Origin of the sequence: Pedobacter sp. MR22-3 (genome assembly GCF_026240075.1) — a bacterium.
Lineage (GTDB): Bacteria > Bacteroidota > Bacteroidia > Sphingobacteriales > Sphingobacteriaceae > Pedobacter.
The window spans coordinates 1-230,686 of sequence record NZ_JAPIVF010000005.1 but is presented as its reverse complement, the minus strand read 5'-3'; the positions used below and the strand labels follow the sequence as shown (position 1 = coordinate 230,686).

At 40.2% G+C, this 230,686-nt stretch carries 148 protein-coding genes and 1 riboswitch (1 of these 149 cut by a window edge); of the genes, 59 read left to right on the top strand and 89 right to left on the bottom strand.

Annotation, left to right across the window (positions count from 1 at the left end):
- Positions 1 to 40, bottom strand: partial view of an RteC domain-containing protein gene (locus tag OQ267_RS13510; protein WP_265836333.1) — the beginning only. It extends 803 nt beyond the left edge of the window; only the first 40 of its 843 coding nucleotides appear in the window; its start codon is at positions 38 to 40; the stop codon falls past the left edge of the window.
- Between the two features lie 293 nt (positions 41 to 333).
- Between OQ267_RS13510 and OQ267_RS13505 the strand changes: the two genes are divergently transcribed.
- The 5 genes from OQ267_RS13505 to OQ267_RS13490 all read left to right on the top strand — a co-directional run bounded on the left by OQ267_RS13505 (position 334) and on the right by OQ267_RS13490 (position 3,769).
- The gene (locus OQ267_RS13505; protein ID WP_265836332.1) at positions 334 to 1,473 is read left to right on the top strand and encodes a hypothetical protein; all 1,140 of its coding nucleotides are present in this window, start codon (positions 334 to 336) and stop codon (positions 1,471 to 1,473) included.
- Between the two features lie 110 nt (positions 1,474 to 1,583).
- Entirely contained in the window at positions 1,584 to 2,039 is a 456-nt protein-coding gene (locus OQ267_RS13500) for a hypothetical protein (RefSeq protein WP_265836331.1), read from the top strand.
- Between the two features lie 45 nt (positions 2,040 to 2,084).
- On the top strand, positions 2,085 to 2,651 hold the full coding sequence (locus OQ267_RS13495) for a Crp/Fnr family transcriptional regulator (protein ID WP_265836330.1): 567 nt from the start codon (positions 2,085 to 2,087) through the stop codon (positions 2,649 to 2,651).
- Between the two features lie 158 nt (positions 2,652 to 2,809).
- The gene (locus tag OQ267_RS22560; RefSeq protein WP_416348656.1) at positions 2,810 to 3,286 is read left to right on the top strand and encodes a MauE/DoxX family redox-associated membrane protein; all 477 of its coding nucleotides are present in this window, start codon (positions 2,810 to 2,812) and stop codon (positions 3,284 to 3,286) included.
- Between the two features lie 102 nt (positions 3,287 to 3,388).
- Complete coding sequence (locus tag OQ267_RS13490; RefSeq protein ID WP_265836329.1) at positions 3,389 to 3,769, top strand: hypothetical protein; 381 nt, start codon at positions 3,389 to 3,391, stop codon at positions 3,767 to 3,769.
- Positions 3,770 to 3,830: 61 nt separating this feature from the next.
- Here the strand turns inward: OQ267_RS13490 and OQ267_RS13485 are convergent, their stop codons facing one another.
- From OQ267_RS13485 to OQ267_RS13475, 3 genes are read right to left on the bottom strand one after another with little or no spacing between them, the layout of a single operon-like run.
- Positions 3,831 to 5,207 carry a RagB/SusD family nutrient uptake outer membrane protein gene (locus OQ267_RS13485; RefSeq protein ID WP_265836328.1) on the bottom strand — a complete coding sequence of 459 codons (1,377 nt, stop codon included), beginning with the start codon at positions 5,205 to 5,207 and terminating at the stop codon, positions 3,831 to 3,833.
- 12 nt (positions 5,208 to 5,219) lie between these two features.
- Complete coding sequence (locus tag OQ267_RS13480; RefSeq protein WP_265836327.1) at positions 5,220 to 8,417, bottom strand: SusC/RagA family TonB-linked outer membrane protein; 3,198 nt, start codon at positions 8,415 to 8,417, stop codon at positions 5,220 to 5,222.
- Positions 8,418 to 8,448: 31 nt separating this feature from the next.
- Entirely contained in the window at positions 8,449 to 9,192 is a 744-nt protein-coding gene (locus OQ267_RS13475; protein WP_265836326.1) for a TlpA family protein disulfide reductase, read from the bottom strand.
- 643 nt (positions 9,193 to 9,835) lie between these two features.
- Between OQ267_RS13475 and OQ267_RS13470 the strand changes: the two genes are divergently transcribed.
- The 3 genes from OQ267_RS13470 to OQ267_RS13460 all read left to right on the top strand — a co-directional run bounded on the left by OQ267_RS13470 (position 9,836) and on the right by OQ267_RS13460 (position 12,347).
- A complete protein-coding gene (locus OQ267_RS13470) occupies positions 9,836 to 10,210 on the top strand; it encodes a helix-turn-helix domain-containing protein (RefSeq protein ID WP_265836325.1) in 375 nt (124 codons plus the stop codon).
- A 57-nt stretch (positions 10,211 to 10,267) separates the two neighbouring features.
- Positions 10,268 to 11,005: a LytR/AlgR family response regulator transcription factor gene (locus tag OQ267_RS13465; protein WP_265836324.1), complete on the top strand. Its 738-nt coding sequence runs from the start codon at positions 10,268 to 10,270 to the stop codon at positions 11,003 to 11,005.
- Between the two features lie 253 nt (positions 11,006 to 11,258).
- Positions 11,259 to 12,347, top strand: a complete 1,089-nt coding sequence (locus OQ267_RS13460; protein ID WP_265836323.1) for a sensor histidine kinase — start codon at positions 11,259 to 11,261, stop codon at positions 12,345 to 12,347.
- Positions 12,348 to 12,364: 17 nt separating this feature from the next.
- Here OQ267_RS13460 and xth read toward each other — a convergent pair whose 3' ends face one another.
- From xth to OQ267_RS13420, 8 genes are all read right to left on the bottom strand, one after another.
- Positions 12,365 to 13,141: an exodeoxyribonuclease III gene (gene xth / locus OQ267_RS13455; protein WP_265836322.1), complete on the bottom strand. Its 777-nt coding sequence runs from the start codon at positions 13,139 to 13,141 to the stop codon at positions 12,365 to 12,367.
- On the bottom strand, positions 13,138 to 13,911 hold the full coding sequence (locus tag OQ267_RS13450; protein WP_265836321.1) for a DNA-formamidopyrimidine glycosylase family protein: 774 nt from the start codon (positions 13,909 to 13,911) through the stop codon (positions 13,138 to 13,140). The genes xth and OQ267_RS13450 overlap by 4 nt, the downstream gene beginning before the upstream one ends.
- A gap of 3 nt (positions 13,912 to 13,914) precedes the next feature.
- Positions 13,915 to 14,208: a DUF3606 domain-containing protein gene (locus OQ267_RS13445; RefSeq protein WP_265836320.1), complete on the bottom strand. Its 294-nt coding sequence runs from the start codon at positions 14,206 to 14,208 to the stop codon at positions 13,915 to 13,917.
- Between the two features lie 13 nt (positions 14,209 to 14,221).
- Entirely contained in the window at positions 14,222 to 14,530 is a 309-nt protein-coding gene (locus tag OQ267_RS13440; RefSeq protein WP_265836319.1) for a hypothetical protein, read from the bottom strand.
- Positions 14,517 to 14,708, bottom strand: coding sequence for a DUF3606 domain-containing protein (locus tag OQ267_RS13435; RefSeq protein ID WP_265836318.1), 192 nt, complete (start codon positions 14,706 to 14,708; stop codon positions 14,517 to 14,519). Before OQ267_RS13435 ends, OQ267_RS13440 begins: the two co-directional genes overlap by 14 nt.
- A gap of 98 nt (positions 14,709 to 14,806) precedes the next feature.
- Positions 14,807 to 15,628 (bottom strand): SOS response-associated peptidase, encoded by an 822-nt coding sequence (locus OQ267_RS13430; RefSeq protein ID WP_056095137.1) that lies wholly within the window; start codon positions 15,626 to 15,628, stop codon positions 14,807 to 14,809.
- A 2-nt stretch (positions 15,629 to 15,630) separates the two neighbouring features.
- Positions 15,631 to 15,867 carry a hypothetical protein gene (locus tag OQ267_RS13425; protein ID WP_265836317.1) on the bottom strand — a complete coding sequence of 79 codons (237 nt, stop codon included), beginning with the start codon at positions 15,865 to 15,867 and terminating at the stop codon, positions 15,631 to 15,633.
- A 37-nt stretch (positions 15,868 to 15,904) separates the two neighbouring features.
- Positions 15,905 to 16,537, bottom strand: coding sequence for a hypothetical protein (locus tag OQ267_RS13420; protein ID WP_265836316.1), 633 nt, complete (start codon positions 16,535 to 16,537; stop codon positions 15,905 to 15,907).
- A 252-nt stretch (positions 16,538 to 16,789) separates the two neighbouring features.
- On the opposite strand from OQ267_RS13420, the gene OQ267_RS13415 reads away from it, so the two are divergent.
- From OQ267_RS13415 to OQ267_RS13365, 11 genes are all read left to right on the top strand, one after another.
- Positions 16,790 to 17,527 carry an ImuA family protein gene (locus OQ267_RS13415; protein ID WP_265836315.1) on the top strand — a complete coding sequence of 246 codons (738 nt, stop codon included), beginning with the start codon at positions 16,790 to 16,792 and terminating at the stop codon, positions 17,525 to 17,527.
- 5 nt (positions 17,528 to 17,532) lie between these two features.
- Positions 17,533 to 19,041: a Y-family DNA polymerase gene (locus OQ267_RS13410; RefSeq protein WP_265836314.1), complete on the top strand. Its 1,509-nt coding sequence runs from the start codon at positions 17,533 to 17,535 to the stop codon at positions 19,039 to 19,041.
- A gap of 12 nt (positions 19,042 to 19,053) precedes the next feature.
- Positions 19,054 to 22,284, top strand: coding sequence for an error-prone DNA polymerase (locus OQ267_RS13405; RefSeq protein ID WP_265836313.1), 3,231 nt, complete (start codon positions 19,054 to 19,056; stop codon positions 22,282 to 22,284).
- Between the two features lie 357 nt (positions 22,285 to 22,641).
- Positions 22,642 to 23,106 (top strand): nucleoside triphosphate pyrophosphohydrolase family protein, encoded by a 465-nt coding sequence (locus OQ267_RS13400; protein WP_265836312.1) that lies wholly within the window; start codon positions 22,642 to 22,644, stop codon positions 23,104 to 23,106.
- Positions 23,103 to 24,479, top strand: a complete 1,377-nt coding sequence (locus OQ267_RS13395) for a DNA methyltransferase (RefSeq protein ID WP_265836311.1) — start codon at positions 23,103 to 23,105, stop codon at positions 24,477 to 24,479. The genes OQ267_RS13400 and OQ267_RS13395 overlap by 4 nt, the downstream gene beginning before the upstream one ends.
- A gap of 8 nt (positions 24,480 to 24,487) precedes the next feature.
- Entirely contained in the window at positions 24,488 to 25,477 is a 990-nt protein-coding gene (locus OQ267_RS13390; protein WP_265836310.1) for a hypothetical protein, read from the top strand.
- Positions 25,474 to 27,444, top strand: coding sequence for a hypothetical protein (locus OQ267_RS13385; RefSeq protein ID WP_265836309.1), 1,971 nt, complete (start codon positions 25,474 to 25,476; stop codon positions 27,442 to 27,444). Before OQ267_RS13390 ends, OQ267_RS13385 begins: the two co-directional genes overlap by 4 nt.
- A 3-nt stretch (positions 27,445 to 27,447) precedes the next feature.
- Positions 27,448 to 28,473 carry a hypothetical protein gene (locus tag OQ267_RS13380; RefSeq protein ID WP_265836308.1) on the top strand — a complete coding sequence of 342 codons (1,026 nt, stop codon included), beginning with the start codon at positions 27,448 to 27,450 and terminating at the stop codon, positions 28,471 to 28,473.
- Complete coding sequence (locus OQ267_RS13375) at positions 28,460 to 29,032, top strand: hypothetical protein (protein ID WP_265836307.1); 573 nt, start codon at positions 28,460 to 28,462, stop codon at positions 29,030 to 29,032. The genes OQ267_RS13380 and OQ267_RS13375 overlap by 14 nt, the downstream gene beginning before the upstream one ends.
- Positions 29,033 to 29,641: 609 nt before the next feature.
- A complete protein-coding gene (locus OQ267_RS13370) occupies positions 29,642 to 30,484 on the top strand; it encodes a Hachiman antiphage defense system protein HamA (protein ID WP_265836306.1) in 843 nt (280 codons plus the stop codon).
- Positions 30,481 to 33,852: a DEAD/DEAH box helicase gene (locus OQ267_RS13365; RefSeq protein WP_265836305.1), complete on the top strand. Its 3,372-nt coding sequence runs from the start codon at positions 30,481 to 30,483 to the stop codon at positions 33,850 to 33,852. Before OQ267_RS13370 ends, OQ267_RS13365 begins: the two co-directional genes overlap by 4 nt.
- Positions 33,853 to 34,936: 1,084 nt before the next feature.
- Here the strand turns inward: OQ267_RS13365 and OQ267_RS13360 are convergent.
- Positions 34,937 to 35,347: a response regulator gene (locus OQ267_RS13360; protein WP_265836304.1), complete on the bottom strand. Its 411-nt coding sequence runs from the start codon at positions 35,345 to 35,347 to the stop codon at positions 34,937 to 34,939.
- Positions 35,348 to 36,428: 1,081 nt separating this feature from the next.
- On the opposite strand from OQ267_RS13360, the gene OQ267_RS13355 reads away from it, so the two are divergent.
- From OQ267_RS13355 to OQ267_RS13345, 3 genes are read left to right on the top strand one after another with little or no spacing between them, the layout of a single operon-like run.
- Positions 36,429 to 37,577 (top strand): di-heme oxidoredictase family protein, encoded by a 1,149-nt coding sequence (locus tag OQ267_RS13355; protein ID WP_265836303.1) that lies wholly within the window; start codon positions 36,429 to 36,431, stop codon positions 37,575 to 37,577.
- 2 nt (positions 37,578 to 37,579) lie between these two features.
- A complete protein-coding gene (locus OQ267_RS13350; RefSeq protein WP_090985871.1) occupies positions 37,580 to 38,026 on the top strand; it encodes a ubiquinol-cytochrome c reductase iron-sulfur subunit in 447 nt (148 codons plus the stop codon).
- Positions 38,023 to 39,249 carry a hypothetical protein gene (locus OQ267_RS13345; protein ID WP_265836302.1) on the top strand — a complete coding sequence of 409 codons (1,227 nt, stop codon included), beginning with the start codon at positions 38,023 to 38,025 and terminating at the stop codon, positions 39,247 to 39,249. The genes OQ267_RS13350 and OQ267_RS13345 overlap by 4 nt, the downstream gene beginning before the upstream one ends.
- A gap of 86 nt (positions 39,250 to 39,335) precedes the next feature.
- Here the strand turns inward: OQ267_RS13345 and OQ267_RS13340 are convergent, their stop codons facing one another.
- A complete protein-coding gene (locus tag OQ267_RS13340; RefSeq protein WP_265836301.1) occupies positions 39,336 to 40,100 on the bottom strand; it encodes a phosphatase PAP2 family protein in 765 nt (254 codons plus the stop codon).
- 10 nt (positions 40,101 to 40,110) lie between these two features.
- Here OQ267_RS13340 and OQ267_RS13335 point away from each other — a divergent pair, with 10 nt between their 5' ends.
- Positions 40,111 to 40,365: a hypothetical protein gene (locus OQ267_RS13335; protein WP_265836300.1), complete on the top strand. Its 255-nt coding sequence runs from the start codon at positions 40,111 to 40,113 to the stop codon at positions 40,363 to 40,365.
- 242 nt (positions 40,366 to 40,607) lie between these two features.
- Here OQ267_RS13335 and OQ267_RS13330 read toward each other — a convergent pair whose 3' ends face one another.
- The 19 genes from OQ267_RS13330 to OQ267_RS13245 all read right to left on the bottom strand — a co-directional run bounded on the left by OQ267_RS13330 (position 40,608) and on the right by OQ267_RS13245 (position 61,472).
- Positions 40,608 to 41,300: a metal-dependent phosphohydrolase gene (locus tag OQ267_RS13330; protein WP_265836299.1), complete on the bottom strand. Its 693-nt coding sequence runs from the start codon at positions 41,298 to 41,300 to the stop codon at positions 40,608 to 40,610.
- 7 nt (positions 41,301 to 41,307) lie between these two features.
- On the bottom strand, positions 41,308 to 43,257 hold the full coding sequence (locus tag OQ267_RS13325; protein ID WP_265836298.1) for an LTA synthase family protein: 1,950 nt from the start codon (positions 43,255 to 43,257) through the stop codon (positions 41,308 to 41,310).
- Positions 43,258 to 43,260: 3 nt separating this feature from the next.
- Positions 43,261 to 43,608 carry a hypothetical protein gene (locus tag OQ267_RS13320; RefSeq protein WP_265836297.1) on the bottom strand — a complete coding sequence of 116 codons (348 nt, stop codon included), beginning with the start codon at positions 43,606 to 43,608 and terminating at the stop codon, positions 43,261 to 43,263.
- Entirely contained in the window at positions 43,608 to 43,784 is a 177-nt protein-coding gene (locus tag OQ267_RS13315; RefSeq protein WP_167398035.1) for a hypothetical protein, read from the bottom strand. The genes OQ267_RS13320 and OQ267_RS13315 overlap by 1 nt, the downstream gene beginning before the upstream one ends.
- A gap of 22 nt (positions 43,785 to 43,806) precedes the next feature.
- Positions 43,807 to 44,493 carry a DUF1345 domain-containing protein gene (locus OQ267_RS13310; protein WP_265836296.1) on the bottom strand — a complete coding sequence of 229 codons (687 nt, stop codon included), beginning with the start codon at positions 44,491 to 44,493 and terminating at the stop codon, positions 43,807 to 43,809.
- 9 nt (positions 44,494 to 44,502) lie between these two features.
- Positions 44,503 to 45,246, bottom strand: a complete 744-nt coding sequence (locus tag OQ267_RS13305; RefSeq protein ID WP_265836295.1) for a ZIP family metal transporter — start codon at positions 45,244 to 45,246, stop codon at positions 44,503 to 44,505.
- Complete coding sequence (locus OQ267_RS13300; RefSeq protein ID WP_265836294.1) at positions 45,236 to 45,769, bottom strand: divalent metal cation transporter; 534 nt, start codon at positions 45,767 to 45,769, stop codon at positions 45,236 to 45,238. Before OQ267_RS13300 ends, OQ267_RS13305 begins: the two co-directional genes overlap by 11 nt.
- 3 nt (positions 45,770 to 45,772) lie before the next feature.
- Positions 45,773 to 47,965: a heavy metal translocating P-type ATPase gene (locus tag OQ267_RS13295; protein ID WP_265836293.1), complete on the bottom strand. Its 2,193-nt coding sequence runs from the start codon at positions 47,963 to 47,965 to the stop codon at positions 45,773 to 45,775.
- Between the two features lie 148 nt (positions 47,966 to 48,113).
- A complete protein-coding gene (locus tag OQ267_RS13290) occupies positions 48,114 to 49,346 on the bottom strand; it encodes an efflux RND transporter periplasmic adaptor subunit (RefSeq protein WP_265836292.1) in 1,233 nt (410 codons plus the stop codon).
- Positions 49,347 to 49,356: 10 nt separating this feature from the next.
- Positions 49,357 to 53,739 carry a CusA/CzcA family heavy metal efflux RND transporter gene (locus tag OQ267_RS13285; protein WP_265836291.1) on the bottom strand — a complete coding sequence of 1,461 codons (4,383 nt, stop codon included), beginning with the start codon at positions 53,737 to 53,739 and terminating at the stop codon, positions 49,357 to 49,359.
- A gap of 102 nt (positions 53,740 to 53,841) precedes the next feature.
- Positions 53,842 to 54,162: a DUF6660 family protein gene (locus OQ267_RS22555; RefSeq protein WP_410479178.1), complete on the bottom strand. Its 321-nt coding sequence runs from the start codon at positions 54,160 to 54,162 to the stop codon at positions 53,842 to 53,844.
- A 414-nt stretch (positions 54,163 to 54,576) separates the two neighbouring features.
- Positions 54,577 to 56,757, bottom strand: a complete 2,181-nt coding sequence (locus OQ267_RS13280; protein ID WP_265836290.1) for a TonB-dependent receptor — start codon at positions 56,755 to 56,757, stop codon at positions 54,577 to 54,579.
- Between the two features lie 503 nt (positions 56,758 to 57,260).
- Positions 57,261 to 57,998: a metallophosphoesterase family protein gene (locus tag OQ267_RS13275; RefSeq protein WP_265836289.1), complete on the bottom strand. Its 738-nt coding sequence runs from the start codon at positions 57,996 to 57,998 to the stop codon at positions 57,261 to 57,263.
- A 27-nt stretch (positions 57,999 to 58,025) separates the two neighbouring features.
- Positions 58,026 to 59,105 (bottom strand): ACR3 family arsenite efflux transporter, encoded by a 1,080-nt coding sequence (gene arsB, locus OQ267_RS13270; RefSeq protein WP_265836288.1) that lies wholly within the window; start codon positions 59,103 to 59,105, stop codon positions 58,026 to 58,028.
- A gap of 3 nt (positions 59,106 to 59,108) precedes the next feature.
- Positions 59,109 to 59,528, bottom strand: a complete 420-nt coding sequence (locus tag OQ267_RS13265) for an arsenate reductase ArsC (protein WP_265836287.1) — start codon at positions 59,526 to 59,528, stop codon at positions 59,109 to 59,111.
- A gap of 4 nt (positions 59,529 to 59,532) precedes the next feature.
- Positions 59,533 to 60,024 (bottom strand): GNAT family N-acetyltransferase, encoded by a 492-nt coding sequence (locus OQ267_RS13260; RefSeq protein ID WP_265836286.1) that lies wholly within the window; start codon positions 60,022 to 60,024, stop codon positions 59,533 to 59,535.
- A gap of 7 nt (positions 60,025 to 60,031) precedes the next feature.
- On the bottom strand, positions 60,032 to 60,601 hold the full coding sequence (locus tag OQ267_RS13255; protein WP_265836285.1) for a DUF6428 family protein: 570 nt from the start codon (positions 60,599 to 60,601) through the stop codon (positions 60,032 to 60,034).
- Positions 60,602 to 60,639: 38 nt separating this feature from the next.
- Positions 60,640 to 60,969 carry an ArsR/SmtB family transcription factor gene (locus tag OQ267_RS13250; RefSeq protein WP_265836284.1) on the bottom strand — a complete coding sequence of 110 codons (330 nt, stop codon included), beginning with the start codon at positions 60,967 to 60,969 and terminating at the stop codon, positions 60,640 to 60,642.
- Between the two features lie 86 nt (positions 60,970 to 61,055).
- A complete protein-coding gene (locus tag OQ267_RS13245) occupies positions 61,056 to 61,472 on the bottom strand; it encodes a MerR family transcriptional regulator (RefSeq protein ID WP_265836283.1) in 417 nt (138 codons plus the stop codon).
- A 74-nt stretch (positions 61,473 to 61,546) separates the two neighbouring features.
- Here OQ267_RS13245 and OQ267_RS13240 point away from each other — a divergent pair, with 74 nt between their 5' ends.
- The 4 genes from OQ267_RS13240 to OQ267_RS13225 are packed head-to-tail and all read left to right on the top strand — an operon-like array spanning position 61,547 to position 63,730.
- Positions 61,547 to 62,248, top strand: a complete 702-nt coding sequence (locus OQ267_RS13240; RefSeq protein ID WP_265836282.1) for a hypothetical protein — start codon at positions 61,547 to 61,549, stop codon at positions 62,246 to 62,248.
- Between the two features lie 28 nt (positions 62,249 to 62,276).
- Positions 62,277 to 62,762 (top strand): TlpA disulfide reductase family protein, encoded by a 486-nt coding sequence (locus OQ267_RS13235; RefSeq protein ID WP_265836281.1) that lies wholly within the window; start codon positions 62,277 to 62,279, stop codon positions 62,760 to 62,762.
- Between the two features lie 2 nt (positions 62,763 to 62,764).
- Positions 62,765 to 63,382 (top strand): thioredoxin family protein, encoded by a 618-nt coding sequence (locus OQ267_RS13230; protein ID WP_265836280.1) that lies wholly within the window; start codon positions 62,765 to 62,767, stop codon positions 63,380 to 63,382.
- A 15-nt stretch (positions 63,383 to 63,397) separates the two neighbouring features.
- Entirely contained in the window at positions 63,398 to 63,730 is a 333-nt protein-coding gene (locus tag OQ267_RS13225) for a YnfA family protein (RefSeq protein ID WP_265836279.1), read from the top strand.
- A 298-nt stretch (positions 63,731 to 64,028) separates the two neighbouring features.
- Here OQ267_RS13225 and OQ267_RS13220 read toward each other — a convergent pair whose 3' ends face one another.
- The 3 genes from OQ267_RS13220 to OQ267_RS13210 all read right to left on the bottom strand — a co-directional run bounded on the left by OQ267_RS13220 (position 64,029) and on the right by OQ267_RS13210 (position 68,842).
- Positions 64,029 to 66,572, bottom strand: a complete 2,544-nt coding sequence (locus OQ267_RS13220) for a heavy metal translocating P-type ATPase (protein WP_265836278.1) — start codon at positions 66,570 to 66,572, stop codon at positions 64,029 to 64,031.
- 408 nt (positions 66,573 to 66,980) lie between these two features.
- Positions 66,981 to 67,313 (bottom strand): hypothetical protein, encoded by a 333-nt coding sequence (locus OQ267_RS13215; protein ID WP_265836277.1) that lies wholly within the window; start codon positions 67,311 to 67,313, stop codon positions 66,981 to 66,983.
- Positions 67,314 to 68,605: 1,292 nt separating this feature from the next.
- Positions 68,606 to 68,842 carry a four-helix bundle copper-binding protein gene (locus OQ267_RS13210; RefSeq protein WP_231459955.1) on the bottom strand — a complete coding sequence of 79 codons (237 nt, stop codon included), beginning with the start codon at positions 68,840 to 68,842 and terminating at the stop codon, positions 68,606 to 68,608.
- A 329-nt stretch (positions 68,843 to 69,171) separates the two neighbouring features.
- Positions 69,172 to 69,240: riboswitch (Fluoride riboswitch) on the top strand.
- Positions 69,241 to 69,282: 42 nt separating this feature from the next.
- On the opposite strand from OQ267_RS13210, the gene OQ267_RS13205 reads away from it, so the two are divergent.
- Genes OQ267_RS13205 through OQ267_RS13190 form a run of 4 tightly spaced genes read left to right on the top strand, consistent with a single transcriptional unit; the run spans position 69,283 to position 72,905 of the window.
- Entirely contained in the window at positions 69,283 to 69,837 is a 555-nt protein-coding gene (locus OQ267_RS13205) for a hypothetical protein (protein WP_124910972.1), read from the top strand.
- Positions 69,838 to 69,841: 4 nt separating this feature from the next.
- A complete protein-coding gene (locus OQ267_RS13200; RefSeq protein WP_008245453.1) occupies positions 69,842 to 70,255 on the top strand; it encodes an EamA family transporter in 414 nt (137 codons plus the stop codon).
- Positions 70,256 to 70,313: 58 nt separating this feature from the next.
- Positions 70,314 to 71,594, top strand: a complete 1,281-nt coding sequence (gene eno, locus OQ267_RS13195; RefSeq protein ID WP_008245454.1) for a phosphopyruvate hydratase — start codon at positions 70,314 to 70,316, stop codon at positions 71,592 to 71,594.
- Positions 71,595 to 71,612: 18 nt separating this feature from the next.
- Entirely contained in the window at positions 71,613 to 72,905 is a 1,293-nt protein-coding gene (locus OQ267_RS13190) for a voltage-gated chloride channel family protein (RefSeq protein WP_008245455.1), read from the top strand.
- A 160-nt stretch (positions 72,906 to 73,065) separates the two neighbouring features.
- On the opposite strand, the gene OQ267_RS13185 is transcribed toward OQ267_RS13190, so the two are convergent.
- From OQ267_RS13185 to OQ267_RS13175, 3 genes are read right to left on the bottom strand one after another with little or no spacing between them, the layout of a single operon-like run.
- Positions 73,066 to 73,455, bottom strand: coding sequence for a YidH family protein (locus tag OQ267_RS13185; RefSeq protein ID WP_008245456.1), 390 nt, complete (start codon positions 73,453 to 73,455; stop codon positions 73,066 to 73,068).
- Between the two features lie 40 nt (positions 73,456 to 73,495).
- Entirely contained in the window at positions 73,496 to 74,002 is a 507-nt protein-coding gene (locus OQ267_RS13180) for a hypothetical protein (RefSeq protein WP_056095394.1), read from the bottom strand.
- The gene (locus OQ267_RS13175; RefSeq protein WP_056095397.1) at positions 73,995 to 74,894 is read right to left on the bottom strand and encodes a LysR family transcriptional regulator; all 900 of its coding nucleotides are present in this window, start codon (positions 74,892 to 74,894) and stop codon (positions 73,995 to 73,997) included. Before OQ267_RS13175 ends, OQ267_RS13180 begins: the two co-directional genes overlap by 8 nt.
- Before the next feature lie 144 nt (positions 74,895 to 75,038).
- On the opposite strand from OQ267_RS13175, the gene OQ267_RS13170 reads away from it, so the two are divergent.
- The 5 genes from OQ267_RS13170 (at position 75,039) to OQ267_RS13150 (ending at position 79,404) form a co-directional block, all read left to right on the top strand.
- Positions 75,039 to 76,124 carry a c-type cytochrome gene (locus OQ267_RS13170; protein ID WP_082491480.1) on the top strand — a complete coding sequence of 362 codons (1,086 nt, stop codon included), beginning with the start codon at positions 75,039 to 75,041 and terminating at the stop codon, positions 76,122 to 76,124.
- A gap of 19 nt (positions 76,125 to 76,143) precedes the next feature.
- Positions 76,144 to 76,599 carry a DsrE family protein gene (locus OQ267_RS13165; protein ID WP_008245470.1) on the top strand — a complete coding sequence of 152 codons (456 nt, stop codon included), beginning with the start codon at positions 76,144 to 76,146 and terminating at the stop codon, positions 76,597 to 76,599.
- A 19-nt stretch (positions 76,600 to 76,618) separates the two neighbouring features.
- Positions 76,619 to 77,539, top strand: a complete 921-nt coding sequence (locus OQ267_RS13160) for a molybdate ABC transporter substrate-binding protein (RefSeq protein WP_056870676.1) — start codon at positions 76,619 to 76,621, stop codon at positions 77,537 to 77,539.
- 11 nt (positions 77,540 to 77,550) lie between these two features.
- Positions 77,551 to 78,300 carry a substrate-binding domain-containing protein gene (locus OQ267_RS13155; RefSeq protein ID WP_008245473.1) on the top strand — a complete coding sequence of 250 codons (750 nt, stop codon included), beginning with the start codon at positions 77,551 to 77,553 and terminating at the stop codon, positions 78,298 to 78,300.
- A 117-nt stretch (positions 78,301 to 78,417) separates the two neighbouring features.
- Positions 78,418 to 79,404 carry a YeiH family protein gene (locus OQ267_RS13150; protein WP_008245480.1) on the top strand — a complete coding sequence of 329 codons (987 nt, stop codon included), beginning with the start codon at positions 78,418 to 78,420 and terminating at the stop codon, positions 79,402 to 79,404.
- A gap of 6 nt (positions 79,405 to 79,410) precedes the next feature.
- Here OQ267_RS13150 and OQ267_RS13145 read toward each other — a convergent pair whose 3' ends face one another.
- From OQ267_RS13145 to OQ267_RS13130, 4 genes are all read right to left on the bottom strand, one after another.
- The gene (locus OQ267_RS13145; protein ID WP_056095402.1) at positions 79,411 to 80,802 is read right to left on the bottom strand and encodes a beta-propeller fold lactonase family protein; all 1,392 of its coding nucleotides are present in this window, start codon (positions 80,800 to 80,802) and stop codon (positions 79,411 to 79,413) included.
- Between the two features lie 3 nt (positions 80,803 to 80,805).
- Positions 80,806 to 81,336, bottom strand: a complete 531-nt coding sequence (locus OQ267_RS13140) for a DUF305 domain-containing protein (protein WP_056095405.1) — start codon at positions 81,334 to 81,336, stop codon at positions 80,806 to 80,808.
- Between the two features lie 158 nt (positions 81,337 to 81,494).
- Positions 81,495 to 82,691: a sulfite oxidase gene (locus OQ267_RS13135; RefSeq protein ID WP_008245487.1), complete on the bottom strand. Its 1,197-nt coding sequence runs from the start codon at positions 82,689 to 82,691 to the stop codon at positions 81,495 to 81,497.
- A 494-nt stretch (positions 82,692 to 83,185) separates the two neighbouring features.
- Positions 83,186 to 83,839, bottom strand: a complete 654-nt coding sequence (locus OQ267_RS13130) for a recombinase family protein (RefSeq protein WP_265836276.1) — start codon at positions 83,837 to 83,839, stop codon at positions 83,186 to 83,188.
- An 863-nt stretch (positions 83,840 to 84,702) separates the two neighbouring features.
- On the opposite strand from OQ267_RS13130, the gene OQ267_RS13125 reads away from it, so the two are divergent.
- The 5 genes from OQ267_RS13125 (at position 84,703) to OQ267_RS13105 (ending at position 89,427) form a co-directional block, all read left to right on the top strand.
- A complete protein-coding gene (locus OQ267_RS13125) occupies positions 84,703 to 84,927 on the top strand; it encodes a helix-turn-helix transcriptional regulator (RefSeq protein ID WP_265836275.1) in 225 nt (74 codons plus the stop codon).
- A 180-nt stretch (positions 84,928 to 85,107) separates the two neighbouring features.
- The gene (locus OQ267_RS13120) at positions 85,108 to 85,317 is read left to right on the top strand and encodes a hypothetical protein (RefSeq protein WP_265836274.1); all 210 of its coding nucleotides are present in this window, start codon (positions 85,108 to 85,110) and stop codon (positions 85,315 to 85,317) included.
- Between the two features lie 135 nt (positions 85,318 to 85,452).
- Positions 85,453 to 87,816 (top strand): outer membrane beta-barrel protein, encoded by a 2,364-nt coding sequence (locus OQ267_RS13115; protein WP_265836273.1) that lies wholly within the window; start codon positions 85,453 to 85,455, stop codon positions 87,814 to 87,816.
- Positions 87,817 to 87,826: 10 nt separating this feature from the next.
- Positions 87,827 to 88,408 (top strand): hypothetical protein, encoded by a 582-nt coding sequence (locus OQ267_RS13110; RefSeq protein WP_265836272.1) that lies wholly within the window; start codon positions 87,827 to 87,829, stop codon positions 88,406 to 88,408.
- Positions 88,405 to 89,427 carry a BF3164 family lipoprotein gene (locus OQ267_RS13105; protein WP_265836271.1) on the top strand — a complete coding sequence of 341 codons (1,023 nt, stop codon included), beginning with the start codon at positions 88,405 to 88,407 and terminating at the stop codon, positions 89,425 to 89,427. The genes OQ267_RS13110 and OQ267_RS13105 overlap by 4 nt, the downstream gene beginning before the upstream one ends.
- 695 nt (positions 89,428 to 90,122) lie before the next feature.
- Here OQ267_RS13105 and OQ267_RS13100 read toward each other — a convergent pair.
- Positions 90,123 to 91,580: a phosphatase PAP2 family protein gene (locus tag OQ267_RS13100; protein WP_265836270.1), complete on the bottom strand. Its 1,458-nt coding sequence runs from the start codon at positions 91,578 to 91,580 to the stop codon at positions 90,123 to 90,125.
- 359 nt (positions 91,581 to 91,939) lie between these two features.
- Here OQ267_RS13100 and OQ267_RS13095 point away from each other — a divergent pair, with 359 nt between their 5' ends.
- From OQ267_RS13095 to OQ267_RS13060, 8 genes are all read left to right on the top strand, one after another.
- Positions 91,940 to 93,016: a TolC family protein gene (locus tag OQ267_RS13095; RefSeq protein WP_265836269.1), complete on the top strand. Its 1,077-nt coding sequence runs from the start codon at positions 91,940 to 91,942 to the stop codon at positions 93,014 to 93,016.
- A 5-nt stretch (positions 93,017 to 93,021) separates the two neighbouring features.
- On the top strand, positions 93,022 to 94,467 hold the full coding sequence (locus OQ267_RS13090) for a RagB/SusD family nutrient uptake outer membrane protein (RefSeq protein WP_265836268.1): 1,446 nt from the start codon (positions 93,022 to 93,024) through the stop codon (positions 94,465 to 94,467).
- Positions 94,468 to 94,504: 37 nt separating this feature from the next.
- The gene (locus tag OQ267_RS13085; protein WP_265836267.1) at positions 94,505 to 95,650 is read left to right on the top strand and encodes a TlpA disulfide reductase family protein; all 1,146 of its coding nucleotides are present in this window, start codon (positions 94,505 to 94,507) and stop codon (positions 95,648 to 95,650) included.
- Between the two features lie 9 nt (positions 95,651 to 95,659).
- Complete coding sequence (locus OQ267_RS13080) at positions 95,660 to 98,602, top strand: M16 family metallopeptidase (protein WP_265836266.1); 2,943 nt, start codon at positions 95,660 to 95,662, stop codon at positions 98,600 to 98,602.
- An 11-nt stretch (positions 98,603 to 98,613) separates the two neighbouring features.
- Positions 98,614 to 101,547 carry a M16 family metallopeptidase gene (locus OQ267_RS13075; RefSeq protein ID WP_265836265.1) on the top strand — a complete coding sequence of 978 codons (2,934 nt, stop codon included), beginning with the start codon at positions 98,614 to 98,616 and terminating at the stop codon, positions 101,545 to 101,547.
- Between the two features lie 802 nt (positions 101,548 to 102,349).
- Positions 102,350 to 103,393: a PLP-dependent cysteine synthase family protein gene (locus tag OQ267_RS13070; protein ID WP_265836264.1), complete on the top strand. Its 1,044-nt coding sequence runs from the start codon at positions 102,350 to 102,352 to the stop codon at positions 103,391 to 103,393.
- A 29-nt stretch (positions 103,394 to 103,422) separates the two neighbouring features.
- Positions 103,423 to 103,872, top strand: a complete 450-nt coding sequence (locus OQ267_RS13065; protein WP_265836263.1) for a protein-disulfide reductase DsbD domain-containing protein — start codon at positions 103,423 to 103,425, stop codon at positions 103,870 to 103,872.
- Between the two features lie 14 nt (positions 103,873 to 103,886).
- A complete protein-coding gene (locus tag OQ267_RS13060; RefSeq protein WP_265836262.1) occupies positions 103,887 to 105,533 on the top strand; it encodes a protein-disulfide reductase DsbD family protein in 1,647 nt (548 codons plus the stop codon).
- 642 nt (positions 105,534 to 106,175) lie between these two features.
- On the opposite strand, the gene OQ267_RS13055 is transcribed toward OQ267_RS13060, so the two are convergent.
- The 21 genes from OQ267_RS13055 to OQ267_RS12955 all read right to left on the bottom strand — a co-directional run bounded on the left by OQ267_RS13055 (position 106,176) and on the right by OQ267_RS12955 (position 181,111).
- Positions 106,176 to 107,276, bottom strand: a complete 1,101-nt coding sequence (locus tag OQ267_RS13055) for a glycosyltransferase family 2 protein (protein WP_265836261.1) — start codon at positions 107,274 to 107,276, stop codon at positions 106,176 to 106,178.
- A gap of 271 nt (positions 107,277 to 107,547) precedes the next feature.
- Positions 107,548 to 108,222: a glycosyltransferase family 32 protein gene (locus tag OQ267_RS13050; protein ID WP_265836260.1), complete on the bottom strand. Its 675-nt coding sequence runs from the start codon at positions 108,220 to 108,222 to the stop codon at positions 107,548 to 107,550.
- A gap of 1 nt (position 108,223) precedes the next feature.
- Positions 108,224 to 108,997, bottom strand: a complete 774-nt coding sequence (locus OQ267_RS13045; RefSeq protein WP_265836259.1) for a glycosyltransferase family 2 protein — start codon at positions 108,995 to 108,997, stop codon at positions 108,224 to 108,226.
- Between the two features lie 37 nt (positions 108,998 to 109,034).
- A complete protein-coding gene (locus tag OQ267_RS13040; protein WP_265836258.1) occupies positions 109,035 to 109,724 on the bottom strand; it encodes a glycosyltransferase family 32 protein in 690 nt (229 codons plus the stop codon).
- 22 nt (positions 109,725 to 109,746) lie between these two features.
- Entirely contained in the window at positions 109,747 to 111,117 is a 1,371-nt protein-coding gene (locus OQ267_RS13035) for a condensation domain-containing protein (RefSeq protein ID WP_265836257.1), read from the bottom strand.
- Between the two features lie 37 nt (positions 111,118 to 111,154).
- The gene (locus OQ267_RS13030) at positions 111,155 to 111,916 is read right to left on the bottom strand and encodes an aspartate/glutamate racemase family protein (RefSeq protein WP_265836256.1); all 762 of its coding nucleotides are present in this window, start codon (positions 111,914 to 111,916) and stop codon (positions 111,155 to 111,157) included.
- 54 nt (positions 111,917 to 111,970) lie between these two features.
- Positions 111,971 to 113,440 carry a serine hydrolase domain-containing protein gene (locus OQ267_RS13025; protein ID WP_265836255.1) on the bottom strand — a complete coding sequence of 490 codons (1,470 nt, stop codon included), beginning with the start codon at positions 113,438 to 113,440 and terminating at the stop codon, positions 111,971 to 111,973.
- 49 nt (positions 113,441 to 113,489) lie between these two features.
- Positions 113,490 to 118,481: a non-ribosomal peptide synthetase gene (locus tag OQ267_RS13020; protein ID WP_265836254.1), complete on the bottom strand. Its 4,992-nt coding sequence runs from the start codon at positions 118,479 to 118,481 to the stop codon at positions 113,490 to 113,492.
- A 353-nt stretch (positions 118,482 to 118,834) separates the two neighbouring features.
- Positions 118,835 to 121,774 carry a cyclic peptide export ABC transporter gene (locus OQ267_RS13015; protein WP_265836253.1) on the bottom strand — a complete coding sequence of 980 codons (2,940 nt, stop codon included), beginning with the start codon at positions 121,772 to 121,774 and terminating at the stop codon, positions 118,835 to 118,837.
- A gap of 90 nt (positions 121,775 to 121,864) precedes the next feature.
- On the bottom strand, positions 121,865 to 126,313 hold the full coding sequence (locus tag OQ267_RS13010; protein ID WP_265836252.1) for a type I polyketide synthase: 4,449 nt from the start codon (positions 126,311 to 126,313) through the stop codon (positions 121,865 to 121,867).
- A 76-nt stretch (positions 126,314 to 126,389) separates the two neighbouring features.
- Positions 126,390 to 129,758, bottom strand: a complete 3,369-nt coding sequence (locus tag OQ267_RS13005) for an amino acid adenylation domain-containing protein (protein WP_265836251.1) — start codon at positions 129,756 to 129,758, stop codon at positions 126,390 to 126,392.
- An 8-nt stretch (positions 129,759 to 129,766) separates the two neighbouring features.
- Entirely contained in the window at positions 129,767 to 138,760 is an 8,994-nt protein-coding gene (locus tag OQ267_RS13000) for a non-ribosomal peptide synthetase/type I polyketide synthase (RefSeq protein ID WP_265836250.1), read from the bottom strand.
- Between the two features lie 4 nt (positions 138,761 to 138,764).
- Positions 138,765 to 146,465 carry a non-ribosomal peptide synthetase/type I polyketide synthase gene (locus OQ267_RS12995; protein WP_265836249.1) on the bottom strand — a complete coding sequence of 2,567 codons (7,701 nt, stop codon included), beginning with the start codon at positions 146,463 to 146,465 and terminating at the stop codon, positions 138,765 to 138,767.
- 24 nt (positions 146,466 to 146,489) lie between these two features.
- A complete protein-coding gene (asnB, locus tag OQ267_RS12990; RefSeq protein ID WP_265836248.1) occupies positions 146,490 to 148,346 on the bottom strand; it encodes an asparagine synthase (glutamine-hydrolyzing) in 1,857 nt (618 codons plus the stop codon).
- A gap of 38 nt (positions 148,347 to 148,384) precedes the next feature.
- Positions 148,385 to 157,261 carry a non-ribosomal peptide synthetase/type I polyketide synthase gene (locus OQ267_RS12985; protein ID WP_265836247.1) on the bottom strand — a complete coding sequence of 2,959 codons (8,877 nt, stop codon included), beginning with the start codon at positions 157,259 to 157,261 and terminating at the stop codon, positions 148,385 to 148,387.
- A 64-nt stretch (positions 157,262 to 157,325) separates the two neighbouring features.
- Positions 157,326 to 159,080, bottom strand: coding sequence for a carbamoyltransferase N-terminal domain-containing protein (locus tag OQ267_RS12980; protein ID WP_265836246.1), 1,755 nt, complete (start codon positions 159,078 to 159,080; stop codon positions 157,326 to 157,328).
- 70 nt (positions 159,081 to 159,150) lie between these two features.
- Positions 159,151 to 169,923 (bottom strand): hybrid non-ribosomal peptide synthetase/type I polyketide synthase, encoded by a 10,773-nt coding sequence (locus tag OQ267_RS12975; RefSeq protein WP_265836245.1) that lies wholly within the window; start codon positions 169,921 to 169,923, stop codon positions 159,151 to 159,153.
- An 83-nt stretch (positions 169,924 to 170,006) separates the two neighbouring features.
- Positions 170,007 to 170,960, bottom strand: coding sequence for a TauD/TfdA family dioxygenase (locus tag OQ267_RS12970; RefSeq protein WP_265836244.1), 954 nt, complete (start codon positions 170,958 to 170,960; stop codon positions 170,007 to 170,009).
- A 36-nt stretch (positions 170,961 to 170,996) separates the two neighbouring features.
- Positions 170,997 to 177,476, bottom strand: a complete 6,480-nt coding sequence (locus tag OQ267_RS12965) for a non-ribosomal peptide synthetase (RefSeq protein ID WP_265836243.1) — start codon at positions 177,474 to 177,476, stop codon at positions 170,997 to 170,999.
- 61 nt (positions 177,477 to 177,537) lie between these two features.
- Entirely contained in the window at positions 177,538 to 178,248 is a 711-nt protein-coding gene (locus OQ267_RS12960) for a thioesterase II family protein (RefSeq protein ID WP_265836242.1), read from the bottom strand.
- Positions 178,249 to 178,621: 373 nt separating this feature from the next.
- Complete coding sequence (locus OQ267_RS12955; RefSeq protein ID WP_265836241.1) at positions 178,622 to 181,111, bottom strand: outer membrane beta-barrel protein; 2,490 nt, start codon at positions 181,109 to 181,111, stop codon at positions 178,622 to 178,624.
- 583 nt (positions 181,112 to 181,694) lie between these two features.
- On the opposite strand from OQ267_RS12955, the gene OQ267_RS12950 reads away from it, so the two are divergent.
- Positions 181,695 to 182,609: a glycosyltransferase family 10 domain-containing protein gene (locus OQ267_RS12950; protein ID WP_322974870.1), complete on the top strand. Its 915-nt coding sequence runs from the start codon at positions 181,695 to 181,697 to the stop codon at positions 182,607 to 182,609.
- Positions 182,610 to 182,660: 51 nt separating this feature from the next.
- Here the strand turns inward: OQ267_RS12950 and OQ267_RS12945 are convergent, their stop codons facing one another.
- Together OQ267_RS12945 and OQ267_RS12940 are read right to left on the bottom strand one after the other, a co-directional pair.
- The gene (locus OQ267_RS12945; RefSeq protein ID WP_265836240.1) at positions 182,661 to 183,302 is read right to left on the bottom strand and encodes a 4'-phosphopantetheinyl transferase family protein; all 642 of its coding nucleotides are present in this window, start codon (positions 183,300 to 183,302) and stop codon (positions 182,661 to 182,663) included.
- Between the two features lie 301 nt (positions 183,303 to 183,603).
- Positions 183,604 to 184,107: a UpxY family transcription antiterminator gene (locus OQ267_RS12940; protein WP_265836239.1), complete on the bottom strand. Its 504-nt coding sequence runs from the start codon at positions 184,105 to 184,107 to the stop codon at positions 183,604 to 183,606.
- A 303-nt stretch (positions 184,108 to 184,410) separates the two neighbouring features.
- On the opposite strand from OQ267_RS12940, the gene OQ267_RS12935 reads away from it, so the two are divergent.
- Complete coding sequence (locus OQ267_RS12935) at positions 184,411 to 185,115, top strand: LytR/AlgR family response regulator transcription factor (RefSeq protein WP_265836238.1); 705 nt, start codon at positions 184,411 to 184,413, stop codon at positions 185,113 to 185,115.
- A gap of 328 nt (positions 185,116 to 185,443) precedes the next feature.
- On the opposite strand, the gene OQ267_RS22550 is transcribed toward OQ267_RS12935, so the two are convergent.
- The 9 genes from OQ267_RS22550 to OQ267_RS12895 all read right to left on the bottom strand — a co-directional run bounded on the left by OQ267_RS22550 (position 185,444) and on the right by OQ267_RS12895 (position 197,283).
- Entirely contained in the window at positions 185,444 to 185,602 is a 159-nt protein-coding gene (locus tag OQ267_RS22550) for a hypothetical protein (protein WP_416348659.1), read from the bottom strand.
- A gap of 69 nt (positions 185,603 to 185,671) precedes the next feature.
- Complete coding sequence (locus tag OQ267_RS12930; RefSeq protein ID WP_265836642.1) at positions 185,672 to 186,031, bottom strand: IS3 family transposase; 360 nt, start codon at positions 186,029 to 186,031, stop codon at positions 185,672 to 185,674.
- Positions 186,032 to 186,566: 535 nt separating this feature from the next.
- Positions 186,567 to 188,333 carry a glycoside hydrolase family 9 protein gene (locus OQ267_RS12925; protein WP_265836237.1) on the bottom strand — a complete coding sequence of 589 codons (1,767 nt, stop codon included), beginning with the start codon at positions 188,331 to 188,333 and terminating at the stop codon, positions 186,567 to 186,569.
- Between the two features lie 4 nt (positions 188,334 to 188,337).
- Complete coding sequence (locus OQ267_RS12920; RefSeq protein WP_265836236.1) at positions 188,338 to 188,886, bottom strand: hypothetical protein; 549 nt, start codon at positions 188,884 to 188,886, stop codon at positions 188,338 to 188,340.
- Between the two features lie 168 nt (positions 188,887 to 189,054).
- Positions 189,055 to 190,167 carry an IPT/TIG domain-containing protein gene (locus OQ267_RS12915; protein ID WP_265836235.1) on the bottom strand — a complete coding sequence of 371 codons (1,113 nt, stop codon included), beginning with the start codon at positions 190,165 to 190,167 and terminating at the stop codon, positions 189,055 to 189,057.
- A 5-nt stretch (positions 190,168 to 190,172) separates the two neighbouring features.
- A complete protein-coding gene (locus OQ267_RS12910; RefSeq protein WP_088303194.1) occupies positions 190,173 to 191,750 on the bottom strand; it encodes a RagB/SusD family nutrient uptake outer membrane protein in 1,578 nt (525 codons plus the stop codon).
- Positions 191,751 to 191,773: 23 nt separating this feature from the next.
- Positions 191,774 to 195,244, bottom strand: a complete 3,471-nt coding sequence (locus OQ267_RS12905) for a TonB-dependent receptor (protein WP_265836234.1) — start codon at positions 195,242 to 195,244, stop codon at positions 191,774 to 191,776.
- A 196-nt stretch (positions 195,245 to 195,440) separates the two neighbouring features.
- Positions 195,441 to 196,607, bottom strand: a complete 1,167-nt coding sequence (locus OQ267_RS12900; protein WP_265836233.1) for a FecR family protein — start codon at positions 196,605 to 196,607, stop codon at positions 195,441 to 195,443.
- Between the two features lie 91 nt (positions 196,608 to 196,698).
- Positions 196,699 to 197,283 (bottom strand): RNA polymerase sigma-70 factor, encoded by a 585-nt coding sequence (locus OQ267_RS12895; protein WP_322974869.1) that lies wholly within the window; start codon positions 197,281 to 197,283, stop codon positions 196,699 to 196,701.
- A 576-nt stretch (positions 197,284 to 197,859) separates the two neighbouring features.
- On the opposite strand from OQ267_RS12895, the gene OQ267_RS12890 reads away from it, so the two are divergent.
- Positions 197,860 to 198,075: a hypothetical protein gene (locus OQ267_RS12890; RefSeq protein ID WP_265836232.1), complete on the top strand. Its 216-nt coding sequence runs from the start codon at positions 197,860 to 197,862 to the stop codon at positions 198,073 to 198,075.
- Between the two features lie 21 nt (positions 198,076 to 198,096).
- On the opposite strand, the gene OQ267_RS12885 is transcribed toward OQ267_RS12890, so the two are convergent.
- Together OQ267_RS12885 and OQ267_RS12880 are read right to left on the bottom strand one after the other, a co-directional pair.
- On the bottom strand, positions 198,097 to 199,869 hold the full coding sequence (locus OQ267_RS12885; protein WP_265836231.1) for an aminopeptidase P family protein: 1,773 nt from the start codon (positions 199,867 to 199,869) through the stop codon (positions 198,097 to 198,099).
- Positions 199,870 to 199,874: 5 nt separating this feature from the next.
- Positions 199,875 to 201,272: an aminopeptidase P family protein gene (locus OQ267_RS12880; RefSeq protein ID WP_265836230.1), complete on the bottom strand. Its 1,398-nt coding sequence runs from the start codon at positions 201,270 to 201,272 to the stop codon at positions 199,875 to 199,877.
- 155 nt (positions 201,273 to 201,427) lie between these two features.
- Here OQ267_RS12880 and OQ267_RS12875 point away from each other — a divergent pair, with 155 nt between their 5' ends.
- The 3 genes from OQ267_RS12875 (at position 201,428) to OQ267_RS12865 (ending at position 203,805) form a co-directional block, all read left to right on the top strand.
- Complete coding sequence (locus OQ267_RS12875; protein ID WP_265836229.1) at positions 201,428 to 202,864, top strand: POT family MFS transporter; 1,437 nt, start codon at positions 201,428 to 201,430, stop codon at positions 202,862 to 202,864.
- Positions 202,865 to 202,869: 5 nt separating this feature from the next.
- Positions 202,870 to 203,259, top strand: coding sequence for a hypothetical protein (locus OQ267_RS12870; RefSeq protein ID WP_265836228.1), 390 nt, complete (start codon positions 202,870 to 202,872; stop codon positions 203,257 to 203,259).
- Positions 203,260 to 203,376: 117 nt separating this feature from the next.
- Entirely contained in the window at positions 203,377 to 203,805 is a 429-nt protein-coding gene (locus tag OQ267_RS12865) for a hypothetical protein (protein WP_265836227.1), read from the top strand.
- A 131-nt stretch (positions 203,806 to 203,936) separates the two neighbouring features.
- Here the strand turns inward: OQ267_RS12865 and OQ267_RS12860 are convergent, their stop codons facing one another.
- The 9 genes from OQ267_RS12860 to OQ267_RS12820 form a co-directional block, all read right to left on the bottom strand.
- Entirely contained in the window at positions 203,937 to 207,461 is a 3,525-nt protein-coding gene (locus tag OQ267_RS12860) for a family 43 glycosylhydrolase (protein WP_265836226.1), read from the bottom strand.
- A 61-nt stretch (positions 207,462 to 207,522) separates the two neighbouring features.
- A complete protein-coding gene (locus OQ267_RS12855) occupies positions 207,523 to 209,808 on the bottom strand; it encodes a S9 family peptidase (RefSeq protein ID WP_265836225.1) in 2,286 nt (761 codons plus the stop codon).
- Positions 209,809 to 209,901: 93 nt separating this feature from the next.
- Entirely contained in the window at positions 209,902 to 211,311 is a 1,410-nt protein-coding gene (locus OQ267_RS12850; protein WP_265836224.1) for an APC family permease, read from the bottom strand.
- Between the two features lie 214 nt (positions 211,312 to 211,525).
- Positions 211,526 to 212,428 carry an AraC family transcriptional regulator gene (locus tag OQ267_RS12845; protein WP_088303179.1) on the bottom strand — a complete coding sequence of 301 codons (903 nt, stop codon included), beginning with the start codon at positions 212,426 to 212,428 and terminating at the stop codon, positions 211,526 to 211,528.
- Positions 212,429 to 212,592: 164 nt separating this feature from the next.
- The gene (locus tag OQ267_RS12840; RefSeq protein ID WP_265836223.1) at positions 212,593 to 213,837 is read right to left on the bottom strand and encodes an NAD(P)/FAD-dependent oxidoreductase; all 1,245 of its coding nucleotides are present in this window, start codon (positions 213,835 to 213,837) and stop codon (positions 212,593 to 212,595) included.
- A gap of 27 nt (positions 213,838 to 213,864) precedes the next feature.
- Entirely contained in the window at positions 213,865 to 214,866 is a 1,002-nt protein-coding gene (locus OQ267_RS12835) for a 4-hydroxyproline epimerase (RefSeq protein ID WP_265836222.1), read from the bottom strand.
- Positions 214,863 to 216,446 (bottom strand): aldehyde dehydrogenase (NADP(+)), encoded by a 1,584-nt coding sequence (locus tag OQ267_RS12830; protein ID WP_265836221.1) that lies wholly within the window; start codon positions 216,444 to 216,446, stop codon positions 214,863 to 214,865. The genes OQ267_RS12835 and OQ267_RS12830 overlap by 4 nt, the downstream gene beginning before the upstream one ends.
- A gap of 12 nt (positions 216,447 to 216,458) precedes the next feature.
- Positions 216,459 to 217,376 carry a dihydrodipicolinate synthase family protein gene (locus tag OQ267_RS12825; RefSeq protein WP_088303175.1) on the bottom strand — a complete coding sequence of 306 codons (918 nt, stop codon included), beginning with the start codon at positions 217,374 to 217,376 and terminating at the stop codon, positions 216,459 to 216,461.
- A gap of 195 nt (positions 217,377 to 217,571) precedes the next feature.
- Positions 217,572 to 219,245: a M1 family metallopeptidase gene (locus tag OQ267_RS12820; protein WP_265836220.1), complete on the bottom strand. Its 1,674-nt coding sequence runs from the start codon at positions 219,243 to 219,245 to the stop codon at positions 217,572 to 217,574.
- A 266-nt stretch (positions 219,246 to 219,511) separates the two neighbouring features.
- Here OQ267_RS12820 and OQ267_RS12815 point away from each other — a divergent pair, with 266 nt between their 5' ends.
- Entirely contained in the window at positions 219,512 to 221,875 is a 2,364-nt protein-coding gene (locus tag OQ267_RS12815; RefSeq protein WP_265836219.1) for a glycoside hydrolase family 127 protein, read from the top strand.
- Between the two features lie 237 nt (positions 221,876 to 222,112).
- Here OQ267_RS12815 and OQ267_RS12810 read toward each other — a convergent pair whose 3' ends face one another.
- Positions 222,113 to 224,878 (bottom strand): DUF5695 domain-containing protein, encoded by a 2,766-nt coding sequence (locus OQ267_RS12810; protein ID WP_265836218.1) that lies wholly within the window; start codon positions 224,876 to 224,878, stop codon positions 222,113 to 222,115.
- Between the two features lie 381 nt (positions 224,879 to 225,259).
- On the opposite strand from OQ267_RS12810, the gene OQ267_RS12805 reads away from it, so the two are divergent.
- The 3 genes from OQ267_RS12805 to OQ267_RS12795 are packed head-to-tail and all read left to right on the top strand — an operon-like array spanning position 225,260 to position 228,158.
- The gene (locus OQ267_RS12805; protein WP_265836217.1) at positions 225,260 to 226,444 is read left to right on the top strand and encodes a glycosyltransferase family 87 protein; all 1,185 of its coding nucleotides are present in this window, start codon (positions 225,260 to 225,262) and stop codon (positions 226,442 to 226,444) included.
- Positions 226,441 to 227,373, top strand: a complete 933-nt coding sequence (locus OQ267_RS12800; RefSeq protein WP_265836216.1) for a glycosyltransferase family 2 protein — start codon at positions 226,441 to 226,443, stop codon at positions 227,371 to 227,373. Before OQ267_RS12805 ends, OQ267_RS12800 begins: the two co-directional genes overlap by 4 nt.
- The gene (locus OQ267_RS12795; RefSeq protein ID WP_265836215.1) at positions 227,373 to 228,158 is read left to right on the top strand and encodes a polysaccharide deacetylase family protein; all 786 of its coding nucleotides are present in this window, start codon (positions 227,373 to 227,375) and stop codon (positions 228,156 to 228,158) included. Before OQ267_RS12800 ends, OQ267_RS12795 begins: the two co-directional genes overlap by 1 nt.
- 2 nt (positions 228,159 to 228,160) lie before the next feature.
- Here the strand turns inward: OQ267_RS12795 and OQ267_RS12790 are convergent, their stop codons facing one another.
- On the bottom strand, positions 228,161 to 229,864 hold the full coding sequence (locus OQ267_RS12790; RefSeq protein ID WP_265836214.1) for a S8 family peptidase: 1,704 nt from the start codon (positions 229,862 to 229,864) through the stop codon (positions 228,161 to 228,163).
- Between the last annotated feature and the right edge of the window lie 822 nt (positions 229,865 to 230,686).

The window sequence follows — 230,686 nt, the reverse complement described above, 5'->3', positions numbered from 1 at the left end:
TCATTTCTAAATAAAGCTGTTCAGAAGTTTGGATTAACATAGAGAAGGATTTAGGTAAAAAGTTGGTTGACTGAACCTGCGATTATCCTACAGGAACTTTCGCAAGTTGTGCCAATTCGCACTCTAAATCAAGTTAACTATCAGTTGCATAATTGATCAACCCCCTTTGAATACATTATTTGCAGATAAATTCTAAGGACAATATTCGTTAAATTTTACTTTTGAGAATATGTTTGTCAGCCTAATCAAACTAATGGTGTAACCACCAAAGGCCTCGGTGTAAAAATCTTTTTGACAGGTAAGTTCAGTCATAAATTGTGCTAAAAATCAGCTATGAATTACCAATTTATTTTTTTTGAGGAACATCTCACAAGCCTGCAAACGAAAAAAACTTTTGCAAAAAATTTTGCAATGGAATCAAAAAAAAATCTGGAACGAGAGCATTCCCGACTGACCAGAGCCTTCAGGGATATGGCCGTTGAACTAAATAATCATGAAAAGTCAAAAGCATATTTCAATTTTCACCAACAGAACTTAACTCTTTTAATGGATAAGACTAGCACAGAAAAAAAGCTTAGGGAAAAAGATCCGGACCACAAGATTATAATAAGTACTCTGGAAGCATTGCTGGATATAATGGAAGAATTACTAATCTGGATGAAACAAATCTTTCCGAAGATCTTCGACTATAAAGGCAGGATCCCTATAAAAATGATTGAGTCCGAAATTTCGGAAATTGAGAATGATTTAGATTTAATCGTTGGAGAATTTGAAATGAAGAAATTGGATCCTAAACTGATGCAGGTCACAAGATCGGTTTTGGATATAAGTCAGATAATCAGTTTTCAAGATCTGAAATTTTGGAAAGAATCCTGCTACAAAATTCATCAAGATCTTATGTTGCTTGATCCAGTTGATGAATTTCGCATTATAAAAATTTTCATGGGGCTTGGAATAAATCATCCTGACTTATTTTTTTATACTAAACGGCATATTTCAAAAGAGATTGAGCATAAGACAACTTTAGGGGAAAAAATTTCTGCAGTCTGTTCCTATCGGAAAGAGATAAGAGTGTTATACAGAGAAACCCAAATGCTCCAGTTTACAAAGAAACCCGATATTCAGCGCACTATAAAAAAATTCCTCCGAGAAGAACTCCTTTTACTCCGCGCTATGGAATTTGTGAATCATGAAGTTGAGGAAGCGGGAATTATGAACGCCAACTATAAAGTTTCCTTTTCCGTTAAACAGCTGGCCTTTTTTGTCCATCTTCAGATGGAGACCGGGATAATAATATGGCAAAGGGCAAAATTCGCGCACCAGTATATTGCAAGGCACTTTAGCACTGTGGAACGCGATTCAATATCTGAAAAAAGTGCAAGAAACGCCCACTATAATCATGCTAGTGAAGATATTAAGAAAGTCATCGCAAAGCTCAGTGAAATGCTCGCATTAGCTCAGGAAAGATATTGAAATTGTGAGAATACTGCGAATCTTGCAATTTGATGAGGGGTTGCAAGACCATAAAATTTCTGCAACTTGACAAAGTTTTCAAATAGCCGTTCTTTATCCCTAAAAAGATTATGGACGTAGAAAACTATTCACAGAAACTAAACGCATTTCACTCACTCTCGCCTGGACTCAAAGCATACATCTCAACCATAGCCAAAAAAACTGCATACAAAGGTGGCCAGACTGTGTTCCTGACTAGAGAAGATTATAATTTTTATCCCTTGATTGAAAGCGGGTCTTTACGGCTAATGGCAATCGATAAGGATAATGATGAAGAAATTGTTATCCGAACCTATAATGCTGAGGAATTCCTGTATCATTTTCCAAACGTTATGCCAAGATCAAGATTTGAACTTTATGTAGAGTTTTTGGAGGATTCCTATTTGATAGCGTTTAGCGAAAAGCATTATTCGAACCTTATGAAAATATTCCCTGATGCGTACCTCTTGAATCTATCATATACCGCCTGGCATTTGAACATACAGTTGGAACTTCTTCTCGGCAACAACAATATTCCTGATAGGTAATAACGTATATGACACACCTTAAAGTTTACCATAAATCATATTCAAATGAAACGACTCATCGAAAAACTCCAAAGTCTTCAAAATGCAAGCGAACCTGTTGTAAGCCAACTGGCGGAAATCTCTGTTCAGAAAACTTTCAATAAAGGCTTACTTATTAGCACACCAGATCATTCATACCCTGAACTTTATTTTATCGAAGAGGGTCTTGCAAGGGGATATTTTATTTTCGAGGGGCAGGAAAATACTTCTTGGATATTACAGAGTGGGTTTATTTTTCCGACTACTTCGTTTTTTTCTTTCAGTCACACAAATGAGTATGTTAATTTTTTAAAGGACAGTTACGGCTACTCAATAAGTCTATCCCAATGGAGTGATCTTGCCAAAGCAAATCCTCAATTTCTAATGATTCTTCTGGAAATCTATGAGGAACATTACCGTGAAATAACGCAAAGAGAACAAATGCTGAGGATCAGACATGCGGAAACAAGATTTCTCTATTTTCAAGACAGGTATCCAGAATTAATTAATCTTCCCATTCATAAGATTCTGGCTTCCCTTCTCGCAATCGAATCAAAATATCTCTTCAAAATAAAAAGGAAATACCGCAGATGACACGGCAGGGAATCGCATTATTACACAAATAGGTGTACGATTATCACTTTTTCCAAGGGGTGCAAAAAGAGTAAAAATTGCCGAATTCGGGTAGTAAATATTATTTCTGTTGTTTCGAACTTTAATCCACAATCAGATGGGTTTTTAATGAACAAAACATGGAAAATATTTATTCACATAAACGGACACATATAAGCTATAAAAGCTTGGTATCAAACCTAAATACCATTGGAATATTCCTGTTAACATTGCTATGGTCTTATGCAGTTTTTGCAAAGCTCGCTGATCTAAAACTTTACCAGCTCCAGATGAAGGAGCAACCCTTTCCTTATTCAATACAGCAGTTACTGACTTATCTTGTCCCGATTCTTGAGTTAACCGCAGCGATGCTACTGATTTTTAATAAACACAAATGGGGGCTTTGGCTTTCCTTAACTCTGATATTAGGATTTACGATATACATCACACTGATCCTAACCCATGTTTTTCCCAATGCCCCATGCAGCTGCGGTGGCTTCATCTCTAAGATGAGCTGGAAAACCCATCTCTACTTCAATATACTTTTGTTTTTTATAAATATGGGTTGTCTTATTAGAGTTATCAAAAAGGAAAGGAGGTTAAGCGGCAAAGAGTGAAAAATATAATTCCAAAATTTAATGCATTCAACAGGGCATGGTGCCCAAATCTTAAACTAACTTTTTCGCTTGTTTTTTCAAAGTAAAAAGCATCCTTAAATTATGTATACAGCAATAAAAAATGTAAGCAAAGGCCTAATGGCCGCCGCTTTAGGGTTAGTATTAGTTTTAACCGGATCGGCTTTCAAATCTGAAAAGACCAGTAAGCTTGAAAGATACCAGTTCCGCTATACAGGACCAAGTTTATCTCAAGCAGATGTTGAAGAGGAAACTTACTGGACTCATGATGAAAGTGCACCCGTGTGCGATAATGAACAAGAGGCGGCTTGTACGATTACAGTGTATAAAAGTTTCGTAAATGAAGGCACAACGCCAACACTGAAATCGTCCTTAAATATTTCTGCTTCGAATGCAGCCTCTACTGCATATGTTTCAGGTAGCAGTGATAATACGATGGATATCATCAATCGCTCTGCGGAGTAAACATCATTTTACCGGCAAATATTTAAAATCGGGCAGTTAAATTTAGACTGCCCGATTTTTATCAATTTTGAGGCATTCCTGTCAGTTCTATAATATCGGTTGGTAAAGGAAGTGCATAGTATTTAGATTCAGGCATTAAAGTGAAGGTCTTGCCATCAATTACTCGCCTTAAAATTATCCCAAATCCCTCCTTGTTATATCTCTTTATGTCTGCGAAACGCAAACCACGCAGGAGTAGCTCTTTCCGCCTTTCTTCTCTAATCTTAGTTACGGCATCTCTTTGATCAATGGCAGTAATTGGAATGAAAGGGATTGTACTTTTCCAACGGGTTTTCATCAAAGTATTTAGGTCATTCATTGCACCAGCGAGATCATTGAGCATTGCTTTACACTCCGCGCTATTTAAATAAACTTCGTCGGTAGCTAAACCAGAAAAGAAGATATTTGCACTGGCTGTATAGTTACCCTTGAATTGTTGATAGGGAGCAGCTAATTTGAAGAAAGCTGTTTTTCTGAGATCGTTGGCATTATAGCTGGCATACAAGTTTGAATCGATCCTAAACCTCGTAACGTTTGTAATTCCAAAACTGCTATTTAATTCTGCATACCATATTGTCTCCTTATTAAACTTTTTTATTGGTACAGCTGTGCTTAATGCCAACAAGTCCGGATCTCCATTGAAGTTCATTAGTTTAGCATTTAACTTTAATGACTCCTGAGCATACTGAAGAGAAAGGTCATATTTGCCCATATAAAGATAACAGCGCGAAAGAAGTGCTGCCGCTGCACCTTTCGATGGGCGCATAACGTGTTGCGGATAATCAGGCAATAAAGATAATGCCTTCATCCCATCATTTATAACTTGCTGATAACATTCATAAACGCTTGATCTGAATGAGGGCACATTGAAATCGGAGCTCAGCCGCAGAACAATTCCAAGGTCAGTAGTGGAACGGGAATCATCATACGCCAAGCCATGCTGGCTTGTGAGCATTAGAAAATAATATGCACGATAAAATAATGCACTCCCCTGTGCATTATCCCATGCTGCCGAATTAACGGCTGAGCGTTCAGTTTTACTTAACAGTTCCAAACTCAGATTAGAATTATATATTGCCAGATATCCAAGATTCCAGTCATTCCCAATTCTATATGGTGTCGGACGCCATGTGTAAGCTTCCTGGCCAGTCAGTCCCACTGCATTGTAGCCAGCTAAAGGCAAAAATATATCATCACTGGACGCTTCTCCAAAAGATGGGGATGTCCGAAGGTTCATGATGTTGGCATCATCCAGTAAGCCCTGAACATCCTGAAGAGTTTTTGGGATAACAAGTTTTGAGTCTGATTTAACATCAAGATACTTTTTACACCCAGAGGTCACAATAGCAAGGAAAAGTGAAGCAACTGCTATTAAGAAAATTATTCTTCTATTTTTCATATTATTTAACATTTAAAATGAGCCCTTTATACCAAACGTTATCTGCCTTGATGGCGGAACAAATCCAGCATAATCGGGATCGTATCCGAATTTATTCGCTTTCCATATAAGGCCAACATTTTGTAAGCCGGAATATGCCTCAAGCGTTCTGAAAGGAAATTTCCACTGGGAAGTATTTATGCTATAACCTAGCTTTATATAATCAAGTCTGATGTGATCCCCAGACATTATATTGACCTCCGACCCGTAATAAAATGCATCACGTAAACTTGAGGTTGGATACAGAAATGAAGGAACATTAGTATGCTGTTCGTCGCCAGGATTTTGCCATCTCCTAGCAAATTCTGAATTTCCAATGCTACCTGCGATCAATTGAGTATAGTTAATAGATGGTTTCCTCACATGGTATCCAAGTTTAAAGTTTATGTTTACCGATAGGTTGAAACCATTCCAATTGAAATTATTGATAAGGGATCCAAAGTAAGTAGGGGATGCCGAACCCTTATATATTAAATTTGAACCGTCTTTTGTAGCCTCCGCTAGCAAAGCAGTATAGTTTGTACTCAGTACCCCGTTCAAATAACCCTGAGGATTGCCATTTACATCAAGGCCGCCCCACTTATAGGCTGCTATTGAGTAAAGGGGATAGCCTTCCAATGGAGTGATTGCCTTACCGCCAGAGAGAAGTGCATATATGCTTGAACCGGTGTTAGAATAATACCTTTCGGTTGTACTGAGGTTATAGCTGACGTACAAGTCTGTGGTCCAGTTAAATTTACCTGCATTTAAGTTTTTAGTATGCAGGTCGAGATCCAGACCTTTTCCCTTCATATCTGCAACATTCCGGGTAATGAATTCCCTTGCTCCCCAAGTGGTATAGTCATAACTGGATTGCCCATATAAATCGGATCCCTTTTTAGTATACCAGGACAGTGATCCTGATATCTTTTTCTTGGCCGATTCAAAATCAACTCTTACGCTAAACTGCGAGAGTTGCTCCCAGCGTAGGTCTGGATTATTTATGGAATTGATTCTTGTAATCGGAAACCCGGTGACCACGTTGCTAGCATATCCTGCAACTGGTGATGCGGTTTTCGTCAAATCAACGTTTCCACTGTATCCAAAACTACCTGTCAATTTTAAAACTGGCAGCCAATCAAGATTATAAAAATTCTCATCTGATATCTGCCACCCTATTCCTGCAGACCAGAGTGGTTTCCATTTATCATTAGTGTTTGCTCCAAAAATATTTGATCCGTCTCTCCTTATGCTGCCCGAAAGGATATATTTTCCACGATATGTGTAACTTAAATTACTGTATATGCTTATAAACCGATAAGCAGTCTTACTGATTGTGTTGGAACCCCCAATCTGACTGCTGTTTCCGGATAGATACTCGGGATAATAACCCGTTTGATCCACTAGGTTGAAATAAAGGGGATCTTCTTGGTATCCCAATTTTGTGGAACCGGTACCGGATGAATTAGAAGCCCTTAACTCAGAACCAAAAATTGCTGTCAATTTGTGTACTCCAAAAATCTTATTGTAATTGAGCTGCGCCCTGCCGGTTTGTGACGATACCTGTGAGCTATTCGTTGATAGAATACCACCAAGAGGTACAGGAGAAGTCACGATTCCTGTTGAAGAATTGTATTGACTATAAGTGTTGATCAAATCTCTGGCGGCAAAACTTTCTCTATCTGAGGTGTGGTCATCGTCTCTGTTTTGCCTTTGATACTGATAAGATATCTGCAAATCCAGCCCGTCGAGAATCTGGAACTTCAGGCCTACATTCGCGTATAGTTCTTGGGACTTACCCGTAAAGTAGTCATGGATATAATCCTGATCAGGATAATATTTCCAATCCAAAAACTTACGGTTTGCTACTGTGTCTGTATAATTTGCCCTATATTTCATTGCCAAGCCTGAGATTTGATTAAAATCCAGATAGGTTGGGTACCTCCCACCGACAGATAATGAATTATAGCTGGGTCTGCCAGATTTGGAATGCAGATTTGTAAAATAAACGTTTGTGTTTAAGCTAATGAGCTTGTTAAATTTAAAGTCATTTGCCAAATGCAGGTTTATCTTATCCGAAATGCTAAATGTCTCTCCTCTTACATGATCATAAGCAGCAGAAAGGAGATAGCTATTTCTTTCACCCCCACCCTTGATGTTCAAGCTGTGCTGCTGTGTTAATGCCCTTGTATAAAAATTGTCGAGATAGGATTGCTGGGTATTATTATTTGATAGTCCCTCAATCTGCTGAACGGCTGCAGCTCTTGAGATTTTTCCATTTCTCTGAGCCAGTAAAATTTCTACAACAGGTGTAAGTGAAGCCCAGGGAGTCGAAGTTATTTTATCATTAAAGTAACCGGCGTCAAATAGTTTTCTTTCTAAAGCTATATAGTCAGCATTATCTATTTGAGATACGGCATTAAGTTTTGGAAGGCTCTGTAAAAGAAAGTTTGAGTTGAATGAGAGCTGCATAGCCTGATTAAACTTACCCTTTTTGCTTGTTATTACAATTACCCCATTACCCGCCCGGGCGCCCCAGATCGAAGATGCAGCTGCATCTTTCAAAATTGAAACGGTTTCGATATCGTTGGGATTTATATTTTCAATATCGCCTTCATAAATAAAACCGTCCAAAACAATTAGAGGATCCAATGGTCCATTGATCGTGCCTAATCCCCTTATGCTGATATTTGTTTTATTTTGCGGATTGCTGCTGCTTTTACCTACCTGTAGCATTAAGCCGCTGCTCTGCCCGATGAGCCGGTCAAGTATATTGGTTCCGGATCTGGAATTTATTGCTTTTTCGTCAATCAAGGATATTGTCCCATTGATTTCATTTGGTTTAGCGTTCTGGTAACCAGTTTGCACTAAAACCTCATCCAGTTGATGAACTTCTTCAGTCATCTTTACTGAAATGAAAGATAACGGGGCTTCGTAAATACGATTTACTGGTTTGAATCCTGTAGCAGTAAATCGGATGGTATCCCCAATACTCACATTTTTTAAAACAAAATTTCCGTTTTTATCCGTAAGGGTAACCCCATCCTTAAAACGAACAGAAACAATTATTACCTGATCATCAAGATCAGTCACTTTTCCACGCACCTCCTGTCCCTTTTGCGCAAAGGCTGTGAGGGCAGAAAGTGCAATAATTAACAATGCAGTTGCAAGAAGCAAAAAATTCCATTTCATTTTTCTTGAATTAAATTGATCTATTCTCATCTTAATCAATTTTGTTCTTTATGCTAAGGCTTAGCCCTGCAATAAGACGCTCGATATTTGAAGAGTTGATTTGTTCTGGACCAGTTATAGCTTTTACGCGTCCATCAGGTCCCACCCAGATGTAATGTGGCATACTTTTAATCGGAAAAAGATCACGGCTGTTTTCTTCGCTTTGGATAAGCGGTAAGCAAAAACCGGAAATACGTTTTTTTTCTTTTTCCAAAAAATCTATCAGTATTGGTTCAGTATCGTTCTTGTAAGCATTGACTAAGAAGATCTGTAAGTTCTTACCATACAGCTTTTGCAGGGAATCCATTTTAGGAAAGTATTTTAGACATGCGGTGCAATATGTTGCCCAAAAATCAAGGATAACAGCTTTTCCCCTGAGCTTTGAAAAATTAATTGATGTATCCGAATAATTGAGGATTTTTGAAAATCGGATATTGCCAATTTTATCCCCGACCATTAATTTCTTTTCAGAAATTCCTTCCTGTGCCTGACAGGTAACAGCGACAAAAAACAAAAGAACCAGCGGATAGTTTTTGCGCTTTAGCCACTCAAGGGCTATTTCCTTTTTCGAAAGTGATGACAGGATGCTAACTGTTGTACTTAGCTCACAAGGGAATTGAAAAGGAATCTTTTTACTTAAAAGGTTATGTGATAATTTTGAGAATGGACTAAAAATATAATGCCTAAAAAAAAGGCATGGCAGTGCCAAAGCGATAAATAATATCGTTTTTTTCATTGTTTGTTGTTTTAAGTTAGTTGATCGGAAAATTACATGAGAAATCTCAAATACTGAAGAGAACTAAGGCAGGCGCATTATTAAAGAACCTATTTTCTATCATTAACCGTAGGGTTGACCTGCCTTAGCCTGGCATCTTATTCAGGAGAACAGATAACCAAGCTAATTAGGATGATAAATGTCCATCCGAGAGTATAAAAAACAGAGATTTGAGGGCCTAAAAAGTAGGCCAGAAAATAGCATGTTCTGCTGAAATTTGAAGAAATGATGATTTCAAATGCTTTCATGGCTAATCTGTGTTAACCGAAAGTCAAACGGAAAAGGGCCGCCTTTACGCTTTATTTGAAGTGAAGGTGTAGGACCACCACCGCCTTGCAGCGGCCGAACTCAAATAAAGCAGGCGACCCAAATCCGTATGCTATACAAAGATAGCATAGGAATTGAGTTTTACCTACCTCTCGTGTTCGAACGTCCTACTTTTCACCACAAGTTCTTTCAGTAATTACTCAATCCAAATTAATGGAAGTTATATTCTATCGTTTTTCTATATCGTTAATTTTATTAAAGCCAAGATACAAAACATTAACCAAATCCACAAGTGGAGTTGACTTAAATCATCAAAATCAGTCACTTGCACATGTAAATGGTAGCACCTGAAGACGAGTTAATTTTTGTTGAAATCTCTCAATTAGATTTTATGTTGATTGAAAGAGTTAGGGCCTTGAGAATTGCAAGTAAAATGACTCAACTTCAGTTAACTCAGAAGATGAAATTAGCTGATGGGTTTATTTCAAAAGTAGAAACTTTTACAGAACGTGCCAAATACAGCATTAGACATATAAACTTGTTAGCAAGCGCTCTCAATTGCACTATACAAGATATCCTCCCCTTGGAGCAGCCAAAATATGACATGGTCGTATTAACTTTAAGGAGAACTAACAAAATTAACAAAGATGGTTCTTTGTCCCAAAAGAAAACCACTGAGGTGATTAAAATCGAACCAAAAGAAAAAAGTTAATTTGGATATGCAAAGTAATTGAGGGATCATTTTTGAGATTACCCTAAACTTTGACATATGGAACAACTTCGTTGCGTCGTAATCGACGATGAAAAACATTCAATCTCGATTCTCTCAGATTACATTGAGACGAATCCCAACCTAAAACTAGTCAAAACTTTTCTTGATCCCCTTATTGCACTATCAGGAATCAGCATCAGAGACAAAATAGACTTTATTTTTTTGGATATAGACATGCCAGAAATTACCGGCATTGAGCTCGCAAAAAAATTAGTCAATCGAGCTCGATTTATTGTATTTACTACTGCATTTACAAAATATGCAATAGAAGCTTTTGAAGTAAATGCTTCTCGGTATCTGGTTAAGCCAATCTCAAAACCGAAATTCATTAAAACCGTTTGGGACATTTTAGATGCAGAAAGAAAAAGAATTGAAGGGATAAGGATTGCCCAAAGAAAATATTTCTATGTAAGCATTGGCGAAAGGGGACAGAAACTGAAGATAAAGAAATCCAAAATATTATTTTTCGAAAGCTTGAAAAACTACATGAAAATTGTCACTGAGGATGAGGATTACACAGTCTATTTGACAATGAAGGAAGTTGAAAAGGAGTTTTGGGGCACATTGTTCTACAGAGTTCACCGCAGTTACTTCGTAAATGAAGAAAGGGTTGAAAAAATAGCTGGGAATACATTAAAGCTTGGAGCACACATCATTCCGATGGGCAACAACTACAAGCAAGGTTTTATTGAATTTTCTGAAAATAAAACATTAAGATCCGGCCGGAAGTCTTAAGGATTCAAATGTGAAACCAACGCTCAACGATTGCTAATCAGCGTTTCATTGGAAATAATGATGATGCTGGAAGTAGTGGGATCAGTTTCGGACTTTCGAATTGTTTGCTGCGATCTAAAAACAAATACTGTTTTTTTGACCAGTTTTTTAGGGTTCTGTTTCATGTTTTTATTTTGAAACTAGAGCCATTATTTAGCGTAAAAAAAATTTTTACACCGCGATAAAATGAGGTTACACCAAGAGCAATTATAGCATGACTAAGAAAATTTTCGAATGGGGAAAAGTGCAGCACTTGCACCTAATTGGATGGGCAATATTCATAACATTAGAGATCGGACTTATCGGACTTTCAATGGGCTTTTTTGGAAAAGCTTTGAATTATGCCCTCCATTATATTCTTAATATTATTCTATTTTATACGAATGCGCATTTCGTGCTCAAGAAGAGTTTTACAAAGCCTAAACCCTGGACAAGGATAATCATCCTCATGATAATTCAAATCTGTTTGTATATTTTTTTCAGATCTTATCTTAATTACGTACTGGAAGGAACTCATAAAGGGTTTAACATCCCATCAATTATTACTAACCATAAAAGTTTTTTTCAATCGCTTTGGAGAGGTTTGTTTTTTATCGTTCTTTCCTGCTTTTACTATTTGTTTTTGCGTTTCAAAGCGGAACGTTTAAAAAGAGAACATTCAGAAAGAATGGAATATTTGAAGGATTTGAAAAATAAAGAGATGCAAAATGAATTGCATGTTGCGAAGTATGAATATTTGCGAGCCCAAATCAATCCACACCTATTATTCAACACATTGAGTTTTTTATATGATAGCGTCCGGAAATTTAATGAGGACGCCGGAGAAGCAGTTCTTAATTTGGCCGAATTGATGCGGTTTAGCCTTGAAACCATGGAATCCCCCGAAGAATTTCCCAAGCTGGAGGAGGAACTGCATCAAATTGATAACCTTATATCGCTTAATAAAATAAGGAAAGACAAAGAACAGTATATTAATCTTTCTTTTCCTGAAGAGCTTAAAAATTTTCGCTTTATACCATTGGTCGTAATCACATTGTTAGAAAACATGCTTAAGCATGGAAATTTACAAAAGCCAAACCAACCTGGATTATTAGATATTAAATTGAGTAAAAACGAATTGTCAATAAATACTTCTAATTTGATCAACACCAGGATCCACCATTCAGGCTTTAATAAAGGAATGGAGAATATTGAAAAGCGATTAGGTTTGGCTTATGGCGATAAATTTTTGTTATCCTACGGAAAAAGGGATAGTAACTATTTTGATGTCAATTTAATTTTAAAAATTTATCCAGCTGTGTAAGTCATTGATATAATATATTATTTTGTTAGTTGAATTTCGATCCAAACCGGGCAATGGTCACTGGTTCCCTGCCAGCTTCGGACATGTTTATCGACTCCACCGTCAATCAGCTTCTCTGACAAGCCTGGAGACAGGAGAAAATGGCCCAATCTCAAACCAGCATTTCTTCCAAATGCATTCCGAAGATAATCATAAAACGTATAGATGATTTCATCAGGATACAGGGCTCTTATTGCATCAGTCCAGCCTAGAGATAATAATTTCTGATATGCTTTTTTTGATTCGGGAAAGAAAAGCGCATTATCCCTGAACCTGTTTGGATTATAAAGATCTAGGTCAGTCGGTATAACATTATAGTCACCGATCAATATTGTTGGGATGCCAAACGAAAGCAGTTTTTTTGAATGGGCGGTAAGCCTTTTGAGCCATTTAAGTTTATATTCAAATTTTGGACCTGGTGCCGGATTTCCGTTTGGAAGATAAATACAACCTATAACGAGTCCACTTATAAATGCTTCGATGTATCTGCTATGGTCGTCGGCAGGATCGCCAGGAAGTCCGCGTTTCGTTTCTTTTATTTCCCTCTTAAATAAGATTGCAACACCGTTCCAGCTTTTCTGCCCCTGCCACACGGAATGGTATCCTGCATCCATCAACTTTTTGGCCGGAAAGTCCTTTTCCTGACATTTTATTTCCTGCAGACAGACAACATCCGGTGACCGCTCTTTCAACCATTTAAGCAAAATTTCGATCCTGCCGTTGACACCATTAATGTTGTAAGTGCTCAGAATCATTCAAAAAGTTCTTGCGATTTGGTATAATAAGCTTTTCGCCCACCAATTTTTTCAGACAAAATCTCCTCGCCCTTTGGTGTCTTTTTTAATTCGGCAACATGTACCGACATAAAATCACGAAGCTCACCCTTGAGTTCATCACCATTTGCTTCTGCGATTTTTGATATTGCCCCGCTCAAGACAGATTTTATGCTTTTGTACAATCGCTTTGCCGCTTTATCCGGAATGGCCTTGGCGACTGAAAATGGAGAGATGCCGGCATGGTAAAGTATCTCATCCGAATAGGAATTGCCTATCCCGCGAACAAGATGCTGATCCATTAACAATGTTTTTATCGATGTTCTCTTTTTAGCCAGTAAATCAAAAAAATAATCCTCTTCCATCTCAAGCGCGTCTGGAACATCGGTATATTCAGGATTTAAGGTGGGTGTTGCCTGCTTTTGAAGATCGATCAATGCAAATGCATCACCCCCTTCAAAGTGAAACCCTAAAATCTGGAAGCGTGGGGGCTCATCCTGATCAATGGAGATAAGTTCTCCCCTGAGCATTAAGTGGAGACCGAGAACCTGGGAACCCGAAAAAATAAGTTGAAGCGTCTTTCCGGAACGCCGGACATCCAAAAGTTCCCTGCCTTCCAAAGCTTTTTTCAATTCCTTGGCCGGGACATTAATTTTTTTGGATACCATAATTTCCAGCGTTTCCAAAGTCTGCCCCTTAAACCTTCTATTGAGAATCTGCGAAAATACGGTCAAATCTGGTAGTTCTGCCATGACTTAAGCGGATAGATATTTTTTGATTTCGCGGATAGAATTTCCGCGCAATAGTGCAGCGGATTTTAGTTCGTCCGTACTGATCTGAAACTGTTCAGCCCAAGAGCTGAGTTCATTTGGATCATCGACGTTAATTATACCCTCATCTGTCCCGAACTCCTGTGGTTCCAAGGAATCAAGATCACTTTCAGTTTCATGTCTGTCGAAGAGATCATCGGAACTGATGAATTGTTCTGAATTGCTGTCGTTGTCCACTTCATTTCCCAACTTTGCCTGAGTGTTTTGCTGCTTATCCATAGCGATATTTAGATTACTGTTTTTTTCTAACTGGGTAAAACTGATCATAAAAAGACTGAACATGATCAGGCACGGTACTGCTCAGAATTTTTTGTACATAATCCACGACAGGATCCCCGGCGGTACTGTTGCGGAGATGAGCCTTGAGTTTTTCATCCCAGTTGTTTACAGCTTCAGCAACAGAATTCCCTCTTCCAAGTATCGATTCATGGATATCCTGAGGGAGCACACAGAGAAAACCCGGAGATTCACTAAAAATCTCTGCTCCAAGTTTTCCGGCAAGCCCATCAAGTGAGACATCTACCGACTTACGCCTTGGCATTTGACTTAATATATTCGGCAATCTTCGACCTGGAAGAACTTCCCGACGCTTTAGCCAGTTCCTTATATTGAGCAGAAGTTACTCCAGCCTGTTTTGCTGCATAAGCAACTTCGCTTGCATCGTTCAGATCAACTTTTGAATCTTCTCTGCCATCCTGTTTATGTTTGCTATCGCTCATGATATTAGTTTTTATTATATAACTGATCTCAACTGAAAATGGTTTTAAAACCTAAACGATCACCCCTAAAAAGCGCTTTATGGAAGCATCCAGCCATGTTAAATCGAGTACTCGATGGCGGGCAGGTCTTCATAAATAAAAGGCGTTGATGGCTCAAGTGTCGACAAGAATTCTTTTGCGATTGTACAGGCATCCATTTGTTTGGCAGGAAACTGACTGGATGCAATCTCGGTGATTCGCTCATCGCTTAAATCTCCGAACATCCATTCATAGGCCAGCTCATCATTTAAAATGGTAGGCATACGTTTTTTGGAATTATGAACCTGTTCCATAAGCGGATTGGCCGGCGCGGTAGTGACAGCAACTGTCTCAACAATTTCGCCGGTTTCCTGATCGGTCCACTCCTGATAAATTGCCGCCATGTAGAAGTATTCCTCGTCCTTAACAGAAATATAGTAAGGATACTTAACGGCAGTTTTCAAAGGCTCTCCTGTTTTTTTGTTCTTCGGAAATACATGGCGCCACTCATAAAATCCCGTTGAAAGTACGAGGCATCTGCGCTCGCGGGCTGCTTTTGCATAAATCGAAGGACCACCTTTTTCATTTGAAAAAAGATTTTCAGCTTTTGCATTGAGGGTTGTATATCCGATATGCCATTTACCGGCAGCATCTTTATACCCATTTCGAAAATTCTTTGCAGCCTCGCGGTTCTTAAGATAGGGAGGCAAAAAACCCCATTCCATCTGCACGATATCAAAGTTTGTCTGTTCAGCATCTCTTTTTAATACCGCCACGGGTGAATAGGCAAAGCCATTATGAACAGCCCTGTCGAGAAACTGATAATTTTTTACTGCCTTTTCAAGTTGTAGAAGTGATATAAACTCTGCCCTTGAAACGCGTTGACCATTGTAGTAACACATAATTATTTATTTTTCAAATGTTCAGCAATCTTTTTACCAAAAAATTCGGCCTCTACCTGTCTTCCCTGCGGAACAGATGTCCAGAATGCCCGGAAGCCATTCGCTTCGGTTACGTTTAGTGGTGGTCTTCCATCCGAGAACTCGATCCTATATATTTCACTGCCTCCGATCAGATGCGAAGTAACGATCATCTTAATATCGGGCAGGGTAATCTCAAAAGCCTCTTCTATTTTCATCATCTTAAAAATACAAAATCGTTAACCAAATAAAAAATAGTTAGTTGATGCCTATAATTACAAAATACGGATCATCGGCCTTCTTAACCATTAGGTCAAGGTGCTCCTCGAAATCAACTAGGTTTAAGACCTCATCTTTTAAGAACGGCGTGAAGACCTCCATATCTGTTTCCTTTGCGAGAATGACCTGAAGGGTCTCACTGCTCTTCCACTGGGTAGACTCAATTTCGGGATAAGCTCCCTTTAACAGTGAGGGATATCCCTGTCTGGAAAAAGCCTCTGAAAGCTTGGATGCGATATCCCAGACATGAGGCGCTAGTTCTTCATCGAGTGTGTCCCATTGAAGACCAAGGTTTTCATCACGCCACATGCTTCCGATGAATTTGCCATCCAAACTCACCCCATAGCATTCGCCTGAAGTTTCTACGACAGCCTTTTTTATCCCGCTGTCGGTGGGGATTTCAAAAATATATCTTTCCATATTCAGTCCGGGTTCTAATGGTTTTAAAGGCTTAGTCAACTTAAAATGTTTTTTTGAGAAAATCAGATACGCTGCAGTAAGGGAAAATCCGAAAATACCGCCAATGATCAGTTCACTGCGATGTGCTTTTGCCCAGCTAATGACACTTTTTTCTACCTCACTAATTAGGCTGGTTACTTCTTTTCTGTCCATTTTGTAACAACAATTATTTGAGCATATAGGTTTTGAAAATCAGGAAGATGGAATAAAATCGATTAAGAATTATTATCCATAAATAAGATTTTAAGATCTATTTTATCAAGGATGGTCATCACAGTAAGGAATGCAAACTTTCCACCAAAACGAGAATGTTTTCCACAATTCATTTTTTACTAACATTTTTAGCTTTATGTTTGTTGTATAATTTTATAATACTAAATATAATAGTATTTAATTCAGTAAGTCATGAATGCCAAAAAAGAATTACTTCAGAAATTGCAACAGGATATCCTGTTATGGCAGGGGTTTAAGCCCCATTGCACAGGCAATGCCGAACGCATCGGACTGGGAGAGATTGAAAATTCATTTCCCGGTGGTGTTTTTCCCAAAAAGGCAATTCATGAATTTATTACAATTCAGCCGGAGCATTCGGCGGCCAGTGACGGCTTTATCGCCGGGCTACTTTCCGTCCTTATGGAAAATGGTGCGGCCTGTGTGTGGGTAAGCACGACCCGGAATCTCTTCCCCGCTTCTTTGAGCTTATTTAACGTAGAGCCTGAGCGCATTATTTTTATGGATGTTCAGAGCGAAAAGGATGTGCTATGGATTACAGAGGAGGCCATCAAATGTGAGGGGCTTGCGGCGGTTGTGGCAGAACTGAACAATGTGAGTCTTATAGAATCCCGCAGGCTGCAGCTGGCGGTTGAGACCAGTGGTGTTACGGGATTTATCCTGCGCAAGGACGGAAATAAAAAGGCGAGCACCGTGGCAACAGCAAGATGGAAAGTCAGCCCGCTTCCTTCAGTTACGCAGGACGGCTTGCCCGGGATCGGATTCCCTCGCTGGCAGGTTGAGCTGCTAAAAGTTCGTAATGGAAATCCGGGAAGCTTTATACTGGAATGGGCAGGCGAAAAATTTGAAGAAATTAAGAAAACCGGTAATCAAACGATTTGGTCTGATCTGGAGGGCAGACAGATTGGATAGCTATTATGCAAAGGCGTTTTGTTTCGATATGGTTCCGCCAATTACTGGCTGACTGGCAGCTTATCCGCCGCCCTGAACTAGCCGAGGTGCCTTATGTTTTCGCTGCGCCCGACCATGGGCGGATGATGATAACCGCAGTAAATCCATTGGCATTTAGCTTCGGAGTTGAGGTCGGCATGCGTGCAGCGGATGCGAAAGCCATATGTCCCGGGCTCGAGGTTCTGGACGATAAACCAGGCCGCCCGAAAAACCTGCTAAGGGGACTAGGCGAATGGTGTGTGCGCTATTCGCCCTCTGTATCCATTGACGGATTCGGAATGGACGGACTGTTACTTGACGCTTCAGGCTGTCCGCATCTTTGGGGTGGAGAGCGAGAATACCTGAAAGAAATTGTAAACAGGCTTAAAAGTAAGGGATATACCGTACGCTTAGCGATTGCCGATACACCGGGCGCTGCATGGGCGGTGTCCCGGTTTGGTAAAGTTACGCCATTGATTCCTTCCGGCGAACATGTAGATGCTCTGCTCAGTCTGTCTCCTGAGGCGTTAAGACTGGAAGATACAATTCTTGCGAAACTTCGCAAATTGGGGTTCTATCAGATAAAAAGCTTTATAGGGATGCCCAGATCGGTACTCCGCAGGCGATTTGGTGAAGATTTTTTATTGCGGCTGGCTCAGGCTATTGGAACTGAAGCAGAAGCGCTTATTCCATTAAAGGTTCCCGTAGCATTTAGCGAAAGGCTAGCCTGCATGGAACCGATCAAAACCAAAACTTCAATTGAGATAGCGATTCAAAAGATGCTTGAAAATCTGTGTAACAGGATGCAATCTGAAGGTAAGGGATTGCGAACAGGAATATTGACAGGATACCGTATCGATGGAAAAATTGTGCAGGTTTCCATCGGAACCAGTGGCGCTTCGCATAGCGTAAGCCATCTATTCAAACTTTTTCAGTTAAAGATCGATCAGATCCGACCAGCCCTGGGAATTGAACTATTTGTTCTTGATGCGCCAAAGGTGGAGGATGTCGAGGTGCCCCAGGAAGAAATGTGGTCATCCAAGCCCGGCCTGAATGATAGCAGTGTCATCAGGTTTTTAGACCGTGTTGCCGGAAAGGTTGGTGCGCAAGCAATCCATCGTTTTTTGCCTGCAACCAGATACTGGCCGGAACGTGCAATATCAAAGGCAGCTTCGGTAACAGAAAAGGCCTCAACTCCATGGCGAACGGATAAGCCCCGGCCGACCGAAATGCTTAAGGTTCCCGCCCCTATTGAGGTAATGGCGCTTATTCCGGATCATCCGCCAAAGTTTTTTATTTATAAAGGCGTTCGCCACCTGGTTTCAAAGGCAGACGGTCCCGAGCGGATTGAGCGCGAATGGTGGATGGATAAGGGAGAGCATAGGGATTATTATCAGGTGGAAGATGAAGAAGGATGCCGCTACTGGCTTTTCCGTTCCGGACACTATGGTGGGGAACAACAATACAAGTGGTTTATTCATGGATTTTTTGCTTAAAGGAGATGGGTTATGGCTTACAGTGAATTACAGATTACCTCAAACTTCAGCTTTTTGCGTGGCGCTTCGCATGCGCACGAACTGGTTGAACAGGCCGAAATCTTCGGTTATAAAAAAATAGCCATAACCGACAGGAATACACTTGCCGGAATTGTACGTGCGCATGCTGCCTGCCGTGAGAAAAACATAAAACTAATTCCCGCCTGCAGGCTGGATCTGCTGGATGGACCGAGTCTGCTCGCCTATCCGACGGATAGGGAAGCTTATGGCAGGTTGTCCGCACTATTGACATTGGGCAATATGAGAGCAGAAAAGGGCAGCTGCCATATCTCACGTGCGGATGTTTACACCCACAGCAAAGGGACCATCTTTGCCCTTGTAATGCCGGGCGCTTTGAACCGTCGCTTTGAATATGAGGCTAGCTTTATCGCCTCAGTTGCAGAATATCGCGAAGCTTTAGGTGGTCAGCTTTACCTTGCGGCGACAAGATCTTATCTGGGAAACGATGATAAGCTGATATTTAGAACTTCACAGCTTTCCAAATTTTACGAAATACCGGTAGTTGCCACTGGCGACATCCATTATCACGATCCTTCACGAAGAGAACTTCAGGATGTACTGACCTGTGTAAGGGAGAAATGCACAATTCAGGAAGCAGGATTCCGATTGCATCAAAATGCAGAGCGGTATATGAAAGAGGTGGCAGAGATGGACAGACTTTTCAGAAAATATCCAAGCGCAATCCACAACACGATGGTTATTTCCGAAGCCTGTAATTTTTCTCTTGATGAGCTCAAATATGTCTACCCCGAGGAGATCAATCCAAGCGGTCGAAGCCCAATGGAGGAGCTCGAATTTTTGACCTGGAAAGGCGCTCATGAATTTTATGGCGAGGAGATTCCGGAAAAGGTTGTCAACATGATCCATCATGAGATGGCTTTTGTCAGGCAGATGGATTATGCCAATTACTTCCTTTTTGTTGAAGATATTGTCCGTGAGGCTAGATCCCGCGGCATTCTCTGCCAGGGTCGGGGCTCGGCGGCCAACTCTGCAATTTGCTTCGTGCTTGGTATTACCTCTGTTAATCCGATGAAGTTTGATCTGCTGTTTGAGCGTTTCATCTCACCGGCCAGAAACGAGCCTCCTGATATTGATGTCGACTTCGAGCATGAGCGCAGGGAAGAAATCATCCAGTATATCTATACCAAGTATGGACGCGACCGTGCGGCAATCGTTGCAACCGTCACACAGCAACACCAGAAAGGAGCCATCCGGGATGTGGGCAAGGCAATGGGGCTATCTATGGATACAATCAATCGCCTGTCAACTTCGATCTGGGAATTTACCGATGAATGGTTCGAGGGAAAACGGGTGACCGAGCAGGGACTAAACCCCGATGACCCGCATTTAAAGAAGACGCTCGAGCTTACCGCTCAGATGATGGGCTTTCCCCGCCAGCTTGGGCAGCACACCGGAGGATTCGTAGTTACGCAGGGAAAACTTACAGACCTGTGCCCTATCCTGAATGCAAGGATGGCGGACAGGACAAATATCGAATGGAACAAGGATGATATTGACGCGCTCGGTTTTTTAAAAGTCGATGTGCTTGCTCTCGGGATGCTGACCTGTATCCGAAAGGCTTTTGATCTATGCAGAGATCATTATGGGGTGCAGTATACCCTGGCAAACATACCCCAGGATGATCCGGAAGTCTACGACATGATCTGCCTGGCCGACACCCTAGGCGTATTCCAGATCGAAAGCCGGGCACAGATGTCCATGCTCCCTAGGCTTAAGCCAAGAGAATTTTATGATCTGGTGATAGAGGTCGCTATCGTTCGCCCGGGACCTATCCAGGGAGACATGGTCCATCCTTATTTACGCAGACGCAGCGGCGAAGAACCTGTAGTTTACCCTTCGCCGGAACTGGAAAAAATTCTTGGCCGCACGTTAGGTGTTCCGCTGTTTCAGGAACAGGCGATGAAAATTGCTATAGTAGCAGCGGGCTTTACTCCTGCTGAAGCCGACGGCCTTCGTCGCAGCATGGCAACATTTAAGTTTAAGGGAATGGTGAACCAGTATGAGCAAAAACTCATCGACGGGATGATGAACAAGGGTTATACAGAGGAATTTGCAAAAAGAATATTCAGACAATTGGAAGGATTCGGGAGTTATGGATTTCCCGAGAGCCATGCTGCCAGTTTTGCCCTCCTCGTTTATGTATCCTGTTGGCTTAAACATTATTATCCTGATGTATTCACAGCAGCTTTGCTTAACAGCATGCCAATGGGCTTTTATCAACCGGCACAAATCGTTATTGATGCTCAGAAGCATATGGTTCAGGTTCGCGAAGTTGACGTCAACCATTCCTTTTGGGACAACAAACTCGAAGATAAATCGGGGAAGTATTTTGCGCTTCGGTTAGGGTTCAGGCAGATCAATGGCATTAGAGGAGATGACATCGATACTTTGGTCAATGGCCGTGGAAGTGGTTATCAAAGTATTACTGCAATCAGGGATTTAGGAATATCGATTGCCACCTTGGAACGACTCGCCGATGCAGATGCATTTCGTTCAATGGGAATGGACAGGCGAAAAGCACTTTGGGAAGTCTCTGCCCTAAAAGATATGCCGGAAGAATTATTCAAAGGGCAACCGTCTGAAAGCGTATTGGAAACACAGGTTGAACTTCCATTAATGGGTAAGGGAGAGCATGTCGTTCAGGATTACGCAACTACTGGACTTTCGCTAAAGGCGCATCCGGTGAGTTTTGTGCGACCACAAATAGATATGCTCAACATCAGAACTTGCCATCACATTAACAATGACTCGACAGATGGTCAGCTTGTGAAAGTAGCCGGATTGGTATTGGTTCGTCAGCGTCCCGGAACAGCTGGTGGGGTTTGCTTTATTACTATTGAAGACGAAAGCGGGTATTGTAATTTAGTTGTTTTTGAAAAGCTGTTCGAAACATACCGCAAGGAAATTTTGCATGCAAGATTATTGATGGTAGAAGGACGGTTGCAACGAGAGGGACAAGTTGTACACGTAATTGTGAGTAAATGTCTTGATTTCACAAAGATGCTGGGCAAGCTGGTACAACGTGAAGCTGATGAGCTGCCCGTGTTGACCTTAGCTCGCTGTGATGAGAAAGTAGAGCCGTATCCATCACAGAATAAACGTATACAGGTTCGCCAAGATGCGACGAAAATAGCATTTCACGAAGGCAGGAATTTTAAATAATGAAACTATAGTATGAGATTTACAAACGCTGTGAACCAAATTTATTCAGAGAAGAAATGAAAATGATATATACCTTATGTTAACAAAAAAGCCCTCATCCATTATTACACGAGTGCTTTTTATTTTAATACCTGTGTAGAAAAACTGATAAATTTGATCCGTATCCGCCAATTTAATTGTGTATAGTAAAGCAATAATTTGCAACAAATATATATCTAGTGAGGCGGGGCATCCCACTTTGTATTATCCAAATACTCAAATGATTTTTTAAAAGAATATTTAATATGCTTCCTATTTAATTAATTTTGTGTAAAGCTTAAATTCATGTACATTTAATGCCAACTAAAAGAAGCTCATATGAACGAAACAAATGCGTTAAATCAAGTTGCTGAATTTCATAGAACGTTTCAGCACCCAATTTTAGAAGCGCCAACTATCCCCTCAGCTAATAGATGTTCACTGAGAGTTTCACTAATATCTGAAGAATTAGATGAACTAAAGCAAGCAATCGCAGATAAAAATATAAAAGAGATTGCTGACGCACTTTGTGATATCCAATATGTCCTAGCTGGAGCGATTCATGAATTTGGTTTGGGTGAAAAATTTAAGGTGTTATTTGATGAAGTTCATCGTTCCAACATGAGCAAAGCTTGCAAAACAGAGGCTGAGGCTATCGCAACCGTAAATCACTATGCAGAAAAAGAGAACACTCCCGCACATTTCGTGGAAAAAGATGGTATGTTTTTGGTGTTCCGAGACAATGATCATAAAACTCTGAAATCAATTAACTACTCTCCTGCGGATCTCGTAAGCAAACTATGATCGAAACTCTTGAAACCATTACAATCAAAAAAAGCTTTGATCAACAGATTTTAACTTTTCTTAGTCAATACAAGAAAAATGGAGAACCTATTGAAGTGTCATTTCGGGAGTTGGTACCAGAGCTGACAAAAATCGATAGAGCAACTCACCTCATTCATACCTATCCCGCAAAGCTTTTGATGCACATCCCTTACTTTTTTTTAAATAATAATATTTTTTCAAAAGAGGGTGACACGATTCTTGACCCATTTTCGGGCTCTGGAACTGTCATGTTAGAAGGAATTCTGGCAGGAAGAAACGTAATTGGCGCTGATGCAAATCCGCTTGCAAGACTAATTTCATCGGTAAAAGTAAGAAGGTATGACCCTGAAATTTTGAAAAATTTTCTTGACTTAATAAAGAAGGGCTATAAACTTTCAGGTGAAGGGGTAATACCAAAAGTCGGAAATATCAATTTTTGGTTCACTCCTAGGATTCAAGCTGATATGGCTAAAATTCTAGTCATAATAGAAAACATCGCTGATGAAAACATTAGGGACTTTTTCTTAGTATGCTTTTCGAATTGCGTAAAGAAACTGAGTTTAGCCGATCAAAGAGTTTCAGTACCTGTAAGGCTTAATCCGAATAGATATCTAACCAGTCACCCGTTCTACAGTGAAACTACAAAAAAACTTGCTGGTCTTGAACAAATTAGTGTTTTCGAAAAATTCGAAGAATCTGTATCCAACAACATAAATAGGGTTGCGAATTTGGCCCCAATGATCAGTGGAAAAACCACAGCAAGGATTGTTTCCACGGACGCGAGGAACCTCGTAAGTCCAACCAGCGAGCCCAATCATGTTTTTGAAGAAAGTGTTAGCTTGATCATCTCATCGCCTCCTTACGCCGGGGCCCAAAAGTATATTAGGTCATCCAGTCTAAATCTTGGATGGCTTAACTTGCTAAAGGATGAGAATAGTCTGAAGACTTTGGATTCCTATAATATTGGTAGAGAAAACTATCAAAAGAAAGATTATTGTGTTTTAAAATACACAAATATTCCTGAAGCCGATGCGCTTCTAAAAAAAATCTTTGAAACAAATCCTCTCCGTGCTCATATCGCGGGTAACTATCTGCGAGAAATGCAAGCGGCTTTTAAAGAAGCGGTAAAAGTTTTAAAAAAAGACGGCTACTTTATTTTAATAGTTGCAAACAATAAGGTTTGTGGGCAGGAATTCAGAACAAAAGAATATTTAACAGTTATCATGCAAAAACTCGGCATGAAACTGGAATTACAGCTTATTGATGATATAAAATCATATGGCCTCATGACTAAAAGAAATAAAACCGCTAGTGTAATCACCAGAGAATGGGTTTTAGTATTTAAAAAATAAGAATCTTTATGACTCAATTATTTGAAGAGGAACTTCATAAAAAGATTAAAATACTCAATGAAACAACTTGGGAGTCCAAGGTTAAGAAACCTAAAATTATCAAATGGCTTGATAATTTCAAAACCCAAGAAGAAAAGTCACACGCGCTGTTTCTTCTCTCAAATTTCATGTATTTTGGTAATATTCAAATTAGGCAATTGTTAATTAGTCTTTATCGAGATCTCTTTAAATATCCTGCGGTGGAGAAAATCCGATTAGGCAATGATAACACGACAGACATTAGTTTTATAAATGAACAATTCGTAATTGCCCAAAAAAAAACGCGTTTTATAGGTTTGGGAAATGCATCAGAAAGTGGAGCCCACCTTTTATACTGGTTTAGGCAAGAAAACGGACTTTCAGTCGATCTCTTCCCCGATTCCTCAGGCATTTTTAATTTTGAAAGTGGCGAAACTCTCACATTGAAAGAAATGGATGTTGATCATTATGTTTTATTCGATGACTTCTGCGGTTCGGGTCGACAGGCCTGCACCTATTCTGATGAAATAGTTACCAAAATTAAAGCTATTAACCCTAATATAAGGGTTTCATGTCTCATGTTATTTGCAACTAAGAAAGGAAAGGAGAGAGTTGTGAAAAAGAGCAAGTTTGATTTCGTAGACGCCGTGGTCGAATTAGACGATTCTTTTAAATGTTTCGATTCCAATAGTAGATATTTTCAGAATTGTCCTGATCATATTGATAAAGAATTCATGAAGAAGATATGCATGGAATATTGCGAGCCATTGGTTCGCTCTGTATGGGTGAAGGAAGGGTTCGAAGGCGAAAAACTTGAAAAAATGGTACAAGGCACGACATTAGGATTTGGCGACTGCCAGCTTCTGATCGGTTTTTATCACAATACCCCAAATAATACATTACCCATTATTTGGTACGATGAAAAAGAAGAGACATGGTTTCCAATTTTTAAAAGATTTAACAAAATTTACAATTCATGAGCAACATAAATCCGTTCAACATCACGAAAGCCGTTGATTATTCAGATGAAGAAATCAATAAATATTGGGTTGATATTCCAAATGGAAATGGGTTTATCGATATTTTGAAACCTTCTTCTCCTATGCCTATGGTCATTCTCGGCGGCAAAGGAAGTGGGAAAACTCATATTATGAGATATTTTTCTTTTAACCTTCAAAAAATCAGGTATGGAAAAGACCTTCTCGAGAATATTCAAAAAGACAAATACATTGGCATTTTTTTAAGATGCGGGGGCCTAAACTCCAGTAAATTCAGCGGCAATAATGAAAAACCCGAAGCCTGGAAAAACATTTTTGCCTATTTTTTAGAATTGTGGTTTGCTCAGTTACTAGCAAGTATTATAATCGAAATTATAGAAGCTTATCCAGAGCAGGTAAAGCCTTACGAAAAGAATGTTTGTCTAATGCTAAATGATCTTTTCGATACAGATACTGAGCAAAATTTCGAATCACTCGAGCAATTTAGCAGTTATTTGCAAAAACTTCACAAAGAGGTCGATTTTGAAGTCAACAACTCTGTTATAACAGGAAAAAAAATCTCGGACATAAGAATTATGACCTCTCCCGGGAAATTAATTTTTGGCTTTCCTAGGCTAATAGAAAAACAAATCCCTTTTCTCAAAGATGTACAATTCATATATCTAATTGATGAATTTGAGAATCTTACGAAACATCAACAACAATATGTAAATACTCTAATTAGAGAAAGAGAAACACCAGTTTCTTTTCGTGTGGGCTCTCGCTGGTTTGGGATAAAAACGGTAAAAACAAACAGTGGAGATGAGGAACTAAAAGTTGGGTCAGAATATGAAAAATATATCATTGATGACTTATTGAGAACTGGGGAGGGTTACGAAACTTTTGCAAAAGAAATTTGCGTTTCGCGATTAAAACAGGCTGGATTCAAAATAGCCGACAACGCAGATCTAAATTCCTTTTTTGAGGAATTCAACCTCGAAAGCTTTTTCAAAAAGCTGCAGAATAAAGAAAGGAGTATCGGAAAATCCTACCTAGTTAGTCTTGAAAAAAAGCTTTTTTCACGTAAAATCCCGCAGAAAGCTATTAATAAGATTCTAGAGAATTTAAAACTTGATGTAAACCCACTTTTGGAAAGGACCAATGTATTTTTATTCTATAGGCATTGGAAAGATGGGGATGATTTAGAGCAAGCATCAATAGATATCGCCAAATCGTGCCAGAATTATGTGGCTGGGGATAAGACATCGCCTCATTATAAAGTTTTAGATAAATTTAGGAATGACCTGATCGACCAGCTTCATCGCGAATCCAGAGAGCCGATATCATATAGTGGGATTGAAAAGTTAATTAAAATGTCATCTGGAATTCCGCGACACTTGTTAATTATGTTAAAGCATATTTACCGGTGGTCGATTTACAACGGTGAACAACCATTTGAAAATGCCAACATCAGCGAAAATGCTCAACAAAAAGGAATTGTTGATGCTAGTAGCTGGTTTCTTGAGGACGCTAGAGCATCAGGCGAAGACGGTAAACTTATGTCAAGCAGTATAAAGAGACTCGGTCAATATCTTCAAGAAATAAGATTTTCTGACACACCGTCTGAATGCTCACTTTCGTCGTTCAGTATTAAGCTAATTGACATTGACGAAACCATTAACAGAACATTGGAATATCTGGAACAATATTCATATTTGATTAGAATCAAAACGGCAAGAGAAAAGAACTCATCAGTCCAACGGGTTGGATACCAAATAAATGGAATTCTCGCACCATTATGGGAGTTACCTATATATCGCCGAGGAATATTGCATCTGACAACAGACGAGGTCGGTGTTATCTTTGGCAAAACTTCCGATCAGGAATACAATAAAATAAAGAACTCACGAATGGCAAATTATAATGCGCCATTTAAAATCTCCAACAATCCTACGCTTTTTGAATCATAGATCATGCTCTCAAATCTAATTGACTACTCGATTTTCTACAAGAAAAAATATAACAATCCCACTGAATTGGGAGATGATGTTGCTTATGACTTATTTATTTCAGCTTACAACGATAGTGCGCGTGTTAAAGAGGTTTTTGAAAAAATTAACGCCAAGCAGAAACATTGGCTAATATTTCCTGAATATTGTTATGCGGTAAGTGAAGAGCCAAAAAAAACGGCTGATCATGAGTCGATTTTCACTTTTGATAAAAACCTTCGTGAAAGTACTTTAATTAGAACGTACATCGAAAAAGCGGCAATCGATCTAAAGACTATTGGGAAAGTTTGCATAGATATAACAGGGTTCATTAGACCTCATTTGGTATTTTTTGTTCGTCTTTTACACCAAATGAAGGTGAATTCTATAGATTTTATTTACTCCGACCCAGTAAAGTATAAAAAAAAAGAGAATACAGATTTTTCACTTGATTATACTCATGTTCGTCAAATTGACGGATGTCAAGGTGCACATTCGACTGATGTGAATAATGACTTCATGATAATTGGTGCAGGCTATGATCATCTACGAATAACGGATGTTTCAAAAAATAAAGACAACACAAAAAAAATTCAATTATTTGGTTTCCCTTCTCTTCAACCAGATATGTATCAAGAAAATATTCTAAAAGCATATAAAGCAGCCGAAGAGACAATATCGAAGGGTGAAGAAGTATTCATTGACGAGGACAATACCATTTTCGCCCCGGCAAATGATCCATTTGTCACCGCGAATATTATCAGTCAGTTTGTCAAAAAGACCAATAGGGAAAAGGAAATCACAAATCTCTATCTATGCCCGTTGTCGACTAAAGCACAAACATTAGGCATAGCCTTATTCTTTGTCACAGAATGCTTGGATTTACCCTGCAGTATTCTTTTTCCTATCTGCGAGAGGTATTCAAAGGAAACTACTGAGGGCATTTCAAAGATATGGAAGTATGTGGTAGAATTTGATCAACTTAAATCACCTACAAATGGAGCAAACTGATACTTTGGAAAAACTTCGTGAATTGCAGGTTAAATATCTGATGGAAGCCGAGGAACTTTTTGGACCTAAAACTGAATGTAACTTCGCTGGAGTAATGCCTGGAAATGTTTCTTCTCCAAAATTTTGTTATGCTGCCGTTCCATACGACCGCTCGAAAAAAGCATTCATGATAATAATAAACCTTTCCAATGCAGAGAAAAACTTTAAAGATGGGATACTGCAAATATCTCATGAAGTGGTTCACATGTTGTCGCCAGAAAAGGATGATAACGACAAAGCTGTAAATTATTTAGAGGAAGGTATGGCGACATACTTTTCCAAAATCATTACTGACCGAGAGACTTCTGACCAAGAATTTGCCACATCTGCAATCAAAGGAAAAGAAAAGTATAACGAAGCATTTGAGTTATACCTTTCACTACATGAAATCGATAAAGATGCAGTAAAAAAACTCAGGTTAGTAAATCCCAGTCTTGCTTCATTAACAGCACTGGACTTTCGCCAAACAGACATTAAAATTGAAGAGGAAATGATAGAAAGATTGTTGAGAAAGTTCTAAAAGCAGCTTATCATTTGTATCAACTTGTAGGGAAAAGCCGGAATTTTTAGTTCAAATTATGTGCAAATTCCTTCAGATGATTTGAAACAATCTTCGATCAAGGATAACCTAAACGCTTATTTCTGATATATATTTATGTCACCCTCTGGTTGGAAAAACCAATTCAATTGACCCCTTTTTGTCAGAATACTAAAACAAAGACAAGCAATAATTTACAGTAAATATATTTCTGGTGGGATGGGGGGGCAATCTATTCGGTTTATTCAATTTGTTTATATAAACAGTTTTATCGTACAAAAATTGTATTAACCTTGAGAACATCTTAAAACTTAGACAAAGAAAATTTGAAGATCAGTAACTATTTTTTTTTAATGATATCAATTTCCTGAAACGAAAGTTAATTATCATTGCTTGGAAAGATACTAATTGTGAGCATCAGTGGCTCAATATTAGAAGTTTATTAGAATGGTGTCAGTCTAGACCAAAACAGCATTGCCTTAAATTCCGAAATCTGTTGATCAATCATAGCGAAATCTCCAAGATTACTATTTTAACGATAAAATTCGCTACTTTAACCACTAATAAAGTAACAATTCTAAATTAATTTATATGCTTTCTCAAAATGAAATCCTGGGTGAACACCCTATTGCTCCTGATATTTTTGAAAAATGGGTTGATAGCAACGACATTACTCGAGAAACAGATCGATGCCATAGGTCATTAATTAGTAAATTGACGTCTGATGATCCAGAACTAACAAACTGGCTTGCGAAAAAAATTGTAGAGCATCATTACAGTTCAGCAAAAATCGAACGCCTTAGGAGAAAATACAAAGAAGTTGGCTTTCCACAATATGCCAGCCAGCACAGGCAATTACCGCTTGCAGGCCGCACAAGAAAAGGAAATGCTACAGAAATCGTACTGATCGAATACATAGCCAGTTGCCAAGAGGGACGTGATCTCGTGAAATATTTCAAATTTAGGTACAATCCCAATGTTGACCAATCGATGAAAGGAGATGATGCACTTATCATCGACGTAATTAGCGATGAGGCCGGCAAAGAGGAAATCAAAGTTTTTCTTGGTGAGGCCAAGTTCCGAACCATTCCCGATAAAGAAGTTATCAAAGAATTGTGCGATTCCTTGGGCGGTGACAAATTACCACTTTCTTTCACATTCATGGTGGATCGTCTGTATGAAAATGAAAACACAGAAGCTACTGCTGAACTCCTTGAACAGTTTATCATGGAAGAAGTGAAAGCAAAAGGTAATCTGAAATACATTGGACTTCTTCTCAGCAATAAAAATGCCTCAGCAAACATTGAAAGACATTTTAATTCTGATAACCCTCAGGCAATAATTCTGTCGTTAGGAATTGGTCAACCTCAGCGCTTAATCAGCGAAGCATTTGACAAAGCCGAGGATTTGATAGCTAATCCCGATGATATATGAAAAACGAAATAATTGCCCAAAAACTGGAACGGCTGAACAAAGATGCCACTTTACAGAATTATTTTGCTCAGGCGAATGCCCGCTACATATTGTTAAATACTCAGGAGGAGAAAAACAACTTTCCATCTTACACAATCCAAGACAAACATCTCAACCTCCTTGCCCTCCAATATCTCAATTTAGGTTGCAGTTACGCGGAAAATCAAGCATTCTCGCTTGCCTCAACCCCGTTGGAAAAAGGGGCGTCATTACTGGAAGTTGTACACGCCGTCCCGGCTAACAGAACCAATACCAGTAATTATTACGGACTAATAGCAGCCTTGGCTTACTATGTAGGATTTGAATACTCTAAAGCCTTTATCCTAATTTCAAAATTTGATGCCTCAACGGTAGTAGCTTCTCTGATCCGTCAGTTTTTACTTCGAAACTTCTCGGAACTGACAGCACAGCTCTATCCAATCTTAGTTTCAGAAGACTACTCCGATGCCCTTATAAGTGAAATGGGTGAGCAAGAAGGAAGCCAAAAGATATATGAGTTTATTATTGCCAAGGCACTGGATGGCTTTGTCAAGTTTTATCTTTCCGGAGATCAGGATATACTTGCAAGGTCTAAATCATTGCTAAGTGATGGAAAGGAAATAGCTGGACTCGAGGAAGATGCGGGGATATGGTGGGTTTTTAGACTACTATTGCTCATTTCGCAAGGCTTCAGTGAAGCAGCAGTCTGGAACGTTCTGCCCAAATATTTTGATATGGAAGATGAGCAGGTTAAAGGTTACGTCCGCTCCTTGGTGTATATGAGACCAAAAGGTCATTATGAGCTTTTTATTTCACAACGTGCGTCGTTAGAAAAAGTCATAGGTGAGGATCTGGGCTGTGTAGTAAGCATTCCAACCAGTAGTGGGAAGACAAGGATAGCAGAGATTGCAATTTTAAATGCCATTAAAACTAATCCTAACGGAAAGATTTTATATATCGCACCTTTCCGTTCTCTAGCTTTTGAAGTAGAGAGCAGCTTAGAAAAGGTATTTGAACACTCGGAAATAATTATCTCACACTTGTACGGGGGCAGCCTATATAGTAAACTTGATGAAATGAGCGTTGAAGACGCTAATGTTATCATAGCTACACCAGAGAAAGCAAAAGCTATCCTAAGAGCAAATAGTGATGTTGTAAGTAAAATCTCACTCGCTATTCTGGACGAAGGCCATTTACTGGGTGCAGACAAGAGACTTATAATGAATGAAATGTTTTATGAGGAACTCCGTTATTATATCCAGCGTAACAATGGAAATTTTCTAGTACTGTCAGCTGTATTGCCTAATGCCGAAGACCTTGCAAAATGGTTAACGGGGAGTTCTGAAACTGTAGCTAGAAATACCTGGCGGCCATCAGAAGAGCGGTTAGGAATAATGGAATGGCGAAGTAATAACGTCAGCCTCAACTGGGAAAGCCAGGATCATGAAAGAAGTTCCTTCAATCCTCGTTTTGTTACGGCAGAAGTATTAAAAAAATACAAGTATCGAGGTGAAGAACGTGTCAAATATTTTCCAGGGGATAAAAATGAGGCCGTTGCTGCAACCGCGTACAGGTTGCGAAATTTTGGACCCGTACTGATCTTTGTTGGAATAAAAGGCTCCGTTTTTACAATGGCACGGGCATATTTAAAAGTGCTTGGAGCAAAATCGGAAGATCACATCTGGGCAAAACAAACAGAATGGAGGGCGTATGAAATGGCCTGTGAAGAAACGTACGGTGAGAACAATGAATGGACTGAATTTGCAAGAAAGGGAATATTGTGCCATCACGGAGGACTGCAAGGGGACGTAAGATTACCCTTGGAAAGATTGATGCGTGAAGACAAGCCTTTGGTCATTATATCCACATCGACATTGGGACAGGGGGTTAATCTTGGGGTTTCAACTGTGATTTTTTCTACACTTCACCAAGCAGGCAATGAGCTAAAGGCAAGGGATTTTTGGAATATTGCAGGAAGGGCTGGTCGAGCTTTCATTGACCATGAAGGTAAAATATTGGTTGCTATAGATACGAATGGGAAATCTACAAGAGATCGAGGAATCATTTTTAAATATGTACGGGACAACTATTTTGATAAGGAAAAGATCGACCATGCACAAAGTGGCATCCTTGCATTGATAGTAGCCTTAAAGAATTTTGCACAACAAAACGGCATCTCTTTTGAATTATTACTTGAGCTTATCACCGAGAACAAGGTTTCGGAAATTGGTGATCAGGCCATGAACATTGATGAAATTTTAGACTGGATTGATGATACACTTTTGTCATTGCTTCTGCTGAACAACCCAGATGGAAATATAGATCTTGGGTGGGTAGAAGATTTTTTCAGCAAGTCTTTAGCTTATATCCAAGCTTCAGAAAGTAAGAGTATAAGTCCGGGGCAACTCATCGATTTTGTAAAATCAAGGACTAAGGGAATTGCAGCAAAAGTTGGTTATGACCGTGACAAATGGGCTTCCATTGTCACATCAGGTATCCCACTCAATAGTGATCTTATACTAGAAGAAAAAATCGATGATATCATTTTTGTTGTAGATGCTTACTCAATAATTTTCGATGACATAGATCAGAAAATAGGCCTTTTAAGAGAAATTGAATATATCATACGGGGCATTCCAATACTTAATGAAGATTCACAATATCTTGACTATCCTAAGATTGATGAGATTCGAGAGAACTGGCTTAAGGGCATTAAAGCATCTGAGATGTTAGGGATAGCCCACGCAAGCAATGTAATTTCAGACATTTACTCCTACTCCCTGCCTTGGATCCTTAATGGAATTGCCAAAAAACTGAACAATAAAGAAGAAGATGCATTAGCAGAGATAGTAGAGGAACTGGCAATTCTTGTCGAAGCAGGTCTACCCAGCTTAACAAGGGTAAAAATCTATCAATGCGGTATAAGGTCAAGGTCAGCTGCCAATGAACTAGGAGATTTCATTCCGAACTCATTAGCCGACGCACCCATTTCCGCTTTCAAAAAGGAACTCGTTTTAAATGCAGAGAACTATATACCCTTTATTAGTAGTGAATCTGCTGAATGGCTTGAAATGCTTCAGCGATACTCTTCCCGCAACAGGACGAGAGTAAAAATTGTCCGTCCGTTTACGTTCGGAAACGTACACAAAAAAACGACATTGCTAATAGCGAGGACCATCCGGGATAGAAAGTACTTATTAAGCCCTGATTTGACTTTCATCTTTGAAGGATGGGGAAATATAGATTTTTCAGAAGTTGCAGAACACCAAGGTATTTCATTCGTTTACAATGAATTTGCTAAACAATGGGAAATTACAAACAACAATCCGTATTTAGAAATTGACAAGTAATTTAAATTAAAAAAGAAGGCGTGTAGTTTTAAGGTAATCTAGTCAGCAAAATCCTGATAAAGAAAGTCTTTTAAGAGGCGGTAATCATTTAGCACTATAGCATGCTGTGATTTAAAATTCTTAAGCTCAAGAAAAAGCATCTTTGAGCTGTCATGTCTCGCGAAACAATATATAGGTGGGAAGACCAGTATACATTTACCCCATCTTACTAAAAGACGACAGTCTTATAATCTACCGATTTACAGAAAATTAACACAACAAATAACACTAGCGAACGGGGGCAATACTCTCTGGTTTATGCAATTAAATTTTCAAAGCCACAGATATGTACACACTAAATACATCCCAATGGCAATAGAATAATATCTGAATAGGTAAAAGCAAATTTCCTTGAAATCAACCGCGCATAATATAAATTAATTCAGGATTATAAATGAACTATAAAGCCAAGTCAATATAAAAAAAAGGACTAAAACGATAAACCACATAATTGGATAGTTTTTTTGCCTTTAGATTTAATAAATCGTATCGCTTTCAAGCTCATGGTCATTTTTAAGAATCCTATTGATATCCTGCTCATCGATTAAATCTGTGTAGCGTCTCTTAACATCTGCATAATTGTTCTCAAATTTGATTCTTTGGGCATTTACTTCCCATTTAAGTAAGAAATAATAAACTACAGAAACAAGAAAAGAGGCGGTTGATAGAATTGAAGCCTCTATTGTAAATATTTCAATGATTTTATCCTTGTTGATTACTTTTAAAAGTATTGAAGACAAATAAAATGCGATCAGTGCAAGTTGGTAAGATGGCCTCCATTATTTTGCTTCTCCACGTCGTAGTTGCAACTATGGATACAGATTTTCTTCGCCATATTTCTCATAATAAGCCTCTACTCTGTGAATCGTGTCTTTGAAATCAGTATAGAAGTTAGATCGACTCTAGGAAAGGATGGAATTTTCAGTGAAAATTTTGTGCAATTCTTTTGATGATTTGAATTCAACCTACAATCCAAGGACAACATAATTGTTTATTCCTGTAATTAATGTGTTTACCCTCTGCCTAAAGGTAACCGGGAAAGGTATTACAAATTCAGTTTCCCGACGCTCGTCGCTCCTGTTTGGTGAACCTCCAACAGGGCGCATTTGATATTCTTATAGTCGATTATTTTATGTAAAAAGCATACAGCGCCAGCCTTCTTTGCCTCCTCTACGTAAAAGTTTTCAATCTCTGAAGTTAGGACAATTACTTTCGCCTGGGGCCATTTCTTCAAAATTTCTTTTGTCAACTCAAGACCATTCATTTTTGGCATTCGCAGGTCCGTTAAAAACAAATCAGGCAAAGTCGAGCAATTTTCTGAGAAAGTAAGAAGATCTCTGCCATCACTAAAAGCGCCAACGACATCAAAGCCACTTTCGACCAACATTTCTACCATTGGTTCCCGAAACCAGCGCTCATCTTCCGCATAGGCGAGAGTTATTTTATTTGCAGTCATAACATTATTTTCATACTATTATATTTCCTCGGAAAGCTTTTCTCCATATACTAAAATAAAATTATAGAGTTGAAAAGAAAGCCTTTGTTAGCTCAAAATAAAAACAGGAAAAAACTTATTTGAAAGTTTCAGTTTGAAAATTTTTCACAAATTCAGGTAAGAAAGCTAATTACCGAATATATTTTGGCTAGGACAAAGCTTCTGTCAGGATATTTTAGTCAAAATTATGGGTGTTCTATGCAGTTAGGAAATACGATTATCGCCTGCGGTCTTCGCGTCTAACCTTTTTACTAAACTCAAGATAAATTATTACCACTTCTGATAAAAATAGCTATTCCAATACCCCCCAACTGCCTAGAAAATATTGATGTTACATGCCAATCTTTAACCAATTAAAAAGTGAAATAATATTGGTGATAAGGATTTTGATTCCATATAATGGAATGCTATCTTAGCCTTGAGAGCGTTAATTTAGATATCGGGATATGGACACCGTTCAGTCCCCGTGTCTATTTCTAAACTCATTGCACATCTTCCTTTAGTGAACGCTAGTTTCATTTAGTTCAATTACTATTTTTCTGAAAAATGCTAATCCCCACTGTATGGCGGCTATCGTGAATTGTTCACAAGACAATGACTGGAACTTTTTTCCGTTTTGCACCAGTTACCTTTGTCCCAGATTAAATAAAAAGCCCTCGTTTTCGCCTTCAATTACAAATACTATTTTATCTTTTAGAAATGCCTTTCTCGTATAGCGCTTTCACCCAACACGGTCAGATGGAAATCGGTTTCTAATTTTCAAAACGAAACGATTCGCAGCATTCTGCACCAAGCGTAAAAGTACTGCGAAGATATATTGTTCTTTAATCCGGTTCGGTTGAATGATCATCGCCTAAACACTCAAGTGTGAGACAGTGACAGAACTAAACAAAAAAAACGGCAGCTCTAAAATATGTTTTAGATAAATCTAAATTTATTTTTAGTCTTTTCTACTTTTATTATTAGATTTACAAAAAAATCAGATAACATGCAGAAAAAATCACCCATTGTCCTGCTTTCACTTATGAGCCTGGTTGCTATAATGGTGTCCTGTGCGAAGATAATCCCTTCTTCACCAAAAGAGGATGAAATTCTTGATGGCCCAGTGGAAGGACTCAGCTATGAACAGCTCAGACGTTTCTCTTTGGGAGATGCAGCCTTTAACAATGAGATATTTAGTCCTGCGAATGGCCTTGGGCCAGGCTTTGTTGCAACCAGCTGCGGAAGCTGCCATGCTGGAGACGGCAAAGGCCATCCTTTCACTACGCTGGTACGTTTCGGGCAGACCGATGAGACAGGCAATAAATTTTTAGACCAGGGAGGCCCACAACTGCAGAACAGGGCTATTCCGGGGTACAAACCCGAGCAAATCCCAGCAGGGGCCACCTTTTCAAAATTTACACCGCCTGCCAATACAGGCCTTGGCTTTCTCGAACTGGTAGCTGATGCAGATATACTAGCTATGGCTGACCCCCAGGATCTGGATAACGACGGCATTTCTGGTGTCCCAAACTACGCAGCACTTCCCGCATATGTTCAGGCCTTTAACAATGCTATTGCACTGAAGGGAAAATATATCCATCGTTTTGGAAAAAAGGCGGCAGCATATAACCTGCTCCACCAGACCGTGAATGCCTACAACCAGGATATCGGGATCACTTCAAGCTTTGATCCTGTGGATGCCTATACGCGGATGGTGATTGATCCTGAAATCCCCACACTTACAGTGAATAATGTGGTGTTTTATCTACAGACGCTAAAAGCGCCCATACAGCGTGATGCGGGGAATGCGGAAGTGGAAACTGGCAGAAAACTGTTCGAAAAGATCAATTGTTCAGGCTGTCACAAGCCTACCCTAAAAACAGGTTTTTCCCCGGTGGCTGCTCTGTCCAACAAAGAATTTCATCCCTATACCGACCTGTTGCTTCACGATATGGGACCTGGGTTGGACGATGGTTATACGGAAGGATCGGCAAAAACCTTCGAATGGAGGACCCCGCCCCTATGGGGACTGGGACTTTCGATGAATTCACAGGGGGGATCTTATCATCTGCTGCATGACGGAAGGGCAAAAAGCATTGAAGAGGCGGTAACCCTGCATGGCGGCGAGGCATCTGCAAGCCGCAACAGGTTCAACCAGCTTTCAGGGGCAGAAAAAAATGCCATGCTGAGATTTTTAGAATCACTATAGAAATGAAAAGAAAAGATTTTATAAAAGGCTGTGGAATGGCCTGCCTTGGAGGCCTTGGGATCACCACATTGATCAGTGGATGCAGCAGCCTGGTGCCGGCGACGGGCGAGATTGCAGGGGATAACCTGGTCGTAGAAATGAAGGACTTTGAGCTCAGACAGGGAAAAAATGTCCAGTTCAAAAGATACATTGTAGTCAGCAATGACCTGCTCCGATATCCCATCTGTATCTACCGGCATGATGAACTGAATTATTCTGCGCTGTGGATGCAGTGCACCCACCAGGGAACCGAACTCCAGGCTTTCGGCGACAGGCTTCAATGTCCGGCGCACGGAAGCGAGTTTGACAATAAGGGCAGAATGACCAATGGTCCGGCAGAAGCAAACTTAAGAACCTTCCCCATCACCATAGAAAAAACCAGGATCAAAATTTCACTGAAGGCCGTATGAAAAAACTCTTTACGCTAATCATATCTATTGGTATCGGTCAGATGGCTTTTGCCCAGATCGACCCGAAACTTTTAAGGGCCAAACCCAGTGATACCGCAAAAAACTCACTCAACATGGATGCAGTTTATGAACGGCCTTTTATTGCCGTGGGAAAACTTCCGGTGTCGGTGGGCGGGTATATGGAAGCCAACTGGCAGTATCAGGGTACCGACGGCGTCTCTGAAGGACAGCAGTTTCAGTTCCGAAGGATGACGCTATTTGTAGCCTCAACCATTTCCAAGCGCATCAAGTTTCTTTCCGAGATTGAATTTGAACCTGCTGAAAAAGAAATAGCGGTTGAATTTGCTGCGCTGGATCTGGAACTGCACCCCTTGCTTAATTTAAGGGGTGGAATGATATTAAATCCCATTGGTGCATTCAACCAGAACCATGACGGTCCTAAATGGGAATTCACCGACCGTCCGATCGCCATGACACAGATGCTGCCTGCAACCTTGAGCAGTGCAGGATTCGGGATTTATGGCAAAAACTATAGTGGTGACTGGATGCTGGGCTACGAGTTATATGCCACAAGCAGCTTTGACGATTCCATTATTGCAAACCCTGAAAACAGGACCTCCCTGGCTGCCTCAAAAAGGAATCCGGAAAGGTTTGAAGAAATTGCAAGCGGGCAGCCGCTTCTAACGGGAAAGGTTGCAGTACGAAAGAACAATATAGGCGAACTCGGCCTATCCTATATGGGAGGTGTTTACAATAAATGGCAGTCTGACGGGATCGTGATTGATGACAAACGTAGGCTAAATGTTTTTGCTATAGACTTTAACACCACACTTCCCAAACTTAAGACCTTCATCACCGCGGAGTGGGCATGGATCAAAGTCGATGTTTCCGACACCTATTCCCAGCAGTTCGGGAGCCGTCAGATGGGGGGATATATGGATATTGTTCAACCTGTGATCAAAAGAACGATCCTGGGCTGGCAGCATTCTGTTGTAAGTTTAGCCTGCAGGGTAGAATATGTGGACTGGAATGTGGGAAAGTTCAGGGAGACTGGCGGGAATATTGGTGATGAGCTTTTCAGCGTAATGACCGGCATCAGTTTTAGGCCAAGGCAACAGACTGTGCTGAGGTTTTCCTACCGAAAACAGTGGCAGAAGGATATCCTTGGAAACCCGGCTGCCAGAACAGGAGCAGTCCAGTTCGGTATATCAACCTATTTTTAATTCTGTCACTTATTTTAGATGGAATCCAAAGAGGATTTCCCGATGTATATCTGAGAGGCCACAGCAAACAGCATTTATCACCAAACTTAAAAGTAACAGATCATTGCTGCCCCAACAGCATTATGACCATTGCTGGGCAGCAAAACAGAACGTCCATTTTCGTTTGCGCTCAAGAGTTTCTTTATTTTCGGATATAACCAATATGATGCACGCGTTGAAAGGAACCCTATACCTGCCCCTGCAACAACATCACTCAGCCAATGTTTGTTATTGTACATGCGGTAATAGGCTGTTGCAACTGCGGCAGCATAACCCGAGATGGGATAGGCCAAAGACCTGGCTCCGTATTCCTGGCTTAGAAACTCAGCGGAAGCAAACGCTTCCGCGGTATGTCCGGAGGGAAAGGCATTGCTCGAGCCATCTGGCCTTGGTACTTTGGTAATCCTTTTCAGGGATTGACAGGATACGGTAAGAATGATATTGCTCAACAGGTAAATCCCCGCCTGGTCAATTGTCCGGTTTCGTCCCTTCAGACCTGCAGCACTAAGACCCAGAACCAGCGCTCCGGGGGCAAATTGGAGATAGTCATCCACACGGAACTTGCTGTGAGGGTGCTCAAGGGCAAATTCGTGACGTGCAGCGATGTCCAGATCACTCAGCCCATGGTTGCCAAGTTTTACAAATCCGTAAGCAATACCCGCTGAGGATGCAATCGCGGCAAAAGGGGACATTCTGATCTTAAATTGACTTCGGTGTTCACTCTTGTATTCTGCAGACATACCGGTATCTGATTTTAGGCTATCGGCTGAAACCTGGGCAAGGGATAATATGGGAACCAGGAGAGTTATCATTAATAAAAAGTTGCTAAATATTTTCATTTTTTTGCTGTTTAGCCATCCATTAGATGGGGATCGTTATCATTTTTCATTTTGTTTTTCCATTTTACATACCATTTTTTTTGGTGGTGGCTTAGCAGAAAATAAATTCCACAGGCAGCGGCTACGGCGATTACAAACATTTGAACTTGGCGGCTACGCCGATTCCCGCAGTGCGCCAGATCGCGGCGGCATTGGTCAATCCCTGCGAGCTATTGGGCCAGCTCGTTTTTATAGATAATACCAGCGCAGAGAAAACCAGTCCCAACGAGAATGTTGGCTATTCCATTATGAGGAGGAGGTATTCCCCATATGTTCACCGATTGCGGTAAAGAGGGCGGCACCCACACCGCAGCATAAGTACTTATTTCAGCCTTTCTTCCACACCTTTCCAGATCAGCCCCCTATGATGCCTCCTAGGATAAATGCGATAAGGAGCCTAAGAAGTATATTGCATTCATTGTGCATATCCATTTCTTCTTTTTAGTCTGATTTATTTTTTATGCGTTCCCTCACCAAATCGATATTATTTTGCTTTCCCTGCGAGAGCATAGACTTGCAATAAGGCGTAAAAAAACGGTGTGCAGATAGAAATGCAAGTGTTTTTTTATCCCAATAGCTTAGGTCCACACCTGCCCTTTTGTGCATTTCGCGCGCAACCTTTGCATCGGTTATGAGAAATTCCTCATTGCCCAGGTTATAGGTATCCGCATCACAGATAATTTCTTCAAGGATATTCTTAGGGCTATGCGGAATGGAGGTGGAGAGTATGCAGCGGCCAATGGCGGAAATGATATCCGGTGCAATCCCTTTATCTGAAAGAAACTCTTCCATCAGTCGCACGCTTCGATGCTCATGGCCGGCAGGAGGCCCAGTCAGCTGCCCGGTATCATGAAACCATGCGGCAGAGAAAAGTATGAATTCGTGAAGGTCATCCAGGCGAAAATTGGAAGCGATTTCCTGGGTCCTTTTGACCACAAGTCTGGTATGATCCAGATCGTGGTATGCCAGGTCAGTCTGCCAGTGCTCCTCAAAAAGATAGCTTACATAAGCTTGAACATCTCCAATAAGCATGCTGAAGATGTTTCTGCGCCTGCGCTTAAAAAAGTATTTACCTGTTAGCAGGATCACAGACCCCGCTAGCACACAGATCAATAATAACTGATAATAATTCATAATATTCTTATTTTTTTAATCCGCCTGTCCTAAAGAGATAATAGGCACTCTGATAATAAGAAATGGCTTCCCTTCCAAGTGTTAAGGAAGATTTCGCGGAGGTCTGTGTATTGGTTTTGAAATCATAAAGATAGCTCTGCGGGGGTTTCCTTGGACTGAGTACCACAAGGGTGTCGCTACGGAGATAACCGAGCTTTTGATAGGTCCCTAGCAAGATCCTTGGACGGTACCCGGCTGATCTAACATCCATACCGAAGTTATTGCTCTCAAAGTCCCATTTCAACAGGCCGAACAAGGTTGGATAGAGATCTATCTGTGAGCAAAGGCTGGGAATTATCGAAGGGGGCTGTCCATTGAGGTTGTATATCATCGCCGGGATATGGTAACGGGAGATATCAATCTCGTTCTTTCCCGCGCTTTCCGAGCAGTGATCGGCAACGAATATAAACACGGTATTGCTGAACCATGGCTTTTTCCGGACCTGTCTTAAAAATTCCCCAATGGCATAATCGGTATATTTTACTGCGCCCTCTCTTCCCGTACCTGGTGGGATATCTATCTTTCCTTTGGGATAGGTAAAGGGCCGATGGTTGGAAGTGGTCATGACAAAATCGTAGAAAGGCTTCTTTAACGAGTGCCTTTTATCCGCATCACGGATTACCGCAGCGAAAAGATCCCCGTCCGAAACGCCCCAGGCATTTTCAAAGCTCACTTCGCTATCGCTCAGGATGGTCCGCTTTCCCAGATAGGCATCGCCCATTGTAAGCTTCCTCCCCCTATCTGTTATGTCATAGCCATTGCTTCCGAAGAACTGGTTCATATTGTCAAAGTAACCGTCCCCGCCATAAAAAAAGCCTGTGGAATACCCACGTTTGGAAAAAATACTGCCTATTGTGCTCAGGTTTGCATTATTGCTCCTCCTTACAATACTATTCCCCGGTGTTGGCGGAACGGCGAGGGAAAGCGCCTCCATCCCTCGCACGGTACGGGTGCCTGTTGCATACATGCGCTCAAATAGGATGCTCTCTTTGGCCAGCGAATCCAGAACAGGTGTCAGTTTTTGTGTATTGCCAAAAGTGCCCATATAATCAGCGCTGAAACTCTCCATAACCACCATGATGACATTGGGTTCCGTCTGGCCATTACCGGCCAGAACCGATCTACGTACCGAAGGACCTTTGAAAATAAACCTGCTAGAGGGAGAGGAGAGTTCTTTTCTTACCAAATTGAAGGCAAGCTGATTTGTGAGCATCGGATAAAACTGATCGTAGCTAAGTTCATTCGCCTTGAAGGCCGCTACGAAAGAATATATCCCTGCTTTGGAAATTTCTGCAGCATAACGGTTACCGCTTTTATCCCCCCAGGAGTTATCTATCTCTATCGTATAGAATATTGCTGTCAGAATGATCAGGGCTGTATTTACCGATCGACGGGCAAAAGGTGTAGCAGACTCGAAGCTCTTCCTGAAAGCCCCCTTCATAAGATAGTTCCATAAAAAGGAGATGATTACAACAGCTGAAATCAAAAGCGGGAGCGGATAGGACTCGTTGATGTTGTGTACAACCTCATAAGTATAGACCAGATAATCTACTGCTATAAAGTTAAAACGGCTCTCAAATTCCCGCCAAAAAGTAAATTCTGCGAAAAAAGAAAATACCGAAATCAATACCATCAGAAAAAGAAGGATATGGGTAAACACCTTATTAAATCCAGTCCGGTTCCATTTTTGGGGAAGGATGAGCAGATAAAAGGCATAAAATACACTGAAATATGTGGTAACCCCAAGATCGAAGACGAATCCTTTAGCAAAGGCGGTGAGGATTTCTCCAAATCCCATCCCCGCCTTTCCGAGCGAAACCGCAGTAAAACTGATCCTCAGCATGGTCGAGACACAGATGAAGAAAAAGATAAAGGAATATAGTACACTATATCGGCTTTTCATAAAAATCTGCTTCATGGTTTATTTTTTAGATCCGGGGGTGTTGATAACAGAATCGTTGTTTTTTTCGTTGGTATCCTTGTTCCAATGTGAATTATAGAAATGTTTGGCTTTAAAATAAATGGCGAGTGCCAGCAGCAGCGCCAGTATCCAATAAAATACCATCAGGAAAACCGATTTCTTTGGCCCCTTGGCCTTTTTCTTTTTTGGAGCTGTTCCCCCACCCCTGGCAGCAGCAGGCCTGGGCCTGTTGTTTCTTTTGGTCTGCATTTTATTCAATGTTTTAAGATCGGTCAGGAGCCTTGTGGATACCTTTCCGCGGTTTGGATTATATTTTGTGTGATCAGGGGATAATCTTTGCACTGCCATTATCCCTCCAGGCTGATAAACCATTGCTGGGCCCTGTTGATGGCAACCTCAACAATATTGAGCTCGCTTACCTCTTTGGTAATTCTAAGTTCGTTGGCGATCTCGATCGCTTTTTCCCTTACCCTTGGGTCAAGGTCCTTCATCTCAAGTGGAAAATTTTCTGGTGTCCAGTCCATCGGTTTTTAGTTTTATATTAAATTATTTTTGGATCATGCCCGAGAGCACATTGATTGTCAGGGCAACTATTACTGTATTAAAGGCAAATGAAAGCACACCGTGCATCCATGCAAGCCTTCGGATCCGTTTGGAGGAGATTTCTACGTCAGATACCTGAAAAGTCATTCCAACCACGAAAGCGAAATAGACAAAATCCATATAATCGGGATCTTCTTCTCCCGGAAAGATCAGTCCTCCGGGCTTTTCTATTTTTCCTTTCTTCTCATGCTCGATGTCACAGTAATAGAAATGTGCATATCGCATAGTAAAGACGGTATGAACCAACCACCATGAGCTAACCACGCAGAGCAACGGAATAACGATAGTCATAAAAAGGCCCTGATCGGTCTTTTCCGAATTCTCACGCAAAAGGATAATAATGGAAAAAAGACTGGCGAATGCAGCGGCTATGGCGAAAAGAAAAATGAGCGTCCTGCTTGAATCCTGCGCATGGGCATCGTGTTTTATCTGACTGGGATGCGAGGAGTTAATGGTTGTCCATGCAAGCGCTATGCTGGTTGTTGCATAGCTTATCCATGTGACCATCCATCTGACAGATGCTTCCAGTTCCATAACATAGCAAATACCAAGGACGGCAAGAGCAACACCCAGGGAGAGGTAAAGTTTATGGTGCGCATCTAACTGACTGATTTTAGCGATAATATTCATCGGTTTAGATTAAATAATGAGCCCTAGAACCATAAACAGAAGAAATCCTAAGAAAAAAGCCGCGGTAAAAAATGGAGAATCCTTTTCTTCATGGGCTTCGACAAGAAGTTCCTCGGTAACTAAAAACAGTAAGGCTGCGCTACCAAATGAGAGCACAAGTTCCAGTACTTTTTCTCCTGTAAAATGCAGCATAAAAAAACCTCCCCCTGTTCCCAATAGAAAAACCAGGCCAAATAGCGAGAGCACCCTGATCAGCCTCCTTTTGGAATTTCCAAGCTTGGTCAGCCTGGTACCTACTGCAAGTCCCAGCGAAAGGCATTCCATCGCAAGTGCCAGTGCAAGCAGGGTTCCTTCTTTTGATCCCGCTGCAAATCCTATCCCTAAAAGAAGACCGTCCAAGAGCAGGTCAATGCCTACCGCGATAAGCATTCCCCAAGGCAACAGCTTGCTGTCGTTTGTTCCGCCCATTTTGAGCTCAAGCCTGGCGGTATACCATTTGATCAGAAGCATGGCCGAAATACCCAAGGTAAAACCTACAATGATGGCGGTTGTATCATGGATCCTGATCATATCAGGCAAAAGCTCGACTGCCACGACTGAAAAAACTACCCCTGCAGCAAAGTGGAGGATCGTACTCTGCACAGCAGCCGTGGGCTTTTTCCAGGTTACGATCATGCCACCGACTATAAGTAAGACGACCGGAAACGCTGCAAACAGTAATATGTTTAATGAAATAAGTTGTTTAGCCTGCATAATTCTTTCTTAAATAAAATCTATTGGCATGAAAGGAAAGGTACCCCAGGTTGAGGTCGAGGCATGTGCCGATAAGAATCTCCATGGGGATCAGGAACAGATATTTCAGCACTGAGCCAAATGTCGAGTAAGGCAGATAGATGATGAAGAATAGAGGTACTCCGGTAAAGAGCACACTAAAAACAATTGCATGAACGGCAGGAAATATGAGATGCTCCACAGCGTCCATATCAGCGATATCGGCACCAATGTTCAGGACGATTGCAGGTACGCTGAATATGATCAACAGGTACAATACCCATTTTGGATAGTGTTTCCTAAGCGTTGTGGTCAGCCTGATACGGTCGCAATCCTGGACTGCAGCCATCAGGGGGATCGTGATGATCACTGTCCAGAGTGCTGCCAGACCATATTTTGTACCGCCCTGTGAATAGGTGGAAATACCTGATGGGTCATCGTCACTCGCACCGGTAACGATGCCCGGCCCCAGGGCCTTCAGGAATTTTTTAACCTTTTTGAACATGTCTTATTTTTTCCTCTTTTTCGGTGCTTTTTTATTATGTCCGTTGTCGTAAGCAAGTAAGCGCAGCGCATTGAACACTACGACCAGCGTCGATCCCTCGTGGGCAATCACAGCCGGGCCAATAGATGCGATTCCAAGAATGGTCAGCGGAATAAGCGCTCCGACAACGCCGAGAGAGATCCAGAGGTTTTGCTTGATGATGCCCCTGGCTTTACGGCTAAGCCCGATGGCAAAGGGAAGGCTTTCCAGCTTATCGCCCATCAGTGCAATATCTGCTGTTTCCAGAGCAACATCAGATCCCGCAGCGCCCATAGCGATACCTACGGTACTTTTGGCCATGGCCGGGGCATCATTCACGCCGTCTCCCACCATCGCAACCATTTTTTCTGATTTGGCGAGTTTCTGTACTGCCTTGACTTTGTCTTCTGGCATAAGGTTGCCCCATGCCTCGGTTACACCGATCTGTTTGGCTACCGCTTCTGCAACCTGTTGGTTGTCCCCGGTGAGCATAATCATTTTTTTGATCCCCAGCTCTTCAAGTTCTTTAAGCACATGTTTTGCCTCTTCACGGGGAACATCCATAAGGGAAAGAATGCCGATGAAAGCTTTATCGACCCTGACAAGCATTGAAGTATGTCCGCCCTTTTCCAGCTCTTCAACCTGTTTGAGAATATCTTCGGGTATTCCATCCTTTTCAAAAAGGGCCTTGTTTCCAATGAATACTTTTTTACCGTTGACCTCAGCCTGAACACCTCTTCCGGTAATGCCTTTCACGTTATGTGCCTCAGGAACGGATTTTTTCTTCATCTTTTCGAGTGCGCCTTTTACAATTGCTTCGGCCAGCGGGTGGTCGCTGAGTTTTTCAACGGCAACAGCAATACCCATTAGTTCCTCTTCAGATATGTCGTTCAGTGGAATCACGTTTGTGAGCTGGGGTTTGCCTTCGGTAAGTGTTCCGGTCTTGTCGAACGCGATGGCGTTGAGTTCGCCCAGATCTTCCAGTGGCCGCCCTCCCTTTATAAGGACTCCGCCACGTGCAGCCCTTGCAATACCGCTAAGTACTGCGCTTGGGGTAGAAATCGCCAAAGCGCATGGGCTGGCAGCAACCAGTACGGACATCGCGCGGTAGAAACTTTTGCTAAACGGCTCATCAATAACCAGGAATGCAAAACATAGTGCGGTCACCAGAACCAGTACAACTGGAACGAAATACTTTTCGAACCTGTCGGTAAATAGCTGCGTTGGGGATTTTTGTTTTTCCGCCTCATTTACCATTTTGATCAGGCGTGAGATGGTAGAATCCTTGGCTTCCCTGATTACCTTAACCTCCAGAACCGAGGCTCCGTTGATTGTTCCGGCAAATACACGGAACTGGGGCTTGATGGTTTTTTCGGCAGAATAGTCCTTTGATGCGTCCGGTACGGGTGATTTATCCACTGGCACACTCTCACCCGTAATAGGAGCCTGGTTGACACTGCCCTCACCCTTTACAACCACTCCGTCTGCCGGAATCTTGCTGTTGGGCTTGATGATAATGACATCTCCAAGCTGAAGATCTTCGATGCGCACCTCAGATTCCTTGCCATCCCGGACAACCAGGGCTGTCGGGGGAGCCAGACTGGTAAGGGCCGCTATAGATTTTCTTGCCTTGCCCATCGCATAGTGTTCCATCGCATGTCCCAGACTGAACAGGAAGAGCAATAATGCGCCTTCGGCCCAGGAGCCCAGGATCGCTGCGCCGATTGCGGCGACCAGCATCAGAAAATCGATCTCAAAGCCACCTTTCAGTATAGTTTCAACTGCTTCCTTGGCCGTAAAGAAACCGCCAAAGAAATAGGCTGTTATGTAGAGTGCAAGACTTGCCCATTCAGGAACACCGTCTATGAAAGAAATTCCAAATCCTATCCCCAGCGCCGCGCCACAGATAAAGGCGAAGATCATTTCCGTATTCTTCCCGAAAATCCCGCCATGTTCATGATCATGACCTTCCTCTTCAGCATGGTCAAGATGAGCCTCTTTCTCCTTTTCAGCTTCTTTTCCCTTCCTGGATGGTTTTTCAGAAATAGGCTGTGAAGAAGTTTTGGTTTCTTCCTTTACCGGCTTCGCTTTTGTTTCTTTGGAATCTGAGCCTTCCTTCCGGACTACAGGCTTTTTGGCAGATGATTTGGTGTCGGATTTTTTCTTCTTGTTTTCCATATCGGGGTAAATTGATTTTTGTTGAATATTCAGGGCAACCGCTTTATCTGTATTCTCTGCCCGTTTGGGTTCACTTTTTTTAAAAAGATGCCTCCCTAACGAGGCACCTTTTATTCAATGTGTGTACTAAAAATTCTTTGTGGGGACTTTACTCTTCTTCGCTGTTCTTCATTTTTGACAGCAGATCATATGTACCTTTAAGTACAACCTTGCCTGTAAAATCCCGTCCCGAAGGCATAGTTACCTCTATATAACCGCCATCGGATATACCCGTTGTAACCTCTACCATTTCAAAATGATGGCCGGCCTCAGTGGCGCCCTCTTTGTTTCCGGATTCGTTTTTTGCTGGTTCCTTTGCCTTTTTGTCCGCCGAGTTCTGGACGAAAATGTATTTTTTGCCCTCAAAGTCTACAACCGCTGCAGAAGGCAAAGCCATTACCTGCACGGCACCTGTTTCGATGAAAGCCTTAAGGTAGGTGCCAGGGATAAACCCGGCGCTTCCCTGGGCAATAGCATGAACGGTCACGGTCTTATCGGCATTGATCTCACCGCCTACCAGCTGTACGACTGCAGTCCGTTGGGTAGAATCATTGGTGAGTGAAAAAAGCACCTTTTGTCCTTTTTTTACCTTCTGTGCATCTTTTTCGAAAACGTTGAGCTCAACGTGGAGATTCGAACTGTTTACGATCTCGAACATTGCATCATTGGGGGCCACAAATTTGCCCGTATTTACGTTAACCTTGGTTACATAGCCATTGATCGGCGAGTAGATATTTATCTGGCTACGGATATTGCCGGCGTTTAGCGAGGATGGATTGATATTGATCAGTTGAAGACGTTGCTTTAATGCATTTTCCCTTGCAAGATTTCCCAGATAAGCTGCTTTGGCCTGTTGGAGTGTTTTTTGAGCATTAACGTTTTGCTGGGCAAGGGTCTGTTGTCTTTTGTATTCAGAATCCGAAAGTTCAAGCTGGCTTTTGCTCTCCAGGTAATCCTGTTGCATCTGCACATATTCCTGATTCTGGAGTATGGCAATAACCTGACCTTTGCTCACCTTTGTCCCCTGTAACAGCGGGGTGGATTTTACAATACCGCCCATCTGGGTGGTAATGCTCACCAGGTTCTGTGGTGGCACGTCGATAAAGCCGTTTACTTTCAGCATACCGCTGAGTGCACGGAGCTCGGGACTTCCCAGCTCTACCCCTACGGACTTGAACTGTGACTGGCTGAGCTCTACTGAGTTGCTTTCCTCGGTGGCCGTGCTGTCTGCAGGGGCTTCTGTTCCAGCGCCATCTTTTTCCTTGCTGCCGCAGGAAGAAAGCACTACTGCCAGTGCCCCTATGTAAGATAATCGGCTGAGGGCTTTTAATATTTTTTTCATTTTTATATTGTTATTGACCTTTTAGGTACTGTAATGTGTATACTGATTGATTGTATTGGTTGATGGCCTCCAGATAGCTGAAGCGGATATCAGAGTAGGTACGCAGGGCCTGCAGATACTCTACATAGCCGATCTCCCCTGCCTGAAATGCAATCTGGGACTGCTTTAGGATCAGGTTGGCATTCGGCTGGGCACTGTTCTTATAATAGGCGATACTTCTGGAATTTTTCTGAAGGTCCTGGAAGGCCTGCTCATACCTTCCACGAAGATCTGTCTGGGAAAGGATAAAATCGCTTTCGGCTACCTGCTTATCTATCTTGGCGGCTTTTATCCTCGAGGAGAAAGGCTTAAAGAAAAGCGGTATGGAGATCCCGGCGGAAACCCCCTGAAAACGTTTTCCTCCATTAAAATAAAGATCCTGACCACCAACATTCTGTGCTCCGATAATGGACTGGTTGAAATAGCCGATACTGAAATCGGGGCCGGAGCGTGAGCGCTCGAGCCTTACCGTCTTGTCGGCAATATCTATCTGCTGGGCCTGCAGCGCAAGAATTGGATTTTCTGATGTAACGGTATCAGCCTGGTTAACATTCCAGACCACCTGGCCAAATTCTGCGTTCATGATACTGATCTGTTCCCTGGTATTCAGCAAACGCTTAAGTTCGGCGGTATAGGCAAGGATATCAGCTTCATTCTTGCTCATCTGGTTGCGAACCTCATTATACTGAGTTTCAGCGGTAGTTTTTTCAAGCAGGTTGGTCTCTCCTGCCTGGTACCTCAATGAGGCGGCCTTCAGAAAATTACTGTAAACACTGTCCTGGCTTTTGTAAAGCTTTTGAAGGGCAATGAAATAGCCCAACTGGGCGTAAACGCTTTTCACCTGATAGGAAAGTTCTCTCTGTGTTACCTGAAGGCCGATTTCGGCTCCCCTGATCTGCGCATCATACAAGTTGCGCTGACTTTTGAACAGCCCCGGATAGGGTATGTTCTGAGAAGCCGAAAAGTTATTGTCGCGTTTGATGGTATTCATCTGTCCGTACTGCACCTCAAAGCTGGTCTTCCCCAGATCTGTTGAGGAGCCCCTTAGCGCCTGTTGCCTGCCAATCTGCAGGGTGGAGGATTTCACAGCCTGGTTATTACTCAATGCTGTGCTCAAAGCCTGCTCAAGGCTCATACCCTTGGCGGGAACGGTCTGCGCCTGGGTCTGTCCCGATAAAATGAAAAGTCCAAAAAACACCGCTAGGGCAACTACAGTTGTTGGAAGGGCAGTTTTTTTGCTTTTCCAACCTTCAAAATAAGTATATAGCACTGGAAGTACGATTAAGGTTAATATGGTGGAGGTAATCAGTCCCCCGATTACTACGGTCGCTAACGGTTTCTGCACCTCAGCGCCTGCTGCACTGGATATTGCCATTGGAAGGAACCCGAGAGAGGCTACAGTTGCGGTCATCAGGACAGGTCTCAGACGGATAGCAGTTCCCTTGAGGACAATGTCCCTTATACTATATTTATCCATTTTTTTCAATCTGTTGAATTCGGTAATCAGTACGATTCCGTTGAGCACGGCTACCCCGAATAATGCAATAAATCCAACACCGGCGGAAATGCTGAAAGGCATTCCCCTTAGGATTAAAGCAAATATTCCGCCGATTGCGGCCATCGGAATAGCAGAAAAAATCAGTATCGACTGTTTTACAGATCCAAATGAGAAATACAGCAATAATAATATCAGTAAAAGTGCCACCGGAACGGCAATAGAGAGCCTTTGTGTCGCCTCTTTTAAGTTTTCGAACTGCCCTCCATAGGTAATGTAATATCCTGCGGGCATTTTGATCTGTTCGTTTATTTTCTGCTCAATCTCTGTTACTACACTCTGGATATCTCGCCCACGGACATTCAGCCCCACTATGATGCGCCGTTTGGTATCCTCACGTTGAATCTGGTTAGGACCAATCTTAAACTCTATGTCGGCAAGTTGGTCAAGTGGAACCTGATTGCCGTTCGGGGCAGTCACATAGACATTTTTAACATCGTCAATACCCTGGCGGTTCTGTTGGGAAAGGCGCACAATGATATCGTAACGCTGCTCTCCCTCGTATACCAGCCCCGCAGACTGTCCTGCAAAAGCAGTGTTGAGTGCCTGGTTAACCGTCCCTATGCTCAATCCATATTGTGCAATCCGGTCACGGTTGATCTTTACCACAATCTGTGGCAGACCGGTTGCCTGTTCCAGATAGAGATCTTTTGCACCCTCTACACCCGAAACAATTTTCCCGATCTTTTGGGAGATACTGGTGAGGGATTCGAGGTCATCTCCGAAAACTTTGATCCCAATATCCTGTCTAACTCCCGAGATAAGTTCATTTGAGCGTAATTGGATTGGTTGTGAAAAACCAAAACTAACGCCGGGAACTTCTTCAAGTGCCTTACTCATCATCTCGGCCAGTTCTTCCCTATCATGGGTAGTGGTCCAGTCTTTTTTATCTTTGAGTATTATGGTCAGATCACATGCTTCCATTGGCATGGGATCGGTAGGAATCTCGGCAGCACCAACCTTACCAATTACTTCTTTCACCTCAGGAAACTTTTCTACAAGGATTTTTGAAGCCTGATTTACCTTATCAATGGTCTGGGAAAGGGAACTGCCGGTAAGTAGCCTGGTTTCTACCGCAAAATCACCTTCCTCCAAGGTGGGAATGAATTCTCCCCCCATCCGGGTAAAGATAAAAACACTGATGGCCAGAAGAACAACCGATGATGCCACAACAATTACTCTTCTATTGAGTGCAGACTTGATCATTGGAGTGTAACGGCGCTGGAAAAAATCCATCATCCGATCTGAAAAATTCTTTTTGTGCGCAACTTTTTTGCTTAAGAAAAGCGAGGAAACCATAGGAACATAGGTCAGCGACAAAATAAAGGCCCCCAATATGGCAAAGGAAACTGTTTGTGCCATAGGACCGAACATCTTGCCTTCAATACCTACAAGGGCAAGGATGGGAAGATAAACGATCAGGATAATGATCTGTCCAAATGCAGCGGCACTCATCATGCGTACGGCGGACTTCTCAACCTGCTCATCCATTTCGGCTTGCGAGTAGGCGCGGCCAAGCTTATTCCCAGAGAGGATGTGCATTGTGGCTTCCACAATAATTACCGCCCCGTCGACGATAAGTCCGAAATCTATCGCGCCAAGACTCATCAGGTTTCCCGATACGCCAAAAAGGTTCATCAGGGAAATCGCAAAAAGCATAGCTAGCGGAATCACTGAGGCAACAACCAGCCCGGCCCTAAAATTCCCAAGAAAAAGAACCAGGACAAAAATAACAATCAGGGCGCCCTCAATCAGATTTTTGGCTACTGTGCCCATGGCACGATCAACAAGCGCACTTCTATCTAAAAACGGCTCAATGGTTACCCCCTTCGGTAGAGTTTTACTGATTCTGTCTATCTTAGCCTTTACCTGTTTTACCACGTTATTGGCATTTGCGCCTTTCAGCATCATTACTATACCGCCAACAGCCTCACCTTCTCCATCCTTTGTTGCACGGGTAAGTGCGCCATAACGGATGGAACTACCGATCTGTACGGTGGCGATATCGTGGATAAGCACCGGGATTCCGTTCGCATTGTTTTTGACAACGATCTTATTGATGTCATCAAGGTTGCCGACCAGGCCTTCGCTCCTGATAAAATACGCATTGGGCTTTTTGTCTATATATGCGCCCCCCGTGTTCTGGTTATTTTGTTCCAGGGCAGCGAAAACATCGCTGATGCTCAGGTTCAGGCTCCGCAGTTTATCGGGATCAAGCGCAATCTCATACTGTTTTAAAAGGCCACCGAAACTGTTGACCTCTGCAATGCCCGGCGTACCAAGGAGCTGTCTCCTAACGATCCAGTCCTGGATGCTGCGCAGCTCGCGTGCATTGAATTTCTTTTCGAATCCGGGCTTTGCATGGATCACATACTGGTATATCTCCCCAAGACCTGTTGATATGGGGGATATTTCCGGATTACCAAGTCCTGATGGGATGTTATTCTTGGCCTCGGCAAGCTTTTCGTTTACCTGTTGCCGCGCCCAGTAGATGTCAACATCATCATGGAATACGATGGTTACAACCGATAGTCCGAACCTTGAAATGGAGCGTACCTGCTCTATTTCAGGTATGGTGGACATGGTCTGTTCTACAGGATAGGAAATAAGCCTTTCTACCTCCTGGGTAGCAAGGGATGGGCTAAGGGTTATGACCTGAACCTGATTATTGGTGATATCGGGAACGGCATCAATGGGAAGTTGTCTCAGGGAATATACGCCCCATGCGATCAGCCCCAAAGTGAACAGGGCTATTACAAGCTTGTTCGCTATTGAAAACTGAATAATTTTTTTCAGCATTATTTGTTTAATTAAGTAAAAAATAAAAAAGCCAGATCAATGCACAGCGTAGCCTCGTATGGATTACGGGCAAAAACATAGCATCGAAATGAAGATCGATTTTTAACTTAATTTAGGCGGCTGCCAAACAGATAATGGTAAAGAGATAACCTCACCCATGTAAGCTTCATTATATTCTGAGCTTATTGGTTTTGAGATTACCACAAGAGGTGTTGAAGAAATAACTTCAGAAGTGGTGTTACAGCACGAGCAAACGCAGAACGGTGAACAGAAATCACTGCGTTCTTTTTCTGTAGAATGTGTTGTTATGCTTTTTTCAGTTAATGGTCCCCCCTGTGACTTACCCATGGCCAATACGTCAGCGCATGGAATGCAGCTGAGTATTACGATAATGAAGCAGAGAAACAAACTGGATATTTTCACTTTCAAAATTTTACCAAATATATAAATTTATTTAAGAACAATTTTTTTTAGTCCTGGTTTGAAAAAATTTAATACTTTTTAATAAAAATAAACATAGCCTACCGGTTTCAACCCATCATTCAAAAGTTTCACTACTTGAACAAGCAACCGGAAACCTCCTTTGCCCAAACCAAAAAACTTCATATAATCTGGGTAAAAGGGGAAGGAAGCTTTCATTTATTGATGAGACAAGTCCAGGGGTAACCTTCAACCTTACACAACTGACCTATCGGCCAGCATAGACTCTTCTGATGGAACATGGCTTTTAACCGCGATGACAGTTTCAAATCAGCCGGCCAGGGATTTTTTAAATATCAAATCCCTGGCCCGGCTAAAATGTGAATTAACTACACAGAAAGGTCAATTACCCCAGGTTTAAAGTTTGAATTTTATCCCTCCGTTTATCACAAACCCATCGACAGGAGCATAGATGTCCCTGAAAACAGGACTTGTAATGCTTCCTGTATATATCGAATCAAAGCTGGTCTGCCTGGTGTCCGTTAAATTCTCAAAATTCACAAAAATTGAAAACCGTTCCCAAAGCTTTTCTGCCATCAGACCGGCGGTCCAATAGCTTTTACCAGTGGCACCATCATTTAGCAACTGTTTGCTGAAATAGTATGCCTCTGCACCGATCTTCCACTTATCTTCAATCTCATACATCAGTACATTATTTAACCTGTGTTTTGAAACCAGCGGATAACTTGTACTGGTGCTTCCCGTGTGCTGGTTCACATCAGCTAGCGTATAACCTATAAAAAGTTTAAAATCACCATAGGTTACTTTGGCATTAGTTTCCATTCCTCTTGTATCTAAATTGCCTTTCGGTTGTACATAGGTGAGATTGCTACCACTAGAGGCCGTCAACAATATCGGGTTATTGATTCGGGTATAAAAAAACATCTGGTTGATGCTGAATCCTAGCTTTCCGCCAAACAGAGAGGTACGGTAGTTCACATCATAGTTGGCACCATAAGAGCGTTCCGCTTTTGTATTTGCCACATCCAAAGGCGCTACATCTCTGAACTGGATCCGCTCGGCATCTTCGGTAAATACTGTTGGCGCCTTATAACCTAAACCACCGCCTAAGCGGGTAGAAAAATGTTCATTGATCTTCCACAATCCGGAAATTCTTGGTAAGAAGAAAAATCCATATTCATTGTGGTAATCTCCCCTTACTCCTGATTCAAGACTAATTTTTTCAGATAGGTTCCAGGTGTTTTGTGCAAATGCTCCTATGGTATTATAATTGTAACTTCTGAGTGCATTGCTACTGTTCCGGTCTTCCTTAAAATTGTCGGTCAAAAAGTTTATCCCAAACACCCAGTCAGCTTTTCCGCCGTTACGGCTATAATTGGCCTCGCTATAAGTAGATACCTGAACGCCTGAAAACAGGTAATTTGGCAATCCGATACTCCGGTCGTAATAGCTCACTGAATTGCGGATAACCAGCTTTTCCTTTTCACTCAGTTTATGATCCAATTCAACCTGAGAACTGTAACGCCCGGTTTTATTCTCCTCAAAATAAGAATGGGCAGCACTGCCATTTCCCTTCACATATTCCAGGTCGCCACCGATCCGTTTTTCAGTTGTAGCGTTGATTCCTGCCGAAAGCGTAGTCGCATCATTGAAATAAAAAAATAACTTGGGGTTCAGGGTGAAACGGTCAAACTTGGGGATAGCCGTTAAGCCAACATCTGAAGGATCATAGGCCGTCCCTTTGTTATATGCACCGTAGACCGTGATACCTATTTTATCAAATTTCTGCCCATAAAAACCACTGGCATCCAACCCTAAAGCAGAAGTACCGTTCAAAAGAAAATTAAGCTGGCGCGCTTCCGTCGGTTTTTTAGAAACCAGATTTACCAGTCCAGCAATTGCTCCACCACCGTAAAGGGTGGACGATGAACCTTTGATCACCTCTACCTGCTGCAAATCCAATGGGGCAATCTGAAGCAGGCCCAATCCACCCGAGAAACCAGAGTATAACGGAAAACCGTCCCTAATGATCTGGGTATATTTTCCGTCCAGTCCCTGTATGCGGATACTGGAGTTTCCGCTGGTCGCAGAAGTCTGCTGGGTCTGGATTCCGGTACTTTCTGCCAGCATCATGCGGATGTCGCCAGGTTTCATATTTCCCTTTTCATCCAGTTCTTCCCCGGCGATGACCTCGACCCGTGTAGGAATATTATCAATGGTACGGCTGCTCCTTGTAGCTGATATCACTACATCCTCCAGGTCCTCGTCTTCTTCAGCGGCAGTAAGTAAAACAATCAAAACATTGGTTTCAATAAGGGGAAAGGTCAGCGTATCTGTTTTAGTCTGGTAGCCTACATAACTAAACTGAATGATCTGTTTACCTGAAGGTATTCCACTAATACTAGCAGTACCTGCACTATCTGATTTAGTGCCAATGGTCGTTCCAAGCACTTTTAATGTAGCTCCTGGAAGTACCTGATTTGTCTTTGCGTCTTTGATGACGGCTTTATATGTATTTTGGGCAAAGGCGGTAACTGTAGACAACAGTATAGCCAAGGCCACAATCGTTCTTTTCATAATGATCTTTAAATAATGATTTCGATAAATATGTCCGTTTAGGACAATAGGAAAATAAACTACGAAAGTTTGGGCGGCTGCCAGATGGAAATAGAAATAGCCTGGAGTTCAAGTGGAATATAAGCCGTATTGTGCTGAACAGGTAAGAGCTGGACCGCAAAAACAATCGTTGTACGTGTAGTGATGGTAAAGCCGATACAGTTACCGCAGACATAAAACGGTGAACAGCCTTTGCAGCAATTATCATTATGTTCACTGCAGGCATGTTTTTCCGCTTTATCGGTTTTGAGTGCATGGCTATCTTCTCGCGCTAAAGCACAGCATGGTACCGCGGTTAGCGTAAATATGATGAGAGATAAAACCAGGGCAATGAATTTCACGGTGTAAAAGTATAAAATTTACTGACACCCGCGCGGTTAATATCTGATATTACCGGTTGCAAAGCATGTAAATAAAGAATAAGAGCATGGTACCCTCAAATTTGATTGTCCAATTGATTGGGATTATTTTGCAAGCCTCAAAGCATCAGCAAATTCTTTGGGCAGGGGGCTGTTTATAATGGCTGTGGCGGATGCTTCCACATCGTATTCAACACGTCTGAATTCAATTTCGATACTATTTTTATCGGTTGAGGAACTGCCTTCATTTAAGTGGACTATAACGTAACAACCCCTTGGGTCACCGTCTTTAGGCTTTCCGGCGGATCCCAGGTTGATCACATGTTTGAACCGTCCATCGGGCGTTTCCAGGATTCTATGATAGGGTTTGTGCGAGTGCCCGACAAAAAGCAGATCTGCCTCAGCTTCTTTAAGCATTTCCAAAACATAGTCTGCATCTGTGTCTATCAGGATATATTCATCTATGCTCCTGGTACTGCCGTGTGCGAAAACAAGGTTTAGTTTTTCACCGTTCAGTTTATATTCTAACCTGATATGTGCCGGAAGTGTTGTCAGATATTCCCTGTTATCCTCACGAATCAGGTGATAAGCATATTTTTTGCCCGGTTCATTTAAACTTTCAGGAGTGGTAATGATATTTTCAACTTTTTCGTCATGGTTGCCTTTTAAGGTTGCAATCCCTCGTCTGCGGATTTCATCAATGACTTCATTGGGATAGATATGGTAGCCTACAAGATCCCCCAGGCAATATACGGCATCGGGCTTTTGGCTGTCCATATCTTGCAGCATGGCTTCAAAAGCGGGGAAATTGGCATGGACGTCAGAAAATAATGCAATTTTCATATCTGAAAAGGTGTTTAGAATTGTTTGTTAGTTAGTAGCCTCTGTTGTGGTATAATATCTTTTCCTGAACCAGAAGGCCAGGTTCACCAGGGCAATCAATGCAGGAACTTCCACCAAAGGCCCAATTACCCCGGCAAAGGCCTGTCCCGAATTGATTCCAAACACACCAATGGCAACGGCGATCGCCAGTTCAAAATTGTTCCCAGTGGCAGTAAAGGCAATAGAGGTACTTCTAGAATAATCTGCCCCGAAATACCTGCCTGCAAAAAAGCTGACGATGAACATGATAGAGAAATAGATCACCAGCGGTATGGCAATACGAACCACGTCCATTGGTATCTGTACGATCAGGTTACCTTTCAGGCTGAACATAATGACAATGGTAAACAGCAAAGCGATCAGGGTTATAGGAGATATAAATGGTATAAACCTTTTCTGGAACCAGTTTTCACCTTTGAGTTTGATCAGTGCATATCTGCTGATAACACCCATTGCAAATGGCAATCCTAAATAAATGCCCACGCTTTTTGCGATCTCGCCGATGGTTATATTTACCTCAAGGCTTTTCAGGCCAAAGAAAGGCGGCAATACGGTAATGAATATATAGGCAAACACGCTGTATAACAATACCTGGAAAATGCTGTTCAATGCGATCAGGCCAGCGGCATATTCGCGGTTACCTTCTGCCAGTTCGTTCCATACCACCACCATGGCGATACAACGGGCAAGACCGATCAGGATCAGGCCAACCATATATTCAGGATAGTCTCTTAAAAAAGTAATGGCCAGAAAGAACATCAACAAAGGGCCGATTACCCAGTTCAGTACCAGGGAAACGCTCAACACTTTGGTATCCTTAAATACTTCGCCCATCTTTTCATATTTTACTTTGGCAAGTGGCGGGTACATCATCAGAATCAGGCCGAGGGCCAATGGGATGTTGGTTGTACCGCTGGAAAAGGAATTGATAAAGCCGGAAGATGATGGGATAAAATAGCCGACACCAACCCCGATTGCCATTGCCATAAAGATCCATAGGGTCAGGTAACGGTCAAGAAATCCCAGTTTTTTTCGTTCTGCAACGGGGGCACAATTGTTTGCACTCATGGTTTATCTCTTTATATACTGGTTTACAAAATCTGCTGCATAGGCTTTGATCAGCTCGCGGACCCTTCTGAATTCGTCCATCACTTCTTCGGGGGTTCCTGTTGCCTTTGCAGGGTCAGGGAAATTCTGGTGGAAGCGGTCTACCTTGCCCGGAAAGAAAGGGCAGGCTTCATTCGCATTATCGCAAACGGTGATCACTGCATCAAAATCAATTCCGGCATATTCATCCACATTGTTCGAGGTATGCCCCGAAATATCGATATGATCTTCAGCCATGACTGCGATAGCTTTTGGATTTACGCCATGTGTTTCAATCCCTGCGCTGTAGATCTCTGCATTGTTTCCGGCAAAATGCCTTAAATAACCTTCTGCCAGCTGGCTTCTGCAGCTGTTTCCTGTACAGAGTACTAATATTTTTTTCATGTTTTTATTCTTGTCCTGTTATTTTACTTCTTCGTTCCATCAGCACTGTATCCCGCCATACCCCGTCCATCTTGCCGATCTTTTCGCGATAACCGATTTTTCTAAAACCGAGCTTTTCGTGGAGGGCGATACTGGCCGTATTTTCAGGAAAGATGCCTGATTGCAGCGTCCAGATGTTACTGGCCTCACTTTCTGTGACCAGATTTTGCAATAGCGCCTTACCTACCCCCTTGCCCCGAAAAGCTTCATGTATATAGACGCTCACTTCTGTTACCCCTGCATAGACACATCTGCCTGAAACAGAGGTTAAAGCTGCCCAGCCTGCCACGTTGCCATCAATGATAGCGACATAGCGGAGACCAGCCAGGTGGCCATTGTCCCATTCTTCCCATGCCGGGGCATCGGTCTGAAAGGTAGCCTGCTTAGTGGCGATACCTTGTAGATAAATAATTCTAACCTCTTCCCAGTGCAAGGGGAGTAATTCTATAATTTCCATACGCTGATTAGCAGCAGCCCGAACCGGGTTCACAGGACTGTCCCGCCCCAGCAAGGTTTACCATCTGTAATTTTGGTTTTTCTTCTTTCACCGCTGGTGCGCAGCATTCTTCGCCAGTTGCTGTTGTTCCACAACTTCCACCACGTTCGATTGCTTTACACTGCGTAAAATCAGGGATCAGGTTAACGATCAGGTTATCGCCCTCGATCAAAAATTCGCCGGGATACATCTGTCTGGTATCAAACTGTGAATTTCCAAACTCTATCTTAACAGTTCCCAGTGGGTTAAGTGGTAAAGATTTTTCTACCAGACTTACAATTGACAAGGCTTTGCCAACCTGCATGGCTCTTTCGCTGTCTTGTACAGATGGCTCCCAAAGCTGTACGATAATTTCTGTCCAGGTATTCATTTTTCCTCCGCAATCCACAGATACGATCGGTGCCTGTTTGATTTCGGTAATATGGTATGAAGCGTCTACCCATTTACCTTCCGCATATTGGAACTGTAAGGTTAAATCTGGATGTTGTTCTAATGTGGCTTTAAATGTTTGCCAGTTGGTCAGTTCCGTATTGTTCATAATATTGCAATTTAACGATTGATATAGATAAAAAAAGGTTAACAGCAGCTGGTTTCACCTTTGTACGAGCCAAAGAATGTGCCCAACTGTTTTTCCAATAATTTCCAGGTTTTAGGGTTGATACAATAGCAGACACTCACGCCTTCGATCGTTCCCTGAATGATCCCGGCTGTTTTGAGTTCCTTAAGGTGTTGCGAAATGGTTGCCTGGGCTAAGCCCAGTTCCTCTACCAGATCCCCGCAGATACAGGTATTGGATATAAGGATTCTTTGCAGGATGGCGATGCGGGCAGGATGCGCAATTGCTTTCAGCAATGTGGAAAGCTGGTTCTGCTCGTCGGTGAATATTTCTGATCTTGTAAGTCCCATAATTTTATATCGCAATATTACGATAAGTATTTCAAAAAAACAATACCATTCAGAAATTTCTGAATGATTGAACTTCAGATAGGATGTTATTGGTCAAGAAAGCTGTCGGAGACCAGGATCGGGCAGTTGTCTTCAGGTGTTTCAGGGGTACAGCAGTCTACACATTTTTTCACGCCAGCGATCAGCTGGTTTCTTAAGGAGATCATGTCCATAATCTTAGCGTCCAGCAGTGCAACTTTTTTATCGATCATATCGCTCACGTTGCTACAGGTAGCTTCTTTGACTTCGATCATGCCCAGCACTTCAGCAGATTCATTCAGTGTAAAACCAAAATTCTTCAGCCGCTTGATGGTTAGCAGTTTTTCCAATACTTCTTCGGAGTACTCTTTATAATTATTGTCCCGGCGTTGTTTTCTGTCCACCGCGATCAGGCCCTGCTTTTCATAAAAACGGATTGTATCCCTGGAAAGACCTGTTTTTGTTACCAATTCACCTATCAGCATAATTATTATAAAATTTCTCTTGACAGTGGACTATACTCCACGGTTTATATTTGTAAATGTATTTAATAAACGTGATGAAAAAAATTCAATTGCTCATGATATCAATGTTCAAGAAAATGGGATTTGTTCGTATCGGTTTATGTTCGGTCTGCTGTCTGCTTCCTATGATTGCAGCTTCCATCGGGATGGCATCGGTTTCGGCTTTGAGCTTCTATCTGGAAAAAACAGGGTTTATACTGGTTCTGCTCGGTGGGGCGGCTTTTCTGTATGACTTGAACAGCTCAAAACGCAAGCCTGTAAACTGTGGCGACAACTGTGGTTGCAAGGCTGACAATTCAACCGAAAATGAAAGTATGAAAATTAGCATAATACTGACCGCTATGGCGTTGCTTATTGCCCCTTATGCGCAGGCGCAGCAAAAAGCGGAACCCACGCCATCATCCAAAACACAAAAAACTTTAATGATGGAAAACCAAAAAGACACGGTGATGAGCTGTAAGCTGACAACTCCGGAATTGCAGGAACGTAAAGCCACCGTTATCAAGAACCTAAAAGATAACTTTACTAAAAAAATAGAACTGGAAAACGGTTATAGTTATGTTTTCAACGGAAAAGATGAGACCCTGGATATGTTGACCGAGTTCATTAAAAGTGAGCGAATGTGCTGCGATTTTTTCAACTTCAATATTGCCGTTGTCAATAAAGGCACGATAACCTTCAGCATTACAGGAAATAAGGGGGCGAAAGAATTTATCGCCACCGAGCTTGGGCTATAAACCTCATAAATTCTAAATAGATTTGTACATGGGAAAATTGTTGTTTCTTTGGCTGTTATTGATCGTCTGTTTTTGCTCTCCGGCAAAAAGCCAGACCGTCAGTTTTCTGAAATTGGATGGGCTGGAGCAGCGCTTTGAAAAGGGAAAAGACACTGTTTATATCGTAAACTTCTGGGCAAGCTGGTGCATGCCCTGCCTGAAAGAGCTTCCGCATTTTGAGAAGCTGGGCCAGTCCCTAAAAGAAAGCAAGGTCAAAGTACTGCTGGTGAGCCTGGACTTCAAATCTAAACTGAAAAGCGCAGTTGTTCCCTTGGTAAAACGCTTGAAACTAAAAAACGAAGTTTACCTGCTGGATGAGGCCGACCAGCAGCGATACATCGAAAGAATAGATAAGCAATGGTCTGGGGCCCTACCTGCCACTTTACTGGTCAATAAAACAAAAAACAAACGGGTATTCAAAGAACAGGAATTTACCTATCCGGAATTAATAGATTTCTATAAACAAAATAAATAATCATGAAAAATTACATTATTCTCCTGCTTGCAGTTGTCTCACTTTCTGCAACTGCACAGATCAATACCTTACCGGTAGGCAGTAAAGCCCCTGATATCAAACTTAAAAACATAGACGGTAAGCTGGCCAGCTTTGGTGACTTTCCAAAAGCCAAGGGTTTTGTAATCGTTTTTACCTGTAATACCTGCCCGTATGCGCAGGCCTATGAGCAAAGGATCATTGCCCTCAACTCAATATCAACGCCACTGGGATATCCCGTGATTGCCGTTAACCCTAACGACCCTGAAATCTCAAAGGGAGATAGTTTTGATAAAATGCAGGAAAGAGCTACCGCAAAGAAATATACTTTCCCCTACCTGTTTGATCCAGGCCAAAAGATCACCAATCTCTATGGTGCTGCCAAAACCCCGCACCTTTTTCTGGCGAGAAAAACCGATAAGGGCTTGATCATTGAATATACCGGCGCTCTTGATGACGATCCGCAGGAAGCAAATGCAAGCCGCACCCACTATGTTGAAGATGCCATTAAATCATTGAATGCAGGGAAAGCGCTAGCAGTGAGTTCAACAAAAGCAATCGGCTGCACCGTGGCCAGGGCAAAAAACAAAACGAGTAAATAGGCAACAAAAGAATACATGGATATAATCAGATCATTGGCCATTTTTGTGCTGGCCGGACTTTGTGAAATTGGTGGCGGTTACCTTATCTGGCTATGGCTGAAGGAGGGAAAACCTATGTGGTACGGACTGATCGGTGGCTTGATCCTGATCGCCTACGGTGTAGTTGCTACGTGGCAGACGGCTAATTTCGGGAGGGTTTATGCCACTTATGGTGGAGTGTTTATTGTACTTGCCTTATTGTGGGCATGGAAAGTCGATGGGTTCAGGCCGGATAAATGGGACATTATCGGAGCAACAATAGCGCTCATTGGTGCCTGCATTATAATTTATGCCCCTAGATCTGCCTGAAGATCAAAACGATAACTGGCCTAAAATATCAAACCTGCCAACTTTAGCGGGTTTGATATTCCAATCTTTATAAAGGCTAGTTTACATTTTATTTTATTTCCAAGAATTTAAATGTTCTAAAAGAATTTCCAAAGCAGGCTAAGTTATCCTACCAGATTGTTATATTTAAAAAGAGTATCATTGCTATCAGCGAAATGTAGAAAGCTGGTTTTGCTCCGTCGGCGATGATTTCATCTATTCTACGATCTTCTATCACGCCATTAATAACAACTAAATTTTTCTTTGCGGGCAAAAAAGATCAGTCAATTTTTGCTTTTCTCAATCTCAGGGAATTCAAGATAACAGAAACTGAGCTAAAGCTCATAGCTAGTGCAGCTATCATAGGAGAAAGTAAAATCCCAAAAAACGGATATAAAATACCTGCCGCTATAGGAATGCCCAATACATTGTATCCCAGGGCAAAAAACAGGTTTCCTTTTATATTAGCCATGACTTTATGGCTTAACAACCTTGCTTTTGCGATTCCATTTAAATCGCCCTTCACCAATGTGATGGCTGCACTCTGGATGGCTACATCCGTTCCCGTGCCCATCGCAATGCCGATATCAGCCTGAGAAAGTGCAGGCGCATCATTGATACCATCGCCTGCCATAGCTACGTTTTTGCCTTGGGCCTGTAGGTTTTTTATTTCATTGAGCTTATCCTCTGGCAGCATCTGAGCTTTGAAACCGTCCAATCTCAGGGTTTCGCTTACTGCCCTTGCAGTATCCTCATTATCGCCTGTAAACATGATTACCTCGATTCCCTCATTTTGCAGTTTTCGGATTGCATCTGCACTGGAAGGCTTGATCTTATCAGAAATCACAACAAATCCGACAGCTTTATTTCCTACAGCTAAATAAGAAACGGTTTTACCCTGCTTTTGAGTGGCCCTAACCTGTTCCTCTAATTCAGGATCAATTGTCGCTTTAACATGTTCCATTAATTTCTGGTTCCCTAAAGCCAGTTTTTCAGCCTTCAAACTACCCATTACTCCCTTTCCCGTGATCGCCTCAAAGTTTGATATAGGTTTAACATCTATCTTGTTTTCTTCCCCATAACGCAAAGTTGCCTGAGCCAATGGATGTTCGCTGCTGCTGTTCAAAGCCACAATTTTTTCAAGAACATCCCGCTCTGTAAAATCCGGATCTGCACTGACCACCTTTTCTACCGAAGGTTTACCTTCGGTTACCGTACCGGTCTTATCGATGACCACTACATCAATCGCATTCATTTTCTCAAGGGACTCGGCATTCTTGATCAGTATCCCAGACTGAGCACCCTTACCTACTCCGACCATTACCGACATTGGGGTTGCAAGGCCCAGAGCACATGGACATGCAATAATCAATACCGCGATTGCATTTACAAAAGCATAAACGTAGGCTGGATCAGGGCCGTATACTGACCACACTATGAACGTTGCGATGGAAATCAATACCACAACAGGCACGAAATAACCTGAAATTTTATCCGCCATTTTTTGAATGGGCGCTTTTGAGCGGCTGGCCGAATTCACCATTTCTATGATCTGCGACAAAAGCGTTTCTGAACCCACCTTCTCTGCAAGCATCACAAAGGTTTTATTTCCATTGATCGTGCCCGAACTTACCTTGTCCCCGATATTCTTCTCCACGGGAACGGGTTCACCGGAAATCATGGATTCATCGATTAAAGCTTCCCCAGTTTTGATACTCCCGTCTACCGGGATTTTTTCACCTGGCTTAACCCTCAGCAGATCTCCTTTCTGGATATCATCAATAGATACTGATATTTCCTTATCCCCGACCACTTTTGTTGCTGTATTCGGGGCTAGCTTCAGCAGCTCCTTAATGGCGCTGTTGGTTTTGCCATGTGCCCTGGCTTCCAAAAGCTGGCCAAGCAATACCAAGGTCAGTATCACGGTCGCCGCCTCAAAATAAACAAAAACAGTACCATGATGTGTTTTAAACTGATCAGGGAAAAAATCAGGAAAAAGAAGTGCGACAAGGCTAAAAACCCAGGCAACTCCTGCACCAATTCCTATCAGGGTAAACATATTCAGTTTCCAGGTTATTATAGATTGCCATGCCCGCTGAAAGAACATCCAGGTAGCATAAAAAACTACGGGAATAGAAAGCGCGAACTGAACCCAGTTCCAGTACTTAAGTTCCAATAGATCAAACAAAGGATTATTTGGAATCATTTCAGTCATGGCTATAACAAAAATGGGTATGGTAAAAATTGTGGCTACCCGGAATTTTTTGAGCAGGGTTTCATAAGTTTTATCTTCCTCTTCAATATCTACCCCCAATGGGATTAGGTCCATGCCGCAGATTGTGCATGCGCCCGGTTTATCCCTGATAATCTCGGGATGCATAGGACACGTAAACTGTGAAGAGACTTTCTTTACAGGTTGTTTTACCAGGTCCATCCCGCATACGGGGCAATGCCCCGGCTTATCATAGGTCTTATCGCCTTCGCAGTGCATCGGACAATAAAATAACCCTTCAGCTCCATTTTTACCAAGCTTTTGAGCGCTGGAATTTTGTCCATGGGATAATCCACGATGGTAATGATCTATATGTTCAACCGCTTTTATAACATGTTTTTCTTGACCACCCATTTCAATGCCGTAATGTCCGGCGGCAGACAGCGCCTCCTGCAATTTCTCTGTTGGGATATGCTTTTCCATTGTAATGATGGCTTCAGCCGGCTCCAGGGACACCTTTGCGGAAATGCCATCAATGCCATTCAGCGCATTTTCAACTTTGGTCCGGCAGCCCTGACAGCTCATTCCGGTTATTTTATAGGTGTGTTCCATGTTGTTGTTTTTTATCGGCTGGTAGCTCAAATTTAGTTATTTACCAAGTATTTATCTTTCTCTAGAACAAAGCTGCTAATACCAGAGCAAAATGGTTTGATCACATCATTTGGCTACAACCCTTCATAAACAGCAAAGCCGGGAAAAGTTCCCGGCTTTGTAATTATTTACATTTTTTGCATCCACCAGTGTCTTTGCACTGTTTACTGCAATAATCTTCACATATACCTTTTGTACAGGATTTTGAGCATTTGTTGCAATTGTTCATTTTACGATTGCAACATGGTGTATTGCCTGCAAACGTATATGTGGATAGACTGATCAACATCATTGATGTGATGATAAGAAACTTTTTCATTTGAATATTTTATTGTTGTGATAAAAAAACCGGCGTTAATTTTAGTTTATTTATATCAACACTACTTTCGGAGGGTGCCAGAAAGGGAATGAAAAGTCAATTGTGCTTTTACGCGCCAGATTAATTGAACAATTTTTAACTTCTATAGGAACCGTTGGCACTATTTGAATCACTTTGTTTATGGTAAATCCTGGCACATTGCAGCATAGTTTAGTCAAACACATGCCCATTGCTTTATCGCTTTTGTGCGACTTGCATGGCTTAGCCATACCTGATTGCATACAACATTTTGGCTCTTTATCGTATTGCATAGCCTGTACTGTTCCAGTAACAACTGAAATCAGGCTCATGCAGATTACCATAAAAATTGCAATGACTTTCATGTTCGCAAGAAACCTTTTTCTGTTGCAAGAACTTTATATAATTTTATGAATTTGTTATATAATTTCTCGCTTTCTATTAATTGCTAGACGAAAATAACGGATCCCAGGTTACAGTAAAGTATGACTGGAATTTAAAAATTAAAATTGCAGACATATGGAAGTCGGCTATCCAGTCAAAAAATTTCCAAACAGCTTTCTGAACAAAGCAACCTTCATTAACTAATTTTGCCACAACCTCATCAACAAAAATATTATTGAGACAACAACAAGTAGAATTCTTGAGCTCTAGCATTTGGTCAAATCCCTTGGAAGCCGGCATATATATTTCAGTGAACACCTGGTTGATTTTTACACAATATTCTAATTTTCATATTATCCAATCAATCTTCCTTTTTATTATAAGACTTCTTTTTTCGATAGTGACCTTCAACTTTATTTTTGAGCACATTTTCAAAATGGACTACAGCCTCACAATGCTCATAAAAGTTCGAACTTCCGCGGATTGCCCCTACTAAGTGGCAATATGAGGCATCTAAAAAGTATGCCTCTTATTTTTTAAACATTAAGAACTTGAAAATAAGTCACTTACAATAGATTAAATTGAATTTTTCGGTTCGAACTTTTTAGAATTTTCCCTAAAATTAAGATATACCGCAACTATTTATAAAACACCAATTGTCTAGACATCAGTGTTGAACTCCATAAACTGCTATCTAATTAGCCAAATAAGCATGTGGATTAGTTTCAATTGCGAACATCGATCAGCTTGAATATTATTCAATTATAGGATAAACGGGGGGAAATCCGTTTGGTCTAAATTTTTTTACAATTATGCGCAAATGCCATGTAGCTTGCATTTAATTTAGAAGGTACATACCCTCGGTTTAACAACGTGATTGATTTAACACCGCCATTGAAATGAAATTTGTATTTTTTGTTTTTTGAAATAATTTGATGAAGCGGGAATTGAAAGTTCATGCATTATTTAATGCATTCCTCAACTCGCATCTAGCCTTCATTTTCATAGAATTCGAATTATCAAGTACTCATCATCAAAAACTGAAATTCTTATTTGAATAATGGAATGAGTTTATGAGAATCATATCCTAAAAAACCCATTTTTTTAAGGCTAGAGAAAGGACATACCAAGAACAACCTCAAACCTTGGTAAATATCAAATAATGAGGGAATAATGAAAATAAAATGAATGGAATAAATTTGCCTATTTATAAAAATGAAAGGGCAACTAGAATGCTGCCCTTAATCAATTAATGCTCACGGTGATTGGCATCTTAAGCAGCTACTCCTGTCATTCTTCTGCATTCTTCCGCACAAGCCTTACAAGCATCTGCACATTCCTGACAATGCTGGGTATGATGATTACTACACTCATCTCCGCATTGCTGGCAAATATCTGCGCAAATACGGCAAATGTCTTGAGCAAAAGAGCTACCCATACTCATCAATTGAGCGGCAGAGTAGCAGATGGCTGCACATTGCATATCAAGCTCAATACACCGCGCCATCATTTTCACGTCTTCTTCCTGAGTGCATGAACTTGCACAATGATTGCAAATTGAAGCACACTTTAAGCATGCATCAATACAGTTTTTCCATTCATGGTATCCCATAACTTTAATTTTTTAGGGTTATAAAAAAAATTCCTATATAGATAACATGGTTATTTCCAGGCGGTTTCATTTTGTTTAAGAAAAGCTTTAATCCCGTGATATGATGCTTGTTTAAACGGTAGAAGAATAAGAAACTGGTTCTCGTATTCAAATAAGGAGGAATAGTGATAAATTAAATTCTCAACACCTACTTTAAGATTTTGCACATCATTTTATTAGTATTATATTTGCAATACGGAAATGGTGTCCTTCCGATTCAACCGCTTTTTTCAAAAGCTGATGGCGCCTACAATAGAAATTCCAGCAGGTAATAAAATCTGCCGGTCAAAGTATTGTAGGTGAAAAAATTAAAAATAAATTCTCAACTCTTATTGCTGGCAGCTATCTTAATTGCGCTTGTCTTACTTTGTCTGTCTGCCAAAGTGAGATCAGTGTTAGCAATGGTCCTGCCGGTTGAAACTGAATGGTTCTTGTGGATAAATCAGCACCATAATGCATTCTGGGATACGATCATGTACTGGGCCAGTGATAAGCGTTTTTGGCTTCCTTTTTATGCCTTCATTATTTATTGCCTCTTCCAGAATTTCTGCAAAAAAATTTGGCAGGTTCTTATTACCATTGCGCTACTAGTTGCTAGTGCAGATCAGATTGCTTCAGGACTGATTAAAAACACCGTTAAGCGTCTACGCCCTTCCCATGAACCGAATCTAACTACGATCATTCATTTAAGTAAAGCAGGTGCGGGTGGGATGTATGGATGGCCATCCGCTCTTTCATCACCTATCTTCAAAAGCATTCTTTCCGCTGGTTCGGCATTTACCGGATCATTGCCGGAGCAACGGTTCTTGTACTCATTTACTTTGGAATTATTCAATAACGGAAAATTAACATAAAACTATGTGGTGGATCTACGCGCTATTATCAGCTTTCTTTGCTTCCCTTACGGCCATCTTTGCAAAAGTCGGCGTAACCAATGTCAATTCTGATTTGGCTACTGCCATACGAACGGTGGTAATACTGATTGTAGCCTGGGGGATCGTAATGGCCAGAGGCGAACTTAAAGGAATTACGGAACTGTCAAAGCATAACCTGCTATTTCTTTTTTTATCTGGCCTTGCCACCGGCTTGTCCTGGATATTCTACTACAAGGCTTTGCAGATCGGGAAAGTGTCCCAGGTCGCCCCTGTTGATAAGTTGAGTGTTGCCCTAACTATTATACTTGCAATGGTGTTCCTGAAAGAAGCTCTTACCCTGAAAGTATTCTTTGGTGCCCTGCTGATCATTGGGGGAACACTGGTTTTGATCTTTTGAGAAACTCAATTATTTGTAAGCAACCGAAATACTAAAAATCAATATAAAACAAAAAACTATGAAATTAACTAAAATTCATGCCCGTGAAATTTTGGATTCCAGGGGCAATCCGACAGTAGAAGTAGAAGTCACTCTTAACGGAACAACAGCAAGGGGTATTTCTCCATCCGGGGCAAGTACGGGTGAAAAAGAAGCCGTAGAGCTTAGAGATGGTGATCCAGAGCGCTATAATGGTAAAGGCGTGGAAAAAGCAGTAAAAGGGATTAACGTCGAAGTCGGCAAATCAGTCACCGGCTTATCCTTTGAGGGTCAGCAGGCCTTCGATGATCATATAATTGGTCTGGATGGAACCGAGAATAAATCAAGGCTCGGCGCAAATGCGATGCTTGCGGCCTCAATCGCCTTCGCCCGGGCTTCGGCCGTTGCAAAAGGGATTCCCTTGTATAGGCAGCTAGTGGAAAGGGAAGGTTACGTAATGCCCGTACCGTGCATGAATGTCATTAATGGGGGAAGGCATTCTGATAACAACATCGATTTTCAGGAATTTATGATTGCCCCTCATAACGCCCCCTCGTTTAAGGAAAGTATCCGTATGGGCGAAGCTGTTTTTCATTCCCTGAGAAGTCTGCTAAAAGCGAAAGGCTATTATACCGGAGTTGGTGACGAAGGTGGGTTTGCGCCAAATCTGAGTTCTAATGAGGAAGCCGTCCAAATCATCATGGAAGCGATACATATTGCCGGTTTTGCTCCAGGCAAGGATATTTCCCTTTGTCTTGACCCAGCGACCAGCGAAATGTGGAATAATGGAAAATATGAATTTTATAAAAGTTCTAAAGAACGGATCACAACAGATGAAATGATTGGCTTTTGGGAAGGATGGTTAAAAGAGTACCCAATTATCCTGTTGGAAGACGGGTTGGGCGAAAACGATTGGGAGGGATGGAAAAAGCTGACCAGCCTTTTGGGAGACAAAGTGGAATTGGTTGGAGATGATATATTCTGCACCAACCCGAGTATTATCCAGCAGGGAATCGACCAGGGCATTGCAAACAGCGTACTGATTAAATTGAACCAGATCGGTACAGTTTCCGAAACGCTAAAGGCCGTAGAACTAGCCCAAAAAAACGGTTACAATTGCTTTATTTCTCACCGCAGTGGTGAAACTGAAGACACGACAATTGCGGATCTGGTTGTCGCTACCGGTGCGGGGCACATCAAAACAGGAAGTGGCTGCCGCTCTGAAAGGGTATCTAAATTTAACCAGTTGCTTCGGATAGAAGAAGAACTTGGTGATAGGGCATCATTTGCAGGAATCAATACTTTTTATAAAAAATTATAAATCAGCCGCTAACCTACAATGAAACATAATAAATTTTTATTTGAACACCTTTCGGTTTTTAAATATGCGGTTCGATGGACGCTGCTTATACTTCCTGTTGCCATTGCAATAGGAAGTATGGTTGCCTTGTTCCTTTGGCTGCTAGGCTGGGCCATTCACTTTCGCTTTCAGCATACCTGTCTCATTTTTCTGCTACCTTTAGCAGGTATTGTGATCCACCTGATTTATCAGTCAGTTGGTAGGTCCTCAGAAAAAGGAAATAACCTGATCATGGATGAAATCCATAGGCCGGGTGGTGGAGTGCCCAGGCAGATGGCGCCAGTAATCTTAATAACTACAGTGATTACCCATTTGTTTGGCGGATCGGCTGGAAGAGAGGGAACCGCGGTACAAATCGGAGGAAGCATCGCAGGAATGTTTAGCCGCTGGTTTAAGCTAAATGAGGTAGACACCAAGATGCTCCTTACCGCGGGAATTGCAGCCGGGTTTGGGGCGGTGTTCGGAACACCGCTCACCGGTGCCATATTTGCAATGGAAGTTCTGGCCATTGGAAGAATAGAGTACAAGGCTTTACTTCCCGCATTAATTGCCAGCGTGCTTGGTGATCTTACTGTCTCTGCCTGGGGCATCCATCATACCGCTTATCACATCGATCTCATAGAGAAAAGTGCCTACTTTCTATCTGAATACCTGCCGGTAAACCTACTCCTGCTTAGTAAGGTTATTCTAGCATCCACATTGTTTGGTCTGGCCAGCTACCTGTTTGCTGTAATGGTGCATGAGATCAAGGCCTTTTTTTCTAAAGTATGTAAGATCCAGTGGCTTATTCCTGTTATCGGTGGTCTGATTATTATAGGCTTGACTTACGCCATCGGGAAACCGGATTACTTAAGTTTGGGCGTGGATAGCGAATACCAAGGAGCCGTTACAATTCCCTCTGCTTTTCAGCCTGGTGGAGCAGATACTTGGAGCTGGTTATGGAAGACCATTTACACAACTTTAACATTAGGAACTGGATTTAAAGGTGGTGAGGTAACGCCTTTGTTTTATATTGGCGCAACATTAGGCAATGCACTTTCGACCTTATTAAATGCTCCAGTTAGTTTGTTTGCTGCCCTTGGATTTATTGCTGTTTTTGCTGGTGCAACGAATACACCCCTTGCCTGTACGATTATGGGTATAGAACTTTTTGGTAGTGAATACACCATGTTTTTTGCGGTAGCCTGTTTTACAGCCTATTTTTTCAGTGGCCATTCAGGTATATATTCTTCACAGCGTATTGCGGTACCCAAAATATTTACGGGAACATAAAATATTGACTTATCCTGTTCCTGTGGATTATCATAAAGAGGTGAAATTTTTATAAGATCCTTGACCAATGCAATCAGCAATTTATATCAAAAAACAACGCTATATCGACCGCTTTCCTTCCTCTCTTTTCTAAAGCATCAAGTACAGATGATTTAACTGCCTATGTTGTTTTAATAAGGTAGAGCAGTAAAAGTATACTAGCTATGAAAACTAAAGCGGTTAAAACTTTAACAAAAAGTGTTGAATGGTAATACACCCCCTGATTCAATTGTTCTTTCGTTGAATTATATCTTAAGTAAGAACAAATGATAGTAATTGCTCCCAGGGCAACTAGAAAAATCCCGATAATGCGGGAATCTCCGGTTTGGTGCAGGGGCACTTTACTCCCCAGTGCGGCACTGATCTGCTTGATAAATAGCGAGAATTTCATCACCACGAAGCCAAATCCCATGATACCAATACTGGTTCTGATCCAGGCCAAAAATGTTCTTTCATTAGCCAAATGGTCTCCTGCATGCTGTTTGGTGTTTTCCTGATCTTGAATTTTCATCTTGTTCTGTATCGGTATATTACAGCAATATATTTGCATGTTATGTCAATATCGATGCCAGTTTGGAGATGATAACCCTGGTATCCCGGATGCAAGTAAGCCTGTTTGATTCAGTGCCGGCAGGATAGCAGGTAACTGCAATTTCTTCGATAAACGATAAGCCTGATAGGTCAATAGATTCTTTAACCTCTTGTTCAATGCTTTTCATTAGGATCATGATTAATCGGGGTTGATATGTTCTGATTTTATGAGCTAATTGCTCTATTCCCCCCTGCCTCTGGTTTTTTCTGATTTTAACTGACGATTTATCAATAGGTGTACAAGTTAGATGTTCCAAAAAGCATCCCGTGCCTTTAAAGAACTGCAAAAAATCTTCTACAGATTTAAAATCGCCAAATACCTCACTAAATGCAAGATAAATTGTTCGAAACAGATTAGTATTTCCCAGGTAAAAATGTTTATCGTCACCTCCAGGAGCTTCAGAAACAAAGAGCAGCAGCACTTTAGCTGGCTGATATTGCCTCGAAATTTCGGTAACACTATACATTATAGTTGTAGCTTTTAGCGAAGCGCATAAATAGTTCCGCCAGAGCGTCCTGCTGACCATGAAGCTGAATGAAATGAAACGGCCTTTCGATAACCATATCCTTGATATCTATGATGCGGCATTCATTATTCTTGAGCTCTTTCAATATGGAGTGGATAGATAAAAAAGCCAGGCATTTGCTGTGAATCAAATAGGATTTAATGCTTTCGGTACTACCTAACTGCATTTCTATATTTAAGTCCCCCACCTTTATCTGGTGTGCTTTTAAAGCATATGCAATAACATCTAGTGTACCAGAACCAGGTTCACGAAGTAATAAATCATAATCCTTCAACTCATTCGGTTTGATCATTTCCTTTTTCATGGCATAATTGTGACCAGAACACACCAGCACCAGCTCGTCTTTTAGATATTGTTCGTATTTAATCTGTGGGTTCCGGGAGATGCCTTCAATGATTCCAAAATCTATTTCCTTAGCAATCAAACGCTGCTCTACATCTTCTGTGTTTCCGGTAACCAGTTGAATTTGTATATCCTTAAACTTATTGTGAAACTGTGCCAATACAGGTGGAATGATATATTGTGCCACAGTACTGCTGGCACCAATCCTCAATATTCCTTTATGCTGTTTAGTAAGTAGATTCATATCATATTCCAGTTCCCGGTAAGTTCCAAAAATCTGTTCTGCGTAATGCAACAATAATTCGCCGGCTGGGGTGAGGCTGATTTTTTTGTTTCCACTGCGTTCAAATAATGACATTTTGAACTCCTGCTCTAATTCTTTAATGTGTTTGGTTACAGCAGGCTGACTGATAAATAACTCTGCCGAGGCCTTTGTAAAATTCAGCCTTTTAGCGACAGCATAAAATACTTGCAAACGGAAATCTATCATACACGGTTTTAGTAGATAACCTAAGATACAAACAATTTGTTTCAACGGGTACTGACATCATAACCTTACGTTATCATCAATAACTTTTTATGCTTTTTCTGATGAGTAGAATAAATGCACATTTGTAACAGAAAAATATTGGTTATGAATAAGGAATCAACAGAAAAAGAAATCAGACAAGCACTTATATATACAGCCAGGACAACGGCTATCATTGCGTTTCTATTTGTTGCTTGTGGAACCATTTTCATCTGCACTTTATTTTTTAATGGGCAGCCAGATGTAGTGACAGCAAAAACCAAACAGGATGTGGAAACCGGTATAGCTGCTGTTAACGTCAAAAGCCAGGTTGTACCTGCTGATGCCTGGAAAGCGCCTGATGAAAATACGATTCCGGCGGACACCAAGTACGGCCAGATGATCAGGTATGGCAAAGAATTAATAGCACATACGAGCAAATATTTTGGGCCAAATGGATCCATAGCCCGTATTACAAATGGTATGAATTGTCAGAATTGTCACCTCGAGGGTGGAACCAAACTGTTCGGAAATAATTATGCTGGTTTTATTTCCAGTTTTCCTAAAATGAGTGGCAGATCAGGAAAGGTTGAACCTGCATCGGCACGTATTGCAGAGTGCTTCAATCGAAGTCTTGCAGGCAAAGTACCAGACGAATCTAGTAAAGAGATACAGGCAATGCTGGCTTATATGAAATGGCTTGGAACAGGTGTAAAAAAAGGGGAGAAAGTGTTTGGAACGGGAACCGAAAAATTAAAATTCCTGGATAGGGCAGCGAATGTCAAACATGGAGCGATTTTATATACCAGTAAATGTCAAAGTTGTCATGGTGCAAATGGTGAGGGAATACTCGATGAAGACAAACTAACTTATGTTTATCCGCCATTATGGGGCAAACACAGCTACAATGATGGCGCAGGGATGTATAGACTCAGTAACTTTGCGGGGTTCGTAAAGAACAATATGCCATATGGTGCCAGATATGGAGATGCGCAGTTAAGTGATGAGGAGGCCTGGGATCTCGCTGCTTTTGTGAACTCACAGCCAAGACCACATAAAGATCAGGGAAAAGATTACCCTGATTTGTTAAAAAAACCTTTTGATGCGCCATACGGACCATATGCCGACAAATTTTCTGAAAATCAACATAAGTATGGTCCATTTGCACCAATTGTAACCTCCGAAAAACAAGTAAAACTAACAACTAAATAAATCATCAAAATCTAAAATCATGAAAAAAATAACCTTAATCTGTACATTATTTTTGCTGATCGCAGCAACCTCGGCCACTTTTGCCCAAGCTACACCTGCTAATTTTACAGGGGCAAAAGCCACCCTGAAAAATTATAAGGCACTGTATGTAATCAATAACGGTGATGAGAAAAAGATTGCAGGAACACTTCGAAACCTAAAAAATGCACTCGACGATCCCAGGTTAAAAGGGAAAATCAATGCAGAACTTATTGCCTTTGGAGATGGCGTAGCTGTTTACCAGAAGAACGGATCTTTTGAAAAAACATTGTTAGAACTGCAATCCAGAGGAGTAATTCTTGCACAATGTGAAAATACCGTCAGAGAAAGGAAAATCGAAAAAAATACCTTATTTGATTTTATCAGTTATGTACCCAGCGGCAATGGTGAAATCATCATCCGTCAATATCAGGGATGGGCAGTTGTACATCCTTAAACCAAATAATTAGAAAATCATGAAATATATAAATCACACCTTTTTAGCCACAGTTGCATTTTTATTGCTTTGTGGAAATGTTAAGGCCCAGGATCATCGCTTTGATCCGCCCTGGAATACTCCACCTGAAAGTAAAGTTCAGTTCACAGTACCTGGAGTAGACAATGTGCCTGATCTTTTTGGAGACATTAATGATCCCCAACTGGTGGTTTTCTTTGCCGGTAACCAGTTTATGTGCATTGACGAATTAATTGCAGCCTTTAAAAAGTCATATCCACATTATCAGCGGGTATTTGCCGAAACGCTTCCCCCAGGCATTTTAGCCCAACAAATAAAAACCGGTAGCATTGTGGTGGGCAACATGAGAATTACCTTAAAGCCGGATGTTTATACAGCTGGTAAGAACCGGATAGACATGACCCCTGAATGGTTTAGCAAAACGACTTTATATGCTAGAAACAGGTTGGCAATCATGGTCCAAAAGGGAAATCCGAAGGCATTGAAGTCACTCAAAGATTTAGCAAATAAAGAGCTGAGGATCAGTATGCCCAATCCAGAGAATGAAGGGATCGGTAAACGTATTGAAGAAGCCTATGTGAAAGCTGGAGGGGAAACATTAAAATCTACCATCATGGAAGATAAAGTTAAAGATAAGACTACTTATCTTACCATGATCCATCATCGCCAATCACCAATGAGGATCCTATACAACGAAAGTGACGCCGCTCCAGTATGGTATACTGAGGCCTACTATCAGAAAATGATTGGCCATCCTGTTGAGCTCATTGAAATTCCTGAAAAAGAGAATATCCATGCGCAATATATAGCGGGACAGTTAAAAGATGCGCCACATCCGGCCGCTGCAAAAGATTTTATGGATTTTTTGATCAGTCCGCAGGCTGCTGCCATCTACAAAAAGTTTGGTTTTGATTTACCTTAAACATAAACACAATGAAAAATATATTTTTAACCATATTGTCAGTCGTTGCTGTAGTGACCATTGGGAATGCACAAATCCCAAACGATACTTTATATGTCTATGGTCCCGGTGGGCCGCTCGGACCGATCAATGAATGTGCGAAGGTTTTTGGAAAGCAGCATGATATCGTAATTAAAGTCACTGCCGGGCCAGATAATGAATGGATGCCGGATGCAATGAAACATGCAGATCTGTTCTTTGGAGGAGCAGAATACATGCTTTCAAAATTCATGTCTGACCACCCAAACATGATAGTGGCGAACTCTCGGACAGAGTTATATAAACGTGCGGCAGCGATCCTGGTACGGCCCGGCAATCCTAAAAACATCAAAAATCTGGGCGATCTCTGTAAACCAGGTGTGAAAATTCTTGATGTGAATGGGGCTGGGCAAATGGGGCTTTGGGAAGATTTGGCAGGTCGACAAGATCTGATTGCAAACATACAGCAGCGTATAGCAGGTACATTTGCAAATTCGGCATTGGGTATTGCTGCATGGAAAAATGATCCTCAATATGATGCCTGGATAACATTTGGCTCCTGGCATAACCGTTTACCAGACCTCACCTCAATGGTTAGGATTCCTGTTACACAAACAGTCTATAGAGGTACACCTGTAGTGAGGGGTAGCACTGGTACGCATAAGTCGGAAACTGAGGATTTTATCAAGTTTATGCAATCCGATAAAGGACATCTCATTTTCAAAAAATGGGGTTGGGAATAAATAATGTCTAAAAACTTATCTTCTATAACATGAAGTTATGGAAGATAAGTTTTAATGATTTGATCGGGGTTTATTAGTTATGGATCTTTGAATTAGAAAATAAAGACAATCAAAATTATGACACAAATCAAAGACAATTCAAATTCTTCTAAAATAAAGGCGGGTAACCTGCTAAACTTAAATTTAAACACCCGTAAAATTATCTTCATCCTGGCAGTTTTGCTGTGCCTCTTTCCATTTATGTCGCCTCCTTTAGCCTTATTGCTAGGATTAGTATTGGCGCAACTAATGGAACATCCCTATCTGCATTTAAATCACAAGGCCACAAACCTGCTGCTAAAAATTTCTGTTGTCGGGCTAGGATTTGGAATGAATGTATTCAGTGCAATGAAAGCAGGAAAAGAAGGCGTACTGTTTACCGTAGTTTCTATTTTCGGAGTGCTTATCATTGGTTTTATCCTGGGAAAAGTATTTAAAATAGAACGTAAAACATCTTTTTTGATATCAGCTGGAACGGCGATCTGTGGTGGAAGTGCTATTGCTGCATTGTCGCCTGTAATGAACGCAGAAGAAAAACAGATCTCCGTTGCAATGGGTACTGTTTTTATACTCAACTCGGTGGCCTTATTTCTTTTCCCCGCTATCGGACATGCGCTTAACTTGTCACAGTCACAATTTGGTATGTGGTGTGCCATTGCTATTCACGATACCAGTTCTGTTGTTGGGGCAGCCAGTAAATATGGTGAACAAGCACTACAGATAGCCACAACTGTTAAGTTAGCCAGAGCACTATGGATTGTTCCCGTAGCGTTTGGTACATCTTTCCTGTTCAAAAGCAACAATAGCAAAGTTAGTATACCCTATTTTATAGGGCTATTTATCCTGGCAATGATCGCCAACACCTACTTACCTTTTATTAAGCCTTTTGCGCCCTACTTTGTAGCATTAGCAAAAGCAGGCTTAACTTTAACCTTGTTCCTGATAGGAAGCGGACTCTCATTTACTATCTTGAAAGCAGTGGGGATAATGCCACTGTTACAAGGCGTAATTTTATGGATAGTAATTTCAAGTGCTGCATTATGGGCAGTTATATCTTTGGTTTAAAATACATTAGTTACTGATCATCACCAGCTTTTTTGAAAGATCATCAATAAGAACCACATGTTTATAATCGGCGCCACCTGTTCCTACACTCTTAATTATCCCCGAGGATTGACCGCTAAAAGCTCCTTTTTCATCGGTCTTAAAAGAATTGATGACATAATCTGCGTTAAACGTATCATTTGAGGAGTTGGTTAACGCTAAAGTATACGAAGTATTTGGCTCGAGTTTTTTAAAGTCCTGTTGGACAAGATCAGTCAAGCCTACGCTTCTTACGTTTAGCATGCCTGATGACATTGAATTATCCTTATTCATCAATTTAATCACCTGACTTTTGTCTGCAAGATTAAGCGGGGTTAAATTTTCTTTTGAGGCATTTGCAGGGCTGGCATTAGCGGCGTACAACAATGCTTGCGGACATTGTCCAATAGCAATGGTTTTTACAACGGCCATTTTTACCAGATCAACCACTTGTACCTGGTCATCATTTTCTAATCCGACATATGCAAATTTACCATCTGCCGAAGTCCAGACGCCATGTGGCAATGATCCTGTCGCAACGCTATCAGTAAGCTTGAAATCTTGTGAAACACTAAATACTTTTAAGCTGTTTTCTCCGCCAATGGTTGCCAGCATCACAGGTGAATCATTAACTAAAGTAAAAGTGACATGGTTGGTAATTGGACCTGTATTTAGTACTGTATGTATCGTATTTGTCTCCGTGCTGATGACAGTGATCTTCCCTACATCCTTATGTGTCAATGCAATCCATTTCCCATCAGGACTACAGAATATATTTGGAGAAAATGGACTAACTACTGGAATACGCTTTACAATAGCATAAGAAGTTGCATTCACTACATCCACTTCTGCAGTAAAGCTGGAACAAATATAAGCCCATTTTCCATCTGGAGTAAAAGCAACCATTCCCGGGCCGTCGGCTACTGGAATTTGCTTGATTTCAATCAGTTTATTTGCATCAATTACGCTGATATACGATTCTCCTCTTACCGATATCCATGCCTGTGATCCTGAAGGGTTAAAGGTTGCCTCATGCGGTGAACGTCCGATATAAACAGTTTTTAAAACTTTATTTTTTGCTGTTGAAATAAAGGTTACTGAATTTGATCCAATGGAAACCGCTGCTAGTAATTGCCTTTTAGGGGAATAACCCAGGCCATGAACCAGGGCCTGTCCCTTATATAGAGGACTTAAGATATCAGGTTGGGGTTTACCAAGAACAATATTTCCTAATAGCGTTTGTGTTGAGGGATCTAAGACAGAAACCGTATTAGATATCTGATTGCCTGTATAAACCCTGTCTTGGGCATAGATTGATTGTGCTTTTGATTGTAGGGCAAAACTGAATATTAATAGCGTAAACAAGGATATCTTTTTCATATGTTAATGGGAGTTTGTAAATGTCTTCATTTGTTGGATTTCTATCTGTTCATCTGAGATAATATTCTCGGCCAGTCTTTTTACATTTTTATTTTTTCCATACCGCAACTCAACTTTAGCCATGTCGATGGCAGCCTGATGGTGAGGAAGCATTATCCTTGCAAAGGACAGATCAGTATCAGACAATTGTTTTTCTTCAGGCATTTGTTCCATCATCACTTTCATCATCTTCTGGTTGGCGTTTTGATGTTGGTTGCCTGTAGCGATAAATCCTTCAGGATGGCTGAGCAGGAGTCGCATTTGCTGAATCTGGGTTTGTTGCTCAGCTTTGATACTTTTAGCTAGCTGAATCATTTCTTTATTTTTTCCGGTCTTAATCTCTTCTTCTGCCATATCAATAGCACCCTGGTGATGTGGGATCATCATTTGTATGAAATCTCTGTCTGCAGATGTGGTAGCTGATATTTCATCCATCTTCATCATCATATGAGCCATTTGCCCAAGGAAGACATTTTTTTTAGTTGCCATTTGCATGTGTTCATGTTGTGCTCGTGCAGAGAAACTAGCAAATAGTAGAAGTATAGACGTGAATCTGATCATGGTTTGATGTAGAATATTAATTGTGATAAACTGTTTATGCCAAACAAGCCTTATGCGATAACCGCAAGATCCTGAAATTTGTTCTTATTGAGCTATATTACATCTACATCAATTGGCGAGATAAAATTAACCATGTAAGTTCTTCTGTCTAAATCATGCTCCATGGGTTGCGTTTTGCCATTTTGATCTGTCGCTCTAGCCATTAAACTATATCTTCCAGTCTTAGCAGGAACCACCCATTCAAATTCAAATAGCTGCCAGGCGAAAGGGATAGCAGGACCAATTAATTTTGCTGGTTGCCATGAATTTCCTTTATCCGTGCTTATTTCTACTTTCGATAGGTTACTATCACCTGACCATCCTGCACCCCTTACTTGATAAGGTTTTCCAGCCGGCACCGCTTCAAACAATACCGGCCTTGATATTTCAGACTTAACCAATGTAGTGGTTACGGGCGTCAAGGTAGGTAGTCCTTCAACACGCTTCCAGTAAGCATATTCAATCGTCTGCCAATAGCCATCAAACGGCTTTTCAGATGCAGTAATTTTCATCAGCCATTTCACAGATGCCATACCATACCATCCTGGAATAATTGCCCTTGCCGGGAAACCATGTTCAGCACTCAATGGTTTTCCATTCATTTCATAGGCGATGATGATGTGATCCTGCATTGCTATATTTAACGGAATGCTTCGGGCGAATTTGATTTTTCCTGGTGATTTCGGCTCTTCTGTAATCATCCCCTCATCATTCCCTTCCAAAATAATGTCTACCGTACCCACCTTTATGCCAGCCTTCTTTAACAATACGGATAAAGGTACTCCTGTCCATTCAGCATTGCTGATCCCACCTTGTTCCCATCCTAAACCCTTCACTTTTGGGGCGAGGTTAGCACGTCCGTTTCCGGCACATTCTATAGTAGCCATTACCTTTTTTGCAGGAAGCTTTTTAAGTTCGCTCAGATTGATCTTTATGACATGATTGGTGTTGCCGCCAATCTCTAATTCCCAATTTGTAGCATCAATATTGGGAATATTAAAATGACTCCTGATGAAGAACTGGTTATTTGGAGTAATCCTGTTTTTTAACGTAGGAAATGGAAACTCCATATTTAATGGCTTTTTCTCTCGCGTAATAAGTCCTGGAAAGTCATTGTCTTCTCTGGTTTGTTGAATCTCCTTCGCCGAAGCCCAGGATGGTATTGTTGCGCCAGCTATCACCGGGATAATTCCAGTAACAAAATTACGTCTGTTTAACGTGTAGTTTTGTGATGTTTTGTCGTTTTTCATTTCAATAAATGTAGGTGATTACAATATAGCCAAAAATCTCTCATAGGATAACTTGTATTCTTCCTTTTTCTTGATGGTTGAAAGGAAACAACTGTAGACTTTACTTCATCGCTGGCCTGCTAGAAAAGACACAATAGTTCTATAACTGTTTATCAAATACTCATCTCAATTTCTATCAAAAAACGGTCGTTTCCTGAGAACATAAACATAGTTGAAACAATTCATTGAAGAAGCCTTGTGATCAGATATCACAATCATAAATTGCTTTGTAAAACTTATAATATTTTCTTTTTCCGATACTGCCCTTCAACCTTATTGTTTAACAAATTCTCAAAATTAATTATCGCTTCGCAATGCTCAAAGAGGTTCGAACTTCCGCGGATTGACTCTACATTGATTACCAAGCCTTTAGACTTAAAAATCTAAAGGCTTTTTTATTGAAAGTACAACAGCACAGGGCGGTTTAAATATATATCAGCCACTATCCCAAAAAATCAAATCCTACAAATAACAGATAATTTAAGGGAAATTTTATTCGCCTTAAATATTATCATCGAACATTGTAGTTTTGAAACTTGTGAACTAGACTGATTTAAAAGAAATTTAACTATATCTCTTTCTCCATTCAAAATAAATGACTCGTCCAATATTTTAGGCTCTTCATTTTCCACCCGCACAGAATGTTGGTATGCATTTCTGTTTGGTTCCTTGGAAACGGCTCGTACAGTAATAATACCTTTGTTCTTTAGGCGTATAATCAATGGGGCAAGCTTATTTGCAAAATCATCTGCCACTTGCTTGTTAACAATAGATTGCACTTTTCCATTTTCACCTAATTCAATCCCTCTTTTCTTTGCTTCACACAAAACCTCATTTGTTGTTTCACTTATTCTACGTCTCTGTTCTTCCGCTACTGCAGCCAGTATATGAATTATGAACCGATTAGCATTCGGATTATCTACGACAATGATCTCGACCTTATATTTTACAATCCCTGCGATTTGCTTTACATCTCTCCCCAAACGATCAAGTCGTGCCACAATGAGTACTGCTTTCTTTGTTTGCAAAGTTAAGTGCATGAAATAATCCTGATCGTTGTTTTCTTGGCGATTTGACCTCACTAACTTCATCCAAAATTTCGTATTCATTTTGCTTGCGATAGTAATCAAATGAACTTTGTTGAGCTTCTAATCCCAAACTACTTCTTCCTTGGCGTATTGTAGAAATCTTGTAATAGGCGATTGCCTGTTTCATTTTCATCCCCCTCTTTTATTCAGACCTATATGATCGTTTATATTGAACAGGTTTTCGTTAAAATCTGATTAGCCCTAAAAAAAGGCTTTGAAATAGAGGAAGTTGATAAAAGGATATTGGAGATAAATTCCAAGTTTTGTTTATAGGCTAACGATGGTTTGCATATAAACAAAAAATGCAGAGTTATTTTTTTAGATGAAAATTATCCAAACCATATGAAATTATTTATTGAGTACTATTTAAGAAATTGATGTAAAAATCTTAATAGTTGTTTTGCTTGTAATTTTCATCTAGAGAAGGGAGTATTAAATAACTGTGCTACGTTAAAATCAATTAACTGTAATTAATTTCTTATTACACTCCTCTGATTACTAACATTGTCTATTAATATGATATATTAAGATTAAAAATAATTCTTTTCCTACGCACAATTTACAGCTACAAACAAAATTAAAACTAACACAAAAGCTACAGATAAAATGTTAAAAGTTATCTTAAATGCTATTAAATAATTTTATCAAATCTATTATCGTACTAAGTTTATATTTAGAACATGCATAGCAGTATCATTATCCATTTCCAATTTTAGTAGTTGAATATTTTTCATTCGATAGCCTTAATAATTGTGTTTTAATATCCCGTTTTTTAAAGATCTGTTTTTAATTTTTACAAAGGACTTTACCAGTGATTAATTATTTAAATATCTGGTTTTTAAAACATCTAATTTTTATATTAGCTGTATCTAATCTCTTGAATCATGAAAAAAGAAGTCGGGTATGTTATTAAAAAACTTAGGAAAGAACAGCAACTCAAACAGCAATATGTTGCTTTTAAATTAGGTATAACTACAGAAGCATATGCCAATATTGAAAATGGCCGTACGGATATTAATACCAATAAGTTAAGTATGATCAGTTTAATACTAGGGACAAAAGCGTCAGTAATATTATTTTTGGCAGAAACATATATTACGAATATTTGAAACAAAAATAGTATTATTAATGATTACAAAAACCCTAATTTATCCTTAGGCCAAAATAGAATCACTCTTATATATTTTATAGTAAATTTGTTTCATGTTTGGCCAACATAAGGGGATGCTGAAAACCTTAATGAGAGTAAGCAAAATAACCAGCCATTAATTGGCAAAATCTCAAATACTATGTTACGCACTAAAAAAACTTTATTATTTATCGCTCTTGGAGCTATGTTCGCTCAAACAGCAATTTTATTAACGCCAAAAACTGCTTCTGCTACGGAATTAAAATCTGAAATTGTAGCCCCTGAAAACGGAAGTTGCTACCCTGCAAAAAGCCATATCTGTGGTCTTAATGGCCATAACTATAACGATAAATCTTACCAAGGAGGTTAGTTATAACGAGTCCGGGAAATTCCCGGACTCGTTATAATAATTTTTATTTGAAGCATTTCACGGCAACACAGAATATTTGTGTTAGCTAAACAATAAACTGACTCTTTCTATTGTCTATAGAGCCAAAATGACTAAATGAAATTCTTATATATCTTTTTGCTTCTCATCCCTTTTGCATCATTTAGCCAAACGAAGTCGATAAAAATACACCTGACAGATTCTATTACTAAGCAGCCAATTGGCGATGCTACGTTGGAATTGAAAAAAAAATTAGACAATCAACAGGCTACCACAAAAACAAACTCTTCTGGAAATTCTTCGTTTACTTTGATAGCCGGTGGAAAATATGAGATTTCTGCAATAGCGATTGGCTACAAAAAAACAACGAAATCATTTGAAATTATTCAATTATCTAATGATACCTTAGTCGTAAACCTTACTTTAATTCAGTCATCAACAAACTTATCAGACATCAATATTTCGGTACAAAAGAAAATCGTAAAAAGGGAAATTGACCGTTTAATCTATAAAGTATCGGAAGATCCCGATAGTAAATCTTTATCGCTGTTTGAAGTTTTAAGAAAAGTCCCATTAATATCTATCGATGGTGAAAAAAACATACGCATTAAAGGCTCTGCTAACTTCAAAGTATTTATTGATAATAAACCATCAGCATTATTCTCTAGAAATATAGCCGATGCTTTAAGAAATATCCCTGCCAGTTCTATACTCAGGATTGAGGTTATTACCTCCCCTCCAGTAAAATATGATGCGGAGGGTTTAGGAGGAATAATCAACATAATAATGATTAAAAAAGAAAGCGACCTATACGCAGCAAAATTTGGTGTAAGATATTTAACACCAGATGGTCCCTCAGGAAATGCTTCTTTCTCGTATGCAAAAAAGAAATTTGGATTTTCTTTAAACGGAGGTATTTCTCGAATTAAATCGCCAGAAACGGAAACGATTCTTAGCCGTCTATCAAAAACAGATAATACAAACTTCCTTCAAAACAGCCTAAATAACTCAAAAAACAATTTTCAATATGGACAGTTTAGTTCGAGTTACCAGTTTGACTCCTTGAAATTATTAACTGTATCGGCCAGTATTAATGGCAACATCGGAAAAAATTATACGAGACAATCATCTAGATTATTCGGGAACAATAATGCAAACATTGAAAGTTACAATCTTAATTATAATGATATCAATTCTTCCCTCTCGTTTGATATTAATACCAATTATGAGTTACGGTTTAAAAAAAACAATGAAAGAATTTTAACATTTTCTTACGGCTATTCACAGGGAAATGACAAACTCGATAATAATTCAGATCAATTCTCCGATAATCAACTATTAAATAGTACCCAATTCAATGGAGCTGGAAGAAAAGAAAACACCTTTCAGGTTGATCTTTCTTACCCAGTTAAAAAAGTTCAGATCGAAGCAGGCTTAAAAGCAATCTTGCGAAAGAATTTTAGTGATTACTGGTCACAAAATCCAACTAATTACATTGAAAACAATTTTGATTATAATCAGAATGTTTTCAGCTTTTATAACTCGTACTTATTCACAACCAAATCAACGGATATAAAGGCAGGCTTCAGGTTAGAGAGAACGTATTCTAGCATAGACGGTTTCAAGGACAACTCGTCGTTAAATCCTTATTTCAACTTTATCCCTGCTCTATCAATACAGGAAAAACTTTCTGATTCCCACTCTATTACCGCCAGCTACACCAAAAGATTGGAACGCCCTGGTATCTGGGAGCTTAATCCATTCGTAAATAATATCGATCCGCGGAACATTTCGTTTGGAAACCCTTACCTAGGTTCTTCAATGACCAATAATTTTGAGTTGTATTACAACTATTCTGGCAAAGTATCACTAGATATCGGCACAGATTATTCTTTTTCAAAAGGCAATATTGAAATTGTGAACTTATATGATCCTGTAAGTAATGTATTTCAGTCTACTTATCAGAATGGCAGCAAAAAAAGAAATTTAGGAGCAAACATTAGCTTAAGTTTTAAACCTACCAAGTCGATCAGTAGTAATCTCAATTCATCTGTTAGCTATAATAAAATAGAAGGTCAGCTTAACAATGACCATTATTCAAATTCTGGCACCACTTATAATATTTATACTTCCATCTCTAAACGCTTTCAAAAAAATTATCGTGTTAATATTAATGGCTCATACAATAACGGCATTGTACTATTGCAGGGTAAAACATCTTCGATATTAACTTACTCTGCATCGGTAACTAAATCTCTATTGAAAAACAACCTTAATATTACCGCATCCACTACAAACCCTTTTCGAAAATATAGATACTTGGAAAATGACAGGTTTACCGTCGATTCATACCAGACAATGAGAATACAGAATTACGCAAGACAATTCTCCCTAGGTATTAATTACAAATTCGGAAAGCAAAAAGAAACTGTTAAGGAAAGCAGCAAAACTATTTCTAACGACGATTTGAAATCTCACTAAAAATTTAAAAATGAAAAAGCCCTGGTATAAAAAAGATTTTCTCTTTTATCCATTGATAATGGTTATAAGTGCCGGAATTTATTTTTTGGTAGCAAATCTGATTGCACTAAAAGATACTGCAGCCAATCCCAAACCTCTAACTAGAGTTTCAAAAAAGCTTAGGCTAAATGACAGCGTACTCCGCCTCAAAAACATAACAGATACAAATAGTATTCTGAATAGCTTCCTTTCAAAAAGAAACGGAAAAAATATTGCTTTAGTACTGATTGACGGTGGATGTTCGGTTTGCCTTCAAACATTATTTAACTGGAAATCATTTATCGATGAAAATCATATAGATAAAGATCGCATCGTATTTATAGGGTATGATGCATCACTAAAGCAGCTTAACTATTCAATGAAAAAGGTAGTTAAGCTTGATTGCAAAATGTACATTGATAATTCTTACTTGTTGGGTACACTAAATAAAATAGGGCAAGATAGCGATCTTAAAACCCTAATTATAGACAAAGCAGAGAATATTCTTATTCAAAAAGACCCATTTGTTGACACCAAAATTAAACCACAATTTGTTAAATTACTAAGAGAATGAGAAACATCTTACTATTCTGCCTATTACTGTGCGCTTGTAAAAGATCACCAAATTATGTTACAAAAGATTTTAAACAAGTTACACCAAAGCAATATTGGTTAAACTTAGACTCTGTTAAAGCTCCGATCAAATGTTTTGAAATAATAAACAATGAAATTATTGCCATAGATGATGCAAATAATCTACTTACATACGACATTAGCACAAAACAGACTCATAAAATAGTTTCAGAAAAATCTAGCCCTGTAGACTTTATTTCCCCTAAAGAAATTTTTGCTCTTAGTCCAGAAAAGTTTGTTGTATATGACTTAACGAGCGATTCATTTTTTGAATATCTGCACAATGCGGGTAAGTGGGCAATTGGTAAGAGTTTTCAGCTTGATTTCCCACTACATGGTCTACCAAGTATCTCGCCAGTATCTAGTAATCAATTTGTCGCAACGTCCCTTAATAATGTCGAGGGAAAATTAATCATTGGAAAACTATCTCCAAAACCAGAAATAGAAAAATACATTGGAAAAATCGAAAAAAAGGAATCTGAAAATAAGTATATCACAGGAATGATAAACCGTTCTTCTTGTGTTTTTGATAAATGGACAAACAATATTTTTGTTGGAAATTTTTATTCAGACAAACTTGAATGCTATAATTTAAATCAAGAATTAGTGTTTGAAACTAATGGCCCTGATGGCTTTGATCCGATCTATAAAGTAAAAAAAGTACAATCAGATCAAGTATTCGTGAATACCCCAGAAACAAGGGATGCGTTTATTTCTATCACAGCTGATAAAAAATATATTTATGCGTTATATTCAGGCAAGACAACAGCTCAACTTGCAAAGAACGCCGATAAAACCATCTACATCTTTAGTAAGACAGGCATACCAGTTAAAAAAATTCTCGTGAAATCTGATATCGGTTTGATCAAAGCTGATGATGCAACCCAATCTTTATATTGTTATTTTATCGACAATAATCCAAAAACTCAAATTTTGGTTTTTGATACCAAAGGGATCTAAACTAAGACAATAGTGGTTCAATTACTTACAAATTTATTAAATATAGATATTAGACTATTGTTAATTTATATGAATACAGTTTTAGAATTTAAAACTCAATAACAGAGTCTAAAGCTTCATCTGCATCCTTGTGAATGAAATTAGCCTGATTGTGTATTTCAGTGAAAGTGCCCCCTTTGTTCCGGGCCAAACTGGCCACCAATTTGGTTACCGGATGATGCGAATCTAGTTCCTTTCCCTCTGAACAAATATATACTTAGGATCCAAATCCATTTTCCTCAACACTTTTCGGTTTAATCCGTCTCCTGCCCGATTTATCCTCAATTTATACCTTTTTAAAGACCCCAAACCATTCCGAAGGCACTGTAACGCTTAAAAAATGCTGTAATCTCTCAAAATAGCGAAGTGACCGTAGTCCCCCTGAATTGCTGATATGTTCCAGGAGCGATTATTTTATGCAGAAGCCAAGAGATTATCCCCAAAAGCAAGTCGTAAAAAAGCTGATCGAAAGATCAGAACGGCCAGTTTGCCCGGGAATAGGTGGTCACTTTAAAGCGGAATGGGGTGACAGTTTAAATCCGGAATGGGCGGCCATTTTTTGCCGAAATGCCCACGTATGTGCTCAATCGAACATAATTGCGTTTTTTAATCTACCATTTACCTTTTTTGATAAAATTAAGATATAGCTGAAAACTTTAGAACAAAGCTGAAAGACCAAGGCCAAAGGATAGAGATGGAAACTTTATGGGTTTTTGTTTATCAGCCCCTAGGTGATTGTCAGGATGAGAACTGATCAGAATTTTTGTCTCACTATCATAAGCAAGGTAAGTTTTGATACCCAAATGTTGATCGAACTTTTTTTGTAGCGCAATTCCAACGCCCCAACTGAATGATTTTTTGATTTCATAGCGCGCATGAGTATCTGACAAATCTACAGCAGAAGGAACTGATAAAACACCTAACATTAATCTGCTTTCCACTGTCCAGTCAGATCTGATATATTGCCTAAAGATTGGACCGCCTCTCAGAAATTTTCCAGTAAACACCCCTGTTTCCGCCGAACCAAAGTAACTGGAAAAAGGTTGGCTGGCTTCAACATTACGAACTACAGGATGAGCAAAAAAAATCAATTCTGCTCCAATCCCGGCAAATTGATTTACATACCAACCGCCATCTATCGCAATTGTTCTACCGGGTTTAATAAGAAATAGTTCTGAAGATTGCTTCATTAATGGCACCCGATAATCCATCCGCAGGGACATGAAGCCTGAAGGAAATCTATCTGCATCGGCATACCATAACCGTGGGATTTGTAATTGATCAGGTTTCATTAACCTTCCAGCGAGATAGTTTCCAACTTCAGCAGATAATATGCCTATTGCAGCCCCTGCAAATATATCAGAGACCCAATGCCGGTTGTTAAGCTGACGACCCGTAGCGGTCAATGCTGCACTGGTATATCCACCAATACTATACATCATGGAACGATTTCCGTATTCTTGATGGAGGAATGTTGCATTCATAAAAGCATTGGCAGTATGGCCGGAAGGAAAAGAATTTCTTGCTGTACCGTCCGGCCGGTTAATTCTACTGCTGTATTTTAATGTGTTGGTCAATGCAGCCATAATTACTGCTGAAAACGCATAAGAGGTAATTGTCCTCTTGAAAGTATATTTACCCTTAACACCAGCCAGCTTTAATGACAAAACTGTTATTGCCGGCCCATATTGAAGATAATCATCAAATCTATTATGGAATGAAGGGGTATATTGGTTACGAAGCTGCTGAAAGTCCTTCCGCGAATTCCAGCTTGCCACACTTCCCATAAAAAGGGCTGTTGGAACAATACTTTTCTTTAAGAGCACTGTCATTCCCGTCTTCTGGCAGCAATCAGGATCTGAAGCTTGTTTCCAGGTCCAATGAGGTGCGCTAATTATTTGCTCATCAGAAAACTGATGTTTATCTAAAACCGGAGTTTTGCTGTAAACCGAATCAGGAGTTAAGGATGTTTGACCATAAGAACTGACGAACCCAAAACAGCCAAGAAAAATAGCCAGTTTAGAGATCACCAGCCGGCATTTGACTGAATATAATATTTTATTCGCCACAGCTATTTCTCTCATTAAAACAGCAGGATTAATAAAGTGGATCATTAATATGGGGTATTAAAATCATATAGCATCACTATTCACATGACGGAATTCACGATGATGACCACTAACCTTTTTGAAAGTCCTATTGGATTGCTATAAACTGGTAAATCTGCGATGCAGGGATAGAAATTGATCAGGAATTTCAAACCTGGCGGTTAAATTACAACTGAAGGTTTGCATAAAACCGTTCCATCCTGCATACCCCTGATAGCGTAACCATAACCGAAAGGCGGTAAGCAACAGAGATGTTAGGGATTAACATTGGTTTTTAATCAAGTTTAAGTTCGACTTTGATTAGGACTTAAGTGTATAGCAGGTGTCTGATACTTAAACCCAACAAATCAATTGAACACGCAACAATGTCAGTACGTCACCTATTCAAGCTTAAAACATTTATAATATTTTGTGGAATCTCATTTTCATGCTTTCAGGCAAATGCTCAGGGCAGGGACACTCTAGTTTTATCCCTTTCCCAACTGGAGACCCGATTTATAAACAATAACCTCAGGTTGATTGCCCAGCAATACAATATTGACAAAGTAAACGCAGAAACCATCACAGCAAAATTATTCCCAAATCCTGTTTTATCTTTTAGCAACGGATTATATTCTAAAAGCCCGGATACGAATGCGTTCAGCCAACAAACCTATAGCTTTTCACAGCTACTCCTTACTGCAGGAAAAAGAAATAAGGCTATACAGCTTTCAAAAATAAATTTAGAAAATGCTAAAAATGACTTTTTTGATTTATTAAGGACCTTAAAATATAGCTTAAGGATAGATTTTTTCAGCTTGTATTCCCTGGAAGAATCCATTGCGCTGTATAAAAAAGAAATCAAAGCCCTTGAAAAAACGCATACGGCTTTTAAAATACTTTACCAAAAAGGAAATGTCTCCCAAAAGGAACTTTTAAGAATCCAGTCTTTGATGTACGCCCTTCAGGCAGAACACGTAAATCTCATGAGTCAGGCGAATGCACTACAGGGAGAGCTCAGACAGCTGATCAGGGCAGATAAACAGGAAATAATCAAACCCAATATTTCTTTTGGCTTGATAGACAGTGTTAATATCACTAAAATTTCTTATCAAAGATTGCTAGACTCTGCACTTTTAAACAGACAGGATTTAAAGTTGGCAAGATCATCTGATGCTCAAAGTCGGAGAGACGTTACTTATTACAGCCGTGCAGACATTAACGTGGTGAGTGCATCTTATATTAAAATGCGTGACATTACGCTTTCTTACAGCCTGCCTTCCTTATGGATTAAAAAGCTGAAAGCCGATCAGGTTACTTTGCGTGCCCAGGTTTCCAACATAATGTTATGGAAAGCAAATAATGACGGTATTGATCCGGAATTCCAGGAAGCCAGTTTAGCCTTCAGGAATCTGCGGATTAACCAGGGCTCCGTATCATTTGGTTTGAACGTAAAATTCTAATAAACATGAAACAGATATTTAAAAATATAAAAACTGCGGTTGTGCTTGCCTTGCTTTCAACCGTTTTTTTCTCCTGTAAAAAGTCTTTTCTGGAAGTGACTCCGAAAGGCAAGCTAATTGCGCAAACCGTATCAGACTATAATTTGCTGCTCAATAACCTGGACCTGATTAATCAAATCTCCTCAAATGCGCAGATCACTTTGGGCGATGAAATGGCTGCAATTGAACCTTATTACAGCGGAAAGACTTTAAGGACACAGCGCTTGTTCCGCTGGGACGATGTAGTTTATGAACCTAATGAAGATGCCGGCGAACTTTCTGCCCCATTGAAAAATATTTATACCTACAACAAAATTATTACCGAATTGCCCAATGCCACAGATGGAACCGAACTACAAAAATCGTCCATCAAGGCTGAAGCAATGGCAGGCAGGGCATGGACCTATTTTCTATTGATTAATTATTTCGGTAAGCCCTATAATGCCACGACATCTGCCAGTGATCCGGGTTTCCCGATTGTAACCGCACCCGATGTCACGCAAACAAAATTTACAAGGGCAAGCGTAAAAGATGTGTATGATTTTATTATAAACGACCTGGTTAGTGCTATTCCTAACCTGCCTCAGAAAGTAAGCTCCCGCATCCGGATGTCGAGACCTGCGGCTGAAGGAATTTTAGGTAAGGTATATGTGTATATGGGCAAGTTTTCAGATGCGCTACCCCATTTAAATGCATCGATACAAGGCTTGGCCAATGCATCCATCCCGGTAGGGCTTTATGATTATAATGTAAGCTTTGCGCCAGGCGGACAATTTACGCCAATTGACGATTTTGGCGTTCCATATCCAAACCTGGATGGAATTCAGGAAAATATATATGGAAAACAGTGTTATAACGACGGACCTTTTGGAAATGCACTTGTACTCGATAAAAAGACGGTTGATTTGTATCAACCGTCAGATTTAAGGCTGAATTTTTATTCGTCAAATGCCGTCTTCGGTCCTGAATACCCTCAGGGTTTTCTCAGAAGGACCAGTCCTGGCACCATTCAATTTGGGGTGGTTATTCCGGATTTGTATCTCCTGAGTGCAGAATGTAAGGCACGTACCAACGATTTATCTGGCGCGAAAACGGATTTGGAATACCTGCGTATCAGAAGGTTGCCGTCAGATAGCTACGAGGTACCGACTTCCGTTGCCAATCAGCAGCTGCCCTTGTTGAAATATATCCTTGATGAGCGCATCAGAGAATTTTCAGCCATGGGTTACCGATGGTTCGACATGAGAAGGCTTTCAGTAGATCCACTCTTTAGTTCCAATGCCTATACCCACACATTATATTCGGCAACAGGTACGGTCAGTAAGACATTTACCTTAAAGCCAAATCGTTTTACACTCCGTTTTCCTCAAAAGGTAATTAATGAGAATCCGGGTATGGAAAACAACCCATAAATGTAAACCATAATTTTTTCTAAATAATTCAAAAAACATGTTAAAAATACTAGTTACTGCAGTAATTGGCCTGGCCGCTTTTTCTGTAAACGCGCAAACCGGCTTTTCCATTAAAGGAAAAATTCCAGCTAAGTATGATGGTCAGAAAGTGATGCTGGAATATCGGACTGAAAAACAGGAAGTGAAAGATTCTGCTGTAGTCAAAAACGGTTCTTTCTCATTTAAAGGCAAAGTGAATGCTGTTGTAAAAGCATACCTCAATTTAAAACCGACCGAAGAAAACAAAGAAACGGCAAATAACGATGATTTCTATTCCAGAAATTATCAGACATTCTTTTTAGAAAACACCAATATCAGCATTGTAGGCAATCAAATCAGTAACGCCACCATTAAAGGCGGACCCGCACAATCGGATTACCTGCTTTTAAAATCTCAGTTAAAATCGCTGGAGGCAAAGCAGATGGTCTTGAATGAACAGGTGATGCGCAGTTTCAGAAACAGCAAGGAGGATAGCACGGGTAAAGATGCGCCGAATGAATTTGCGCCGCAACTACAGCGCTTGTATAGCGAAATTGGTAAGGTACAAAATGCGTTTATCCAGCAGCATCCAGACTCTTATGTAAGTCTTGATTTGATTAATGAAAGGAATGACGGCGCGGTTGAACTGGAAAAGCTAAAGCGTGATTTGAAACGTTTGAGCCCCAGAATGAAAAACACGGCCATTGGCAAGAATTTACAGGTTAAATTGGCCATGGCCGAAAAAACCGGCATTGGGCAGCAGGCGTTGGATTTTACCCAGAACAATACTGAAGGAAAGCCCGTAACCCTATCTTCTTTAAGAGGGAAGTATGTTCTGGTCGATTTTTGGGCCAGCTGGTGTGCACCTTGCCGGGAAGAAAATCCAACAGTGTTAAAGGCTTACCAGAAATTTAAAGACAAGAATTTTGAAATTATTTCCATTTCCCTGGATGATAAAAAAGAGCCCTGGTTAAAAGCAATTGAAGCAGATGGCTTACCCTGGATCCAGTTGAGTGATTTAAAAGGCTGGAAAAATTCGGTAGCCAGGTTGTATGGGGTAACCTCAGTTCCCCAAAACCTGCTTTTAGATCCGAATGGAAAGATTGTGGCTAAAAACCTTAGAGGTGAAGAACTACAAATGGAACTGGATAAAATCTTTAATTAAAGAAAACTGATGCTTAAGAAATGTCAATTAGTGGTCTTCGTTACGCTGCTGTTTACGCAAACAGCTTTAGTGGCACAACCAAACCATCAATGGAAAACTGCTGCTTCCGGTAGTTATACCTACAAATATGTAACTGATGACCCCACGAAATCCCGCTTTTACACCCTAAAGAATGGACTCACTGTGGTCTTGTCACAAAATACACAGAATCCGGTTATTGAATTCAGGTTGGCCGTGAGGGCGGGGAGCAATACCGACCCCAAAAATACGACTGGTTTAGCACATTATCTTGAACATTTACTTTTTAAGGGTACCGATAAATTCGGTACCCTTAATTATGCCAAAGAAAAACCGCTTCTGGATGAAATAGAGAAGTTATTTGAACAGTACAGGCGAACCGTTGACCCGGTAAAACGGAAGGCGATGTATGCGAAAATTGACAAGATCTCAAATGAGGCCTCCAACTACGCAATTGCCAATGAATACGACCGGATGATGAAATCAATCGGTGGCAAAACCACTAATGCCCATACGCTCTATGAAGGAACAGATTATAACGAAGACTTTCCGTCTAATGCCGTTGATCAATTCCTGGCTTTACAGGCAGAACGGTTCCGAAGCCCGGTATTCCGTCTTTTTCATACCGAGCTCGAGGCCGTATATGAAGAAAAGAACAGCCATTTAGACGATGACAATTCTAAGATGGATGAAAAAGTTTTAGCCGCATTGTTTCCTACCCATAATTATGGACAGCAAACCGTAATCGGCACCATAGCGCATTTGAAAAACCCATCACTCGTCGACATCAGGGCATATTATAATCAATATTATGTCCCGAATAACATGGTCCTTGCCTTTGCCGGCGATTTCAATCCGGACGAAATGATCAGAAAAGTTGATCGTGCTTTTTCCTATATGAAGGCAAAATCACTGCAGTTATACCATCCTGCGCCTGAAAAGCCATTGACTAAAGTTCAACAGATCGTTGTTTATGGTCCGAATAAGGAAAATGTTAAGATATCTTACAGGGGCTATGCTCAAAATACAAGGGAAAGCATGTTGCTTAAACTCATTTCCAGTATTATGTCAAACGACAAAGCTGGTCTTACGGACGTAAATTTGAACCAGCAGCAAAAGGTGCAAAGTTCGGGTGCAAATTATTATCAGATGAAAGATTATGGCGTGTTCAGTTTGTATGCAAGCCCTAAACAAGGTCAAAGCTTGGAAGAGGCCCAAAAGCTATTGCTGGAGCAGATTGCACAACTTAAACAAGGTAATTTCGATGAAAGTCTGATCCAGGCAATTGTTGCCAATAACAAGCTGAATTCACTTTATGAATTTGACGATAACGGCATGCGTGTAAATGCAATTGTTAAAGAGTTCGTGTTAAACCGTTGCGAAAACTGGGATGAAACCTTAAGCATGCCGGAGGCGATGGGCAGGATTACCAAAAAGGAAATCGTAGAATTTGCCAACAAATTCTTCAAAGACAATTATGTAGTCGCCTATAAATGCCAGGGTGAAGATAAAGAAACCATCAAAGTCGAGAAGCCTGAAATTACGCCAATCAATACGAATCCGTCGGCAATATCAGCATTTGCCAGGAAAATTTATGCAATGCCGCTAAAACCAATCGCGCCCAGATTTTTAGATTATAAAAAAGATTTGAATTTGTCTAAGGTAGGAATAGCTGATGTGGTGACCGTTCAAAATACAGAGAATGGCCTGTTTAGCTTGTCTTATAAATTTGATGTAGGCAGCTGGAACCTGAAGCTATTGCCATATGCTGCGCAATACCTGGATTTTTTAAGTACGGACAAATATACTTCAGAAGAGATTAAGCGACAGCTTTATCAAATTGCATGCGATTATAATTTCTCTGTTGAAAACGAAACGGCTTCCATTTCCATTAGCGGTTTACAGGAGAACTTTGACAAAGCCGTAAATCTGGTAGAATATATTTTTGCAAATTGTAAAGCCAATGAGCAGGCCTTGGCCGAACTTAAAAATGGGATCATCAAAGAACGGGAAAACAGCAAATTAAGCAAAGATGATATCTTAAGGGGTATCAGCATCTATGCACAATATGGGCCAAACAATCCATTTAACGATAAATTGAGCAATGAGGAGATACAAAATATTTCATCAGCAGAACTGCTCTCGATGTTGCATCACTTTAGTAAATACAGGCATGCCATCACCTATTACGGGCCAAAGCCGCTGGCCGATTTTACAGATGATATTGGAAAGCTTCATCATTTGCCCGATCAGTTCGTAGCAGATCCACCGGTTAAAAAATTTACGTATACCATAGCAGCTAAAAATCAGGTTTATTTTGCGCCATACGACATGGTACAGGCAGAGGTATGTTGGGTGCGCAATAATGGCGGGCCTTATGATCCCGCTCAAGCCGCAAAGATTAATTTATTTAACAGTTATTTCGGTCAGGGTATGAGTTCAGTAGTGTTTCAAACCATCAGGGGCTCAAAAGCTTTGGCTTATTCTACCGGCGCCTTATATTCATCGCCTAAGAAAAAGGCTAAAGAATATTCTATGTTTGCCTACCTCACCTGTCAGGCCGATAAAATGGGTTATGCCATCAATAGCATGAACGATTTGCTGAACAATTTACCGAAAGAAGATCACGCTTTTGAACTTGCTAAGGCCAATGCGTTAAATGAAATAGCAACTGAACGGATTAATAAAGAGGAGATCATCAGGACATACTTTAAGGATAAGCAATTGGGTATCGACTATGATTCGAGGATCGACCAATACGAGGGGCTAAAAGCTTTAAACTTCTCAGCTATCAAGGCATTCCATGAGCAAAAGGTGGCAAACAAACCTTATTACTACTGTATAATTGCCTCGGAAAAAGATGTAAAAATGGAAGAGATGCAAAAAACCGGCCCGGTAACGAAACTAAGCCTCAAACAGATTTTTGGCTATTAATAATCATGCCCATGAAATTCAAATTACTATTGCTGGCGGGCCTGCAAACTACATGTTTAAGCTTAATGGCCCAAAACACTTATCAGTGGAAAACGGCAACCTCCGGTGGCTATTCGTATAAGTATGTCACCAATGATCCAACCAAATCACGCTTTTATACCTTAAAGAATGGCCTCACCGTGGTGCTTTCACAAAATACCAAAGCACCAGTCATTGAATTCAGGCTGGCTGTGAGGGCCGGAAGTAATACAGATCCAAAAAACGCCACCGGCCTTGCGCATTACCTGGAACACATGCTCTTTAAAGGTACAGACAAATATGGTACCCTGAATTATGCCAGAGAAAAACCTTTGCTGAATAAGATAGAAGCTTTATATGAGGAATATCATGAAACAACAGATCCGGTAAAACGAAAGGAAATCTATGCAGAAATTGACAGGGTCTCTGGTGAGGCCTCAAACTACGCTATTGCCGGCGAGTACGATAAGGTGATGAAATCCATAGGTGGAAAGTCTTCCAACGCATATACCTGGTATGAAGAAACCGTGTATAAAGAGGACTTTCCTTCCAATGCCATCGATCAGTTCCTGGCTTTGCAGGCGGAGCGTTTCCGCAATCCGGTATTCCGCCTTTTTCATACGGAGCTGGAAGCCGTATATGAAGAGAAAAACCGGGGTTTAGACGATGATGACCGGAAAGTAGATGAGCAATCCTTCGCGAAACTGTTTCCCACGCATAATTATGGACAGCAAACGACTATAGGCACCATAGCACATTTGAAAAACCCATCCTTGGTAGAGATCAGGAAATACTATAACAGGTATTATGTTCCAAACAATATGCTATTGGTTTTTGCAGGTGATTTCGACCCGGATGAACTGATTAAAAAGATCGACCGATCATTCGCCTATATGAAGCCTGAACCGTTAGATTTTTACAATCCCGCACCCGAGAAAACAAGAACGAAAATTGAAAAGATTGATGTATATGGTCCAAGTTCGCCCAGAGTAAGGATCTCCTATCGCGGTGGCGCACAGTCTACAATGGAAAGTAGAATGCTGTCTTTGATTTCAAGTATTCTTTTTAACGAAAAGGCTGGACTGGGTGACATCAATCTTAATCAGCAGCAAAAAGTTCAATACGCTGGTGGTGCTTATCAGCAAATGAAAGACTATGGGGTTTTCCAATTATTTGCGCAGCCTAAACAAGGACAAACGTTAGACCAGGCCCGTCAGTTATTGTTAGAGCAAATTAATCTGCTTAAAAAAGGCCATTTTGATGAAAGCTTAATCAAAGCCACGGTAGCCAATCAAAAATTGAACCTGTTAAAAGAATCTGGCGAAAACCGATCCCGGGTGAATGCAATTGTACGTGAGTTCATCTTAAATCGTGGCATAAACTGGGATAAAACATTAAACGCTCCGGATGCCATGAGCAGAATTACAAAAAAGCAGGTTACAGATTTTGCAAATCAATTTTTTAAGGATAATTACGTAGTTACCTATAAGCATCAGGGCGCAGATAAAGCCATTACAAAAGTAGAAAAGCCAATCATCACCCCGATAAATACCAATGCACTGGCGACTTCTGAATTTGCGAAGGCACTTTTTGCCATGCCTGTTAAGCCCATCCTGCCTGAATTTCTGGATTATAAAAAGGATCTTAATTTTGGCAAAGAAGGGATTGCTGATGTGGTAACTGTGCAAAATAAAAACAATGGTATCTTTAGTGTAACCTACAGGTTTGACGTAGGTAGCTGGAACTTACCATTATTAACTTATGCCGCGCAATACCTGCCATTCCTAAACACAGAAGAGTACAGTGCAGAAGAGATCAAAAAGCAATTTTACAATATTGCCTGTAACTACAACTTCAGTGTAGGTGCTGAAACCACTTCCATTACCATCAGTGGCCTGCAGGAGAACTTTGCCCAGGCGGTAAGTTTGGTCGAGCAAATTTTTGCCGGCTGTAAGGCCAACGAGGGGGCATTGGCAGACTTGAAAAATGCAATACTACAAGATAGAGAAAACAGCAAAACTGACAAAGATTATATTAAGGTCGGGCTGGAAAGCTATGCCCTTTATGGGGCTAAAAATCCGTTCAATAATAACATAAGCAACAATGATGTGAAAGAAATTACTTCAGCGCAATTGCTTTCACTGCTCCACAATTTAACTAAGTATAAGCACATTATTGCCTATTATGGTCCGGAAACAATGGCTGAGTTTACGTCAGGTATCAGCAAACTTCATCATTTGCCAAAAGCATTTATTCCCAAACCTGCAGCCAAAGAATATATCCCTGTTCCGACTGATTCGAATGAAGTTTACTTTTTTGACTACGATATGGTGCAAGCTGAAGTCTCCTGGGTGCGTAACACTGAAACCTACGAGCCGAAATTGGCACCGAAGATTGCCTTATTTAATAGTTACTTTGGTGATGGAATGGGATCCGTCGTCTTCCAGTCCATCCGGGAATCTAAAGGTCTGGCCTATTCTACCGAGGCATTTTACCTTTCCGCCAACCAAAAAGACAGGTTAAATGTAATGACTGCCTATGTGGGAAGCCAGGCAGATAAGATGAACGAGGCTGTAAAAAGTATGAACGAGTTGCTCGCCAATCTGCCTGAGGTAAACAAATCTTTCGAAGTTTCTAAAAGCAATGCATTGAACGGACTGGAAACCAACAGGATTACCGGTGAACGCATTATATCTGCCTATTTTGCTGATCAAAAGCGGGGTTTGGATCACGATTCCAGGATCGACTTATATGAAGGCGTTAAGCAGCTGAATTTTGCAGATATCAAAGCTTTTCATAAAGACCATGTAGCTGAAAAGCCTTATAAGTACTGTATTATTGCTTCAGCGAAAAATGTAAAAACGGAAGATATGCAGCAATTTGGTAAGGTGACTACATTAACGCTGGAACAAATTTTTGGGTATTAGACTTAATTCTGTTTCTCGACAATCATCCATTATAATTATTTGTATTTGCATATGAAAGTGAACGGACCACGGTTGTCAGAACATGTATTGTATTATTCGGTTAATACCTAACACATCATATCAATCGCAAAATAATTTGACTCCTGGAAAATGAATGAAGAGTGTGTTTCCCGCATTATTCAGAAAGTTTTTACAGGCTATCTTACAATGCGTAACTTAAAAAAAATATTGACAGCTATTGATTTTTAGCTAAAAAAAACAGGATTTATCATTTGGAAGTGATACATCCTGTTTTGTGTCATCTGCAACATTCCATGACTTCTTTAAAATTTAGACACTTCCGTTTCAAACTCCATCAAGGTTTGCTGTGTGTTCCGTTAATAATACATCGAAAGAGCGGTTAGATTTCTGTTGATCTTCTTTCTATTCAGTATGCCACAATTCTTTTAAGATAGCCTTTTTCTTACAATCTTCGAATACGCTCACCTATTGTTGCTATAAATTTATGGCGCTTAAAAGAAATTTCGCTATTGATTAATGAAGCATCATGCTGTAAGCATTTTAAAATTTCTATATCAATCTGGTGTAATCCCGTCGCATCATATTATTATTGACTAAATCGTAAAAAAATACAGTATGCTTTTAAAAAACACTGTCTTACTGAATTAATCATTATAAATATTTAAAAAAAGCTAAAATTTTACGGTAAAAACTAACTTGATTGATTTGAAAAATTATAATATAGAATTTTACCGAAATTAAGTCATAGTAATTCACATTAAATCTGAATTTAAAACAGGGCATGAAAACATTAACAGGAAAAACGCTGCTGGCTGATATAGAGGGGAAATTTGAGCATTTATCGCTTCTGGTTGGCAATACGCCAATGCTCGAACTAACTTATTCCTACAAAGGCAATAAGAGCAAAATTTACGTCAAATGTGAACACTATAACTTAACCGGAAGCATTAAAGACAGAATGGCCTTATATACCTTAAAGAAAGCGTACGCCCAGGCCAGGATAAACGTTGGTGACAGAATTGTGGAAGCTACCAGCGGGAATACCGGAATTGCATTTGCTGCTATTGGTAAGGCACTGGGTCATCCTGTTACGATCATAATGCCAGATTGGTTGAGCAGGGAGCGGATGGATATCATCAAAAGTTTAGGCGCGCAAATTATTCTTGTCAGCAAGGAAGAAGGTGGCTTTATAGGCAGTATCAAGCTTGCAGAATTAATGGCGACAAATCATCCAAACATTTTTTTACCCCAACAGTTTGAGAATACCGCTAACCCGGAAGCACATGAGCTTACCACAGGAAAAGAAATCTGGGAACAGCTGCGTTTAAAAAATATTACCCCTCAGGCTTTTGTAGCTGGAGTAGGTACTGGTGGGACTATAATGGGAGTAGGTAATTTCCTGAAACAACAAAATCCAGACATCAAGGTACATCCCCTGGAGCCGGCAGAATCACCAACATTAACGACAGGCTACAAAGTGGGCAGCCACAGGATCCAAGGGATCTCAGATGAATTCATCCCTGACATTGTTAAACTTGGCGAACTGGATGAAGTTGTACAGGTAAATGACGGCGATGCGATTCTAATGGCACAGAAATTAGCCGAAAAATTAGGTCTGGCAGTAGGCATATCATCTGGGGCTAATGTTATCGGCGCCATAAAACAACAACAGAAAATGGGGATAGAAAACTGTGTGGTAACTATTTTCTCTGACAGCAACAAAAAATATTTAAGCACTGACTTAATGAAAGTGGAACCGGTTAAAGAAGGATACCTGACACCAGAAATAGATTTTATCGATTACAAGGCCTTTAGCAGGCTATAATAAACATCACTAACACAAACCAACCAAACATGAAAAAAATCATTTTTTTACTCTCCGTTCTATGCCTGATTAAGGTCAGTGCATATAGCCAGATCCTGAAACCGGTAACATGGAGTTATGCAGCAAAAAAAACAGGGCCAAATACGGCTACTGTATTCATCAAAGCCAACATAGATCAGGGCTGGCACCTCTATTCGCAGTTTGTTAAGGAAGGCGGGCCGGTTAAAACAACCTTTACTTTTCCCTCATCGGTGGCTTATGTGCTGATTGGAAGCACAGCCGAACCAAAAGCGGTTTCTAAATACGAATCTACCTTTAAAATGAACGTAAGTTATTTTGAAAAGTCGGCCATATTTCAGCAAAAGTTAAAACTGAAAGGTAAAAGTGCAACCGTGAAGGGCAGTATAGAATTTATGGTGTGCAATGATAAACAATGCTTGCCACCGGAGCAGATAGACTTCAGTATTTTAGTGAACTAGTCATTATAACGCATATGATATACATCAAAAAAATATGCTTTGGTTTTCTGTTGTTTTGTGCAATGTCCTTAAGTGGCAATGCACAGGAACACACTGATACTGATGATCTCAATTTTACGGAGATCAGGCAAGAAACTGACAGCAGCTCATTCAAAACTGCCCCGAACACTATAAAAGCAGCCGAAAATACAGATATTAACAAACCTGTTTCTGTGCCAAAGCAGGAAAATAAAACATTATTGGGGATTTTTATCGCCGGCTTTCTGGGTGGTATGGCAGCTTTGCTAATGCCATGCATCTTTCCTATGCTTCCTCTAACAGTTAGTTTTTTTACAAAAGGCTCCGAAAAAGGCAGGGCTTTCAGACGGGCAGCACTTTATGGAATTTTCATTATACTTATTTATGTGGTGCTTGGATTGCTGGTCACTGTGATTTTTGGTGCCGATGCATTGAACAGCTTATCAACGAATGGCATATTTAACTTCTTTTTTTTCCTTTTGCTGGTTATTTTTGCAGCTTCCTTTTTTGGGGCTTTCGAAATTACCCTGCCTTCTAACTGGGTAAATAAAATGGATGCCAATTCTGATAAAGGTGGGATGGCAGGTCTGTTTTTCATGGCTGGAACTCTGGCACTGGTATCTTTTTCCTGTACCGGCCCCATCATTGGCACTTTATTGGTCCAGGCAGCTACTACGGGTGCTCTCTTAGGCCCCGCAATTGGGATGTTTGGTTTTTCGTTAGCACTTGCTATTCCCTTTGCCTTATTTGCATTATTCCCTTCTGCCATGAACAAATTACCTAAATCTGGCGGGTGGTTAAATAGTGTGAAGGTGGTTCTGGGCTTTCTGGAGCTGGCCTTTGCACTTAAATTCCTGAGCAATGTAGATTTAGCGTACCATTGGGAATGGTTTGACAGGGAAATATTTTTGGGTTTATGGATTGTAATTTTTGGGATGATGGGGATTTATCTGCTCGGTAAACTAAGATTTTCGCATGACAGCCCGCTGGCATTTATCTCCGTACCCAGGCTTTTCCTGTCAATTGTAGTATTGGCTTTCACGGTTTACCTCATCCCGGGAATGTGGGGTGCACCACTACGAAGCGTTTCAGCATTCCTGCCGCCTCAGGAAACCCAGGACTTCGACCTTTACACCATAGGATTATTGGCAGGAAAACAGCCGGCAACAAATGATGGCCCTCATAAATATGCTGATAAATTCCACGCCCCGTTAAAGCTGAATGCATATTTCGATTACAAGGAAGGACTAGCTGCTGCAAAAAAACTGAACAAGCCCTTGCTGATAGATTTTACCGGACATGCCTGCGTAAACTGCCGAAAAATGGAGGCTAACGTTTGGCCGGACAAAGATATTTATAATATGCTTAGCAATGATTATGTACTGATCCAGCTGTATGTAGATGATAAATCAGAAGTAGATCCAGCAGATATAGTCGTTACCCCGGAAGGCAGGAAACTGAATACGATTGGCAAAAAATGGAGCGACCTTCAGGCAAGAAAGTTCAAGTCCAATTCACAGCCATTTTATGTGCTGCTTAACCCAAGATCAGAAGAGATTTTAATTCAGCCTCAAGGTGCAGATTACGAAATAGCCCACTATAAAAAATTTCTGGAAAATGGCTTAAAGGCGTATAACAGATAAAAACACTGGTGTTGTAGCAATCATCAATATCTTGTTCTTCAATAATTTTTCAAAATTTACTATCGCTTCAAAATCTTCATACAAGTTCGATTTCTAGCGGTTTAACTCTACTAATTGGAAGCTCATCGAAAGATGAGCTTTTTTTGTTTGTCTCGTCCTGAAATAGGTTTACACAATTGTAAACCTATTTTAGGACGAAACCCTCTTACAATAATAACTATTACATCTCTTAAAAAACAGGGAATAATAATTTACGCCACTAGCAAGTAATTAAGACCTCGATTATTATAGGACGAACATAAAAGTTTATATATGTTTGTCTTATTAAAATTGTCTTGTAAAATATTGACTTTGTTAAAGAATCAAACATCGATTCTGTAAACAGGTTTAAGCAAAATGTTGAAGTCTTTAAATAAATATTAACAATTTTATAAGAAAAAATGAATCAGAATATAAAGATAGCCGTCTTCGGTGGCAGTGGTAGAACTGGAAAATACCTCATTATTCAGTTAATCAAAAAAGGATATGGTCTTAAAATTTTCTCCGACATTCAGAAACCTTTGAAACACAGAAGCCTTTAATCCAAATAGCGCAGGTTGATATTTTAAAATGAATTTGCATTAAGGTAGTATTTAATGGATTCTATTTCTCTTGCATTTCAGCTAACGCCCTGATTGTAGCCGCTTTGGAATTTCCATAGCGGGTTATTTTATCCCATTTAAAGAGTTTTCCGGTAATGGCTTTAATTATTATTGCAACATAGGTAAATAAAGACAACTGTCTTAAAATAAATCTTTGAAAAACTATAAAAAGGATCTGAAATGGATTTTCTTTCATCAAAAGAATAATAACAGAGCAGATAACAGAATCGATTAGTATAAATGACAGGTAAAGATTTACCGTCGAAAAATCGCGTTTAAAAAATACCTGATAAAAAAACATAATATCAATAAGAGGCGTAACTATTGGAAGAATCATTCCAAATATCCAGGCATAAGGGATAATAATATATGATAATACCTTATTTTGGTGTGAAAACGGATAATTCTTTAGTACCTGAAAAGTACCGACTTTCCACCGTATACGCTGTTTCAAAAACATTTTTAGACTTGCTGGTGTTTCGGTATAGCCAACCAGATCTGTTGCGTTACGAATTTTATAATTATTGCATAATATCCGTAAAGTCAATTCCGTATCTTCAGCTAAAGTATCACTTCTGTATCCACCTAACGACAATACAATTTCTCTCTTAAAGGCGCCAAGTGCACCTGGGATAATTAAGATACCATCGACAGATTCAAAAAGTTTTCTATCGTAATTATATAAGGTTGTGTACTCTACTGCCTGCACATTGGTAATCAGATTATTTCTGTTGCATACTTTGATGTTTCCAGCTACCGCAGCAACTTGTGAATCCTCAAAATAAGGAAGCAATTTTTCTATTAAATCCGATTCTATGAGCGTGTCCGCATCAATACAAACAATAATATCATTATAAGAATTTTCGATAGCTCGGTTTAGCGCGGCCGCTTTTCCTTTGTTCGGCTGACTCAGAATTTTGATATTAGGATAATTTCCGTAGTGCTGACGGATTAAAGCTAACGTTCCATCCGTAGAACCATCATCAATTAGGATAATAGTATAGTTCGAATATTTTATTTTGTTCAATGCCTCAATGGTATCTAAAATAACTTTTTCTTCATTAAACATGGGCACAATAATATCAACCCCGATCGGATTCATATCATCTATTATAACCCGGTCAGCGTCGGCAACTACCTTTTGCTTTTTAGGTAAACAGAAATAGAGCAAAACTTTTATTACATAAATGCAATTAAGAATAATCAATAAGATCATACTGTTTCGAATTAGAATTTAATGGTTAGAAATGTTTTTGATTTGCATTAATCATAAAACAATACCCAAGTATGCAGGTATGTATTTATAAATAAACATAGAATGGATATTTTACTTAAATAAATACTACTTAAGGCAAGAAACTCTGGGACACAAATTACTTATTTTCCCAACGCCAGTTTCCATGATGAAAATGAGCGGCGTAGTCACCGAAATGGCATGAAAACGTATCACACCATTTCATGCATTTTTGGCCTTTATTGAACAACAATGTGATATCATCATATTTTTTCTTTTGCTGATGATATACCCTTGTTAGCAAGCCAGGTCCAGTACTCTCCAATATATCATCCTCTTTCGTTATTTTTATGTGGTTTGCCTCAGCTATAGTATTAATTACACTAATAAGGAAAGTGTGACGCGGGATTGCACCAAACATATAGTTGGCAATTCGAAGTTCATGTTTTAACCCAAATGCGCGACATTCGTCGCTTGTCATTGTTTTTTCTTCTCCTAATACCAACCGATTATGACATAAATCATCCATATTGCGAAGACATAGCATATCGAGATCCATGTAAAACCCCCCATATAGATAAACTACTATTAATCGAAAAAGATCAGCTCTTTGAATATCCCATTCATAACTATCATATGTTTTGAGAATTTCCGGCATTTCAAGTGCTACAATACCTCTGGCCTCTATATCATCATATATCTTGATATTCCAATGCGGATGAAGCCTTCTAATGCTGGCTAAATATTCTTGATACTTTTCGTGGACCTCATTTGTTTTATTAATAAGGTGAATACTTTTGGGAATTATTTCCATATTAATCCAATAAAGTATAAGTGACATTATCACTTTTCACTATCAGGTAGTTGGACAAGAGAAGGGAAGCCTCAGAAATAGGAATTATTCCCTTAAGGATTTCACTTATGCATTCGGAATGCAAAAACAGTTCCTCACTCTGGTCAAAAATCTCATTAAAATGATTATATGCCCACGTATTACTGCCATGATAAACATAGATATAAAGACCTGCCATATCATTCATAAAAGTCAGACAATTTTTTTCTACCAGATAATCAATCAAACTCGTATCTTCTCCCCTGGCAACATTGTCATATCCTTTTTCAAGAATCAGGTCTTTTTTACACATGATACTACCCTCCCAATTCCTCACATTTGACTTAAAGGCCCGCCCACTTTTACCATCAAAAACAAGCCATTGAGTTAAGATAGCACCCGAAACTTTGGCCGCAATTATAGCTTCATATTGAGTGAGCAACCGCCCATTATGATACCAATCGTCGTCGTCCCACTGGCAAACATACAAACCGTCAGCCTCGTCGATGGCTGTATTACGCAATGTGCCTAGCGTTTCTTTTGGTGAGCCAGGTACTTTTACCACTTTTATACTTGCGGGAAGATTTTCTGTTTTTATAAATTCATAGGTAGCCGAATCATGATCCTCATAAAGAATGATGAGCTGTTTATTCGGATATGTCTGTGCCAGAAAGCAATTAATGGCCCTTTTTAATAACAATGGTTTTTGATAAGTCACGCATATACATGATACCAATGGCAAAAGATTACTATCCATAATAAGTTGATTTTAATAATGGTGTGGGATTATGATATTATTTCCACCAGCTACCCCAATAGCAGTGAATAGCATAAGCCGCTGATAATTTCTGATTAATACGTTGATCGGTGGTTTTAAGTCCCTCCATTCCATCCAGTTCTGTTTTAGTTAAAGGGTAAAGGTCTGAGGAATGTACGATTTTCACCTGCTTGCGAGAATAGCTCTGTGCCATGTATATTCTGGTTAACATAAATGGCCCGGTTGTTTCTAATACCATATCGTTCTTATCTTCATATCTGAGCGGTTGCCGATAAAGTTCCTTACATACCTCCCCTATAAATTCTGACTGAGGTGCGCTAGCCATTAGTGCATTGCTGATAATAAAATCTTTTTGGTGTGGAACCACATGCTCTTCATGTTCAAGTCCAAAAACCGAATCGCTGTCTTCTAGTAAAGGCATTATGTTCTTGAAGCAAAAAAAATCAAGATCGACATACAGCCCTCCTTTTTTGTTCAGTATGAAATAACGTATAGCATCTACCTTCTGTATATTAGATGGATACTGCCTATATATATCCAAAAAATCGGGATAATTTTCCCTAATAAATGCCTCATTCATTTCATCAGTCCAAAGATGGTATTCCCAATCAGGATGATGATTCTTCCATGAGTCTACGAATGGTTGAAAATGGGCGGGGATTTCATTATCTTTCCAGGTTTGATGAATTATTTTAGGAATTAACATCTTAGATATGCGGATAGGTTAATTAAAGATTATTTATGGTTATATTTGGATTAAGAATAATCTTATCTAACTGCAACAGATGTTTTTTAATAAGTTTATCAACAAAAGCAGCCGAATATAATGCTACATTATATTTCCATTGCATGAATAAGCCATCCTTGTATTCAGTTATGATACATGAAATACCATAAAATTCCGGATCATTAAGTATGGCATGGCTCTCCTTTGCAGTAATTTTTATCTTTTCCTTACTCGTCACCGATTTATTCATGAAATTAACATAAAGATCTGTCAACAGCCTTAATATGTTACCGTCGAGTTTCATCTCTACATGATCAAAAATCAAAGTACCAGCAGACTTCAAGAATTCTATATAAACAGCCTTGATAAAATCATTTGCCTGCATCTCGGGTTGAATTGGCTGCATCAGATATATCCCACCTCCTAGTCCACCGATAATTGACTGTGTAGCCTCCAGAAATCTATTTACCACTGGCATTGTCAACAAAATTTCACTTTTTCCAATCATGGAGTAAAAAAGAATTTGAAAGCTGGCATTCAATGCCGCCCCAATACTTACCCCTTCACTACGACAATACTGGTTTAGGGCCATATACTTTTGCCCATGTATATAACTATTACAGCATGCAGATTTCTGAGTATCCAACACATTTTTGATATTTTCAACACTACTATATATCTTTTCATTGTGATGCGTACCAATAGAAAGGTTAAGTAAAGGCTTATAATGCTGTATAAGTTTGTCTGGATTTGGCCTTAGACGAGATGAAAGCTTTTCTGACCAATAATTACTGGCAGATTCGCCATTTTCTTCAAACCAGCTGCGTTGCCAACTGGCATAATCTTTCAACTGCATTTCCAATGGGGGCAAATCGACCTTTTCTCCCTTTCTGAAAAGTTCATAAAACATTCCCAGTTCTTTATGAAGGATCATTTTAGACCACTCATCAGAGATAATGTGATGTATCATAAAGCATATTTGATACTTGATATCGGTTATTTTGAATATGGTGCAATACATCAGTGGAGGCTTACTCAAATTAGATAACTTCACTTTAGTCTCTTCCTTCACTTCATCTATATAATCTTCTGCAGAATGAAGTGCCGATATATCAAAATATACCGGCATAAATACATTACGGTCAAATGGTACAATGCACTGTTTGAGCGTATCTTCGATTTCCACAAAATAGGTCCTTAAACTCTCATGTCTGATGACCAGATACTCAATTGCATTGTTCAGCGCAGGTAAATCCAGGCCCACCAATGTCGTTTCCAAAATGATAACCTGATGATTAATATGAGTTGGATACATGGTGTAATAGATCCAGCTTTGTATTTGCTCACTGGTAGCGCCATAAAGTTTATCCATTCCTCTTTCCAGTATAATTAAGATTCGATAATCGTTGTCAATTTTCAGAAGTAACTTCTTTAATCAGTGCCTTGGCTAGGATCAACATCGAATCTATGATTATGATGTCATCAGCAAAATCATCTGCGGCCAATACGGATAGTTCTGTGCATCCCAATATGATTACGTCTGCTTTCCTATCTTTGAAGTATGCGATGGCTTTCCAATATAAAACCTTTGCATCCTCTGTAATAAAATTTGGATTTGCTTTTAAACCAATATTTGAATCATAGATTAACTTGTGAATAACCTCATTTTGAAAATCAACATCTGGGGTGATCACATTGAAAGCATGTTGCGATAACAAATTATTGTATAAATTAGACTTATAGCTCCCATTGGTATTCATCACACCAATAGTTCTAGCAGATTTGCAATTATCTATAATATACTTGCAGGTTTCAATTGGCATATGTAGCAGTTTGATTTTACTGCCCTTTTTTCCAAGTTCGGTTAGGATGACATCATAGATACCTGGCACATAAGAAGTGTTACATGCCATGCCAACAACTTTTGCCCCGGCCGATTCCAGTTTATGAATGATGTGAACAATATTTATTGCAGGGTTAACTATTGTCAAACCATCTAAAAATGATGTTCTATCTTCAATATGTTTAGGAAAAGACATCAGAACAACAGAAAAATGCTCCTGATCATATTTGGCTTTTGTCAGATTCAGAATATGATTAAACAAAGTTAATCCCGATTGAGGACCCATCCCCCCCACAATGCCTATAACTTTATCTTGTTCCAAATCCATTTTCAGACTTCCAATATTCATTCTTAACAAACATCATCTATACCTCTTCCTATTTTATTTTCCAGCCGGAATCTGGCTTTTTTTTCTGGCTTCATTGATATCGAAATCAATATCCCCATATTGAAAATTCAATTCTTTAGCCTTTTGAAAGTGGGCGTAAGCGGAAGAATATCTCTTATTTTTCATGTCAATAATCCCTAATAAATAATGACTAGTTGAAGATTTTGGGAATAATCTGATGTTTTTTGTCAATAAGTCAGTGGCTACACTATCGCTAACCTTCATAAATTCCTCGCCCAAATCATTAAGGGTGTTTTCATTAAGCTTTCCCTCATGTTCCAACTCATTTAATCTTGCCAGCATTACATTTAAACCACTTTCATTATAAAATTTCAAGAGGCTAATTGCATTACTTGGATATTGTTCAGAAAAATTGCCTAAAAACTTAGCTGCGACATCTAACTGAACTGTAGCATCATTAATGCTCATTGCTATGGATTTACCTCTGTCACTATTGGCCAACAGCACAAATCCTGTTTTATTTTTGGGCGAATAGAACATTAATCCGCGAAATCCGTCATTAGTTCCTCCGTGTGAAATTATCGTATCGTTTTTACTACTGATTATTTCAAAACCCGCAGCATAATAAACTGAAGGGTTATTTTCCTGTAAGCGGACAATAGGTCTTGTTACCTCATAAATCGTATGATTAGAAATATTTTTTTGGTTAAAAATCCCTATGATTAATTTCGCATAATCTGCTGAAGTCGTGTGATTCCCGGAAGCTGGCCTTGTTGACATATTTTTCCATTTTTCATAGGGCTTCCCAAATGCATTATGACCAATAGCATAGTTTTGAGGATTGCTTTTATAAGATGTGAATGTACGTTTTAAGCCTAGTGGTTTTATCACCATATCACTGATATAATCCTCATATGATTTATGTAAAATTAACTCTATCACCTGCGCTAAATATTGATAACCCTCACCTGAATAAACAAATCTTTCTCCTGGATTACTCATTAGCTCCAAGGTATCAGGATTGTGCATAAATTTCCAGTTTTCAATTCCTGAAGAATGGCTTAATACCATCCTCGCAGTAATACTTTTATAACGCAAATCATGTTCAAGCAGCTGATACTTAAGATAATTATATAATGGTTTATCTAAATCCAACCTGCCTTTATCAGCCAATTGATAGGCAACAAATGCAAGAAAGCTTTTAGATAGAGAACAAGCTTCAAAAATTGTTTCATTATTTATCTTACCTTCTGTACCGAGTTGCTTTACTCCATAGGAATTACTAAAAACTATTTTATCATTACTTATTATACTTAGAGAAACTCCCGGTATGCCTGTCTCTTTGATTAAAAAATCAACCTTTTTGTTTAAAGCATCGATATCAATAATTCTATTATTAACACCAAAAGACTTTTGAGCATATGTGTTGAAAGCAGAGATACCTATTGCTAAAGTTATAGCAAATTTCAAGCAGCTCAGAATAGGCTTAAATTGCTGTTTCATACGATAACTGTGATTATAAAACGGATAGATAAAGAACTCTAAAAAAGTATTATTCGAAAGAATTAATTATAGCAGACATCGCCGTAATTTCATCACTAGCCTCTTTAACTGCTCCTTCCGTGTCAGTTCCACCCTCATTTATAAATTTCACTAAAGAAGAAATTGATGAATATTGAAATATCTGTGGAACTGATATTTTCCAGTTAAATTCTTGATTTATTATCGTACTCAATCTTATTATTTTCAAAGAATTACCTCCTAATTCAAAGAAACTGCTATTCACACTAATCTGCGATTCATCTATACCCAGAATTTCTGACCAGATTCGCACTAATTTCTCTTCCAGAACACCCGAAGGGGTTTTAAAATAATCAATAGCCCTACTTTCGGGATCAGGTAAGGCCGAAATATCCACTTTACCATTTAAATTCAATGGAATTTTTTCGAGGTGAAAATAAATAGCAGGTATCATATAATGTGGGAGACATCCGTTTAAAAAATGGTTTAAGTTATCATCTTCAATTTCAGCATCTGATAAGTAATAAGCGACTAGATAAGCCTCTGCCCCCTTATGATAAGCCAAAACAATAGCTTCTGTTATTTCCTTATGATTTTGAAGATGAAACTCGATTTCTCCCAGTTCAATTCTAAATCCTCTTATTTTTAATTGTTTATCGGCTCTTTCTAAAAACATAAGATTTCCATCCGGAAGCCTTTTGGCAATATCTCCTGTTTTATACATTTTCTTTCCTGGCAGATATGGATTTGGAATAAATTTTTCATTTGTTAAATCCAAGCCTGATAAATAGCCCCTTGCAAGTCCATCACCAGACAGATACATTTCACCCTTACAACCCACAGGAACAGGCTTCAAATATTTATCAAGTAGATAAATTTGCGTATTTGCAATAGGTCTACCAATAGGAACTGTAAGGCCAGATTCAGCTGGATTAAAATCATGTATCATACATCCTATTGTTGCTTCAGTAGGGCCATATTCGTTAAAGATTTCAATCTTGCCATTATAAAGATCATAGATATATTTTGCTAATTGAAAATCAAAACCCTCTCCTCCAACAATCATTTTTTTCAATCGGTTTGCGCTTTCGGAAGGTCTGAAATTACTCTCTTTTATTACTTTTAAATGAGATGGGGTTAATTTGATGATATCAACTTTATTTTCGTTCATTACTTTGAGTACTGCCATCTCCTGATCATCCTCACCATAAATAACCAATCTATTTCCAGATAATAAAGGCATAAAAACAGAAGTCAATGTTAAATCAAAAGATAGGGATGTATAAAGTGGAAAAGCGAAGTCCTTATCTGTCGATTTTAGATAATGCTGAATAGCCCAGCTCAAATAATTTACCAAAGATTTATTTTCTATCATCACCCCTTTTGGTTTTCCGGTAGTACCAGAAGTAAAGATGACATAAGCAAGAGACTCGGGATGGTACGTGTTAAACTTTTCTGTTATTTGCTGTTGAGATAAGTTTTCTAATATCTGATCCAGATCAGCTACGATTGATTTCACAGGTCCAAATCCTTGAACAAACTGTTTCCGAGTGATTAAAACATGGATCCCTGAATCTTCAACAATGTTATTTATTCTGTCCTGCGGAGTGTTAATGTCTATTGGAACAAAACTGGCTCCCGATTTCAAAATTGCAAACATACAAATCACAACGTAAGCTTCGCGATCAAGCAGCAGTCCAACGAGGTCGCCTGCTTTGACCCCCTTTTCTTCCATTAGATAAACCGTCATTTTAGCTATATCCGAATGAAGTTCACGATAAGTATATACTTTCTGCTCATGCTGCAATGCAACACTATCTGGATTTTTTCTTACTTGTTCTTCAAACAACTCCGTGATTGTCTGCTCATGATAATAAAGAGATTCAGTAAGATTATATTGTTTCAAAAAATCATTTTCCTCTGCAGCTGAAAGTATATTAATTTCAGAGATAAGAACTGACGGATCAGCAATCACCTCTGAAACAATTCTTTTCAGGTATTCAGCGATCTTCGCAATGCTATCTTCATTAAAAAGCGCAGTTGAATATTCTATATTCAGGTATAGTTTCCCCTGCTGTTCCCTTACGATTAAAGAAAGATCAAACTTTGAAACATTGTGTTTTCTTTTATACGATTGTAAACGAAGTCCAGGAATCTTAAGATCAACATCCGTTGCATTTTCATATGCAAACATCACCTCGAATAACGGATTTCTACTTGTATCACGCACCAACGAAAGTTCGTCTAACAGCAGCTCTATCGGATACGATTGATTGTCAAAGCTGACAAGTGAATTTGATTTTACTTCTTCCAAAAACTCAAAGAATTTTTTTGTACCTGACGGATAATTGCGCAAAGGGAGTGTATTAACAAACATTCCAATAATACCTTCTAAATCAGGATGCTGACGACCAGACACGGGAACACCAATTATAATATCTTCCTGATTGCTTAACTTATTTAATAGAATATTATAAATAGAAAGAAGCACAACAAAAAGTGTAGTTCCTGCTTGATCCGCCATGGACTTTAATTGCACAGCTTGGTCCATTTTTAAATCTAACTCGAAGGATCCGCCTGAGCTGGTTTTTATTTTAGGCCTCGCATAATCAGTTGGCAATTCTAAGACAGAAGGTTCCGTGGCAAATTCTTTTAACCAGAATTCCTTCTGACTTAAAATTTCTTTCTGTTGATGTCCTTCTTCAAGCCAGGCCAAATAATCGCTATATTTCAGTCGGTCAGTTTCCAGAACCTCATTATTATATAAGGCCATAAAATCACTTATGAGTATTCCGTAAGAAAGACCATCTGTAACAATATGATGCATATCAACAATCAGAATATGATCTGTTTCAGATATAGTGACTATACCAACCCGAAGTAATGGACATTGACTCAAATCAAATGGGACACTAAACTTCCGAATAATTTCATCTACATCTTCTCCATTTGAAGTAAAATATTGAATATTAAATGACACATCCGACATTATCTCCTGAAAGTGATCAGCATCTTTTGTATAAAATCGTGTTCTTAAACTTTCATGCCGATGTATAAGTTCTACAAATACTTTTTGCAATTGACTCTTATTAAGTTCTCCTTCAAGTTTTAAGGCATGTAATAAATTATAAGCAAGTGAAGTTTTGTCAAATTGATGAAGAAGGTAAAGGCGCAACTGTGGTGAAGACAATTTATAGCGAGCCTTTTGTTCAGTTTTTTTTATGGGCAAAAATCCAGGCGACTTTAAACCCAAACTAGGAACAACCTTCATCAATTTAAGAATTAATTCAGCTTGTTTCCTAATAGTCATGTTTTTGAAAAAGTCGCCTAATGAAATCCTGACATTAAATGCTTTGAAGAGTTTTGTTATAAGCTTCATAACATTTAATGAATTCCCTCCAAGAACATTGAAATTATCATCAATGGATATTTGTTTATCTCCAATGATTTCCTTCCAAAGTGATAATATCTTATCCTCAAATTCATTTGTTGGCAAAATATAATCGCGGGACTCAAACTGAGCTGACAATCCTTGAAAATTAATTTTGCCATTGCTTAACAATGGGAATTCAGAAACAATTAGGATTCGTGAAGGGACCATATATGAGGGTAGCTGTTCTTCAAGAAAGGTTTGAATAATTTTAACATCCAGTCCCGGTTCGTTACAGATAACAAAAGCGATCAACAATTCATTATTTTGTTCTTGTAGATGTTTAATCACTACAGCATTTCTGACATATTCCGATTTGAAAAGCGTATTTTCGATTTCATCAAGCTCGATACGGATCCCTCTTAGCTTTACCTGACGGTCTTCCCGTCCAATAAGATCAATACCGCCTGAGATCAGTTTTCTGGCTTTATCACCTGTTTTAAATGCGCTGATCTCCTTTTCCGTTCCCGGATATAATGTTAAAAATTTTTCTTGATTCGATTCAGGTGCATTTAGATATCCTTTTGTCAGAAACTCCGTGGCAATATAAAGATCGCCCGGAACCAGTACAGGACATACTTCAAAGTCTTTATTTAAAATCAACAAATTAGTATCCCAAATAGGGTCGCCAATAGAAATTTTATCTTGATTTACATCCTCTGGTTTTATCCTATAATAAGATCTGATCATTGTTGTTTCAGTAGTTCCGTAAAGGTTAACCAACTGTACATCTGCACCAAATATCTTATACCAGTTTTTAAGCTCCAATGGATTAATTTTTTCTCCTGAGAGCAACACATAGTTTAAATTTCTGAAGAGATCACGGGTTACAAATTCCTGGTTAATTAACCGGAAAAAACTCGGAACACAATGAATCAGATTAATCGCTGAAGTGTCTATCCAATTGATAATTTTTTCTGAATTGATATAATTGTCCTCATCAGGAGCAATGCAAATCGTACCTCCAACTAATAACGGAACAAATACATCCCGCAAAAAGGCATCAAAATAAGGGCTTATAAGCTGACTAATCCTATAATTACTGGTGATGTTAAACGTTTCTATTTCCCACAAAAGAAAATGCAATAAACTTTTATTCTTACCCAGTATTGCCTTTGGTTTTCCAGTAGATCCAGAAGTAAAATATACATAAAGGCCATCATTGGCATCGAAAGTAGGATAAATAGGCCTTGAATTATCTTGATCTTCCAACAAATCATCCAAGATCAGCATATCAGCAGATAAGTCGTTCAAACTGCCATCAGTATAATATGAACGTTCGGAAAGGATATAGTTAAAATTTAGATCCTTTAGCATACTAAACAGCCTAACATCCGGTAATGAACTGTCAATCGGAACAAATACACACCTTGCATTTGCAATACCAATCATAGCGCAAATAATATCAATCCTACGATGCAATTTTATACCAACTAGAGTTTCAGGTAATATTCCCCGGCGCAACAAAGAACGTGTTATCTTATCTGCCCTCAACAACAGATTTGAATATGATATTGCTGATTCAGTAGATTCTATAGCAATTTTATTGCCATGGGTTTCCAGGCTTTGAATTAATTTACTTTGGAAAATCATATACAAAATTGTAACGTGAAAAAATAATTATAGGTAGTGCATATAATAAAAAACAAGATGTGGAAGACACATCAGATCGTATTGAAGAATATTTAAACTATGGGAAAATTAAAATCAGTTTTCAGAAATTCTCTGGGTGAAGAAAAATTATGGATAATTTATAAAGCTTAGCATAGCTTCGCTGAATGTAGTCACAAAAACCACATATCATATTATTTATCTTAGCAAGCTTTGGAAGTTGCTTTTCCTTTGTGCAAGATAGATTTACAAGATTGAATAATCTCAGAAAAGAGGTAACATTTAAGTTACAACATGATAAATTGGAAATGCAAATTTAAGAACTATGATTCTTTCTAAGAATAATGAACCAATTTACCTTGATTCATCTCGAAAACCCGATCAGCAATATCAAAGTAATTGTCATCGTGGGTAATCGCTATAATTATTTTTCCTGCCGCTTTCATTTCAGGCAATATCGTTTTATAAAAAAAATTTCTATAGGTAGGGTCTTGATCTGCGGCCCATTCGTCAAATAGATAAATTGGGCTATCTTCTAAATAACATTGTAACAATGCTAAACGCTTAATCTGTCCCTGGGATAAATTTATGGTACTATATCTGTTTCCCATTAAAGAAACCTTATCCTCTAATTTTAAAACTTTCAGGTATTTTTCAATATCCTTTTCTTTATTTTTTATTTCGAGATCGTAAAGCTTGTCAAAAATATGAAGCGGGCTAAAAACGGTTGAGAAAAATTCCCCGATCTGATGCGACTTTACAGGCAAGCCATTGATTAGAATATTCCCATCTTCATAATTATAAAGTCCTGTGATTAACTTAGCAAAAGTTGATTTTCCACTTCCATTTGCTCCGACGATAAAAATAATTTCCCCTCTTTCTATATTCAGATCAATTGGACCGATATTAAATTTATCTTCGTAATTATCGTATTGGAAACTTAAATTCCTTATAGATAAACGCTCTACATCCTTACAATTAAAAGATTCGTCCTTCTCATTATTTAAGTTACCTGGTATCTCCGCTAAAAGATCCTGGATTCTCTTCCATGAAATTTTAATTTGAATGATTGCTGGTATTGAACCCAGAATTGAATTAATCGGTCCGATCAAGTATAAAAGAATAATAACAAAGGAAACAAGGGTATAGATTTCAACATCCGGAAACATTTTAGGGATTGCAAAAACAATCATTCCCAACAAAATAATCAATAACGATTCACCAATTAAAAAAGCATGTACAAATGCAATGTTTGCCTTTGAAATCTTATTTTTATACTGAAGTGCTATCTGCTCAATATCTACCTGGTATAAAAATTTTTTCTGAATTTTCAGACTTAATTCCTTGAAACCTTCAATCATACCATTAAGTATCCGGACAAAATCATTTTTTGAGTCCCTAGCTTCTTGAAAATACACATTAGTCCCTTTACCAACAAAATAATAAAGCAGTGCAATTATAATGATGATGCTAAATGTGATTATGGTAATCCAGAATGAAATAAAGCCCAGATATATAAATGCAACTATTGTAGTAACAATACTTGTAATCAATAAGACAAAACTGTTAGATGCATCTCCAATGGTTTCAACATCATCATTAATTGAGGTATATAATCTGGATTTATCTATCTTTTCAAACTTTTGATATGAGGTAGATAATACTTTTTCGATCAGACTTATCCTAAGGTCATATACCATCGTTCTGCTTAACTGAATAAGATTAACCTGAACAAACTTCCTACTGAATATGTAAATACATAAAGTTAAACAGTAATAAAAAACCAGGTACTTTAATTCAACTGTACTCCCTAAAGAAGAAGTGATGAGCATAATTACAATCATATTGGCAAATCCCGACAAGATACTCAATGAAACCAACTGGGGCAATACTTGCTTAAGTTTATGTTTTATAGGAAATAATATTGTAATCAGGTAAACAATATAAGTTAGACTAACTGCAACTATAATGGATAAAATTAGTATCTCAAAACTTTGAGGTGTCCAGACCAGTACAGATTCCCAATTGAAATTAGCCATTGCAGCTGGCAAAATATAAACACCATATGCAAACGGAAGGATATAAATCAATCCTTTCGTTATCTTTTTAAATTTAATGGCATTTAAGGCATCGAAACTACGTTTCTTTCCAATAAGCTCATAAATTACCATGAATAAATAACCAACCAGAATTAAAATATACACTCCAACAATTATTGAGGCCATGGAATACAGGTTATCTCCCCTGTCTCCCACTTGATCTTTACGTTCTATTTTCTCGCCAGATAATATTTTCATCACATTCCTGGCTATGACGGGAGTTGCTGTACTATTTGAGTTTGCCAGAACAGCTACGCCAATAGACCTTTCGGGTCTCATCAACAGATAAGAAGTAAAATTAGGGTTTACTCCTCCATGATAAATTTCTCCTTTTCCATCTAATGAAACCTCCCAGCCCATCGCATAGGAAGCCATCCCATGTAAAGGTACCGTTTTGTCCCTTTCATGCGAAAGCTGTATGAGCTCGGCAAACTCAGTTGGAGACAAATTCAATTGAAATTTCAACCATTTTGTGAGGTCCAAAGCATTAGTAATCACATAACCGGCAGCATTATTTCCTTTAAAAATTGGCGCAGTATAATCCCTTGCTTCAAAAAAACCTATCTTATATCCTTTAGACATCTTTTGTACATCCCTATGTTTACCTAAGGACGTATCATATAGCTGAAGTGGCGTAAAAACTTCTTTTTCCATAAAGGTCTCAAATGGAGTGTCCGCCACTTTTTGAATCACCAATGCCAGAATATCATAATTTACAGTCGCATATTCATATAATTCCCCGGGAGGCTGCTTTAGCGCTGTATGATTAAGTTTCATGACTGTATGAACCAATGCGTCTTTTGAATCGTCCTGTGGAATAGAGGAAATGGTATACCATGGTATACCACTTGTGTGGTGAAGTAATTGATTAAGGCTTACCTCTACAGCTTTCCCTTTATATTTCAGCTGAAACCAGGGCAGATATTTTGTAACTTTATCCTCTAAACTAATAAGCCCTTTCTTTTTCAATTTTAAAAGCCCAAGTGCAGTAAAAGCCTTACTGGTAGAACCGAGTTCAAATAATGTTGCCGGTGCTACCTTTATCCGCTTTTCCAGATCCGAATATCCATAGGATTTAATGGAAACTCTATCTTTAACAATGTAAACGAGACTTAATCCAGGTATATTATTTTTCTTCATCAGGCCAATAACCTCAGCATCAATTGACCTGGACATAACCTTCTTTTGCGCCGCCTTAGAATAGCCACTAAAGTGACACATTAGTAATAATAAGATGAAGCAACATTTTGTTGATACTGTTCTCATTTAAATATTATTTTTATTTTCCATAATCCATTGAGACATAAGATCAATAGTATTTAGTTCAAAAAATTTCTCAAAGGAGAGTTCCATATTAAATTCGCTCTTTATAGATGCAGATAACCTCATTGCGGATAAAGAATGTCCTCCCAGGTCGTAAAAATTATCATGAAGTCCGATGATGTCATTACCTAATATTTTAATCCAGATTTTCCTGAGTGCAAGCTGCGTTTCATTGAGGGACGAATTTTCTTCTTCCGGCATTGCAGATGTTGGCTTAACAGACAGTGGCTTTGTTGTTAACTCATCGTTCATTCCATATACCCATTTGTCCAGCCGCTCATTTAAAGCTGTAGTAGACACAACTACCTGTGGCAATCCGGTCTGCAGTGCTGCCGCCAGTGTCCCCAGAAGTTCCGACCGGTTAATCGATAAGCTATGTTCATTCTCCAGATCTATGCCATCCAGGTTTACGCTAACCCAGTTCTTCAACCTCCCCTGTGATCGTTGCTCATTAATATAATGGTCCATAAAAGCATTGGCTGAACCATAAGCTCCGAAACCAACTCCGCCCAAAACTGCAGACAGTGAAGAAGTCAGGATACAAAAATCCAGTGCCTTCTCCCCAAATACTTTTGCCAACACTGCCAAGCCACTTACCTTGGGTGCAAACTGCTGTTCATAATCCGAACGCTTCAGATCACTGACCGCATTCACAGAGCTTCCCCCAACAATACCTGCCGCATGGATCACACCATTGATCTGTCCAAACTCCCCTTCGGCCTCGTTCACTATCTTTTCAAAGGCAGACAGGTTCTCTATCTCACAGGACAGATAAACCACATCCCCTCTTTGTTCCAGTTCCTGTAAACGAATCAGCTTTTCCTTTATACGACGCTCTGTTCCAACTGCAGAAAGCACAGATCCCCATTGCTCCCGTTCCGGTAAAATCGTACGGCCTACAAGAATTACCCTGCAATTCAATTGCTCCAGCAGCTCAAGCCCTAGCTGGTAACCTGCTGCTCCCAATCCGCCGGTAATCAGGTAAACCGATCCTGATTTAAAAACACCTACTGAGTTTCCCAGCACTGAAATACGATCATAATGCTGCTCCCAGCGTCGCCCATGACGTAACGAAATCACTTTCCCCTGTTCGGCAAACCGCGTCTCTGTATATAATAAGCTACCCCCCATATCTTTTAAGCTGATATCAATATGGCTGGTCAGCAAAGATGGATACTCCTGAGAAAGAACTTTTAACAATGCGGGCGACAAGGATTTCTCCGAAAAACCATCCAAAGGATCCAGTACTTCATGAAGCCCGCTGGTCAGCAGCAACACGGCCTTTCCAGACAAACCCTGATGTTCCTGTAAAGATTTGCAAAGCTCGGCCAGACTGTAAAAATAATCATTGCTGACCTCCTCCTCACAGCTGTCCGAACTGATCCCCCAGCCATGAATCACACGACCAGGAAACAGTCCCAGAACAGTCAGACGCTGCATCAGTTGTGCATAGTCATCCCCTGATCCTGACCGCAGTTCAAAATGCAAAGCATCATGCTGTTTATAATTTTCTCCTGAATACACCAGGATCACTTCATCTCCATCATTTCTATAATCTCCAGCCAGGGCTTCACAAACACCCAGCTGATCTGCAAAAATCAATACCGTCTGCTGATTCCCGCCGGCAACCTCCTCCTTAGCTAAGGAAAGTTTCCAGCCCGGATGGTATAACCAATCGCTTATCTGAGCCTGTTTCACCACCTTCTTTTCCCCGATCAGATCAGAAATCATCTTAAAGGAATTCACATGCACCGGATAACGCCGCTGATCAAAGCTATAACCAGGAAGCGGAACACGGCGCCGTTTCTCCCCGGAATAATAACCTGACCAGTTAACACTCAGACCAAACTCCCATAACTTACCCATACCTGTCCGTAAATCATCAGGAAAGCCTTGTTTTGATCCCCCATAACCGGATAAACTGATCACTTTATGTCGATCTCCGTTACGCATGTAATTTGTCATAACCAGCGTACTCAGGGCTTTCCCGGGCCCTACCTCCAACAGGATACAGTCTTTGCTCAACAGAACACTTTCTATTCCCATAGAAAAGTTTACCGTTTCACGAAGGTGCTTTACCCAGTAATCCCCATGACCAACCTCCTGATCACTCACCACCTTACCCGTCAGGTTGGAAATAAAAGGGAGACTAAGACGCCCGTAACTAACCGAACCTGCAACGTCTGCAAATTCATCCAGAATCACATCCATCATATGGGAATGAAAAGCATGAGAAGTACGAAGCACTTTGCTTCGGTAACCCAAACTTTCCAGTTCCTGTTGGAACTCCAGAACAATTGCTCCTTCACCCGAAACTACACATAACTCCGTGCTGTTAATTGCCGCAAGGCTTAAACCCGGGCGGCTTTTCAGTAATAACACCAGCTCCCCTGAAGAGATCGAAATGCTCAACATCAGTCCGGCAGAAACTTTCTGCATCAGTTCCCCTCTTTTGATCACCAGCGATAATGCGTCTTCCAGACTAAACAAACCGCTCAGACAGGCCGCCACATATTCCCCGATGCTATGCCCGATCATCAGGTCCGGTTGAATGCCCCATTGCTTTAGCAATTGAACCAGGCTATATTCTATTACAAATAAAGCCGGTTGCGTGTATTCGGTCTGCTCCAGAAGCCCAACGCAGGAAGTATCCTCTCCATCAGGAAAAATTACTGCACCCAGGTCCTTGCCACTCAACCGCTGAACGATAGAAAAGCAATGCTCAACAGACTCCCGGAATACCAGTTCCTGGTCATACAATTCTCGGAACATATTAACATATTGGGATCCTTGTCCCGAAAACATAAACACCAGCGTGGGACACCACTTCTCCTCTAAACGGGAATAACCTGAAACAGTGGCTTCAGTTAACCCGGCGATTGCCTCAGAAAGATTGCGACAAACCACCGACTTACGATAGCCAAAAGAACAACGCCCGGTTTGAAGCGTATAAGCAACATCAGCAAGTGACAAATCCGGATGGCTTTCCAGATGTGTCTTTAACCTGGTAAGATTACCCAGGAGTGCTGTAGGGCTTTTCGCCGAAACCGGCAATAAAAAGCTTCCACGTCCTGAAGAACCTGGCTCTTCAGCAGGGGCCTCTTCCAGAATCAGGTGTGCATTGGTCCCTCCTATTCCAAAAGAACTCACGCCGGCACGCAAAGGGTAACCCTCATGTTTCCATTCCTTTAATTCAGTGTTTACATAAAACGGGCTCTGATCAAAATTGATCTTTGGATTGGCCGCTTTATAATGAAGACTGGGAGGCAGCTGGCGGTGTTTCAGAGACAGGACTGTCTTGATCAGCCCTGCCACACCAGCCGCGGCATCGAGATGGCCAATATTGCTCTTTACTGAACCCAGGCCACAATAAGCCACATCACTCTTCCCAAAAGCGAGGTTCAGTGCCTCTATTTCAATCGGGTCTCCAAGAATGGTCCCGGTACCATGAGCTTCCACATAACTGATGCTTTCCGGTTCTATTTTTGACCATTTGTGGGCCGTCAGAATTGAAACAAGCTGACCATCAACTGATGGTGCTGTAAAGCCGACTTTACTATTTCCATCATTATTGACTCCCGAGCCTTTAATAATCGCATAGATATGATCGTTATCCTTAATTGCATTTTTTAATGTTTTCAAAACGACAACACCAGCTCCTTCACCACTTACCGTACCGGCGGCATCTTTATCAAAAACACGGCAATGACCGTCTGGTGAACTGATCATTCCTTTCTCGTACAGATATCCCGTTTTTGAATAATTATTCACTGTAATTCCTCCGGCTACCGCCATCGAGCATTCCCCCAGCAAAAGACTTTTACATGCCTGATGAACAGCAACCAGTGAAGTAGAACATGCTGAGTCAATATAAATCGAAGGTCCTCTGAGATTTAATGTATAAGAGACTTTGGTGGCAAGAAATCTTGCATTCCTTAGCTGACTGGCAGTAAAATGATCAACTAAACCTTTTTCATTTAAAAAATGGGTATATACCTCCCAATTTAAATTTGAAGAGGAACCGGCAAACAATCCTATTTTCAGGTCTGCGTCTGCCACATTATATCCTGCATCTTCAATGGCATCCCATACACATTCATGAAAAATACGGGTCTGAGGATCCATGAGAATTGACTCATTCGGTGAGTATGAAAAAAAACCGGAATCAAAACAATCTTTATTGTGAATATATGCTGAGGCATTTACATAAGCAGGATCATTGATCCTATCCAGACTTTCATTTTCAGCTAACATTTCTTCAGTAGAAAGAGGAACTATTGATTCCACGCCATTTTTTAAATTGAGCCAAAAAGCATCTTTATCATCGGCACCAGGAAATTTACCTGACATACCAATAATTGCTATTTCCAATCCGGAGTATGATGGTTTCATTAAAATTTTAGTTAAAATATTTTCTATGAAAAGAAAAAATGTAGTATTGATATAAATAGCTTAAAGTACAAAAAACCTATTCAAAATCTTCAAGTATTCTGAGCGTTTCATTTGCTTCATCTACAGCCTGATCGATTTCTACTCTGGGATCATTTGCTGTAGTATCCTTATTTGCTATAAATTCGGCAATACTTGCAATAGACGGCAATTGAAACATCTGGACAATAGAAATAGAGCTACCGAATATGTTATTGAGTCTTTTAATGATACTCACCATATTTAGAGAATTTCCTCCAATTTCAAAGAAATTGGAATTAACACTGACATCATCTTTATTTATTTTTAACACCTCTGCCCAGATCTCCAGTATTTTTTCCTGCACATCATTAGATGGGCTTACAAAACCAGATGCAGAAAACAAGTCTGGCTCCGGTAATGCATTTTTATCTAGTTTTCCATTGGCAGTTATCGGTAATTGTTCCAAATGAATAAAATAAGGTGGAATCATGTAAGCCGGAAGCTGTTCCAACAGAAAATCCCTCAATACACTTTGTTCAATTTCCGTTTTACTCACATAATAAGCCAGTAAGGAATTTATCTGATTAATTTCTCTCGCAATAACTGCCACTTCCATGACCTGATGGTATTTTTGCAAACAGCTCCTGATCTCTTCTAATTCAATTCTATACCCACGGATTTTCACCTGAGAATCAATCCTTCCAAAGAATTCAATATTACCTTCTTTGTTCCACCTGGCCAGATCACCAGTTTTATAAATTCGCTCCGGATCAAATTCCTCCCAAATAACAAATTTATTATTAGTTTCCAGCTCATTTTTCACATACCCTTTGGCCAGTCCCACCCCGCCTATACATAATTCACCAACTGTACCAAGAGGCTGCAGTTTATGATGTTTATTTAAAATGTAAATGTTTTTATTGGCAATTGGTTTCCCAATATTATAATAATCGTCATTCTGACTGACCTTCATTTCCCGATAGGTTGTCCAAATGGAGTCCTCTGTTGGTCCATATAAATTATATACCTGAAAAGGCAATTCTTTTGTCATTGAAAAATTAAGCTGATCACCAGCAACATTAAGCACCTTTAAAGCACAATTCTCTTTGCTCCAGTCCATTTGTAGCAGTAATTCAGCCATTACCGTTGGCTGAAAACTTATTTCAATATTGTTTCTAACAATCCACTCTTTTATAGACTCAGCATCATACCGCAGGTAGTTCGGAGCGATATACAGAGTTCCTCCAAGCACCAGACTTGGCCATATCTCCCACTCGGCAGCATCAAAACAAAGATTTGCAGACTGACCAAATTTCAACCCCTCATTTACTTTAAATAGTTCTGTATAGAAAGAAAGCATATTCACAAGCCCTCTGTTTCTAATCTCTACTCCTTTAGGTGTTCCTGTTGTTCCGGATGTATATATGGTATATAAAAGACTGTCGCCATCGATATTTCTTTTGCCCCCCCCTAATAGAACAGGTTCAAGATATGCTCCGGAACATTTTAAGATCTGAACTTTTTGGTCTAAAAACTTCAATTCGTTGTTATTTTCCAATATATCCTGATGAACAATCAAAAGTTTCGAATCGCAATCGTTCAATATATAACTGATTCTGTTTATTGGTAGATCCAATGTGAGCGGAATATAGGAATTTCCACTTTTCAAAACGCCCAGAATTGCAACAATGATTTCTATTGACGGATTGAACAACAGACCAATATGCTGCCCCTTTTTGCCCTCCAATGCCTGGTTAATTTCTGCTGCAATGGCATCTGCTCTCTGGTTTAGCATGGCATAAGTGCAACTTTCGTCCTCAAAAACAATGGCCAGGTTATCGGGTATCTTTTCTGCTCTTTCTTCAAATAAATCTATAACTGTTTTATCTGTCGGATAAGCCATTGAAGTATCATTAAACGTCGTTAACAAGGCATATTTCTCCTCCTCAGAAAGGATGTCAATTTCTAAAAGCTGCTTTCGCCTGTCGGCGATAATTTCAGAAGCAATTTTCATGAAATAACCCGCATACTTTTCAATTGTCCCTGCCGTAAACAATGCGGTAGAGTAATCAATATTCAAATAGAACTTATTATCCAGCTCAGTAATCCTTACAGTAAGATCAAATTTTGCTTCCGACTGATTCAAAGGATAATTTTTTAATTTAAGCCCTGGAATTTCCAGATTTATTTCCTCAAAATTTTCATAAGAAAACACCACATCAAACAAAGGGTTCCGGCTTACATTACGAACAACTTTTAATTCATCCAAAAGAGATTCATAAGGGTAGGCCTGATTTTCAAAACCAGATAAAGTCCTCTTTTCCAACTCATGAAGATATTCAGAATAGATTTTCTGTCCTTCCGGATAGTTACGCAAAGGAAGTGTATTGACAAACATACCAATAATCCCATCCATATCAGCATGATATCGTCCAGACACAGGAACTCCGACTACAATATCTTCCTGATTACCTAACCGGCTTAACAAAATTGTATAAATGGAGAACATGATCATAAACATTGTTGTCTTTTCCGATTCAGCAATTCCCCTCAGTCCTCTTGTCATCTCTTCCCCGATTTCAAAACTCAGCGATGATCCCTCATTGGATTTCAACTTAGGCCTTATAAAATCATAAGGCATTTCTAGCACAGTGGGTAATTCTGAAAATTCCTCCAGCCAAAATCCTTTTTGGGCAAGCACAACTTTCTGTTGTTCCTCATTTTTTTGCCATTCCGCATAATCCTTATACTGTACCTGCAGAGCAGGTAAATCCTCATCATTGTAAAAAGACATAAAATCGCGGATCAAAATGCCTCTGGAAACACCATCAGTAATGATATGGTGCATATCAACTACAAGAATATGTTCTGTTGGACCAACGGATATCAGGCCAACACGAATTAAAGGATCTGTCTCCAGATCAAATGGGCGAACAAATTTATCCATGATTAATGAAATGCCAGACTCAGAACTAAAATACTCCAGCTGGAAATCCAAAGAATCTGCAATGATCTGAACGGGTCTGTCCTCTTCTATGACAAAATTTGTTCGAAGACTCTCATGTCGCTGTATAAGCTTAAAAAAGGTGTTTTCAATTTTGTCTTTGTCCAATTCTCCATATAGTATAACGGATTGAAATACATTATAAGTAGTAGAGTTTTTAGAAAGTTCATATAGAAAATACAATCTTTCCTGAGGAGCAGAAAGCACATAATATTTTCTTTTTTCCACTTTTGGAATATTGTTATTTATATGAACATAAGCCGATTTTAGTTTGATATATGAAATGATTTCATTTTTTCTCACCTTCAGTTCTTCCAGGATATCCCCACTATTAAAGTTTTTTGGAAAACTTAATTTAAGGTTATCACCCTCTAACTTAATATCGATGTTAAGGTCTTTTAGCTTCAACAGTAATTTTTCCATCTTTATTTTTATATAACAATATCCACTTTAGTTCCCTGATCAAGGTTCTCATCTCCATTCAACCAATCATTAAGATTAATATAATCAGACTGTTGCCTTATCAGATGATGTTCAAAAATATCTTTTAACGAGATGACAACATTGAATTTTTTTCTTATCGAATTAACCAGAGAAGTCGCTTTCAGAGAATGTCCACCAAGTTCAAAGAAGCTACTGTCTGAACCAATCACAGATTTATCAATCTTCAATATTTCAGCCCAGATCTCTGCCAATGCTTCTTCAGTTTCATTCATCAATCCCTGATGATGCTCAGTCTGATTGTATTCCGGCAAAGGAAGTGCTTCCCGGTCCAGCTTTCCATTAGAGGTTAGTGGAATGACAGACAAACGTATATAATGAGCCGGAACCATATAATCCGGTAATTTTTCCAGCAAATAACGCTTTAGTGCTCCCTTATCCAGCAACTCTTCTGACACATAATAGGCAATCAGCGAAAGGTCTTCCTGAGCACTGCCGGCAGCAATTACCGCCGTGCCACTGATCCCTTCATGTCCATATAAATGACTCTCTATCTCACCCAGCTCAATCCGGAATCCACGCAGTTGCACCTGTTGATCACTCCGTCCCATATATTCTATTCGCCCATCTGCAGTCACCCGCCCTAAATCTCCAGTACGGTAAAGACGACCCGAAGGACGGTACGGATCGGCCAGAAACTTCTCCCTGTTTAAGGAAGGACGATCAAGATAACCCCGAGATACCCCTTCTCCTCCTACGTATAACTCTCCGATCACTCCTTCGCCAACCGCATGCATACCGGTATCTAAAACATAAAGCAACACCGTAGGAATAGGAAAACCAATATCATTGATGTTCGCTGAAATCTCATGAGACGTAATTTCTTTACTCGTCACATGAACCGTCGTTTCCGTAATTCCATACATATTGATTAGTTTTACCTCTGGATACTGCTGATGCCAGTCCTTCAGTTTCCCAACACTCAGCGCCTCGCCTCCAAAAATTACATACCGGAGGCTTAGCGCTTTACTGTTGCTCCGCAACTCCTGATCCATCAAACTATAAAATGCGCTCGGGGTCTGGTTCAAAACCGTAACCTTTTCTGATTTCAGTACCTCCAGATAACTTTGGGTATCCATCGCCGTCATTTTAGGAATAATCACAAGCGTCCCACCAAACAGTAATGCACCATAGATCTCCCATACACTGAAATCAAAGCAGGGACTATGGAACATCGTCCAGACGTCACCTGGCCCGAAATCAAACAACCCTCCTTCATTAAAGAACAACCGGACGATGTTTTTATGCTCAACCATTACTCCTTTGGGATTACCCGTAGTACCTGAAGTATAAATGATATAACACAGGTCGGAAGGCTTGTTCAATACCTCTAAAACCACATCTGGTTCTGAAAAACTGTCCTCTATAAATAAAAGGTCTGCGCCCTCAACCGAATCCACTCCAAGTGAACGGCTTGTCAGCACCAGAGAGGTTCCGCTATCCTGAATGTAATAGGCCCGGCGTTCTGCAGGATACTCAATATCTATAGGCAGGTAGCAACCACCTGCCTTCAGAATCCCAAGCATTCCGGCAACTGTATGCAGAGAGCGGTCTGTCAGCAAACCGATCACCTGGTCGGAGACAACTCCACGTTTTCTCAACATATGGCCAATACCTGTAGACAAACGGTCCAACTCTGCATAGGTTAAAGATGTATCGTTAAAACGCAACGCGACCTGATCCGGTCTGGAAGCAGCCTGCTTACTGAAAAGTCCGATAATTGTCTCCTCTAAAGGATAGCCTATGCCTGTATGGTCAAATCTTCCCAAATGGGCCTCACGTTCCGAAGCCTCCAGCATCTCTATTGATGACAATGCTGCATCAGGGAAATGCAACAGATTTTTCAATAATTCAATATAGTGAGCTCCAAGCTTGTCTGCAGATGTTCTGTTAAAGTAATCCAAGTTAAAATGTAGCCTCCCTTTAAACTGATTATCCGCTCTGAACATAAGCAGGTTTAAATCATATTTACCATAACCATAATTATTTCTGCGAACCTTTATTTTCAGGTTTTTATCCAGATAAGTAAACGGGATATGTTCTTCATATTGATAAAGTACGTCAAACAATGCAGTCCTGCTCATATCTTTTGCAGGAGCAAGCTCTTTTACTAATTTATCAAATGGCATTGCCCCATACTTTATTCCATCTCCATAAGTTTTGGTCAAGGCAAGTGCATACTCCCTGAAACTCATATCATCATTGATAAAACTCCGCAAAACAATCAGGTTAGATATGGGGCCGATTACATCTTTTAAAGCTTCGTGTTCCCGGTTGTCTGTGCTTGTACCTATGATAATTTCCTCTTGTCCTGAATATTTTTGTAATAAAATTTTAAAAGCTGCCATTAGCAACAGATCTACCGAAAGCCCACATTCAAGGCTATAATCCAATAACTTCTGAGTGATACTTTCAGATAGTTTAATCTCCGTTTCTCCTGCTCTATAAATATGAACAGGTTTTCTTGGGCGATCTGTCGGAAGTTCTAAAGCTTTCAGTTTACCTTTCAATTGTACTTTCCAATAAGAAAGCAAGTAAGGCTCGAGCTCTGAGAATGAATCCTTTTGCCATACAGAAAAATCCCCGTATGTTACTGCCGGTATATTCTTCTTTACCGAATCCCCGGTTGTTGCTAAGCAATATCTGGATAGGATCTCTTCAGATAAAACATTTACTGAATAACGATCTGTAACCGAATGATGAAAAACCAATAACAATACATATTTTTCCTCACCATAATTCAACAAAGTACCCCGAAGTAACAATTGATCCAACTCAAATGAAGTATTCATCTCCTCATCTATTATCGTTGTCAGCTCAACAGAGTTTACCTTCAGATGATTCAAACTGAAATCTAAACTTTCTCTTATTTCCTGATATGGAATTTCATATGCACTGACGATACTTGTTCGAAGAACAGCATGTTGTTGGATACTATCCAAAATACTCTTCTCCAGTTCTGATACGTTCAAAATCCCATCCAATTCAATTATTAAAGGTATGTTATGATAAACAGGCCCTGCAGGATACAAATAACCTGACTCGAATTTATCAATAAACCATAATCGCTCCTGATGATAAGAAGTAGGAAATCTAAAACCAGTCTCTTCATTGAACTTTCTCTTTAGCTGATCATATACCTGATCCTGCTCTTGTTTTCCCACAATTTCTATTGATGACAATGCTGCATCCGAAGTACTCAGAACCGAGCTCAGAATATGTTTAAAATAACGGATAAAACGCTCAATAGTTCCGGCAGTAAACAATTCGGTAGAGTATTCAAAACTCAGCTCCATCCCATCCGTCATCTCTGTTGCCCATAAGGTCAGGTCAAATCTGGAAGGACCTTGTTGATGTGGGTATGCCTCTACTTTAAGTTCTCCTTCCGCACGCTCTGGTTTTTCATAATTTCGATGTACAAACACGGCATCAAACAAAGGGTTACGGTTAGGAGACCGTACTACCTTAAGCTCCTCCACCAATTCCTCCAACTGATAATCCTGGTTATCAAAACATGTAACCGCACGGCTTTTCACCTCCTGTAAAAACTCCCGGAAGCTCAGCTCAGGATTCAAGCTGTTCCGCAAGGGAAGCACATTTATAAACATCCCGACAATATTTTCCAGACTGCCATGCACACGCCCTGCAACCGGAACTCCAACCACAATCTCATCCTGTCCACTCAATCTAGACAATAGAATATTGTATACCGACAACAGGAACATAAATACTGAAGCCCCCTCATCCTCTGCCAATTGTTTTAAAGCAAGTGTCTGTGCCCTGTCAATGGTAAAAACTGATGTCGATCCGGCATAACTGCGTTCCAAAGGACGGCTGTAATCAGCCGGTAGTTCCAGCACAGGAACCCCACCTGAAAACTCTTTCAGCCAGAATAACCGCTGACCAGAGATCAGCGACTGTTGATGATCACCCTGTTGCCATTCTGCATAATCACGGTAACGAAGCACAGGAGTACTAAGGCGATCTCCATGATACAGGGACATGAAATCCCTGATCAGAATGCCATGAGAGGCCCCATCAGCAACAATATGGTGAAGGTCGATCATCATCAGGTGTTTATCTTCAGCACATTCTACAATCCCAACCCGGTATAAAGGCGCTGCTGACAAATCAAACGGACGGACAAATGCAGAGATACATAACTGTACCTGCGAATCAGCACACTGATAATGCTCCAGATGGAAATCAAACTCTTCCAGAATCAACTGACGCAGCTCACCTTCCACAATAACAAAACCGGTACGAAGGCTCTCATGCTGAACTATCAGACCCCTGAAAGTATCCTCAAGCTTCTCTTTATCCACCTGACCATGTAACCAGAACAATTGCGTCTCATTATATAAAGTGCTGTCTCCCTCCAGCTGCTGCAGAAAATACATCCTTTGCTGGGCAGAAGACAATACATAACTCTCCTGATCTTCAACCCGCGGGATATGAACCGCAACTCCATGGCTGCTTACCAGCTCCTGAGCCAGCTGCCTGATATCAGGACAACGGTAAAGGTCACCAATAGTCAGCTGACAACCCATCTCCTGATTGATCCGTCCAATCAATGTCATTCCCTTTAAGGAATCTCCCCCAAGCTCAAAAAAATTATCGTTGCTGCCTATACCCGATTTACCGAAAAAATGTCCGAAGATCTGACCCAGTCTTTCCTCGATGCTATCCCCGCTAAAAGCCGTACCTGCATCCACCTCTCCAAGACTTGCCTTTCTACGCTCATAAGCGTCGCGATGAGCTATGACCGCTTCCTCCAGGTTATCTTTATAAACCGTAAACACAGAAGGCTTATGCGAAAGGCAGCTATAGAATACCTCAAGCCCCTCATCCGGATAAACTCCCGTATGGATATAACTGTTTAACTTTAGAACATCCGCTCCGGGATATTGACGCTGCAACGTTTTTACCGTCATACCCACATCATACCAGTCACACCAGTTTATCGTAAAAACATGCCCCTTAAAACGGCTACGCGCATAAACAGCATAACTCTCCATAAATTCATTCGCCGCATTATAACCAACCTGACCAAACTTAGACTGGTAAAAGACATTCCCGATCGATGAGAAAAGACTGATAAAGTCCATCGATCCGAAATCCAGATATTGCTCAAATAACAACACCCCATCTACCTTGGAGGAAATATAACGGCGGAAATCTTCTTCCTTCCGGTTAAGGACAATCCCTCCGTAATCTATCTCACCTGCGGCCCAGATCAGGCCGTTAACAGAGCCATAAACAGACATAACCGAATCCGAAAAAGCAGCTACCTCAGACTCAGCACTCACGTCAACCTGATAAAGATCGATACGACCGCCACCGGACTCCAGCTCACGAAGCCTCACGATACGCGCGCTGGTCTGGTCATCGCCGTCATGAGTGGAAAGCCACTTGTCCCAGTCTTCACGTCCAGGGAAAAATGAACGGTGAACCAGGATCACAACAGCCTGGTGATCTTCAACAAGACTACGGCATAAACGAAAGCCCATTCCTCCAAATCCACCCGTTACAATATAAGTCCCTTTTTCTTTAACTGAGGCAGAGGAATGAAGCCGCTGATCAGGATTTAAACCCTGATAAACAGGAATCCACCGCTCTTTATAACGGTAAGCCACATAAGGCCGTTCTGTTTCATAAAATAATTCATTTACAATCAGGGAATGATAACACGCCGCTTCAGCAGAAGAACTAAAAGGATAGGGAATATCAATCAGCTTACAACTCATCTGATGCACCTCCGATGGAAGCACCTTAACCGCACCTAACAACGTTGATTTTAATGGGTTAACCTCATCCCCTTCCAGCACCCGGGCAAGATGGTTCCCAAGAACCGTAACCCCAACATGCGCTGTCTGGCGCAGACCTGAAAGTGATTTCCCCAAACGGCATAAACCCAGGTAACCTGGCTCCAGGCTTGCAGACAAAGAGCCGGGATCAATATCGCCCACACCCACACTCAGTGCAGGACAATAGATCACCTGATCGACAACGGTCCCATTGGAACCCAGCAATCCCCACAGCTCATCCACGGTATCCAGCCTTCCTTCAATCACCTGCTGTCCATGAGCAATCAGGTACTCCTTCAGACCGCTGCCAAACCCTGCCTCATCAGAAAACAGCACATAAGTCTGTTGCTCCTGCAATTCAAAAGCCTCGTTTGGACTCTCCGAACGATGCCAGCCCGAAACATGAAGCAGAGAACCCTTCTTCTCTTCCACACGCGAAGAAAACACTCCCAAAGAATCCTGAAGCAATTTCCGTGAATCCACATTTGCCGTATAACGGGTCTGATCAAAACAATAACCCGGAACGGAAATCCGGCCACGGGACTCATCTAAATAATAATTGTCCCACTGAAAACGGGCACCTTTAAGCCATAACAAGCCCAGCTTACCAGTCAGGTAAGCATCATCAGCAACCTGTTGGCCAGCCTGACGCACAAGATTCACCAAATGATGGCTACTGTCCAGCAAATCATTATCCTGCAGATAATTGCACAGGCTACGCCCTGCACCTACTTCTATTAATAAAGCTCCTCCTTCTTTCAACAAGCGGGATGCCCCACCCAAAAAATTCACCGGCTCCCGCAAATGGGAACTCCAGTAACCAGGCTGACGTAACTCCTCATAACTCACCAGCTCGCCACTTACATTGGAAACATAAGGGATAACAGGAGCATGAATAGTAACCCCGGAAAACTCCTGTTCAAAACGCAACAGGATATCTGACATCATCGAACTATGAAATGCATGAGAAGTATGCAGGGGCTTACAGGAATGACCGTGTGCTGATAGCCAATCACCAAAAGCATCCACAACATCATGCTCTCCTCCAACCACAACCGAGCCCGGACTATTGATCACCGAAAGCTCTACTCCCGGATGTGCCGACAGTAAAGGTCTTAATGAGGCTACGCTCATCGAAACGCTCAGCATACGGCCCCCTCTCACACTTCCCATCAGTTCACCACGCCGGATCACCAAACGAAGGGCATCCGATAAACTGAAAACACCACTGAGGCAAGCAGCAACATATTCCCCGATGCTGTGACCAATCATATAATCAGGACGAAGGCCCCAGGAAATCAAAAGCTGGGACAACGAATATTCTACCATAAATAACAAGGGCTGAGCATATTCGGTACGGTTGATGTCTATTCCTTCTGCTGTGCCAAAAAGTGCCTCACCAAAATCAAGAGCGGAGTAAGCGGACGAAATCGACAGGCATTCATCCAGCTTTTCCCGGAAGATACGCTCCTTTTGATAGAGTCCCCGGCACATATGCCGGTATTGGGAACCCTGTCCGGGAAACATGAAAACAATATGCTGAAGGGACTCCTCTGTCTCCGAACCCTGATAAACAGCTCCCGCTGTGTCCAGCAGGTCAATCGCATGGGCATTGTCACGGCAAACCAACACCTTACGGTAGGGAAAACGTGCCCGACCCTGCTGAAGGGTATAGCAAACATCAGCCAGAGAAACCTCTTTATTATCCTTTAAATAATCCGACAGCCGGTGGCAATAACGATCCAGACTGGAAGCACTTTTTGCTGATAAAACCAGCAGATGATGATCACGTCCGGCAGCTGCAGATTTCAAATCAGGGGCCTCTTCCAATACCAGATGGGCATTGGTTCCCCCAATCCCAAAGGAACTCACTCCTGCACGCAAACGACCTCCGGAATGCTTCCATTCCTGAAGCGAGCGGTTCACATAAAAAGGTCCAGAAGCAAAATCTATACGTGGATTGGCATTCCTGTAATGCAGACTTGCAGGAAGAATTCTATGTTTCAGGGATAAAACCGTTTTGATAAAACCAACAACTCCGGCTGCCGCATCCAGATGCCCGATATTGGACTTCGCAGATCCGATTGCACAGCTTTCCGCAAGCCTTCCGGACTTCCCAAAAACCTCATTCAGGGCAGCAATCTCTATCGGATCGCCCAATTCGGTTCCTGTTCCATGAGCCTCAACATAACTGATGCTGTCTGCGCTGACTCCGGCCATCCGGTGGGCTTTACGGATGGCTTCGGCCTGGCCTTTCACGCTTGGAGCTGTATATCCGGCTTTGGCATTCCCATCGTTGTTGATCCCTGTTCCCTTAACCACCGCATAGATATGATCCCTGTCACGAAGGGCATCCTGAAGCTTTTTCAGCACCACCACACCAGCACCCTCACCCCCAACAGTACCACTGGAATCGGCATCAAACGGACGACATTTCCCATCACGGGAAAGAATCATTCCCGTCTGATAAACATATCCCCGGCGGGAATAATTACTGATAGAAACACCTCCGGCTAGCGCCATGCTACATTCACCTAATAATAAACTATTGCAAGCCTGATGGATGGCAACAAGTGAGGAGGAACAGGCAGTTTGTAGAAAAATGGAGGGGCCTTTCAGGTTAAATTTATAAGAGATCATTGTACTTAAAAAACTGATCTCCCTTAGATGGGAAGCTGTAAATTCATTTACTAAACCGTCCTTGTTCTTTGAAAAAGAATGGATGGCCCAATTGGTACTGGGTGACGCAGATGCAAACAATCCTATTTTATCTTTATAGTCAGCCGGATTATATCCACTGTCCTCAAGCGCCTGCCAGCAACATTCATGGTAAAGGCGGATCTGCGGGTCCATCAGCTCCGCCTCATCAGGACGGTAGCCAAAAAAATCATTGTCAAAATGTTCTTTATTCTCCAGGTATGCCCGGGCAGGCACGTAGGATGGGTTTTTTAACAAAGCTTCCGATTCCCCCTCTTTCAGCGCTTCAGAAAGATCAAAAGTACTGATACAGTCCTTCCCTTCTTTTAAGTGTGCCCAAAATTCGCTGATATTATCTGCCTTAGGAAACTTGCCTGACATCCCTATTACTGCAATCTCGAAACCGGTGTATTTGTCCATATTATTATTCGTTGATATTATTATATAAGCCTAACATATTATTCATATTCTCTGGTTCATCAGCGACAATGTCCTCATCCTTGAAAACATTGCCGGAATTTATAAGGTTCGTTATAGCAGAAATCATCGGAAAGTTGAACATCTCAACTACTGATATGCTGGCATTAAATTTTTCATTAATCTTATTCACCATAGTAATGATGCCCAGGGAATTTCCACCGAGATCAAAGAAATTCATATTTATTCCAATACGGTCTTTATCCATATGAAGGATTTCTGACCATATTTGAAGGATTTCCTTTTGAATCGTGTTTACAGGTCTGACAATATCCATTTCCAGGTTTAGTCCTGGTTCCGGTAAAGCTTTCCTATCCAGTTTCCCATTAGAAGTAACCGGGATTTGCTGCAGATGAACATAGTATACCGGAATCATATATTCGGGTAAACTGGCAGACAGGTGACTTCTTAATTCTGAAGTACCAATTTCAAAATCCGATAAATAATACGCTACTAAAAACTGTTCTCCGGCGCGTTCCTTAACCAATACAACCGATTCCTTGATCTTATCCATGGCCGACAGTTGATATTCGATCTCGCCTGTTTCAATTCTGAAACCCCGGATCTTAACCTGATTATCAGTTCTTCCATGATATTCAATATTGCCATCAGGAAGTCTCTTTGCCAAATCGCCCGTCTTATATAGCCTGCCTAAATTATAAGAGGAAATAAGAATGAACTTTTCACTGGTCAATTGCTCATTATGCAAATACCCCATTGCCAATCCAGTTCCTCCAATACATAATTCTCCAATAACACCGTTTGGCACAAAGCGATTCTGTTTATCCAAAATATGCAATGAAATATTATCTATCGGTTTTCCAATAGGGATTATACTCAGTTCCGGATTCTCGAATAAACATTCATAATAAGAGACATCAATAGTCGCTTCTGTGGGTCCGTAAAGATTAATCAGTCTGACAGAAAGATGATGATTCAAGGTCTCCTTGAAAAGGTTTACCTGTTTTACTTTTAACGCCTCTCCACTTGAAAAAACATATCTTAAAGCAGACAAAGAACGATATTCAAAGTCTGGTTTTATATTAGATAGAAATGCATCCAGCATAGATGGCACAAAATGCATGACGGTAACCCCATGTGTATCTATTGCCTTCACCATTTCCTGCGGATCTTTTTCGGCTTTAGGTTTTAAAAGGCAAACCGATGCCCCAACTACAGACCACCAGAGCAGTTCCCAGACAGAGACATCAAATGAATATGGAGTTTTTTGCAGAATGACATCTTTTTCGGTTAAAGGATATTCCTTTTGCATCCAGTGGATCCTATTCACTAGTGCAGTATGACTGATCATTACCCCTTTAGGCTTTCCGGTAGAACCGGATGTATAAATGACATAGGCAAGGGAATTGACATCAGCTTTATAAATAAACTTTTCCTCAGGCACTTTCCTCGTCTCATATATTAACACATCTGCATCCAGCAAGCCTGGAAACAGATTCAGTGGTTCTTTTACAAAAGCAGGGCGCGAAATCAAAGTCTTCATCTGCGAATCAGAAATTATGGTCTGAATTCTATCCGATGGATAAGCGGTATCTATTGGAATATAGGCCGCGCCGACTTTGAGAATTCCCATGATAAATGGAATCAGGTACAGTTCACGTTCTAACATCAAGCCTACAAAATCTCCTGCCTTGACTCCTTGCTGATGATACAGGTAATGAGCAATACGATCAGTTTCTTCCTGCAATTGACGATAAGTTAGTTGCTGATCTTCAAAGACAATTGCAACATAATCCGGATTTTTTAAAACCTGTTCCTCGAACAAATCGATCATCGTCTTATCCTGCGGATAATCTGCTAATGTATCATTGAATGTAATTAATAATTCATCCTGTTCTTCCTGAGATAACATTTCAATTTCTGAAAGGCATTTCTCAGGATTTGCTATGATCCCAGAAACAATATTTTTAAAATAATCAATAAAGCGCGTAATCGTCTTCTCTGCGAATAATTCGGTAGAATATTCCAGGGTTAAATACAATTTATCATTCTTCTCATTAACCATGAGCGTTAGATCAAATTTAGATATAGGATGGTTGAGAGAATGGCTTTTTAATTGTAAGCCTGGAATCTGTAGATCTATACTCTCAAAATTCTCATAAGAAAACATTACGTCAAACAATGGGTTATGGCTTAAATCACGAACCACCTTAAGTTCGTCCAACAGTGATTCATAAGGATAAGACTGATGATCGAAGCTAGACAAAGTTCTTGATTTTAATTCCTGAAGGTATTCACGGTAAACCTTTTCTCCCGAAGGATAGTTACGCAAAGGAAGGGTATTGATAAACATTCCCATCATCATCTCCAGCTCAGCATGAGGACGACCAGATACGGGAACGCCAACTACAATATCTTCCTGATTACCAAGCTTACTGAGTAATATGGTATAGGCTGATAACATCACCATAAATAAGGTTACTTTTTCAGATTCAGCAAAACTTTTCAAGCTTGCAGTCAGAGGTTCATTAATTTCAAAACGGATAGAATTTCCTGTATTGTTTTTCACCATTGGGCGGCTAAAATCATAAGGCAACTCCAGGGCTGAAAATGGTTCTGAAAACTCTGCCAGCCAAAAATCTTTTTGAACCAAGATTTCATTTTTTTGCGTTTCACCTTGTTGCCACTCTGAATAATCCTTATACTGAAGCCGTAAATCAGGCAGATGCTCTTGATTGTACAATGCCATAAAATCCCGAATCAGAATACCACTGGAAACACCGTCTGTAATAATATGATGGATGTCCATCATCAGAATATGATCTTCCTCAGCAATTGAAATCAATCCCGCCCTCAATAAAGGTCCGCAGGATACATCAAACGGACGGATAAATCCTTTCATAATCGCAGGCACAGCATCTTGCTGAGCTATAAAATACTCCAGATTGAAATCAGGCGACTCGGATATCACCTGAACAGGTTCCCCCTCCTGCATAATGAAACTGGTGCGAAGATTTTCATGCCTTTCAATAAGTTTTAAGAAAACTTCTTCTATTCTGGATTTGTCAATGGTACCTTTTAACGCTACTGACTGGGGTAGGTTGTAGGCAATTGATTTTCTATCAAATTCATAAAGAAAATATAAACGTCTTTGCGCTGCAGTAAGCTTATAATAAGGTTTAAAAATTGCAGGGGAAATATTATGGTATGGTTCAACATCGGTTTTTTTATTCTCGTCCTCTGTTGAAACCAGGTATTTCCCAAGTTCCGATATCGTTGGATAGTTAAAAAATGTCTTAACAGATAAGTTTATATTAAACTCCTGATGAATCCGTCCAATTACGGTTAATGCTTTTAAAGAGTCACCTCCAATCTCAAAAAAGTTATCTTTTATTGTAACTCCTGTTTTCCCAAAGAATGTTTCCCATATATTGATTAGCTTTATTTCAATTTGATTAATTGGACTAAGTTTTGAATATATTGATAATTTTTGTCCCTTAGGAATAGTGGTTATACTCTTTTCAGTTGTCTCTTTTAAATGGCAATCATATACCCATTTTTCCATTCTCTCATTTAAAGGAGTTGTGGAAACCACAACCTGGTGTAGCCCCGTTCTCCATGCAGCCTCAAGTGTATCCAGCAGTTCTGATCTGCTGATTGACAAACCTTGATCGTTTTCTAAGTCTATTCCATCTAGGTTTACACTCAGCCAGTTTTTCAGTTCTCCTTTTGATTGACCGACATTTACATAATAATCCATAAAGGCATTCGCCGGACCATAAGCGCCAAAACCAATCCCACCTAAAACTGCAGATAATGAAGATGTGAGCAGACAAAAGTCCAGAGACTTATCCCCAAATACTTTAGCCAGTACCTGCACTCCCTTTATCTTGGGCCCGAACTGTTGCTCATAATCCGACCCTACCAGATCACTGGCAGCATTGATCGAACTTCCACCGATAATACCTGCAGCATGAATCACACCACTGATCGGCCCAAACCCATCCTCCACCTGGCGCACAACCGCTTCAAAAGCATTAAGGTCGCATATGTCACAAGGCAAGTACAGCACATCACCCTTTTGCTCCAATTCTTCAAGCCTGGTCAGCTTTTCAGCTATACCGGAAGCACCGCTCTCGGAAAGGATGGATGGCCAGCTCTCCCGATCAGGCAACACCGTACGCCCGACCAGAACAATTCTGCAGTTCCGCTTCTGAAGCAACTCAAGCCCCAGACCGGCACCCAAACCTCCCAAACCTCCCGTGATCAGGTAAACAGCTCCCGCCTTAAAGACTTCCTCCGGACCCCTGGCCAGGGGCACCCGGTCGTAAAATTGCTCCCAACGGCGGCCATGACGCAACGAAACAACCTTACCGCTTTCAATACCTTGTGTCTCTGCATATAATGAAGTCAATAAAGATTCACCTCTATCCTTCATATTAAAGTCGATATGGCTACTTTTCAATCCGGGAGATTCCTGAGAAAGAACTTTCAACAGGGTCGGAGATAACGATTTCAATGCAGCCCCATCCAAAGGATCAAGGACCTCATGAAGCCCATCGGTAATCAGAACCAACTCTTTAACCGACACTTTATGGTAACCCTGTAGGACCTTCCACATCTCTACTAGGCTATAAAAATAATCACTGCTCATTTCCGTATTATCACTACCGACAGTACCTATTCCCCAGCCGTGGATCAAACGGGCAGGGAACAGCCCCCCTTCGTTCAGACTTTGAACCAGTTTCACATAATCCCCCGAGGATGCGGACCGGAGTTCAAAACGGAAACCGTCATACTCTTTATAATCTGCTCCGGAATACACCAGAATAACCTCATGCCCATCTCGTTTATAAATAGCGGCAAGTTCTTCGCACACACCCTGATCATCAGCTAAGATCAATACGGTATGCTTTTCCCAAGCTGCACGATCTTCTTTGGGAAGGGAAAGTTTCCAGCCAGGACGGTAAAGCCATTCCGTAATCTGCTTATGTTTCTCTACTTTCTTTTCATGCATCATTTCAGAAATCATCTTAAAGGAGTTTACATGCACCGGATAGCGGTGTTTATCAAATGCATAACCCGGAAGAGACACCCGTTTGCGTTTTTCCCCGGAATAATACCCTTGCCAGTCCACGCACAATCCCCACTCCCACAACCGCCCCATGCCCTCCAGTAAATGACCCAGTGAGCTCCGCCCTGAACCCATGTTGTCTGACAGGCTAACGACCTTATGGCGGTCTGCATTATGCATATTATTTGACCGCACCAGCATGCCCAGCGATTTTCCAGGCCCGACTTCAACCAAAACGCAATCCTTATCCGCCAGGATGCCCTCTATACCCATAGAGAAATTTACGGTCTCACGCAAGTGCCTTACCCAGTACCCTGGATGGCCAACCTCCTGGTCATTCACTACCCTGCCCGTTAGGTTGGAAATAAACGGCTCCGTAAGTGTGTGATATTTCACAGCCCCAGCTGCCACTCCAAATTCATCCAGAACCGTATCCATCATATGGGAATGGAAAGCATGCGAGGTCCGGAGCAACCTGCTCCTGTAACCCAAAGTTTCCAATTCCTGCCGAAAACTATCAATTACATCCATACCACCCGAAACCACACAGAGCTCACTGCTGTTCACAGCTGCCAGGCTTAGCCCAGGCCGGCTTTTTAGCAATAACATCAGTGACCCGGAAGAAATAGAAATACTTAACATTGCACCAGCTGCTACTTTTTGCATTAGCTCTCCCCGTTTGATAACCAATGACAAGGTATCTTCCAAACTAAACAGACCACTCAGACAGGCTGCTACATATTCCCCGATGCTGTGCCCGATCATCAGGTCGGGCTGAATGCCCCATTGCTTCAGCAACTGTACCAGTGCATATTCTATCACAAATAAAGCTGGCTGGGTATATTCGGTCTGATCAAGAAGTTTTGCTAAGGAACTCTCTTCCTGATCCGGAAAAATAACAGAACGCAGATCCTTCCCGCTCTGGGCATGAACGATCGCAAAGCAATTGTCGGCAGCTTCCCGGAATACAGATTCCTGCTCGTAAAGCTCCCGGCACATATTAACATATTGGGAACCCTGCCCCGAAAACATAAAAACAATGCTCGGCTTCCATTTTTCCCCTAATTGGGAAAAACCGGAAGCCACGCCGGAAGACAGGCCGGCAAGGGCCTCCTCCAGGTTCCTGCAAACTACTGATTTGCGGAAACCAAATGATGAACGCCCTACCTGAAGCGTATATGCAACATCAGCAAGCAGTAAATCCGGGTGCTTCTCCAAATAAGTCTTCAACCGAGAAAGATTACCTGCAAGAGCACTGGAGGTCTTTGCAGAAACCGGTAAAAGAAAACTTTCCCGCCCCGGAGAACCCGGCTCCTCAGCGGGTGCTTCTTCCAGGATCATGTGCGCATTGGTACCTCCGATCCCGAATGAACTCACGCCGGCGCGTAAAGGATAACCCGCATGATTCCAGTCCCGTAATTCCGTATTCACATAAAATGGGCTTTGATCAAAATCTATTTTAGGATTTGCAACACTGTAATGTAGGCTTGGAGGAAGCTGACGGTGCTTTAGCGAAAGCACAGTTTTGATCAGTCCAGCTACACCGGCCGCCGCATCAAGGTGACCGATATTTGTCTTTACAGATCCCAAGGCACAATACGCAACATCGCTCTTCCCAAAGGCAAGGTTCAACGCCTCAACCTCAATGGGATCCCCAAGGATAGTCCCTGTACCATGAGCCTCAACATAACTGATGCTGGAAGAATCTACTTTTGCCATATTAATCGCCTTTAATATGGTTTTATACTGTCCGTCTACACCAGGTGCAGTGTAAGACATTTTTTCATTCCCATCATTGTTAACCGCAGACCCTTTAATAACTGCATGTATACAATCTCCATCTTTAATCGCATCGGCAAGTCTTTTTAAAACAACAGTACCTACGCCTTCACCAATCACAGTCCCACCTGCGTTTTTATCAAAAGCTCTGCAATACCCATCCGGCGAGCTAATCATTCCTTCCTGATACAGGTAACCTTTCTTCGAGTAGTTATTAATGCTTACTCCACCCGCCACTGCCATGCTACATTCTCTCATCAAAAGACTTAGACATGCCCTTTGGATTGCCACCAATGAAGTTGAACAAGCAGTATTTATATAAATTGAAGGTCCTTGTAAATTCAATAGATAAGATATCCTGGAACACATGAAAGTGCTATCGCTTAGCTGAGAGGCTGTAAAAGAGTTAACAAGACCAGCAACATTTTTTAAATGAGAATATACTCCCCAATTGATATTCGAACCAGCTCCTGCAAAAAGGCCTACCTTTAGGTCAAGTATAGAAACGTCATATCCTGCATCTTCAATTGCGTTCCATACACATTCGTGAAAAACCCGCATTTGAGGATTCATCAAACCAGCTTCATCTGGTGTGTAGCCAAAAAAATCGGCATCAAAACAATCCTTATTTGAGATGTAGGCATTTGCCTTTACATAATTAGGGTGACTAACTATAGAGGATGATTCATCCTCTATCTCCTCTTCAGAAAATTTCGATATTGAATCTTTACCTTCAGCGAGATTGTTCCATAAAGTCTGGATATTTTCGGCACCAGGAAATACACCCGACATTCCTATAATTGCGATCTCTAAACCACTATACTGATTCTTCATCTTATTTTTAAATTAATTGATCAATTAAAAGAATTCATTTAAGAAGATTCCAAAGGTGATTACAGTAATTAACAGGTCGCTTTCGAAAGGCACATTGATCGAAAAGCCTTCTTCACTATATTGTTTTTTTAATAGCTCAACCTGGTCGGGATTGAAGAATCCCTGTTTTTTAATGACATCATAAGACAGGATTTCATTGATGTAATCAATATCTCTTCCTAATAGATAAGCACTCCCAGGAGCTACAAATCCAAATTTCTCTCTTTCCACAACAGAAGAAGGAACAAATCTTTCGGCCATTTTTTTTATAATATATTTCTCGGTAAGCTCATTGAGCTTTAGATCAACAGGAATTTCTCTTGAAAATTCAACGAGGTTTTTATCTAAAAACGGATATCGGACTTCTATCGAATTGGCAAGTGCCATTCGGTCGCCATGGTCAGAAACCAAATGATCTACAAGCCTGAGTTTATAATCGATATAAGATCTTTTATGAAGGATATCTCTGTTCTGAAGTTTGCTTTTATCAATCACAAAATGATTTATACAATTGATCTCCTCATAAATTGAGTTTAACTCAGAAGAGTAAAGCGACCTTTTAACTTCATCAAATTCTGAAAAGTTTCTTTCATAAAAGAAATCTTCATCTCCCCACAAGCTTATCCTCAACTCTTTTTCAATAGAGTTAGTGGGATTTTGTACAAGATTCATGGATCGCAATCTATCAAACCGATAACCCACATATCCTGCAAATAATTCATCTGCTCCTTCACCTGATAAGATTACTTTTATTCCCTTGGATTTAACTAGCTCGGATAAAGAAAGGGAAGCTGTATTATAAGTTTCCTTAAGAGGGCATTCCGAATGATAAATAGACAGCCTTAACCTATCGCTGATATCACTAGAATAGAATGTTTTTTTATTTAATGTGGAATTACTTTTCTGAGCTATTATATTTTGGTAAACCGTTTCAGAAAGTTCGGATTCAACAAAGTCTATCGAAAAGGCATCATTTTGTACTTCAGGATACAATTGATTTATTTTCATGGCAATTGCAGAAGAATCTAGTCCCCCGCTTAAATAGAAGCCATATGGAACATCGGTTCTCAACCGAAGGTTAATCGAATTCTCAAATAGCCTTTCCAGTTGATCCGTATAATAGACCTCCGGGTTAGGCTCTACAATTTCCTCTTTCTCTGGATAAATTAAATCCCAATATTCTTGCTTGGTTATATTCCCCTTACGATCAATCAATAACAAATGGCCATTTTCAAGGCTATTGATATTTTTAAACATTGTTCGCGGACTAATTAATCCGGCAAAGGTGAAAATTTGATCAAGTCCTACCAGATCTACTTCTTTTACTACAGCAGGATGCTCTAGAATAGATTTAATTTCCGAACCAAAAATAAAGCAATCATCAACTACCGTATAAAAAAAAGGAATAATGCCCATTTGATCACGGGCACAAAAAAGCAGTTCTTCTTTTTTATCATATAATGCAAATGCAAACTGTCCGTTCAGCTCATTTAGGAATTCTGTTCCATATTCCTCGTACATATGCAGAATTACCTCAACATCTGAGCTTGTCTTAAAGTGATGTCCTTTTGACATTAATGACTCCTTTAACTCAATGTAATTAAATATTTCACCGTTACAGATCAGCATTAACCTATCATCCTCATTCATAATTGGTTGCATTCCATTTTCCAGCCCAATGATACTTAACCTGCTAAAACCAAAAGCCAGGCGGCCTATCAAAACTGTATCTTGAGCATCTGGCCCCCTATGAATCAATTTTTTATTCATTTTTTGAATGATCAGTCCGTCCTCTTCGTTAATAATCTCATTGTATTTTACAAATCCACAGATTCCACACATATGCTTATTTTATATTTTTAATTGGATAAATGTCTATGTTAGGCTTTTAATTGAATTGAACTAATTTTAATAAAATTATCATTCAGAACTGTTTTAAGTATATCTGAATAATGTTGGATAAGAAACTCAATGATTAAATCATCATATAATTCGAGACTGTAAATAAAGGTAAGCTGAAAGGAATCTTTATTTTTAATGACCTCAACCTTTAGCTCATACGAAATCGGTTCCCCTTTTGGGATGTTAACAATATTAAATCCAAGTTGCTCGATTTCAATCTCACTATGTATTGTATTTGAAAAGGAAAAGTGTAAATCGAATATTGGGCTGGATTTAGATTCGTTAACTAAAGCAACAATCTGATCAAATTGATATTCTTGGTTTTCATAAGCCTCGAGTATTTCTACTTTGATTTTTTTTAGAAAGTCATCGTATGTCATTTTTTCTGAAATTTCAACTCTTATTGGCAAAATATTAACAAAGGTTCCCACGACCTCATTCAGTACAGGTTGAATCCTTCCTGCAACATCAATGCCTATAATGATATCAGACTGAGCCGTTATCTTATGAAGCATGAGAAAATAGACAGAGAATAAAACCATGAAATCAGAAACCTCCTTATTTTTTGTCAATTCGAAAACAGACCTGGATATTTCTTCGTCTAGGAATAACTTTTGAGAGGAGACTTGTTGGATTTTAACAGTCTCCCGGCTTTGCAAAAGTGGCATATTTAACCTTGGTATCTCACTACCCAATTTATTTAGCCAGAATTTTTTTAATTTGTCGTTTTTTCGATTATTCAGCCAATCAGCATAATCTATATATCTGACTAGGTTTGGCTTCAGTATTTCATGTCCTTCATAAACATGTTTAAAATCTTTTATCAATATATTTAAGGAAACACCATCACATATGATGTGGTGCAAATCAATAAATAATAAGGATTTATTGCCCTGAATTTTTAACAATCCACAGCGCAATAATGATTTTTCAGACAAATCAAATGGCCTAATGAAATCACGAAATGCTTTTTCAATATCCAGGGCATCACTTCCTTCTAATCTTTCAAGCTTAAAAACTACATTTTTATTAATTTCTTGAATCACCCCGTCTCCTGTGAGTTTAAAGCTTGTTCTAAGTCCCTCATGCTTGTCTATTAACTTTTGAAAGCTATGTTCTAAGTTTTCCGCACCTTTTAAGTTGATCTCTAGAGCTGTATTAATGTTATATAATATACTATCCTTATTTTTCCATTGGTGATAGTAGATTCTGGTCTGCGAATGAGATGTGTTATAATATTCTTTTTCATCCAGTCGAGGAATCTGTGAAAATTCATCCTCTTTGAGAGTCTCAATTTTATTGGCAAGTGCTGAGATGGATACATTTTCAAATATTAATCTTAGTGTAACTTTCACCATAAATTTCTGATGAATCCTGTCGATTATTCTTATCGCTTTCAGAGAATGTCCTCCAAGTTCAAAGAAGTTGCTGTCTGAACCAATCACAGATTTATCAATCTTCAGTATTTCAGCCCAGATCTCTGCCAATGCTTCTTCAGTTTCATTCATCAATCCCTGATTATGCAATGGCTGATCGTACTCAGGCAAAGGAAGCGCTTCCCGGTCCAGCTTTCCATTAGAGGTAAGGGGAATGACTGACAAGCGGATATAATGAGCCGGCACCATATATTCCGGTAACCTTTCCAGTAAATAACGCTTTAGATCTCCCCTATCCAGCAACTCATCCGACACATAATAAGCAATCAGCGAAAGGTCTTCCTGAATACTGCCAGAAGCGATTACCACCGTTCCACTGATACCGTCATATCTATGTAAATGACTCTCTATCTCCCCCAATTCAATCCGGAATCCACGCAGTTGGATCTGTTGATCCCCCCTTCCCATATATTCTATCCGCCCCTCAGCAGTTACCCGACCTAAATCACCAGTACGGTAAAGGCGCCCAGAAGGGCGGTAAGGATCGGTCAGAAACTTTTCCCTATTTAAGGAAGGACGGTCAAGATAACCACGGGATACCCCTTCTCCTCCTACATATAACTCTCCGATTACTCCTTCGGCAACTGCATGCATACCCGAATCTAAAATATACAGTAATACCGTAGGTATGGGAAAACCGATATCATTGATGTTCGATGAAATCTCATGGGCCGTAATTTCTTTACTCGTAACATGAACTGTCGTTTCAGTAATCCCATACATATTGATCAATCTTACCCCAGGATATTTCTGATGCCACTCATTCAGTTTCCCTACACTTAGTGCCTCCCCCCCAAAAATCACATACCGGAGGCTCAGCTCCTTACTTGTCTGCATCAGCTCCTGACCCATCAAACTATAAAATGCGCTCGGGGTCTGGTTCAAAACCGTAACCTTTTCTGACCTCAGAACCTCCAGATAATTCTGGGTATCCATCGCCGTCATTTTAGGAACGATCACTAGTGTACCGCCAAACAGTAATGCACCATAGATTTCCCATACACTGAAATCAAAGCAGGGGCTATGGAACATCGTCCACACATCATCCGGACCGAAATCAAACAACCCTCCTTCATTAAAGAACAACCGGACGATGTTTTTATGCTCAACCATTACTCCTTTGGGATTACCCGTAGTACCTGAAGTATAAATGATATAACACAGGTCGGAAGGCTTATTCAATACCTCTAAAACCACATCTGGTTCTGAAAAACTGTCCTCTATAAATAAAAGCTCTGCCCCATCAACCGAACCCACTCCAAATGAACGGCTTGTCAGCACTAGAGAGGTTCCGCTATCCCGAATGTAATAGGCCCGGCGTTCTGCAGGATAATCGATATCTATAGGCAGGTAGCATCCACCTGCCTTCAGAATCCCAAGCATTCCAACTACCGTATGGAGAGAGCGGTCTGTCAGCAAACCCACCACCTGGTCGGCTACAACTCCACGCTTTCTCAACATATGGCCAACACATGTAGACAATCGGTCCAACTCCCGATAAGTTAAAAAAGTGCCGTTAAACCGTAAAGCTACACGATCGCCCCCCGAAGCAACCTGCTTACTGAAAAGACCAACGATGGTCTCATCGAAAGGATAGCCCACACCTGTATGGTCAAATCTCCCCAAATGAGCATCACGTTCAGAAGAATCCAGCATCTCTATGCCTGATAATGCCAAATCAGCAGAATTCAGTACTGAAGTGAGAATATGTTTAAAATAGCGGATAAAACGTTCAATGGTTCCTGCTGTAAATAACTCGGTAGAGTATTCAAAACTCAACGCTATACCATCCTCCATTTCTGTTGACTGCAAAGTCAGGTCAAATCTGGCAGGGCCTTGTTTCTCCGGATAAACTTCCATAACCAAATCTCCCATTACTGCTTCGGGATTTTCATAATTGCGGTGTACAAACACGGCATCAAATAAAGGGTTGCGGTTGGCAGTGCGTACCACCTTAAGCTCTTCTACCAATTCCTCCAACTGATAGTCCTGGTTGTCAAAACAGGTAACCGCACGGCTTTTCACCTCCTGTAAAAACTCCCGGAAGCTCAGCTCGGGGTCCAGGCTGTTTCGCAGGGGAAGCACATTGATAAACATCCCAACAATACCTTCCAGGCTCGCATGCACCCGCCCCGCAACAGGAACTCCAACTACAATCTCATCCTGCCCGCTCAGCCTGGACAACAGAATATTGTATACCGACAACAGGAACATAAATACAGATGCACCACCATCGTCTGCCAACTGCTTTAAAGCCAGGGTCTGCTCCATGCCAATGCTAAAAACTGATGTCGATCCCGAATGGCTGCGCACCGAAGGCCGGCTGTAATCAGTGGGAAGTTCCAGCACAGGGACCCCTTTTGAAAATTCATTCAGCCAGAACAGACGCTGGCCCGAGATCAGGGCCTGCTGGCTTTCCCCCTGCTGCCATTCTGCATAATCACAGTAACGAAGCGCCGGAGCAGCTAGCACGGCACCATTGTACAGGGCCATGAAATCCCTGATCAGGATACCATGGGAAACCCCGTCAGCAATAATATGGTGAAGGTCAATCATCATCAGGTGCTTATCATCCGCACATTCTACAAGACCAACACGGTATAAAGGAGCAGCAGACAGATCAAACGGACGGACAAATGCAGAAATGCACAACTGCACTTCCGAATCAGCACACTGATAATGCTCAAGACGGAAATCAAACTCATCCAGTATTAACTGGCGCAGCTCGCCCCCCAAAAGAACAAACCCTGTACGCAGACTCTCATGCTGGCCAATCAGCCCCCTGAATGTTTCTTCCAGTTTCTCTTTATCCAGCTCCCCGTGTAGCCAAAACAGCTGTGTCTCATTGTACAAAGTGCTCCCGGCACCCTCCAGCTGCTGCAGGAAATACATCCGCTGCTGCGCCGAAGACAGGACATAACTCTGTTGAATTTCCAAACGCGGAATATGTACCCTTACCTTTCCCTGACGACTTTCCAGTTCCCCTGCCAGCTCTCCGATATCAGGACAGCGGTAAAGGTCACCTATCGTCAGTTGACAGCCAATCTCCTGATTGATCCGGCCGATCAGGGTCATTCCCTTTAAAGAATCCCCCCCAAGCTCAAAAAAATTATCCTTGCTACTTATCCCCGTTTTACCAAAAAAGTGTACAAATATCTGCCGCAATCGATCCTCAATGCTATCACCGCTAAAGGAAGTACCTGCATCAACCACACCAAGCCCCGCTTTTCTATGTTCATAAGCCTCCCGATGGGCAACCACCGCTTCATCCAGGTTACCTTTATAAATAGTAAACACAGATGGCTTGCGGGAAAGACAGTTGTAAAACGCTGCAAGCCCTTCAGCAGGATATATGCCACTCTCGATATGTCCGTTCAACCCGGTAATATCTGTTCCGGGATACTTACGTTCCAGTGTTTTTACTGTCATACCCACATCATACCAGTCACACCAGTTTACCGTAAAAACATGCCCCTTGAAACGCTCCCGGGCATAAACAGCATAACCTTCCATAAACTCGTTCGCCGCATTATAACCAACCTGGCCAAACTTCGACTGGTAAAAGACATTCCCAATCGAAGAGAAAAGACTGATAAAATCCATTGACCCAAAATCCAGGTACTGCTCAAAAAGCAACACCCCGTCTACCTTCGAGGAAAGATAGCGCCGGAAATCCTCTTCTTTCCGGTTGAGCACAATGCCCCCGTAATCCACCTCGCCTGCGGCCCAGATCAAACCATGTATCTGACCGTAGTGCTCCCGGATCTGATCTGAAAAAACTGAAACTTCAGTCTCAGAACCCACATCAAGCTGGTAAAGATCAATACGACCGCCACCGGACTCCAATTCAAGAAGCTCCCTGATAGGCGCGCTGGCCGGGTCATCCGGCCCATGAACCGAAAGCCAGCTATCCCAGTCTGAACGCGCAGGAAAAAACGAACGGTACACCAGGATAACAACAGCCCCGTGGTCTTCAACAAGGCTACGGCATAACGTAAAGCCCATACCCCCAAAGCCACCCGTCACAATATATACACCGCCAGGTCTGATCCCTACACCCGAATGAAGCCGCGAATCTATTTTTAATGCCTGGTAAACAGGGACCCAGCGTTCTTTACCCCGGTACGCTACATAGGCCCGGTCAGTTTCATAAAACAGTTCGTTCACGATCTGCTCCTGACAGGCCGCCTCCTCAGACAAAGAGCCAAAAGGGTAGGAGATATCTATTACCTTACAGCTTATCTGATGCATCTCAGAGGGAAGTACTTTAACCGCACCGATCACTGTAGATTTTAACGGGTTAACCTTATCCCCTTCCAGCACCCGTGCCAGATGGTTCCCAAGGACCGTAACCCCTATCTTATCTACCTGACCGATACCTGAAAGAGATTTGCCCAAACGGCACAGCCCAAGATAACCGGGCTCCAGGAAATCCGAAACTGAACCATAGCCCACCTCTCCTACACCCTCGCTCAGCGCCAGACAGTAGATGATCTGATGGACGACTGTTCCATGGGCGGAAAGTTTTGCCCATAGCTCATCCATACTCTCCAAATCCCCATCAATCACATGCTGCCCATGGGACTCCAGATAGCCCTTTAGCCCGGCACCAAATCCATGTGTGTCGGAAAAAACCACACAGGTCTGCCGCTGATTCAGTTCGAATGCAGCGTTGGGGGACTCTGAACGATGCCAACCAGAAACATGCCCCACAACTTCCTCCTTTTCAGCAGCCACAGCCCCAACAAAAGACCCCGGGCCCCGGAGCAGTTTCCGTGAATCCACATCGGACGTATAACGGGTTTGCTCAAAACAATAACCCGGAACAGAAATGCGGCCGCGGCATTCGTCCGAATAATAATTGTCCCAATGAAAACGGCAGCCCTTAAGCCATAACTCGCCCAGCTTTCCAGCCAGGTAAAACTCATCAGAAACCTGCTGGCCAAACTGGCGGACCAGATTCACCGGATGATGCCCACTCTCAAGCAAACCACTCTCCTGAATATAATTGCACAGGCTACGCCCGGCACCTACTTCTATCAGCACGGCACCTCCTTCACGCAAAAGGCGCGAGGCACCTCCAAAAAAATTCACCGGCTCACGCAAATGCGAGCTCCAGTAAGCAGGCTTAGTCAGTTCTTCATAACTCACCAGTTCACCACTCATACTGGAAACATAGGCGATCCGCGGCGCATGGATCTCTACAGTAGAAAACTCCTGTTCAAAACGATCCAGAATAGCGGACATCATCGAACTGTGAAAAGCATGGGAGGTATGCAGGGCCTTACATGAATGTCCCTGTGCCGATAGCCACTCACCAAAAGCATCCACCGCAGACAGCTCTCCCCCCACAACCACAGAGAATGGGCTGTTGATCACCGAAAGATCTACTCCCGGATGGCCCGAAAGCAGGGGCCGTAACTCCTCCGCACCCATCGAAACGCTCAGCATCCGGCCTTCCCTTACACTGCCCATCAGTTCCCCCCGGCGGACCACCAAACGCAGCGCATCGGATAAACTGAAAACACCACTGATACAGGCCGCAACATATTCCCCGATACTGTGCCCGATCATGTAGTCAGGCCGAAGCCCCCAGAAAATCAGCAGCTGCGACAGCGAATACTCAACCATAAACAACAGCGGCTGCGCATATTCGGTCCGGTTGATGTCCACCCCGCTATCTGTCACAAAAAGTGCAGCGCGGAAGTCAAGATCAGAATATCGGGCCGAAAGAGAAAGGCACTCGTCCAGCGTTTCACGGAAAACCCGTTCACGTTGATATAAACCCGCGCACATCTCCCGGTACTGGGAACCCTGCCCCGGAAACATGAAAACAATATGCTGAAGAGATTCCGCCGTCTCTGAACCCTCATAAATACCCCCGGATGTACCCAGCTGTTCAATTGCATCCGCACGGTCACGGCACACCACCACCTTACGGTACGGAAAGCGTACACGTCCCTGCTGAAGCGTATAGGACAGATCGGCCATGGAAATGTCTTCCTGGTCTTTTAAATATTCGCACAGCCGGGCGCAATAACGATCAAGGCTTGAAGCGCTTTTGGCTGACAGCACAAGCAGGTAATCCCTGCGTCCTGCAGCGGCAGCTTTCACCAAAGGGGCCTCTTCCAGCACCACATGCGCATTGGTGCCCCCGATACCAAACGAACTCACCCCGGCACGCAAAGGTTTGCCCTTCCCAACCCACTCCCGGAGGGAGCTATTCACGTAAAAAGGTCCAGAGGCAAAATCTATACGCGGGTTCGCAAGCTCGTAATGCAGACTTGCAGGAAGCACTTTGTGTTTCAGCGACAAAACCGTTTTGATAAAACCGGCGACTCCGGCCGCGGCGTCAAGATGACCGATGTTCGACTTCGCAGATCCAATTGCACAGCTTTCCGCAGGCCTGCCGGATTTCCCGAAAACCTCATTCAGTGCCGCAATCTCTATCGGATCGCCCAGCTCTGTCCCCGTTCCGTGCGCCTCAACATAACTGATGCTCTCCGCGCTCACCCCAGCCATACGATGGGCCTTACGGATGGCTTCAGCCTGACCCTTAACGCTCGGAGCGGTATATCCTGCCTTGGAGTTCCCGTCATTGTTGATCCCGGTACCCTTAACAACAGCATAGATATGGTCACGGTCACGAAGGGCGTCCTGAAGCTTTTTCAGCACCACCACTCCAGCACCCTCTCCACCAACGGTTCCACTGGAATCGGCATCAAACGGACGACATTTCCCATCACGGGAAAGAATCATTCCCGTCTGATAAACATATCCCCGGCGGGAATAATTACTGATAGAAACACCTCCGGCTAGCGCCATGCTACATTCACCTAATAATAAACTATTGCAAGCCTGATGGATGGCAACAAGTGAGGAGGAACAGGCAGTTTGTAGAAAAATGGAGGGGCCTTTCAGGTTAAATTTATAAGAGATCATTGTACTTAAAAAACTGATCTCCCTTAGATGGGAAGCTGTAAATTCATTTACTAAACCGTCCTTGTTCTTTGAAAAAGAATGGATGGCCCAATTGGTACTGGGTGACGCAGATGCAAACAATCCTATTTTATCTTTATAGTCAGCCGGATTATATCCACTGTCCTCAAGCGCCTGCCAGCAACATTCATGGTAAAGGCGGATCTGCGGGTCCATCAGCTCCGCCTCATCAGGACGGTAGCCAAAAAAATCATTGTCAAAATGTTCTTTATTCTCCAGGTATGCCCGGGCAGGCACGTAGGATGGGTTTTTTAACAAAGCTTCCGATTCCCCCTCTTTCAGCGCTTCAGAAAGATCAAAAGTACTGATACAGTCCTTCCCTTCTTTTAAGTGTGCCCAAAATTCGCTGATATTATCTGCCTTAGGAAACTTGCCTGACATCCCTATTACTGCAATCTCAAAACCGGTGTATTGGTCCATATTATTATTCGTTGATGTTGTTTATTCCTATTAAAGCATGTTATAACTGTCAAGGGCAACATGATTAAAGATGACCCAAGGCGTTTGGATCAAGTGCTAAGGCCTCAGAACGCGATTTATAATGTTCATGTTTCTTATGCGTATAGAGTTTACCCTCATTCCAGATAAAGACAGCTTTTCCCCAATCCATTACACTTTTAACATCAGCAAAAAAGCCGCTTCCATTAAGATTAGCACTCGTATTGCATAACAGAGGGACACCACTTAATTTTTCATAATAAGAAAGAAGCTGATATATCTCCGGATTTTGGGCAGCATTTACCGTTTGTAATCTGGCAGTACCATCAAGATGAATAATGGCAGGAATTTTATCTACCCAGCTATCTTTTACTTTATGTTCAAATAGCATATACGGATCTGCTGAGCCCGGATAAAAAATAGAAGGAGCGGCGGCTTCTATACAAATAGGTGCTACCGGTCTGTAATTTTCCCTCCCTTTCATCACATTAATCTTGCTTTTCATAGCTCCACTAACAGGCGCCGCAAGAATGCTGCGATTCCCCAGAGAACGTGGACCTGATTCAGCAAAACCATTTAAATAGACAACTGGTTCATTATATTTGTGAAGGATATACGCCAGTTCTTCAAGGTTACAATCAGAAACAGCATAGTCCTGATTTTCAAAAGGTTTATCGACTAGGGCTGGTCCACAGTAAACAGTCCAATCCAGAGAGATAATGTCGTCTTTTTCAATCATCTCGCAACAAGCCGTACCAATTGCACTTCCCGAATCATTTGGGAATGGAGGTACCCAGATGTCATTGAATAATCCTGAATTTCTAATGTTACTATTCCATTTAATATTTAAAGCACTTCCTCCAGCGAAACAAAGGTTAGGTGTCAGGTCAGAAAAGTCTTTCAGTTTGTCTTTAAGTGTTTCTAATAAAAGCTCCTGTACAAAAAAATGAAAGGTGGTGAGCATATCATCTTGACTTATATTTTCCACCCGACTCAGTTGCTTAGCTTCTTTAATAAAAGTTTCCGTCAGGATAGCCATAAGGTCTATATCCATATCGATTTCTTTAACCTCATCAAGTAACCCGGTATAGATATTCCTTAATTTGTCAAGCAGCCCTCGCTCAAATTTTCCTATGGCGATATACGCCATCATTTTACCTGCGATAGACAGATCTTTTCTGAGTGTATTGAAAGGAGCAAATGCCTGGGCAAAATTGATATATAAATAACCTACTAATGGAAATAAATAGCCTAGATTTCTTACCCTTTTTTCAGGATAAACAAAATAGAATAATTGAGGTGGCATGCCTCCATCCCATACTAAAATGAAAGAGTCTTCCTTGTTTTTGGCAAATGGACTTGTACAGTAAGCCCCGAAAATATGACTGGAAACATGTTGATAGCTAACATAAGCCAGTTCCGCTCCCACTGTCTTAAATTTTTGTCTTTCCAGAATATTTTCTTCAGGAGTAACCATACGCCCGTAACCTGCAAGTTCATAAAATTTAAACTTCTCAGTACCATAAGAGCGAATAGATAAATATTTTGCTTTATCAACATGGCCTGATAAGATCAATGCCGGATCCCAGGTGTCCCACCCATCTACCACAACACTGTCCATTTCATCAAACTGATAACCATAAGTCTTTAAAATTTCTTCTATTTTTGGCATATCAATACAAAAGCTGGAGTACCTTGGATAATTGTCAATTTTTTCCATCTCAATTGAAAAGACCAGTTTACCATTTTCAATTAGAGCCAGGGCACCATCATGAGTTAGCTTAATTCCTAAAATTTTCATTGCACAATCAAGTTTAATAAGTTTATATTTTAATAAGGGGGCTCAGAACGACCTCTTCGCATACAAGCAATTAATCCTCCTGCCTGTTAATCAAATTTAAAGTCGAACTAAATTGCTGAAAATCAGAGTCATCAACATCGCCATCGGTAATTACTTTAGGATTTAAAACACTCGCAATATAATCGGATAACAAATGAATCATCGGGAGTTCAAATAGCTTGGTAACAGGGATTTCTATATTGAAATGCTTGTTAATTTCGCTAACCATACGAATCATTTTCAAAGAGTTCCCTCCCATGTCAAAAAAGTTAGTATTAGTACCTATTTCATTGACTTTAAGGTTGAGAATATCAGCCCAAATTTTAATGAGTTCAACCTGCTGTTTACTGGATGGCGCTATAAAATCGACTATGTCATTGTGTACCGGTTCCGGCAGTGCTTTTCTTTCAACCTTTCCATTAGAATTTAGCGGAATTTCTTGGAGATGTTGGAATACAGATGGAACCATATACTCAGGTAACCTGCCCATCAAAAATTGCTTTAGCTTTGAAGATTCAATCTCCTCATCTGAGACATAATAGGCAACCAAATATTTTTCTCCATTTCTCTCTTTATCAATCACTACGGCTTTCCTGATTTCCTTTTTCGCCAGAAGATGGCTTACAATATCTCCCAATTCAATTCTAAAGCCTCTCAACTTAATCTGATTGTCAATCCTGCCCAGGAATTCCATTTTTCCATCTTTACGCCAACGGACAAGGTCTCCTGTTTTATACATAAGTTGTCCAAGCCGAAATGGATTACTGATAAATTTATCATTTGTCAGCAATGCATCATGAAGGTATCCCCTGCTCAAGCCACTTCCTGAGATATATAGTTCACCTATACATCCTTTTGGTAATAATTCAGCATGTTTGCCCAATATATAAACCTGTGTATTATTAAGCGGTTTTCCAATTGGCAGTTTATCCGTTCCCAGATCTTCAGGTTTTACCTGATATTGCATACTAGCAACTGTAGCTTCTGTAGGTCCGTAAGCATTATAAAAATTATAATCATTACATAACCGTTGCGCCAGTTGAATTTTACATTCTTCGCCACCTGAGATAATGTGTTTCAGGCTATTTCCTGAGGGCAATTCTATACTCTCTAAAAAGGATGGGGTAGCTGCAAGATAACTTACCCGATGTTTAATCAGATATTCAGAAAATAATCGGTTATTTAATATAATGTCTTTTGGAATCAGTACTAATGGGATTCCATTCATTAAGGATAACCAGACCTGTTCAACAGAGGCATCAAAAGAAATAGTCGAAAATTGCAGAACGCGATCCTCCTCATTTATTTGGTACCTTTTGGTTTGTCCACATATTAGATTAATTACAGAACGATGTTCCACAATGACCCCTTTAGGTATACCTGTAGAGCCTGAAGTATATAAAACATATGCTGGATCAGTGGGAGCAATGGCCATATTTAAGTTATGACCATCATACCCGCTCGTCTCTGCACCAGAAGGATTAAATACAAGGATATTATATAAGTTGTCTTTCTCACTGTTAGGCATGGTTAACAATGCGAAAGCTTGGCTTTCTTTAATGATATTTTCTATACGTACAACTCCCATCGATTGATCTAGAGGCAAATAACTTCCCCCAGCTTTCATCACTGCGATAATTGAAATGATCATCTCGAAAGACCTGTCCAACATCAATCCAACTATGCTGCCCCTTACTACTCCATGGTGTACCAAATGCCTCGCCAATTGGTTAGACCTGACATTTAATTCCTGGTAAGTCATAAATTGATCGTTTAAAATCAAAGCTTTATGATCCGGAGTCTTTTGCACCTGCTCTTCAAACAAATCGATGAGCGTTTTAGTCTTTGGAAAATCAGATGCCGTATCATTGTATACGTTTAATAATTGATGTTGCTCTTTATCTGATAACATCTGAATCTCTGAAAGGCATTTATTTTTATTTTCTATTATTTCCAAAACAATTTTCTGCACGTAATCTGCAAAACGCATGATCGTTTCATTCGTAAATAATGCCGTCGAATACTCCAGGTTTAAATACAGTTTATCATCCTCTTCCTTCACAATTAAGGAAAGATCAAGTTTAGATACCTCATGTTTAATCGGATAACTGCTCAGTTGAAGTCCCGGAATTTCCAGGCTTACTTCTTCAAAATTCTCATAAGAGAACATCACATCAAACAGAGGGTTACGACTTACATCACGGACAACTTTTAGTTCATCCAGCAATACTTCATAAGGATAAGATTGGTGATCAAAACTTAACAATGTCCTGGCCTTAAGTTGGAGGAGATATTCAAGATAAGTCACATTCCCAGGAAGAGAACTACGCATAGGAAGTGTATTCACAAACATACCCATCACTGATTCCAGATCAGGATGATTTCTTCCTGAAATGGGAACACCAACAACAATATCCTCCTGGCCTCCAAGTTTACTAAGCAATATGGTGTACACGGAAAACATTACCATAAACATGGTCGTTTTCTCTGATTCAGCCATTGTTTTGAGCTTTCTGGTTTCTGAGGTACCAATTTCAAACCGCATCGTTCCACCTTTGCTCTGTTTCATTGCAGGCCTGCCAAAATCATATGGCAATTCCAGAACAGGAGGGAGTTCAGAGAATTCATTTTGCCAAAACTCTTTTTGGGAAAGAATTTCCTCTTGTTGATCTCCGAACTGCCATTCAGAATAGTCTTTATATTGTAAACGCAGGGCAGGTAAGCTTTCGCCATTGTAAAAAGACATAAAATCCCGGATCAGGATACCACGGGAGACTGCATCCGTAATAATATGGTGCATATCCATCAGCAGAATATGCTCACCCGGCCCTATTGATATCAACCTGCCGCGGATTAAAGGTCCGACACCAAGGTCAAACGGACGTATAAAATCTGTGATAAGCTCAGGATGTTCCACCGGATCAGCGACCACATACTCCAGCTTAAAGTCGAACTGATCTGATATCACCTGAACAGGTTCATCACCCCGCATGATAAAAGTTGTCCGGAGATTTTCATGTCTGTGGATCAACTCAACAATGGCATTTTCCAGCCTGATTAGATCCAGTACTCCAGTTAATTTAACACAGAAAGGCATGTTATATGCAATTGATTCTTTCTCTAGCCGAAAGAGAAAATACAAGCGCTTTTGAACCGAGGTAGATTTATAAAATGGCTTTATCGCCGCGTTTGTTATCGGCAAAAACTCTTGTTTCAGCTGATCCTGCTGACGAGACGCTGTTTCTAAAAGCTTACTGATTTCTAATATAGTTGGATTGTTAAATAAGTCACGAATAGATAACTTTACGCCAAAAGCCTTATACAGATTGGAAATCATAGTTAAAGCTTTAAGTGAGTCACCACCCAAATCAAAAAAATCATCGTATACACCAACCTCCTCGGTACCAAAGAAGACTTTCCAGATGTTAATAATTTCAGTTTCGGTTTCACCCAGAGACACAAGCCTTTTGACAGGTCTTTTTTCTTCTCCGGTTTCTTCTGAAACAGAAATGTCTTCAACAGGTCTGTTTACCCAGGTATTAATCCTTTTATTCAGGTCTGCAACAGAAACCGAGACCTGGTTCAACATTAAAAGGGAAGTGAGGTATTCAAACGTTAATCCAATCTCGTTTCCATGAATTCCATCCCCATGATCTGAGTTTAAACTCAGTCCATCAAAATTTACCGAAAGCCAGTTCTGCAATTCCGACCTGTCTTTATGGTAATTTACAAAATAATCCATATAGATATTTGCAGAAGAATAAGCGGCGAAACCTATTCCCCCCAAAATGGTAGATATGGAAGATGATATTAAACAGAAGTCCAATTCCCTTGAACCGAAGACTTCTTTCAACACTTTTATACCTTTTATCTTGGATTCAAACTGGACTACAAAATCGTCCTTCTCCAATTCGGTAAGCAAATTTTTAGAATTACCGCTGATGATTCCCGCAGCATGTATGATCCCATTAATCGGCCCATACTTTGAAGTAATATCCGCCGAAATTGCAATAGTTTGTTCAAGATCTGCAATATCGCAGGCATAGTATACCACATTTCCTTCCTTTTGTAAACTTTCTAATTTGGAAAGCTTAAGGGCAACACTTTCTTCGGATGTCGAACTAAGATCTGTTCTACCCGTTAATATAATTCTGGCATCATATTCCTTCATCAGGTATTTAGCCAGGTGAAATCCCAGATCGCCCAAACCACCAGTTATTAAGAATACTTTACCTGAAAACTGACTGGAATGATCAATCAGTTTTAACCGGTCAACTTTCTCATAATGTCTTACCCATCTGATCGAATTTCTAAATGCAATTTCATGCTCCGTACCAATATGTGCAATCTCTTTAAACAATGCCTCAATTTTCAGATGATCTGAAAGACTAATATCAATATGCAGGCTGCGCATTGTTGGATATTCCTGTGACAGGCTTCTCAATAAGCCCAGGACCGGAACCCTATCCAACACAGTTTCCTCAGCACCAGAGATGGACTGCAAATCATTGGTAAATAACACAAATTGCTTAAATGGTACCCCGTTTTGAAAAACATAAGCCTTAAAAATATTTAACACCCCCAAAAGAGTTACATCATACAAATTGACGAATTCATCATTTGAGCTGTTCTGTTGGTCGTATTGATCTACCGTCCAACAGTAGATTAACCGATCCGGATAGATTCCACTCGCAACTAAACTATTTACCAATAAAACAAAATCTGATTCAGCATCCGCTCTAATGATATATTCTATTGCTGATACTTTGGAAAAAAAAGCTCCCCTTCTCACGTAAATGGTGTTTTTATCCACTAAATCCAGCTTCTCTTTTAAGGGAGCGCACAACTTTTCACTATCGGCAAATACCAGATTGGTCATCTGATGATATTCACTCCCTGTTTCATTAATCAGACTGCTTTTTTTCCAACCATTGGTATAAAACCAATCCGATACTTCATGGCTACGGACCAATTCAGCAGAATGATTTGCATCGCTTTTCAGTGCTTTAATCTCACGATTTTTAACCTTTGACCTGTCAAATGAATAACCAGGCAGTGGCACTCTTTTCCTGAATTCGTTCTGATAAACATTTGACCATTTAATTTCAGTTTTATGCGACCACAAAGTACCCAAAACAGAGAACAAGTGTTCCATATCATCAATACTTTCATATTGATGATGGATGACATTCAGAACGACTTGTGGATTTGTTTTTGGAATATAAGTTCGAAGATAGGAGCTCAAAGTCTTCCCAGGCCCAACTTCAAGAAATTTTGAATTCGAATAATTCTCCAGTAAAAAGTTAATACCCAGCGAAAACTCGACCGTATTTCTCAGATGTTTCACCCAATAATCAGGAGTTGATATTTCTGAATCAATTACGGGCTGACCATTCAGGTTGGATATAAAGGGCAAAGTATGACTATTTATTTTTACAGCTGAGAAAATATTCCTAAAGTCATCCAGCATCGCATCCATCATATAGGAATGAAATGCATGTGAACACTTTATGATTTTACAGGCATAACCTTCTTTCTCTAAAAAGTCCTTAAAGCCAAGAATATCCTCAGTTCTTCCAGAAACGACAGTGGAATTTTCGGTATTTACAGCCGCTATTGATATGCTGACCTGGTTTTGTAGCAATACATTCAGTTCTTTTCTGGAAATGTTTATGCTTAACATGGTACCTGAAGGGAGATTTTGCATGAGTTCCCCACGCTTAACCACCAAAGTCAACGCATCTTCCAGGCTGAAAACCTTACTGATACATGCAGCAACATATTCTCCAACACTATGGCCGATCATGATATCCGGATTTATTCCCCAGCCTATCATCGTTTTGGCCAGTGCAAATTCTACAATGAACAATAAAGGCTGGGTAAATTCAGTTTCATGTAATCTTCCCGCCTCTGCGCTATTGTCTTCAGCAAAAATGACAGCTTTCAAATCTTTATTGAACCGCTCTTTAACAAAAGAAAAACACTCATCTGCAATTTGTCTGAACACCGGCAACTTTTGATAAAGATCATTGCACATATTTAAATACTGTGCCCCCTGTCCCGGAAACATAAACACCATATTTTGATGGCCAAGAGCAGCTGAGGCTATACTTTGAGGATGATCCAACAACATGGAGAGTTTATTTATAGCTTCTGTAACAGAATTACAGGTAAGGGCCGCGCGGTAATTAAAATGGGCTCTTCCTATGCTCAGGGTATACGCAATATCAGAAAGGCTGAAACTTGAATTTCCTTCCAGGAAACCTTTCAAATTGGCGATGTTATGCTGTAAAGACCTATTGGTTTTTCCACTTAAAAGTAAGACATTTTGAGGATAGGGTACCTTGCCGTGAAGAAAGTCCGGCGCTTCTTCCAAAATTACATGTGCATTTGTTCCTCCGATTCCAAAAGAACTGACACCAGCCCTTCGTTTTCCTGTAGATTTCCAATCCATCAACGCTGTATTTATGAAAAAAGGACTATTTTCCAGATCCATATTTGCGTTAGGTTCACTAAAATTCAGACTTGCCGGGATCTGTTTATGTTGAAGCGCTAAAACAACTTTGATCAGTCCGGCGATTCCAGAAGCAGCATTCAAATGACCGATATTCGTTTTAACAGAGCCCAGGGCACAGTGATTTTTATGATCAGATGCATAGGCCATTTTCAAACCTTTAAATTCTATAGGGTCTCCAAGTATCGTCCCGGTTCCATGTGCTTCAATATAGCTGATGGTTTCCGGTGAAACTTTTGCCGATTTTAGTGCAGATTTAATCACATTGGTCTGTCCTTCGATACTCGGAGCCATAAACCCAATTTTATCAGCTCCATCATTATTCCTGGCAGAACCTTTAATGATGGCATGGATATAATCGCCATCGGATAACGCTTTTTTAAGTTTCTTTAAGACAACAACTCCCATTCCGTTGCCACCTACGGTTCCGGCTGCATCTTTATCAAAAGCGCGACAAAATCCATCTGGCGACAAGATCATTCCTTTCTTATAGCTATAGCCATCGTCGTCATGGAAAGTAAGCGATACTCCCCCTGCCAGGGCTATATCACATTTTTCTGTAATCAGATCAATACAGGCAATATCTACGGCAACCAGAGAGGTTGAACAAGCGGTAGAAATATTAATACTAGGTCCTTTAAGATTCAGTTTATAAGATATCCTTGGGCATAAAAAATCCTTTGTGGAATATATATAATCCTGCCATTGATCCATCCAGTTATTTTGGGTATCTGAATTGACAGCAACATTATACAGAGGGTTATGAGAGGCACCACCATACAGGCCAATCAGTCCCTCATAAATAAAGGGATTATATCCCGAATTTTCTAACGCCAGCCAGCAGCATTCATGAAACATCCGCATTTGCGGGTCCATTGTTGCGGCTTCTTCAGGAGTATAATTGAAAAAGGAAGCCTCAAATAAATCGGTGTCGTTGATCTTCCCTTTTGCCCGGATAATTGCTTCTCCGGAAACTTCATCAAATGAACGCGTGATGGAATCTTTACCTGTTCTCAGGTTATTCCAATAAGTCCCGATGTGATCCGCGCCTGGTAAATTTACAGCCATCCCAATGATGGCGATATCGGTATCATTGATCTCCTGTTCAGAAACATTAGTAACTGAGGCAGGCTCTTCCTTAATTTCAGCTTCGGCAGAACCGGACGTATTATTCTTCAGGGAATGAATCAGTTTACCAAACTTCTGAATTGTCGGATATTCAAAAAAGTCAGTGATCTGAACTTTACAGTTTAATCGCTGGATGATCCTTGTATTTACTTTTATAAGTTTTAATGAATCACCGCCAATTTCAAAAAAATTACGGTCAGTACTGATGTTGTCTTGTCCAAGCACCTCTTCCCATATTCCCAGTAATATTTTTTCCATTTCATCTGCCGGCGGGATCACCTCATGTTCAGAAACAACCTCTGGCTCGGGGAGTTTACTCAAATCTATTTTGCCATTCAGGGTTAAGGGAATCTCCGCGATCTGGATAAAATAAAGGGGAATCATATACTCCGGCAATTTTTCAATCAGATACTCCTTTAGCTTTTTGAAGTCAATTTTGTTCTCAGAAACGACATAAGAAACTAAATAAGGATCTTCTTTTAATTTATTGCTGATGACCAATGAATCCTGAATTCCGGTAAATTGGTCAATACAGTTTTTGATTTCCAGTGTTTCTACTCTGTATCCTCTGATTTTGACCTGATGGTCTACCCTACCGATAAACTGGATCTCCCCATTAGACAGGAATTTACACAAATCACCTGTTTTATACATCAGCTCCCAGTGCAGAAAACGACTGGGAAGGAATTTTTCAGCAGTCAGCTCTTCTTTATTAAAATATCCTTTACTTAGTCCTGCTCCCGCAATATATAGTTCACCTATTGCACCTAATGGAACCAGTTCCAGGGATTCATTGAGGATAAAGCATTTGGTATTGCTGACAGGCACACCTAATGAGGGTGACATTTTAAAATTATAAAAGTTATTGATATCGATTAATCTTGCAATGGAGCCAATAGTGGTTTCAGTAGGGCCGTAATGATTGACCACCTTAATGTTCTCAAAAGTTTCAAAAGTTTTTTCAAGATCAGGTATCCGGATAAGTTCACCTCCTAAAACGATGACACGAAGGGAGTTTGCTTTATAAAACATTTGATTTTCACATAATGTAGCATATAAAGAGGGTGTGAGTTTTAAAAATGAGATTTTATGCTGATCTATATAATTCAGAAAATTATTCGTATTCTGGAGCTTATGTTTTGGCAACAAGTGTAATTCTGCACCAAATATTAACGAAGGAAAAAGAACAGTATACCCAAGGTCAAAAGCATAAGAAGTTGCCAGAACTGTTTTTTCATCGGCACCAAAATCCACAAAATCCTTCAGCCAGCAACAATAATTGACCAGATTCTTATGGGAAATTGTTACGCCTTTTGGTGAACCAGTGGTTCCGGAAGTAAAAATTACATAAGCACTATCATCTGGATTAATCGTTAAGTTGAGATTCTCTAAAGCATAATTGTCATAAACAAACAAATCCAGATCAATATTATCCAGAGGCAGATCAGCGGCAGTTTTACCAGACCTCGATACCATTAATCTAGCACCAGATTGTTTACAAATATTAGAAATCCGATCGCGTGGAAAATCTGGATCAAGCGGTAGATAGGCCGCACCGGACTTTAATACCCCTAATATTCCAATAACCATTTCAACCGATGGCTCCAGCATCAGGACAACCAGATCTCCCTGACAAACCCCCTCACTGATCAGGCCATATGCCAGTTGATTGGCTTTGCGGTTTAGCTCTTCAATACTAAGCTGAACCTCATTAAAAACCAATCCTTTTTTTCCGGCTCTGTCATAAACATTCTCTTCAAATAAATCAATAATAGTCTTTTTTTCAGGGAACGGCTTACTTGTCTGATTAAATCTATTTATTAAAAATTCTATATCTGAGTTCAGCTCCAGGATTAAATCAGCAACCTTCTGATTGGGAGTTTGAATGACCTTATCTATAATTTCGATCAACAGTTTAGAGAAAGATTGTATCACTTCCTTACTGATGATATCTGACTTATAATTGAAGGTGAGTTCCAGGTTATGCTTAAAAAAAGCCAGTACCACCAATGGCACATGCGTATTCTCATAAATGTCATCGAATTCAATATTCAATCCTTCAACAGAATTAATCAAATGATCCTCCAGGGGATAATTTTCAATTCCTACTACAGAATCAAAAAGCTGGATATTTGCAGGAATGTCAATAAGTTTATTGATTTCATATAATGAAGAATTATGAAATTTATTCCGGTCAAGAACATCCTGGTTCACTGCCTGAACAAATTCAATATTTGTCATCTGCTCATCAATACCTACCCTAAGTGGGATAGTGGTGATGAAATTTCCCATTATATTTTCGATACCGCTGACAGATGGATTTCTATTGGAAACTGTGGTTCCGAAAACCACATCATTATTGCCATTATAAATTTTTAGAATAACAGCATACGCCGCATAGATGATCGCCGCCTTAGTGATTTTGTTTTCCTTCACAAAACCTTCCAGACTGCCAAGCTCAGGAACAATGTGAAGCCTGGAGACGCTATTTGAGAAATGTTGGTGCTGATTAAACTGGTTAAAAGCGATAATAGGTTTAACTTCTTTAAGGTATTCTTTCCAAAAAAACTCCTTATCAGGAGAGCTGGTGTCCTTTATGATCTGCGTCTGAACCTTAGCATAAGCCGGTTTTAACGAGGGCCCGGGATTTTGTCCGGATGTTAAGGCTTTATAAGTTTGAAATAATTCCTTAAGCAGGATCGCATTACTCCAGCCATCATATAAAATATGGTGAAAAGTAATCACCAGCAAATGTGTATCTTCTTTGAATTTGATCAGCCTGATTTTCAGAGGCAAAACAGTCAGGTCAAACCTTTCAAACTTATCAGCGAATACCTCTTCTAAATCAGCCTGATCCAGGTTAGCTCTTTCAGATAGATCCAGGAATAATAAATCCAGGTTATACTCCTTTAATATGATTTGGATAGGTTTATTGGTTTCTTCCCAGCGGAATACCGACCTCAATACCTCATTCTGAGACTGAACATGCTTAAAAGCTGCCCACAGCAGATCTTTATCCAGGTCTCCCGTAATTTTAAGGGATAACTGAATATTGTATAAATTATCTTTATCATCTTTTAAATAGTGATATAACATTCCCGTTTGAACCATATTAAGCTCAACGATGGTCTGAACATTCGATCTTTCTAATTTAATTTTCATAAACTTCACATGATTACGGTTTATTGAGGGAGATAATTCGTAACGGAATTCATCAGACCTTAAGGATATTATTGGGGGATGCTTTAATTTGTGTAAGGTCTTGCCATACCAACCAGTACCTGTCTGGTCCCATCAAACTCCTCACGGCCATGGGTATACAGCATGTTATCCAACAGGAGCAAATCATTGCTTTGCCATTGAAAACTAAATTTGGTAGATTCATAAACTGCTCTGATTTGCGACAAATAAGCAGGGTCGATGGGTGTTCCATCTCCAAAGTATGCATTACGGGGTATGTTTTCGTCCCCCAAAAGAGCGATCAGCCCTTCTGCTATTTCCTCATCCAGATTGCTAATGTGAAAGAGGTGTGCCTGATTGAACCAGACCATTTCCCCGCTACCGGGATGTAACATGGAAGCTTGATTGATTTGTCTGGTTCTCAATACCCCATTGGGTAGCCATTCATAAAATAAATTATTATTTTCACAATAATGTTCCACATCATTCTTGTCCTCGGTTTGAAAAACTTCCTGCCATGGCAAATCAATCTTTGAGTAGTTTCGTACATACATCACTTTTTTCTTTTCAAATTCGTCTTTGATTTCTTTTGGTATCATTTGATAAGCCAATCTGCTATCTGAAATCGGTGTATTACCTTTATAATCAGCAGGTTTTAAACATAAAAAACCAATTCTCATCGGCCAGGAATTTGAATAGGAAACTTCGTTATGCTGAGGGATGACCTCAGATTTATGGTATTCAGTCGCTGTGTATACATTTTTACCAAGTTCGGTTCTTGGTGTGGAGCGATAAGTATATTTATTCAGTTCTTCACCGAAGAGCCTGGCCAGGATGCCGCCAAATTCATCTCCATTCCAGATAGCCAATCCACGAATCAGTAAGGCTCCATTTTTAGACAGGTACTGATCAATAGATGATTTATTTTCGTCTATCCAATCTAATGCTGCTTCTTTTTTGTCTTCAACATGAAGCAATATTTTACTTCCCGAAATTAATTCTAATCTTTCTTCAAACATGATATTATTGTTTTATTGACGAGATAACGAGGAGATTTATTCAAAGAGACTATCAATCTCCTGTTGATTCAGATCTGCTAATTCAAAATCTGATGGGGTAAAATGTACCTGGGCCTGTTTTTCAATATGAGCTAATATGTCTCTTAAAAAGAAAATGAAATAGCTCATTATTTTTTCCATGGTCTCTTTCTGGTGGCATGCTTCGTTATAGGTAATTTCTATCTGCATTTTTCCATTAACAACCATCAGATTAAAGTCCAGTTTAGCAGTCAGATGATTTTCAGGATCGCTATCGAATCCAGTATATCCGAGATCATAACTGAAGATATCATTATCAAATTCATGATCAAATTGTCCCAGATAATTCAGTCTGACTTCAGTCCTAACCACCTTAATATCGTTTATATCTTTATCATAGAGCTTAAAAACCCCATAATTGGCGCCCTTCTCAGGAACGCTTCTAATCCGTTCTTTGGTCAGTTTAATGTGTTGATCAAGATCCTGGCCCTCAATTCGCAGATGCAGTGGGTACATATTTGTAAACCATCCAATAGTACGGGAAACATCAACAGACTTCGCATCCCGCCCATGGTTTTCCTGTTCAATAATGATATCCTTTTTCCCCGTCCACTTATTTATAGCGAATGCCAAAGCAAGGTTTAGCAATATTGGCAAATCTGTCTTATAAGCCTTATGAGATTCCTTTATCAAAAACTCCGTCTCTTTCTGATCCAGAAAACCCCTGATCTTTTTAGCTTGGGCAACTTTCCAGTTGTCCGTCTTCATATCTGATGGAAGGGTAAACTCAATGCTTTCCACATTTTGCCAATACTTCCGTTCTTCCTCAAAATGAGTAAGAGGAACGGCCTTTCCCAGTAAATCAGCGCAATTGATTAAGGATGCAGTTTTCAACGGAAGTCTGATGGGCTTCCCGGCAACCAATGATTGATATAGCTCATATAAATCATCCAGTAGAATCCTCCAGGAAACCCCATCAATAATCAAATGATGGGCGGTTATCAACAAATAACGCTCAGATACAGAATGGTTAAGGATTGCCGCATTGATGAGCAGAGAATTTGTAATGTTAAAATCCCTCTTCAGATCTTCACAAGTACGGATAAAATTGATTTCCGGATTGGCTTCCGTTTTAACCTGTATTTCTTTCAAGTGAAAGTCCCGTTCTCCTCTAAAAGCATTATAGAATAACTCTTGCTTATTCTTATCATAATTTATCCTTAATCCATCGTGATGATCTATTAATTTTTGAAAAGCTTTTTCTAACAGTTTCGGATTTGTTTGCTCCTCCAGCCTTAACAAAACCGACTGATTATAATAGTTGGAATTAGTGAATTTTTGTGAAAAGAACCAGAATTCAATTGGGCTTAACTTTTTATTCCCATGAACAATGCCTTGGGGATATTCGTTTATAATAGTTGTAAGTGTTGCTCTTGAAGCGATTTCTCTAACCGTTTGATAACTTAAGATATCTTTAACACTAAGTGAGATACCCAGCGTATTTAAACGTGAAACAATCTGAACGGCTTTAATAGAATCTCCCCCTAACTCGAAATAATTATCAAGGGTAGTAATCCCATTGTTTTTAAACAGATCTTTCCATACCCCAAGCATTTTAGTTTCAATTTCGTTCAGCTCCGGATGAGCATTTTCTTTATTTATGCTCTTAATTTCATACAAGGAATCATAGTCGACCTTTCCATTGATGGTTAAAGGAATATTGTCCACTGGCACAAAGATATTAGGTACCATATAATGTGGCAGAAATTCCAATAGGTATAACCTCAGATCATCAGTACCTATCTTTTCGGCAGTTTCGGTGCAGTAATATGCTTGCAATACTGCAATGCTCGTCTCATTTTTCACCAGTGCAACAACAGACTGTTTAACGGATGGATGCAATGACAACAATTTCTCAATTTCACTAAGCTCTATCCTATATCCATTTATTTTAACCTGCTTATCACGTCTTCCCAGAAATACGATCCTTCCATTGTCAAAACGTTTGGCCAGATCACCGGTTTTATACATTCTCTCTCCAGGCGCAAACGGATTTTCAATAAAAGACTTTTCGGTAAGTGCTTCATTATTTAAATAGCCCAGGGCTAATCCTTCACCAGCAATACAAATTTCACCTTGTACGCCTATAGAAACCGGTCTAAGTTCATGATCCAGAAGATAGATCTGTGTATTTGCAATCGGTATACCTAGAGAGATAAAATCAGCATCCGCCTCTTGGTCATATTTATGAATCATACATCCCACGGTTGCTTCTGTTGGTCCATATTCATTAAACATCTCTATATTTCCAGAAAATAATTTGTTGATCTGATCAGCGAGCAGTGATTCAAAGTTCTCTCCTCCAACAATCAGTTTTTTTACAATCAGCCGCTCAACTAAATCGGCTATAGACACATCCAAAAACATTTTCAAATGGGAAGGGGTGAGCTTCATTATATTCACCCTATTATCCTCTAAAACCTGAAGCAATGACAGTTTTTCATTGTCTTCTTTATAAATTACAATCTTATTTCCGGTACATAACGGTAGGAAAATCGAGGTAATCGTTAAATCAAAAGAGATGGAAGTATAAAACGGAAAGCTGGCCTGGCCGACGTCCTTTAAATAATATTTTTCTCCCCATAGGGTATAATTCAATAAGGAAATATTATTGATCATCACGCCTTTGGGTAGGCCTGTCGTACCGGAAGTATAAATGATGTAAGCCAGATCAGACGATGATCTTGAAACAATCGGGTTCACACCAGTATTACCGGACAGTTCTAAATCATCGATATCTATTACAACCGGATGATGCGGAGTTGCTTCAGCCCATTTTTTTGAGCTGTTGATAGAATTATCTGATAATTTAATGAAGAAGGCACATTGTGAATTTTCAATAATATAACAGGCTCTTTCATCCGGATAATCTGTATCTATCGGGATAAAACAGGCTCCTGATTTCAATATGGCTAAAATACTAATCAGGTATTCAGAAGATCTCGGTAACATCACAGCACACTTATCGTTCCTGCAGATACCGGATACCTGTAATTGAGCAGCTACAAAATTAGCCCTTCTATTTAGCCATGCATAGGTCATACACTGGCCCTGATCATCAATCGCTATACGATCAGGGTACATAAGAGCCTGTTCTTCGAAATAGTCAATTATACTTTTATCTCTATCATAAGGAGAAGTCGTGTCATTAAAATCATAAATTAAAACTTGTTGTTGGTACGTATTCAGAGCCAGCAAATCGCTTAATTGGATTTCAGGTTTTTCAATAATTTGAAGCAGCAGATCTTCGAAAGTATTAACTACACTTTTTATTGTACTTTCAGAAAACAACTTTGTAGAATACTCTATAGTATACGACATTGCATCATTAAAATCCAGTATCTCCAACGACAGGTCAAATTTTGAGGTCCCGCTGTCAAACGGATAATAACTAACGGAAAAATCAGCATGGTTTACCTTTGGAAATCCAAAATTCTGATAGTTAAACATGGTATCGAAGAGCGGATTTCTGGAAATATCTCTCTTCAGGTTCAACTGATCCGCCAAATCTGAAAACAGGAATTCCTGGTTATTAAGTGCCTCATTTAAGTTCTGCTTTTGAATCGACAGAAAATCCCGGAAACTCTGTTTAATATCAATATTTGACTTTATTGCAAGATTATTCACGAACATACCTTGCATATCCAGAAAATCATTGTGATTTCTACCGGAAACCGGTATTCCTATTATATTTTCCCGTTGTCCGGTATAACGATACAGCAGTAAGGTATAAACGGTAAAAAATAAATTATGTAAAGAACAGTTTGCGGATTGAGCAACCTGTTTTAGCTGCAGTAAAACATCCGCTGAAATCAGATAATTTTCTCTTTTTCCCGAATAATCAAATACAGCGGGTCTGTTGTAGTCTGTCGGAAAATCTAAAAGAGGTAGGTTTCCGCTCAATTTTTCAAGCCAGTAGTGTTTCTGGCTGTTAAGCTCAGAACTTAAATGATGTGCGGCTTCCCAAGCGATATAATCCTTAAATTGTGCGGCTGACCTTTCCCTTTTTTTTCCATGATAGCAGTTAAACAACTCTTCAATAAAAAGATATAAGGATTTACCATCAGCTATAATATGATGAAAGTCCAGGAATAGAAAAAATGTTTCGGGTCCGGTTGAGATGAGTGTAAGATTAAATAAAGGTCCCTTTTTTAAATCGAATGGTTGTACTAAAGCCTTTAATAAGTCATCTACCTGATGAGCATGACCATCAATCCGATCAATAACATGATGTGTTGAAGGCCGGACTAAGCTTTTTGGTTCCTCATCGCAAATGAATGAAACGTTTAAGATCTCATGTTCCCTGACCAGTTCATTTAAAGCAGATTCGAGTTTTTCAGGATCAAGTCTCCCTTCCAATTTAAGTGCAACCGGAATATTGTATGTAATTTTTTCCTTATTTATTTCCCACAGGTAATACAAACGTCTTTGTGCAGAACTCAGGTGTATGTCTGCCGGGCGACTATTGAGCTGAATTTTTTCGCTTTCAGATTTCGGTAAAGTCTTTATCAGTTTGGCAAAAGAGTGTAAATCCGGACATTCATAAAGTTGATCAAAGGAAACCTCCACTTGAAGCTCATTACTGAGGATCATTAATACTTCTGCTCCCAAAAGAGAATTTCCTCCGATTTCGAAAAAATTCTCGGTACCATCCAGATGCTCAAGTCTCAAAACTCTTTTACAGATATCAATCAACTTATTTAAGGATGCCGAGCCTGACTGATCAGACCTGTCTGAATGCATTAAACTATTTGTGGCGATTAGCTTATCAAATAGCCCTTCGGAAAATTGCTCTATTAACTTAAACCGTTGCAATTTTCCGCTTGTAGTTCTTGGAAGTTCCCTTACTGGTAATATAAAATCAAAATCAAAGCCTAAAGTTTTGTTGATCAATTTTTTTAGGTTCAGAGCTAATGGCGTAAATTTCTCAATGGCATCCCTGAAGAACACAAAAGCGAAGATTTCATCCCTACCTATTTCCTGGTTAAATTTCCCGGCAACTATAATCTTATTTAGCTCAATTCCTTCGATCTCTTCGGCTAATCGCTCGATATCATGAGGATAATAATTTTGTCCGTTTACAAAAATGATATCTTTTGACCTACCTGTAACATAAAGATTTCCCTCACAAAATAAGCCTAGGTCCCCTGTATTCAACCAGCCATCTTCTGTAAACGTTGATTTGGTCGCTTGCTCGTTATTGTAATAACCAGTAGTGACACTTTTGCCCTTGATCTGTATGTTGCCAATTGTATTGTTATTTACGACTTTGCCATGATCATCTACCACACGAACTACACAATTTTGAATAGGTATGCCCACGTTCACAAAGTGTACGGAATGATCATCGTTTGTTGCGAGCACAAATGCTTCGCCTACTTTCAGGCTGTTCCGGTTTAACTTCAGGGAGATTAATTCCTGTTCCAGATCTGTTATTGACACAGCTAGGGTACCTTCAGCCAGGCCATAAACTGGAGTCATCGCAGATTTTTTCAAGCCAAAGGAGGCCAGTTTAGCTGAAAATTCTGAAGCAATTTTCTCAGAAATTGGCTCTGCACCGTTAAAAATGATTCTGATTGCAGAAAGATCCCATGGATAAGCTTCTTTAAATTGACAATGCTTTAGCACATAACTGAAGCCAAAATTCGGTGAGCAGGTCACTGTTATAGCATGCTCAGTCGCTTTATTTAGCCAAATTTCTGGGCGTCTTATGAAAAGATTTGTTGGGATCAGATAATGATTCACACCTACGAATAAAGGGTTCAGGTGAAAACCAATCAGGCCCATATCATGTGATAAAGGCATCCAGCTTAACATTGCATCCCGCTTATTGTAGCCCGCAGCAAGACCGATAGATGTTATATTAGTGATCAGATTAAGATGGGTTAAAATAACACCTTTAGGCTTACCAGTTGATCCTGATGAAAATTGTATGAATGCGACTGAGTCTTCCTTTGTCTTATAGATGGTTCCAGTTTCCTTTTTTCCGGAAAATGAAATCAGTGTCTCCTTCAGTGCACGACTCTTTATCACTGAAAACAGTTCTTCTCTGGATTTGCTCTTTGCAAAAATCTCCAATTTGTTGAGCGTATCTTGGGCAGAAAGCAAATGAGGGTTATTCAACAACGGCCATATTTCAAAAACCTTCTGTTTATGGTCATTTGTATTACCTACCTTTAGTGGAACGGGTATAATCCCTCCCAAAACGCAAGCCCAAAACAGAATCACAAATGATTTGTTATCATCTAACTGAAAGACCAATTCATCCTCAGGTTTTACTCTTTCTTTTTGTAAAGAATGTAATGTCGTTAACGCAGCATTATACAATTCAGCATAAGAAAGAAAATCATCAGCATCTGAAGAATTAATAAAATAAATGCCAGCATTCCGCAGCATTTTCCTTTCCTCAATTAAGTCTTGGAGTGTATGTATACTCATTTTAAAATCAGGCTATGGTAACTGTAAAACAGGCATTTTGAAACTGGAACAGACAATTCAGTTATGCTTCCCTGACCAGGGTTTTATTAATCAGATTGACTACTTCTTCCATTTTGTTATTTATAAAAAAGTGATCTCCATCAAAATAGCAGATATCACATGATTTCGAGGTGTAATGATGCCAGGTGTTATGGTCTTCAACGACTAACAAATCCTCGTTTCCAAACAATATAGTTAAATCTGATTTTAACACAAAGTTCTGTATTACATTGTCATTACTCTCGGACAGGGCAAAATCACTCTTTAGGATAGGTAGAAAATATTGAATCAATTCAGGATGATCAAATAGTTCTTTTGGGGTTCCTCCCAGTTTAACCAGTTCTTCTTTAAAGGCATCATCACCAAGCAGATGAAATTTATAATCGTACTTTGGTTTTGTCCCCGGAGCGCTCCTACCGGAAACAAATAAATGACAGGCGGGATGCAAGCCATTCTGCTCGATTTTTCTAGCCAACTCAACTGCGATTAAACCGCCCATACTATGTCCAAAAAAAGCGTAGTCTGAATCTTTGATTTGCAATTGAATCTGGCTATAGATATCCTGAACGGCTTCTTCAAGAGAATGATAACACTGATCAGCAATACGTCTGCCCCGGCCAGCCAACTCAAAGGGAATGATTTCAATAGTTGGTGAAAGAAAATTTTTCCAGTTTCTATAAATAAGAGATGAGCCCCCAGCATATGGAAAACAAAATAATTTGATCTTTTTCATGGTATACGCTGAAAAAATATAAAAGGAAATATCAGAGATCTTCATCTCTGTTCATTAAAAGGTTTTTGCTGTGAGAAAAAAGCATTCATCTCGCAATGGCATTCTAGGGAATGCGCAATAAGAAACATCCGCATACATGCGGTAAGGGTGATGGAAAAGTATTTTCTTGCATTTTAGCCGACTAAAGAAGATAGCTCCGCTATAGGTAGTCACAATTAACTTACCAGATCACCAGATATTATTGAATAAAAAAACACCTTCTATAATACTGCAAAGCAATATAAGAGATTATTGATTAACATAACAACAATCAATTGTAACATTATAATTACGTAAAATATTATTGATTTTTGATCTAAAAAACGAACAACTTTTATTGTTTACCTCCGCTGGAGTCATCATTTTTGATGCTCCTTTTATTTTTTTTCACTAGATCACCAGTTCTTCCAAATTTGTAATTGAGGCTAAATGTAAATGAGCGATAGTAATTTATTGAAGTAGCTACCTGACTAAAATTGCTTCCTACACTCATCTTTCTAAAATCACGGTATTTTTCAAACGGGTTATTAATATTAGCAGCAAAAATGAGTTTCTCACTAATAAGATCCTTATCTATACTGAATGATGAGTAAATTGTGGGCCTGAATCTTTCTTGTAAAGTGATGTTAGCACTTTGATAATTTGCAGCTGCATTAACATGCATTCCTTTATTTATAGTATACTCAACTCTTGCAAATGCAGTACCTTTTAGTCCTTTGGTCTTAATTAATTCATCATCTACCATCCCTTCCAACCAAACATATGCTAAATTACCGCCAGTACTAAATTTTATACCTGAAGTAATAGGATAACTTATATTGAAATCAAACCCTAGTAAGCGATCTTTACCAATATTATCATAGTTTGTTGTGGTAACTCTCGTAGATTCGTTATAAACTGAAATTTGTTGAATGGTATTATTTGCGAAGGCGTAGGAGACACCTATATTCATCGTTAGTTTTTTAAAATTGCTGTAATTCACTATAATATTATTACTCTTAATCGGTCGCAAATTTGGATTTCCTGCAATTTCATAACTTGGGTTTGATCGGTCAACAAATGGATTTAAGTTCCAGATATTCGGTCTTTGAATACGTTGAGTATATCCCAGGTTAATCGATTGCTTACCTTCATTAAACTTATATATTGTAGATACACTCGGAATAATATTATAGTAATTATCATTTAATTCCGGTGATAAACTAGTTACATATGATTTTAATTTAGTTTGTTCAAGCCTGATTCCGGCCTGAATACCTAGATTTTTGAGTTGTAATTGATAGGAATTATAGATGCCCAAGATACGTTGATCATTGTCAAATTGATTACTTTTATCAGATTCCAATTCATACTGGGATGTTTGATTATTGAATATGCTATATTCATAATTACTTTTATTGTTTCTAAATACCCCCTTGAATCCAGCTTCGACTTTTAGGTTCTTATATGAATTCACGTAGTCTACCTGAACAGCTTGCTCGGATGCCTCTGTATTGTTAACCTGCATAAAATCAGGACCAGTGTAATTAACCTTATTATCTAATTTTAACAAATAATCCGTATCATCCTTTGACTTTCTCACTACATAGGAAAAAGTTATCAGTTTATCCTTTTTTTTACTGAAACCTAACTGATAATTCAGTCCTGCATCAATTCCAAGAAATGGGTTCTTTAATACATTATTTACAGAAAAGGACTCCAATATTTCATTATTTACACCGATTAAAGTGGAATTCTGGTCATTATAAGAATGATAAAAGCCGTTATTAAAAGTAAAATCAGCGGAAATCAAATTTAAGGAATCCAACTCAACACTTAATGTCGATGCCAAATATCGATATCTTGCATTAAAATTATTTACCCTTGTTTGATCTAAAAGAGTTGGAGAATCTCCAAAGGTCTCCCTTTTATTCAGCCTCATCGATTTTGGAGAAACATTATCACTGATGCCTGCAACAACACTAGCACTTACCTTACCATGCTTTAAATTAATTGAACCTGTATTTGTAAAGCCGCCCACCGGAAATTTATATGAAGAATTCAGATTTCCATTATAACCATTGTCGATATTTTTATTCGTAATAATATTAATTATTCCTGCCAGCCCTTCTCCTTCATATTTAGCGGGTGGAGTTGTTATTACTTCAATTCGCTGTATATTCGATGCAGACATCCCTCTTAATACATCTTTGGGACTTTTTGCAATCAAGCTCGAAGGTTTACCGTTAATTAATATCCTATAATTTGAATTTCCTTTAAGTTGTATATTGTCTTCATCATCAACGGTTAGAAGCGGTATTTTTCTCATCATATCCAACACATTTTTGACTCTGCTTTCAGGATCGGCTTGAATATCATAAGTTAACCGGTCTATGCTTTGCCTCAGAATCGGTCGAGTGGCAGAGATCGTTACCTGATTCAGATTTTTGGCAGAACTGTAGATTAGTATTGATCCAAGGTTAACACTATCATTTTGATTACTGTTAGGTATTGACCTAAATTTTGTGGTGTATCCCATTGAGGAAATAACAATAGAATACCTATTACTCGGCAATTTATCAAATAAAAATTCTCCCTTTGAGTTAGTGAATGCTGACCGAACGGGCTTCATTAGACTGTCTTGTAGAATTATAGTAGCATACTCGATCGGTTCATTTTTAATAGAGTCAATGACAGTACCTTGAATACGCATATTTTTAGTGGCAACTGGAAGCAATTTGGAAAGAGTTAACGAATTGTTTTTACTGGAATCAATTCCTTGAGCAAATGTTCCGGAAAAAATCGAAGAGTAAACTAATAGTAACAATAAAAATCTTAAATACATAGTTTTCCAGATTTAGCTAAATGAATATACAAAGTCAAAAACCATATAAAACTTTACCATAGCTAATTTCAAAACAATCACTCTTTAAAGCTACCATTGGTATTATTTATTAAATAACTGAAGAGCATCAAATACACAGACGTCATTTATTTTTTATACAAAAAAATAAACCTTTATAATATGGCATCAACTATAAATCAGTTTTTTGTGGTTTGATTATTTTAATGATAAAAAGTTACAATTACATTTCACATTTCTGCAATAGGCATTAACGACAAGAAAGAATACAAATAACCATGTTTAATAAGCGAAATAATCGAACTACACACATTAACAATACAATCAAAATTTAAGTCAATCATAGCTATTAAAAAATCATTAATTCACACTCAAAAAAATACATAATTTATTTATTAAAAATACAAAAAAATGTCATATTATATTATATAACAAAAAAAATTGATATTTTAGAAACTATTTAATGATCCAACAAAGCTTTTACAGGTATAGCAATGTTCTGAAGTTGAATAAAAATTATACCTTGTTATAGAAACTAAACAGTCTCAATTCAAAAAGCATTTATATGATGGCTAATATGAAATCGGAAGCGAAAAGCAAAATAGTTCTGTACAATAAAACATGGGGAATGGAAATAGAAAAAGAATACAATATCCCAATTAATGATAATTTTGAAATGACGACAATGCACGAGTATATAGATCAAGCTGTTGCAATAATCTTTCACATGCCAACATTATCAGATAATGATATAATGCTTGACAAAAGAAAAAAGAAAAAAAACCAGCTTTGGGTTTTTTGGTCTATGGAGTGTGAGTTACATTACAAATGGCAGTATACGAAAAAAATAATGAACTTATTTGACATTATGGCTACATATAAGTTTGATTCAGATGTACCTGTTCCTTACTTGTATAGTGGATATTCTAATGCATTTAATACAACAACTTCCTTAAAAACAGAATTCATAAATACATTTATTTCAAGTGATTTTGACCTAAGTAATAGAAACAGATATTTAAAAGAATTAATGAGCCATATTAAGGTGGACTCTTATGGAAAAGTCTTCAACAACAAGCTGCTGAATAGGGATGAAGGGGAAATTTCAAAGCTAGACACTATATCTAAATATAAGTTTTCTGTAGCTTTTGAGAATGCCATTGCTAGAGACTACGTTACGGAAAAATTCTTTCAGCCATTATTGGCAGGCTCAGTACCTATATATCTAGGGGCTCCCAACATAGGGGATTTTGCTCCAGGAGATAATTCATATATTAATGTTGAATCCTTTAGTTCGGTAAAAGATCTAAGCAATTATTTATTGGAGCTGAACGAAGATGATTCAAAATACCAAGAATATCATAAGTGGAGAACTGTTCCTCTTAAGGGTAATTTTATTGCAAAATTGGCAGTTGTTTCAGATGATCCTCTTTCCAGACTTTGTAAAGTTATTGCGAAAAAACTAGCACAAAAAAACTAAATATTATAAAAATCTTTGAGTTTTGTTAATTTTCACCTTTCCATAGCCTATTTACAGATTCAATCCTATTTTAAACTCTTGAATGACAATTTCTTCATCTAAACTTAAAGAACATAAATAACACGTATATGCTGGATGAATCTGAAGCTCGGTTAGATACCATCTTTTCCCTTGATAATCTACTGCATTCTTTAAACAGCTAAAATCATTCAAACCGTTAACTATACCAATGCCTACCGCCTTCAACAAAGCTTCCTTTTTTACCCAGATTTCATAAAAGCGACTTTTAGGGTCCGAAGCAGACTCAATAAATTGTTGCTCCTCTGAATGTAAATGTTCCATAATTTCTTCATAATTTATACTTGTTTTGCGTTCTATATCAACTCCTACTAAACCAGTAGTGCTATAAGCAAAAACAACAATATTAGAAGAATGCGTGATATTAAATGTGTTCCAACTATCAATTAGTGGCCTATTGTTTATATCGCGTTTCCAATCCCCTAAACAGGTGCGAGCTCGTGTATCACTCAGACTTTCATGTAACATCAACCTGGAAAGCAATCTTGATTTTTGATCAGGGAAATGTTTATATCGCAAAATTTCATCCCGCATAAAAAGTGGTAACGACTTAAGGTAATGTGAAATATCTACATCTCTAATAAGATCAACATTACAGTATTTTATTACGATCATATAATCTTGCTAACTAAGTTTGCAAAAGTTATCCCAGCCAATGTCATTGAGCGATTAAGACTCGAAAATGTTAATTTATTCATTGACTTCCGCATATACTTAATCATTTGCGAGACCTACTAAATTTTCTCGACGAAATATCCTTACTGGCCGCATTCTTATGCTGATAATGAGCATCCAGACGCATCCTAGTATAAAAAACCACAGGACATAAAAAAATCAAAGAGTCAAATAATTATTGACATTAATGACTTTAGCGTTGGTTTTACATTTATCTTGCTAAAGATAATATCTTTAAATATTATGCTGACAGCATATCTTTTGAAAGGTTTACTAATAGACACCTGTTCAATAAATCAATTCTAACAAGAACCTTATTTTTTCCACGATGGCTTACTATTTCACACCCTAATCCACTAAAGGTTCCTTTGGGTATAACAACTTTTTTCCCTAGGGGAAAAAGTTCACTCGATACTTCAAAATTATCAATTTCATTCAAAGCCAATTCAATATTCTCAATTACGGAATCTTTAACCCTAGCTAGGTTTTTGCCCAGTTTAAGGTATCGAACAAAACCTTTGGCTTTTGTAGATTGATAAAATTCCATATATGTCGTCAGTTTAACAAATACATATGATGGAAATAAAGGACATGCTATGATTTTAACTCTATCTGTCCATTTTCGTTTTTCTTTTGTGATAGGCAAATAAGTTTCAATTCCAATACGATCTAGATCCTTGATCATCTTTTTTTCCTGGCTTGGTTTAGTGTAAATAATGTACCACCCTATTTTAAAAAAACTCATAACTATTTCATTAAATTATATAAATCTATAATGCCTAATTTCATTTATTTTTTACTCCGAAATAATTTCAAAATCCCCAAAAGTTCTGTGTATATAAAATTTAATACTATTTTAAAATAAAGATATAGGCTAATAAAATGACAGAAAAATTTCAGCGCCAACTGTAATAATTAAAGGTTCAACGACAAAAACCAAAGCGCAAACAGTAGTTTTAAGAATATAATTTGTCAGATTGAAATACTATTATTACATTAGTGAAAATGATATAATTGTATTATTTATTGTCTATTAAAATATTTAAAGATGCACACAAGTCTTGTCGTTGATGATGATCTTTCCTCTTTAGAAATAATTTCTGAATACATCAGTTCACAGTCAAATATTAAGTTAATTAAGACTTTTAGTGATCCATTATTAGCATTAAAAGAAATTAAGAAATTAACGAAACCGATAGATATATTATTTATAGACATAGAAATGCCCATGATGAATGGTATTGAGTTAGCGAAATTAATAAAGCATAAGGCTAGAATATTAATATTTACAACTGCACATACTAAATATGCTTTCGATTCTTATGAATTAAAAGCTGATGGATACTTGCTAAAACCTTTCTCTAGTTCTAAATTTTCCCAAACTTTAAAAACAATTTTATCTGAAACTAAAAATTATCTCTATCAAAAAACAGAGCGTGACTTTGTCATACTTAAAAGTAAAGATCAAAAGACCAAATTTATTAAAACCCACCTAAAAGACATTATTGCTATTGAATCCCAAAATAAAGAAATTAAGATTTATACTTCTGATGAAATTATCTTTGCCTACAACTCCCTATCGCATATTCTAAAACTAATCGAACATATTGATAATTTCGTGCAGATACATAAATCTTATATTGTATCTCAAAATCACATTAAAGGTATTGAACGAAAGTATGTTTTACTTTCAAATAATTTAAAAATACCTATTGGTAGAACTTATAAAAAATTTTACGATCTTTTTTTTTAAAGTAAGTTATTAATTCAATAATTTGACTCTTTCGACAGAGTTGCACCTTAGTCGGCATTTAAAAAAACATTCGTTTCCATGTTTAAATGTCAACCTATATCCAAATTAGATATTCGTTTACTTCCAAAAAATATCATAATCAAATTCTATTGTCCCTTTCTGATATTATCATACATACAGATTTTGATGAGGTCTTTGAAGATAATATAGAATATGGCATCTAACTTTTTCAGATAATGAATACAAATGATCAGATTTTGAACGTGCCTCACAGCTAGTTGAATGTAACTATGAGCAATTGGAATTCAACAATAAAATGGACGTTGGGTTAAGCTACAATATTTTGTTTATTTAAGTTTTGACCAAATTCCTCCAGGTACATGTACCCCAATGCTGAATGTAGTCTTTTACGGCTGTACCAGGTTTTGATATATTCAAATACGACGATTGCTGCTTGCTCTTTGTTTACAAACTTATGCTGGTATATACATTCACAAGCGTACTGAACCCTACGATCAGAATGAAAGATCAGCTCCTGGATAATGGGGTTATGTTTTCATGCCATTTTAAATGCTGGTATTACTGTATGTATAGCCTTCATCGTTGTGCTCAATGCCCAGCCGATCACTTTTCTGTCACCTAGATCTATAACCGTAGTCAGATACAGCCAACCCTGCTTTGTTTTAATGTAAGTGATGTCTGATACCCAAACTGCGGCTAATGTTTCAGGTTTAAAATCACGATCCAACTTATTTTCTGGTAGAGGAAACTTATGGTTGGAATCTGCGATCACTTTGAATTTTTTATTCACGATACTTCTCAGATTAGCTTTTTTCATCATTCTGGCAACTTTGGGTCTGGATACTTTTATGTTTTTTTCATGAAGTTCCTGGGTGATCCGGGGACTTCCGTATATTTTTTTACTGTTTCAAACGCCTGAAGAATCTCGTTTTCAAGTATTTGGTTTTCAATATTTCTGCTTGAGGAAACACTTTTCAACCAGGTATAAAAACCACCCCCAGGCTTACCTTCAATACTAAACACATTTTCCCGACAGAGAATACCATACTGTGATTGGTAATGAACCTGAATATTTGCTGTGGTTCCTGGAGAAAATGCTGATAGCCTTTTTTAAGATATCGTGCTCTATTTGCGTTTCACGAAGCTCTTTTTTTACCAGAGACAACTCTTGCTCCACTGCAGTTAAGAACACTTTCCCATTTCCTGGAAAACCCGTGTTCTGTTTGCTTGAAAATTCCTTCCTCTAGCGATATAATAAAGAAACTTTGATATCCAATTCTTTGGCCAAAGCCGTAAAATCGTTACGGGTATTAGTTAACGCTCATCAACTTGAACTCCTTGGATACCATGGTTATTAAAGAAAATGAATAATTAATTATCAATACTTGCCTCATAGTAGAGATATTTATATAGTCATGTTAATCAATAACTTATTTGGTACTTTCCTTCCCTTTCTTTTGTAAACATTCCAGTGCATTTGCAACATATACCAAAGGCGCATTCCAATTGATGGCTATTTCATTACTGGCATAAGAAGCCACATTATCCAGGTAAGACAATTCCGGTTCTGCAGACTCATATTTTAATCCATCCTGCTTTTCCGGATTGGGGCCACCAACCAACATCCCTGGAACCGGATCAGCCACACCATCAGCAAAAGAAATCCGGTGATGTGGGTTCATGGGTGAATAGGTACCAATACCGGTAACAAAAGAATAACCGGTTGCATTTCTTCCCAGGATATAATCCAGGTTTCCAGCGGCGGCATTCAGATAATCTTTATTTTGGGTGAATAAGTAAGCATTAATGAGCAAAACAGACTGGTTCATGGCAACCGAGTTACTTCCCCATACAAAATCCGATCGTGAACTGCCCATTACTGAGCCATAGGCACTTGTCTTGACTTCCAGCAAATAGCGGTCTGCAATAGAAAGTACCTTTTTCTTCAATATACTGGTGATGCTGCTGTAACTTGCAGGAAGTTTATCATGACACCTGATTAATGAATAATACCCTAAAATACCTACGGAACTCCAGCTGGGTAAATTTACTTTTGCATTCAGGCGCGCAAAGAAAGCCTCATAATATGGCGACTCACCGGTAGTGGCCAGGAGTTCAGCCGCGGCCCAGCTCCATTCATCTTCAAAATCCTTGTCGCCATAAGCACCTGTAGTAACTTTCAGATCAGTTGTCTTGTTCATCAGCTCCTGATCATAAGGCAGATTTGGATTTTTAAGTGCCCATTTCCAGGCTAGAATTGCGGCAGCGCGACAACTGTCGGCCAGGCCGGGGTACTGTTCAGGAAAGTCCTTTAAAATCCGGGATGCCTGAGCGGCAACCGCAGCAAGGTTCAATGTTGCGGCAGTACCTTTTGCCACCACATATCTGGGTGCCAAAGCCTGTGCAGGCATAACCATCGCATCGAAACTGAGATTTGTACACTTATTGTATACACCACCATCATGTTGATCCTGCATTTTCAGCATCCAGCGTAAATTGTAAATGGCCTCGGTTAATATATCCGGCACCCTGTTCTTCGCATCTGGAAGCCTCGTTTTCAGCTTCAGGAAATAGTCAGGAAAGTCCTCGTAAGCGGATAGTAAGGTAGCGGTAGAAATCCCGCTGTTGACGATGTACTTATTATAGTCGCCCGCATCATACCAGCCGCCCGCCACATTAATCCGGCTTCCGGCTGCCCTGTTTTTAGTGGCAGCAGATGGATGAATCAATACTGCGGTATCCGGATGTCCGGGTGCGCGGTACCATTTCCCGGCATAATCTTTATCCAGGGCCGAAGAAGCCCGTTGGTAATAGAAAGCTTTCAAGCCAGCCAAAGCGAGATCCTGATGCACACTGTCGGCGATCCTGAAAACCGGAGAGTCACCTACACCCGGAACCCGGATCAAATAGTTTCCGGGCTGCTGGAAACTGCTAAAATCGGCGATCCTGGTCTTTATCCCGGAATAGCCGGTGCTTTTTAACCCGGAGAGCGCCCCAGTATAGACCGGCTTTCCCGCCGGCATGGCAATCAGTTCAAAACCATCGCCTGCAGCAGCTTTGATAATGACAGCCCTTTTATCCAGACCTGGATAAAAACCTGACTGATCTACAAGGATTGCCTGATGCACTGCCTTTTGGGCCTGCGCTTCGGTTAACCCCATACCGATTAGCATGAGCAGCACAACATAAATTTTCATAGGCTTATAAATATTTCTCATAATCGGCTTGGCTAATCACTTTAATACTAACATCATCAACGAACATGGTACCCGATACATAACCCAAAGCAAACAAGAGTTTGATACCCGCAGTACCCGGCGGAACAATATATGCACGTTCATAAAGCTTCCAGTCCTGATCGCCGGTAACTGAAGCAATATTAATCCCTTCCCCGATTTTGGCTTCTCCCTTTCCCAGCATTTCAAAAAGGAAGAGTGCACCATTCCAGTCTTCCTTTCCGGTACTTACGCCATCTGCTTTGATCCTGGCAGACATCAAAATATACGGTGCATTTTTAGGCAGCGCAACAATTTGATGCATGCCCGTCCATTTAGAAGGATCGCCGGAGAATAAAGCAGCACTCATTTTTCCGGTACTGAAAATATAGGGTGTAGCTTTTGCAGAATAGTCTACCCATCCGCTCAGTTCATCTTCAAAGCCCCCATTTGTCACCAGGTTTTTTTGTGCCATGCTGGTGTAATTCACCGTCAGCATCAGGATTCCAACAGCTGCATATTTTATTATGTTCATGACTATAAATTTTATTTTTAATAAACTATAAGAAGGGGCTGTTTCATAAATCAATTTATCTTTGAACTTGTACCGAATCTTCGGAAAGCTCAACGTGACAGGTTCAGGATGACATTTTGTATTTATGAGACAGCCGCTTTTTCATCAGATTATTTTTGACAGCAAGAATTAATATACACCGATATCATCCAGGAAGATCGTTTCCGGCGCATTACCACTCAACTCCTGAAAGCCAATCCAGTTGAGGCTGGTTGGTTTACCTGGCTGGCTGGCATTTTGGAAACGCTCCAAAGGCACTACATAGGTTGTCCATTTACCGGCATGTAATACAATGCTAACCTGACGGTTGTCGAAATCATTCAATCCGATCTTTACCACCTTGCCTTCGGTTCCGGTTGTTCCATATATCGAGAATTTAACATAAGTTTTATCGCTCAGGTCTACAGGATCATTGCTGCCTACAGCATATCCGGCATAATTACCGGTATACGTAAGTTTGATGGCGTGGCTGCCCCTTTTAACCATCTCTGTGTTACTTGCATCTCCACTGGCACCGCCAAAATTGAAATCGTAACCTGCTGTGATCTGATCGTCATAAAACAAGTGTTTAAATCCAAATGGCAATAGTATCGGCACTGCCGTTCCATCATAAGATACATACGGACCAGTACTGGTTCCTCCCGGGGTAGTTACACTTACCGCACCAAGGCCACCGTTAGGTACGGTTACCTTTAGTTCTGTACTTTTCGAGGAAACTATCCTCGCTTCAACCGTCCCAAATTTAACACTGGATACCTGATCGAAACGTAAGCCGGTAATGGTTAACTCATCGCCTGCATTTCCGGCAAACTGGCTTAAGTCAGTAATTACCGGAGGTGGTTGTTTGATGCTAAAATCAAAACTTACCGTTCCAGATGCGTTAGTCAGCACCAATTTACCGGTTTGATTGATCCAGGAAGCTGTGGCAGGAATCATCACCACGATACTGTTATCGCTAAACAGGGCAGTATTCAAATAAGCTGCTGTGCCATTAAATTCCACTTTGTTTGTACTCTTCAGGTTTGCACCTTCAATTACATAAGTCACGCCGACATCACCTGAGGTGACTGTAGAATCTAAAGCCGTTGGCTGAGCCACTCCAGGCTTCACCAGGGTGCGCACCCTGGTGATAGCAGGCATGCCTTGCCCCTCTCCCTCCTTTTTGCAGGAGGCGATAAATATCAACATGAAAAATAGTCCTGTCAGAGAAATGACTATAGGGTTTTTATATATGATTTTCATAATAACTATTTAAAATTGTAAGGTACCGGTGGCAGTAATAATTTAGGATTAAGGGTAGATTCTGTTGTAGGGTATGGCAAACGGAAATTGGCATCAGTGGGCGTATATTTTTGTCCCCAGATGACTACAGGCGTAGTATTGCTGTAAATGCCCCTTTCCTGGTTGGCAATAATGGCGATGGCCTTAGGATGGGAAGTGACATTAAACCCGTCTAACCTGCCCAGATCAAACCAATAATCAGCCTCAAATACAAATTCCATACGGCGTTCCTGATAGATATCCATAATGGAAATGGAGGTTTTAGGAATCAGCCCGGCCCGTTGTCTGATTTTATTAAAGGGCACCAGTGCTGCAGCATCTGATGTACTTTGCGCACCAGCAAGAACGGCTTCCGCTTCAATCAGAAGCACATCTGCATAACGCATCAGATAAGTATTATTCGCTGTTGAAAACGAAGCACCTTTACCGCCATTGTCTGCCGGAGTGCCTACCACATACTTTTTGATAAATGCCGGCATTCCCTGTGCAACCGCTCCCGCCGGTAAGGTGTAACCGCCTTTGGCCTGGTTAATTTCAGGGTAAACATCACCCTGCATCATCACCGTAGGTTTTCTTCTTAAATCACCCGGCTCAAAAGCTGTCAGCAAATCAATGGATGGTGTTACACTGCCATATCCATCTCCGGTACCCGTAATTTCAGAGTTATAGGCCAGGAAAGATTGTAAGGCATTCCCGTGTCCGTAGGCAGATCCGCCCAGCCATTGTATAGCAGCGATACTTTCTTCATTGTTGTTATTGGCTGTTTTAAATAAGTCAGCATAGGTCTTCCCGGAAACATCGATCCCGTACAATTTGAACTCTCCGCTATTGATGACCTGTTCTGCTTTCAAACGGGCATTCGGATAATCACGCATGTACAGATAAACTTTGGCTAAAAGTGCAGACGCAGATCCGCTGGATACCTTACCCTGAGAAACAGATCCGGTTCTGATCATTTTGTCGCAGTTCACTTCGGCAAACTTCAGGTCATTGATGATAAAGGTATACACATCGGTTACCGGATTGGTATTGATCTGATAGTTGCTGACATGGTCCAGGCTATTTTCTATAATCGGCACATTTCCCCAGGTTCTCACCAGATAGAAATAAGCCATGGCCCGCATAAACCGGGCCTCCCCAATGGCATTATTCACTACGGCAGTTGGTACACTGGCCGGAACTTTAGATTTCAGATTGTTGATGAGTGCATTGGATTGGGCCACTACACTGAACAGGGAATTCCAGGCCGACAACAATTGGGTATTGTCGCCCGTTACCGAGAAGTTTCCAAAATTGATCACATCCGGAGAATAGGTATGCGCATTGCCGCTCAACAACTCGGAGATACACCAGGATGCTTTTGCATTCCAGTCAAACCACGGGGAGTTGTACAAAGCAATCGTGCTGGCCTGTACCTGCTCGGTATTCTGATAAAAATTATCCGCACTAAGCGCATCCTGCGGCGGAATATTAAAAAAGTCCTTTTTACAGCTACTGCTAATGGTGGCTATGAAGACTAATATATATAGGAGATATGATTTCATTTTCTTACAATAATTTATGGTCACTAAAATTGTGCGTTGATGCCAAATGTGATGGTCCGGGCAATCGGGTATCTGCCCAGGTCAATGTTATTCAGGATAGCACTTTGGTTAATTGCACCGATTTCCGGATCGTACCCTTTGTATTTCGTAAAGGTGTACAGGTTCTGCACACTGGAATATACTTTCAGGTTGCTGAATTTAAATTTCCTGATCCAGGCGGCGGGCACTTTATAACCAAGACTCATATTTTGAATCCTTAAAAAAGAACCGCTCTCTACATACCGGTCAGATACGACCAGATTTGGATTATCAATACCAATTTTTGGAGCAGGAATATTGGAGTCCGGGTTTTGAGGTGTCCAGAAATTGCTGTAAGCAGCATATTGGTTTTGATAAACGTTCGCCAGGTTGCCCATGGTGTTGTTCAGCAAATTCATGATCTTAGCTCCATAAGATCCATTTAAAAACACAGTGAAATCAAAAGCCCTGTAGCTGAACGTATTGGTAATCCCATAGGTAAATTTAGGATTCGGATTCCCGATCGCGGTGCGGTCTTTCTCGTTCACTACGCCATCACCGTTTACATCTTCATATTGCACATCACCCAGCCAGGTGCTGTTGCTGTTATTGGCAATCGTTCTGCCAAACTGAACCGGTGCAGCACGCAGCTGATCCTCTGTTTTAAAAATTCCTTTTACCCGGTAACCATAAAATTCACCTACTGATCGGCCTACAACCGTACGCGTAACAGGTGTTTGCAGGTAAGCATTGGTTACCGTACCAAATAATTCGGTAAGCCCGTTGCCCAATTCCTTCACTTCATTTTTATAATGGGATAAAACCACATTGGTATTCCATTTAAAATGATCATTATCAATATTGCGGGTATTGATGGTCAAATCAAAACCTACGTTATCAATTTTACCCAGATTGACGTAAGGCGGATTAATGCCACCCAGGTAATCAGGTCCGCCTACCAGGTATGCCGGTAGTGTCAGCTGAAACAAAAAATCTTTTGATGTTTTTTTATAAATATCTATACTGGTGTTGATCTTCCCGTTCAGGAAACTCATGTCCAAACCAGCATTATATTGAATGGAGGTTTGCCACTTTAAGGCCTTATTGTCAATTCGTCCGGCAAGAAAACCTGTACCCAAACCGGTCTGAGATGACCTCAATAAAGAACTGTACAGATAATTGGGAACATCCTGATTACCAACCTCTCCATATCCAAGACGAATTTTAACCCCGCTTACCACCTTGTTGATTCCCTTCATAAAAGATTCATCAGACAATTTCCAGGAGGCAGCAAAAGAAGGGAAATAACCAGACTGTGATCCTTCTGCAAATTTAGTGGTCTTGTCTTTACGGATGGTTGAAGTCAGGCTATATTTTGAACCATAGATATAAATGGCACGGGCATATACAGATTCCTGTCGCTGTGTTCCAATGTACTCATCATTGGTGGCTGTGATGGCCTGCCCTAAGTTTAATGATTGCACATCATTACTGAAAAATCCCTGCCTTCTTCCTTCTATACCTCTCCAAGTGGATTCCTGAACTTCATAACCTAAAATTGCACTCAGGTTGTGTTTTCCGAATGTCTGGTTGTAATTCAGGTATTCTTTCCAGATCAGAAATGTACTTTGCTGATGGCGTTCCTGCAGTGAAGCTGTTGGGTTGGTAAAGCGGCCCCATGAATAACTTGGCGTAAACACATTATTGTCAGAGAAATTAAAGTCGCCACCCAGTTCCGATCTTAAAGACAGGGGTTTAAGTACCTTGATTTCATTATAGATATTTGTATTGATGTTGCTCCTGTTTAGTTTATTTTTAATTTGCTGCGCCTGGGCCACTGGATTTAATGCCGCAGCGGCAGCCAGGGGATCTGATAAAGGTGGCCCGGTATAGGAACCATCAAGATTGGTTACTGCGAGGTCAGGTCCCTGCAACAGGGCATTGTAAATGATTCCATTGTTGTCACTTGTGATTACGTTTTCGGCAGAACGGCTGGCCGTAAGTGTAATACCAAGCTTAAACCATTCTTTAACCTGGACATCCACATTGGTACGCAGGCTGTAACGACGGAAATCAGACCCGATAACGGTACCATCCTGCCCGAGATATCCACCTGAAATATAATAGTTCAAGCCCTCTTTACCGCCAGAAACAGCGATCTGGTGACTTTGCTGAGCCGCAGTCCTGAAGATTTCTTTTTGCCAGTTGGTACCTTCTCCTAATATGGAAGGATCTGCAAATTCAACTCTTCTTCCCGTTCCATAGATGTCGCCCAGCGAGTTCTGCAATCTGGCATATTGCTTAAGGTCCATGACATCCATATACTTCGCTACGCGCTGGAAACCATAATAGCCATCATAATTAATAGCCGAATTGCCTGTTTTTCCTCTTTTTGTCGTGATGATGATCACGCCGTTAGAAGCCCTGTTCCCATAAATTGCAGTGGCTGAGGCATCCTTTAACACATCGATAGATTCAATGTCATTTGGGTTGATCAGCGACAAAGGACTAACAGTAGTTTGAGAATTGGCATTTGAAGAAGAGGCCTGTAAGGGTGATCTTCCACTTGTACTTTGGTTGCTGGCATCGCCTGAAATGGGTACACCATCAATCACATATAAAGGTTCATTACTCCCGCTTAACGAAGTTATCCCGCGCACACGAACGGATGTATTGCTGCCGGGTGCCCCTGAATTCTGGCTGATGGTTAGTCCTGAAGCCCTGCCCTGTAACATCTGGTCGATGCTCACCTGGGGTACATTTTCGATATCTGAAGCCTTGACAGAAGAAATTGATCCGTTAATGTCCGAACGTTTCTGAGTACCATAGCCAATTACCACCACATCGCTGAGTACTGTATTTTGGTTCTTCAAAACCACATTTAATGTGTTTCTTTTACCAGGGACAATTTCCTGGGTTTCCATGCCTACAAAAGAAAATACCAGAATCGATGTAGCGGATGGAACAGAGATTTTATACCTCCCGTTGATATCGGTTACTGCGGTCACTTTCGAATCCTTCACTTTAACCGCGACGCCGGGAAGGGTTACCCCCTTCTCATCGCTGACCGTTCCGGAAACCTCAATCTCCTGAATTTGTATCTGCGTTGATGGCAAATAGGTTCTTTTCTTGAGAATAATTGTTTTTTTAATAATCTTAAAATCCAGGTTTGTATTTTTTAAAACCATCACCATGGCCTGCTCAACAGGCATGTTAGTTACATTTACATTGATTTTGGATTTCTCATCAATATCGGCACGCCTGAAAAGCAAATGGTAGCCACTCTGTTTTTCGATTTGCTTAAGAACAGAAAAAATGTCGGCATTGGTATGTTTAAGCGTTAAATTCTGACTAAAGCTACTTGCGCTCACCTGCATTAAAGTCAGAATAAAAAGAAGCACGGTTAGTCTCATTGTTAATAAAATCTGGTAAGAATCACGGCGCAATAGCAGCCTGATCCTATAAAATAAATTCATATCTTTATAGGGTTTGGGTTAAATTATAATGTCGTCTGAATGGGCTTGTAAGTAACCTTTACAATGACCGGATGTGCTGCAAACACAATCCGGTCTTTTTTAAAACGGTTACGCCGGTTGATTATGCAGTGTTGTAGTAGTTGCTCATATTTGGTTATTTATATTGGTTAAATTATTGGTTAAGCAGTTTTTTCCATTATTCTATAATGGTGAGCACATGGTCGTTCAATTCGTATTTTAATCCTGTAAACTGAAGCATACTCAGCATTTCGGAAAGCGCTACATCTTTAGCTATGGTACCGGTGTAGGAAACTTTTGAAGGGGTTCCTTTAAATACCACCCGGATATCATACCATCGGGAAAGTTGCCGGGCAATTTCTTTGATCTCCATATCCTTAAAAATGAAAAGGTCGTTTCTCCAGGCCATTACCGCTTCGAGATCAGCATTGTCGCTGACTTTGATCGCGGATGACGGATTTACACTGGCTTGCTGACCAGGTTTCAACAGTTTTGAAAAGTTTCCTGAGGATAAATGAATACTACCTTCCAACAGCGTTGTTTTCTGATCAGCTTCATCGTCGTAGGCCATCACGTTAAAATGTGTTCCGAGCACACTGATTTCGGTTCCGCCGGATCGCACTTTAAAAGGTTGCTTCGGATTCTTCACGACCTCAAAATATACCTCACCGGTCATTTGTACATTTCTTTCTGCACCTGTAAATGAAGTCGGGAACCTCAGACTAGACTTGGCATTTAGCCAGACTTTACTTCCATCCGGCAATATCACGCTGTATTTTCCGCCAACAGGTGTTGTGATGGTGTTGTATACCATTTCAGAAGGATTTTCTCCCTTCCTTTTCTTATAGCTCAGCTCTCCTTCAGCGGTTTTGACCACACTCACATCGTACTGATCAGCCACCTTACCCAGGTTTGCATCAGTAAGCACCAATGAAGATCCGTCATCAAGGGTGAGTACGGCCTTATTGCCTCCCGGGAGGATGCTTGCAGATTGACTTGATTTAAAGCTTTTCTCCGGAGAAAATGAGGAGGAGTATTGCATCCAGAGCAAAGCCATGCTTAAGCATAAAAACAGTGATGCGGCAACCGCCAGAACTTTCCAGGAATAGCTTGACTTTTCAGGTATGAAGATTGGTTTTTGATGCGACTTTGCTTCGATGTTCCGGAGGATGCGTTCAAAGATTTTGGTTTCCATCAGCGCACGCTCCTCATCTGTCAGACCTGAAATATGATCTGGCACAGCATCCATCAGATCAAACCAATGTTCAACCGTTGCGGCTTCACTGGCCGTACAGCTGCCTGAAAGATATTTTCTGATTAAGGACAAGGCTATTGATTTGCCCATATTGGTTTTCAATTATATTTGGTTGGTTAATGGTATAGTCGGTTGGACAGGCTTTTGCCCCCAAAAAAAAATAAAAAAAATTTTAGTGCGGCTAAAACAGCAGCCATGCGAAGGATGAAGCGATCAGAACTTCCTTAAAGTGCAACCTGAAAAGTTTCAGCGCATTGGTGATATGGTTTTCCACTGTTTTCTCAGAGATTCCTAATAATTCAGCGATTTCCTTATTTGATTTATGATGTTGCCTGCTCAATTCAAACACCCGCCGGCATTTTGCAGGTAATTTCGAGATCACCTGGTTGATTCCATCTTCTACCTCATGCAAAAACACCGTCTCTTCAGTAGTATTGGCTGTTTCCGTATAACTAAAAGAAAGCAATTCCAGGTAATTGTTCCGGGTTGCTTCCCTGGCCAGGTAATCGATCACTGAATAACGGATGGAAGTATGGAGATAAGCCTTTAAGGCACCCCTGATGTTTATTTTTTTGCGATTGATCCAGAACAGGGTAAAAAAATTCTGGATAATTTCTTCAGAAGCTTCTTTAGACCTCAGCCGCTTATTGGAAATCAGGTACAAATCATACCAATACCGGACATAAATCTCCTTGAAAGCAAGCATGTCGTTTTCCTTCAAAAGGATGACAAGTTCCTCATCGGTATGTTTATGCCCGTTGCTCATAGTGAGTAAAAGTATAAAAAAATAGTTTCATTCAGCATGCTGATTTTGTTTGCTGAAAAATATCAACAGCAATGTTTATCACCAGAAGAAATCGGGTTTAATATTGCGTTTTAATCCTGGTGTAAAAGCCAGTATTCAGGTAGATGAGGAGGTAGATTCCGGGAACCTACCCTTCACCTTTGCAAGATTAGAGGAACCTTTATCACAGCCTATCTAAAAACTTTTTCACTCCATAAATAAAAATTACACATGCTCTCCGAGAAACAAAATTGCAAGAAACCCTTTTTTGTTTCTCGATAAATTGTTTCTCCAACCCGAAACACTTTTCCTTGAAACTTTTTTTTGTTTCGGGAAAAAGGGTTTCAAATCATCTATCTAAAATGGTAAAGTCAGCCTCTGCTTACACTCTGTTCTTGAAAATTATTTAGTGAATTAAATTTTTGTCTTTTAAATTGGCGATGCAAATCAATAATCAATAAAATTTATAACATTAACAGAGACGTGGACTTATAAATACTGCTGATGTAATTCAGGCATTAAAATCTGGTCAGCTTGGTTATTTAGGGCTTGAGGTATATGAACAGGAATCAGCCTTGTTTTTTCCATGACCTATCTAACGAAGTTATTCAAGATGATCAGATCACTCGCCTGGTGTCGTTTCCAAATGTTTTAGTCACTTCCCATCAGGGATTTTTTACACGTGAGGCCATGCAGCAAATTGCAGAGATTACTTTTGCTAACGCCGATGCTTTCGCTACAGGCGCTGCAATGCCGAATGAAATTAAACCATAACCGAATAAGAACAAATTGAAATTAAATCGCCTTACATTTTTCTGCCAGCCATGAGGCTTCCTCGTCAGTTAATTCTTGCTTCAACCGGTCATAAACCAGTTGATTATATGCATTGAGCCAGTTAATTTGTTCGGGAAGTAACCATTCTTTCTGGATCATCGAAGTATCAATATAAGCCAGTGTTACCGTTTCAAACTGAAGAAATTCACCAAAAAAAGTGGTTTCACCAGTAACCGTGAGCACAAGGTTTTCAATCCGCACCCCATGTTTGCCCGGCCGGTAAATTCCGGGTTCTATGGAAGTAAGCATACCCGGATCTATTGCTACCGCAGCATTTGACGGGCCAATATTTTGCGGCCCTTCATGAACATTCAGGTAATAACCCACGCCATGACCTGTGCCATGGCCATAATTAATGCCTTGCTGCCACAACTGCTGGCGGCAAATTCCATCAAGCTGATATCCACGGGTACCTTTAGGAAATTTAGCCGCAGTACCAAAAATCAGTGCAGAAAGTACCAGCGTGTAATCCCTTTTCTCCTCATCGGTTGTTTCGCCTAAGGGAACTGTTCTGGTAATGTCAGTTGTGCCGTAGAAATAATGCCCGCCGGAATCTAACAGGAAAAGTCCCTGAGGAAGCAATTCAAGAGGGTTAATTTCATCAGGAGCGTAATGTGGCAATGCGGCATGTGGTCCGTAACCTGCAATGGAAGCGAAGCTGATGCCTGCAAAATTTTTACCCCGCTCACGAAATGCTTTAATTTTCTGCGATGCAGACCATTCCGTTATCCTGATCTTGCCAAGGTTTTCTTCCAGCCATTTAAAAAAACGGGTAAGTGCCACACCATCACTCACCATCGCCGCCCGTATATGCGCTGTTTCAACCGCATTTTTAATAGCCTTAAACCCTACCACCGGATTGGTTTCCCTGATTACCTGTACTGTTGAGGATAACTGCGTTAAAAACTGATAGGAAGTTCTTTTACCATCCAGCAAAATCCTACCATTTTCCAGCTGCTGAATATCAGCGTTGATTTCGTGATATTCCTTCAGCTTCACGCCTCTTTCTGCTAATAAATTCACATCAGCAGGAGATAATTTTTGATGATTAAGGTATAATGTCACTTCGTTTATGGTAATTAACGCATAACAAAGTACCACCGGATTATAACTGACATCATTTCCCCTGATGTTAAAAAGCCAGGCGAGATCATCCAAACTGGAGATCACATGAACATTCGCCTGATGTTCTATCAAGGCAACCCGAAGTGCAGAAAGTTTGCTGTTTGAGGTTTGCCCGCAATCTTTTTCAGGCAATAAAACAGCAGGAGCTGTTGGCAATGCTGGCCGGCTCTGCCAAATTTCAGCCATTAAATCTAAATGCCTGATATTAATGTGATGAGTAGCCAGGGCAGTTTTAATTTCTTCACCTAAAACCATCGACATCAGTTGATAATCAAATGCCACAACAGATTCTTCCGCCAGTTTTTCACCTAACCAGCCAATATACTCCGGCGTATGCTGAACCTTTAACCTGACCAGCTCATATCCGCTTCCTGCTAATTGCTGTGTCGCTTGTTCGAAATAACGGAAATCTGCCCAGAGCCCGGCAAAATCAGGCGTAATTACTAATGTTCCGGCAGAACCGCTAAAACCTGAAGCAAACTGAATGCACTTATAGCGATCGGGGACGTATTCACTCATGTGCGGATCAGAAGAAGGAATGATATAGGCATCTACGCCCGCTTCCTTCATTTTTTCCCGGATGGCATTTAATTTTTCCTGATGGGTCATATCCATTAATAAGCGTTGTTTCTGATTTCTTCTACTTCGCTGATTTCGATCGCTAAAGGTTTACCCAATAACCGGAGGCCTTCGGTGGTCATGGCATAATTATTCTCCAAACGGATACCACTAAAATCCTTAAACTTTTCTACTTCGGCATAATTGATAAAGGATTCAAATCTCCGGTCAGCTTTCCATAAATCGATCAGTTCAGGAATCATGTAAATTCCGGGCTCGATGGTAAATACATAACCGGGCTCCAAAGCACGTCCTAACCTTAAAGATTTAAGTCCAAACAGTTCTTTTTCTTTCTTTAAAGTATAGTCATAGCCCACATATTCTTCACCCAGATCTTCCATATCATGAACATCCAGTCCCATCATATGGCCCGTACCACACTGAAAAAACAGGGCGTGGGCACCGGCAGCAACTGCTTCGTCCATATCACCTTTCATTAATCCCATTGCTTTCATGCCTTCAGCCAAACTTTTACAAGCCGCGTAATGCACATCAATATATTTTGTATGTGGTTTTGATCCTGCTTCAGCACTTTGAAGTGCAGCCTGAACAATAGCATACACCTCACGTTGCCTGTTATCGAATTTTTTACCTACCGGAAAGGTCCTGGTTAAATCGCCACAATAACCCATTGCTGTTTCCATTCCTGAATCATTCAACACCAGCTGTCCATCCTGCATTACATTTCCGTGAAAATGATTGTGCAGAATTTCGCCATGAACGGTTAAAATAATCGGATAGGCAATATTGCCACCGGTTCGCAGTGCTTCGCCATGAATCAATGCGGCAATCTCTTCTTCTTTCAGGCCTGGCCTGGTTTTTTGCATGGCCAGCAAGTGCATATCAATGCTATGATTAACCGCTTGCTCTATTTCGGTAATTTCTACAGCTGATTTGATGGACCGTTGTGCCGCAACAGCTTGAATAAATGGTAATGATGCCGATGGCTTTAACTGATTCACATTGAGGCTTAATAAATCAGCCAGCTTAATTTTATTTTCTGCCCGGTAAGGTGGTAAATAGTGAATTGTTCTTTTTAAGGAAACTGCCTTGCGGATATGATCAGACAGTTCAGCCGATGGAAGTACTTTGGAGATCCCCGCAAGATTTGCTTTTTCCTGAATAGTCTCCTGTCTGCCCATCCATACGATATCATCAATGCCCATTTCATTTCCGAAAATCATTTCCTGGTTTTCATCTATATCAATCATGGCCACCAAGCCTGGGTGCGCAATTCCGAAATAGTATAAAAATGTGCTGTCTTGCCTAAAGCTATAGGCATTATCAGCATAGTTCATCGGACTTTCTTCATTTCCAAAAAAAAGAAGTAAGCCAGATTTTAATCTTTGAGCCAATGCGGCTCTTCTTTCTACATAAACACTTGTTTGGAACATTTGCTTTATTTTCTGGTGGATCAAAAATAGCAAAAGCAATAAATAATGCCTGCTCATTTACGTCACAATCTTAAACAGGATAAGATCATGCACTATAGGGTGAAAATCAGTAAAGATAGCCCGGCAGATTTACACCAAATTAGCATATGGATAAAATGGAATCGAAAAAAAGCAGTTACCCCAAAAGTATTGGGTACATTATTGCCAATGAGGGTGCTGAACGCTTTAGCTTTTATGGCATGCGGTCCATCCTGGCCACCTTTCTGGTGTTCCATTTCTTTAACCCTACCATGAATGCGGCCTTGCAGGCTACAGCAGAAGCCAAAGCCAATGAAACCACACATTTTTTTGTATCACTGGCTTATGCACTTCCCTTCGTGGGCGGCCTGGTGGCCGATTGGTTCTTTGGGAAATACAAGGTAATTATCTATGTATCCGTGGTGTACTGCATCGGGCATTTGTGTCTGGCTTTATTTGATCACGACCTGGAGAAATTTAAATACGGCTTAATTTTAATTGCCATTGGTGCCGGAGGCATTAAATCCTGCGTTTCGGCGAATCTTGGAGATCAGTTTACGGCAAGCAACAAACACCTGATGTCGAAAGTTTATGGCTGGTTTTATTTTAGTATCAATGCCGGATCTGTATTGTCCACCATCCTCATCCCATTAGTTTATGACCGTTATGGTGCCAAATGGGCATTCGGAATCCCCGGAATTTTAATGGCTTTAGCCACGGTAATTTTCTTTCTGGGCAGAAAAACTTATGTCAATGTTCCGCCATCCGGTGTCAATAAAAACAATTTTGTGTTCATCTCTGTATACGCGATAATCAACTGGGGGTCAAAAAAGAAAAAACAATCGTTACTGGATGTAGCGAAAGAAAAATTCGACCATCAGAAAGTGGAAGATGTCAAAACGGTTTATAATGTACTGGCGGTATTTGCTTTTATCCCGATTTTCTGGGCACTGTGGGATCAGAATTTGTCGGAGTGGGTATTGCAGGCCACTAAAATGGACCGGCATATTCTCGGTATTCAATTCCTTCCTGAACAAATTCAAACTGTGAATCCATTTTTCCTGCTGTTGTTTATTCCCATATTTAATTACTGGCTCTATCCATTTCTGGATAAAAAAGGATTAAAAACAACACCACTTAGGAGAATAGGTGCCGGCTTAGTGCTTTTGGCGGTATCTTTTACCATTATTGCATTGATCCAAACCAGCATTGATAAAGGGGCAAGTCCATCCATTGTATGGCAGATTCTGGCTTATGCCATTCTAGCAGCGGCAGAGGTTCTGGTTTCTATTACCGGATTAGAATATGCCTATACACAAGCCAGTAATTCAATGAAAAGCACCATGATTGCCATCTGGTTACTTACCACCGCCCTTGGAAATCTCTTCACTGCTTTGGTAAACCGAAGCATCTCAAGCGGTGGTTTTTTTGCCCAGTTTAAGGGTGCAGATTATTACTGGTTTTTCATCGGCCTGCTCGGGATCTTTATTGTGGTGTATTTCTTTGTTTCGCCGAGGATTAAAGAAAGACAGGAAACCGAAGTTATACCAGTTATTCAACCTGAATTAAATTAGCAAATATGATTGTTCAATTATGTAAAAAACAAAGATGCATCTCCTATGCAATCTTCACTGTCGCAGGACTTCTTTTTACCTTAAGTACCAATGCGCAGGAGCAAAAAAGTGATGTAAAACCGCTGGCGTCGAACCTGGAGCAACTGTTGATTACGCGTCCGCCAGATTCACTGGGCTATCCAAAATTTTATGAAAAATATACAGATGCCTTTGGGATTCCTGTGGTTTCATCGGCTAAGGTTTCTGATGCGGCATTGTTAGTAGCCCGGGATATCATCAATTATATGCTGGTAAAAAGGCCGGATATCCGCAGTGCAATGATCAGTATGAAAGCCCGCCTGTCTATCATGGCCTGGTCTGAAATGCAAACTGATCTGCCTGAATACAGCAACTAGAAAAAACCGGCACTTACCGACGGGCGCCTTACCCCAACAGAAAAAGAAAACTATAACAAACCCGGTGGAATAGCAAGCTTAACGGACAAGGGTTACTGGAATCAGCGTGCCCGCGGGATGGGTGGGATTCAAACTTCCTGCGCGGAAGAAAATCTTTTGGGTTTCCCCGGAACAAAGTATTATGGCGAAAATATTATGGTGCATGAGTGGAGCCACAATGTCATGTCGGCCTTGCGGAAAGCCGATCCGGAGCTTTACAAGCAAATTGATGTGGCCTACCAAGCCGCAAAGAAAAAGGGCATGTATAAAGACCAGTATGCCATTAATACCGTTGCAGAGTATTGGGCAGAGGGTAGTCAATGGTGGTTTTGGTCGAATTATGAGTTTAACGATGGAAAAGTCAGGGTGCAAACCCCTGATGATTTGAAGGCATATGACCCAACACTGTATCATATTCTTTCACAGGTATATGCCGGGCATCATATTCCTGCAGACGTTTATTATGGCAGGAACATTCCTTTTGGCGGCCCGACAGTGAAGCATTGAGTGATAACTTTGAGCAAGTTACACAAACGGCATATGTGCGGGGCATTCAGCAATCTCTCCTGCAAAATAGATTGCTTCGTCGGCTGAAAATGCCTTTCTTCGCAATGACGACTAAAAGTCTCATTTCAAATTTACTTCTTCTGAAAAACCTTAAACCCTTCAAAAGCACCATAGCCAGCAATATCACCATAAGTTGCATGGTAAACCCCAACTTCCAAAACCTCAGCCGCCAGATCATCACGTTTAACAGGGCTTCCGGGAAGATTTACCCAGTTCCTTCCATCACTGCTTCCCCGCATAAAAAACGTATTCCCAATCCGCTGGATTTGCAGGTATTTGTAAAAATCCCAGCCTGAAAGATTATTGGACTGCCTCCGTCCTTTCATACTCAGATCAGTGACGATATTGCCAATGCCCCAACCGGGCATAATACCATTTTGAATAAGTTTACGATTCGTCTCCGGTAGTTTCACCATGATTCCTGCCTCGTTCGCACCATAGGCTTTCTTTTTAGCAAGCCCAATGAGATCGGAAAGTTTCACTTCAGCAACAAAATCTCCCTTTAAATTAAGATATGCAAACGGGCCTGAATTACCCGAGCCATCCCAGGCGGTGTTATGGGAGATCATTTTTAACACACCTTCCTGCTGAACAAGTGTATCTGCTGATCCCACGAAACCATCCCATGATGTCCCGGTTAATCCTTCTTTTGATCCCGGAATTGATTGAGCATTTCCATTCTGCCTTTTAGTGATCAAAAGCGAGGAATCAGTTTTTACAGTAAGGGTTGAAGAAGGTTCCGTTACATTTCCAAAATTATCTTTCACCTTCAGCATATATTGATAACTATGCTCCGGCTTTACGGAAAAATCAATAAAGGCGGCAGTATCATTCCACTTGGCCACACCATGATCTACATTGGTGAAGAGATATTGAAAAACACTACCGGGCAATTCCGGCCGGTCAGCTACCATGTATACCATATTAGGTGTAACCAACGCAGGAGTTGAAGCAAAGCTTGCTTTTAAATTCCTGACACTTTGCCCTTGCTTCCAAAAGTTGAACGCGTTTCTTCTGGAAAGCTCATCTAAACCTTTATCATAAATGAAAAAGGAAGATATTGCTGTCTGACCGCCTGATGTTTCCAGCAACAGCTGCTGGTTGTTCTGTATATTTGCATCGGCTAAACGGGCATTGAGCTTCCCGTTGACAAAAACCTGAAACTTTCCATGTAAATAGTTGAAGATGATTTGCTGCCATTTACCATTGCCTAAAATGGCCACCTTTTTTCCGGCTCCAAAATAAAAACTGGCTTTCGAACCGCTGGCTGACATCATAGAAAAAACAGCACTGAATGGTTTGGTAAAATTCACTGCTTTGGTACTTTCGTCCGGCAAATGCAGCTGTGCGCCGTCATGTAATACAACTGAAACTTTCCCGGCCACATCTTTTACCTCCAAAAGGCCTTTGGTGTGCAGTTCACCTAAAGCCGTCCCATGGTTTTTCCATTTCTTCAGCTTTCCATAATCAAGGTTCTTCGCATCTGCATAAACCACTGCATGATTATCGGTTCCTTTGGCATAAGCTGTTGCTATTTCTTCAAAACTTAAGGGCTTATCATAAACTTTCAGTGCTGCGAGGGCTCCGGAAAATCCTGCAGTTCCATCTTCATTCCCACCAACCAGAAAGTGTGATAATTTTTTAATAAAAAGCATTCTCCGCGCAGCCCGATCCAGTTTCCCATTCACATAAATACGCTCCATTGTTCCATCAAAAACCATTACCATATGGTGCCATTGATTTGCTTGAGGAACAACTTTGTAGCCTAAATCTGCCCAACCCAAATGAACCGCTGCACCAGAATTTTTACTGGAGCCATAACCTACAGAAACATTTGTAAGATCATCACCGCTTCTATCTGTCCAGGAAACCAGCGTTTCTTCTTTTTCAATTTCCGGATTAAGTACCCACATACTTACAGTGTAGCTGCTGTTGCCCAGCAAAGATGGCGGGGCCAAAATTGAAGAAGATAAACGTTCTTTTCCAGAAAACAGCAAGGCCTTCTTTCCTTCTATCATCGTAACTATTGGTTTCGCTGTTCCTAAAGCAGAAAATGTACCGCCTGATTTCCCAGGATTTGCAATATTTTGAATGGCCGAACCGATACGGAGCTTGCTAAAATTCAAATCAATTAATAAACCCCTCGAATCAAAGCGCTGTAAAGATTCCCACCTTTTAACTGCTGTATTCATCACAGGCCGATAGGAGGCATCATCAAAAACCTGAACATTCCAGATAGCCTTGTTTAAACCGGGATATTCGGTGTGCAGAATGGTATTGCGTATATACCTGGCCTTCACGTTTCCAACATCAATTATCGGACTTCCATGTCGGGTATTGCGGCTTTTATCAGCATACCATTTCCAGGTTTTGCCATCAAGAGAATATTCAATTTTATACTGATAATACCAGGTGGCATACTCAAACTGGGTATGTACACTTCTAACATTCACGACCTTGCCCAGGTCTATCTGCAACCAGGCCGGTCCAATGTTGTTTTTTGGTTTCCAAAGCGTTCCGTTGTTATCGTCCACCGCATACTCAGCTTTAAAATCCTGGTCGTAAACAGATGATGCGGTTACTGTTTTTCCTAAAGCAAGGTTATCATGCGGATTTACATTTTTTGCCAGATAACCAATCCCCGTATGTGTTGGTATCAGTTTTAGAATATTTCCCTTTTCGTCAAAAATAATTTTATCGGCTGCCACTTGCCTGTGGTAACCGCCATCATTGTGCGGATTGTTGTGCCGGTGATAGATCAGATAAAAATCTTCACCCTGCTGTAATACAGACTGATGGCCTGGCCCATGCACCGTTCCATCATTATTAGTTGCCAAAATTGGGTTTTCAGCAGCATATTTGAAAGGCCCCATCGGATTTGTTGCCGTTGCATATTGCACCCGGTAAGTCCCATCTTCACAATAACCAGATGAATAAGTGAGGTAATAGATCCCTTTTCTTTTAAAGACAAATGGTGCCTCGAAAAAATCTTTTGCATCTGTATTGGGAATTTGAGCCAGTTTTGCAAATGATTTCATGTCTGCATTCAGCAAGCCAACGCCACAGCCATGGTTCGGGTAAATGCCCCAGGTGCCCCAGTACATGTAATATTTCCCGTCATCATCTTTAAAAGTCTGGCCATCAAGTGTAATGACATTAGGCACCAGAAAGTTAGGAACAATGGGTTTGCCTGGTGCCAATAGCGGAGTCCACGGCCCCACTGGTGAAGCAGATGAAGCACCGAAGATTTCTACGGGCTGGCAATAATAGAGGTAATATTTTCCATCCGGACCTAAAGTAGCATCTGGCGCCCAGTAATGATGGGTAGTCGGCCAGTTCATATCCTGCAGGGTCCAGTTCACAAAATCTTTCGAGGTCCAGACTTGCGAGGGCCCGAAACCACCGCCATTGCCATCTGTAGTTGCATAGATATAATAAGTATCTCCAAATTTCTTTACCGTGGGATCTGCAAAATAACCTGGAATAATCGGATTGCCATTTCCTTTTTTCAACTGTGGCGCTTGTGCCAAAGCAGATAAACTAAAAGAGCCGCTCAGAATGGATAACAGCAAAAGCTTTAGAACAATGTTTTTCATGATGATCAATTAATGTAAAAACCAACGCATCCTTTGCCTCCCAACACAGCTGTACAGACCATTATTTTGCCGGTGAAACCAGGTTTAAATTTGGTGTTTCAGCCTTTAAAAGATGCCTGATAAAGAAATCCCTTTTGCGTCTTCGGCCATAAACGCCACCATCACTATGCCCCATCCCTGGAATGCTTAAAATATCAAAATCTTTATTGGCCTTAATCAAAGCATCAGCCAGGCGATAAGTAGATTCCGGCGGAACATTTTCATCGGCTTCGCCAACAATCAGAAATAAATTGCCCTGAAATTTTGCCGCATTGGTAATGTTTGATTGTGCATCATAATGTTCACCTACCGGATAACCCATCCATTGTTCGTTCCACCATTGTTTATCTATTCGATTATCATGGCAACCACAGGCAGAAACCGCAGCCTTATAAAATTCGGGATGAAAGAGTAACGCACCGGTAGAATTCTGTCCACCGGCAGACGTTCCATACACACCAATTTTATTGATATCGGCGTTAGGATATTTTTTCGCCATGGCCTTCATCCATAAAATCCGGTCTGTGAAACCTGCATCAGCCAGGTTATGCCAGCAAACATCATGGAAGGCTTTTGAGCGGTTGGCTGTCCCCATTCCATCAATCTGAACAACAATAAAACCCAATTCTGCCAAGCTTTGCATTTCACTGGCTGGTAAAAAGCTCTTCGGCACAAAGCTATCCTGCGGACCCGCATAAATATTCTCGATAATGGGATAAGTTTTATTGGGGTCCATATGGGATGGCTTACAAATCACTCCCCAGATATCGGTCACCCCATCACGGCCCTTACTGACAAAAACTTCCGGCAATTTTACACCCGTATTTAAATATGGAGTAACATCACCATGCTCAATTTCCTGTAGCGGTTTTGTACTTGCCGTAACCTTCAATTTGGTTACGGGCGGGATGTTTACCTGCGAATAAGTATCGAGATAATATTTTCGATCAGGAGAAAAGCTGACATTGTGGTTCCCTACCTCTGGCGTGAGGTTAACCAATCCCTTTCCGTCGAAACCAATTCTGTAATAATGCATAAAATAGGGATCCTCACCTTTATTCATACCGCTGGCTTTAAACCAAACCTGGCGTTTAATGATATCCACACTATCCACATCACGCACTACCCAATTGCCTTTGGTGATAAGGTGTTGCTTACCTGAAATGCCATTTACAAGGTAGAGGTGCTGCCAGCCATCCTGTTCACTGGTATATAGGATTTCATTTGTTTTTGGGAGATAACGGGTATAAATCCGACTCTCGTAAATGAATGTTTTTGTTTTTTCATCAATGATGTTTCTTGTTTTTCCGGTTAATGCATCTACCTCAATCACCCTGAACCGCTGATGCCCCCGATCTGCTTTTTCATAAGTATAGTACCGGTTATTGCGCCAGTGCAATGGCTGCGGACTAAAAAAATCAGTGGCTTCTACATCTACTTTCTTTGAAGTTTTAGTGTTCAAATCAAAAATATAGGGCTGGTAAGATGTAAAATCATCTCCTGGTTGCGCATACTCGCGAGATTTTAACTCTCCCCTGGTGGTTCCCGGAACAGAACTTAAAACATAATGGACTTTCTTAATTTCCTTCGGATCAGCTTTATAAGCCACCACCGTTTTTCCATCCGGCGACCACTCAAAATTTCCATAAGGTTTATCAGCCGTGCCATCCTTACTTATTGGCGTTTCAGTTTTCGATGCCACGTCAATTAAGATCAAATTCCCCCCACGAACTTCTATTTCACTTTTTCCGTCAGGCGATTGGCGCACAGTTTTGCTTCCCTCCCAACGCGAATATTTACGCTGCAAAGGCATTTTTGAATTATATTTAAAAATCGCTGTATCAGTAGCAGGCTTGATGCTATAATCATCCAGATTTACCTCATACCACTTATTTTGGGATTTCAGCGTTAAGGTATGCTGATCAGTGAAATAAAGCATTGAAAATGGTAACCGCATGGCCGATTGCTTTTGACCACTAACATCCGATAGCCTCTGTGCAAGTTGTTCTGCATCGAAAGCAGATTTTCTACTGCCACTGGCCACATCTACATAAATATATTCCCAGTTTTTATTTGGAAGGTTTTTCTTATACCAAAAAGCTGTGCCATCCTTTTTCCAGAATGGAACAATGTCGTTATTAGTTGGAACATTACGTATGGCGGTATCCAGTTGACTGGCCCTTTGGTAGGCCTCAACAATGTCTGCTGCAGTTGGCGCATAAGGCTTTTGCTGTGCCAGAACAATTAAAGAAGTGAAGGAAAAAAAAGAAGCGAAGGCCATTTTTCCAATCCGGAAATTCATTTTCATCTTGCAGGGTTAAGCTGTAAATATAATTTAACAGGCAAAGAATTTCCCGTTATATTTTAATACATAACATGATTATTTTAACCGACTTAATATTTATTTAGCGGTATGAAGACGCTTGATCAGATAGTAGATCGGAATTCCAATCAGGGTAATGATTAAGCCCGGCCAGGTAAATTTTGGTTTAAATACGATGAGCAAAATACAGAAAGCTAAACCCATCAAAATATAAATAACAGGCAAAACCGGGTAACCAAAAGCTTTATACGGCCGCGCCGCATCCGGACGTTTTTTACGAAGAATAAAAATCCCAAAGATGGTGAGCATATAAAATCCAACCACCACAAATGAAATCATGTCAAGCAGATCACCATATTTCCCACTGAGGCACCACAAGCAGGCAAAAACACATTGAATCCATAAGCCAAAGCCTGGAACTGAGTTCTTGTTAAGTTCGGCCACTTTCTTAAAGAACAGACCATCTTTCCCCATGGAATAATACACTCTTGCACCAGCCATGATCAGGCCATTATTACAGCCAAAGGTAGAAACCATAATCATCACTGCGATAGTAATGGTTCCGGCGGTGCCGAAAATATGATTCGCTGCAGAAACCGCCACCCGATCTTTATCTGCATAGGCGATATCGTGCAAGCTCAACACACCAGTGTACATTACATTGGTTAAAAGATAAAGTACAGTTACTATAATGGTTCCTAAGGCCAGGCTTAAACCAATATTGCGTGCCGGATTTTTAATTTCACCTGCAATGAAAGTAACATTGTGCCAGGAATCGCTGCTAAAAATTGACCCGACCATGGCTGCGGCAATGGCACCAAAAGCGGCTAGAGTTGTGTATGGCGAGATTATTCCATCAGCATTTAACGATCCTAAATGCCACATGTTTTCCCAGTTTGCTTTCCAGATTCCTTTATCTAAAAAGAATAAACCAAATACAATCAGACCAAAAAGACTGAGCAACTTGGCCACGGTAAAGGTAGTTTGAATAGCTTTCCCGGCATTAACTCCTCTGCTGTTTACGTAAGTAAGTAGTACGATAACACCTATAGCCAACAATTGAGCAGGAGAAATGGTGAAAAAGCCTAAATCTATAGCAACTAAATCTTCACTGAACGCAGGCAATAAATAAGCTGTAAATTTGGCAAATGCCACACCAACTGCGGCTATGGTTGCCGTTTGTATAACTGTGAAAAAACTCCATCCATATAAAAAACTGATGAGTGGGTTATAGGCTTCCTTTAAATAAACATACTGACCTCCGGCCTTTGGAAACATTGCACTCAGTTCACCATAACTTAAGGCCGCAGTAAGCGTCATAAACCCGGTAATTAACCAAACCACCAGCAGCCAGCCGGCACTTCCTACATTTCGGGTAATATCTGCACTGACAATAAAAATTCCTGATCCAATCATACTACCGGCCACTAACATGGTGGCATCCAACAATTTCAACGAGGGTTTGAAGTGGCTTTTTTCTTGTTCCATGGCATTTTTTTGAGATTAATAATAGGATACACTCCTCCCATCCGGTTAAAAACCAGAACTGTTTTAGGATTGAAATGTTAAGAATCGTATTGTTTGGAGAGGTAATTTGATTTCGCTGGCCAAAATCCTAAGATTGATGGTAAAGGGCTTGCAGGTTTATTTTTATATGAGTTCCCAATCAGATTCAGGATGACGGTTTCTTTTTCAAAAACAACTATGCTCCCATATAGCTCACCCTGCTTACCATATTATAGCTGTCTACATAAGCCCTTGGCGATTGGCCTATAATACTTTTAAATACCCTGTTGAAATTGGTGATGCTATTGAAACCGGCTTTATAAGCTACGCCAGAAATACAATCTGTTTTCGCTCCGGAAATCAGGCTTTTACAGGCATCATTAATTCTGACTTCATTTAAAAAAGAGACAAAGGTATGGCCGGTATGTTTCTTAAAATAACGACAGAAAGCCTGTGGTGTCATAAACGCAACATTGGCGACATCTTCCAGGGTAATCTGGCTATTGTAATTTTCGGTAATGTAGCCAATGATTTTGCTTAAACGCATGCCTTCATTTTCACTTACATTTGACGAATATAAATCAGAACATAAAGGAATGGTATCATCGCCGATAGATTGCAACGTGACCATTAATTTAACAAAGGCAAATAACAGATCGGTACCGGAAGCCTCCTGAACATCGATCATTTTAGCCAAAATTTCTTCGGTATATATAAAAGGTACCTTAAAACCATGTTTGTTTTTGGCTAAGAAAGCATTGGCTAGCTTCATTTCCGGAAGGGAAAACAGTGGTCCTAATTTTCCATTTGAATTAAAGTAAACAGAATATGATGCCACAGACCGTTCACTTTTACTTTGAAAATATTCCGGATTGCTTTTAAACAGGTGTGGAAGTTTTGCGCCGATGACAAAAATATCTCCGGGCCTGAAGGCGTGCATATCACTCCCGGCTATCAATGTACCTTCTCCTCTTTCAATGTAAGTAATCTGCCATTCGTCGTGCCTGTGCAGATATTGATAAAAATAAGGTAGTTCAATGTGCTCAGAAATAACACTCTTGTCATCAGGCACAAGCATGGTAAATGGCAATACTTTCATGTGGTTGGTTGGTTATTTGTTGATGATTGAAGATAAGGATATTAACTGTAATAATTAAAAAAAACCTATGTTAGGTTAAAATCCTGCTACAATGCGATAATATTCTACACAATATCAACGCAACCACTATCATTTTACATTATTAAATTGCCTGCTTAAACAGATTACGATCTGCTTACTAAAAACGGCTCTACTGACATTTGCAGCTTTTCTTCGGCAATGATCTGGCTGACCAGTAAACCGGTTGCCGGTCCAAGACTTAAGCCCATCATTCCATGACCCGTAGCAATAATTAAATTTTTTCTGTGCGTACTTCGCCCAATGTATGGTAATCCATCGGGTGACGAGGGTCTGAATCCATACCAGATGTCCTTTTTATCCGGAAGTGCCGGATGCAGATCAGGGAAATATTGAGGTACAGATTCTACAATCCCCTTAACCCTTTGCATGTTTACACGGTTGTTAATGCTATCCAGCTCCATCGTTCCGCCGTATCGAATGCCACCATTCATGGGCGTAATGGCCACCCTCGCCTCGCATAGTAAAGCCGGAATGGTTAAGCGTTGCTTTGGTTCCGGTTCCATAAAGGAATAACCTTTACCAGGCATTAAGGAAATTTTTAAATCAGCCATTTTGGCTACAGCCGGAGACCATGATCCTGTAGCAATTACATATTGATCTGCTTCCCATGCCGTGGCACCAGTGAACACTTTCGTAATTTTATTTCCGGCCGATTCGATCTTATCTACTTCTTTTCCACTCACGAAAGAAACGCCATTACCCCTTAAATAAGTCAGTAAAGCATTCATGAGTTTGCCCGGATAGAGGTGGGCATCACAACGATAATGAACAGCCCCCAGTACATCAAGATTTAAATCTGGCTGTAGTGCTTTACACTCGGCAGCACTTAAAACAGCCATATCCAGTCCAAGTGCTTTGGCTTTATCAGCCAGATGCGCTTCTTCTTCACCGGCTTGCTCCGTTTTATAAAAAGCTAAGATACCGTTATTGGTAAGTTCAAAGTTAAAACCCGGTTCTTTTGATAAATCTTCGTAAAGTCTTTTGCTTAAAAGGGATAAATCTCTGAGGGGTTCTGCAGATTGCGCGACATGCTTTTCAGTTGCATGTTTCATAAATTTCAGTCCCCAGCCAATGAGGCTTGGATTTAAAGATGGGCGAACGTAAAAAGGACTTTTACTATTGAACATCCACCGGATACCCTTGCTGAGCATTCCTGGTGCCGCCAATGGAATAAAATGACTGGGCACAATCATGCCGGCGTTTCCAAAGGAACAATTATCGCTTAAATCGCCTTTATCCAGAACAGTTACCTCAAATCCTTTTTTTTGAAGATAATATGCCGACGTGAGTCCAACAATTCCTCCTCCTATAACTAATACTTTCGACATTATACTTTTATTCTATAAAAACAATTACTAAATCACCTGAAATCCGTGCGCATAAGGATCATCTTCGGCATCTATCTTGATCGTGTTGTAACCGAAAACTTTTGCCCAACCTTCTACACTTGGAATAATGGCTTTAAAACCATCCAGTTCAATTTCTTCTTCTACCCTTCCGGTAAACTTGCTGCCAATAAAACTTTCATGGATAAAATCTTCTCCTTTTTTAAGTTTCCCTTTTGCATGCCATTGGGCCATACGGGCAGATGTACCTGTACCACAGGGTGAACGATCAATGGCTTTATCTCCATAAAAAACTGCATTTCTGGCGGTTGAAGTTGGATCTAAAGTCGCACCTGTCCACAATACATGGCTGCAACCATTAATGGTAGCGTCTTGTGGATGAACAAAAGTATATCGCTCATTGATGCGCTTTCTGATTGTCTGACTCCAGGTGATGAGTTGAGATGCCGTATAATTTTCCAAACCCGGGAAGTTGGTTTGCGGATCAACAATGGCATAAAAATTCCCGCCGTAAGCCACATCAAACGTCAGCGTTCCCAAATCCGGACATTCAATTTCCAGATTTTCTGCAGCCAGATAAGAGGCTACGTTTTTTAACTTAACAGATTTTACCTTTTTCCCTTCCTGCTGGTACTCAATCTGAACCAAACCTGCCGGCGCTTCCATTCTGATTATACCCGGAATTTTTGGCTGAATCAGTCCTTCTTCTATCGCAATCGTAATGGTACCGATGGTTCCATGACCACACATGGGCAGGCAACCACTGGTTTCGATAAAGAGAACAGCCACATCATTCTGAGGATCATGTGGCGGATAAAGAATACTTCCAGACATCATATCATGACCGCGGGGTTCAAACATCAATCCTGTTCTGATCCAATCAAATTCTCTTAAAAAGTGTTGTCGTTTTTCGCTCATATTGGCACCCACCAGCTGTGGCCCGCCACCTGCCACTAGCCTTACCGGGTTTCCGCAGGTATGCGCATCTACACAAAAAAAGGTTTTACTCATAAGTCTCTCGTCAATTGCTGGTTTACCATTCTAAAAATACCCAAAGGGTTCCCATCTTTCAACTCATCTGGCAAAAGATCTTGCTCCCAATCCTGATAAGCCAGTGGTCTGACAAAACGATAAAGTGCTGTAGAACCTACTGAGGTAAACCGGCTGTCGTTTGTTGCCGGGAATGGTCCGCCATGCTGCATCGCTGCACAAACTTCAACACCCGTTGGTACACCATTTAAAATAATACGCCCTGTTTTAGCTGTTAGCTTATGAATGAGGGACTGATATTGACTAAGCTCATTTTTATCGGCCATTAAGGTCACCGTAAGTTGCCCCTGCAATACAGCAATCACGTCTTCCAGTTCTTGTTGATCTTTCGCCACCACTAAAAGTGAATATGGTCCAAAGATTTCTTCCTGTAATTTTGGATTTTTGATGAAACCTGCTGCATCTACCTGCGCCACTTTCGCTTCAGACTGGTTTTGTAATGCTTCATTTTTCACTTCAGAAACCGCAAGTAATTCAATGCCATTTTCAGCAATGATGTTCGCTGAAAGTTTAGTATAATTTTTAGCAATTCCTTCAGTAAGCATAGTTGCAGATGGAACTACTGAAATTGCGGTAGCGATGGCTTGTTTAAATTTTTCAAGCCCCGGAGATGCAATAGCCAACATTAAACCCGGATTGGTGCAAAATTGCCCTGCTCCCAACGTAATGGATGCTGCATATTTTTTAGCGAGTTCTTCCGCCTGATTTTCTATCGCCTCCGGCAGCAATATAACAGGGTTAATACTTCCCATTTCAGCAAATACCGGTATAGGTTGTGGTCGTTGTTGCGCCAGATTAATCAGCGCCATTCCGCCATGGTATGAGCCTGTAAAAGTTACCGCTTTTGTAAGTGGATGTAATACCAGGGCCGCACCTACCTGATAGCCATCATCATACAGTAAAGAAAATACACCCTTTGGCATACCTGTTTTTTCTACGGCCTTCACAATGGCTTCACCAACTAGGGCACTGGCACCATAATGTGCAGGGTGTGCTTTAACCACCACTGGGCAGCCGGCAGCCAGGGCCGAAGCTGTATCTCCACCTGCTACTGAAAAAGCCAAAGGAAAATTACTGGCGCCAAATACCACCACTGGTCCCATCGGAATCAGCATCCGGCGAATATCTGATCGGGGCAGAGGTTGTCTTTCCGGCAAGGCCGTATCAATAATTGCATCAACCCATGAGCCTTCTGCTACCAGGTTGGCAAAAAGCCTTAGCTGGCCGGTTGTTCTGCCTAACTCGCCCTGTAACCTGGGTAACGGCAAACCACTTTCTGCAGATGCACGAGCCACCAAATCTTCTCCAATAGCCGCAATTTCATCTGCAATGGCATTTAAAAAAGCTGCTTTTTTATCTTTATGGATATTTCTATAGGTTTCAAATGATTCGGTAGCCAATACCAAAGCCTCATTGATTTCCTGTTCACCGGCCTTACAAAATTCACCATCAAGCAATAAACCCGTTGCCGGATTTACTGCTTTAAGCTTAAGTTCAACGGCTTCTTTATAAGCGCTGGCCACTATATTTTTTCCGTTCATATTTGATTGTTGTTATTTACCCCAGCTTCCTGCAGGTAATTCCGGACGAACAGCTAATGCGTCGTTAATAATTTTTAATACTTTTTCTCTTTCTGCGCCTTCAAGTGCTAAACGTGGCGCTCTTACCGCTTCCGTACCTAAACCTGTAGCTACTTCAGCAAGTTTAATGTACTGAACAAGTTTCGGATGAATATCCAATTCTAACACAGGCAAAAACCAACGGTAAATGGTTAATGCTTCCTGAATACGGTTTTCTTTAATCAGGTTAAAAATAGCGACAGTTTCTTTTGGGAAAGCATCAACAAGACCGGCCACCCAGCCATGGGCACCCATTACAATACTTTCCATGGCTAATGGATCTACACCTGTAAAAATTTTAAAACGATCACCAAAACGGTTGATTAACCGGGTTACGTTTGAAACATCCCTGGTGGATTCTTTGATGGCCTGTACATTTGGATATTTGGTCAGTACTTCAAACATATCCAGGGTTACTTCAATTTTATAATCAACAGGGTTGTTGTAAATCATGATGGGCAATGAAGTGGCTTCAGCAATGGCCCCGAAAAATGCCAATGTTTCATCTGCCGATGCATTGTAGCGCATTGGAGGCAATAACATTAGGCCTTGCGCGCCAAGAGATTCTGCCTTTTTTGCTACTTCAATTCCTTTTTTTGTGGTAGATTCTGAGATGTTTAACAGAACAGGCACACGACCGTTTACTACTTCTAAAGTGTGGGATAATAACCCGAATTTCTCTTCATCTGTTAATACACTGGCTTCGCCAAGTGATCCGCCAAGGATAATACCCTTTGCACCAGCTTCCAGTTGGGCTTCGATGTTTACATCAAAAGCAGCGAAGTCTAATTCATCATTTGCTGTAAATTTTGTCGTTACAGCCGGGAAAACCCCTGTCCATTTTATTGCCATTTTACTATTAATTTTTATAATTATATTTTTCAAAAAAATTATGAGATGCTTGATGAGTTATTCCAGCGAACAAAGCCTGCATGTAACTTTTATATTGTAATTCTTATCTTATATTCAAAGTTACGCCATAGCTTCAGGGTGGAATTGTTGTATTTTAACCGATACCAACTATAAATAGACCATTTAGGTTAAAATCTAACTGTTCATTTTAACCTGCAGGTAATACATGAATTCAATCGCTGCTTTTTCCAGTAAAGATTCTTGCCCTTGCAATAGTTTGCAATGTGCCCAGGTTGGTGTCGGAATAAGTTTTAACGTTTTAACACCCTCTTTTTTAAGGATTAACGGCAAATTAAATCCGTCAACACAGTTAGTATACCGGTAAAACACTTCATTATTTTTAATATAATATTCGAATACAGGTACCTGGGTAGTTCGTAAATACTGATCAAAGACTTTTGAATAAGAATAACCGGCTTGTTTGGAAACATAAGCTTCTACCTGAGCGCTTGTTACCGTTTGGTGATAAAAAACTTTATTTAGTCCCCGCAAAATGGACCTGAAAAGTTCATCATTATCCAAACTGTGCCTGATGGAATGCAGCATATTACCGCCTTTCGGATACATGTCTCCGCTACCCTGAGCATTTACGCCATAAGGTGGAATAATCGGCCGATCATTTCGGATCCCTTTTCTGATGCCAAAATTATACGCATTACCTGCGTCAGTTCCGAAATTATAATCCACAAACAGGGTTTCGCTATAATTGGTAAAACCTTCATGTACCCACATATCCGCAAGATCTTTGGTGGTAATGTTATTGCCGAACCATTCATGACCACTTTCGTGGATGATGATAAAATCCCATTTTAACCCCCAGCCATTGCCAGACATATCCCGGCCTAAATAACCAAACTTATATTTATTGCCGTAAGAAACTGCTGACTGGTGTTCCATCCCGGTATGAGAGGCATCAATGAGCTGATAGCCATCTTCATAAAAAGGATATGGGCCAAGCCAATGTTCAAAGCTTTTCATCATTTTATGAACCTGATCGGGCATGTAGGTGCTGGCTTTGCCAAGGTTATAATCCAACACCCAGTAATTCAGGTCTAGCTTTCCTTTTTCACCTGCATACTGTTCCTTAAAATTTACATATTTACCAATGTATGGAATAATGCAATAATTACTAATGGGATTAACTACATTATATTTATAGGTTACTGTACCATCGTGATTATCTTTTTTAAAAACCAATCTGCCATTGCCAATGCCTACAAGGGTATCAGGAATGGTCATTGTTAAGGAAGCGCCTAAATCTGGTTCATCACTTTGATGGTCTTTATTAGGATACCAGACTGATGCGCCCAAACCCTGGCAGGCAACGGTCATCCATGGCCTGGATAGAGAATCAGTTGTGAAAATGAATCCTCCATCCCAGGGCGCACGTTTTGCCTGATGTACATTTCCATGATAGAAGATTTTTACACGGTTAACTGTTTTTAATTTCTGACCGGGAACATGGGCATACCAAACACTTCCTACGTGCTCAAATTTAAGTTTTGCATATTCATTATACCAAATGCTATCAATCACCAGTGGTTCCTGAAGGTCAATTTGCATGCGGGTTTTTCCATCATTCGGTTGAACTACCTTATAAATGATTTCATTGGCACCAGATATGCTTTTGTGCCCATAATCAGGTTTAAAAGCAAGCTCATACCGTTGTACATCCCACCAGGTTCTTTCAGCATTCAGGCTTCCCCTAAGCGTATCAGCTAAAGTGTAGGATGGCGATTTTACCTGAGCAAAAACTGCTGGTGCATATAAACCGGCAAAAAGCAAAAAAATGCGGATTAAATTTTTCATCGTAAAAAACTAAACAGATAATGCGGTTGATATTGACGCTATACGAAGATGGCCAAAGTGTTTGTTAATCAGGAATTTTTAGTACAAACCGGATAAAATACGGGATGAATCAGACAATTAATGGCAATTGCTATGGTATCATAATCACCTTAATTTAATCATATATTTAAAACGGGGTTAAAATATGCTTAATAATGGCAAATTATAGGGGTTTACAAGCTATACCTTTTGTTTAATTTTATTGATTAGATAAACCCTTTACCATCATGAATAAGATTATGATTAAAGGCTTGCTGATATTGGCCCTGTCAGGCGCTGTAGATACTCAAGCCCAAAATTACTTTCCACACTTTAACGATAGCCGGATAAAAGTTAAAAACAGCACGCCAATTAAAGCCTATGCTTTTGATCTTTCGCAGGTAAGCTTGCTGGAAAGCACATTTAAAACCGCTATGCTGGCAGATGAATCCTATCTCGCTGTCATTGATCCGGATCGCCTGTTATCGGGTTTCAGAAAAAATGCAGGACTTGAGCCTAAGGGCAAAATTTATGGTGGCTGGGAAAGTGATGGTTTGGCCGGCCACTCATTAGGCCATTATTTATCGGCCATATCCATGCAATATGCCACCACTAAAGATCCGGCGGTTTTAACCAAAGTAAATTATATTGTTGATGAACTGCTGGCTTGTCAGAAAGCTAGAAAAAACGGTTATCTGGGTGCTTTTGGAAATGAAGATAAAATCTGGGGTGAACTGGCAAAGGGAAATGTGAAAACCGGTGGCTTTGATTTAAATGGCGGCTGGTCTCCATGGTATACCGTGCATAAAATTATGTCCGGACTTTTGGATGCCTACTTTTACACAGGCAATAAAAAGGCCCTCAGCGCTTCAGTAGCCCTGGCGGATTGGACTCAACATATCGTAAGCAAACTAAATGATGAGCTTTTGCAAAAGATGCTTTTTTGTGAATACGGCGGTATGGCCGAAACATTGGTTAACCTGTATGCCATAACCGGCGAAAAAAAATACCTGGACTTATCTTACAAATTTTATGATAAACGCATCCTTGATCCTCTGGCTAAAGAACAGGATATCTTACCCGGAAAACATTCCAATACGCAAATTCCTAAAATTATTGCCAGTGCCAGAAGACATGAAATTACAGGCGATCAAAATGACAAGGCCATTGCAGATTTTTTCTGGAAAACGATTGTTTACCACCACTCTTATGCTACCGGAGGCAACAGTAACTACGAGTATTTAAGCGAACCCAATAAATTAAATGATAAGCTAACCGAAAATACCACCGAAACCTGTAACACGTATAACATGCTGAAATTAACAGGCCACCTCTTTGCGGAAAATCCGTCAGCAGAATTATTTGATTATTATGAAAAAGCCTTGTATAATCACATTCTGGCCTCGCAAAACCATGATGATGGAATGATGTGCTATTTTGTGCCATTACGCATGGGCGGTAAAAAAGAATACAGCGATCAGTTTAATACCTTTACCTGTTGCGTAGGCACGGGTATGGAAAATCATGTAAAATACAATGAAAGCATTTATTCCAGAGGCGATGATGGCAGTTTATATGTAAACCTTTTCATTCCATCAGTTTTAAACTGGAAAGAAAAAGGACTAACCTTAACGCAGCAAACGGCTTTACCACAGGGAGATCATACCACGCTCAAGCTCAAGTTAACCAAAGCATCTACCTTCGCTATCCGGGTAAGAAAGCCTAAATGGTCAACTGAAACCACTATAGCGGTGAATGGTGAAATTCAAAAAATTATGCCTGATCAAACAGGTTATTATGTGATTACCCGAAAATGGAAAAATGATGATCAAATCAGCTATGTTACACCCGAGAAATTATATACGGAGGCCATGCCTGATAATGCAGACCGCCGGGCTGTATTTTTCGGACCAGTATTACTTGCCGGAGTTTTAGGAACGACAGAACCAGATCCAATTAAAGGTGTTCCGGTATTTGTAAGTGCCAATAAAGACCCTAAAGATTGGTTAAGTGTGGTAAATCAGGCTGAACTTAAATTCCAGACTAAAAACATTGCCCAACCGCAGGAGGTAACCATGATCCCCTTCTATCAAACAAAAAACCAGTTTTATAGTGTTTACTGGGATGTATTTACCCCTGAAAAATGGGCGGTACAGCAGAAAATTTACGATGAACAGAAACGGAAGCAAAAAGAACTGGAAGATAAAACGCTTGATGTTTTCAGATTTGGCGAGATGCAACCAGAACGCGACCACAATTTCACGGCAGCTAAAGAGTCAATGGGAGAAGAACATGGCAGCAAGTGGCGTATGGCTGGTGAAGAGGGTTTTATTCAATTTGAGGTTAAGGTAGATCCCAATGCACAGAATACCATTATTGCATCTTATTGGGGCATGGATAACCGGGGAAGAAACTTCGATATTTTGGTTGATAACGTAAACATTGCATCAGAAGATTTAAACCGGTATAAAGAGAGTCGCTTTTATGAAATTTCCTATAAAATCCCTCCAGAATTAAGTAAAGGCAAAAAAAAGGTAACGGTTAAACTATCTCCGAAAGCCAGGAATAGTGCGGGTCCTGTTTACAGCATCAGAGTGATTAAAGAAAAATAATCAACATGGCAGCAAACTGATTACACTTCTGATATCAGCTTTTTATTTGAGGATTTCAGAACCCAGCTTTCAAAAGCTTGGAAAAAACGCAGTGGCTGTATCATAAATTCAAAATGTCAAGGAGCCTGTCGAAAGACTTGTTAAAAAATGTTCTTAACGGTGTTTCGACAAGCTCAACCTGACAAATCTGAATTATTAATGAAGGGACAACCTTTTGAAATAAATGAGCTGGTGAATTTATTTTTGAATCAACACTGCTGTGGTTCCCGTTGGAGAAAGATTAATAAAACTTGCTCCACGTTCCTTCATGTTTACAGACTTTATCTCATAGGTACCTACACCCGATATTTTTGCAGGCTGGGCAATTCGGATGATGGCAGTTGGTGTATATGCATCTGCCTTTTCTAAGTTCAGCTTTACTTCACCAGTTGAGCTATTATATTGCAGGGATGCTATTTTACCGGCATCAAGTGAAATCCACAATCCAATTGGGGCTAAGTAAACCGATGATTTTGCGGCAGTAGTTAGTTTAATATCAATCTTATTCTTGCTCTTCTTCAAGTTCCCGCCAAAAGCCAGCCAGCCAAATTCAGGATGTTCCAGCACATACGTTGAGGTATTTACGGCATAACCAAAAAAGCCAGAGCCATAATCTCCTGTAATGCCATCATTCTTTAACGTAGATGGATAAGCATGAAAAGCTGCCGGTGCAAATCCATCTTTAGTGATATTAGAGATGGAACCCATTAAGCCACCATAGCCGGCACGCAACAAATAAAAATCAGCAGGATTTTTGCGGTAATCCATCAATAACGGAATGGCATTTAATGCAGAACCATAATGGTGAATCATCCTTTCGATGCGCTGCAATTTACCTCCGTATAAAAAATCCCAGTAACGGCGGGCATTTCCATTATATGCCCAATGTGGGATTACTGGCATATATGCTAAAATAGCATCAAGCGTTACTTTTGCTTTATCATTATAGCCAAAATAATTCGACCACAAATAAACTTCTTCCTGCCCGGTAGAATCCCAGGGCATTTCGCTACCAAAGGGGTATTCCAGTGATTTCCAATGATCGGCACGTTTTTTCATTTCCAGTTCCAGCTTAGCCGCTTCTTCCATCAAACCTTCATTTTTCAGATCAGTTAGGATAAGATAAAAAATGGTTCCTTCCATTTGCCCGAATTGCGCATAATAAGGCGCAATGTTTACCATGGCCATTCCTGTCTCGGCAGCATCAATAAGGTGTTCTTTCCAGGTGGATGGATTTACCAGGCCTTTATAATTTCGGGCTAAGCGATACATCATCCAGTGTGCAGCTGCAACATGTGGATAATTATAGGAACGGCCCAGATTATCAGCTTCTTTTTTAGGCCAGGCAGACCAGGTTTTAAAATTTATGCTGCTGGAATAGGTATTTTTAGGCATCGAGTCCGGCTCATAAAAAAACAAACTCTTTTTTACGCCATATTTTTGCGGACCGTTTTTAAGCTGAATATTTCCAAACATCACGGTATCTACAAATTTTTGCAACTTATCAATTTCAGCCTTCTCCGGATGAACCAACTGTTTCATAATGGCACCAAGCCAGGAGCCAGCTCCTCCTTCATCACTCAGGCCGGCAATCCATGCGCGATTATCCTGTATCACCTGTTGCTGTTCTTCATTGTCATAAGTAATCACCGATGGCGAACGTTTAAATTGATCATTAGGTTGTTCAAACCATTGTTTTGTCGTTAAGAAATTTCCATAACTGGCAATAACATTGGCTTCGGGCTCAATAATTTTATAATTCACCGTCTGCTCCAAGCCATCTTCATATAAAATGGTTAATCTGGCTCTACCCCATGTCCTGCCATTAACAGCATAACTTTTCCAGCCATTTTTGGTTGTGCCTATAGCCTTAATTACCATCGAATTTTCCGGAAAGGCTTTGATTGTTTTAATTTTACTGCCATATTTAAGGAACAATTTAGCATCTACATCTCGGGGAATTACATAACCCGGAAAGGAAACTGCCACTGGTCGCTTATTTTCGATCAGTTTTTGTTCCGTATCTCTTGCCGTACCGGACAGGACAAACTGGAGTCCATACGTTCTGGTTTCATTGGGCTTTAAGCTGGTTGATGTTGGCACATTCCATTGATCAGCATTTTTCCATTCATTCTCCGCATAGGCCTTGCTATAAATCATCCACTCATAGAAACCTTCAAAGGCAATTCCTCTGGGTGTACGGTCATCATTTAAAGGGTTATAGGCTTCAAATGGTGTTTTGCCAAAAGGCAAAACTAATAAAGATGGCGCATGACCACTTAACCGGGTTACCTGTAAATAACCTGCATCATTTCCAATATAGGGATCATAAAAAACATTTTTAGCATGGGCTTGCTCCAGTGTCCGGCCTTCCAGAATATTATCAAAAATCATGGGTATACCCAAAGCACCAATTTCTATATTTTGAGCAGATTTGTTTCTTAATTCAAATTTTAAGATCAGTTTACCATCATTCATTTCCCAGCTTCGGATGATTTGTAAAGGAATATCTGCAGGCAGAGTAGCGGCAAGATCTGCTGATGCCAGCACCTTACCATTCGCAGCCAATGCTTTTACCGGCATCCTTTTGCCCGCGGTGCTGTAGCTGGTCCACGCTTTACTATTTTCTGTTTTAATCTTCAGGTTAAGATCACCCAGGTGGTAAAGTCCGTCTGAACTTCTGACTTTCAAACTATCACCCGGCACAAAATCAAAATCTTTAACGTTTTTGGGTTGCAATCCAGCAACTGTCTGAGCTGATTTAACCAGTTTTAAATTAAATGCGCCGGCATCAAAAGAGAGATAACCTTTCTCTAAACCTAATGTGGAAGGTTTTTTACCTAAACTGATCCACGGTGATTGTGCATTTACAATCCCCGTGCTTACAAAAAGCACGATCATAAAGATTATGGCGGGTAATAATGGCCTTTTGCTCCTTCTTGTTATTTTAAGTGTTTTATTCATGATGGTTAACATTAAAACTATGCTCAGTATAGTCAATCAAAAATACTCTTTAAAGAAACAAAGGAAAACCAATCTGACAATTTAGACAAGATTGGTAAAGTATCAGCTTAATTATGGTGAATGGAAGTTTCCGAAATTAATAATTTCATTCAGAATCAGTAGAACTTAGAATTATCATTCGATCATACCCGGCAATCAGACTATTTGAAAATTCGGTAATCAATCATTTTAAAGTGATGAAGCGTATAACTTTTCTTTTAATCAGCCCCATAATGAATATTATATTTAATTAAAAGATAACAGCTGGCTGGGGAATGGATGATGTACAATCATAGCCCTGTTGTGGATCATTAAATTCATTATATTTGCCCAACCAATCATATGAGCACAGTAACAAACTCGGTCTTTTCTAAAATTTTTGCCTTTTTACAAAAAAAACAATGTGTTATTGGCATATATGTTATATTGGCTATTGTTGCCGGTACAAAACAATACCTTCACCATTCGTTCAACAATTACCTTATTTTCAAATATGTTTATCTGCATACACTTGATTTGCAGAATTTATATAACAATTATGCAGAATATGGCGACAGCAACCATTATGGAATCATTTTCTCTTTACTGATTGCTCCTTTTGCCTGGCTGCCTGATGGCCTGGGCATGATTTTGTGGAACATTGCTAATGTTTTGGTACTACTCTGGGGTATTTATAGTCTGCCGCTTTCACTCAATAAAAGAACAGTTATTGCCTGGATTTGTGCACATGAAACACTTACAGCCCTATTCAGCTTTCAGTTCAACATTGCTTTAACCGGATTGATATTGCTTAGCTTTTCTTACTTAATAAAAAAACAAGAAATTAAATCTGCCATTTTTATCGCCTTAGGCACATTTGTAAAGCTATATGGCATTGTGGGTTTGGCATTTTTCTTCTTTACCCGGCATAAAGTAAAGTTCATTTTGGCAGGCGTGCTAGCTGTATTTTTACTCTTCCTGTTGCCAATGACCATTTCCTCACCTCATTTCGTGATGCAATCTTACGTAGATTGGTATCATTCCCTTGTTCATAAAAATGCTTCAAATGCTTCACTTACTTCTTTTCAGGATATTTCTGTAATGGGCATGGCAAGAAGAATAAGTGGAAACGTCAATCTTCCAAATATGCCTTTTTTACTTGGTGGGTTAATCCTTTTCGCTTTGCCCTATTTAAGAATCAGCCAATATAAACACCTTGCTTTCCGCTTAATGCTTTTGGCATCTACATTAATATTCACGGTGATCTTTAGCAGTGGATCTGAATCGCCAACTTATATCATTGCCTTTGCAGGTGTGGCCATCTGGTTTATCGTTCAAACATCGCCAAAAAATAATTTGGTTATAGGCTTGTTTGTGTTTGCGTTTTGTTTAACCAGCTTATCTCCAACAGACCTGTTTCCAAGAGCTGCAAAAGAATTTATTCGCCTATATTCACTCAAAGCCCTACCTTGCATGATCATTTGGTTTACGATTATTTACCAAATGATGAAAGAAGATTTTAAATCATATTTGATTGCTGATAAATGAAGAAATTAGTTTCTATAGTCATACCAGCTTACAATGAAGCTGATAATATTTTTGTGATCTCTGAAAGTATCAAGAACGTTTTCTCCACCATCAATTATAATTATGAAATTATCCTGGTAGATGATGGAAGTGCAGATCATACCCTTGAAAAAATCAAGGAGTACTCATCCACTGCAGATAACATTTTCTTCCTGGAATTTAGTAGAAATTTCGGGCATCAGCTTGCAGTGAAAGCCGGTATGGATCATGCCTTCGGCGACTGTGTGATTTCAATGGATTGTGACATGCAGCACCCGCCAGAGCTAATTCCTGAAATGCTTAAAAAATGGGAAGCTGGTTTTGAAGTGGTTTATACCATCAGGGCAGAAGATAAAAGTCTTTCTAAAGGAAAGCGAAGCTCATCCAATCTTTTTTATAAAATACTGAATTGGTTATCAGACATTGATCTTGAACCTGGTGCCGCAGATTTCCGCTTACTGGATCAGAAAGTGGTAAATGTTTTCCGGAATTTTCACGAAAATGAACCCTTCCTTCGTGGTTTGGTAAAGTGGTTAGGCTTTAAGCAACATGCCATAAAGTATCAACCGGCAGCACGTTTTTCCGGATCAAGTAAATATACCCTAAAGAAAATGATTCGATTGGCCCTGCATGGCGTTACCGCATTTAGCATAAAGCCACTATATTCGGCTGTTTACTTGGGCTTTATCTTATCATTGGCTTCTGTTTTATACATTCCCTATGTGATTTATGCATTCGTTAATCATGTTGAAGTTTCCGGTTGGGCATCCATGATTATGACCATTGTATTTTTCGGTGGTTTGCAATTGATTATTTTAGGAATCATCGGTATCTATGTAGGTAAAATGTTTATGCAGACTAAAAACCGTCCAAATTATATTATCCGTTCAACCAATATCCCTCAGCAATAATGGTATTATTAAGTTTTGATATTGAAGAATTTGATATGCCTTTTGAATATGGCAAGGATATTTCGTTTGCAGATCAGATTTCCATTTCAAGAGCAGGTACGATCGCCATTTTGGATTTATTGGATAAACACCAGGTTCAAGCGACGTTTTTTTGCACGGTTACTTTCGCCGAAAATGTACCTGATCTAATTGAGCGCATAACCAAAAGCGGACATGAATTGGCTTCACATGGCTATTATCACTCTGATTTTAAACCGGAACACTTGCTTCAGTCTAAACTGAGATTACAACAACTCTCCGGAAAAGAAATTACTGGTTATCGCATGGCCCGCATGATGCCTGTTGATGAAAAAGAAATAGAAAAGGCTGGTTATACCTATAATACTTCAATGAATCCCACTTACTTACCTGGCCGCTATAATAATTTCAACATCTCAAGAACCTTTTTTACTAAGCAAAATGTACTGCAAATTCCAGCTTCTGTAAGTCCAATTATCAGGTTTCCGCTATTCTGGCTTTCCTTTCACAATTTGCCACTTGGTGTCTACAAGTTCGTGGCTCGCTGGACTTATCAAAAAGATCGATACTTAAATATTTATTTTCATCCATGGGAATTTACTGATCTTAATGATGTGGAGAGGTTTGGCTTTCCTGCTTACGTGAGAAAAAACACAGGACAAAAAATGATCAGAAGAATGGATCGCCTGATCACCTGGATGAAAGCAAAAAAATATCCGTTTGCTACCTTTCAGGAATTTATCAATACAAGAACAAAAGCCAGCTGATATTAATAAGTTGCCGCTAGTTTTAAGGCATTGTATGCATTTACTATACCACCACTAACACAAATTTCACTAAATAGCGCCCTGGCATTCTCACCTTTTTCGTTTTTATATTTGACCTTGTGGTTTACTTTCGAAACAGATTTCATGATGATCTCCCTGACCTGAGCAGGCTTAAGTTGAGGGTAATAACTCAAAATCAAAGCAGCCAAACCCGATACCATCGGCGAAGCCATACTGGTACCATCAAGCTCTTCATATTTACCATCAGGAATAGTAGAGTTTATTAAAAAGCCAGGCGCAAAAACATCAACATTATATTTGCCATAATTTGAGAAATCAGCTTTCAATGTTTCATCGTCTTTATATGCACTTGCACCAACCTCAATCCAATTGGTAGCACTGGGTAAACTAAATTTCGCAGAATCAAGTGGTACCTGTTTTGGAACAGCAATACCCATTGGAGGCCTCATGCCCATGGTATGTTGTCCGACAGGTTTTTGTGGTATAAAATCTGGTTTCAATGGTTTGCGGTGTGCCGATTTATATGCCTCCGCTTCAGCACTATCATAGTATTTATTTGGAAAATTTTCTTCAACATCATTATTCTGATGATCATTGCCAGCAGCATGAACCAGCAGTACACCATTAGATTCAGCATATCTTACTGCTTCATCAACAACCTTTTTATCCCATTTATATGCCTTTCCGAAGCTCATGTTAATCACCCTGGCGCCATTATCTACAGCATATCTGATTCCATTAGCTACATCTTTATCCCGTTCATCGCCTGTTGGTACAACCCTGATAGCCATAATACGCACATGATTGGCCACGCCCAAAATGCCTGAATTATTATTACGATCAGCACCAATAATCCCGCTTACATGCGTTCCATGCGTGGCATCCGGCCCTTTTACATCTGCATTTCCATAGTTTCTATCCTGACTATTAGCATAATCATCCCCTACCAGTTCTGCCCTTTTATCATATTTAGGATTCAGATTGTATTTCAGCATGGCATCATATTGCTTATAACCATCTTTAATATTCTTATAAAACTTATCAAAGCCACCATCTTCTCTTGAACCTTTCCTGATAATGGTTTTAACCTGCTCTTCTGTCTCATCATCAGCCTTATATTTTTCTATATCTTCATAAGTTGGAATTTGCTTATGATTTATGGTGGCCACAGAATCCAAAACCTTATTAATGGCAACAAGTACAGAAAACGTATTACTGGCATCTTCATATTTCTTTCCAAAATCACCCACCATTTTTTTATAAAGCCTGAATTCTTCCTTTTGATTACTATCTAATGGTGTCAGATTGGTGGTAGACTGATACTTTGGTGTATAGATTCTAAGAAGCCGAACCAATTCCAGATTATCAAATTCCAGATTACCTTTCTTTGAACCAATAAAATTCCATCCATGAATATCATCGATATAACCATTCCCATCATCGTCAATACCATTTCCAGGAATCTCTTTTTGATTAACCCATAAAACCGGTTTTAAATCAGGGTGATTAATATCGACCCCGCCGTCAATAACAGCTACAATGATATTTTCTTTTGGTTTTTTATCCTTTAAAAGATCACGATAAGCTTTCTCTGTACTAATTCCAAAATAACCACTCTCCACCAGATCCAGATTAAACCAATTCGCAGGAAGCTTTACATTTTTATTCTGTGCAGAAGCACCCATTTGAACAAGGATGAAAACAATAAGAGTAAATAATTTTCTTTGGCTGAAATTAGTCATATGATGAAGTACGTAATGGTACAATAATACGGATTTATTAAATGGGCACTTAAAGATTTTACATTTTTTAACAGGAAGAAAGTGAATCATTTGTAAACGAAAGTCAGCAACGATTGGCTCTTTCAGTCCTTCTGTACACGACAATCTTTTTGTTGAGATATTTCTAAAAATAGAATGTCGTGGTTAACAAAAAGGATTTTCTTTCCCATCAGGTTTATTAAAGGCAGGCTTGGTACTTTTTTGAAAGCCTGCTCCTGTTGTAGCGTTTTAAATCCACTCTTCTAAGATTCTGAATCCCATTCAGGAGAACCAGACAAGGGTTTGGAAGAACATTGATTGAGAATAACTTTAAACTGGCTTTTATTCAGACTCCAAATTCGACTACACAACGTTTCATCACCCTAAATCTGCGAAATCCCTGAAATCTGCGGGAAACAATTATAGATGGATTCCTAATCTCCTTGTTTTTCTATCGTTATGGGTTAGTACCCTTCAAAGATCCTGAATTTCAACAACACAACGTTTCATCACCCTAAATCCGCGAAATCCCTGAAATCTGCGGGAAACAATTATAGATGGATTCTAATCTCCTTGTTCTTATATTGTTATTGGTTAGTACCCTTAAAAACATCCCGAATCGTGTTTAGCAAGAAGAACGGGTGGAATATTCAAAAACAATTCAGCTTTTGCCCCTTGTTCTTTGCTCTTTAAACTTTATAAACCAAGAAACCCCTGCAGTTGTTACTGCAAGGGTTCTGATTAAAC

Coding starts and splice junctions, on each gene's coding strand:
- OQ267_RS12975 (WP_265836245.1), bottom strand. CDS start 169,923: ATGAAAATTAAATTAGAAAGATCGAATGTTCAGACCATCGTTGAGCTT.
- OQ267_RS12910 (WP_088303194.1), bottom strand. CDS start 191,750: ATGAAATCATATCTCCTATATATATTAGTCTTCATAGCCACCATTAGC.
- OQ267_RS13055 (WP_265836261.1), bottom strand. CDS start 107,276: ATGAATCCGATCGGGGTTGATATTATTGTGCCCATGTTTAATGAAGAA.
- OQ267_RS13290 (WP_265836292.1), bottom strand. CDS start 49,346: ATGAAAAAAATATTAAAAGCCCTCAGCCGATTATCTTACATAGGGGCA.
- OQ267_RS13340 (WP_265836301.1), bottom strand. CDS start 40,100: ATGATAACTCTCCTGGTTCCCATATTATCCCTTGCCCAGGTTTCAGCC.
- OQ267_RS12805 (WP_265836217.1), top strand. CDS start 225,260: ATGAGCACAGTAACAAACTCGGTCTTTTCTAAAATTTTTGCCTTTTTA.
- OQ267_RS13495 (WP_265836330.1), top strand. CDS start 2,085: ATGAAACGACTCATCGAAAAACTCCAAAGTCTTCAAAATGCAAGCGAA.
- arsB (WP_265836288.1), bottom strand. CDS start 59,105: ATGAGTGCAAACAATTGTGCCCCCGTTGCAGAACGAAAAAAACTGGGA.
- OQ267_RS13105 (WP_265836271.1), top strand. CDS start 88,405: ATGAGAAACATCTTACTATTCTGCCTATTACTGTGCGCTTGTAAAAGA.
- OQ267_RS13125 (WP_265836275.1), top strand. CDS start 84,703: ATGAAAAAAGAAGTCGGGTATGTTATTAAAAAACTTAGGAAAGAACAG.
- OQ267_RS13310 (WP_265836296.1), bottom strand. CDS start 44,493: ATGAATATTATCGCTAAAATCAGTCAGTTAGATGCGCACCATAAACTT.
- OQ267_RS12855 (WP_265836225.1), bottom strand. CDS start 209,808: ATGAAAATGAATTTCCGGATTGGAAAAATGGCCTTCGCTTCTTTTTTT.
- OQ267_RS12980 (WP_265836246.1), bottom strand. CDS start 159,080: ATGAAAATTTTAGGAATTAAGCTAACTCATGATGGTGCCCTGGCTCTA.
- OQ267_RS12860 (WP_265836226.1), bottom strand. CDS start 207,461: ATGAAAAACATTGTTCTAAAGCTTTTGCTGTTATCCATTCTGAGCGGC.
- OQ267_RS13115 (WP_265836273.1), top strand. CDS start 85,453: ATGAAATTCTTATATATCTTTTTGCTTCTCATCCCTTTTGCATCATTT.
- OQ267_RS13465 (WP_265836324.1), top strand. CDS start 10,268: ATGGAACAACTTCGTTGCGTCGTAATCGACGATGAAAAACATTCAATC.
- OQ267_RS13265 (WP_265836287.1), bottom strand. CDS start 59,528: ATGAAAAAAATATTAGTACTCTGTACAGGAAACAGCTGCAGAAGCCAG.
- OQ267_RS12845 (WP_088303179.1), bottom strand. CDS start 212,428: ATGAAAGTATTGCCATTTACCATGCTTGTGCCTGATGACAAGAGTGTT.
- OQ267_RS13150 (WP_008245480.1), top strand. CDS start 78,418: ATGACACAAATCAAAGACAATTCAAATTCTTCTAAAATAAAGGCGGGT.
- OQ267_RS13175 (WP_056095397.1), bottom strand. CDS start 74,894: ATGATAGATTTCCGTTTGCAAGTATTTTATGCTGTCGCTAAAAGGCTG.
- OQ267_RS13180 (WP_056095394.1), bottom strand. CDS start 74,002: ATGTATAGTGTTACCGAAATTTCGAGGCAATATCAGCCAGCTAAAGTG.
- OQ267_RS13285 (WP_265836291.1), bottom strand. CDS start 53,739: ATGCTGAAAAAAATTATTCAGTTTTCAATAGCGAACAAGCTTGTAATA.
- OQ267_RS12880 (WP_265836230.1), bottom strand. CDS start 201,272: ATGTTCCAAACAAGTGTTTATGTAGAAAGAAGAGCCGCATTGGCTCAA.
- OQ267_RS13160 (WP_056870676.1), top strand. CDS start 76,619: ATGAAATATATAAATCACACCTTTTTAGCCACAGTTGCATTTTTATTG.
- OQ267_RS12960 (WP_265836242.1), bottom strand. CDS start 178,248: ATGAAAAAGATCAAATTATTTTGTTTTCCATATGCTGGGGGCTCATCT.
- OQ267_RS12995 (WP_265836249.1), bottom strand. CDS start 146,465: ATGAAGAATCAGTATAGTGGTTTAGAGATCGCAATTATAGGAATGTCG.
- xth (WP_265836322.1), bottom strand. CDS start 13,141: ATGATTCTGAGCACTTACAACATTAATGGTGTCAACGGCAGGATCGAA.
- OQ267_RS12920 (WP_265836236.1), bottom strand. CDS start 188,886: ATGAACATAATAAAATATGCAGCTGTTGGAATCCTGATGCTGACGGTG.
- OQ267_RS13085 (WP_265836267.1), top strand. CDS start 94,505: ATGTTAAAAATACTAGTTACTGCAGTAATTGGCCTGGCCGCTTTTTCT.
- OQ267_RS12890 (WP_265836232.1), top strand. CDS start 197,860: ATGAACAGGAATCAGCCTTGTTTTTTCCATGACCTATCTAACGAAGTT.
- OQ267_RS13275 (WP_265836289.1), bottom strand. CDS start 57,998: ATGAAAATTGCATTATTTTCTGACGTCCATGCCAATTTCCCCGCTTTT.
- OQ267_RS13390 (WP_265836310.1), top strand. CDS start 24,488: ATGACTCAATTATTTGAAGAGGAACTTCATAAAAAGATTAAAATACTC.
- OQ267_RS12830 (WP_265836221.1), bottom strand. CDS start 216,446: ATGAACGGAAAAAATATAGTGGCCAGCGCTTATAAAGAAGCCGTTGAA.
- OQ267_RS12900 (WP_265836233.1), bottom strand. CDS start 196,607: ATGGGCAAATCAATAGCCTTGTCCTTAATCAGAAAATATCTTTCAGGC.
- OQ267_RS13355 (WP_265836303.1), top strand. CDS start 36,429: ATGGTGTCCTGTGCGAAGATAATCCCTTCTTCACCAAAAGAGGATGAA.
- OQ267_RS13170 (WP_082491480.1), top strand. CDS start 75,039: ATGAATAAGGAATCAACAGAAAAAGAAATCAGACAAGCACTTATATAT.
- OQ267_RS13260 (WP_265836286.1), bottom strand. CDS start 60,024: ATGGAAATTATAGAATTACTCCCCTTGCACTGGGAAGAGGTTAGAATT.
- OQ267_RS12965 (WP_265836243.1), bottom strand. CDS start 177,476: ATGAGTATACATACACTCCAAGACTTAATTGAGGAAAGGAAAATGCTG.
- OQ267_RS13365 (WP_265836305.1), top strand. CDS start 30,481: ATGAAAAACGAAATAATTGCCCAAAAACTGGAACGGCTGAACAAAGAT.
- OQ267_RS13165 (WP_008245470.1), top strand. CDS start 76,144: ATGAAAAAAATAACCTTAATCTGTACATTATTTTTGCTGATCGCAGCA.
- OQ267_RS13395 (WP_265836311.1), top strand. CDS start 23,103: ATGATCGAAACTCTTGAAACCATTACAATCAAAAAAAGCTTTGATCAA.
- OQ267_RS13145 (WP_056095402.1), bottom strand. CDS start 80,802: ATGAAAAAGATATCCTTGTTTACGCTATTAATATTCAGTTTTGCCCTA.
- OQ267_RS13080 (WP_265836266.1), top strand. CDS start 95,660: ATGCTTAAGAAATGTCAATTAGTGGTCTTCGTTACGCTGCTGTTTACG.
- OQ267_RS12935 (WP_265836238.1), top strand. CDS start 184,411: ATGCACACAAGTCTTGTCGTTGATGATGATCTTTCCTCTTTAGAAATA.
- OQ267_RS13025 (WP_265836255.1), bottom strand. CDS start 113,440: ATGAAACAGCAATTTAAGCCTATTCTGAGCTGCTTGAAATTTGCTATA.
- OQ267_RS12790 (WP_265836214.1), bottom strand. CDS start 229,864: ATGGGTGCTTCTGCACAGAATAAAAATGTAAAGCTTCCTGCGAATTGG.
- OQ267_RS13490 (WP_265836329.1), top strand. CDS start 3,389: ATGTATACAGCAATAAAAAATGTAAGCAAAGGCCTAATGGCCGCCGCT.
- OQ267_RS13415 (WP_265836315.1), top strand. CDS start 16,790: ATGAATGCCAAAAAAGAATTACTTCAGAAATTGCAACAGGATATCCTG.
- OQ267_RS13505 (WP_265836332.1), top strand. CDS start 334: ATGAATTACCAATTTATTTTTTTTGAGGAACATCTCACAAGCCTGCAA.
- OQ267_RS13235 (WP_265836281.1), top strand. CDS start 62,277: ATGGGAAAATTGTTGTTTCTTTGGCTGTTATTGATCGTCTGTTTTTGC.
- OQ267_RS13215 (WP_265836277.1), bottom strand. CDS start 67,313: ATGAAAGTCATTGCAATTTTTATGGTAATCTGCATGAGCCTGATTTCA.
- OQ267_RS13065 (WP_265836263.1), top strand. CDS start 103,423: ATGAAAAAAATCATTTTTTTACTCTCCGTTCTATGCCTGATTAAGGTC.
- OQ267_RS13300 (WP_265836294.1), bottom strand. CDS start 45,769: ATGTTCAAAAAGGTTAAAAAATTCCTGAAGGCCCTGGGGCCGGGCATC.
- OQ267_RS12950 (WP_322974870.1), top strand. CDS start 181,695: ATGATGGCTAATATGAAATCGGAAGCGAAAAGCAAAATAGTTCTGTAC.
- OQ267_RS13345 (WP_265836302.1), top strand. CDS start 38,023: ATGAAAAAACTCTTTACGCTAATCATATCTATTGGTATCGGTCAGATG.
- OQ267_RS13075 (WP_265836265.1), top strand. CDS start 98,614: ATGAAATTCAAATTACTATTGCTGGCGGGCCTGCAAACTACATGTTTA.
- OQ267_RS12940 (WP_265836239.1), bottom strand. CDS start 184,107: ATGAGTTTTTTTAAAATAGGGTGGTACATTATTTACACTAAACCAAGC.
- OQ267_RS13440 (WP_265836319.1), bottom strand. CDS start 14,530: ATGCCAAGGCGTAAGTCGGTAGATGTCTCACTTGATGGGCTTGCCGGA.
- OQ267_RS13245 (WP_265836283.1), bottom strand. CDS start 61,472: ATGCTGATAGGTGAATTGGTAACAAAAACAGGTCTTTCCAGGGATACA.
- OQ267_RS13350 (WP_090985871.1), top strand. CDS start 37,580: ATGAAAAGAAAAGATTTTATAAAAGGCTGTGGAATGGCCTGCCTTGGA.
- OQ267_RS13375 (WP_265836307.1), top strand. CDS start 28,460: ATGGAGCAAACTGATACTTTGGAAAAACTTCGTGAATTGCAGGTTAAA.
- OQ267_RS13010 (WP_265836252.1), bottom strand. CDS start 126,313: ATGAAACCATCATACTCCGGATTGGAAATAGCAATTATTGGTATGTCA.
- OQ267_RS12815 (WP_265836219.1), top strand. CDS start 219,512: ATGAATAAGATTATGATTAAAGGCTTGCTGATATTGGCCCTGTCAGGC.
- OQ267_RS13475 (WP_265836326.1), bottom strand. CDS start 9,192: ATGAAAAAAACGATATTATTTATCGCTTTGGCACTGCCATGCCTTTTT.
- OQ267_RS13360 (WP_265836304.1), bottom strand. CDS start 35,347: ATGACTGCAAATAAAATAACTCTCGCCTATGCGGAAGATGAGCGCTGG.
- OQ267_RS13325 (WP_265836298.1), bottom strand. CDS start 43,257: ATGAAGCAGATTTTTATGAAAAGCCGATATAGTGTACTATATTCCTTT.
- OQ267_RS12835 (WP_265836222.1), bottom strand. CDS start 214,866: ATGAGTAAAACCTTTTTTTGTGTAGATGCGCATACCTGCGGAAACCCG.
- OQ267_RS13035 (WP_265836257.1), bottom strand. CDS start 111,117: ATGGATAAACTTTATGGCGCTACCAGTGAGCAAATACAAAGCTGGATC.
- OQ267_RS13120 (WP_265836274.1), top strand. CDS start 85,108: ATGTTACGCACTAAAAAAACTTTATTATTTATCGCTCTTGGAGCTATG.
- OQ267_RS13255 (WP_265836285.1), bottom strand. CDS start 60,601: ATGAACAATACGGAACTGACCAACTGGCAAACATTTAAAGCCACATTA.
- OQ267_RS13230 (WP_265836280.1), top strand. CDS start 62,765: ATGAAAAATTACATTATTCTCCTGCTTGCAGTTGTCTCACTTTCTGCA.
- OQ267_RS12875 (WP_265836229.1), top strand. CDS start 201,428: ATGGAATCGAAAAAAAGCAGTTACCCCAAAAGTATTGGGTACATTATT.
- OQ267_RS12795 (WP_265836215.1), top strand. CDS start 227,373: ATGGTATTATTAAGTTTTGATATTGAAGAATTTGATATGCCTTTTGAA.
- OQ267_RS13030 (WP_265836256.1), bottom strand. CDS start 111,916: ATGGATTTGGAACAAGATAAAGTTATAGGCATTGTGGGGGGGATGGGT.
- OQ267_RS13280 (WP_265836290.1), bottom strand. CDS start 56,757: ATGAAAAGAACGATTGTGGCCTTGGCTATACTGTTGTCTACAGTTACC.
- OQ267_RS13500 (WP_265836331.1), top strand. CDS start 1,584: ATGGACGTAGAAAACTATTCACAGAAACTAAACGCATTTCACTCACTC.
- OQ267_RS12865 (WP_265836227.1), top strand. CDS start 203,377: ATGGGTGGGATTCAAACTTCCTGCGCGGAAGAAAATCTTTTGGGTTTC.
- OQ267_RS13400 (WP_265836312.1), top strand. CDS start 22,642: ATGAACGAAACAAATGCGTTAAATCAAGTTGCTGAATTTCATAGAACG.
- OQ267_RS12885 (WP_265836231.1), bottom strand. CDS start 199,869: ATGACCCATCAGGAAAAATTAAATGCCATCCGGGAAAAAATGAAGGAA.
- OQ267_RS12810 (WP_265836218.1), bottom strand. CDS start 224,878: ATGAATAAAACACTTAAAATAACAAGAAGGAGCAAAAGGCCATTATTA.
- OQ267_RS13380 (WP_265836308.1), top strand. CDS start 27,448: ATGCTCTCAAATCTAATTGACTACTCGATTTTCTACAAGAAAAAATAT.
- OQ267_RS12870 (WP_265836228.1), top strand. CDS start 202,870: ATGATTGTTCAATTATGTAAAAAACAAAGATGCATCTCCTATGCAATC.
- OQ267_RS12800 (WP_265836216.1), top strand. CDS start 226,441: ATGAAGAAATTAGTTTCTATAGTCATACCAGCTTACAATGAAGCTGAT.
- OQ267_RS13445 (WP_265836320.1), bottom strand. CDS start 14,208: ATGGATAAGCAGCAAAACACTCAGGCAAAGTTGGGAAATGAAGTGGAC.
- asnB (WP_265836248.1), bottom strand. CDS start 148,346: ATGTGTGGAATCTGTGGATTTGTAAAATACAATGAGATTATTAACGAA.
- OQ267_RS13320 (WP_265836297.1), bottom strand. CDS start 43,608: ATGGCAGTGCAAAGATTATCCCCTGATCACACAAAATATAATCCAAAC.
- OQ267_RS12820 (WP_265836220.1), bottom strand. CDS start 219,245: ATGAAAAATTTAATCCGCATTTTTTTGCTTTTTGCCGGTTTATATGCA.
- OQ267_RS13040 (WP_265836258.1), bottom strand. CDS start 109,724: ATGTTAATTCCTAAAATAATTCATCAAACCTGGAAAGATAATGAAATC.
- OQ267_RS13435 (WP_265836318.1), bottom strand. CDS start 14,708: ATGAGCGATAGCAAACATAAACAGGATGGCAGAGAAGATTCAAAAGTT.
- OQ267_RS13225 (WP_265836279.1), top strand. CDS start 63,398: ATGGATATAATCAGATCATTGGCCATTTTTGTGCTGGCCGGACTTTGT.
- OQ267_RS13410 (WP_265836314.1), top strand. CDS start 17,533: ATGCAAAGGCGTTTTGTTTCGATATGGTTCCGCCAATTACTGGCTGAC.
- OQ267_RS13200 (WP_008245453.1), top strand. CDS start 69,842: ATGTGGTGGATCTACGCGCTATTATCAGCTTTCTTTGCTTCCCTTACG.
- OQ267_RS12955 (WP_265836241.1), bottom strand. CDS start 181,111: ATGTATTTAAGATTTTTATTGTTACTATTAGTTTACTCTTCGATTTTT.
- eno (WP_008245454.1), top strand. CDS start 70,314: ATGAAATTAACTAAAATTCATGCCCGTGAAATTTTGGATTCCAGGGGC.
- OQ267_RS13000 (WP_265836250.1), bottom strand. CDS start 138,760: ATGGACAAATACACCGGTTTCGAGATTGCAGTAATAGGGATGTCAGGC.
- OQ267_RS13005 (WP_265836251.1), bottom strand. CDS start 129,758: ATGGAAAAATTACTGTTGAAGCTAAAAGACCTTAACATCGATATTAAG.
- OQ267_RS13425 (WP_265836317.1), bottom strand. CDS start 15,867: ATGATGAAAATAGAAGAGGCTTTTGAGATTACCCTGCCCGATATTAAG.
- OQ267_RS13480 (WP_265836327.1), bottom strand. CDS start 8,417: ATGAAATGGAATTTTTTGCTTCTTGCAACTGCATTGTTAATTATTGCA.
- OQ267_RS12985 (WP_265836247.1), bottom strand. CDS start 157,261: ATGGACCAATACACCGGTTTTGAGATTGCAGTAATAGGGATGTCAGGC.
- OQ267_RS13295 (WP_265836293.1), bottom strand. CDS start 47,965: ATGGAAAACAAGAAGAAAAAATCCGACACCAAATCATCTGCCAAAAAG.
- OQ267_RS13405 (WP_265836313.1), top strand. CDS start 19,054: ATGGCTTACAGTGAATTACAGATTACCTCAAACTTCAGCTTTTTGCGT.
- OQ267_RS13155 (WP_008245473.1), top strand. CDS start 77,551: ATGAAAAATATATTTTTAACCATATTGTCAGTCGTTGCTGTAGTGACC.
- OQ267_RS13220 (WP_265836278.1), bottom strand. CDS start 66,572: ATGGAACACACCTATAAAATAACCGGAATGAGCTGTCAGGGCTGCCGG.
- OQ267_RS13450 (WP_265836321.1), bottom strand. CDS start 13,911: ATGGCAGAACTACCAGATTTGACCGTATTTTCGCAGATTCTCAATAGA.
- OQ267_RS13050 (WP_265836260.1), bottom strand. CDS start 108,222: ATGGAAATAATTCCCAAAAGTATTCACCTTATTAATAAAACAAATGAG.
- OQ267_RS13190 (WP_008245455.1), top strand. CDS start 71,613: ATGAAACATAATAAATTTTTATTTGAACACCTTTCGGTTTTTAAATAT.
- OQ267_RS12915 (WP_265836235.1), bottom strand. CDS start 190,167: ATGAAAATCATATATAAAAACCCTATAGTCATTTCTCTGACAGGACTA.
- OQ267_RS13420 (WP_265836316.1), bottom strand. CDS start 16,537: ATGGACAGAAAAGAAGTAACCAGCCTAATTAGTGAGGTAGAAAAAAGT.
- OQ267_RS13100 (WP_265836270.1), bottom strand. CDS start 91,580: ATGATCCACTTTATTAATCCTGCTGTTTTAATGAGAGAAATAGCTGTG.
- OQ267_RS13240 (WP_265836282.1), top strand. CDS start 61,547: ATGAAAAAAATTCAATTGCTCATGATATCAATGTTCAAGAAAATGGGA.
- OQ267_RS13060 (WP_265836262.1), top strand. CDS start 103,887: ATGATATACATCAAAAAAATATGCTTTGGTTTTCTGTTGTTTTGTGCA.
- OQ267_RS12825 (WP_088303175.1), bottom strand. CDS start 217,376: ATGGCAATAAAATGGACAGGGGTTTTCCCGGCTGTAACGACAAAATTT.
- OQ267_RS13470 (WP_265836325.1), top strand. CDS start 9,836: ATGGTAGCACCTGAAGACGAGTTAATTTTTGTTGAAATCTCTCAATTA.
- OQ267_RS12905 (WP_265836234.1), bottom strand. CDS start 195,244: ATGAATTTATTTTATAGGATCAGGCTGCTATTGCGCCGTGATTCTTAC.
- OQ267_RS13210 (WP_231459955.1), bottom strand. CDS start 68,842: ATGATGGCGCGGTGTATTGAGCTTGATATGCAATGTGCAGCCATCTGC.
- OQ267_RS13485 (WP_265836328.1), bottom strand. CDS start 5,207: ATGAAAAATAGAAGAATAATTTTCTTAATAGCAGTTGCTTCACTTTTC.
- OQ267_RS13305 (WP_265836295.1), bottom strand. CDS start 45,246: ATGCAGGCTAAACAACTTATTTCATTAAACATATTACTGTTTGCAGCG.
- OQ267_RS12970 (WP_265836244.1), bottom strand. CDS start 170,960: ATGTTTGAAGAAAGATTAGAATTAATTTCGGGAAGTAAAATATTGCTT.
- OQ267_RS13250 (WP_265836284.1), bottom strand. CDS start 60,969: ATGGGACTTACAAGATCAGAAATATTCACCGACGAGCAGAACCAGCTT.
- OQ267_RS13140 (WP_056095405.1), bottom strand. CDS start 81,336: ATGCAAATGGCAACTAAAAAAAATGTCTTCCTTGGGCAAATGGCTCAT.
- OQ267_RS13130 (WP_265836276.1), bottom strand. CDS start 83,839: ATGAATACGAAATTTTGGATGAAGTTAGTGAGGTCAAATCGCCAAGAA.
- OQ267_RS13135 (WP_008245487.1), bottom strand. CDS start 82,691: ATGAAAAACGACAAAACATCACAAAACTACACGTTAAACAGACGTAAT.
- OQ267_RS13095 (WP_265836269.1), top strand. CDS start 91,940: ATGTCAGTACGTCACCTATTCAAGCTTAAAACATTTATAATATTTTGT.
- OQ267_RS13070 (WP_265836264.1), top strand. CDS start 102,350: ATGAAAACATTAACAGGAAAAACGCTGCTGGCTGATATAGAGGGGAAA.
- OQ267_RS13015 (WP_265836253.1), bottom strand. CDS start 121,774: ATGTCCAGGTCAATTGATGCTGAGGTTATTGGCCTGATGAAGAAAAAT.
- OQ267_RS12895 (WP_322974869.1), bottom strand. CDS start 197,283: ATGAGCAACGGGCATAAACATACCGATGAGGAACTTGTCATCCTTTTG.
- OQ267_RS12850 (WP_265836224.1), bottom strand. CDS start 211,311: ATGGAACAAGAAAAAAGCCACTTCAAACCCTCGTTGAAATTGTTGGAT.
- OQ267_RS13430 (WP_056095137.1), bottom strand. CDS start 15,628: ATGTGTTACTACAATGGTCAACGCGTTTCAAGGGCAGAGTTTATATCA.
- OQ267_RS13045 (WP_265836259.1), bottom strand. CDS start 108,997: ATGGATAGTAATCTTTTGCCATTGGTATCATGTATATGCGTGACTTAT.
- OQ267_RS12945 (WP_265836240.1), bottom strand. CDS start 183,302: ATGATCGTAATAAAATACTGTAATGTTGATCTTATTAGAGATGTAGAT.
- OQ267_RS13385 (WP_265836309.1), top strand. CDS start 25,474: ATGAGCAACATAAATCCGTTCAACATCACGAAAGCCGTTGATTATTCA.
- OQ267_RS13110 (WP_265836272.1), top strand. CDS start 87,827: ATGAAAAAGCCCTGGTATAAAAAAGATTTTCTCTTTTATCCATTGATA.
- OQ267_RS13185 (WP_008245456.1), bottom strand. CDS start 73,455: ATGAAAATTCAAGATCAGGAAAACACCAAACAGCATGCAGGAGACCAT.
- OQ267_RS22560 (WP_416348656.1), top strand. CDS start 2,810: ATGGAAAATATTTATTCACATAAACGGACACATATAAGCTATAAAAGC.
- OQ267_RS12840 (WP_265836223.1), bottom strand. CDS start 213,837: ATGTCGAAAGTATTAGTTATAGGAGGAGGAATTGTTGGACTCACGTCG.
- OQ267_RS13330 (WP_265836299.1), bottom strand. CDS start 41,300: ATGAATTATTATCAGTTATTATTGATCTGTGTGCTAGCGGGGTCTGTG.
- OQ267_RS13460 (WP_265836323.1), top strand. CDS start 11,259: ATGACTAAGAAAATTTTCGAATGGGGAAAAGTGCAGCACTTGCACCTA.
- OQ267_RS13090 (WP_265836268.1), top strand. CDS start 93,022: ATGAAACAGATATTTAAAAATATAAAAACTGCGGTTGTGCTTGCCTTG.
- OQ267_RS13370 (WP_265836306.1), top strand. CDS start 29,642: ATGCTTTCTCAAAATGAAATCCTGGGTGAACACCCTATTGCTCCTGAT.
- OQ267_RS12925 (WP_265836237.1), bottom strand. CDS start 188,333: ATGAAAATTTATGTTGTGCTGCTCATGCTAATCGGTATGGGGTTAACC.
- OQ267_RS13315 (WP_167398035.1), bottom strand. CDS start 43,784: ATGGACTGGACACCAGAAAATTTTCCACTTGAGATGAAGGACCTTGAC.
- OQ267_RS13020 (WP_265836254.1), bottom strand. CDS start 118,481: ATGATTTTCCAAAGTAAATTAATTCAAAGCCTGGAAACCCATGGCAAT.